Annotated in this window: 203 protein-coding genes, 9 tRNA genes, 2 pseudogenes and 1 riboswitch (2 of these 215 running past the window's edge); of the genes and pseudogenes, 135 read left to right on the forward strand and 79 right to left on the reverse strand. The window is 64.6% G+C overall.

All coding sequences use genetic code 11. The features are described 5' to 3' along the window. The 12 genes from RBJ75_RS04275 to RBJ75_RS04330 form a co-directional block, all read left to right on the forward strand. Window positions 1-188, forward strand: partial view of a helix-turn-helix transcriptional regulator gene (locus tag RBJ75_RS04275; protein ID WP_044415923.1) — the 3' portion only. Its footprint begins 1 nt before the window's first position; 188 of the gene's 189 nt are visible here — the last part of the coding sequence; its start codon straddles the left edge of the window (only 2 of its three bases are visible, at window positions 1-2); the stop codon is at window positions 186-188. Then, window positions 185-466 carry a hypothetical protein gene (locus RBJ75_RS04280; protein WP_044415924.1) on the forward strand — a complete coding sequence of 94 codons (282 nt, stop codon included), beginning with the start codon at window positions 185-187 and terminating at the stop codon, window positions 464-466. Before RBJ75_RS04275 ends, RBJ75_RS04280 begins: the two co-directional genes overlap by 4 nt. Window positions 467-533: 67 nt before the next feature. Then, entirely contained in the window at window positions 534-833 is a 300-nt protein-coding gene (locus RBJ75_RS04285) for a hypothetical protein (RefSeq protein ID WP_044415926.1), read from the forward strand. Next, window positions 830-2,041 carry an AAA family ATPase gene (locus RBJ75_RS04290; RefSeq protein WP_276156380.1) on the forward strand — a complete coding sequence of 404 codons (1,212 nt, stop codon included), beginning with the start codon at window positions 830-832 and terminating at the stop codon, window positions 2,039-2,041. The genes RBJ75_RS04285 and RBJ75_RS04290 overlap by 4 nt, the downstream gene beginning before the upstream one ends. 389 nt (window positions 2,042-2,430) lie before the next feature. Further along, a complete protein-coding gene (locus RBJ75_RS04295; protein ID WP_152647902.1) occupies window positions 2,431-2,805 on the forward strand; it encodes a hypothetical protein in 375 nt (124 codons plus the stop codon). 136 nt (window positions 2,806-2,941) lie between these two features. Then, the gene (locus RBJ75_RS04300) at window positions 2,942-4,456 is read left to right on the forward strand and encodes a terminase large subunit domain-containing protein (RefSeq protein ID WP_276156381.1); all 1,515 of its coding nucleotides are present in this window, start codon (window positions 2,942-2,944) and stop codon (window positions 4,454-4,456) included. Further along, window positions 4,453-4,785: an HNH endonuclease gene (locus tag RBJ75_RS04305; RefSeq protein WP_052629081.1), complete on the forward strand. Its 333-nt coding sequence runs from the start codon at window positions 4,453-4,455 to the stop codon at window positions 4,783-4,785. Before RBJ75_RS04300 ends, RBJ75_RS04305 begins: the two co-directional genes overlap by 4 nt. Beyond that, entirely contained in the window at window positions 4,770-6,017 is a 1,248-nt protein-coding gene (locus RBJ75_RS04310) for a phage major capsid protein (RefSeq protein WP_276156382.1), read from the forward strand. Before RBJ75_RS04305 ends, RBJ75_RS04310 begins: the two co-directional genes overlap by 16 nt. Continuing rightward, a complete protein-coding gene (locus tag RBJ75_RS04315; protein WP_052629083.1) occupies window positions 6,017-6,700 on the forward strand; it encodes an HK97 family phage prohead protease in 684 nt (227 codons plus the stop codon). Before RBJ75_RS04310 ends, RBJ75_RS04315 begins: the two co-directional genes overlap by 1 nt. A gap of 2 nt (window positions 6,701-6,702) precedes the next feature. Further along, window positions 6,703-7,239, forward strand: coding sequence for a hypothetical protein (locus RBJ75_RS04320; protein WP_276156383.1), 537 nt, complete (start codon window positions 6,703-6,705; stop codon window positions 7,237-7,239). Window positions 7,240-7,241: 2 nt separating this feature from the next. Beyond that, window positions 7,242-8,306, forward strand: coding sequence for a phage portal protein (locus RBJ75_RS04325; RefSeq protein ID WP_044418694.1), 1,065 nt, complete (start codon window positions 7,242-7,244; stop codon window positions 8,304-8,306). 563 nt (window positions 8,307-8,869) lie between these two features. Further along, window positions 8,870-9,028: a hypothetical protein gene (locus RBJ75_RS04330; protein WP_160297954.1), complete on the forward strand. Its 159-nt coding sequence runs from the start codon at window positions 8,870-8,872 to the stop codon at window positions 9,026-9,028. A 79-nt stretch (window positions 9,029-9,107) separates the two neighbouring features. On the opposite strand, the gene RBJ75_RS04335 is transcribed toward RBJ75_RS04330, so the two are convergent. After that, window positions 9,108-9,182 (reverse strand) — tRNA-Glu (locus tag RBJ75_RS04335). Between the two features lie 284 nt (window positions 9,183-9,466). Here RBJ75_RS04335 and RBJ75_RS04340 point away from each other — a divergent pair. Further along, a complete protein-coding gene (locus RBJ75_RS04340; RefSeq protein ID WP_044415038.1) occupies window positions 9,467-9,724 on the forward strand; it encodes a PilZ domain-containing protein in 258 nt (85 codons plus the stop codon). A 273-nt stretch (window positions 9,725-9,997) separates the two neighbouring features. Here RBJ75_RS04340 and RBJ75_RS04345 read toward each other — a convergent pair whose 3' ends face one another. Both RBJ75_RS04345 and RBJ75_RS04350 read right to left on the reverse strand, forming a co-directional pair. Next, window positions 9,998-10,243, reverse strand: a complete 246-nt coding sequence (locus tag RBJ75_RS04345) for a hypothetical protein (RefSeq protein WP_152647805.1) — start codon at window positions 10,241-10,243, stop codon at window positions 9,998-10,000. Continuing rightward, window positions 10,210-10,659, reverse strand: coding sequence for a VOC family protein (locus RBJ75_RS04350; protein ID WP_044415035.1), 450 nt, complete (start codon window positions 10,657-10,659; stop codon window positions 10,210-10,212). Before RBJ75_RS04350 ends, RBJ75_RS04345 begins: the two co-directional genes overlap by 34 nt. A 510-nt stretch (window positions 10,660-11,169) precedes the next feature. Here RBJ75_RS04350 and RBJ75_RS04355 point away from each other — a divergent pair. The 4 genes from RBJ75_RS04355 to RBJ75_RS04370 all read left to right on the forward strand — a co-directional run bounded on the left by RBJ75_RS04355 (window position 11,170) and on the right by RBJ75_RS04370 (window position 13,643). After that, window positions 11,170-11,931, forward strand: coding sequence for an SIR2 family NAD-dependent protein deacylase (locus RBJ75_RS04355; RefSeq protein WP_044415033.1), 762 nt, complete (start codon window positions 11,170-11,172; stop codon window positions 11,929-11,931). Between the two features lie 198 nt (window positions 11,932-12,129). Next, complete coding sequence (locus RBJ75_RS04360; protein ID WP_044415031.1) at window positions 12,130-12,792, forward strand: cold-shock protein; 663 nt, start codon at window positions 12,130-12,132, stop codon at window positions 12,790-12,792. A gap of 261 nt (window positions 12,793-13,053) precedes the next feature. Continuing rightward, window positions 13,054-13,473: a DUF192 domain-containing protein gene (locus RBJ75_RS04365; protein ID WP_411194515.1), complete on the forward strand. Its 420-nt coding sequence runs from the start codon at window positions 13,054-13,056 to the stop codon at window positions 13,471-13,473. Window positions 13,474-13,566: 93 nt separating this feature from the next. After that, window positions 13,567-13,643 (forward strand) — tRNA-Pro (locus tag RBJ75_RS04370). Window positions 13,644-13,698: 55 nt separating this feature from the next. Here the strand turns inward: RBJ75_RS04370 and RBJ75_RS04375 are convergent. Continuing rightward, window positions 13,699-14,895 carry an OpgC domain-containing protein gene (locus RBJ75_RS04375; RefSeq protein WP_276156384.1) on the reverse strand — a complete coding sequence of 399 codons (1,197 nt, stop codon included), beginning with the start codon at window positions 14,893-14,895 and terminating at the stop codon, window positions 13,699-13,701. A 206-nt stretch (window positions 14,896-15,101) separates the two neighbouring features. Here RBJ75_RS04375 and RBJ75_RS04380 point away from each other — a divergent pair, with 206 nt between their 5' ends. The 4 genes from RBJ75_RS04380 to RBJ75_RS04395 all read left to right on the forward strand — a co-directional run bounded on the left by RBJ75_RS04380 (window position 15,102) and on the right by RBJ75_RS04395 (window position 20,262). Further along, window positions 15,102-15,407, forward strand: coding sequence for an ETC complex I subunit (locus RBJ75_RS04380; RefSeq protein WP_044409861.1), 306 nt, complete (start codon window positions 15,102-15,104; stop codon window positions 15,405-15,407). Between the two features lie 211 nt (window positions 15,408-15,618). Next, a complete protein-coding gene (locus RBJ75_RS04385) occupies window positions 15,619-17,223 on the forward strand; it encodes a carboxyl transferase domain-containing protein (protein WP_044409860.1) in 1,605 nt (534 codons plus the stop codon). Between the two features lie 2 nt (window positions 17,224-17,225). Continuing rightward, window positions 17,226-19,235, forward strand: coding sequence for an acetyl/propionyl/methylcrotonyl-CoA carboxylase subunit alpha (locus RBJ75_RS04390; protein WP_044409865.1), 2,010 nt, complete (start codon window positions 17,226-17,228; stop codon window positions 19,233-19,235). Window positions 19,236-19,356: 121 nt separating this feature from the next. Next, complete coding sequence (locus RBJ75_RS04395) at window positions 19,357-20,262, forward strand: hydroxymethylglutaryl-CoA lyase (protein WP_044409859.1); 906 nt, start codon at window positions 19,357-19,359, stop codon at window positions 20,260-20,262. A gap of 183 nt (window positions 20,263-20,445) precedes the next feature. Here RBJ75_RS04395 and RBJ75_RS04400 read toward each other — a convergent pair whose 3' ends face one another. The 3 genes from RBJ75_RS04400 to dctP are packed head-to-tail and all read right to left on the reverse strand — an operon-like array spanning window position 20,446 to window position 23,365. After that, entirely contained in the window at window positions 20,446-21,804 is a 1,359-nt protein-coding gene (locus RBJ75_RS04400; protein ID WP_044409857.1) for a TRAP transporter large permease, read from the reverse strand. Further along, window positions 21,801-22,352 (reverse strand): TRAP transporter small permease, encoded by a 552-nt coding sequence (locus tag RBJ75_RS04405; RefSeq protein ID WP_044409856.1) that lies wholly within the window; start codon window positions 22,350-22,352, stop codon window positions 21,801-21,803. The genes RBJ75_RS04400 and RBJ75_RS04405 overlap by 4 nt, the downstream gene beginning before the upstream one ends. Next, window positions 22,349-23,365: a TRAP transporter substrate-binding protein DctP gene (gene dctP, locus RBJ75_RS04410; RefSeq protein ID WP_044409854.1), complete on the reverse strand. Its 1,017-nt coding sequence runs from the start codon at window positions 23,363-23,365 to the stop codon at window positions 22,349-22,351. Before dctP ends, RBJ75_RS04405 begins: the two co-directional genes overlap by 4 nt. A 283-nt stretch (window positions 23,366-23,648) precedes the next feature. On the opposite strand from dctP, the gene RBJ75_RS04415 reads away from it, so the two are divergent. Continuing rightward, window positions 23,649-23,873: a pentapeptide MXKDX repeat protein gene (locus RBJ75_RS04415; protein ID WP_044409852.1), complete on the forward strand. Its 225-nt coding sequence runs from the start codon at window positions 23,649-23,651 to the stop codon at window positions 23,871-23,873. A gap of 85 nt (window positions 23,874-23,958) precedes the next feature. Here the strand turns inward: RBJ75_RS04415 and RBJ75_RS04420 are convergent, their stop codons facing one another. Then, window positions 23,959-24,303, reverse strand: coding sequence for a DUF6481 family protein (locus tag RBJ75_RS04420; protein ID WP_044409864.1), 345 nt, complete (start codon window positions 24,301-24,303; stop codon window positions 23,959-23,961). Window positions 24,304-24,645: 342 nt separating this feature from the next. Here RBJ75_RS04420 and RBJ75_RS04425 point away from each other — a divergent pair, with 342 nt between their 5' ends. The 3 genes from RBJ75_RS04425 to RBJ75_RS04435 all read left to right on the forward strand — a co-directional run bounded on the left by RBJ75_RS04425 (window position 24,646) and on the right by RBJ75_RS04435 (window position 26,459). Further along, complete coding sequence (locus RBJ75_RS04425) at window positions 24,646-25,089, forward strand: FKBP-type peptidyl-prolyl cis-trans isomerase (protein ID WP_411194516.1); 444 nt, start codon at window positions 24,646-24,648, stop codon at window positions 25,087-25,089. Window positions 25,090-25,188: 99 nt separating this feature from the next. After that, complete coding sequence (locus tag RBJ75_RS04430; RefSeq protein WP_044409848.1) at window positions 25,189-25,983, forward strand: threonine/serine exporter family protein; 795 nt, start codon at window positions 25,189-25,191, stop codon at window positions 25,981-25,983. After that, on the forward strand, window positions 25,980-26,459 hold the full coding sequence (locus tag RBJ75_RS04435; protein WP_052628899.1) for a threonine/serine exporter family protein: 480 nt from the start codon (window positions 25,980-25,982) through the stop codon (window positions 26,457-26,459). The genes RBJ75_RS04430 and RBJ75_RS04435 overlap by 4 nt, the downstream gene beginning before the upstream one ends. Window positions 26,460-26,525: 66 nt before the next feature. Here RBJ75_RS04435 and RBJ75_RS04440 read toward each other — a convergent pair whose 3' ends face one another. From RBJ75_RS04440 to RBJ75_RS04475, 8 genes are all read right to left on the reverse strand, one after another. Further along, the gene (locus RBJ75_RS04440; protein WP_276156385.1) at window positions 26,526-27,587 is read right to left on the reverse strand and encodes a LysR family transcriptional regulator; all 1,062 of its coding nucleotides are present in this window, start codon (window positions 27,585-27,587) and stop codon (window positions 26,526-26,528) included. Between the two features lie 172 nt (window positions 27,588-27,759). After that, complete coding sequence (locus RBJ75_RS04445; RefSeq protein WP_276156386.1) at window positions 27,760-27,885, reverse strand: hypothetical protein; 126 nt, start codon at window positions 27,883-27,885, stop codon at window positions 27,760-27,762. Between the two features lie 11 nt (window positions 27,886-27,896). Next, window positions 27,897-30,032, reverse strand: a complete 2,136-nt coding sequence (gene pta / locus RBJ75_RS04450; protein ID WP_317528715.1) for a phosphate acetyltransferase — start codon at window positions 30,030-30,032, stop codon at window positions 27,897-27,899. 45 nt (window positions 30,033-30,077) lie between these two features. After that, complete coding sequence (locus RBJ75_RS04455; RefSeq protein ID WP_317528506.1) at window positions 30,078-31,322, reverse strand: acetate kinase; 1,245 nt, start codon at window positions 31,320-31,322, stop codon at window positions 30,078-30,080. Window positions 31,323-31,524: 202 nt separating this feature from the next. Beyond that, window positions 31,525-32,697, reverse strand: a complete 1,173-nt coding sequence (locus RBJ75_RS04460) for an acetyl-CoA C-acetyltransferase (protein ID WP_044418456.1) — start codon at window positions 32,695-32,697, stop codon at window positions 31,525-31,527. Window positions 32,698-32,719: 22 nt separating this feature from the next. Next, on the reverse strand, window positions 32,720-34,090 hold the full coding sequence (locus tag RBJ75_RS04465) for a TIGR00366 family protein (RefSeq protein ID WP_044418999.1): 1,371 nt from the start codon (window positions 34,088-34,090) through the stop codon (window positions 32,720-32,722). Window positions 34,091-34,157: 67 nt separating this feature from the next. Next, window positions 34,158-34,814: a 3-oxoacid CoA-transferase subunit B gene (locus RBJ75_RS04470; protein ID WP_276156419.1), complete on the reverse strand. Its 657-nt coding sequence runs from the start codon at window positions 34,812-34,814 to the stop codon at window positions 34,158-34,160. Further along, window positions 34,807-35,469, reverse strand: a complete 663-nt coding sequence (locus tag RBJ75_RS04475) for a CoA transferase subunit A (RefSeq protein WP_044417098.1) — start codon at window positions 35,467-35,469, stop codon at window positions 34,807-34,809. The genes RBJ75_RS04470 and RBJ75_RS04475 overlap by 8 nt, the downstream gene beginning before the upstream one ends. Before the next feature lie 535 nt (window positions 35,470-36,004). Here RBJ75_RS04475 and atoS point away from each other — a divergent pair. From atoS to RBJ75_RS04500, 5 genes are all read left to right on the forward strand, one after another. Next, window positions 36,005-37,825, forward strand: a complete 1,821-nt coding sequence (gene atoS, locus RBJ75_RS04480) for a two-component system sensor histidine kinase AtoS (protein ID WP_276156420.1) — start codon at window positions 36,005-36,007, stop codon at window positions 37,823-37,825. Beyond that, complete coding sequence (atoC, locus tag RBJ75_RS04485; RefSeq protein WP_152647576.1) at window positions 37,825-39,207, forward strand: acetoacetate metabolism transcriptional regulator AtoC; 1,383 nt, start codon at window positions 37,825-37,827, stop codon at window positions 39,205-39,207. Before atoS ends, atoC begins: the two co-directional genes overlap by 1 nt. Before the next feature lie 465 nt (window positions 39,208-39,672). Next, window positions 39,673-41,001 (forward strand): CitMHS family transporter, encoded by a 1,329-nt coding sequence (locus RBJ75_RS04490; protein ID WP_044405431.1) that lies wholly within the window; start codon window positions 39,673-39,675, stop codon window positions 40,999-41,001. A 39-nt stretch (window positions 41,002-41,040) separates the two neighbouring features. Further along, entirely contained in the window at window positions 41,041-42,378 is a 1,338-nt protein-coding gene (locus RBJ75_RS04495) for an acyclic terpene utilization AtuA family protein (RefSeq protein ID WP_044405429.1), read from the forward strand. Window positions 42,379-42,380: 2 nt separating this feature from the next. Continuing rightward, on the forward strand, window positions 42,381-42,692 hold the full coding sequence (locus tag RBJ75_RS04500) for a hypothetical protein (protein ID WP_044405427.1): 312 nt from the start codon (window positions 42,381-42,383) through the stop codon (window positions 42,690-42,692). Window positions 42,693-42,884: 192 nt separating this feature from the next. Here the strand turns inward: RBJ75_RS04500 and RBJ75_RS04505 are convergent. Continuing rightward, window positions 42,885-42,961: transfer RNA gene (locus RBJ75_RS04505), tRNA-Arg, on the reverse strand. 273 nt (window positions 42,962-43,234) lie between these two features. On the opposite strand from RBJ75_RS04505, the gene RBJ75_RS04510 reads away from it, so the two are divergent. The 6 genes from RBJ75_RS04510 to RBJ75_RS04535 all read left to right on the forward strand — a co-directional run bounded on the left by RBJ75_RS04510 (window position 43,235) and on the right by RBJ75_RS04535 (window position 54,354). Beyond that, window positions 43,235-48,442: an alpha-2-macroglobulin family protein gene (locus RBJ75_RS04510; protein WP_044405425.1), complete on the forward strand. Its 5,208-nt coding sequence runs from the start codon at window positions 43,235-43,237 to the stop codon at window positions 48,440-48,442. Window positions 48,443-48,504: 62 nt separating this feature from the next. Further along, the gene (gene pbpC / locus RBJ75_RS04515; RefSeq protein ID WP_234707302.1) at window positions 48,505-50,550 is read left to right on the forward strand and encodes a penicillin-binding protein 1C; all 2,046 of its coding nucleotides are present in this window, start codon (window positions 48,505-48,507) and stop codon (window positions 50,548-50,550) included. Window positions 50,551-50,600: 50 nt separating this feature from the next. After that, window positions 50,601-52,358, forward strand: a complete 1,758-nt coding sequence (locus RBJ75_RS04520; RefSeq protein WP_044405421.1) for an ArnT family glycosyltransferase — start codon at window positions 50,601-50,603, stop codon at window positions 52,356-52,358. Window position 52,359: 1 nt separating this feature from the next. Continuing rightward, the gene (locus tag RBJ75_RS04525; RefSeq protein WP_044405419.1) at window positions 52,360-53,205 is read left to right on the forward strand and encodes a phosphatase PAP2 family protein; all 846 of its coding nucleotides are present in this window, start codon (window positions 52,360-52,362) and stop codon (window positions 53,203-53,205) included. A 58-nt stretch (window positions 53,206-53,263) separates the two neighbouring features. Next, on the forward strand, window positions 53,264-54,016 hold the full coding sequence (locus tag RBJ75_RS04530) for a glycosyltransferase family 2 protein (RefSeq protein ID WP_044405417.1): 753 nt from the start codon (window positions 53,264-53,266) through the stop codon (window positions 54,014-54,016). Then, entirely contained in the window at window positions 54,016-54,354 is a 339-nt protein-coding gene (locus RBJ75_RS04535; RefSeq protein ID WP_276156894.1) for a lipid-A-disaccharide synthase N-terminal domain-containing protein, read from the forward strand. The genes RBJ75_RS04530 and RBJ75_RS04535 overlap by 1 nt, the downstream gene beginning before the upstream one ends. Window positions 54,355-54,390: 36 nt before the next feature. Here the strand turns inward: RBJ75_RS04535 and metC are convergent, their stop codons facing one another. Next, window positions 54,391-55,590, reverse strand: coding sequence for a cystathionine beta-lyase (gene metC / locus RBJ75_RS04540; RefSeq protein WP_044417960.1), 1,200 nt, complete (start codon window positions 55,588-55,590; stop codon window positions 54,391-54,393). Window positions 55,591-55,933: 343 nt separating this feature from the next. Between metC and RBJ75_RS04545 the strand changes: the two genes are divergently transcribed. From RBJ75_RS04545 to RBJ75_RS04565, 5 genes are all read left to right on the forward strand, one after another. Continuing rightward, window positions 55,934-56,950, forward strand: a complete 1,017-nt coding sequence (locus tag RBJ75_RS04545; RefSeq protein WP_044417962.1) for an amino acid ABC transporter substrate-binding protein — start codon at window positions 55,934-55,936, stop codon at window positions 56,948-56,950. An 11-nt stretch (window positions 56,951-56,961) separates the two neighbouring features. Beyond that, a complete protein-coding gene (locus tag RBJ75_RS04550; protein WP_044417958.1) occupies window positions 56,962-58,167 on the forward strand; it encodes an amino acid ABC transporter permease in 1,206 nt (401 codons plus the stop codon). Further along, a complete protein-coding gene (locus tag RBJ75_RS04555) occupies window positions 58,164-59,666 on the forward strand; it encodes an amino acid ABC transporter permease (protein ID WP_044417956.1) in 1,503 nt (500 codons plus the stop codon). Before RBJ75_RS04550 ends, RBJ75_RS04555 begins: the two co-directional genes overlap by 4 nt. Window positions 59,667-59,678: 12 nt before the next feature. Continuing rightward, window positions 59,679-60,419: an amino acid ABC transporter ATP-binding protein gene (locus RBJ75_RS04560; protein WP_044417954.1), complete on the forward strand. Its 741-nt coding sequence runs from the start codon at window positions 59,679-59,681 to the stop codon at window positions 60,417-60,419. Window positions 60,420-61,210: 791 nt separating this feature from the next. Then, the gene (locus tag RBJ75_RS04565) at window positions 61,211-61,603 is read left to right on the forward strand and encodes a NifB/NifX family molybdenum-iron cluster-binding protein (RefSeq protein WP_044415495.1); all 393 of its coding nucleotides are present in this window, start codon (window positions 61,211-61,213) and stop codon (window positions 61,601-61,603) included. Window positions 61,604-61,712: 109 nt separating this feature from the next. Here RBJ75_RS04565 and RBJ75_RS04570 read toward each other — a convergent pair whose 3' ends face one another. The 5 genes from RBJ75_RS04570 to RBJ75_RS04590 form a co-directional block, all read right to left on the reverse strand. Next, entirely contained in the window at window positions 61,713-62,003 is a 291-nt protein-coding gene (locus tag RBJ75_RS04570; RefSeq protein WP_234707494.1) for a hypothetical protein, read from the reverse strand. Between the two features lie 232 nt (window positions 62,004-62,235). Next, window positions 62,236-63,273: a cysteine synthase A gene (locus RBJ75_RS04575; RefSeq protein WP_044415497.1), complete on the reverse strand. Its 1,038-nt coding sequence runs from the start codon at window positions 63,271-63,273 to the stop codon at window positions 62,236-62,238. Window positions 63,274-63,373: 100 nt separating this feature from the next. Further along, entirely contained in the window at window positions 63,374-64,681 is a 1,308-nt protein-coding gene (locus RBJ75_RS04580; protein WP_080901163.1) for an SAM-dependent methyltransferase, read from the reverse strand. Beyond that, the gene (locus RBJ75_RS04585; RefSeq protein ID WP_276156895.1) at window positions 64,678-65,586 is read right to left on the reverse strand and encodes a DUF1365 domain-containing protein; all 909 of its coding nucleotides are present in this window, start codon (window positions 65,584-65,586) and stop codon (window positions 64,678-64,680) included. The genes RBJ75_RS04580 and RBJ75_RS04585 overlap by 4 nt, the downstream gene beginning before the upstream one ends. 2 nt (window positions 65,587-65,588) lie before the next feature. Further along, window positions 65,589-66,902 (reverse strand): NAD(P)/FAD-dependent oxidoreductase, encoded by a 1,314-nt coding sequence (locus tag RBJ75_RS04590; RefSeq protein ID WP_044414854.1) that lies wholly within the window; start codon window positions 66,900-66,902, stop codon window positions 65,589-65,591. Window positions 66,903-67,340: 438 nt separating this feature from the next. On the opposite strand from RBJ75_RS04590, the gene RBJ75_RS04595 reads away from it, so the two are divergent. From RBJ75_RS04595 to RBJ75_RS04625, 7 genes are all read left to right on the forward strand, one after another. Further along, window positions 67,341-68,789: an efflux transporter outer membrane subunit gene (locus RBJ75_RS04595; protein ID WP_044414883.1), complete on the forward strand. Its 1,449-nt coding sequence runs from the start codon at window positions 67,341-67,343 to the stop codon at window positions 68,787-68,789. Beyond that, a complete protein-coding gene (locus RBJ75_RS04600) occupies window positions 68,779-70,134 on the forward strand; it encodes an efflux RND transporter periplasmic adaptor subunit (RefSeq protein WP_044414856.1) in 1,356 nt (451 codons plus the stop codon). Before RBJ75_RS04595 ends, RBJ75_RS04600 begins: the two co-directional genes overlap by 11 nt. A gap of 53 nt (window positions 70,135-70,187) precedes the next feature. Further along, window positions 70,188-73,313 (forward strand): multidrug efflux RND transporter permease subunit, encoded by a 3,126-nt coding sequence (locus RBJ75_RS04605; protein ID WP_044414858.1) that lies wholly within the window; start codon window positions 70,188-70,190, stop codon window positions 73,311-73,313. Further along, window positions 73,313-76,408 (forward strand): efflux RND transporter permease subunit, encoded by a 3,096-nt coding sequence (locus RBJ75_RS04610; RefSeq protein WP_044414860.1) that lies wholly within the window; start codon window positions 73,313-73,315, stop codon window positions 76,406-76,408. Before RBJ75_RS04605 ends, RBJ75_RS04610 begins: the two co-directional genes overlap by 1 nt. A gap of 57 nt (window positions 76,409-76,465) precedes the next feature. Continuing rightward, entirely contained in the window at window positions 76,466-77,194 is a 729-nt protein-coding gene (locus tag RBJ75_RS04615; protein ID WP_044414862.1) for a tRNA-uridine aminocarboxypropyltransferase, read from the forward strand. A gap of 55 nt (window positions 77,195-77,249) precedes the next feature. Then, window positions 77,250-77,323: transfer RNA gene (locus tag RBJ75_RS04620), tRNA-Cys, on the forward strand. 166 nt (window positions 77,324-77,489) lie between these two features. After that, window positions 77,490-77,633 carry a hypothetical protein gene (locus tag RBJ75_RS04625; protein ID WP_160297952.1) on the forward strand — a complete coding sequence of 48 codons (144 nt, stop codon included), beginning with the start codon at window positions 77,490-77,492 and terminating at the stop codon, window positions 77,631-77,633. Between the two features lie 178 nt (window positions 77,634-77,811). On the opposite strand, the gene RBJ75_RS04630 is transcribed toward RBJ75_RS04625, so the two are convergent. After that, window positions 77,812-78,003: a hypothetical protein gene (locus RBJ75_RS04630; protein WP_044414864.1), complete on the reverse strand. Its 192-nt coding sequence runs from the start codon at window positions 78,001-78,003 to the stop codon at window positions 77,812-77,814. A gap of 219 nt (window positions 78,004-78,222) precedes the next feature. Here RBJ75_RS04630 and RBJ75_RS04635 point away from each other — a divergent pair, with 219 nt between their 5' ends. Further along, window positions 78,223-78,483 carry a hypothetical protein gene (locus RBJ75_RS04635; protein WP_044414884.1) on the forward strand — a complete coding sequence of 87 codons (261 nt, stop codon included), beginning with the start codon at window positions 78,223-78,225 and terminating at the stop codon, window positions 78,481-78,483. Between the two features lie 167 nt (window positions 78,484-78,650). Here RBJ75_RS04635 and RBJ75_RS04640 read toward each other — a convergent pair. Together RBJ75_RS04640 and RBJ75_RS04645 are read right to left on the reverse strand one after the other, a co-directional pair. Continuing rightward, window positions 78,651-78,725, reverse strand: a tRNA-Asn gene (locus tag RBJ75_RS04640). Further along, window positions 78,705-79,046, reverse strand: coding sequence for a hypothetical protein (locus RBJ75_RS04645; protein ID WP_152647799.1), 342 nt, complete (start codon window positions 79,044-79,046; stop codon window positions 78,705-78,707). The genes RBJ75_RS04640 and RBJ75_RS04645 overlap by 21 nt, the downstream gene beginning before the upstream one ends. Window positions 79,047-79,060: 14 nt before the next feature. On the opposite strand from RBJ75_RS04645, the gene RBJ75_RS04650 reads away from it, so the two are divergent. The 4 genes from RBJ75_RS04650 to RBJ75_RS04665 all read left to right on the forward strand — a co-directional run bounded on the left by RBJ75_RS04650 (window position 79,061) and on the right by RBJ75_RS04665 (window position 85,442). Beyond that, on the forward strand, window positions 79,061-79,726 hold the full coding sequence (locus RBJ75_RS04650) for a protein-L-isoaspartate O-methyltransferase family protein (protein WP_044414866.1): 666 nt from the start codon (window positions 79,061-79,063) through the stop codon (window positions 79,724-79,726). A 221-nt stretch (window positions 79,727-79,947) separates the two neighbouring features. Next, the gene (locus tag RBJ75_RS04655) at window positions 79,948-81,345 is read left to right on the forward strand and encodes a TolC family outer membrane protein (protein ID WP_044414867.1); all 1,398 of its coding nucleotides are present in this window, start codon (window positions 79,948-79,950) and stop codon (window positions 81,343-81,345) included. A 297-nt stretch (window positions 81,346-81,642) separates the two neighbouring features. Next, complete coding sequence (locus tag RBJ75_RS04660; protein WP_044414869.1) at window positions 81,643-82,437, forward strand: PopZ family protein; 795 nt, start codon at window positions 81,643-81,645, stop codon at window positions 82,435-82,437. Window positions 82,438-82,571: 134 nt separating this feature from the next. After that, the gene (locus tag RBJ75_RS04665) at window positions 82,572-85,442 is read left to right on the forward strand and encodes a valine--tRNA ligase (RefSeq protein ID WP_044414871.1); all 2,871 of its coding nucleotides are present in this window, start codon (window positions 82,572-82,574) and stop codon (window positions 85,440-85,442) included. A gap of 74 nt (window positions 85,443-85,516) precedes the next feature. Here RBJ75_RS04665 and RBJ75_RS04670 read toward each other — a convergent pair whose 3' ends face one another. Continuing rightward, window positions 85,517-86,182, reverse strand: coding sequence for a TetR/AcrR family transcriptional regulator (locus RBJ75_RS04670; protein WP_044414873.1), 666 nt, complete (start codon window positions 86,180-86,182; stop codon window positions 85,517-85,519). Window positions 86,183-86,272: 90 nt separating this feature from the next. Here RBJ75_RS04670 and RBJ75_RS04675 point away from each other — a divergent pair, with 90 nt between their 5' ends. Then, window positions 86,273-87,973 (forward strand): AMP-binding protein, encoded by a 1,701-nt coding sequence (locus RBJ75_RS04675; RefSeq protein ID WP_044414875.1) that lies wholly within the window; start codon window positions 86,273-86,275, stop codon window positions 87,971-87,973. A gap of 74 nt (window positions 87,974-88,047) precedes the next feature. Next, window positions 88,048-88,863, forward strand: a complete 816-nt coding sequence (locus RBJ75_RS04680; protein WP_044414876.1) for a crotonase/enoyl-CoA hydratase family protein — start codon at window positions 88,048-88,050, stop codon at window positions 88,861-88,863. Here the strand turns inward: RBJ75_RS04680 and RBJ75_RS04685 are convergent. The 3 genes and pseudogenes from RBJ75_RS04685 to RBJ75_RS04695 all read right to left on the reverse strand — a co-directional run bounded on the left by RBJ75_RS04685 (window position 88,860) and on the right by RBJ75_RS04695 (window position 92,896). Beyond that, a pseudogene (locus RBJ75_RS04685) lies at window positions 88,860-89,628 on the reverse strand (IS5 family transposase). The gene RBJ75_RS04680 and the pseudogene RBJ75_RS04685 overlap by 4 nt on opposite strands. A 47-nt stretch (window positions 89,629-89,675) precedes the next feature. Next, entirely contained in the window at window positions 89,676-91,784 is a 2,109-nt protein-coding gene (locus RBJ75_RS04690) for an autotransporter domain-containing protein (protein WP_160297953.1), read from the reverse strand. Between the two features lie 506 nt (window positions 91,785-92,290). Next, window positions 92,291-92,896, reverse strand: a complete 606-nt coding sequence (locus RBJ75_RS04695) for a DNA-3-methyladenine glycosylase (RefSeq protein ID WP_044414879.1) — start codon at window positions 92,894-92,896, stop codon at window positions 92,291-92,293. A 131-nt stretch (window positions 92,897-93,027) separates the two neighbouring features. On the opposite strand from RBJ75_RS04695, the gene lipA reads away from it, so the two are divergent. Together lipA and RBJ75_RS04705 are read left to right on the forward strand one after the other, a co-directional pair. Further along, window positions 93,028-93,987 (forward strand): lipoyl synthase, encoded by a 960-nt coding sequence (gene lipA / locus RBJ75_RS04700; protein ID WP_044414881.1) that lies wholly within the window; start codon window positions 93,028-93,030, stop codon window positions 93,985-93,987. Window positions 93,988-93,997: 10 nt separating this feature from the next. Further along, a complete protein-coding gene (locus RBJ75_RS04705; RefSeq protein ID WP_044414888.1) occupies window positions 93,998-94,477 on the forward strand; it encodes a type II toxin-antitoxin system RatA family toxin in 480 nt (159 codons plus the stop codon). A 387-nt stretch (window positions 94,478-94,864) separates the two neighbouring features. Here RBJ75_RS04705 and RBJ75_RS04710 read toward each other — a convergent pair whose 3' ends face one another. Both RBJ75_RS04710 and RBJ75_RS04715 read right to left on the reverse strand, forming a co-directional pair. Then, the gene (locus RBJ75_RS04710; protein ID WP_044412262.1) at window positions 94,865-95,485 is read right to left on the reverse strand and encodes a CinA family protein; all 621 of its coding nucleotides are present in this window, start codon (window positions 95,483-95,485) and stop codon (window positions 94,865-94,867) included. 1 nt (window position 95,486) lies between these two features. Continuing rightward, entirely contained in the window at window positions 95,487-96,683 is a 1,197-nt protein-coding gene (locus tag RBJ75_RS04715; protein WP_044412259.1) for a bifunctional 2-C-methyl-D-erythritol 4-phosphate cytidylyltransferase/2-C-methyl-D-erythritol 2,4-cyclodiphosphate synthase, read from the reverse strand. 205 nt (window positions 96,684-96,888) lie between these two features. Between RBJ75_RS04715 and dusB the strand changes: the two genes are divergently transcribed. From dusB to RBJ75_RS04765, 10 genes are all read left to right on the forward strand, one after another. Further along, window positions 96,889-97,950, forward strand: a complete 1,062-nt coding sequence (gene dusB / locus RBJ75_RS04720) for a tRNA dihydrouridine synthase DusB (protein ID WP_080901048.1) — start codon at window positions 96,889-96,891, stop codon at window positions 97,948-97,950. Next, complete coding sequence (locus RBJ75_RS04725) at window positions 97,947-99,122, forward strand: two-component system sensor histidine kinase NtrB (protein ID WP_044412253.1); 1,176 nt, start codon at window positions 97,947-97,949, stop codon at window positions 99,120-99,122. The genes dusB and RBJ75_RS04725 overlap by 4 nt, the downstream gene beginning before the upstream one ends. Window positions 99,123-99,131: 9 nt before the next feature. Beyond that, complete coding sequence (ntrC, locus tag RBJ75_RS04730) at window positions 99,132-100,574, forward strand: nitrogen regulation protein NR(I) (protein ID WP_044412251.1); 1,443 nt, start codon at window positions 99,132-99,134, stop codon at window positions 100,572-100,574. A 164-nt stretch (window positions 100,575-100,738) separates the two neighbouring features. Further along, window positions 100,739-103,024, forward strand: coding sequence for a sensor histidine kinase NtrY-like (locus RBJ75_RS04735; protein WP_276157004.1), 2,286 nt, complete (start codon window positions 100,739-100,741; stop codon window positions 103,022-103,024). Between the two features lie 17 nt (window positions 103,025-103,041). Further along, on the forward strand, window positions 103,042-104,412 hold the full coding sequence (locus tag RBJ75_RS04740; RefSeq protein ID WP_044415170.1) for a sigma-54-dependent transcriptional regulator: 1,371 nt from the start codon (window positions 103,042-103,044) through the stop codon (window positions 104,410-104,412). Window positions 104,413-104,466: 54 nt separating this feature from the next. Next, window positions 104,467-105,321: a D-amino-acid transaminase gene (locus tag RBJ75_RS04745; protein ID WP_044415168.1), complete on the forward strand. Its 855-nt coding sequence runs from the start codon at window positions 104,467-104,469 to the stop codon at window positions 105,319-105,321. Between the two features lie 180 nt (window positions 105,322-105,501). After that, a complete protein-coding gene (gene hfq / locus RBJ75_RS04750; protein ID WP_006020546.1) occupies window positions 105,502-105,750 on the forward strand; it encodes an RNA chaperone Hfq in 249 nt (82 codons plus the stop codon). Window positions 105,751-105,761: 11 nt separating this feature from the next. Then, window positions 105,762-107,144: a GTPase HflX gene (hflX, locus tag RBJ75_RS04755; RefSeq protein ID WP_044415159.1), complete on the forward strand. Its 1,383-nt coding sequence runs from the start codon at window positions 105,762-105,764 to the stop codon at window positions 107,142-107,144. Between the two features lie 223 nt (window positions 107,145-107,367). Next, entirely contained in the window at window positions 107,368-110,127 is a 2,760-nt protein-coding gene (gyrA, locus tag RBJ75_RS04760; RefSeq protein WP_044415157.1) for a DNA gyrase subunit A, read from the forward strand. Window positions 110,128-110,251: 124 nt separating this feature from the next. Next, complete coding sequence (locus tag RBJ75_RS04765; RefSeq protein ID WP_152647806.1) at window positions 110,252-111,004, forward strand: hypothetical protein; 753 nt, start codon at window positions 110,252-110,254, stop codon at window positions 111,002-111,004. 119 nt (window positions 111,005-111,123) lie between these two features. Here RBJ75_RS04765 and RBJ75_RS04770 read toward each other — a convergent pair whose 3' ends face one another. Beyond that, entirely contained in the window at window positions 111,124-111,381 is a 258-nt protein-coding gene (locus tag RBJ75_RS04770) for a hypothetical protein (RefSeq protein WP_044415153.1), read from the reverse strand. A gap of 346 nt (window positions 111,382-111,727) precedes the next feature. On the opposite strand from RBJ75_RS04770, the gene coaD reads away from it, so the two are divergent. The 6 genes from coaD (at window position 111,728) to zigA (ending at window position 117,173) form a co-directional block, all read left to right on the forward strand. Next, window positions 111,728-112,225 carry a pantetheine-phosphate adenylyltransferase gene (gene coaD / locus RBJ75_RS04775; RefSeq protein WP_044418134.1) on the forward strand — a complete coding sequence of 166 codons (498 nt, stop codon included), beginning with the start codon at window positions 111,728-111,730 and terminating at the stop codon, window positions 112,223-112,225. 26 nt (window positions 112,226-112,251) lie between these two features. Further along, window positions 112,252-112,815: a peptidylprolyl isomerase gene (locus RBJ75_RS04780; RefSeq protein WP_044418136.1), complete on the forward strand. Its 564-nt coding sequence runs from the start codon at window positions 112,252-112,254 to the stop codon at window positions 112,813-112,815. Between the two features lie 50 nt (window positions 112,816-112,865). After that, complete coding sequence (locus RBJ75_RS04785) at window positions 112,866-113,333, forward strand: peptidylprolyl isomerase (protein WP_044418138.1); 468 nt, start codon at window positions 112,866-112,868, stop codon at window positions 113,331-113,333. A 130-nt stretch (window positions 113,334-113,463) separates the two neighbouring features. After that, the gene (queA, locus tag RBJ75_RS04790) at window positions 113,464-114,543 is read left to right on the forward strand and encodes a tRNA preQ1(34) S-adenosylmethionine ribosyltransferase-isomerase QueA (RefSeq protein WP_044418140.1); all 1,080 of its coding nucleotides are present in this window, start codon (window positions 113,464-113,466) and stop codon (window positions 114,541-114,543) included. Next, window positions 114,540-115,673: a tRNA guanosine(34) transglycosylase Tgt gene (gene tgt, locus RBJ75_RS04795; RefSeq protein WP_044418142.1), complete on the forward strand. Its 1,134-nt coding sequence runs from the start codon at window positions 114,540-114,542 to the stop codon at window positions 115,671-115,673. Before queA ends, tgt begins: the two co-directional genes overlap by 4 nt. 294 nt (window positions 115,674-115,967) lie before the next feature. After that, a complete protein-coding gene (gene zigA / locus RBJ75_RS04800) occupies window positions 115,968-117,173 on the forward strand; it encodes a zinc metallochaperone GTPase ZigA (protein ID WP_044418144.1) in 1,206 nt (401 codons plus the stop codon). 63 nt (window positions 117,174-117,236) lie between these two features. On the opposite strand, the gene cobA is transcribed toward zigA, so the two are convergent. The 4 genes from cobA to RBJ75_RS04820 are packed head-to-tail and all read right to left on the reverse strand — an operon-like array spanning window position 117,237 to window position 120,373. Further along, complete coding sequence (gene cobA / locus RBJ75_RS04805; protein ID WP_044418146.1) at window positions 117,237-117,995, reverse strand: uroporphyrinogen-III C-methyltransferase; 759 nt, start codon at window positions 117,993-117,995, stop codon at window positions 117,237-117,239. Continuing rightward, a complete protein-coding gene (cobM, locus tag RBJ75_RS04810; RefSeq protein WP_044418148.1) occupies window positions 117,988-118,767 on the reverse strand; it encodes a precorrin-4 C(11)-methyltransferase in 780 nt (259 codons plus the stop codon). The genes cobA and cobM overlap by 8 nt, the downstream gene beginning before the upstream one ends. Then, complete coding sequence (locus RBJ75_RS04815) at window positions 118,764-119,153, reverse strand: cobalamin biosynthesis protein (RefSeq protein WP_044418150.1); 390 nt, start codon at window positions 119,151-119,153, stop codon at window positions 118,764-118,766. Before RBJ75_RS04815 ends, cobM begins: the two co-directional genes overlap by 4 nt. Next, complete coding sequence (locus RBJ75_RS04820) at window positions 119,150-120,373, reverse strand: bifunctional cobalt-precorrin-7 (C(5))-methyltransferase/cobalt-precorrin-6B (C(15))-methyltransferase (RefSeq protein WP_044418152.1); 1,224 nt, start codon at window positions 120,371-120,373, stop codon at window positions 119,150-119,152. The genes RBJ75_RS04815 and RBJ75_RS04820 overlap by 4 nt, the downstream gene beginning before the upstream one ends. Between RBJ75_RS04820 and RBJ75_RS04825 the strand changes: the two genes are divergently transcribed. Next, entirely contained in the window at window positions 120,354-121,154 is an 801-nt protein-coding gene (locus RBJ75_RS04825) for a cobalt-precorrin-6A reductase (protein WP_234707531.1), read from the forward strand. The genes RBJ75_RS04820 and RBJ75_RS04825 overlap by 20 nt on opposite strands. On the opposite strand, the gene cobJ is transcribed toward RBJ75_RS04825, so the two are convergent. The 6 genes from cobJ to tcuA form a co-directional block, all read right to left on the reverse strand. After that, entirely contained in the window at window positions 121,121-121,882 is a 762-nt protein-coding gene (cobJ, locus tag RBJ75_RS04830; protein WP_044418158.1) for a precorrin-3B C(17)-methyltransferase, read from the reverse strand. The two genes, RBJ75_RS04825 and cobJ, sit on opposite strands and share 34 nt — an antisense overlap. Continuing rightward, window positions 121,879-122,610, reverse strand: coding sequence for a precorrin-2 C(20)-methyltransferase (locus RBJ75_RS04835; RefSeq protein ID WP_044418160.1), 732 nt, complete (start codon window positions 122,608-122,610; stop codon window positions 121,879-121,881). Before RBJ75_RS04835 ends, cobJ begins: the two co-directional genes overlap by 4 nt. Next, window positions 122,607-123,236 carry a precorrin-8X methylmutase gene (locus tag RBJ75_RS04840; protein WP_044418162.1) on the reverse strand — a complete coding sequence of 210 codons (630 nt, stop codon included), beginning with the start codon at window positions 123,234-123,236 and terminating at the stop codon, window positions 122,607-122,609. Before RBJ75_RS04840 ends, RBJ75_RS04835 begins: the two co-directional genes overlap by 4 nt. Further along, the gene (locus tag RBJ75_RS04845) at window positions 123,233-123,817 is read right to left on the reverse strand and encodes a hypothetical protein (protein WP_044418164.1); all 585 of its coding nucleotides are present in this window, start codon (window positions 123,815-123,817) and stop codon (window positions 123,233-123,235) included. Before RBJ75_RS04845 ends, RBJ75_RS04840 begins: the two co-directional genes overlap by 4 nt. 114 nt (window positions 123,818-123,931) lie before the next feature. After that, window positions 123,932-124,149, reverse strand: a riboswitch (cobalamin riboswitch). 84 nt (window positions 124,150-124,233) lie between these two features. Next, the gene (gene tcuB, locus RBJ75_RS04850) at window positions 124,234-125,343 is read right to left on the reverse strand and encodes a tricarballylate utilization 4Fe-4S protein TcuB (RefSeq protein ID WP_276157003.1); all 1,110 of its coding nucleotides are present in this window, start codon (window positions 125,341-125,343) and stop codon (window positions 124,234-124,236) included. Then, window positions 125,330-126,718: an FAD-dependent tricarballylate dehydrogenase TcuA gene (gene tcuA, locus RBJ75_RS04855; protein WP_044407490.1), complete on the reverse strand. Its 1,389-nt coding sequence runs from the start codon at window positions 126,716-126,718 to the stop codon at window positions 125,330-125,332. Before tcuA ends, tcuB begins: the two co-directional genes overlap by 14 nt. A 227-nt stretch (window positions 126,719-126,945) precedes the next feature. Here tcuA and cobF point away from each other — a divergent pair, with 227 nt between their 5' ends. Then, window positions 126,946-127,701, forward strand: a complete 756-nt coding sequence (gene cobF / locus RBJ75_RS04860; protein ID WP_044407506.1) for a precorrin-6A synthase (deacetylating) — start codon at window positions 126,946-126,948, stop codon at window positions 127,699-127,701. A gap of 259 nt (window positions 127,702-127,960) precedes the next feature. On the opposite strand, the gene RBJ75_RS04865 is transcribed toward cobF, so the two are convergent. Further along, window positions 127,961-128,176, reverse strand: coding sequence for a hypothetical protein (locus RBJ75_RS04865; RefSeq protein WP_080900921.1), 216 nt, complete (start codon window positions 128,174-128,176; stop codon window positions 127,961-127,963). Between the two features lie 410 nt (window positions 128,177-128,586). On the opposite strand from RBJ75_RS04865, the gene RBJ75_RS04870 reads away from it, so the two are divergent. Beyond that, a complete protein-coding gene (locus RBJ75_RS04870) occupies window positions 128,587-128,829 on the forward strand; it encodes a BrnA antitoxin family protein (RefSeq protein ID WP_044407487.1) in 243 nt (80 codons plus the stop codon). Window positions 128,830-128,836: 7 nt separating this feature from the next. Here RBJ75_RS04870 and RBJ75_RS04875 read toward each other — a convergent pair whose 3' ends face one another. Next, window positions 128,837-129,709, reverse strand: a complete 873-nt coding sequence (locus tag RBJ75_RS04875; RefSeq protein ID WP_044407484.1) for a DMT family transporter — start codon at window positions 129,707-129,709, stop codon at window positions 128,837-128,839. A gap of 208 nt (window positions 129,710-129,917) precedes the next feature. On the opposite strand from RBJ75_RS04875, the gene RBJ75_RS04880 reads away from it, so the two are divergent. Continuing rightward, a complete protein-coding gene (locus RBJ75_RS04880; RefSeq protein ID WP_044407504.1) occupies window positions 129,918-130,118 on the forward strand; it encodes a hypothetical protein in 201 nt (66 codons plus the stop codon). 40 nt (window positions 130,119-130,158) lie between these two features. Here RBJ75_RS04880 and RBJ75_RS04885 read toward each other — a convergent pair whose 3' ends face one another. From RBJ75_RS04885 to RBJ75_RS04910, 6 genes are all read right to left on the reverse strand, one after another. After that, window positions 130,159-130,440: a hypothetical protein gene (locus RBJ75_RS04885; RefSeq protein WP_411194517.1), complete on the reverse strand. Its 282-nt coding sequence runs from the start codon at window positions 130,438-130,440 to the stop codon at window positions 130,159-130,161. Window positions 130,441-130,669: 229 nt separating this feature from the next. Then, window positions 130,670-131,260, reverse strand: a complete 591-nt coding sequence (locus RBJ75_RS04890; protein ID WP_044407481.1) for a formyltransferase family protein — start codon at window positions 131,258-131,260, stop codon at window positions 130,670-130,672. A gap of 188 nt (window positions 131,261-131,448) precedes the next feature. Continuing rightward, complete coding sequence (locus RBJ75_RS04895) at window positions 131,449-132,183, reverse strand: outer membrane protein (RefSeq protein ID WP_044407478.1); 735 nt, start codon at window positions 132,181-132,183, stop codon at window positions 131,449-131,451. Window positions 132,184-132,450: 267 nt separating this feature from the next. Beyond that, window positions 132,451-132,526 (reverse strand) — tRNA-Lys (locus tag RBJ75_RS04900). A 154-nt stretch (window positions 132,527-132,680) separates the two neighbouring features. After that, window positions 132,681-135,401, reverse strand: coding sequence for a glycosyltransferase (locus RBJ75_RS04905; protein WP_044407475.1), 2,721 nt, complete (start codon window positions 135,399-135,401; stop codon window positions 132,681-132,683). 237 nt (window positions 135,402-135,638) lie between these two features. After that, window positions 135,639-136,199 (reverse strand): hypothetical protein, encoded by a 561-nt coding sequence (locus RBJ75_RS04910; RefSeq protein ID WP_044407499.1) that lies wholly within the window; start codon window positions 136,197-136,199, stop codon window positions 135,639-135,641. 379 nt (window positions 136,200-136,578) lie between these two features. Between RBJ75_RS04910 and RBJ75_RS04915 the strand changes: the two genes are divergently transcribed. Further along, window positions 136,579-138,195 (forward strand): beta-1,6-glucan synthase, encoded by a 1,617-nt coding sequence (locus RBJ75_RS04915; protein ID WP_044407496.1) that lies wholly within the window; start codon window positions 136,579-136,581, stop codon window positions 138,193-138,195. On the opposite strand, the gene RBJ75_RS04920 is transcribed toward RBJ75_RS04915, so the two are convergent. Both RBJ75_RS04920 and RBJ75_RS04925 read right to left on the reverse strand, forming a co-directional pair. Beyond that, window positions 138,155-138,535: a hypothetical protein gene (locus tag RBJ75_RS04920; protein WP_044407472.1), complete on the reverse strand. Its 381-nt coding sequence runs from the start codon at window positions 138,533-138,535 to the stop codon at window positions 138,155-138,157. The genes RBJ75_RS04915 and RBJ75_RS04920 overlap by 41 nt on opposite strands. A gap of 61 nt (window positions 138,536-138,596) precedes the next feature. Then, window positions 138,597-139,841: an SPOR domain-containing protein gene (locus RBJ75_RS04925; RefSeq protein ID WP_044407469.1), complete on the reverse strand. Its 1,245-nt coding sequence runs from the start codon at window positions 139,839-139,841 to the stop codon at window positions 138,597-138,599. 164 nt (window positions 139,842-140,005) lie between these two features. On the opposite strand from RBJ75_RS04925, the gene glmU reads away from it, so the two are divergent. From glmU to RBJ75_RS04940, 3 genes are all read left to right on the forward strand, one after another. Next, complete coding sequence (gene glmU, locus RBJ75_RS04930) at window positions 140,006-141,409, forward strand: bifunctional UDP-N-acetylglucosamine diphosphorylase/glucosamine-1-phosphate N-acetyltransferase GlmU (protein ID WP_044407466.1); 1,404 nt, start codon at window positions 140,006-140,008, stop codon at window positions 141,407-141,409. Between the two features lie 152 nt (window positions 141,410-141,561). Continuing rightward, the gene (gene glmS / locus RBJ75_RS04935) at window positions 141,562-143,388 is read left to right on the forward strand and encodes a glutamine--fructose-6-phosphate transaminase (isomerizing) (protein WP_044407464.1); all 1,827 of its coding nucleotides are present in this window, start codon (window positions 141,562-141,564) and stop codon (window positions 143,386-143,388) included. 220 nt (window positions 143,389-143,608) lie between these two features. Then, complete coding sequence (locus RBJ75_RS04940; RefSeq protein ID WP_044407461.1) at window positions 143,609-144,412, forward strand: DUF502 domain-containing protein; 804 nt, start codon at window positions 143,609-143,611, stop codon at window positions 144,410-144,412. On the opposite strand, the gene recG is transcribed toward RBJ75_RS04940, so the two are convergent. Next, window positions 144,409-146,511: an ATP-dependent DNA helicase RecG gene (gene recG / locus RBJ75_RS04945; protein WP_044407460.1), complete on the reverse strand. Its 2,103-nt coding sequence runs from the start codon at window positions 146,509-146,511 to the stop codon at window positions 144,409-144,411. The genes RBJ75_RS04940 and recG overlap by 4 nt on opposite strands. 173 nt (window positions 146,512-146,684) lie before the next feature. Between recG and RBJ75_RS04950 the strand changes: the two genes are divergently transcribed. Then, the gene (locus RBJ75_RS04950; protein ID WP_044407493.1) at window positions 146,685-146,972 is read left to right on the forward strand and encodes a succinate dehydrogenase assembly factor 2; all 288 of its coding nucleotides are present in this window, start codon (window positions 146,685-146,687) and stop codon (window positions 146,970-146,972) included. Beyond that, window positions 146,969-150,487 carry a transcription-repair coupling factor gene (gene mfd / locus RBJ75_RS04955; RefSeq protein WP_276157002.1) on the forward strand — a complete coding sequence of 1,173 codons (3,519 nt, stop codon included), beginning with the start codon at window positions 146,969-146,971 and terminating at the stop codon, window positions 150,485-150,487. Before RBJ75_RS04950 ends, mfd begins: the two co-directional genes overlap by 4 nt. Before the next feature lie 18 nt (window positions 150,488-150,505). On the opposite strand, the gene RBJ75_RS04960 is transcribed toward mfd, so the two are convergent. From RBJ75_RS04960 to RBJ75_RS04975, 4 genes are all read right to left on the reverse strand, one after another. Further along, window positions 150,506-151,492 carry a YheT family hydrolase gene (locus RBJ75_RS04960; protein ID WP_044418239.1) on the reverse strand — a complete coding sequence of 329 codons (987 nt, stop codon included), beginning with the start codon at window positions 151,490-151,492 and terminating at the stop codon, window positions 150,506-150,508. A 295-nt stretch (window positions 151,493-151,787) separates the two neighbouring features. Further along, window positions 151,788-153,017 carry a hypothetical protein gene (locus RBJ75_RS04965; RefSeq protein ID WP_044408151.1) on the reverse strand — a complete coding sequence of 410 codons (1,230 nt, stop codon included), beginning with the start codon at window positions 153,015-153,017 and terminating at the stop codon, window positions 151,788-151,790. Window positions 153,018-153,073: 56 nt separating this feature from the next. Beyond that, the gene (locus RBJ75_RS04970) at window positions 153,074-154,606 is read right to left on the reverse strand and encodes an AMP-binding protein (protein ID WP_044408153.1); all 1,533 of its coding nucleotides are present in this window, start codon (window positions 154,604-154,606) and stop codon (window positions 153,074-153,076) included. A 4-nt stretch (window positions 154,607-154,610) separates the two neighbouring features. After that, on the reverse strand, window positions 154,611-156,287 hold the full coding sequence (locus tag RBJ75_RS04975; RefSeq protein WP_411194494.1) for an extracellular solute-binding protein: 1,677 nt from the start codon (window positions 156,285-156,287) through the stop codon (window positions 154,611-154,613). 400 nt (window positions 156,288-156,687) lie between these two features. Here RBJ75_RS04975 and RBJ75_RS04980 point away from each other — a divergent pair, with 400 nt between their 5' ends. Next, complete coding sequence (locus tag RBJ75_RS04980; protein ID WP_044408159.1) at window positions 156,688-157,404, forward strand: invasion associated locus B family protein; 717 nt, start codon at window positions 156,688-156,690, stop codon at window positions 157,402-157,404. A gap of 135 nt (window positions 157,405-157,539) precedes the next feature. Here the strand turns inward: RBJ75_RS04980 and hspQ are convergent, their stop codons facing one another. Next, a complete protein-coding gene (gene hspQ / locus RBJ75_RS04985) occupies window positions 157,540-157,872 on the reverse strand; it encodes a heat shock protein HspQ (protein WP_044408162.1) in 333 nt (110 codons plus the stop codon). Between the two features lie 121 nt (window positions 157,873-157,993). Between hspQ and RBJ75_RS04990 the strand changes: the two genes are divergently transcribed. Then, on the forward strand, window positions 157,994-158,944 hold the full coding sequence (locus RBJ75_RS04990; RefSeq protein ID WP_044408165.1) for an AEC family transporter: 951 nt from the start codon (window positions 157,994-157,996) through the stop codon (window positions 158,942-158,944). Window positions 158,945-158,961: 17 nt separating this feature from the next. Here RBJ75_RS04990 and RBJ75_RS04995 read toward each other — a convergent pair whose 3' ends face one another. Beyond that, window positions 158,962-160,155, reverse strand: a complete 1,194-nt coding sequence (locus tag RBJ75_RS04995; protein ID WP_044408168.1) for a UbiH/UbiF family hydroxylase — start codon at window positions 160,153-160,155, stop codon at window positions 158,962-158,964. A 134-nt stretch (window positions 160,156-160,289) separates the two neighbouring features. Here RBJ75_RS04995 and pcsA point away from each other — a divergent pair, with 134 nt between their 5' ends. Together pcsA and RBJ75_RS05005 are read left to right on the forward strand one after the other, a co-directional pair. Continuing rightward, window positions 160,290-161,024, forward strand: a complete 735-nt coding sequence (gene pcsA, locus RBJ75_RS05000) for a phosphatidylcholine synthase (RefSeq protein ID WP_044408171.1) — start codon at window positions 160,290-160,292, stop codon at window positions 161,022-161,024. Between the two features lie 118 nt (window positions 161,025-161,142). Continuing rightward, window positions 161,143-162,117, forward strand: a complete 975-nt coding sequence (locus RBJ75_RS05005) for a quinone oxidoreductase family protein (protein WP_044408174.1) — start codon at window positions 161,143-161,145, stop codon at window positions 162,115-162,117. Between the two features lie 140 nt (window positions 162,118-162,257). Here RBJ75_RS05005 and RBJ75_RS05010 read toward each other — a convergent pair whose 3' ends face one another. The 4 genes from RBJ75_RS05010 to RBJ75_RS05025 form a co-directional block, all read right to left on the reverse strand. Further along, on the reverse strand, window positions 162,258-162,764 hold the full coding sequence (locus RBJ75_RS05010; RefSeq protein WP_080900941.1) for a hypothetical protein: 507 nt from the start codon (window positions 162,762-162,764) through the stop codon (window positions 162,258-162,260). A gap of 30 nt (window positions 162,765-162,794) precedes the next feature. Further along, window positions 162,795-164,156 (reverse strand): caspase family protein, encoded by a 1,362-nt coding sequence (locus tag RBJ75_RS05015; protein ID WP_044408177.1) that lies wholly within the window; start codon window positions 164,154-164,156, stop codon window positions 162,795-162,797. A 178-nt stretch (window positions 164,157-164,334) separates the two neighbouring features. Then, a complete protein-coding gene (gene rimO / locus RBJ75_RS05020) occupies window positions 164,335-165,660 on the reverse strand; it encodes a 30S ribosomal protein S12 methylthiotransferase RimO (RefSeq protein WP_044408180.1) in 1,326 nt (441 codons plus the stop codon). Between the two features lie 76 nt (window positions 165,661-165,736). Further along, entirely contained in the window at window positions 165,737-166,651 is a 915-nt protein-coding gene (locus RBJ75_RS05025; protein WP_044408183.1) for a LysR substrate-binding domain-containing protein, read from the reverse strand. Between the two features lie 105 nt (window positions 166,652-166,756). Here RBJ75_RS05025 and RBJ75_RS05030 point away from each other — a divergent pair, with 105 nt between their 5' ends. Genes RBJ75_RS05030 through RBJ75_RS05045 form a run of 4 tightly spaced genes read left to right on the forward strand, consistent with a single transcriptional unit; the run spans window position 166,757 to window position 170,283 of the window. Further along, window positions 166,757-167,713: an ABC transporter substrate-binding protein gene (locus RBJ75_RS05030; RefSeq protein WP_044408186.1), complete on the forward strand. Its 957-nt coding sequence runs from the start codon at window positions 166,757-166,759 to the stop codon at window positions 167,711-167,713. Between the two features lie 7 nt (window positions 167,714-167,720). Next, on the forward strand, window positions 167,721-168,617 hold the full coding sequence (locus tag RBJ75_RS05035; protein ID WP_044408189.1) for an ABC transporter permease: 897 nt from the start codon (window positions 167,721-167,723) through the stop codon (window positions 168,615-168,617). Continuing rightward, complete coding sequence (locus RBJ75_RS05040; RefSeq protein ID WP_044408192.1) at window positions 168,610-169,431, forward strand: ABC transporter ATP-binding protein; 822 nt, start codon at window positions 168,610-168,612, stop codon at window positions 169,429-169,431. Before RBJ75_RS05035 ends, RBJ75_RS05040 begins: the two co-directional genes overlap by 8 nt. Beyond that, a complete protein-coding gene (locus tag RBJ75_RS05045; RefSeq protein WP_044408195.1) occupies window positions 169,432-170,283 on the forward strand; it encodes an alpha/beta hydrolase in 852 nt (283 codons plus the stop codon). It abuts the gene before it with no gap. Window positions 170,284-170,305: 22 nt separating this feature from the next. Here the strand turns inward: RBJ75_RS05045 and RBJ75_RS05050 are convergent, their stop codons facing one another. From RBJ75_RS05050 to pxpB, 3 genes are read right to left on the reverse strand one after another with little or no spacing between them, the layout of a single operon-like run. Continuing rightward, window positions 170,306-171,070 (reverse strand): LamB/YcsF family protein, encoded by a 765-nt coding sequence (locus RBJ75_RS05050; protein ID WP_044408198.1) that lies wholly within the window; start codon window positions 171,068-171,070, stop codon window positions 170,306-170,308. Between the two features lie 42 nt (window positions 171,071-171,112). Continuing rightward, the gene (locus tag RBJ75_RS05055) at window positions 171,113-172,123 is read right to left on the reverse strand and encodes a biotin-dependent carboxyltransferase family protein (RefSeq protein ID WP_044408201.1); all 1,011 of its coding nucleotides are present in this window, start codon (window positions 172,121-172,123) and stop codon (window positions 171,113-171,115) included. Next, on the reverse strand, window positions 172,120-172,863 hold the full coding sequence (gene pxpB / locus RBJ75_RS05060) for a 5-oxoprolinase subunit PxpB (RefSeq protein WP_044408204.1): 744 nt from the start codon (window positions 172,861-172,863) through the stop codon (window positions 172,120-172,122). Before pxpB ends, RBJ75_RS05055 begins: the two co-directional genes overlap by 4 nt. Before the next feature lie 248 nt (window positions 172,864-173,111). Here pxpB and RBJ75_RS05065 point away from each other — a divergent pair, with 248 nt between their 5' ends. Together RBJ75_RS05065 and RBJ75_RS05070 are read left to right on the forward strand one after the other, a co-directional pair. Then, window positions 173,112-173,816, forward strand: a complete 705-nt coding sequence (locus RBJ75_RS05065; RefSeq protein ID WP_044408207.1) for a ribonuclease activity regulator RraA — start codon at window positions 173,112-173,114, stop codon at window positions 173,814-173,816. A 14-nt stretch (window positions 173,817-173,830) separates the two neighbouring features. Beyond that, a complete protein-coding gene (locus RBJ75_RS05070) occupies window positions 173,831-174,238 on the forward strand; it encodes a cupin domain-containing protein (RefSeq protein WP_044408210.1) in 408 nt (135 codons plus the stop codon). Between the two features lie 73 nt (window positions 174,239-174,311). On the opposite strand, the gene RBJ75_RS05075 is transcribed toward RBJ75_RS05070, so the two are convergent. Then, entirely contained in the window at window positions 174,312-175,187 is an 876-nt protein-coding gene (locus RBJ75_RS05075; RefSeq protein WP_044408213.1) for a DUF2147 domain-containing protein, read from the reverse strand. A 321-nt stretch (window positions 175,188-175,508) separates the two neighbouring features. On the opposite strand from RBJ75_RS05075, the gene dapA reads away from it, so the two are divergent. From dapA to RBJ75_RS05095, 4 genes are all read left to right on the forward strand, one after another. Continuing rightward, the gene (dapA, locus tag RBJ75_RS05080) at window positions 175,509-176,399 is read left to right on the forward strand and encodes a 4-hydroxy-tetrahydrodipicolinate synthase (protein ID WP_044408216.1); all 891 of its coding nucleotides are present in this window, start codon (window positions 175,509-175,511) and stop codon (window positions 176,397-176,399) included. A 71-nt stretch (window positions 176,400-176,470) separates the two neighbouring features. Continuing rightward, complete coding sequence (gene mscL / locus RBJ75_RS05085; RefSeq protein WP_276157000.1) at window positions 176,471-176,884, forward strand: large conductance mechanosensitive channel protein MscL; 414 nt, start codon at window positions 176,471-176,473, stop codon at window positions 176,882-176,884. 62 nt (window positions 176,885-176,946) lie between these two features. Beyond that, window positions 176,947-177,420, forward strand: a complete 474-nt coding sequence (smpB, locus tag RBJ75_RS05090; RefSeq protein ID WP_276156999.1) for an SsrA-binding protein SmpB — start codon at window positions 176,947-176,949, stop codon at window positions 177,418-177,420. A gap of 28 nt (window positions 177,421-177,448) precedes the next feature. Beyond that, complete coding sequence (locus RBJ75_RS05095) at window positions 177,449-178,024, forward strand: peroxiredoxin (protein WP_044412376.1); 576 nt, start codon at window positions 177,449-177,451, stop codon at window positions 178,022-178,024. A gap of 44 nt (window positions 178,025-178,068) precedes the next feature. Here RBJ75_RS05095 and RBJ75_RS05100 read toward each other — a convergent pair whose 3' ends face one another. Beyond that, a complete protein-coding gene (locus RBJ75_RS05100) occupies window positions 178,069-180,336 on the reverse strand; it encodes a TonB-dependent receptor (protein WP_152647739.1) in 2,268 nt (755 codons plus the stop codon). Window positions 180,337-180,729: 393 nt separating this feature from the next. Here RBJ75_RS05100 and RBJ75_RS05105 point away from each other — a divergent pair. Further along, window positions 180,730-180,801 (forward strand): annotated as a pseudogene (locus RBJ75_RS05105) (iron-containing alcohol dehydrogenase); the annotation flags it as partial. A gap of 106 nt (window positions 180,802-180,907) precedes the next feature. On the opposite strand, the gene RBJ75_RS05110 reads toward RBJ75_RS05105, so the two are convergent. Together RBJ75_RS05110 and RBJ75_RS05115 are read right to left on the reverse strand one after the other, a co-directional pair. Continuing rightward, on the reverse strand, window positions 180,908-181,603 hold the full coding sequence (locus RBJ75_RS05110; protein ID WP_044412370.1) for a uracil-DNA glycosylase: 696 nt from the start codon (window positions 181,601-181,603) through the stop codon (window positions 180,908-180,910). Further along, complete coding sequence (locus RBJ75_RS05115) at window positions 181,581-182,207, reverse strand: NYN domain-containing protein (protein ID WP_044412367.1); 627 nt, start codon at window positions 182,205-182,207, stop codon at window positions 181,581-181,583. The genes RBJ75_RS05110 and RBJ75_RS05115 overlap by 23 nt, the downstream gene beginning before the upstream one ends. 365 nt (window positions 182,208-182,572) lie before the next feature. Here RBJ75_RS05115 and rpoZ point away from each other — a divergent pair, with 365 nt between their 5' ends. From rpoZ to RBJ75_RS05155, 8 genes are all read left to right on the forward strand, one after another. Continuing rightward, window positions 182,573-182,965 (forward strand): DNA-directed RNA polymerase subunit omega, encoded by a 393-nt coding sequence (gene rpoZ, locus RBJ75_RS05120; RefSeq protein ID WP_044412365.1) that lies wholly within the window; start codon window positions 182,573-182,575, stop codon window positions 182,963-182,965. A gap of 300 nt (window positions 182,966-183,265) precedes the next feature. Continuing rightward, a complete protein-coding gene (locus tag RBJ75_RS05125) occupies window positions 183,266-185,560 on the forward strand; it encodes a RelA/SpoT family protein (protein ID WP_044412363.1) in 2,295 nt (764 codons plus the stop codon). A 78-nt stretch (window positions 185,561-185,638) separates the two neighbouring features. After that, a complete protein-coding gene (locus tag RBJ75_RS05130; RefSeq protein ID WP_044412361.1) occupies window positions 185,639-186,403 on the forward strand; it encodes a pyridoxine 5'-phosphate synthase in 765 nt (254 codons plus the stop codon). Continuing rightward, window positions 186,400-186,819 carry a holo-ACP synthase gene (gene acpS, locus RBJ75_RS05135; protein ID WP_044412358.1) on the forward strand — a complete coding sequence of 140 codons (420 nt, stop codon included), beginning with the start codon at window positions 186,400-186,402 and terminating at the stop codon, window positions 186,817-186,819. Before RBJ75_RS05130 ends, acpS begins: the two co-directional genes overlap by 4 nt. Window positions 186,820-187,097: 278 nt before the next feature. Then, window positions 187,098-187,856, forward strand: coding sequence for a signal peptidase I (lepB, locus tag RBJ75_RS05140; RefSeq protein WP_044412355.1), 759 nt, complete (start codon window positions 187,098-187,100; stop codon window positions 187,854-187,856). Further along, on the forward strand, window positions 187,853-188,671 hold the full coding sequence (gene rnc, locus RBJ75_RS05145) for a ribonuclease III (RefSeq protein ID WP_044412353.1): 819 nt from the start codon (window positions 187,853-187,855) through the stop codon (window positions 188,669-188,671). The genes lepB and rnc overlap by 4 nt, the downstream gene beginning before the upstream one ends. 4 nt (window positions 188,672-188,675) lie before the next feature. Continuing rightward, window positions 188,676-189,590 (forward strand): GTPase Era, encoded by a 915-nt coding sequence (gene era, locus RBJ75_RS05150; RefSeq protein WP_173427362.1) that lies wholly within the window; start codon window positions 188,676-188,678, stop codon window positions 189,588-189,590. A gap of 22 nt (window positions 189,591-189,612) precedes the next feature. Beyond that, on the forward strand, window positions 189,613-189,993 hold the full coding sequence (locus RBJ75_RS05155) for a hypothetical protein (RefSeq protein ID WP_044412385.1): 381 nt from the start codon (window positions 189,613-189,615) through the stop codon (window positions 189,991-189,993). Here RBJ75_RS05155 and RBJ75_RS05160 read toward each other — a convergent pair. Next, window positions 189,948-191,936: an AI-2E family transporter gene (locus tag RBJ75_RS05160; RefSeq protein ID WP_234707426.1), complete on the reverse strand. Its 1,989-nt coding sequence runs from the start codon at window positions 191,934-191,936 to the stop codon at window positions 189,948-189,950. The genes RBJ75_RS05155 and RBJ75_RS05160 overlap by 46 nt on opposite strands. A 133-nt stretch (window positions 191,937-192,069) precedes the next feature. On the opposite strand from RBJ75_RS05160, the gene recO reads away from it, so the two are divergent. The 10 genes from recO to RBJ75_RS05210 all read left to right on the forward strand — a co-directional run bounded on the left by recO (window position 192,070) and on the right by RBJ75_RS05210 (window position 205,187). Next, window positions 192,070-192,807, forward strand: a complete 738-nt coding sequence (gene recO, locus RBJ75_RS05165; protein ID WP_044412347.1) for a DNA repair protein RecO — start codon at window positions 192,070-192,072, stop codon at window positions 192,805-192,807. 768 nt (window positions 192,808-193,575) lie between these two features. Further along, on the forward strand, window positions 193,576-195,834 hold the full coding sequence (parC, locus tag RBJ75_RS05170) for a DNA topoisomerase IV subunit A (RefSeq protein ID WP_276156724.1): 2,259 nt from the start codon (window positions 193,576-193,578) through the stop codon (window positions 195,832-195,834). 144 nt (window positions 195,835-195,978) lie between these two features. After that, window positions 195,979-197,361 carry a sodium:proton antiporter gene (locus RBJ75_RS05175; RefSeq protein WP_411194518.1) on the forward strand — a complete coding sequence of 461 codons (1,383 nt, stop codon included), beginning with the start codon at window positions 195,979-195,981 and terminating at the stop codon, window positions 197,359-197,361. A gap of 294 nt (window positions 197,362-197,655) precedes the next feature. After that, window positions 197,656-198,996, forward strand: a complete 1,341-nt coding sequence (locus tag RBJ75_RS05180; protein ID WP_044412868.1) for an ABC transporter substrate-binding protein — start codon at window positions 197,656-197,658, stop codon at window positions 198,994-198,996. Window positions 198,997-199,128: 132 nt separating this feature from the next. Beyond that, window positions 199,129-200,067 (forward strand): carbohydrate ABC transporter permease, encoded by a 939-nt coding sequence (locus tag RBJ75_RS05185; protein ID WP_044412865.1) that lies wholly within the window; start codon window positions 199,129-199,131, stop codon window positions 200,065-200,067. Further along, window positions 200,067-200,981 carry a carbohydrate ABC transporter permease gene (locus RBJ75_RS05190; protein WP_044412862.1) on the forward strand — a complete coding sequence of 305 codons (915 nt, stop codon included), beginning with the start codon at window positions 200,067-200,069 and terminating at the stop codon, window positions 200,979-200,981. The genes RBJ75_RS05185 and RBJ75_RS05190 overlap by 1 nt, the downstream gene beginning before the upstream one ends. A gap of 5 nt (window positions 200,982-200,986) precedes the next feature. Beyond that, window positions 200,987-202,087, forward strand: a complete 1,101-nt coding sequence (locus tag RBJ75_RS05195; RefSeq protein WP_044412873.1) for an ABC transporter ATP-binding protein — start codon at window positions 200,987-200,989, stop codon at window positions 202,085-202,087. A 32-nt stretch (window positions 202,088-202,119) separates the two neighbouring features. Further along, window positions 202,120-203,109, forward strand: a complete 990-nt coding sequence (locus tag RBJ75_RS05200) for a hydroxyacid dehydrogenase (RefSeq protein ID WP_044412858.1) — start codon at window positions 202,120-202,122, stop codon at window positions 203,107-203,109. A 50-nt stretch (window positions 203,110-203,159) separates the two neighbouring features. Next, on the forward strand, window positions 203,160-204,584 hold the full coding sequence (locus RBJ75_RS05205; RefSeq protein WP_044412855.1) for an amidase: 1,425 nt from the start codon (window positions 203,160-203,162) through the stop codon (window positions 204,582-204,584). 315 nt (window positions 204,585-204,899) lie between these two features. Further along, window positions 204,900-205,187, forward strand: coding sequence for a hypothetical protein (locus tag RBJ75_RS05210; RefSeq protein WP_234707432.1), 288 nt, complete (start codon window positions 204,900-204,902; stop codon window positions 205,185-205,187). A 47-nt stretch (window positions 205,188-205,234) separates the two neighbouring features. Here the strand turns inward: RBJ75_RS05210 and RBJ75_RS05215 are convergent, their stop codons facing one another. Next, window positions 205,235-206,146 (reverse strand): LysR family transcriptional regulator, encoded by a 912-nt coding sequence (locus tag RBJ75_RS05215; protein ID WP_044412849.1) that lies wholly within the window; start codon window positions 206,144-206,146, stop codon window positions 205,235-205,237. Between the two features lie 97 nt (window positions 206,147-206,243). Between RBJ75_RS05215 and bla the strand changes: the two genes are divergently transcribed. Continuing rightward, window positions 206,244-207,140: a class A beta-lactamase gene (bla, locus tag RBJ75_RS05220; protein WP_044415063.1), complete on the forward strand. Its 897-nt coding sequence runs from the start codon at window positions 206,244-206,246 to the stop codon at window positions 207,138-207,140. A 116-nt stretch (window positions 207,141-207,256) separates the two neighbouring features. On the opposite strand, the gene glnA is transcribed toward bla, so the two are convergent. Then, on the reverse strand, window positions 207,257-208,666 hold the full coding sequence (gene glnA / locus RBJ75_RS05225; RefSeq protein ID WP_044415061.1) for a type I glutamate--ammonia ligase: 1,410 nt from the start codon (window positions 208,664-208,666) through the stop codon (window positions 207,257-207,259). A 99-nt stretch (window positions 208,667-208,765) separates the two neighbouring features. After that, window positions 208,766-209,104: a P-II family nitrogen regulator gene (locus RBJ75_RS05230; protein WP_044415059.1), complete on the reverse strand. Its 339-nt coding sequence runs from the start codon at window positions 209,102-209,104 to the stop codon at window positions 208,766-208,768. A 421-nt stretch (window positions 209,105-209,525) separates the two neighbouring features. Here RBJ75_RS05230 and RBJ75_RS05235 point away from each other — a divergent pair, with 421 nt between their 5' ends. After that, window positions 209,526-211,025 (forward strand): bifunctional ADP-dependent NAD(P)H-hydrate dehydratase/NAD(P)H-hydrate epimerase, encoded by a 1,500-nt coding sequence (locus RBJ75_RS05235; protein ID WP_044415057.1) that lies wholly within the window; start codon window positions 209,526-209,528, stop codon window positions 211,023-211,025. A gap of 18 nt (window positions 211,026-211,043) precedes the next feature. On the opposite strand, the gene RBJ75_RS05240 is transcribed toward RBJ75_RS05235, so the two are convergent. Next, entirely contained in the window at window positions 211,044-212,351 is a 1,308-nt protein-coding gene (locus tag RBJ75_RS05240; RefSeq protein ID WP_044415054.1) for a multicopper oxidase family protein, read from the reverse strand. Window positions 212,352-212,500: 149 nt separating this feature from the next. Between RBJ75_RS05240 and RBJ75_RS05245 the strand changes: the two genes are divergently transcribed. The 7 genes from RBJ75_RS05245 (at window position 212,501) to RBJ75_RS05275 (ending at window position 220,077) form a co-directional block, all read left to right on the forward strand. Then, window positions 212,501-212,585: transfer RNA gene (locus tag RBJ75_RS05245), tRNA-Leu, on the forward strand. A 154-nt stretch (window positions 212,586-212,739) separates the two neighbouring features. Next, window positions 212,740-214,101, forward strand: a complete 1,362-nt coding sequence (gene tig, locus RBJ75_RS05250; RefSeq protein WP_044415065.1) for a trigger factor — start codon at window positions 212,740-212,742, stop codon at window positions 214,099-214,101. A 311-nt stretch (window positions 214,102-214,412) separates the two neighbouring features. Continuing rightward, a complete protein-coding gene (locus RBJ75_RS05255; RefSeq protein WP_044415052.1) occupies window positions 214,413-215,045 on the forward strand; it encodes an ATP-dependent Clp protease proteolytic subunit in 633 nt (210 codons plus the stop codon). Between the two features lie 381 nt (window positions 215,046-215,426). Further along, window positions 215,427-216,701 carry an ATP-dependent Clp protease ATP-binding subunit ClpX gene (gene clpX, locus RBJ75_RS05260; protein ID WP_044415050.1) on the forward strand — a complete coding sequence of 425 codons (1,275 nt, stop codon included), beginning with the start codon at window positions 215,427-215,429 and terminating at the stop codon, window positions 216,699-216,701. Window positions 216,702-216,997: 296 nt separating this feature from the next. After that, entirely contained in the window at window positions 216,998-219,424 is a 2,427-nt protein-coding gene (gene lon / locus RBJ75_RS05265; protein ID WP_044415048.1) for an endopeptidase La, read from the forward strand. A 76-nt stretch (window positions 219,425-219,500) separates the two neighbouring features. Next, window positions 219,501-219,920, forward strand: coding sequence for a GFA family protein (locus RBJ75_RS05270; protein ID WP_044410257.1), 420 nt, complete (start codon window positions 219,501-219,503; stop codon window positions 219,918-219,920). Window positions 219,921-220,000: 80 nt separating this feature from the next. Further along, window positions 220,001-220,077: transfer RNA gene (locus RBJ75_RS05275), tRNA-Val, on the forward strand. Between the two features lie 8 nt (window positions 220,078-220,085). Here the strand turns inward: RBJ75_RS05275 and pepT are convergent. Continuing rightward, window positions 220,086-221,339: a peptidase T gene (pepT, locus tag RBJ75_RS05280; RefSeq protein WP_044413644.1), complete on the reverse strand. Its 1,254-nt coding sequence runs from the start codon at window positions 221,337-221,339 to the stop codon at window positions 220,086-220,088. Between the two features lie 146 nt (window positions 221,340-221,485). After that, window positions 221,486-221,812, reverse strand: coding sequence for an HU family DNA-binding protein (locus RBJ75_RS05285; RefSeq protein WP_044413647.1), 327 nt, complete (start codon window positions 221,810-221,812; stop codon window positions 221,486-221,488). 233 nt (window positions 221,813-222,045) lie between these two features. Here RBJ75_RS05285 and RBJ75_RS05290 point away from each other — a divergent pair. Beyond that, window positions 222,046-222,122: transfer RNA gene (locus tag RBJ75_RS05290), tRNA-Asp, on the forward strand. A 342-nt stretch (window positions 222,123-222,464) separates the two neighbouring features. On the opposite strand, the gene RBJ75_RS05295 is transcribed toward RBJ75_RS05290, so the two are convergent. Continuing rightward, the gene (locus RBJ75_RS05295) at window positions 222,465-222,659 is read right to left on the reverse strand and encodes a hypothetical protein (protein WP_044413658.1); all 195 of its coding nucleotides are present in this window, start codon (window positions 222,657-222,659) and stop codon (window positions 222,465-222,467) included. Window positions 222,660-222,963: 304 nt separating this feature from the next. Here RBJ75_RS05295 and RBJ75_RS05300 point away from each other — a divergent pair, with 304 nt between their 5' ends. The 9 genes in view from RBJ75_RS05300 to nuoG are tightly spaced (at most 58 nt apart) and all read left to right on the forward strand, a layout consistent with a single transcriptional unit that may run on beyond the window. Beyond that, window positions 222,964-223,329, forward strand: coding sequence for an NADH-quinone oxidoreductase subunit A (locus RBJ75_RS05300; protein ID WP_044413649.1), 366 nt, complete (start codon window positions 222,964-222,966; stop codon window positions 223,327-223,329). Then, window positions 223,320-223,943, forward strand: coding sequence for a NuoB/complex I 20 kDa subunit family protein (locus RBJ75_RS05305; protein WP_044413651.1), 624 nt, complete (start codon window positions 223,320-223,322; stop codon window positions 223,941-223,943). The genes RBJ75_RS05300 and RBJ75_RS05305 overlap by 10 nt, the downstream gene beginning before the upstream one ends. A 10-nt stretch (window positions 223,944-223,953) precedes the next feature. Continuing rightward, entirely contained in the window at window positions 223,954-224,568 is a 615-nt protein-coding gene (locus tag RBJ75_RS05310; protein WP_044413654.1) for an NADH-quinone oxidoreductase subunit C, read from the forward strand. A gap of 58 nt (window positions 224,569-224,626) precedes the next feature. Continuing rightward, window positions 224,627-225,817, forward strand: a complete 1,191-nt coding sequence (locus RBJ75_RS05315; RefSeq protein ID WP_276156728.1) for an NADH-quinone oxidoreductase subunit D — start codon at window positions 224,627-224,629, stop codon at window positions 225,815-225,817. After that, on the forward strand, window positions 225,814-226,779 hold the full coding sequence (locus tag RBJ75_RS05320; RefSeq protein ID WP_276156729.1) for an FkbM family methyltransferase: 966 nt from the start codon (window positions 225,814-225,816) through the stop codon (window positions 226,777-226,779). Before RBJ75_RS05315 ends, RBJ75_RS05320 begins: the two co-directional genes overlap by 4 nt. Before the next feature lie 21 nt (window positions 226,780-226,800). Beyond that, a complete protein-coding gene (gene nuoE / locus RBJ75_RS05325; protein ID WP_044416600.1) occupies window positions 226,801-227,556 on the forward strand; it encodes an NADH-quinone oxidoreductase subunit NuoE in 756 nt (251 codons plus the stop codon). Beyond that, the gene (locus RBJ75_RS05330) at window positions 227,556-227,765 is read left to right on the forward strand and encodes a hypothetical protein (protein WP_044416598.1); all 210 of its coding nucleotides are present in this window, start codon (window positions 227,556-227,558) and stop codon (window positions 227,763-227,765) included. Before nuoE ends, RBJ75_RS05330 begins: the two co-directional genes overlap by 1 nt. 18 nt (window positions 227,766-227,783) lie before the next feature. Next, window positions 227,784-229,109 (forward strand): NADH-quinone oxidoreductase subunit NuoF, encoded by a 1,326-nt coding sequence (gene nuoF / locus RBJ75_RS05335; protein ID WP_044416596.1) that lies wholly within the window; start codon window positions 227,784-227,786, stop codon window positions 229,107-229,109. A 5-nt stretch (window positions 229,110-229,114) separates the two neighbouring features. Then, window positions 229,115-229,275: the 5' portion of an NADH-quinone oxidoreductase subunit NuoG gene (nuoG, locus tag RBJ75_RS05340; protein WP_044416594.1), read on the forward strand. 1,915 nt of this gene lie beyond the right edge of the window; 161 of the gene's 2,076 nt are visible here — the first part of the coding sequence; it begins with the start codon at window positions 229,115-229,117; its stop codon lies off the right edge, out of view.

Below are 229,275 nucleotides of genomic sequence, written 5' to 3' on the forward strand. Positions count from 1 at the left end.
TGAATTCCCAGACAGTAGACGAGTTCTGCCACAGCCACGGCATCAGCCGCGCTTTCTTCTACAAGCTTGCCGCGAAGGGGCAGGCCCCGAAAATCTTCAAGATTGGCCGATGCACGCGCATCAGCGACAGCGCCGCAATCGAATGGGTCGCGGCGCGCGAAGCTGCCAGCGTGAAGGTGGCGGCATGAAAATCACCGCGCTTGAAATCATCGCTGATCCCAAGCCCTGGAAGACCGGCGACAAACTCATTGCCAAATTCAACGTCGAATTTGCCGGCTTGCGGATGATCGACTGCCTTTTGATACGTGCCTCGCGGGGCTTTCTGCTTGCCCAGGTGCCCCGCGGCACTGGTCGCGACGAAGGCAAGCGTCTTGTCGAGATCGTTGAACCTGATGTCCGCGTAAAGATGGCCGAAGCGGCCTTCGCGGCCTTCACCATTCTCGGCGGGACCGAGAAAGCTGCCTAACCACGCATACCCGGCGAGATGTCTCGACCGGATTCAACGAGCCGCAAGCGCGGCAGAAAGCAACACCATGGAAACGATAGTGCCCGCCGCCGGCGATTGGCATCTCTGCATTGACGATGAAACATCAAGTAGCAAATTTCACCGTGTCACGATACTAGCTTGGGCAATTAGCCAAAACCCGGCGGCGTTGCCGGTGCCAATTACTCCGTTCGGGCGCGGTGACGTGTCGGGCGAATATATGGTCCAAGCGGTCAGCGAAAGCGCCGACCAATTCATCATATTGCCGAACGGTCCCGCGCTTGCTGGAAACGACTTCAACGGCGCGAAGCAGTGGTTCAAGCAGAAACGCCTTGCAGGTGCGGCATGACGGACCCGAAGCCCCTGAAGGGGCTGCGCGCGGCGAGCCAGCCGCCCGCGCCGGTCTATCCTACGCCAATGCCGCCAACCCTGGTCAGGGTGGCGCCGCCGCAAAAGGTCACGCCGCCGCCGAAGCTGATACAGTCCAGCGGCGAGTTCGTGGCCAATTTCCTTGCCCCGTCCTATTTGCTCGACGGCATCGTGCAGCGCCACTTTTGCTACAGCCTGACCGCGGCGACAGGAGCGGGCAAGACCGCAATCGCGCTGCGGCTCGCTGTGCACGTTGGACTCGGGCGCAAGCTTGGGGACCGGGAGGTGGAGAAGGGGCGGGTGCTCTACTTCGCATCGGAAAATAGCGTTGACGTGCAAGCGCGCTGGATTGCGATGGCAGAGCATTGCGGTTTCGACGTCAACACCATCGATGTTCACTTCGTGTCAGGCGCAAGCAAACTGTCCGAGATTGCGGAGCGCATCACGATTGAAGCCGCGGCGCTTGGCGAATTGGCCTTGGTCGTGGTCGATACATCTGCCGCGACGTTCGAGGGGACGGACGAAAACAGCAACGTGGACTCGCTGCAACACGCCAAGCGGATGCGCAGCCTGACCGAATTGAAGGGCGCGCCTACCGTCCTGGTCCTGTGCCATCCCGTCAAAAGCGCAACGAACGACAACCTGCTGCCCCGTGGTGGCGGATCCTTTATTGCCGAGATCGATGGCAACCTGTGCGCCCGCAAGAGCGATTCCGCGGTCGAGCTTCATTGGGCCGGCAAGTTTCGCGGGATGGACTTTGCGCCAATCCTGTTCCGGCTCGACACGGTGACAGCCGAGCGGCTGAAGGATGGGCGCGGGCGCTCCATGCCGACAGTGATGGCAACCCCGATGGACGACGCAGGAAAGGATGCCATGGCGGTCGCGGCGCGCACTGATGAGGACATGGTGTTGCGGGCGATCGACGGAAATGCGGGGGCATCATCGAACGAACTGGCAAAGGTGCTGGATTGGAAAATGCGGGACGGGCGGCCCTATGGCGTGCGCGTGCGGCGCGCGGCAGAGAAGCTTGCGGGTGACGGGCTGATAATGAAGCACCGCGGAGAGTGGACGTTGAGCGCGCGCGGGGAGAAGGAATTGAACCGCCTGGACAAGCGCGCGACCGGAACAGACGGGCGGAACAGCCTTGTTTCGATCCTGCCTCAAATGCCACCAAAACCGGTGCCCTAAAGCGGCCGGAACACGGACTGTTTCGTTCTGTTCCGATGACCAGAGAAACCCTTATAGAATGGGCAGAACATGTGTTCCGATACATGTTTCGATCCTATGTCGCGGGTGGGGGCATTTATGCCCCCGCATAGGGTGGAACAGAACAGTCTAAGTGTAGGGCTGTTTCGCTGTTCCGGTAGCTGCGCTTTCTTGCTTACTTCCTTGGAAAATGGAGCGTTTGCCAAGGAAGAGTTGTCCGCCGCCGCGCGCCTTTGCGATTATGTGTTGACTGGTATCAATACGGGCTGATTTGCAAAGCGCCTTAGATTGTAGTATGTTGCGCCTTCAATGACCCTGGTTCGCTCTATGAGCGCGCCGGGGCTTTTTCGTTTAAGCACGCGCTACTGTCCGTGCAAGTACACATAGGTCCAAGACTGTCCATCCTCGACGGCTACCTAGCAGAGCAACTGACCGACGCACTGGTCAACGCGGACATACCGCAGGCCGCAGTGGTTACTGCGCAGGAGATGAGCGGCCCGCCTTGGGATCCAGTGCTCACCGATGTCCCGCATGACTGCTCTGGCTGGACAGATAACTATTCGCAGATCGATCACGCCGACAGCAACGTGCAGGTCAATGACCGCAAGGTCTATGTGCTGTGCTCGACGCTTGCCATCACGCCGACGACTGCCGACACCGTGACCATTGCGGGCGCGACCTACGCAATCGTCAATGTGCAGCGTGATCCCGCTGGAGCGGCGTGGGTGATGCAATGTCGGACGTGACCCCGAGTGCGCGCCTTTCGCGCCGTCGCGCCAGCGGCCCGCGCTACCCCGCAGCGGTCCCAATGCCGCGCTTTCTTAGGGGGGAACCTTTCGGAGGGGGGGCCTTTTCCTTTCTCTCGCGCAACCGGGGTCAAAATTGAACGCCAAAAAGGCGATCAAGTTTTTGCAATCACTAAAAGTCCCGGAAGGTCCGGCGGCCGGCGAGCCGCTGCGGCTGGCTGCATTCCAGAAAAAATTCGTCACCGGTGCCTTGGCCAAGAACGTCAGCGTTGCGTGCCTTAGCATCGGCCGCGGCAATGCGAAGACCGCACTTTCCTCTGGCCTTGCCCTTGGCGAATTGCTCGGCGAGATCGGTGACACCCAGCCGAACCGTGAGATTCCAGTGGGCGCCCGCACGCGCGACCAGGCCCGGTTGGTCTGGAATTTCGTCGCCGGCTACGCCCGTTATTTGCCGGAGGATGTGCAGAAACGGTTGACCTTCCGCCGCGCTCCGCGGCTGGAGATCGAGTACACGGACGAGAACGGGACGCACTTGCTGCGCTGTCTCGCCGCTGACGGCAAGTCTGCTTTGGGCGGTGCCCCGACGCTCGCCATCATGGATGAGCGTGGCCACTGGGCCAAGGATAAGGGCGACGAGCTAGAACACGCTCTGCTGTCTGGCCTTGGCAAGCGCAACGGTCGCGCGCTGATCATCTCCACGTCCGCCCCCGACGACAATCACCCGTTTTCCAAGTGGCTCGATGAGCCGCAAGAAGGCGTCTATGTGCAGGAGCATCGGCCGCCGCCGGGCCTTCCTGCTGACGATCTGGAAAGCCTGCTGATCGCAAACCCCGGCGCCGTCGCCGGCATCGGTTCGTCGGTCGAGTGGCTGCAGTCGCAGGCCCGTCGCGCCATTGCGCGGGGCGGTTCGAGCCTGACCACGTTCCGGCTTTATAATCGCAACGAGCGTGTCAGCGGCGAGACCCGCGATTTGCTGTTGACCGTCGATGAATGGCTGTCGTGCGAAGCGGCCGAACTGCCGCCGCGCGCTGGTCAGGTGGTCATCGGGATCGACCTTGGCGGCAGCGCCAGCATGACCGCCGCCGCGTTCTATTGGCCAGACACCGGCCGGCTCGAATGCCTTGGCTGGTTTCCGACCGCACCCAATCTTGCCGACCGCGGCGCGTCGGATGGCGTCGGCGCCCGCTATGGCGAGATGGCCAGCCGCGGCGAACTGTCTACCCTTGGTCATGCTACCGTGCCCGTCGCGGCGTGGTTGTCGGAAGTGATGCGCCATATCGAGGGCGAGCGCGTCGCCGCGCTGTGCATGGACCGCTACAAGCAGGCCGAACTTGGTCAGGCCATCGATGCTGCCGGCATCCGCGCTCCGCTGATCTGGCGGGGCTTTGGCTTCAAGGATGGCAATGAGGATTGCGAGCGCTTCCGCCGCTCGTGCTTTGACGGTCTGGTAAAGGCCGCGCCGTCGCTGCTGTTGCGCTCTGCATTTGCGGAAACCGTCTGCCTTCGCGACCCAGCGAACAACATCAAGCTGGCCAAGGCCCGCAGTTTGGGCCGGATCGACGCCGCCTCCGCATCGGTGCTGGCCGTCGCGCAAGGCGCCCGCATGCTCGCCGCGCCGGCGAAAAAGGTCCGCGAGGCGATCTGGCTGTGAAGAAATACGATCGCTACAGCGCCCAGGTAATCAGTTCTCCACGCTGGAAAGTGGTTCGTCTGCTGGCAAAACGCCGCGACGGATTCCAGTGCGTCAAGTGCGGCGCGGCCGGTCGACTTGAAGTCGACCACATCAAATCCGTTCGTCTCGCTCCCGACCTCGCGTTCGATTTGGCCAATCTGCAGACGCTCTGCAAGCCGTGCCATTCCGCGAAAACGAAAATCGAAGTCGGCTTCGCGCCGATCGATCCCCGGCGCCAAGAGTGGCGCGATTTTGTCCGCGCCTTGGCGCATCCCAAACCGAAGGAGTCACTATGCTTACCTCTGTGAAAATTCAGAAGCGCCAGTCGGAAATCCGTCAGTCGCTCGCCGCGCTCGTTGGCAAGACCCAGCCGACCGAGGATGAGACCCGTTCGATGTCGACCCTCGACACCGAGTATCAGGGCAACGAAGCGCGATACCGTGCCTCGCTGATCGTGGAAGACACGGAACGCCGTGAAGCCGGCAACGAGATGGAAACGCGCAGCGATCGCAAATTCAGCGAAATGATCGACAAGTTCGAGCTTCGGCAGGTTGCCTTGCACCTGGACGAAGGCGCGAAGATCGACGGCGCCACCGCCGAAGTGATCGAGGAACTGCGCTCGCAGGGCGGCTATCGCGGCGTCCCGATTCCCTATGCTGCGCTGGAAATCCGCAGTGGCGAAACCATTGCCAGCGGCACCCCGTCGCCGGTCAGCACTGCGCCGATCATCGATCGCATTTTCGCCGGCTCCGTCGCCAGCAAGATGGGCGCGCAGTTCGTCAACATCGCGCAGGGCACGAACGAATATCCGATCACGTCGTCGTCCGTCGCCGGTGGCTGGGCTGCGTCGGAAACCGGTAACGTCGCCGGTCCGACTGTCTACAGCACCGCAAACCGCTCGCTGTCTCCCGACCACACCTTCGGCATTCAGATGAAGGTGACGCGCAAGGCGCTCAAGCAGAGCGGCGATGCGCTGGAACAGGCCGTGCGTCGTGACATGAACGGCTGTCTCGCCGAAGGCATGGACAAGGCCGTGTTCCTCGGCACCGGTGCGGATGGTCAGCCTTCCGGCGTTCTGGTCGGCTCCTACGGCATCACTTCCACCGCCGTTACCGCAGCGGCATCGTGGGCCGCGTTCCGTGGTGCGGTGAAGCGCTTCATGCTGGCAAACGCCGCCAACTCGCCGGCGGATGTCAATCTGCTGCTGCGCCCGGAAATCTGGGACGCGATGGACGATGACCTGATCACGAACACCGCTGTTTCGGAGTGGGACCGACTGATCAAGAACATTCCCGGCGTCGTCATGTCGTCGAATGCTCTTGCCGCGCCGGTCGGTTCGCCGCTCGCCAGCAATGCGCTGCTGACGACCAACGTCGGTGGCGTTGCGCCCATCTTCGTCGGCACCTGGGGCGCCATCGATCTGATCCGCGACGTGTACAGCGATGCGGCTTCGGGCGGTCTGCGCCTGACTGCACTGGCGACGATGGACGTCACCGTGTCGCGTGCCCAGCAGCTTCAGATCCTGACCGGCATTCAGTGATGGACGAGTTCGCCACCGTCATTGGCGAACTGGAGTTGCGCGCTGCCCGTAAAGGGCGGCGCCGGCTTCGTGGTCGCTTTCCGTATCGCAAGCGCGCTGTAATGAGCGATGGCGGTCGCAAGGGTGGCCGACCGCAGAAAGAGGAGTTCGCGCCGGGCGCGTTTTCCCATTCGATCAACAACGATGAGCAGGACCAGCATCTGCTCGTTGGCCACAGCTTCGACACGCCGCTTGCGTCCAAGAAAACCGGCACGCTGATTTTCGATGACAACGACGAGGCGCTGACCTTTGACGCCGAGATCACGCCGCAGATTGCCGACACGTCGTATGGCGCGGACATTTTGAAACAGATTGACTCCGGTCTGTCTGTGGGCATTTCGCCGGGTTTTCGCATCCCGCCGCCGCGCGCAGTCGCCAAGCCGGAAGTGTTTACCGATGAGGGGCACGACCCCGCGCGCGGCATGCACAACGCGCTTATTCGCACGATCTTCCAAGCGATCCTGTTTGAGTTGTCGGTGGTCACACGGCCAGCTTACGGCGAAGCGTCCATCGCGATCGATCCCGAAGACATGACGGACGAGGAAAAACTAGCGGCCGGCTGGACCATGAATGCCGCGGGGATCCTTGTACCGCCACCCCTGACAATCACGCGCGCGATGCCTGCCGCGCTGCGCTGGAGATAACGATGGCCACGACAATCAAACAGAACGAGTCCGAACCGCTGACCTATCCGGACGCGCCGGAAGGTCTTTCGGCCGCCGCGGTCGCAATTCCGGCGCCCGTGATCTGGGAACGGATCGAGGCCTACGTCGCGCACCGATGGGCCGAACGCGATATCGAATGGCTGGTGGAAGGTCCGGGCGAATGGTCGCCGCCGCTGGCGCCGGCCACGATCGCCACCGTGGAAGTCTGGTCCGCTGCGGATGAGTGGGAAGCGTGCACCCCGAACGCTTCCCCGTTCGGCGGCTATTGGCTGTCCGCAACTGGTCCGTTCCGCTTCACCGGCACGGTCGGACCCGGCGAGGTGCCTGCCACGGTCAGCGAGGCGTACCGTCGCTTGGCCGAATACATGGCGGCGAAGCCTGGCAAACCCGGCGCCACGTCGGAAAGCATCGACGCCGGCTCAATTTCCATTTCGCATTCGCGCTCGGCCTCTTGGCTGGCCAACGCGATGATCAATTCGGGCGCCGGCGATCTGCTGCGCTCATATCGGAAGGTTTGACCATGGGTATTATGGACCTGTTTCGCCGCTCGGCGCCGGCCGTTGAAAAGCGGTCTGCCGGAAGCGGTTTCACCGCGGAGATCATGCAAGCCCGCGAAGCCTACATCTCAGGTCGCCGCGGCATCGCCGAAATGACCGCCACCGCGCAGTCGTGCATCTCGCTATGGGAACAGGGCTTCACCTTGGCAGATGTTGACGGCACGGAACTGCTCGACCGTTGTTCGCTCGCGCTGCTCGGCCGGTCTTTGGCGGTTCGCGGCGAAGCGCTGTTTCTGATCCGCGACGATTTCCTCGTGCCATGTTCCGACTGGGATTTGCGGACGCGCTACGGCAAGCCCAGCGCCTACCGCCTGTCGATCCCAGAGGCGGGCGGCGGCACCACACAGACGGCACTTGCTGGCGAGGTGCTGCACTTCCGCATTGGCTGCGATCCCGCCGCGCCGTGGTACGGCAGCGCCCCGCTGAAACGATGCGCCCTGACCAGCGGCATGCTGCAGGCCGTCGAGTCGTCGCTTGCGGAGGTGTTTGAGAATATGCCGCTCGGCTCGCAAGTGGTGCCGTTCCCGGAATCGCAGGAGACGGACATGGCCACGCTGGGCCGATCATTCCGTGGTCAGCGCGGCCGCGTGCTACTCCGCGAGTCTGTGCAGGTCAGCGCAGCCGGTGGACCGGCGCCAGCGGCCGACTGGCGGCCCGCCGACCTGACCCCGAACCTTGAGCAGTCGATGGCCAAGGAAACGCTGGACGCCAGCCGGGACGCGATCTGCGGCGCCTTCGGCGTGCTGCCGGGACTCTTCAACAATGCGACGACCGGCCCGATGGTCCGAGAATCGCAGCGCCACCTTTGCCAGTTCACGCTGCAGCCGATTGCCGCGCTGGTTGCGGAGGAATGCAGCGACAAGCTCGGCGGTAACGTGGCGATCGACCTGATGCGACCGCTGCAAGCCTACGATGCCGGCGGCAAAGCCCGCGCCATGCTTTCGGTGGTGCAGGCGTTGGCTATGGCCAAATCTGGCGAGGTGTCACAAGCCGACATGGATTCAGCCTTCGCGCTGGTCGACCTTTAGGGGCGATGCCGGGCGGGACCATCCTGCCCGACCACGACTCTTTTACGCCCGACCAGCCTTCGCATATGCCTTTTGAACAGCGTCTATGTACCTTTGGGGCACCTCTGGAAATGTGCCCGGTCGGTTTCGGACCCGCTCAAAATCGGCAAAGGTGGACTTCTCATCCGACGCCAGTCTTTGCAATTCTTCTAGTACCGCTCGGATGGTCGGGTACCAGCTTTTGAGTTCTGACTGACTGACCTCCGCCGGGATTATTCCCGTTTTTGTGCTCATCTGGTTTAGGCCGATGTCATCGCTAACCAACTGCGTAAATTCTGATACCGCCGCTATAACTTCCATTGTTCCCCCGGTCTCGCGTTGATCGCGAGTCACTTGAGGATGGCACGTCAAACGGGCGCCCGCACTCGCTACCTTGGTCGCCGATTAATTAATCTTGAGAGGCAACATAAACCGCTGCAATATCAGTAATTTAGCCAAAACAAATATCTGTTGCAAGGCCTTACGTTTGGGAGAGGGGCGTGCATTGTCACTTCGCGGCCAACCCGGCCGATTAGGAGTTTGCCATGAAGAAGAAGCCTGACCTTGAGTTTGCCGAGCGCCTGCTGCTTTCACTCGTCAACGAAGCTGTGGCGCTCGAAACCAGCGCCGCGCGCGTCCGCATTCAGATCGCAAGGCTTGCAGCCGAGTTTGGTATCGCGATGCCGGAAGCGGAGCCAGCCTAAATCCACCGAAAGCTACCGGCGGATATTGGACATTTGTTGGACATTCGCTGAGGCCGGAGCGCTAAGCCATTGAAATGGCTGGTGCTCCCTAGCGGAATCGAACCGCTCTCTCCACCGTGAAAGGGTGGCGTCCTAACCGATAGACGAAGGGAGCAAGACGCTCGCCAGGCGCGACCGAATCGGGTCGCAGGCGGCGTTTCGCACGGCCGTAAAACTAAAGCCGAATCAGCGCGTTGCACCGATCCGCGGGCTGCCTAGGCGGACTCTTGCGATTCCAACTGCGACAGCGGGCGAACGTATAGTGGCGTTTGTTCGTCTCGGCAAGTCGTCTGAGCCGTTCAATTGAACGCAGATCGACAGCCGAGCTGGCTGCCTTGCGAGGGCGGGAAACACTTTCTCAATGCTGGGGCATTAGGAGAGGCCGGAACGGAGAATTCGATGGCACTCGGCGGCAAAAAACGGGAATCGCGCAAATCGGTTCGTCAGAGCGGGTGGGTAACCCTCGATGGCGGATTCGCCGCGCGGCCCTGCGTGGTGGTCGACGTGTCCAGCGCCGGTGCCAAGATCACGCTGGAGGAAGCGCAGACGCTCGGCCCGAAATTGCGGCTGGCGTTTTCGCGCGATGCCCGGACCGGACGCAATTGCGAGGTGGTATGGCGCCGCGGCAAGACGCTCGGCGTCAAATTTGTCGTGTAGCGATCGCCGCGCCTGATCTGACGACGACGAGCTCAGCCTTGCGGCCAAGCCCGTCGTCACGTCAGTCGGTGAGTCTGGATCCTATGAGCGTATCCGATCAGCGGCCGAAGAACAGCCACAGCAGAATGATCACCGGAATCGGGACGCCCAGCAGCCACAGCAGAATTCCACGTCCCATCATTCGCCTCCCACAATCGTTCACAATGAACTGTTGCAGGGGAACGCCAATATGAGCGTGTAGTTCCCTGGCGGCGTTGTCGCCTGGTTTCGTCGTTAGCCGTTCGGCAGATCGGAGAGCGGCAGCCCGATCCGACACGGCGCGGAGCCGTCGCGCGCGATCGCATCATGGATATCGCCATTGACGTCGGCCGCCTTGCGCGTGCGGGTCAGACGCCCCTCATGTTCGCGCGCGCCGGTCGGTACGGGGCGCCAGCCCGCGTCACCAACCGGTGAACCGGATGGCGCGCGTGGGTGTAAAATCAGGCTCACCAGTGCCCGGTGTTCGGCATCGACGACCACGGCTCCTGCGGCGCCAGCGCGGCACCCTTTTGCAGCAGCTCGATCGAATGCAGATCCGGCGAACGGATGAACGCCATCTGACCGTCGCGCGGCGGGCGGTTGATGGTGATGCCGAGTTTCATCAGCCGGTCGCAAGTGGCGTAGATGTCGTCGACCTCATAGGCGAGGTGGCCGAAATAGCGGTCCTCGCCGTAGCTTTCCTCGTCCCAATTATAGGTCAGCTCGACCAGCGGCGCGCCACGGCCCTTGACCTGTTTCAGCAAGGCTTCGTCTTCGGCGGCGCACAGAAACACCAGCGTGAATTTCGCCTTGTCATTGTCGATGCGGTTGACCTCCTTGAGGCCGAGCGCGTCGGAATAGAATTTCAGCGCCGCGTCGAGATTGCGAACGCGCAGCATGGTGTGCAGATAACGCATGATGGTGTCTCCCTGAGCCGGCACGAATTCACGACGACGTGCCGGGCGGTGAATAGCAGGAAAAATCCGCCGAGGGCAGGCGGGTCGATGACGGCGCGGATGCGGATCCGAAAAGGCCGGTGGCAGCCCGGTCACGCGATCGGCGTGGTGCCCGGCGGGACAGGAACGTGTCCTCGATTTCGGCTTCGCGGCGGAAGCTGGCGGCCAGCGATCGCGTCGCACCGACCGCGCCAACGAAAAAGAGCCCCGCCTTGGAGGGCACAGGGCTCTTTTGGGAGGAGGTCTTCCGTACAGAGGCCCCACCATCGCTGCGTTGCGGAACGCAGGCAATTCAACAAAGTGTGGCTGCGAATTTGGGCAATCGGTTCCCTCGATGGAGGCAATCCTGCGTGCAAAGCGGGCGAAATAGGTCATGCGGAATTCGCTATCGGCGATGCTTTGGTCGAACTTGCAGCGCGGGCGGCAAACTGCAAAGGCTGGCGCTGCCAATCTCATTCAGGTTTTGATGCCATGATCGCGCCGGACCTTCGCAGCGGGGTGAATCTGCTCGGTGACATGATCGCGCAGGCCTCGGTGATCGTTCCCTTCACCGGGGCCGGGATTTCCACCGAATCCGGTATTCCGGATTTCCGCTCGCCGGGCGGGCTGTGGGCCAGCAACCGGCCCATTCCGTTCGACGAATTTGTCGCTCGCCAGGATGCGCGCGACGAGGCCTGGCGGCGACGCTTTGCGATGGAGTCGACTTTCGCCCAGGCGCGCCCGGGACGCGGGCACCGCGCCTTGGCGGCGTTGTACAAAGCCGGCAAGGTGCCGGCGATCGTCACCCAGAACATCGACAATCTGCATCAGGCCTCCGGGATTGCCGGCGATGACGTGGTCGAGCTCCATGGCAATACCACCTACGCGCGCTGCATCGGCTGCGGCCAGCGCCATGAGATCGCGTGGGTTTACGAATGGCAGCAGCGCACCGGCCACGCGCCGCATTGCACGACATGCGATGAGCCGGTGAAGACCGCGACGATTTCCTTCGGGCAGGCGATGCCGGTCGATGCGATGCGGCGCGCCACCGAATTAACGCAGCAATGCGAGCTGTTTCTGGCGATCGGTACGTCGCTGGTGGTGTGGCCGGCCGCGGGTTTTCCGATGCTCGCCAAGGAGTGTGGCGCCAAATTGGTGATCATCAACAACGAGCCCACCGAACAGGACGAGATCGCCGATCTGGTCATCCGCCATGATATCGGCGAGACGCTGGGGCCGTTTGTCGGCAACTGACCTCGTATGATTCGCAGGTTCGCAAGTCTGTTCATAGTTACTGAAGTGTTCATTTTTTGTCTTTGCGGCGCGGGCGAGGATGTTATCTTTGCACATGAGATTCGCGGCGGTACTATCCTGAGTTGTTAAGGGACGGATCCGCCAGACGCCGTTGTCGCACCGACATCGGGCTTTGATTGATGTGTGGGGTCCGGGGTCATGGGGTCGGACAGTTTTGAGTCCAAGAGGCCAGGCGCTTCGCCATTGAGCGGTGCGGATTTCGGCAGGCACGCGGACGGCGAGTTCTCTGGCGGCCAGGATCACGATCGTTTGGGTGGGTTTGCCGGACTCGGCGACGCCAGCGCCAATCTTGTCGAGATCAGCGGCGTAATCAAATGGTTCGACGCATCGAAGGGCTATGGCTTCATCGTGCCGGACAATGGCTGGCCCGATGTGTTGCTGCATGTCACGGTGCTGCGCCGCGACGGCTATCAGACCGCCTATGAGGGCGCACGCCTGGTGGTGGAATGCGTGCAGCGCGCCAAGGGCTATCAGGCGTTCCGCATCGTTTCGATGGATGAATCGACCGCGATTCACCCGGCGCAGATGTTGCCGCCGCGCACCCATGTCAGCATCACACCGACCAGTGGACTCGAGCGGGCCCAGGTGAAGTGGTTCAACCGCTTGCGCGGATTCGGTTTTCTGACCTGCGGCGAGGGCACGCCGGATATCTTCGTGCATATGGAGACGCTGCGTCGCTTCGGCATGACCGAATTGCGGCCCGGTCAATTCGTGCTGGTCCGGTTCGGACCGGGCTCCAAGGGCATGATGGCGGCCGAGATCCAGCCCGAAGGCGGCGCCCCCGGCCTGTCGTCGCACTAGCCGCCTCGTTCTCGGGTCCGGACATCACCGCAGGACAATCGATCGAGTGAGCAATTTTGCTCATCGCGGATTTGTGAATCCCGCGCGCCCCGGAATCATCAAACCAGCTGTCTCGTCGCGTGCAGCGCTCTGGTCTTTGCCATGATCCTGAGGCAAAGATCGCGCGATTGACGCGGTGTGGCGAAGGGACGAGTTGCATTGATGGCGAAATTCCAGGTGATGAGGGCGGGCCGGGCACGGCTGGGCGCGGCGCTGGCGCTGATGGTCTTGGTGTTCGCCGCCACCACGGCGCGGGCCGCCAATCTCCAGACGCTGGAGATCGTCACCAAATCCGGGGTGCAGACCTTCGCGGTCGAAATGGCGACCACCGAGAAGGAAAAGGAAACCGGCCTGATGTTCCGCAAGGAGCTGGCCGACGGTCGCGGCATGCTGTTCGACTTCTCGCCGGAGCAGGAGGTGTCGATGTGGATGAAGAACACCTTCATTCCGCTCGATATGATCTTCATTCGCGCCGATGGCCGGATCCTGCGGATTGCCGAGAACACGGTGCCGCATTCGTTGCAGATCATCCCGTCGCGCGGGCCGACCAAGGGGGTGCTCGAGGTGATCGCCGGCACGGCGAAGAAATACGGCATCGCCCCCGGCGACCGGGTCGCCCATCCGCTGTTCAACAGCCACTGATTCGGCCGCGGCCAAAACCGCGGCTTGCTGGGGGGGCTTTAAGCGTGTATCGACAACGCTCCCAGCGACACGGCAAGCCTCACGGCAAGACATCGGGGTATAGCGCAGCCTGGTAGCGCGGCAGTTTTGGGTACTGCAGGTCCAAGGTTCGAATCCTTGTGCCCCGACCATCCCGCCGGCGATGCGACCGCGACCGGTCGACGCTTTTCACATCACGGTTTCACATCAGGGCCGGTCGGCCTCGACCCGCGCGCGCTCCGGCGCAGGCGCCGGGTCCGGCGACTTCACGGGAGCCGGCCGTGGCAGCGGCTTGTCCTGCCGCTTCGACCAGGAGATGTAGTAGGCCACCAGCGTCATGATGGCGATTCCGGTGATGCTGACGAAGATTTGCGCCGCCAGCGAGCCCGAGCTCATCATCAGCTCGAAATGGCCGACAAACGACAGAAACACGCCGACGCAGAACACCGCGAGCGATTGCTGGCCGCATTTGATCACCGGATCGAACACCCGCCATTCCAGCCCCGGCCAATCCTTCGGCACGAAGCGGATCACCAACACCACGATCACGGCGAAGTGCAGGAAACGATAGGGGGCCAGATTGGTCTTGTCGTTGGGATTGAAGGCGTCGAACAGCCAGGCCGGGAACAGCTCGCCGAATGCCGGGAAACGGCCCGCCATCGTCATCACCAGCGCGAACACCAGATAGGCGAGGCAGAAATACAGCATGGGCGCCGAATCGATGATTCTGCGCGCCCTCACGGTGCCGCCCAGCGCGCACCAGGCGCCGAACACGAACAGCAATTGCCAGCAATACGGATTGAAGTACCAGCTGCCGCCGGGATAGCCGGCCAGGTTCCACTCGAAATGCCGCGCTGCGAAATACAGCGCGAAAGAGGCCAGCATGGTGACATCGGGCCGGCGCAACATGAACCACAGCACCGGCGGAAACAGCCCCATCAGCATGATATAAAGCGGCAGCACGTCGAGATTGAGCGGCTTGAACTTCAACAGCAGGCCCTGGCGCAGCGTCTCGACCGGATTGTCGACCAGGCCGGCGACGTTGAATTCGTGGATGATGTCGGGGTCGCTATAGCGTTGCGCGACATAGCCGATCGACACGATATAGATCACGAACAGCACGATATGGGCGACGTAAAGCTGCCAGACCCGCTTGGTCAGCCTGGTGGCGCCGACAATGTACCCGCGCTCCAGCATCATCTTGGCGTAGACGAATGATGCGGTGTAACCGGAGATGAAGACGAACAGGTCGGCGGCGTCAGAGAAGCCGTAATTTCGGGTGGTGATCCAGTTTACCGCATTGTCCGGAATGTGATCCAGGAAGATGGCCCAATTGGCGATCCCGCGAAACAGATCGAGCCGCAGATCGCGCCCCTTGGAGGGAAGGATGGCGTGAATGTCCATGGGATCCGGAGGTCCATAGGTTAACTGGAAACGAGCGGCAGTGTCGGGGCACGATTGTCACGACGCTATAGACGGAATATACCAGACACGGCAACGAAACGGCCGGGCTCAGGAATCACAAAACGATCCCAAGTCGTCGAGGATATACGACGCCTGCCGCTTCGCCAAACCGTCGCAATGTCGCATCTGAACAGGCCGATCATTCCATGACCGCACGGATCTTCAAGCCCGCCAAAAACGCGATGCAATCCGGGACCGCCAAGACGCGGGAATGGCAGCTCGATTATGAGCCCGAGCAGCCCCGCGTGATCGAGCCGCTGATGGGCTGGACCTCGTCCGGCGACATGCGCCAGCAATTGACGCTGCGCTTCCACACCAAGGAAGACGCCGTCGCCTATTGCGAGCGCGAGGGGATTGCCTATCAGGTGATCGAACCCAACGAGCCGGCGCGCCGCCGCGCCGCCTATGCGGACAATTTCGCGTTCCGCCGCGCCGAGCCCTGGACGCATTGAGCCGCCACGGCTCCGGCCGCCACGACTCCGGCCGCCATAGTCATGCCGCGCAGCGGCTTGGCGCAAGCCGGCGGTGGTCCGAAACGGCGACGGTGCCAGCCGTCGCCGCAAAGTTGAGGTTGCACTCCTGCACTGTGCGGTGACACCATCGGGTGCAACGCGCCCCATTCTCGGCGTCAAACAATAACCGGCCCCCAACAACCGGATTCCCATGCCGCTGCATTCCACCATCGATCCCGCTTCAACCGAATTTGGCCGCAACGCCGAGGCGATGCGGGCGCTGGTCGCCGAATTGCGCGACAAGCTCGGCAACGTCGCCGGTGCCGGCGGCGAGGCCTCGCGCGCCCGTCATACGGCGCGCGGCAAGATGCTGGCGCGTGACCGCGTCGACCTGTTGATCGATCCCGGCACCGCATTTCTGGAATTGTCGCCGCTGGCGGCGCATGGCCTGTATGGCGGCGACGTGCATTCGGCGTCGGTCGTCACCGGGGTCGGCCGGGTGTCAGGGCGCGAATGCATGATCGTCGCCAATGACGCCACCATCAAGGGCGGCACCTACTATCCGATGACGGTGAAGAAGCATCTGCGCGCCCAGGACATCGCGCGGCAGAACAATCTGCCCTGCATCTATATGGTGGATTCCGGCGGCGCCTTCCTGCCGCAGCAGGACGAGATCTTTCCCGACGAACGGCATTTCGGCCGGATCTTCTACAATCAGGCGCAGATGTCGGCTTTGGGGATTCCGCAGATCGCCATCGTGATGGGATCGTGCACTGCCGGCGGCGCCTATGTGCCGGCGATGTCGGATGAGAGCATCATCGTGCGCAATCAGGGCACGATCTTTCTCGGCGGCCCGCCTTTGGTGAAGGCCGCCACCGGCGAGGTGGTAACCGCCGAGGAACTCGGCGGCGCCGACGTGCATTCGCGGCAATCCGGCGTCACCGATCACTACGCGCAGAACGACGCCCATGCGATCGGCATCGCGCGCAAGATCGTCGCGACCCTGAAGCCGCCGACCCGCGCCGCGCTCAACATGTGTGAGCCGCGCGCGCCGCTCTATCCGGCCGAGCAGCTCTATGGCATCGTGCCGGCCGAGCAGCGCAAGCCGTTCGACGTGCGCGACATCATCGCCCGCGTGGTCGACGGTTCGGAATTCGACGAGTTCAAGAAGCTGTATGGCCAGACGTTGATCTGCGGCTTCGCCCATATCTGGGGCTATCCGGTCGGCATCATCGCCAATAACGGCATCCTGTTCAGCGAGAGCTCGCTGAAGGGCGCGCATTTCATCGAGCTGTGCTGCCAGCGCAATATTCCGCTGGTGTTTTTGCAGAACATCACCGGCTTCATGGTCGGCAAGAAATACGAAGCCGGCGGCATCGCCCGCGACGGCGCCAAGCTGGTGACCGCGGTGGCGACCGCCAATGTGCCGAAATTCACCGTGGTGATCGGCGGCTCCTATGGGGCCGGCAATTACGGCATGTGCGGCCGGGCCTATTCGCCGCGCTTTCTGTGGATGTGGCCGAATGCGCGGATCTCGGTGATGGGCGGCGAGCAGGCCGCGATGGTGCTGAGCACGCTGCGGCGCGACAATATCGAGGCCAAGGGCGGCACATGGTCGGCCGAGGAAGAAGAAGCGTTTCGCGCGCCGACCCGCGAGCAGTTCGAGACCCAGGGCAGCCCGTATTACGCCACGGCGCGGCTATGGGACGACGGCGTGATCGACCCGGCCGATACCAGGCTGGTGCTCGGGCTTGGTCTGTCTGCCTCGGCCAATGCGCCGATCGAGCCGACCAAATTCGGCCTGTTCAGGATGTGATGATGGCACCGTCTGCATTGTATCGGCGATTTCGCACCCTGCTGATCGCCAATCGCGGCGAGATCGCCTGCCGGGTGATCCGTTCGGCGCGCGCCATGGGCTTGCGAACCGTCGCGGTCTATTCCGAGGCGGACCGCGACGCGCTGCATGTCGGGCTGGCCGACGAGGCGGTGCTGATCGGCCCGGCGCGCGCCCGCGATTCCTATCTCAGCATCGACAATATCATCGCTGCGGCCAAGCAAAGTGGCGCCGAGGCGATCCATCCCGGCTACGGCTTTCTGTCGGAGAGCGCCGAATTCGCCCAGGCCTGCGCCGACGCCAACATTGTGTTCGTCGGCCCGACCGCCGCGATGATCACCGCGATGGGCTCCAAGTCCGGCTCCAAGGAACTGATGGAAAAAGCCGGCGTGCCGTTGGTGCCGGGCTTCCACGGCGAGGCGCAGGACGAGGCGACGCTGGCGGCGGAGGCCGACAAGATCGGCTTTCCGGTGCTGGTGAAGGCTTCGGCCGGCGGCGGCGGCCGCGGCATGCGGATCGTGCGCTCGGCCGGAGAGCTGTCCGCGGCGATCGTCAGCGCCAAGCGCGAGGCCAAGGCGGCGTTCGGCGACGACCGCATGCTGATCGAGAAATTCGTGCGGAACCCGCGCCATATCGAGGTGCAGATCGTCGGCGACAGCCATGGCAATCTGGTGTCGCTGTTCGAGCGCGAATGCACGCTGCAGCGCCGCCACCAGAAAGTGATCGAGGAGGCGCCGTCGCCGACGCTCACCCCGGCGCAGCGCGAAACGGTGTGCGCGGCGGCGCGCAAGGCGGCGGGCGCGGTGAATTATGTCGGCGCCGGCACCATCGAATTCGTCTCCGACGGCCAGGATGTGTTCTTCATCGAGATGAACACGCGGCTGCAAGTCGAGCATCCGGTCACCGAACTGATCACCGGCGTCGATCTGGTCGAATGGCAGTTGCGCGTTGCCTTCGGCGAGAAGCTGCCGCTGACCCAGGACCAGATCAAGCTCAATGGCCACGCCATCGAGGCGCGGGTCTATGCGGAAAATCCGCACAAGAACTTCATGCCGTCGGTCGGCGCGATCAAGACCTGGCGCATGCCGGCGCAGACCAACGGCTTGCGGATCGACGCCGGCTATCGCACCGGCGATGCGGTGTCGCCCTATTACGACGCAATGCTGGCCAAGGTGATCGCCTGGGCGCCGACCCGCGATGCCGCGATCGACCGGCTCAATCGCGGGCTGGAAGACGCCGATGTGCGCGGCGTCACCACCAATCTGGCGTTCCTGTCGGCGCTGATCACCCATCAGCAGGTTCGCGCCAACGCCATCGACACCAGCTTCATCGAACGCGAGCTGACCGGGCTGACGCCGCCGGCCGCGACGCCTAGTGATCTTGAACTATGCGCCGCGGTGGCGACCATCCTGCAGGCCGAAGATCAGGCCGCGCGGGCGGACGCGGATTCGCCATGGCGCAGCTCGGGCTGGATGCCGGTCGGCCGCCGCAAGCGCGTCTTCGTGTTCCGCCACGGCCAGGGTGCCGACCATGTCGATCACCGCGTGACGCTGCTTTATGGCGGCGGGCCGTCGAGCTTGACGATCGACGCGCGCGAATTGGCATTCACCCAGGCGGCGCGCGACGACGGTCTCGACATCACCCTGGACGGTGCGCGCTCGCATGTGGTCGCCGACATCGAGGGCCACGAGCTGTATCTGCGGACCCGCAACGGACGTTTCGACCTGCACTGGGTCGATCCGTTCGGCGGCGAGGACGAAGAGCAGGTCGGCGACGACAAGATCGTGGCGCCGCTGCCCGGCACCGTGGTGGCGCTGCTGGTCGAGCAGGGCGCGCATCTCGACAAGGGCGCGGCGATCCTGACGCTGGAAGTGATGAAGATGGAGCAGACCCTGCGGGCGCCCTTCGCGGGCGTGCTGAAGGCTTTGAAATGCAAGGTCGGGGACATCGTCCAGGAAGGCGTCGAGCTCGCCGAGATCGAGCCGGACGCCTGAACCTCTCCGTTATGGCCGGGCTCGTCCCGGCCATCCACGTCTTGGACATTGTGCAAGTCGGGAAAGACGTGGATGCTCGGCACAAGGCCGGGCATGACTTCGTGTTGGTGGGAGCGCAACAATGAGCGAGACTGTCCGCATTGTCGAAGTCGGACCGCGCGACGGGCTGCAAAACGAGAAGACCCCGGTCAGCGTCGCCGACCGGATTGCTTTCATCGAGGCGCTGCTGGCCGCGGGCCTGCACACCATCGAGGTCGGCGCCTTCGTGTCGCCGAAGGCGATCCCGCAGATGGTCGGCTCCGACCAGGTGCTGCGCGCGTCGTTGCAGCGGCCCGGCGAATTCCACGTGCTGGTGCCGAACCTGAAGGGCTATGAGGCGGCGCGCGCCGCCGGCGCCACGGTGATCGCGGTGTTCGCCTCGGCCTCCGAAGGCTTTTCCCGCGCCAATATCAATTGCTCGGTCGCCGAATCGATTGAGCGCTTCAAGCCGGTGATCGCCCGGGCCCAGGCCGACGGCGTCAAGGTGCGCGGCTACATCTCCTGCGTGCTCGGCTGTCCGTTCGATGGCGAGGTGCCGGTGCAGGCGGTGGTCGATGCCGCCACCACCTTGTGGGATCTCGGCTGCTACGAAGTGTCGTTGGGCGACACCATCGGGGTCGGCACGCCGATGAAGGTGCGCGCGCTGCTGCGGGCGTGCGCCGAAGCGGTGCCGATGACGAGTCTGGCGATGCATTTCCACGACACCTACGGCCAGGCGCTGGCCAATCTCTATGCCGGCCTCGAAGAGGGCGCGCGGGTGATCGACAGCGCCGCCGGCGGCCTCGGCGGCTGCCCCTATGCGCCCGGCGCCACCGGCAATGTCGCGACCGAGGACGTAGTCTACATGCTGGAAGGCATGGGGATTCGCACTGGCGTCGACATCGACAGGCTGATCGCCGCGACCAATGATATCGCCGGGTTACTCGGGCGCCCGCCGGTCAGTCGGGTGGCGGCGGCGATCAATGCGAAGCGGCGAATGGCCAAGTAAGTTGGTGCTGCACCTCATGGTGAGGAGGTGCGAACGGCGTCAGCGCTTAGTTTCGTCATTGCGAGGAGCGCAGCGACGAAGCAATCCAGAAGCTCAGCATTCGGCGCCCTGGATTGCTTCGCTTCGCTCGCAATGACGCCTGGACGTTTTGATTCAAATACCTCTCGGGATGAGATCATCACATCACCGCCCGCCGTCCGGCCCCATCACCAGATCCGGCAGCCAGGTCGAGATTTCCGGGACCAGGCACAGCAGCACCACGGCGGCCATCATCAGCAGCACGAAGGGCAGGGTGCCCCAGATCACGTCGCTGAGCGGAATGTCGGGCGCGACGTTGCGGATGACGAAGATGTTGAGCCCGACCGGCGGATGGATCAACCCCATCTCCATCACGATGGTCATCACCACGCCGAACCAGATGATGTCGAAGCCGGCGGCGCGCAGCGGCGGCAGGATGATCGGCGCGGTCATCAAGATGATCGACACCGGCGGCAGGAAGAAGCCGAGCATCACCACCAGCACCAGGATCGCGGCAAGCAATCCCCAGCGCGGCAGCTGCATCGCCACTACGGATTCGGCGGCCGATTGCGAGATGTGCAGATAGCTCATCACATAGGAATACAGCAGCGACATGCCGATGATCATCATCAGCATGGTGGATTCCCGGATCGTCGATTTCAGGATCGGCGACAGGTCCGATGGCCGCCACACGCCATAGATCAGCGCGATCAGCAACAGCGCCAACAACCCGCCGAGGCCGGCGGTTTCCGACGGCGTGGCGTAGCCGCCATACAGCGCGATCATCACCCCGGTCAACAGGATGACGAAGGGCAGCACCCGCGGCAGCACGTTGAAGCGCTGCGCCATGGTGAATCGCTCGCGGCTGAGAATCGCGGAATCCTGTCCGGTGCGCTCATAGGCTAGCTTGGCGGTGGCGTATTCGGTGCGAAACCGCAGCACGGCGTAGATGCCGAACAGCGACACCAGCAGCAGGCCGGGGCCGATGCCGGCGAGGAACAGCCGGCCGAGCGATTTCTCCGCCGCGACCGCGAACAGGATCATGGTGATCGAGGGCGGCAGCAAAATGCCGAGCGTGCCGCCGGCGGCGATGATGCCGGCGGCGAAGCCGCCCGAATAGCCGCGCTTGCGCATTTCCGGAATCCCGGCCGAGCCGATCGCCGAACAGGTCGCCGGCGAGGAGCCCGCCATCGCGGCGAACAGCGCACAGGCGAACACATTGGCCACGCCGAGGCCGCCCGGCACCCGGTGCAGCCAGGCATGCAGCGCCGAATACAGATCCTGGCCGGCGCGCGACTTGCCGATCGCCGCGCCCTTGAGGATGAACAGCGGGATCGACAGCAGGGTGATCGAGGCCATTTCCTCATAGACGTTCTGCGTCACCGTATCGAGCGAGGCATTGGGCATGAAGATCGCCATGAACACCACGGCGACGGCGCCGAGCGCAAAGGCGATCGGCATGCCGGAGAACATCGCAAACAGCGTCGCGGCGCCGTAGCTGATGCCGATTCCGAGCACCGTCACGAGCGAGCCTCGCGGGCCAAGGAGGTGACGATCTGCAACAGGATCTGCAGGCACAGCAGGCTCATGCCGGCGGCCATCAAGCCATAGGGGATCGCCAGCGGCGGCGACCACATCGAATCCGTGACATGGCCGCCGACATAGGCCTCATGGGTCAGGGTCCAGGATTTCCAGGCGAAGAAGGCGCAGAACGCCAGGCTGGCGACGTCGACCAGCAGCAGCCGGATTCGATTCACCAGCGGCGGCAGCAGCCCGACAAAGGCCTCGATGCCGATATGGCCGCGCTGGCCCTGCACATAGGCGGCGGTGAGGAAGGTGGCACCGACCAGCAGAAACACCGCGGCTTCGTCCTGCCAATAGGTGGCGCTGTGGAACAGGCCGCGGCTCAGCACGCTGTAGCTGAGGATGCCGCAGGCCGCGATCAGCGCGATGGATGCGGCCACCACGATGAGATTGTTGAGCAACGCCGATGCGCGGTGCAGCGCCGCCAGCAATCCGTGGCTGGCGGCGGCTACGCTGTCGCGATGGTCCAGCCGAGGACCATGCATCATGCGGCGGTGTCGGTTGCGAGCTTCAGCAGCTTGGCGGTGGTGGCGGTCTTGGCGCCATAGTCCTTCCACGCGGTGTCGCGGGCGATGTCGCGCCATTTGCCGACGGTCGCGGCATCGAGCTTGCTGACCGTGGCGCCGGCCTTTTCGTAGACCTTGGCGACCTCGATATCGTCGCTCTGCGCGCCTTCCTTGCCGAAGGCTTCCAGTTCGCTGCCGACCGACAGAATGATGTCCTGATGGTTTTTCGGCAGCTTGTCGAAGATCGCCTTCGACATCATCAGCGGCTCCAGCATGAACCAGTAGGAGGCGTCGGCGCCCGAGGTCAGATGCTTGGCGACTTCCTCGAGACGGAACGAGATCAGGCTGGTGGAGGAGGTGATGCCGGCGTCGCAGGCGCCGGTCTGCATCGCCGCGTAGATTTCGTTGGACGGCACCGACAGCACCGCGGCGCCCGCGGTCTGCAACACCATGTCCATCTCGCGCGAGCCGCCGCGCACCTTGAGGCCCTTGGCGTCGTCCGGGGCCACCAGCGCCTTGCTGCGGCTGGCGACGCCGCCGGCCTGCCACACCCAGGTGATCAGCATGATGCCCTTGTCGGCCAGGAAGTCGGTCAGCGTCTTGCCGACCGGCTTGGTCTTCCAGCTCAACCCCTGCTCATAGGTCGAGACCAGGCCGGGCATCAGGCCGATATTGGTCTCGGGGAGTTCGCCGCCCGCATAGGGCATCGGATACAGCGACAGATCGAGCGCGCCTTTGCGCATCGCCGAGAATTGCGCCTTGGTCTTGATCAGGGACGAGCCCGGATAGACCTCGCCGACCAGCTCGCCGCCGCTGCGCTTGCCGATTTCTTCGGCGAATTTGCGGCACAGCCGGTCGCGGAAATCGCCGCTGTCGATGGTCCCGCCGGGGAATTGATGCGAAATCTTCAGCGTAGTCGCAGCCTGAGCGGGACCGAAACGCAAGATCGCGGGCGCGGCAAGAGCCGTCCCGAGAAGGTGACGTCGTGTGATCATGATGCTCTCCCTGGGTCGGTTCTTTTCTTTGTAGTAGCGTTGCTAAACCAAATGCAGCACCGGTGCAATTAGCGACTTGGTAGTCTGTGTGGGTGGGGGAATGGGCTCGGAAAGGCGCAGAACGCTGTCATCGCGTATCGCGCCGCACCATGTTGCATTGCACGCATTGCGGTGCGGTGGCCCAAAAGAAATTAACGTCGGGCGTAACATCGGAGGTTTCGAGACGTTGTCTCTATGGCGACTGACCGTTGCCCTTGAACCGCATCAACAGGATGACACAGCCATGACCATCAGCACCCGCATTGCCCTCGGCGTCTCGGCGGCCGCGATTTCGCTCAGCCTGGGCTTTGCCCCTGCCTTCGCCATGGATGACATGAAGAAGGACGGTATGAAGAAGGAAACGATGTCCAAGGACAGCATGAAGAAGGATTCCATGCACAAGGACAGCATGAAGAAGGACGCCATGAAGAAGGACGACGGCATGCACAAGGAAGGCATGAAGAAGTAATCACCGCAATCGGACCAGGCTCGTCCTTACGGTCGGGCCTGGTCCCTGCTTGGATTACATCGGTCGGCTGGCGCGCAATCGCGCGCTATTTGCGCTTCTTGCGCGCGGCATAGCGCGCGTCGCGGGCGGCCTTTTGCTCGGCCTGCAGCGCCAGTTCCTGGGCGGCTTTTTCCGCCTCGAGCCGCAGCTTTTCGGCGGCGGCCTGTTCGGCCATTTCGGCGTCCAGCTTCAGTTTCTCGGCCTTGGCGGCGTCGCGGGCGAGTTTGGCCGCGGCGCGGGTGACAGCCTGGGCCTCGCGCTCGGCTTGCCGCTGCAGCACCGCCGGATCATCGGGGCCGGGCTTCGCCTTGAACTTCTCCAAAAGGCTCTTGCGGGCTTCCATTGCCGCCTTTTGCCGGTCCGCGAAGCTTGGTTCCTTGAATCCGCTCATATTACCGGCCTTGTTGCTTTCTTTGTTGTGGCGAGCCGCGCATCTGCCGTGGCAGTTCTGGCGCTGGCCAGGATCGATCGTGCGGAGCGGTTTACAGCCGACAGCGCCGCAACGCATCAATTTTCTGCGTTTTCCATCGTTGCGCGGGAAATCAAGCGTGATTCGGTCGGCTGGTTCCGCCGGCAGCGCCGCCCAGGCGCGATTCGGTCACTGGGAGCGTTGTTGTGAAGTCTGGCGGCGATGCGCTAGAACGGCGGCGGTTTGCGATCGCCAAACCAACCGCCGCAAGCCAGCCGTCCAAAGGGAGACCTCATGCCCGTAAATCACCGTGCCGGCGCCGCGATGGCGTTCGTGCTGGTTGTCGCTTGTTCGGCCGTCGCATCGATCGCGCCGGTCTCCACCGCAATGGCTCAGTCCACAGGAAAATCCAAAATCATGACCACAGCATCAGGCCTCAAGATTGAAGACAGTCAGGTCGGCACCGGCGTCTCGCCGCAAAAGGGCCAGATCTGCGTGATGCATTACACCGGCTGGCTCTATGAGAATGGCGTCAAGGGCAAGAAATTCGATTCCTCGGTCGACCGCAACGAGCCGTTCGAGTTTCCGATCGGCAAGGGCCGGGTCATCGCCGGTTGGGACGAGGGCGTCTCGACCATGAAGGTCGGCGGCAAGCGTACGCTGATCATTCCGCCGGCCTTGGGCTATGGCGCGCGCGGCGCCGGCGGCGTGATTCCGCCGAATGCGACGCTGATGTTCGACGTCGAATTGCTCGACGTCAAAGGCTGATCGCTGACGGTACGCCATCGCGCGCCGGCCCGGCCACCAGGTCGGTGTTCGGCGCGCGCAAGGCGCGTCAGGGTTCCTTCCGCCCGTTTCAAGGCGATCATGACCGAGCTTTCCGAATCCGATTCTGCCGAACCGCTGGCGCTGGCACGCATCGCCCATGTGGCGATGCAGGCTGGCGCCATCCTGGCGCAGAGCGGCGCGTCGGTCCGGGTCGTTCATGAGGGCGCGCGGATGGTCGCCGCCGGCCTCGGGGTCGAGGTGCTGGGCCTGCGATCGGGCTATGCGTCATTCGAGATCACGGTGGCGCAAGGCCCGCGCGCCGTGACGCGGATGATGCAGATCGGTGCGCATGGCGTGAACCACCGGCTCGATTTCGCGGTGCGCGAGCTGGTGCTGCGGGTCGCGCAGGGCGGCATGACGGCTGAGGCCGTCGAGGCCGAATTGAAACGGCTGCAGCGCGAGACGCCGCGCCATTCGCCGTTGCTGGTGGCGCTGGCGACCGGCGCGGCCTGCGCCGCGTTCGGTCGGCTGCTGGGCGCCGACTGGCCGGCCTTTCTGCCCGTGCTCGCCGGGACTGCAATCGGGCAGGGGGTTCGGCATTGGCTGGGCGTACGCCAAGTCAACGTCTTCGTGGTCGCGGCGATCGTCGGCTGCGTGGCCGCCACGCTTGGCGGTTTTGGCGCCCGGCTCGCCGGCAGCGCCACCGTCGAACTGGCGATGATGGCGTCGATCCTGCTGCTGGTGCCCGGCGTGCCGTCGACCAACGCGCAGACCGACGTGATGGACGGCTATCCGACGATGGGCAGCGCCCGCGCCGTCACGGTAATCATGATCATGGTGTTCGCGGTGACCGGGCTGTGGCTCGCCGAATTCGTCCTGAGGATTCACTCGTGACCGCAACGCTGGCCGCAATGCTTCCGCATCTGGCGCATCAGGCCGTGTTCGGCGCCATCGCCGCGGCGGGATTCGGCGTACTGTTCAATTTCGGCGGCCGCGCGCTGGCCTGGTGCGCCGTCGCCGGCGCGCTTGCGCTGGCGGTGCGCACGCTGGTCCAGCAATTTGGCGGCAGCCTCGAGGCCGCGACATTTCTGGCGGCGATCGCGACCTCCTGCGCGGCGATCATCTCGCGGCGCTGGCTCGGCCCGCCCTGCCACGCGATCGCGCTGGCGGGCTGCATCCCGATGGTGCCGGGCGCGTTCCTCGGCCAGGCGATGCTCGGCTATATGGCGGCGGCGGCCGACACCTCGGGCGCCTCGACGGCGGCGATCGTCGCCTCGTCGCAGGCCTTCGTCCGCGTGCTGTCGATCGTCGGTTCAATCGGCGCGGGCTTGGCGATTCCGGCGTATTTGCTCAAAAGCAAGCATTTTTAGAGCAATTCCGGTTCTATAGAATCGGCATGCCGGCATGCTGGGCGGCTCTCGTTGTCGGATCGACCGCTAACGCATCCGACTCATGACACCGCGCGGCGCCGCCGAAACGCTCGATGCAATCGAACACATCTGCCCGGGATAGGTGCCTGCTACGAGAGGCTTCGCGATCGGCATGCTCGGCTCCGACACGGTGTCGGCGTGGCGGATGTAGTCGAAGCTATCGTCGGCACGAAGACTCGTCATCCTGAGCAAGGCGTCGATGAAGTGATCGGCAAGGGGCTGAAGCGTCCGATCGGTCTTGCGGATGATGCCGACCCGCCGATTGAATTGCGGGGATTCCACGGGCTTGAAGCAGAGCCCGGTCATGTTGCCCAGTTCGGCCGCGGCCGACGGCAGAATGGCGACGCCGACGCCGGCGCGGACCATGCCGAGCGCGGTCGACATGTAATTGGACTCCATGGCGATATTCAGCTCGCAGCCTTCTCGCTCCATCGACCACTCGAACAGCACCCTGACGCTGCTGTTTTTCCGGGTCAGGACCAGCGGGTAGGGAGCAAAGTCCTTGATCTGCACGACCGGCATCGATGTGTTCAAAGGATGCTCGGCGGGGAAGAACGCGCACAGGCTGTCGGACAAATAGTCCTGCACCTTGATCCCCTTGTCGGAGCTGATACGCGTCCCAATGCCGAAATCGACATCCTCGGCCTTCACCAGCTTGATGATTTCCTCGCCGACCACGTCCAGCACATCGATCACGATGCCTGGGTTCTGCGCTTGAAAATCCACGATCACGCGCGGCAGAAACGTGGCCGCGACCGAGGGCAACGCCGCCACCCGGATGGTCCCGCGCTTGGCATAGGTGATGTCGGACGCCGCCAGCAGAACCTCCTCCATGTTCGTGGACAGGCGTTCCATCAGCGGCAGGATGTTGCGACCCGCCGGCGTCAACTCGACCCGGCGCTTGTTGCGATCGAACAGCCGAATGCCGAGCTGCTGCTCCAGCGTATTGATCTGCACGGTCAACGTCGGCTGCGAGACATTCAGCTCCTGTGCCGCGCGGGTGAATTTCAGATGCCGCACCAGTGCCAGAAAGGCGCGAACCTGGCGAAAGTTAGGGGGAAGCGTCATGATGAACCGTTGCTCTTTCTCGCCTCTGCTTGGAAGGCCTCGTCAACCGACGACATCTGCGCAAGCTAGCGTCCGCCGAGCGCGGCCGCAGGAAACTTTAGACTAGCGCATCGGGCTCGGCGGATGATTGATCATTGTCATGACATAACAGCAAATCGCTCCGCCCAGACAATCATGCGCGTCGATGCTGCGTCGGTTCGGCCGCTTCCTCGGCCACGATGGCGGTTGGGAGGATTGACAAGGCGCTCTGGGTGATGACGACGCCGCGATCCGGGTGTCGCGGCGTCTTGTCGCGCATCGTTTCGCTCCTTACTCGGCCGCCGCGGCCATGGCCGCAGTCCCGGGCTTGTCGCCAGCGGCGGCCTGGATGGCGGTGATGGCGATGGTGTAGACGATGTCGTCGACCAGGGCGCCGCGGGAGAGGTCGTTGACCGGCTTGCGCAGGCCCTGCAGCATCGGCCCGACGGAGACGACATTGGCGGAGCGCTGCACCGCCTTGTAGGTGGTGTTGCCGGTGTTGAGGTCGGGGAAGACGAAGACATTGGCGCGGCCGTCGAGCGGGCCGCCCGGCGCCTTCTGGCGCCCGACGCTGGCGACGGTGGCGGCGTCGTATTGGATCGGGCCGTCGACGATGAGGTCGGGGCGCAGCGCGCGGACCTTGTCGGTCGCCCGGCGCACCTTGTCGACGTCCTCGCCGGCGCCGGACGCGCCGGTCGAATAGGAGATCATCGCCACCCGCGGCTCGATGCCGAAGGCGGCTGCGGAATCGGCCGACTGGATCGCGATCTCGGCGAGTTCGTGATCGGTCGGATCGGGGTTGATGGCGCAATCGCCATAGACCAGGACCTGGTCCGGCATCAGCATGAAGAACACGCTGGAGACGATGCTCGATCCCGGCGCGGTCTTGATCAGCTGCAGCGCGGGGCGCACTGTCGAGGCGGTGGTGTGAACGGCGCCCGAGACCAGCCCGTCGACGTCGTTCTGCGCCAACATCATGGTGCCGAGCACCACGGAATCCTCCAGCGCGATCTCGGCCTGGAGTTTTGTCAGGCCCTTGGCCTTGCGCAATTCGACCAGCGGCGCGACGTAGCGGCCGCGCTGCTGCTCGGCGTCGACGATCTCGAGATTGTCCGGCAGCTCGATGCCATGCGCCGCGGCGACCTCGCGGATGCGCTCGGGCGCGCCGAGCAGGATGCAGCGGGCGATGCGCTTGTCGGCGCAGATCGCGGCGGCGCGGATGGTGCGCGGCTCCTCGCCCTCGGGCAGCACGATGCGGCGCAGCGCCGCACGCGCGCGCGCGACCAGGCGATGGCGGAACACCGGCGGCGGCATCAGCGTCTCGACCGGCAGATCGAGCCGCAGCGCCAGCGGCCGCGTCTCCACCTTCTCGGCGATGAACGCGATCACCCGTTCCATGCGATCGCCATCGGCGCGACTGACATGGGCCGACAGATTGGCCAGCTTCGACGCGGTGGTGAACGTGTCGTCGTCGGTACACAGGACGGCGAGCCGATCGAGCGGGGCGGAAGCCAGGATCGCGGCGAGCTCGGGGGCCGGACGCCCGCCGCAGGTCAGCACCAGGCCGGCCAGCGCCATGCCGCGCTGCGCCACCAGCGCGGTGGCGAGAATGGCATCGCTGCGATCGGCCGGCGTCACCACCAGGGTTTCCGGCCGCAAGGTCCCGATCAGCTTCTCCGGCGAGCGCGCCGCGACCACGACGTTGAGCACGCGCGTGGTGTCGATGCCGCCGCGATTGAGGATGGTCAGGCCGAGCGTGTCGGCGATGTCGATCAGATGCGGCGCCAGCAGATGCGCGGCACTCGGCACCGCGGCGAGGATCGGCACCGGGTTCGATCCGTTCAGCGTCAGCGCGCCGCGCTCGGTCAGCGCCAGGGCGGCGGCGGCGTCGATGCAGCGATTGATCAGCAGGCCGGCGATCGGCCGGCGGCCGTCGTCGCCATATTGCTCGGCGGCGGCGGCGGCCTTCGCCGCCAGTGCTGCGGCATCGTGCGATCCGCCAGCCAGCACCGGGATCAGATCGGCGCCGAGCGAGCGGATGATCTCGATGTTCAGCCTCGTGGCGATCTGGAATTCGACGTCGGGGATCAGGCCCTCGACGATGACGATGTCGCAATCGGCCTGAACGGTGTCGACCATCGACACCACTTCTTCCATCAGCCCGCCGAGCTGGCCGGAGCGCACCATCTCGGCGGCGTGATCGAACGCGATCGGGTCCGGGGTGCGGACGCCGCACAGCGTCCGGGCGAAATGCGCCGCCAGATCGAGATCGCCGGAGCGGATTTCGGGCTGCATGATCGGCTTGACGAAGCCGACCTTGACGCCGGTGAGTTGCAGGGCCCGGACCAGGCCCAGCGTCATCGATGTGAGGCCGGCCTCGCGGGAGACCGGAACGAGATAGAACGTACGATGGCGGGAATTATTCATTGGAATGCTTTCGGCGACCGATCGAGGAGTTGCGCGCGCCTGCGATCAGGCGATGTGAAGGTCGGAGGGCTGGGCGGGAAAGCCGCCCGACGGGGAGATCCCCAGAATGGCGGTGGCGTCGCGGGCGATCAGGCCTTCTTCATCGGTGGGGATGACGATGGCGGTCGGTCGCCGGCTGCGGCTGATGCGGCCGCTGCGCCCGCCCACGGTGCGCTCATTGGCTTCGCGATTGAGGGTGAAGCCGAACACCCGCAGGCTCTCGATGGTCTTGGCGCGTAGCAGTGCCGAGTTCTCGCCGATGCCGCCGGTGAACACCAGCGCGTCGAAATTGTCGAGCGAGGCCGCAAGCCCGCCGATGTGGCGCGCCAGCCTGTGCACGAAGACGTCGAGGGCGAGGATGGCGCCGGGATGGCCTGATTGCGCGGCCTGCTCCAGCGCCCGGCAATCGCCGGATAGTTCGGAGATGCCGAGCAGCCCGCTTTGGGTGTTCAGCATGGTCTCGACCTCATCGAGGCTCATCCGGTTGGTGCGCGCGACATGCGCCACCACGCCGAAATCGATGTCGCCCGAGCGGGTGCCCATCACCAGCCCTTCCAGCGGCGTCATGCCCATCGTGGTATCGACGCTCACGCCATTGCTGACCGCGGTGGCCGAGGCGCCATTGCCGAGATGGGCGATGACGATGCCATGATCCTGCGGATCGAGCCGCAGCAGATCGACCGTCTGGCCGGCGATATAGCGATGCGAGGTGCCGTGGAAGCCGTAACGCCGCACGCCCTGGTCGCGATACAGGCGCTGCGGGATCGCATAGGTGAAGGCGGCGGCGGCGATGGTCTGGTGGAACGCAGTGTCGAACACCACGACCTGGGGGATCGCCGGCAGGCCCTGCGCGCAGGCGCGGATGCCGAGCAGATTGGCCGGATTGTGCAGCGGCGCCAGCGCCGCGACCGCCTCGATGTCGGCGATCACCTCCGGCGTCACCAGCGCCGAGGCGGAGAACCGCTCGCCGCCATGGACGACGCGATGGCCGACCACGACGATGCGATCGAGCAGGCGCTGCTCGGCGAGATAGCGCAGGATCGCCGCCAGCGCCGAATCATGGCTGCCGCCGTGCAGCGAATTGACCGTCTTGGTATCAGCCGATTTGAGCACGATCCGCGCCTCCGGACGCCCGAGGCATTCCGCCAGACCGCTCGCCAGCGGACCGCCGCCCGACGCCGGAATCACCGAGAATTTGAGCGACGACGAGCCGCAATTGATCACCAGGACGAGCTCGGAAATATAGGCCATTCTTCGATCTCACTTATTGGGAGGACGATGTCGGCGCATGGCAAATGCCGGGGCGCCGAACTCGAGCAAGGACTAAGTCTTCAAAGGACGCACGACTCCGCCGCCGGCGGTCGTGCGTCCGCGGTCGCCTTTACAGATGAGTTATGGAGCTGAGCGGCTCAGCCCCCCGGGGCGCTCACGCACTCCGGGGGAGTCGCAGCCATTAGCGTTCGACGCAGAGCGCCACGCCCATGCCGCCGCCGATGCAAAGCGTCGCAAGGCCCTTCTTGGCATCGCGCTTTTGCATCTCGTGCAGCAGGGTGACGAGGATGCGCGCCCCCGATGCACCGATCGGATGGCCGAGCGCGATCGCCCCGCCATTGACGTTGACCCGCGCCGGATCCCAGCCCATCTCGCTGTTCACCGCCAAGGCTTGAGCGGCGAAGGCTTCGTTGGCTTCGACCAGATCGAGCTGCTCGACGGTCCAGCCGGCCTTGCGAAGCGCCAGCCGACTGGCCGCGATCGGGCCGGTCCCCATGATGGCAGGGTCGACGCCGGCGGTCGCCCACGACGCGATGCGCGCAAGCGGGGTGAGGCCGCGGCGAACCGCGTCCTCTTCACGCATCAGCACCAGCGCCGCGGCCCCGTCATTGAGACCCGAGGCATTGCCCGCGGTCACGGTGCCATCCTTGGCGAAGGCCGGGCGCAGCTTGGCCAGCGTCTCTGCGGTGGTGCCCGCCTTGGGATATTCGTCGCTGTCGACCACCACCTCGCCCTTGCGGGTCTTCACCGTGAAGGCGACGATCTCGTCGGCGAAGCGACCGGCCTGCTGGGCGGCCGCGGCCTTCTGCTGCGAACCGGCGGCGAAGGCATCCTGCTGCTCGCGCGTGATCTGGAAGGCCCGCGCGACGTTCTCGGCGGTGGTTCCCATGTGATAGCCATGGAAGGCTTCCCACAACCCGTCCTTGATCATCGTGTCCTGCAGTTCGGCGCTGCCCATCTTGGTGCCGGCACGCAGATGCACGAAATGCGGAGCCAGGCTCATGCTTTCCTGACCGCCGACGACCATGATGTCCGCATCGCCCTCGCGGATGGCCTGGTAGCCCAGCGCGACACTGCGTAGTCCAGAACCGCAGACCTGGTTGATGCAGAACGCGCTCGCGCTCGCCGGAATGCCGGCGGCCATCGCCGCCTGGCGCGCCGGGTTCTGACCCTGTCCGGCGGTGAGCACATGGCCAAGGATGACTTCGTTGACCTCGGCGGGTTCGGTCTCGGCGCGGCTCAGCGCCTCACGGATCACGGCCGCACCCAATTCGTGCGCCGGTATGCTGGCAAGACTGCCGTTGAACGATCCGACCGCGGTGCGGGCGGCAGATGCGATGACGATGTTACTCATGATGTTGTCCTCGAACGACGGATTAGAAGAAGTACAGACCGATAAGGAAAATCGGCAGGGTGATGACGAGGGCCGTGGCGCAGTAGCCCATGATGTCGCGCACCCCGAGTCCGGCGATGGCCAGCGCCGGCAGTGCCCAGAATGGCTGCGCCATGTTCATCCACTCTTCGCCATAGGCGATGGCCATCGCCGACTTGCCAAGATCGACTCCGAGCGCCTGCGCGGCCGGCATGATGAACGGGCCCTGGATCACCCAATGACCGCCGCCCGACGGCACGGCGAAATTGACCAGGCCGGAGGAGAAGAAGGCCAACACCGCGAAATTGTCTTTGTTGGCGATCTCGACGAACAGGTTGGTGATCAGTCCGCCCAGGCCGGAATGCTCCATCATGATCTGGATCCCGGCGTAGAACGGAAACTGGATCATGATCCCGGCGGTGCCGCGGGCGGCGTTGGTGATCGCCCGCGCATAGGCCATCGGCGTGCGATGCAGGAGGATGCCGGCGATCAGCATCATCAGGTTCACGGTGTTCACCGTGATGTTGAAGCCTTGCTTGCTGAAATAGAGAAACAGGTAGGCGATGCCCAGGGCGGCCACCACCCAGCTCAGGATCTGGCTCTCTTCCATCCGTTCCGCGATCGAAGCGTCCGGCTTGAGTTCGCGGCGCGTGCTGACCTCGGGTTGCAGCAGCTTCGGATCGATCGTCACGACGTCCTTGTCCGCGGGGTGCATCATCCGGCAGACGAGTGGCAGCAGCACGATCAACGCGCCGGTGATGAAGTAATTGTAGTTGGTGAAGAGCGTGTCGGTGATCGGAATGAGGCCGATGGTCTTCTCCATCGGGTTGCCCTTGGTCGCCGCGACCAGCGCTACCGATGCCGAAAGCCCGCCATGCCAGGTCATGAACCCGATATAGGCCGAGGCGATCAGCAGGCGATAATCGGCCTTGGGAATCCGCCGCGCCACTTCGCGGGCGAACATGGCGCCGAGCACCAAGCCGAAGCCCCAGTTGATCGTGCAGGCGACGGCGGAGGCGAAGGCCACCAGCATCACGCCTTGCACCGGCGTGCGGGCGAACGCCGCCAGCCAGCCCATGGCGCGATGGATCGGGTCGGAGCTTGCGAGCGCATGGCCGGTGACCAGCACCAGCGCCATCTGCATGGAAAATCCCAGCAGATTCCAGAAGCCGCCGCCCCACATTTCGACCATCTGGATCGGGCCGGTCGGCGTCAATGCGATGCCGAGCACGAACACGATGATGGTGAGCAGGATGGCGAAGATCAGCGGGTCGGGCAGGTAGCGGCTGACCAATCCGGTGAGGCCGCGCGACAGCGCGGTGATCGGATTGAAGCGACCCGCATTCGGGACCGGGTCAATTGAAGAGGCAGACATGGCTGAGGGCTCTCTTGGCTGGAGGTTGGCCACCGCGCCGGCGTGAAGCCGCCGGCGCGGGCGGGGGTCAGATCGCGATAGGCATGACGCAGACGTCGGACGGCACGATCAGCGTGCAGCCGGTGGCGGCCAGCACCTGATCTACGCTGACACCGGGGGCGGTCTCCTGCAGGACGAGGCCCTCCGCCGTTGGAACGATGACGGCGAGTTCGGTGACCAGGAGGTCGATACGCCGCACCGAGGTCAACGGCAGCGTGCAACGCTCGATGATCTTCGCCACGCCCTTGGCGGTGTGGGTCATGGCGACGATGACGCGCCGCGCACCGCAAACCAGATCCATGGCGCCGCCCATGCCCGGCACCATCTTGCCCGGCACCATCCAGTTGGCGAGCTGGCCCTGTTGATCGACCTGCAGACCGCCGAGCACGGTGACGTCGAGATGGCCGCCGCGGATCAGGCCGAACGAGATTGCGCTGTCGAACACGGCGGCCCCCGGCACGGCGCCGATCGGGCTGCCGCCGGCGTCGCTGAGATCTTCCGATGCAAGCCCCGGCTCAGGCCCCATCTCCATGCCGATGATGCCGTTCTCGGACTGGAACATGACATTTACGCCCGCCGGCAGATAGCGCGTGACCAGCGTCGGCAGGCCAATGCCGAGATTGACCAGGTTGCCCGCCTTCATCTCGAGTGCGACGCGCTTGGCGATCAGAATCTTTTCATCCATGGGAGTTCTCCTTGGCAACGAGGTAATCGACCAGCACGCCCGGCGTGACGATGCTATCCGGCAGGATGCCGCCCAGCGGAACGATGTGATCGAATTCGGCCATGACCGTCGCGGCGGCCATCGGCATCAGCGGGTTGAAGTTGCGTGCCGTCAGCGAATATTCGAGGTTGCCGTGGTAGTCTGCCGTCTTCGCCTTGATCAGCGCGAAATCGGCTTTCAGCGGTTTTTCCAGCAAATAGACCTCGCCATCGCTTTCGATGACTTGCTTGCCTTCTTCAACGACGGTGCCGACACCGGTCGATGTCAGTACACCGCCAAGGCCGAAGCCGCCGGCGCGAATGCGTTCGGCCAGCGTGCCTTGCGGCACCAGCTCCACCGCGATGGTGCCGGCGATCATGGCCTTCTGCGTTGCCGGATTGAGGCCGATATGCGAGGCGATGACTCGCGCCACGCAGCCGGCGTCGATCAGCTTGCCGATGGCAAATCCCGGATGTGCGGTGTCATTGGCAATGATGGTGAGATCCCGCGCGCCGCGCGCCACCAGCGCATCGATCAGGCGCAGCGGAGATCCCACGCCCATGAATCCGCCGATCATCACGCTGGCGCCGTCTGGGATCAGCGCGGCGAGAGCTTGGACTTGGAGCACTTTACTCATTTTGCCTCTTTCTTGATTGGAAGTGATGGCAGTTGCTCGCTTGCATTCCCTGCACGCGAACCAACGACCAGGCGAAGGGGAGGGAGTGTTCAACGTGTCGTGGTGTCGCCCGGCTTTTCCTTCCGGGGCGTAGCGCTGGCCAAGCTGTTTGAGGTGTGCCTCGCAGGGTTGTCCCAAGTAACAGAGCAATGAACGTGCCAATGTCGTCTTGGGCCGCATAGCTTGAGAAACAACGATTATGCGCGATGCGCGGCGCGTGCTGGCGCCCCGCGAACCTTCGTGGCTGTGCAACTTCACGTCGGACTGCGCAAAGAATTGCGCAACTCTTGAGGCGTGACAAATCGGGGCGCTGCCGCAGAGGGGTTTGCCGTAGTTGCCATCCAAAATCTAATATGCAACGCAGTGCCGGGCGCCCCCGCATCGGCGCCGCATGGCGGGATTTCGAGTGAGTGACGTACAACCAAGGCGTTGGTTAGGGGCTTTGTGGCGCGGGCAACCGGGGGCAAGCGGCGCGTTTTGGCGCAAGCTACGACGGATGCCGCACTCGCTGCGCGGCAAGTTACTGTTGCTCTCTTTGATCGTGGTGTCGTTGCCGATCACGACGACCGGTTATTTCCTCGAACGTGAGGGACAACAGGCAGTTCTCAAGGAGAAGCAGGAGCGGCTGTTCGGGCTCGACCGCCTGCTCGATGCGCAGCTCGGCAGCGGCTTCGAGGCGCTGCTGGCGGATTACGCCGGCGACAAGACCGATCTTGCCGCCCAGGTTCGCTACCTCAACGCACGCCTGACCGCCGTCACCGATCAGATGGCCGCGGCCAACCCGGGTGTCGGCGTCGGTTATTATGACAAGGCGCTCAACGCGATCGTCACCTACGGTCCGAGCGCGCTCTACGGCGGCACTGTCGGACAGCCGATTCCGCCCGACCATCCCGGTTGGACGGTGATGCGAAGCGGCCAGCCGGCGGTGGAGAACGGGCCCCAGGTGCGCGGCCAGATCCTGAACGCGATGTGGCCGATCGTGCGCGAAGGCCGGGTGCAGGGCTATATCTGGGCCAACCAGCTTTCCGACGATGTCGATCGTCAGACCGCCGCGATGGATCGCGCGGTGATCGGCGTCACGGCCGCCGGCGTGCTGCTCGGGATCCTGCTGACCCAGGCGATGTCGCGCGGTCTCACCCGCGACGTGCGCACTGTGACCGACGGTCTCGTCCGACTGCGCAGCGATCTGCACCACAACATTCCACCATTGCCGGGCGAAATCGGCGAGATCGCCGCCAAGGTCAATGACATGGCGCAGGCGCTGCTGGATGCGCAGTCGCTCACCGCGGATATCGTCCAGAGCATCGCCGACGGGGTTATCGCCATCGACCGGGCCGGCCTGATCACCGCGATCAACCCGGCGGCGTGCCACATGCTGGGTGTCGTCGAAGCACAGGTCATCGGCAAGCCCTACAACTCGCTGTTCGACCCGGCGGCGCCGTTTGCCAGCGTGTTGCTCGACACGCTCGAGCACGGCGGCGACCATGTCGACGTCGCGGTGGAAATGCCATTGCCGCAACAGATGCTGGTGGTCAATGCCAGCAGCAGCCTGCTGCGCGACAGCCACGGCTCGGAGATTGGCGCTGTGATGGTGTTGAAGGACCGCACCGAGCAGAGCCGGCTACGGACCCAGGTGATGCGCGCGGACCGGCTCGCCGCATTGGGCGAGCTGATGGCTGGCGTGGCGCACGAAATCCGCAACCCGCTGACCTCGATCCGGGGGTTCGTCCAGTTTCTTGCCGAGTGCGACGATGTCCGCGAGTGGCGGCGCTACTCGCCGGAGATCATCCGCCAGGTCGATAGCCTCAATCGCATTATCGGCGAGCTCTTGGAATTCGGCCGCCCGCGTCCGCCCGCTATTCGGCCGGTGCAGCTCAACGATCTTGTCCATGAGGTGACCCGGCTGTCGAGCCACAACGCCGATATTCAGGTCCGGCTCGCGCTCGCCGCGGAGTTGCCGCTGATCGAGGCGGACGGCGAGGCGCTGAAACAGGCGCTGCTGAACCTGCTGATCAACGCGATGCAGGCGATCGAGACCGCCGGAACCGTGCGCATCGAGACCCGCGCGGAGGCCGACGGCGAAACGGTTGCGGTCAGCATCAGTGACGACGGCTCGGGGGTCTCGCCGGAAGACCTGGAGAAGATCTTCGATCCGTTCTTCTCGACCAAGCCGCAGGGCACCGGCCTTGGCCTCGCCATGGTCCACCGTATCGTCGATGCGCATCACGGCACCATCGCGATGACGAGCGCGCCCGGCACCGGAACGGTCGCCACGCTTCGTCTGCCGCGCGTGCACGTCAAGAAGGACAGTGTTTGATGCCGCATTCGCCCGCGGTCCTGATCGTCGACGATGACGAGGCGATTCGTCATATGCTCGCCGCCGTGCTGGGCAAGGAAGGGATCTCGGTGATCGCCGCGCGCGATGGGGCGGAGGCGGTGACCCTGTTCGGAGCCCATCGGATGCCGGTGGTGCTGATGGACATCCGCATGCCGCGCCTGTCCGGCATGCAGGCGCTGGCCGAGATCCACAAGATCGATCGATCGGCGGCCGTGATCCTGATGACGGCTTTTGCCGAGGTCGAGACCGCGGTGCGGGCGATCAAGGAGGGGGCTTTCGACTACATCATCAAGCCGTTCGACATCGAAGAGCTCAAATTGCTCGTCGGGCGCGCGCTGCAGATGCGCGGATTGCGCGACGACAATGCGGCTCTGCACCGCGCCTTGTCGACGAGCTATCAGACGCAACGGATCCTGACGGCCAGCCCGCGCATGGCCGATCTTTTGCGCACCATCGCCAAGGTCGCCAAGAGCCAGGCCACCGTGCTGGTCACCGGCGAGAGCGGCACCGGCAAGGAATTGGTGGCCAATGCGATCCACTACAGCAGCCCGCGCGCCGCAGGGCCGTTCGTGAAAGTCAATTGCGCCGCGATACCGGACGGTCTGCTCGAAAGCGAGTTTTTCGGGCACGAAAAGGGCGCCTTCACCGGCGCCATGGTGCGCCGGCGCGGGCGCTTCGAACAGGCCGAACACGGAACCTTGTTTCTTGACGAGGTCGGCGACATTTCGCCTGCGCTGCAGGTCAAACTGCTGCGCGTGTTGCAGGAACGCACCTTCGAACGGGTCGGCAGCGCGGAGCCGATCCACACCGACGTTCGTATCGTCGCGGCGACCAATCGTGACCTCGAGGCATTGGTCCGCGAGGGCCAATTCCGCGAGGACTTCTATTTCCGCCTCAACGTCGTCTCGCTGACCACCGTTCCACTGCGCGAGCGGCCCGAGGACGTGCAGCTATTGGCCAATCATTTTCTGCAGCACTTCGCGGCGGAGAATAGCGTCGACGTCGAAGGCTTCGACGATTTGGTGATGGATTGCCTGCTGCGCTATCCGTGGCCGGGCAATGTCCGCGAATTGTCCAACGCGATCGAGCGTGCGGTTGTCATGAGCACCGGGCGCATCATCTTCGCGGACGATCTGCCGGAGCGCTTCGGCACAAATGGCCCGATCGCCACGATGCCATCGCCCGCCGAGGTGCCCGTGGAGAGCGAACAGGGGCTGCGCGCGCTGGTCAATCAATACGAGGCCCGGGTCATCGCCGAGAGTTTGGAGCGCCATGGCGGAAATCGCGTGCGCACGGCGCAGGCGCTCGGAATTAGTCGGCGTTCGCTGCTCTACAAATTGCATGATTACGGCATCGATTGAGGCATAGAGCGATTCTAGACGGGCGTATCGCAGTTGGTTGCCTGGAGTCGCCGGTGCGTTGCATGCGAGTGGAGTCATTCCAGCCGACGCCGCAGCAAACGGCGAGGATTGTCGGCGCGGGCCCACTAACAATTTGCAGTCACCTGGCCGCGGCGGATAATCGCGTGTGGCTAATAATCGAGTATTCGATTGAGTTTCGTACGTGATTAGTGTGGTCGGAAAATTATCATGTCGTTTCTGAATTACAGTGATCAATTAAATTCACTTCCTTAATTCTGCTGCCTCTGACACAAACGATTCACCCACCTTTGCCGGGCCGCAGAAATCCCTTCAGCATTTCTCCCTCAGGCCCGGTCGACGAGAGGCTGCGACATCCCCGTCAACCCCACAGGTTGATCTCACGAAATACGTTTGATGCCGAGGTATCCATCCTGTCACCGGGTGGAGCCCGGCGAGAGGACCGACATGCTAGCCCTGCTTGGATTGATAACGATTCTGGTCTTGTTGACAGTCATCTTGACCAACAAGCTTTCGCCATTGGTCGCCTTGATCATCATTCCCATCGCCGCGTCGTTGATTGGTGGGTTTGGTCCACAAACGGCGACCTTCATCGTCACCGGCGTCAAGAATATCGCGCCGACGGCGGCGATGTTCGTGTTCGCCATCGTGTTTTTCGGCATCCTCACCGATGCCGGCATGATGGATCCCATCATCGACCGCATCCTCAAGGCCGTCGGCATGAAGCCGACCCGGATTACGGTCGGATCGGCGCTGCTCGCCTTGATCATCCATCTGGACGGGTCCGGCGCCGTGACGTTCCTGATCACCATCCCCGCCATGTTGCCGCTGTACGATCGGCTCGGCATGCAGCGTCGCATTCTTGCGCTCGTTGTCGCCTTGGCTGCGGGGGTCAACTTTCTGCCCTGGACGGGTCCGGTTCTACGCGCTTCCGCCGCGCTTAACGTGCCGGTGACCAATATCTTCACGCCGCTGATTCTGGTTCAGCTCGTTGGTCTGATCTTCGTCTTCTCGGTGGCCTGGTACATGGGCAAGCGCGAGGAACGTCGCCTCAATCTGGGTGCGAGCAGCGTGGTCGTCGCGGGCGGCGATGCCGAAGAAGTCGCCTTCAAGCGCGTGCTCACCGATGCCGAAACGAAAATTCGTCGTCCGCACCTGTTCTGGGTCAACATTCTGCTTGCGCTGGTGATCCTTGGGACGATGATCTCGGGATACGTCGCTGCGCCCCCGATGTTCATGATCGGCACGGTTCTGGCATTGATGATCAACTATCCGAACGTCAAGGACCAGAAGGACCGCGTCGACGCTCACGCCAAGGCCGCCCTGATGATGGCTTCCATCCTTTTCGCCGCCGGCGCGTTCACCGGCATCATGGGCGGAACCGGAATGATCAAGGCGATGGCGGCGGCCGGCGCGACCTACGTTCCCGCCCAGCACGCCCAGGCGATCCCGTTCATCACCGGCATCCTCTCGATGCCGCTGAGCCTGCTGTTCGACCCCGACTCCTATTACTTCGGTGTCATGCCGGTTCTTGCCAACGTCTATCACAGCTTCGGCGGCGATCCGATCCATGTCGCCCAGGCCTCGATCCTCGGCCAGATGACCACCGGATTCCCGGTCAGCCCGCTGACGCCCGCGACCTTCCTGATCATGGGCCTCACCGGTGTCAGCCTCGGCGAGCATCAAAAACTGGCGATACCGTTCCTCTTCGCCGCGACCGTTCTGATGACGATCACGGCCACTATTCTCGGTGTCATTCCATCCCCGTTCGGCTGATCTCGAGCAATCTGAACTTTCACTTTAAGGAGTGGAGCTATGCGTAATATTCGAATTGGTGCTGGCGCCGGGTATTCCGGTGATCGTATCGAGCCCGCGGTGGAACTCGCCGAAAAGGGCGGGATCAACTACCTGGTGTTCGAATGCCTGGCGGAGCGCACGATCGCGATCGCGCAGAAGGCCAAGTTGGCGGATCCCGCCCAGGGCTATGACCCGCTATTGGTCGAACGGCTCGAAGCGGTGCTGCCGATCTGCAAGAAGAACGGCGTCAGGATCATCACCAATATGGGGGCTGCCAACCCCGTGGCGGCTGCGGCCAAGGCGCGTGAGGTCGCGGGTCGGCTGGGATTGGGCGATCTCAAGATCGCCGCGATCTCCGGCGACGACGTGATCGAAGCGCTGAAGGCGAGCGACGTGAAGATCACCGAGACCGGCGAGCCTGCCAGCAACATGCTCAACAGCCTGGTCTCGGCGAATGCCTATCTGGGCGCCGCTCCCATCGTCGAGGCCCTGGCGAAGGGCGCCGACATTGTCATCACCGGGCGCGTGGCCGATCCGTCCATGTTCCTCGCACCCTTGGTCCATGAATTCGGCTGGGCGCTGGACGATTGGGACAAGATCGGCAAGGGAACGGCCGTCGGCCATCTGCTGGAATGCGGCGGCCAGGTGACGGGCGGTTACTATGCCGAACCCGGCAAGAAGGATGTCGCCGGGCTTGCCCGTCTGGGCTTCCCGATCGCCGAGGTGTCGGAAGATGGCGCAACAATCATCACCAAGGTCGCCGGATCCGGCGGCAGGGTGACGGAGCACACCTGCAAGGAGCAGATCCTTTATGAAGTGCACGATCTGGCGAACTATCTGACGCCGGACGTGACGGCCGATTTCTCCAAGATCAGCTTCACGGAAATCGCCCCGGACCGGGTCCGGGTCGAAGGCGCCACCGGCCGCGCGCGGCCGGAGACGCTGAAAATCTCGGTGGGCTATGTCGATGGCTATATCGGCGAGGGCCAGATGTCCTATGCGGGTCCGGGCGCGCTCGCCAGGGCTGAACTCGCGCTGGAGATCGTCAAGGAGAGGTTGAAGCTGACCGGCGTCAAGGTCAGCGAATTGCGCTGCGACCTGATGGGGATCAATTCGATCCATCGGGACGTGTTGGCGCCGGTGCCCGAGCCGACGGAAGTGCGGGTGCGCGTGGCCGGTCGCTGCGACAGTATGAAGGAGGCGGTGCGGATCGGCAATGAAGTCGAGACGCTCTACACCAACGGTCCCGCCAGCGGTGGTGGCGCGACCAAATCCGCCAAGCAGGTCGTGGCGATGCTCTCGGCCCTGTTCCCGCGCGACAAGGTCAATCCCGTCATCGACTATCTGGAGGCTTGAGGATGAAACTCTTTGACATGGCCCATTCCCGCACGGGAGATAAGGGCGACATCTCGAACATCTCCGTCATCGTCTACGACCAGAAGGACTATGACCGGGTTCGCGACTATCTGACAGCGGATCGTGTGTCGAAGCACTTCAAGGGCATCGTGACCGGCGAGGTGGTTCGTTACGAGGCGCCCACGCTCGGCGCGCTGAACTTCGTCATGCAGGGTGCCCTCGGCGGCGGCGTCACGCGGTCGCTGGCGCTCGACGCGCACGGCAAGTGCCTGGCGTCGGCTCTGCTGGCGATGGACATCCCCGACGCAAACTAGCAACCGAAGCTGGCCGGCGGCCCGCCATGCATGGCTGGCCGCCGGCCGTTTGCTGCGCGCGCATGCGCGATAACCAACGCCGCCGCGGCCGCGGTTCGACACCCCCGGGGGCGGCGATAGCGTTGATCGCACGACCGCGCACGTCGCGACCGCGACGCAGCCCGCATTTCATCCATAACATTTTGAAATAATTGGCGATCCCAGCAGGATTCGAACCTGCAACCCACGGAGTAGAAATCCGTTACTCTATCCAGTTGAGCTATGGGACCGTCGGCGCCTTCATATCATCGCCGAAACAAAAAATCCGCCCTCGGCCGGAACTTTTCCGAACCATTTTGCGCTGCCGCGCGTCAAATCCACGCCGGGCGTTGTGTTCGGCGGCATCACACGCGATGATGCGTGAAGCCGGACCGGTCTGTGACGTGGGCGGTATTCTCGGCTGGCGCTGCGATGTCCATTCTGGGCAGCGCGGGCCATCAGGCTGTCACCTTTGGCGGGTTTGGTTTCGGCAAGCGGCGTTGGCCCGCGCAGGGGAGTCTCTCATGATCGGTTTGCTTCGCGCCATCACGCTGTGCGCCACCTTGGCACTTGGGCTGGTTGGCGCGCAGGCGGCGGACAAGCCCTTCCAACGCGAGGACCTGGCCGATTCGGCAATCAAGCTCGAGGCCCAGATCAAGACCGAGGCCGGCGCGGTCAACAAATCGGCGGCGACGCTGCGTTCCGATGCCGACGCCGCGTTCAAGCGCGGCGATTACCGCGCCGGCTTGCAGATCATGGGTCAGATCGTGTCGGTGGCCCCCGGCGACAGCAGCAATTGGCTGCGGCTGGCAAGGACCATCTTCCAGATCTACACCCCGACCAGTTCCGAACATACCTTCCTGATGGAGCGGGCCTCGACCGCCGCCTATCTGGCCTATCAGCGCGCCGGCAATCCGGCCGAGGAGGCCGAGGCGCTGGCGCTGCTGGGCCGGGCGATGTCCGAGCGCAAGCTGTGGCGCCCGGCGCTGGATGCGCTGCGGCTGTCGCTCGAGCTGCGCGAGGTCGCCGAGGTGCGCGGCCAATATGAGCGACTGCGCGACGACCACGGCTTCCGACTGCTGGATTATACCGTCGATTCGGATGCCGCTTCGCCGCGGGCCTGCTTCCAGTTCTCCGAGGATCTGGCCAAGCGCACCGATTTCGCCCCGTTCCTGGCGCTGGCCGGCAATGACAAGCCGGCTCTGAGCTCCGAGGACAAGCAGCTCTGCGTCGAGGGGCTCAAGCATGGCGAGCGTTACAACATCAATCTGCGCGCCGGGCTGCCGTCGACCGTCAAGGAAACCCTGCCGAAATCCGCCGAGTTCAATATCTATGTCCGCGACCGCAAGCCGTTCGTGCGCTTCACCGGGCGGGCCTATGTGCTGCCGCGCAGCGGCCAGCGCGGGATTCCGCTGGTCAGCGTCAACACCAAGGCAGTGTCCGTGCAGGTGTTCCGGATCGGCGACCGCAATCTCATCAACACCGTGATCGGCAGTGATTTTCAGCGCAGCCTGAGCTCCTATGAACTGGCCGATCTCGGCGGCGAGCGCGGCCAGAAGGTGTGGACGGGCGAGCTCGAGACCGCCACCGAACTGAATGCCGAGGTCACCACCGCATTCCCGGTCGACCAGGTGCTGGGCGACCTGCAGCCCGGCGTCTATGTGATGACCGCCGCCGCCAAGGGGCCGGGCTCCGATGATGGCGGCACACTGGCGACGCAATGGTTCATCATCTCCGATCTCGGGCTCACCGCGTTCTCCGGCCATGACGGCATCCACGTCTTCGTCAATTCGCTGGCCTCGACCGATGCGGTCGGCGGTGCCGAGATCCGGCTGGTGGCTCGCAACAACGAGATTCTCGCCACCCGCAAGACCGACCCATCGGGTCACGTGCTGTTCGAGGCCGGGCTGGCGGGCGGCGAGGGCGGGTTGTCGCCAGCGCTGCTGACGGTATCGGCGCAAGGTAGCGACTATGCCTTCCTCAGCCTGAAATCCAATCCGTTCGACCTGACCGACCGCGGCGTCGCCGGCCGCGCGGTGCCGGCCGGTGCCGACGCCTTTGTCTATGCCGAGCGCGGCGTCTACCGCTCCGGCGAGACGGTTCATCTCACCGCGCTGCTGCGCGGCGGCCGGGGCAATGCCATGGCCGGCGCACCGCTGACGCTGGTGGTCGAGCGCCCCGACGGAGTCGAATACCGCCGCGACATGGTCGCCGATCAGGGCGCGGGCGGCCACAGCCTGAGCCTGGCACTGAATTCCGCGGTCCCGACCGGCACCTGGCGGGTTCGCGCCTTTACCGATCCAAAGGCGTCATCGGTCGGCGAAACCACCTTCATGGTCGAGGATTACGTCCCGGACCGGATCGAATTCGACATTTCGACCAAGGACAAGCAGATCAAGGCTGAAGTTCCAGTGGAACTTAAGGTCGATGGCCATTTCCTCTATGGCGCGCCGGCCTCCGGGTTGCAGCTGGAAGGCGACATGCTGGTGAAGCCGGCGGAGGGCCGGCCCGGCTATGCCGGCTACCAGTTCGGCATTGCCGACGAGGAGATCGCCAGCAGCGAGCGCACCCCGATCGAAGGTCTGCCCGAGGCCGATGCCGATGGCGAGGCCACTTTCCCGGTCAGCCTGGCCAAGACGCCGTCGTCGAGCCGGCCGCAGGAAGCCGAGATCTTCATCCGGATGGCGGAGGCCGGCGGCCGCGCGGTGGAGCGCAAGCTGGTGCTGCCGGTGGCGCCCGCAGCGCCAATGATCGGCGTCAAGCCGCTGTTCAACGGCAGCAACGTCGGCGAGGGCGACAACGCCAAATTCGACGTCGTATTGGTGGATCCGGACGGCGCGCAGCTGGCTCGCGGCGGGCTGCGCTATGAATTGCTGAAGATCGAATCCCGCTACCAGTGGTATCGGCAGGGCTCGTCCTGGGAATTTGAACCGATCAAGAGCACCAAGCGCGTCGCCGATGGCGATCTGGCGGTTGCCGCCGACAAGCCGGCGCAGATCCAGCTCTCGCCGCAGCCTGGCCGCTATCGGCTCGACGTCAAGACCGCCGACGCCAATGGTCCGCTGACCTCGGTGCAGTTCGATGTCGGCTGGTATTCGGACGGCAGCGCCGACACCCCCGACCTCTTGGAGACCTCGATCGACAAGCCGCAATATAGCTCCGGCGAGACCATGGTGGTGACGGTCAATGCGCGCAGCGCCGGCAAGCTCACCGTCAACGTGCTCGGCGACCGGCTGCTGACCACCCAGACCATCGACGTCAAGCCAGGCCGCGCGCAGCAGCGGATTTCGGTCGGCCAGGATTGGGGCAGTGGCGCCTATGTGGTGGCGACGCTGCGCCGGCCGCTCGATGCCGCGGCGCAACGCATGCCCGGCCGCGCCATCGGCTTGAAATGGTTCGGCATCGACAAGGCCGCGCGGACGCTGTCGGTCGCGCTGTCGCCGCCGGCTCTGGTGCGGCCCTCGACGAGGCTGATGCTGCCGGTCAAGCTCGGCGGCCTCAATCCCGGCGAGGACGCCAAGATCGTGGTCGCGGCGGTCGATGTCGGCATTCTCAATCTGACCAATTACAAGCCGCCGGCGCCCGACGAATTCTATCTCGGCCAGCGCCAGCTGAGCTCGGAGATTCGCGACCTTTATGGGCAATTGATCGACGGCATGCAGGGCACGCGCGGCCAGATCCGCTCCGGCGGCGATATCGCCGGCGCCGAGATCCAGGGCAGCCCGCCGACGCAAAAGCCGCTGGCGCTGTATTCCGGCATCGTCACCGTAGCGGCCGACGGCACCGCGACGATCCCGTTCGATATTCCGGAATTCGCCGGCACCGCGCGGCTGATGGCGGTGGCGTGGACCGCCACCAAGGTCGGCCACGCCAATATCGACGTCACGGTCCGCGATCCGGTGGTGCTGACCGCGACGCTGCCGCGCTTCCTGCTCCGGGGCGATCGCGGCACCATGAGCTTCGACCTCGACAATGTCGAAGGCGCTCCCGGCGATTACACCATCAATGTCACCACATCCGGCCCGGTGACGGTCAGCGGCGATCCGCAGGCCACCGTGACGCTGGCGGCCAAGCAGCGCAGCTCGATGGCGCTGGCGCTGGAGGCCAGCGACGGCGCCGGCACCGCGCAGCTCGACGTCGACATCAAGGGACCGAACGGGTTGACGCTGGCGCGGCACTACACGCTCGAGGTCAAGCCGGCGACGCAGATCCTGGCGCGGCGCTCGATCCGCACGCTGGCCAAGGGCGAAAGCCTGACGCTGACCTCGGACATGTTCTCCGATCTGATACCGGGCACCGGCGGGGCGTCGTTGTCGGTCAGCCAGTCGACCGCGCTCGACGCCGCCACCATCCTGAAGGCGCTGGATCGCTATCCGTTCGGCTGTTCCGAACAGATCGCCAGCCGGGCGATGCCGCTGCTCTATGTCAATGATCTGGCGGCCGGCGCCCATCTGGCGATGGATAGCAGCGTCGACCAGCGCATCAAGACGTCGATCGACCGGCTGCTGGCGCGGCAGGGCTCGAACGGCTCGTTCGGGCTGTGGTCGGCCGGCGGCGACGATGCCTGGCTCGACGCCTATGTCACCGACTTCCTCACCCGCGCCCGTGAGAAAAACTATGCGGTGCCGGATCTGCTGTTCCGCAGCGCGCTCGACCGCATCCGCAATATGGTGGTGAATAACGCCGAGCCGGAGAAGGACGGCGGTCGCGATCTGGCCTATGGGCTCTATGTGCTGGCCCGCAACGGCGCCGCGCCGATCGGCGATCTGCGCTATCTGGCCGACACCAAGCTCGACCAATTGGCGACGCCGATCGCCAAGGCGCAACTGGCGGCGGCGCTGGCGCTGGTCGGCGATCGCACAAGGGCGGAGCGGGTCTATGCGGCCGCGCTGGCAAGCCTGAACCCGAAGCCGGTGCTGCAATTCGGCCGGGTCGATTACGGCTCGGCGCTGCGCGACGCCGCGGCGCTGGTGACGTTGGCCAGCGAGGGCAATGCCCCGAAGGCGACGCTGATCAACGCGGTCGAACGCGTCGAGGCGGCGCGGGGGCTGACGCCCTATACGTCGACGCAGGAAAACGCCTGGCTGGTGCTGGCGGCACGGGCGCTGGCCAAGGAGACGATGGCCCTCGACCTCAATGGCAGCGCGGTGAAGAGTGCGCTGTATCGCAGCTATACCGCCGCCGACATGGACGGCCAGCCGGTGACGATCACCAATACTGGCGAACCCCCGGTGCAGGCAGTGGTCTCGGTCACCGGCGCGCCCTATATGCCGGAACCGGCGGCGGCGAACGGCTTCAAGATCGAGCGCAACTATTTCACGCTCGATGGTAAGCCGGCCGATCCGGCTCAGGCCAAGCAGAACGACCGCTTCGCGGTGGTGCTGACGATCACCGAAGCCAAGCCGGAATACGGGCACATCATGGTGGCGGATTATCTGCCGGCCGGTTTCGAGATCGACAATCCGCATCTGGTGTCGTCCGGCGATGCCGGTAAACTGGACTGGATCGCCGATGGCGCGGAGGCCACCCATAGCGAGTTCCGCGACGATCGCTTCAATGCCGCCATCGACCGGGCGGCCAATGACAAGGCGGTGTTCACGGTGGCCTATGTGGTGCGCGCGGTTTCGCCGGGGACATATGTGCTGCCGCAGGCCTATGTGGAGGACATGTACAACCCGTCGCGTTATGGCCGCACAGGAACCGGCACGATCGAAGTGCGCTCCGCCAGATGACCGACACGATCGCCACAGAGCCGGCGCTGTCGCCCGGTCCGTCTCGTTGGCGCGCGGTGGTGATGGCCGTCGTGCTCGCCATCGGATTGATTGCCGCGGGCTTTACCGCCTGGGCGATGGCGCTGGGGCCGCTGCCGCTGGCCGAGGCGCGTCAGGTCTCGACCACGGTGGTCGACCGCAACGGCAAGCTGCTGCGCGCCTATGCGATGGCCGACGGCCGCTGGCGCTTGCCGGTCGATGCACAAAGCGACGTCGACCCCGGCTATCTCAAGCTGCTGCTGGCCTATGAGGACAAGCGGTTCTGGTCGCATCACGGCGTCGACCCGCTGGCGATGGGGCGCGCCGCGCTGCAATTGCTGACTCGCGGCCACATCGTCTCCGGCGGCTCCACCATCACCATGCAATTGGCGCGGCTGATGGAGCCGCGGCGGCAGCGCTCGCTGACCGCGAAAATGCGCCAGATGGTGCGCGCCGTCGAGCTCGAACGCCGGCTCACCAAGGATCAGATCCTCAATCTGTATCTGGCGCTGGCGCCGTTCGGCGGCAATCTCGAGGGCGTCCGCGCCGCGTCCTTGGCCTATTTCGGCAAGGAGCCGAAGCGGCTGTCATTGGCCCAGGCCGCCTTGCTCGTCGCCTTGCCGCAATCGCCGGAAACCAGAAGGCTCGATCGCCATCCGGCGACCGCGGAGGCCGCGCGCAACCGCGTGCTCGAGCGCATGGTGCAGGAGGGCGTGGTCAGCGCCGAGGATGCCGCGCAGGCGAGGGCGGTGCCGGTCAAGCGCGAGCGGCGCCGGATGCCGATCCTGGCGCCGCATTCCGCCGACAAGGCGGTGGTCACAGACAAGCATCAGGCGGTGATCCGGCTGACGCTGGATGCTGCCATTCAACGAAACCTCGAGGCATTGGCGCATGACCGCGCCACGGCGCTCGGGCCCGACATCTCGGTGGCGATCCTTGCGGTCGACAATGCCAGCGGCGAGGTGATCGCCCATGTCGGTTCGCCGGCCTATTTCGACGACCGCCGCGCCGGGCAGGTCGATATGACCCGCGCGATCCGCTCGCCGGGTTCGACGTTGAAACCCTTTATCTACGGCATGGCGTTCGAGGACGGCTTCGTTCACCCCGAAAGCCTGATCGACGACCGGCCGGTCCGCTACGGCACCTATGCGCCGGAAAATTTCGACATGACGTTCCAGGGCACGGTCTCGGTCCGCCGTGCCTTGCAACTCTCTTTGAACGTGCCGGCGATCGCGTTGCTGGACCGGGTCGGCGCCAGCCGGCTGGCGGCGCGGATCAGGCAGGCCGGTGCCGATCTGGTGCTGCCGACCAATGAGGTGCCAGGCCTGGCGATGGGATTGGGCGGCGTCGGCATCCGGCTGCACGATCTGGTGCAGCTCTTCAGCGGCATCGCGCGCCTCGGCAACGTGTTGCCGCTGCAGGAAATTACGAGTGATAACAATGTGAAACGGGAGCCTTTGCGCCTGATGGATCAGGTCGCCGCCTGGCAGGTCGGCAATGTGCTGATCGGGACGCCGCCGCCGGAGAACGCCGCGCATCACCGCATCGCGTTCAAGACCGGCACCAGCTACGGCTACCGCGATGCCTGGTCGGTGGGCTTCGATGGACGGATGACCATCGGGGTCTGGGTCGGCCGTCCCGATGGCGTCCCGGTGCCGGGCCTGGTCGGCCGCAGCGCCGCGGCGCCGATCCTGTTCGACGCCTTCGCGCGCTCCGGCAAATTGCCGATGGCACTGCCGCGGGCGCCGCACGGCACGCTAATCGCCAGCAATGCCAAGCTGCCGCTGCCGCTGCGCCGGTTCCGGCCCGCCGGCGAATTGGTTCGCAATGGCGGCGGGCAGGCGCTGCGCATCCAGTTTCCGCCGGATGGCGCACGAATCGATGCCTTGGGCCCGGCCGCGGCGGGATCGCTGCCGGTCAAGGTCGCCGGCGGCGTGCTGCCGCTGACGATGCTGGTCAACGGGGTTGCGGTCGGGGACATTGGCCGTCGCCGCCAGCGTCTGGTCGAACCGCCCGGACCAGGCTTTGTCCGCCTCACCGTGATGGATGCGTCGGGCGCTGCAGACACAGTCGTCGTCAGAATCCAATAGGACGCGGCTAACTAGTTGTCCGGCTATTGGTTTCAGCGTATGCGAAACCGATGTCCGAGATCTCTCCAAAACCCCGCCCAAAACCCGGATTCGGCGCGCCGCGCGACGACCGCAAGGGCCGCAATCCCGGCCGCGGGCTGATCGCCGCGCTCGATTTCGTCACCGCCAGCCATGTTCGCGCGGTGGCGTTTCTGGCGTTGCTGGGTCTGTTGTTCATTCTGCCGGGCTTTTTCAATATTCCGCCGATCGATCGCGACGAGGCCCGCTTCGCGCAGGCCACCAAGCAGATGGTGGAGGCCGACGATTTCGTCGATATCCGTTTCCAGGACGAGGTGCGCTACAAAAAGCCGGTCGGGATCTATTGGCTGCAGGCGGCGGTGGTGGAAACCGCCTCCGAGCTCGGCCTGCCACGCGCCCAAGTCCGGATCTGGCTGTACCGCGTGCCCTCGATGCTGGGCGCGATCGGCGCGGTGCTGATGACCTATTGGACCGCGCTGGCCTTCGTCACCCGGCGCGGCGCCGTGCTGGCGGCATTGATTATGTGCAGCTCGATTCTGCTCGGCGTGGAGTCCCGGCTGGCCAAGACCGATGCGTTCTTGCTGTTCACCGTCGTAGCCACGATGGGCGCGATGGCACGGATCTATCTGTCCTGGCAGCGCGGTGAGGAGGCCGATCGAAAAGCTTGGGCGGTTCCGGCGATCTTCTGGACCGGGCTGGCCGCAGGCATCCTGCTCAAGGGGCCGTTGATCCTGATGTTGGTGGTGCTGACGGTCGGCACGCTGGCGATTCTCGATCGGTCGGCATCGTGGCTGTGGCGGCTGCGGCCGCTGTGGGGATCGCTGTGGCTGCTGCTGCTGGTGCTGCCCTGGTTCGTTGCGATCTATCTGCGCGCCGGCGACAGTTTCTTCGCCGACTCGATCGGCGGCGACATGCTGAGCAAGATCACCCACGGGCAGGAGTCGCATGGCGCGCCGCCTGGCACCTATTTCCTGCTGTTGTGGATCACGTTCTGGCCCGGCGCGCCGCTGGCGGCGATGGCCGCGCCCGCGGTGTGGCGGGCGCGCCGCGAGCCCGGCGCACAATATTTGCTGGCCTGGCTGCTGCCGTCCTGGATCGTGTTCGAACTGGTGATGACCAAGCTGCCGCATTATGTGCTGCCGCTGTATCCGGCAATCGCGATCCTGACCGTTGGCGCGCTGGAGCGCCGCGTGCTGTCGCGCTCGTGGCTGACCCGCGGCGCCGCCTGGTGGTTTGCGATTCCCGCCATCCTGCTTACCCTGGTCATCATCCTGGCGATCGCGTTGACGCGTCAGCCGGCGTTTCTGGCCTGGCCGTTCGTGGCCGCCTCGCTGATCTTCGGCCTATGGGCGTGGCGTCTGTTCGATCACAATCACGCCGAGGGCTCATTGCTGAACGCGGTCATGGCGTCGCTGTTTCTCAGCATCGCGATCTTCGGCGTGGTGCTGCCGTCCCTGACGCCGCTGTTTCCCAGCGTCGAGATCGCCCGCGCGCTGCGCAGTGTGGTCTGCGTCGGGCCGAAGGCCGCCGCCGCCGGCTATCACGAGCCCAGCCTGGTGTTCATGACCGGCACCTCGACGCTGCTCACCGACGGCTCCGGGGCGGCGGATTTCCTCGGACAGGGTAGCTGCCGCTTCGCGCTGATCGAGAGCCGCAGCGAGCGGGCCTTCGCGGCGCGGGCCGAAGCCATCGGGCTGCGATACAACGTGGCGGCCCGGATCGACGGTTACAATTACTCACAAGGCCGGACCATCTCGGTGGCGGTATTCCGCTCCGAGGGTACGGAATAAGATGGAATCGCGCGAGGCTGTGGCGGCAGCGGCAGGCTACCCCGCGCGATTGCTGTCGTTGCTTGTGGGCGCGGTGGTGCAAATCCTGCGGTCGCCATCGCATAGCCGCCGCGCGGCGGCGGCGCGCTATTGGGCGCGGCGGGCATTGCTGCTGACGGCGATCATGGCGGGCGCGATCGTCGGCCTGATGTATGCGCTGGACGCGATCGAGATCGGGTTGATGCCGCCGCGCGGTACCGCCGCGCTCTGGCCGGTCCGGATCCTGACCGACTTCGGAAAATCCAACTATGTGCTGTCGGCACTGGTGGCGATCCTGATTGTGATTGCGCTGCTGCTGTCGACCTTGCGCGGCGTGGGACGCCGGGTTCTGGTCAGCGTTGGCATCAGGATGCAGTTCGTCTTTCTCTCGGTACTGCTGCCGGTCCTGGCCGGCGAGGTCATCAAGGGCGCGGTCGGGCGTGGCCGGCCATTCGTCGGCGGCAGCGCCAATCCGTTCAATTTTTCGCTGCTGTCCTGGAAGGAAGCCTATTCGAGCTTTCCCTCGGGGCACGCCACCACCGCCTTCGCGCTGGCTTTCGCCATCGCGGCGCTTTGGCCGCGGGCGCGCGGCGTGATGATCGCCTATGCCTTGCTGATCTGCGCCAGCCGGCTGGTGCTGCTGGCGCATCACCCCAGCGACGTGGTCGCAGGCGCGCTGTTGGGGCTGGTCGGCGCGATGGCGGTGCGTTACTGGTTCGCCGCGCGTCATCTTGCCTTTATCATTCGCCACGATGGCCGCATCGATCCGCTGCCGGGGCCATCCTGGAGCCGGCTCAAAAAGGTTGCCCGCGGGGCCATCGCCCCATAGAAGCGAGCCCTGCGGAGCCCGCCCGGCGCGGGTTCCCGACTGCGACTTGTTCCGAGAAATGGATAATGCTTTGACAAATTCCGGCGCTGCTCCCGCTGTGTCGATCGTGGTGCCGGTCCGCAACGAAGCCGATAATGTGGCCCCGCTGATTGCCGAAATCGCCGCCGCGCTCGACGGCCGCTGGGCCTTCGAGATCATCTATGTCGACGACGGCTCCTCCGACGCCACGCCGCAGCGGATCTCGGCGCTGATGCAGCAGCGCGATAATCTGCGCCAGATCCGCCACGCCCAATCCGCCGGCCAGTCGGCGGCGGTGCGCACCGGCGTGCGCGCCGCGCGCGGCGCGCTGGTGGCGACGCTGGACGGCGATGGCCAGAACAATCCGGCCTTCCTTCCGGACCTGATTTCGGCGATCGAATCCGGTGGCGAGCGCGTCGGTCTGGCCGCGGGACAGCGGGTAGGACGCAAGGATACCGGCTTCAAGAAGCTGCAATCGCGGGTCGCCAACCGGGTGCGCGGCGCGATCCTGCGCGACGGCACCCGCGATTCCGGCTGCGGCCTGAAGGCATTCCGCCGCGAGGTGTTTCTGGCATTGCCCTATTTCGACGGCCTGCACCGGTTCCTGCCGGCTCTGGTGCGGCGCGAGGGGTTCGAGATCGCCTATGTCGACGTCACCGACCGCCCGCGCCACTCGGGCGTCTCCAATTACGGATTCTTCGATCGGCTGTGGATCGGGCTGATGGATCTTGCAGGGGTGTGGTGGCTGATCCGCCGCAAGAAATCGACGCCCGATGCGACCGAGGTGAAGTGATGCTGATCCAATTCGGGCAGGAGCTGAGCGACTATCTGTACGATGTGTTCGTCGCCAAATTCGATTTCTGGCTGGCCTTCGGCCTGGTGGCGCAGCTGCTGTTTACCGCGCGCTTCCTGGTGCAATGGATTTCCAGCGAGCGCGCGGGCAAGAGCGTGGTGCCGATGGCGTTCTGGTTCTTCTCGATGGGTGGCGGCTTGATGACGCTGGTCTATGGCATCGCCAAACGCGAGCCGGTGATCATCCTCGGCCAGGCGATGGCGACGGTCATCTATGTGCGCAACATCATGCTGATCGTGAAGAACCGCAGCCGCGGCTCAAAGACGCTGAGCAATTGAGCCACCGTCCGCTCGCGGCTGCGATCACGGCTCCAATTATGCCTTGGCGGCGTTGAACGCCGCAAACCCACGCTCCAGATCGGCCTTGAGATCGTCGAGGCTTTCCAGTCCGATATGGAGCCGCAGCGCCGGGCCGCCGGGCTGCCACGGCGTCACGGTGCGATAGCTGGCGCAGTCGAACGGAATCACCAGGCTCTCGAAGCCGCCCCAGGAATAGCCCATGCCGAACAGCTGCACGGTGTCGAGCAGGGCGTCGACGGCCTGTTGCGGCGCCGGCTTCAGCACGATGCTGAACAGGCCGGAGGCGCCGGTGAAGTCGCGCTTCCAGATCGCATGGCCGGGATCGGATTCAAGGGCAGGGTGCAAGACCCGGAGCACTTCCGGCCGCGCCTCGAGCCAGCGCGCCATCTCGAGCGCGGATTGCTGATGATGCGCCAACCGCACCGCCATTGTCCGCAGTCCGCGCAACGCCAAGAACACGTCGTCCGGTCCGGCGCAAACCCCGAGCAGGCGGATCGCCTCGGAGACCTGCGGCCAGGCTTTCGCATTGGCCGAGATGGTGCCGAACATGATGTCGGAATGGCCACCGATATATTTGGTCGCGGCCTGGATGCTGATATCGACGCCCTGGTCCAGTGAGCGGTGATACAGCGGCGTGGCCCAGGTGTTGTCGTCGATCACCAGCGCGCCATGGTCGTGGGCGACGGCGGCGATCGCGGGGATGTCGGGCATCTCGAAGCTTTGCGAGCCCGGCGCCTCGACCATGACGGCGCGGGTATTGGGCCGAATCAGCGCGGCGATGCCGGCGCCGATCAGGGGATCGAAATAGCTGGTCTCGACGCCGAACCGCGCCAGCAGCGTATCGCAAAAAACTCGCGTCGGCCGATAGGCGTTGTCGCAGACCAGCAAGTGGTCACCTGCCTTTAAAACAGCCAGCAGTGTGGTCGAGATCGCCGACACGCCGGAGGGCGTTAGCCCGACGCCGGCACACATCGGTCCTTCCAGTGCCATCAGCGCCTGCTGCAGCGCTTTGGTGGTCGGGTTTCCGTGACGGCCATAACTGAACTCGCCGCGATGGGCGTGCAGATCGGCGGCGGTCGGGTACAGCACGGTCGAGCCGCGCACTACCGGCGGATTGACGAAACCCTTCTGCGCCAGCGTGTCGCGACCTGCGGTCACCAGGCTGGTTTGAGTGCTGAGCGAGGCGGACGTGCCGCGAGCGTCGGAGGATGTCATTGGTAGGTCACTAGCCAAAATCGGTCATCCGCAGCCGCGGCGACCCATGAAAGATGCCGCGCCAGGCGGCTGCCGGGCGGTCTGCCTAATAGCAGGTCACAGAACATCGCCGTCAACCCCTTGACCCGGCGCTCAACTCGTTCTGTGATGCATGGCAGAGTTCTTGTGGCCGTGCGTTGGGGCTTGCCGCGATTCTGATGGACCGTTTGTCCGACCCCACCGGGTTTGACCGGCTGACGGGAGCACGGATGACGTGGACAAGGGCGCGGCGGGACTCTTTTCGACAGCACCAAGACAAGAATGCCGATATAAGCGGCCAGGATATCCCTTGAAAGGCTTCGCCATGAAACGCGTATCTCTCGTTCTTTCTCTCGCTCTCGCCGCCGGGTTCTCGATCCAGGCGGCGGACGCGCAGACCCTGAAGACGGTCAAGGACCGCGGGATGTTGTCCTGCGGCGTGAGCCAGGGCCTTCCCGGCTTCTCGTCTCCCGACGACAAGGGCAATTGGACCGGCCTCGATGTCGATGTCTGCCGCGCCATTGCGGCCGCGGTGCTCGACGATCCGAGCAAGGTGAAGTTCGTCCCGCTGTCGGCCAAGGATCGCTTTACCGCGCTGCAGTCCGGCGAGATCGACGTGCTGTCGCGCAATACCACCTGGACGCTGTCGCGCGATACCTCGCTCGGTGTCAATTTTACCGGCGTGACCTATTATGACGGCCAGGGCTTTCTCGTGAAGAAATCACTCAAGGTGAATTCGGCGCTGGAATTGAACGGCGCCTCGATCTGCGTGCAGACCGGGACCACCAACGAGCAGAATGTTGCCGACTATTTCAAGGGCAACAACATGAAGTACGAGGTGATCGCCTTCGCCAATGCCGACGAGGCGATCAAGGCCTATGAATCCGGCCGCTGCGACGTCTTCACCTCCGACGTGTCGCAGCTCTACGCCCAGCGCCTGAAGCTGGCGAATCCGGCCGATCACGGCGTGCTGCCCGAAGTCATCTCCAAGGAGCCGCTCGGCCCGCTGGTTCGCCACGGCGACGACCAGTGGTTCGACATTGTGAAGTGGACCCTGTTCGCGATGATCAACGCCGAGGAGCTCGGCATCAACCAGTCGAACGTGATGGAGATGGCGAAGTCCGACAAGCCGGAGCTGAAGCGGGTGTTCGGCACCGACGGCAATCTCGGTGAGCAGCTCGGTCTCACCAAGGATTGGGTGACGCGGATCGTCAAGGCGGTCGGCAATTATGGCGAGTCCTTCGACCGCAACGTCGGCTCCGGCTCCAAGCTCGGCATTGCGCGCGGCCTCAACCAGCTCTGGAACAAGGGCGGCATTCAATACGCGCCGCCGATCCGCTGATCGAATCGCAGATGGCGATCGAAGCCCGCCCACCGCCGGCGCAATATGTCGCAAAACTGCGCCGGCTGCTGGGCGGGCGGTCCGGATGGAAAGGACTCGTGGTCCAGCTGCTGTTCGTGGCGGCGCTGGCCTGGGTGTCCTACGAGGTCTTTGACAACGCCCGCGACAATCTGCGCAATCAGAACATCGCCTCGGGCTTCGGCTTCATGTCGCAGACCGCCGGCTTCGGGGTCAGCCAGACGCTGATCCCCTATACGGAATCCGACAGCTACACCCGGGTTTTCCTGGTCGGCCTGGTCAATACTTTGTTGGTGTCGGTGATCGGCATCTTCTTCGCCACGGTGATCGGCTTCATCGTGGCGTTGGGCCGGCTGTCGCCGAACTGGCTGTTGTCGCGGATCGCCGGCGGCTATGTCGAGCTGGTGCGCAACCTGCCGCTGCTGTTCCAGATCCTGTTCTGGTATCTGGCGGTGCTCGGCGCGCTGCCGACTCCGCGGCAAAGCGTATCGGTGTTCGGCAGCATCTTCCTCAGCAATCGCGGTTTCGTGGTGCCGAGCCCGATCGCCGAAGCCGGGACGACGGGCTTTCTGGTCGCGCTGGTGATCGCCATCGTGATCGCGCTGCTGCTGCCGGTCTATGCCAGGCGTCGGCTGTTTAACACCGGACATCTGCTGAAAATCTGGCCCTATGTGATCGGGGTACTGATCGGGCTGCCGCTGCTCGCCATCGCCATTTTCGGCAAGCCGTTCCATTTCGAGATCCCGGCGCTGCGCGGCTTCAATTTCGTCGGCGGCGCGCGGGTCGCGCCGGAATTCGTCGCGCTGACCCTGGCGCTGTCGACCTACACCGCCGCCTTCATCGCCGAGATCGTGCGCGCCGGCATCCAATCGGTCCATAAGGGGCAGATGGAAGCCGGGGCCTCGCTCGGCCTGTCGCGCGGCGCGACCCTGCGTCTGGTCGTGGTGCCGCAGGCGCTGCGGGTGATCCTGCCGCCGCTGACCAACCAATATCTGAACCTGACCAAGAACTCCTCGCTGGCGGTGGCGATCGGCTATCCCGACCTGTTCTCGGTGTTTGCCGGCACCACGCTGAGCCAGACCGGGCAGGCGATCGAGGTCATCGCCATCACCATGGGCGTCTATCTGTTGATTTCGCTGGTCACCAGCGCGCTGATGAGTTTCTACGGGTGGCGGATCGGCCGGAGCATGGGTGCATGAGCGAACTGGCCGCATCGGCGTTTGTCGCCAAGGATCTGGTGCCGCCGCGCAACGCGCCGGTCCGCACCACGGGTTTTGCCGGGCTGGTGCGAACCCGTCTGCTGAATTCGCCGACCAACATCATCCTGACCATTCTGGGCATCCTGCTGCTGTATTTCACCGTGGTGCCGTCGGTGAAATTCCTGCTGATCGACGCTGTATGGACCGGCGACAACCGCGACGCCTGTCTTGCCGAGACTGCCGGCCACACGGTCGGGGCCTGCTGGCCGTTCGTGGAGGCAAAATTCTCGCAATTCATCTACGGCTTCTATCCCGAGCCGGAGCGCTGGCGCGTCGACCTGACCTTCGGCCTGGCGGCGCTGCTGTTGCTGCCGCTGCTGATTCCGCGCGCGCCGGCCAAGGGCCTCAATGCCGGGCTGTTCTTCATCGCCTTTCCGGTGGTGGCGTATTTCCTGCTGCATGGCGGCGGGCTGCACGCCTTCGTGATGAGCTGGACCGCCGACATGCTGTCGGGCCTGGTCGGCAGCATCGGCACCGCCGGGCGCAAGCTGGCGCAATACGGCTCCGTCGCGGCTTTGGCGGGCACCGCGATCGGCTGGATCGCCGCGGCGTTGGCGGTGCTGATCTGGCCGCTGACCGCGTTGCGCGATCTGATCCAGTCGTCCAGCCATCCGCTATGGGCCGATCTGGCGGCGAGCGCGGTGATCGTCTCGCTGCTGGTGTTCGTGATCACCGGCGGGGCGCGCAATGGCTGGCGCGTGCTGCTGACGTCGCTGGGGCTGTTCGCCGGAATCGCCGTGGTGATCGTGCTGCTCGAGCTCGATCGCGGGGGGCTGCCGATCGTCGGCACGCGGCGCTGGGGCGGCTTGCTGATAACGCTGGTGGTGTCGGTCACCGGCATCGTCGCCTCGATGCCGATCGGGATCGCGCTGGCGTTGGGACGGCGCTCGACGATCCCGCTGATTCGGGTGTTCTCGGTCGGCTTCATCGAATTCTGGCGCGGCGTGCCGCTGATCACAGTGCTGTTTTTCGCCACCTATATGCTGCCATTGTTCCTGCCCGGCAATTTCACCATCGACGGATTGGTGCGGGTGCTGATCGGCATTGCGCTGTTCGCCGGCGCCTATAATGCCGAAGTCATTCGCGGCGGCTTGCAGGCAATTCCGCGCGGCCAGGCCGAGGCCGCCAGCGCGCTCGGGCTGTCCTATTGGCGGACCACCGGTCTGGTGGTGATGCCGCAGGCCTTGCGCCACGTCATTCCCGGCCTGGTCAATTCCTTCATCGCGCTGTTCAAGGACACCTCGCTGGTGTCGATCGTGGCGCTGTTCGATCTGCTCGGAAGCCTGCGGGCGTCGTTCGCCGATCCGGTGTGGTCGACGCCGACAACGCTGTTCACCGGCTTCGCCTTCACCGGGATGATCTACTTCGTGTTCTGCTTCGGCATGTCGCGTTATTCGCTATTCGTCGAACACCGGCTCAATGCCCACCGGCGCACCTGAGAGACCAAGTTGATGGCCGAAAAACCGATCGTTTCCGTCGCCGGACTGAACAAATGGTATGGCGACTTCCATGTGCTGCGCGACATCAGCCTCGACGTCGCCAAGGGCGAGCGCATCGTGATCTGCGGCCCCTCGGGCTCCGGCAAATCGACGCTGATCCGCTGCGTCAACGCGCTGGAGGAATTCCAGGAAGGCGAGATCGTGGTCGACGGCATCGATCTCGGCCCGAGCCTGAAACATGTCGACGAGGTGCGCCGCGAAGTCGGCATGGTGTTCCAGAGCTTCAATCTGTTCCCGCATCTGACCGTGCTGGAAAACTGCACGCTGGCGCCGATCTGGGTCCGCAACATTCCGAAAAAGGACGCCGAGGCCGAGGCGATGAAATATCTCGAGCGGGTGCGGATTCCCGACAAGGCCGACAAATATCCCGGGCAGATTTCCGGCGGTCAGCAGCAGCGCGTCGCGATCGCCCGTGCGCTATCCATGAACCCGAAAGTGATGCTGTTCGACGAGCCGACCTCGGCGCTGGATCCCGAAATGGTCAAGGAAGTACTCGACACCATGGTCGACCTCGCCGAGGAAGGCATGACCATGATGGTGGTGACCCACGAAATGGGCTTTGCCAAACAGGTCGCCAACCGCGTGGTGTTCATGGACGCCGGCCAGATCATCGAGGCCAACGCGCCGGAAGAATTCTTCTCCAATCCGCAGCACGCGCGGACCAAGCTGTTTCTCGGCCAGATCTTGCGCTGATAGTTCGGCCTCGGGGAGAGCTGCGCCACTGCACTGACCGTCGTGGTGAGGAGCGCGCAGTTGCGCGCGTCTCCAACCATGAGGAATGTTGATCGGAAGCGTTGCAGCGCGTCGTGTCGTGCATCCTTCGCGACACGGGCCTTCGTCTGCCGCATCCCCCGACCGCATCCTGAGTAGCGGCGCAGCTTCACGATCTCGCGGCTCCGATGAGCCCGAGGTTTGCGCAGGAACGCCCCTGAGAAGTGAGGGGCGGGGGCGCGCCGTGAGGCGCGGGAGTGGTGGTTGTGCGCGATCGGCTTGCGAGGCCGGTCGCGTCGCCTCAAGGGCGCGCCCACCGCGGCGATTTTCGGTTTTCGGCCCGTGCTTCCGGGGACAGGCGCGATACCGTTGCACCGCTTGATCCCGACGGTTTCCCGCCGTTCGCCTGTCCCGCGTCCAGCCAACTAACCAGTGGCAGGCTCTCATAGTGGAGCCGGACGGGGACCCAAAACCTCCCGGGGCATGCTTGCGAGGCACGCGCGCGGGACGCCGCATCCAACCGGGCTTCGCCATCGCTGGCTCCGCCCGGCCATTGACCCCGCTGGTTGCCCAGCGAAGTGCTCTGTCCCGCTTCACAAGCGCCCTCGAGAAGCGCCCCTCACGGACAGGACGATAGGAATATAATCAGATGACCATCTCCTGTCAAATAGTATCTGCGGTGCATGCGAGCCACGACCAAGCGACGGCTTGACGGACGCCGCAACGATGGTGTGCTAAGCGGCAACGAGGCGTTTCCATCGGAAGGCAGGGGCATGAAGATCGCGGTTGCGACCAAGGACTGGGCTACCATCACCGGCCATGCCGGCCAGACGCCGCGCTGGCTGGTCTATGACCTGAGCCAGCAGCGCGCCGGCCAGCCGCTGCCGGAGCCTGCGCGGATCGAACTGACCAAGGAGCAGTTGCCGCACTACTTCAAGGACGACGGCCCGCATCCGCTCGACGGCGTCGAGATCATTCTGGCCAGCAGCGCCGGCGACGGCTACGTCCGCCACATGAAGAAGCGCGGCGCCGACGTGATGCTCACCGGCGAGACCAATCCGGCCCGCGCCATCGATCGCCTCGTTGCCGGCGAAACGCTGCCAGACCAGCGCTTCGACATCACGACCTCGCTGTGCCGGCTGCGCGATCTGTTTTCGCGGCATTGAGGCGGCGTCGCGCGGGGCGCGGCGAATTTTGAGTTTCCGGCGCCCCACACGGCTAGGAAGATAGGAAATAGTCCAGAATTCGGCGACGATCATGCCGCGGCGGCATGCGCTACCGGATCACGGTCGACAGCGACGAGTAGCGCTTGGCGGGCTTTGGCTTGCCGGTACCGATCTGGTCGAACAAGTCTTTGACGCGTTCGGCGGGCGTCGCGTCCTCGGTGAAGAGATTGTCGTGCTCGGCTACGGCGGCCCGCGGCGCGTAGGTCACCGGGTCGTACAGCCAGGGATCGAACCGCTCGCTTGCACCGCCGCCCAACAGCGCGCCGACGGCCAACAGCAGCGCGAGCGAGGCCAGGGCGACGGCGGAGGAATGTCTGAAGATCGGCATGGCGTCGTGCATCCTTGTTTCCGCAAGGATGCGTCTGCAGGCATGACTCCGGAGTTGATGACGGCGCCGGTTCTGTGTGCACGGTTGCTTCGGGGTTAACCGTGCCGAGCAATTTCGATCAAATCGGCGGCTGCTGCCGACGCAGGTTGCCGCTGTTCAACGACAAATGCGTAGTACCGGCGTCACCATATGGCTCGCGACCAACTGGTGGCCGGGCGTGTCGATCACATCGGATTGCGCGGCCTCACGCCGTTTCGAACGGCACGTCGATCGTGCTGCGGGTTTCCAGCCATTCCGGCACCGGCAGGTTCTTGCCGCGCATGAAATCGGGGTTGAACAGCTTCGACTGATAGCGGCTGCCATAGTCGCACAGGATGGTCACGATGGTATGGCCGGGGCCGAGATCCTTGGCCATCCGGATCGCGCCGGCGACATTGATGCCGCTGGAGCCGCCAAGGCACAGGCCTTCGTGCAGCAGCAGGTCGTAGATGATCGGCACCGCTTCGCCGTCCTCGATCTGGTAGGCGTCATCGATCACCGCGCCTTCGAGATTGGCGGTGATGCGGCCCTGGCCGATGCCCTCGGTGATCGAGGAGCCTTCGGATTTCAGCGCGCCGTGCTTGTAGTAATTGTACAGCGCCGAGCCCATCGGGTCGGCCAGCGCGACGCGGATCTTGGCGTTGCGGGCCTTGAGGCCGAGCGACATGCCGGCCAGCGTGCCGCCGGTGCCGACCGCGCAGACGAAGCCGTCGAGTTTGCCGCCGGTCTGCGCCAGGATTTCCGGCGCGGTGGTGTCGATATGGGCCTGGCGGTTGGCGATGTTGTCGAACTGATTGGCCCAGATCGCGCCGTTCGGCTCGGACTTGGCGAGCTGGTCGGCGAGGCGGCCGGACAGTTTGACGTAGTTGTCGGGGTTGGCATAGGGCACCGCCGGCACTTCGATCAGCTCGGCGCCGCATAGCCGCAGCATGTCCTTCTTCTCTTGGCTCTGGGTTTTCGGAATCACGATCACGGTGCGAAAGCCGAGCGCATTGGCGACCAGCGCCAGCCCGATCCCGGTATTGCCGGCGGTTCCCTCGACCACCACGCCGCCGGGCCGCAGCGCCCCGCGCTTGACCGCGTCGCGGATGATGAACAACGCCGCGCGGTCCTTCACCGACTGTCCCGGATTCATGAACTCGGCCTTGCCCAGAATGGTGCAGCCGGTCGCCTCCGAGGCGTGGCGCAATTTGATCAGGGGGGTGTTGCCGATGGCCGCGACGACGTCGTGATGAATGGTCATGCTGTGGGGATCTACCGGATTGTTGGGGATGGTGGCGCGAGCCTAGTGGAGCGCGTTCGACCGCACAAGGCAGCGCCCACGGCGCCGCGCGGCGGCGCGATCATCGGGCCTTGGCGAATACCACCTGGCGGACGTCGATATTGCCGGACAGGAATCCGGCCTCGCAATAGGCCAGATAGTATTCCCACAGCCGCCGGAAGCGATCGTCGAAGCCGAGCGGTGTCAGCGTCGGCCAGGCGGCGCGGAAATTATCTCTCCAGGTCGCGATCGTCTTGGCATAATCTTGCCCGAAGATGTGCTCGCGAATGACAGGAACGCCGAATTTCTCGCCGAGCGATTTCAGCACATTTGGCGAGGGCAGCATTCCACCGGGGAACACATAGCGCTGGATAAAATCGACTTCGCGGCGATAGGCCTGGAAGAATTTGTCCTGAATGGTGATGGCCTGAATTCCCACCAGCCCGCCGGGCCGCAGCCGGTCGCGCAGTTGTGAGAAATATTGCGGCCAGAATTGCTCGCCGACCGCCTCGATCATCTCGATCGAGGCGATGCGGTCATATTGGCCGCGCTCGTCGCGATAGTCTTGGAATTTGATCTCGACCTTGTCGCCGAGGCCCGCCTGCTGCACGCGCTGTTGCGCGAAGTCGCGCTGTTCCTTGCTGATGGTGAGGCCGACCACTGAGGCGCCGCAATGCTTGGCGGCGTATTCGGCAAAACCGCCCCAGCCGCAGCCGATCTCCAGCAGGCGGTGTCCCGGACGCAGATCGATGGCTTCGGCGAGGCGGCGATATTTGTTGGTCTGCGCCGCGGTGAGGTCCTGGGTGTGCTCCTCGAACAGCGCCGACGAATAGGTCATGCTGGGGTCGAGCCAGGCCGAATAGAACGCATTGCCGATGTCGTAATGCGCGAAGATGTTGCGCTTGGCCTGGGCGCGGGTGTTGCGGTTGAACCAGTGCCGCACGATCTGGACGAAGCGCATCAGCGGGTTATCGCCGAGCATCGCCTGGATCAATTCGTGATTGATGCAGAACAGATAGAGGAATTGGGTCAGGTCCGGCGTGTCCCATTCGCCGTGTAGATAGGCCTCGGCGATGCCGATATCGCCGCCATTGAGCAGGCGCGAGGCAAAGCCGTAGCCATACAGTGTCATCGCCGCCGAGGGGCCGGGCTCCTGACCGCCGAGCCGGACCTTGCGGCCGTCGGGCAGGGTGACGTCGAGCGTGCCGCGCCGCAAGCGCGAGCCGAATGAGAACGCCAGCCTGACGATGCGCGGCAGATCGGCCAGTTCGGCATCGACATTCTCCGGCGTCAACGCGACCAGCTGCGGGTCCACGCTGCCATCGAACAGCAACTCTGTCTGGGCAATGGTCTCATAGGCCGCGCGAATAGACTGCTGGTCGACCTTCATTGGACTGAAGCACCTTTCCGAGAACCGGGCTTCGGTGCGGTTGCCGATAATGCCCTCTCACTCAACTGATCATGACGATCATAGCCATCATGGGGGCCACTCGCAAAGTTTGGCTGCGGCGGCGCGGGCGGGCGCGGCACCAGGCGCGCGCCCTTGATCCACAATCGCAGCGCCTCCCAATGGATCGCCGCCATGATCTTCAACGTCACCAGCGGCAGCGAGGCGAAGGCGCGTAGCAGCGCCCTGGTGGTCAGTTCCTGGCGGCAGCCGTGGAAGGTCGCGGCCAGCAGCGGGCCGTCGCGGTCGGTTTCCAGAATCCGTAGCTTGACGCTGTCGCCGGGCGGCGCCACCCGGAAGTGATAGCGCATTGCCATCTCAATGAACGGCGAGACGTAGAACAGCTTGTCCTGCTCCTGGCGGAGCCCGGCGGCGCTGATCTCGCCTGGCCGCACCGGCAGCACATAGGCGTGGATGTCGCCGAAGGTATTGCGGACCTCGTAGATCACCAAAGCGAGGTCGCCATTGGCGGCGTAGCAGAAATAAGCCGACAGCGGATTGAAGGTGTAGCCGAGCAGGCGTGGATAACATAGCAGCCACACCCTTCCGCCGGTCAGGTCGATGCCATGCGCCGTGGCGCAACGCTGCGCGTAATCGCGCAATGACGAGCCGTCGCGCGGGCCGTGGTCGGATTGGCGAAAGCTGTACAGCGCCGCGCGGTCGACACCAAAAAGCGGCGACAGCCGGTCGGCCTGATCGAGCCGGCCGAGATCGATCAGCAGGCTCATCACCCGATAGCTGAAGCGATGGCCCATCGGCTTGAGCCGGGCATGCATCACGTCGCCGACATACAAGGCTGCCGCGGCCGGGCCGGCAGTCGCTGGGGCGATTTCGGCGGGATGCGGCATGGCTATTCCGCGGCCTGGGCGAATTCGGGCGGCGGCCCGCGCCATGGCACCGGGGCGCCGAGCGCTTGCGCCACCGCGAGCCCCGAGCGCAAGCCGTCCTCGTGGAAGCCATAGCCGGTCCAGGCGCCGCAGAACCAGGTGTTATGCTGGCCCTGGATCTCGCCGAGCCGCTTTTGCGCGGCGAAGGCGGCGGCGGTGTAGTGCGGATGGTCGAAGCGATATTGCCCGAAGGTCAGCGCCGGATCCGGCGCGAAAGGCGGGTTGAGGCTGACGAACAGCGGCCTGGCATCGTCGATGCCCTGCAGCCGGTTCATCCAATAGGTGACGGCGACGTCGTTGAGCGGCGTGCCGTCGCGGCGCCAGCGCAGGAAATTCCACGACGCCCAGGCGCCTTTGCGCTTCGGCATCAGCCGCGGATCGCGATGCAGATAGACCTGGTTCGGCGCATAGCCGATATCGCCCAGAATGCCGCGCTCGTCATCGCTGGGATCGGCCAGCATCGCCAGCGCCTGATCGCTATGCGCGGCGATCACCACATGATCGTAGGTCTCGCGGTTGCCGTGGCTGTCGCTGACGATGACGCTTTGCTTGGTGCGTTCGACCGCGGTCACCGCGCAGCCCAGCCGCAACCGCTCCTTGTTGCCGGCGATCAGCTTTTCGACATAGCGCTGGCTACCGCCCTTGACCGAGCGCCACACCGGACGGTCGTAATGCAGCAGGCGATGATTGTTGAAGAAGGCGATGAAGTTTTCCGCCGGGAATTCCAGGATGCGATCGGCGGGCGCCGACCAGATCGCGGCGCCCATCGGCGCCAGATAATCCGTCAGCAGCCGCGGCGCGAATTGACGCAGCGCGAAATAGTCGCCGAGCGTCAGCCCGGCGAGCCGCCCGGCGGCGAAATCGGCGACGCTGCGCTCGTTGAAGCGCAAGATGTCGCGCAGCATTCGCAGATAGGACGGCGACAACAGATTGCGCGGTTGCGCGAACAGGCCTTTGGCGGTGTCGAACCAGGTCGAGCCGCCACCTTTCCATTCGAACCGGCCGGCGTCGGCGGAGACCGCAAAGCTCATGCAGCTTGCCACGGTCTCGACGCCCAGATGCGCGAACAGCGCGGTCAGGTCGGGATAATTGTGTTCATTATAGACGATGAAGCCGATATCGACCGCGATGGGAATACCGTCATAATCGACCGTGACGGTATGACTGTGGCCGCCCGGCCGCAGCTCGCGCTCATAGAGCGTCACGGGATAACGGCGCGACAGCGCCCAAGCGGCGGCGTTGCCCGCGATTCCCGTTCCAACAACTGCGACGCGCATTCTCAGCCCCCGTGACCCCAGCTCCCGAGATACGATCCTCCGCCGACAAAGTTTCAGACGGCTCGCAGCGCAATTTCAGGAAATGGACCCGACGAATCCTCCGTTGCCGAATTTAGACATGAAATCTTTGTAAGATTCGCCGCATTCGGCACCGGCGTCAAGTATATGAAATGCCCTTGAAATATGCCTTTGTGAGACGTTCGTGTGGGCCTCGGCGAATCGGCGCCGGGCTTTGCCGCGCGCGAAGCGGGAGATGCCTCTGTGCGGCGCACCTTCCGGTCGCTACAATGCCGTGCTGATTTCATGAAAGTGTTCTCCTGTGAACCTGTCGCAACTGACTGGTGAAATAGATCGTGCGGCGTCGCGCTCCCGGCAGTCGCGCTCCCGGCACGGGATCATGCCGCCGTCGCCCCCGCGATGCGCCGGAATGTCGCGGGCATGAGCAAATCATTGAGTGGCTTCGTACGCTCGGTCAGGCTGGTGGCCGGTCTCGCCGTTGCGGCGGCGACCGGCGGCTGCATCCTGACCGCCGACCTGCCGGACCCCGCGCTCGATGTTCCGATCGGCTACAAGGCGGCGGCCGCCAGTGCGGTCGAGGCGCCGCCGGCGCTGGATTGGTGGCGCGGCTTTCGCTCCAAGGAACTCACTGAGCTGATCGAGGAGGCGCAGACCGTCAATCTCGACATTGCCGCGGCGAGCGCGCGGATCATCCAGGCCGACGCCCAGGCGCGGATCGCCGGCGCGGCGTTGTTGCCGAGCATCAGCGGCAGCGGCGGCGCGACGCGGGCGAAGAGTTCGACGGCGTCCAGCGGCGTCACCACCAGTTCCGGGCGGACGTTCAACACCTTTTCGTCGTCGCTCAGCGCCAGCTACGAGATCGACTTCTGGGGCAAGAATCACGACGCCGTGCTGGCCGCCGAGCAATTGTCCACCGCCAACCGGTTCGACCGCGACGTCGTCGCGCTGTCCACCATGGCGGCGGTCGCCACCGCCTATTTCCAGGTGCTGGCGGCGCAGGACCGGATCCGCACCGCCGAGCGCAACATCGGCAGCGCGGGGCGGATCCTCGACGCCTTCAAGCAGCGCCTCAACGCCGGCACCGGCAGCGATCTGGAAGTCGCCCAGCAGGAGAGCGTGCTGGCCAATCAGCGCGCCGCGGTGCCGCTGTTGCGTCAAACCCTAACGCAGAATCTCAACGCGCTGGCGACGCTGGTGGCGCGTCCGCCGGAATTGGTGCGCGTCGCCGGCGGGTCGCTGAACCGGATCGGCTCGCCGCGGGTGACGCCTGGCCTGCCGTCGGACCTGCTGACGCAACGCCCCGACATCAGGCGCCAGGAAGCCCAGCTGGCGCTGGCCACCGCCAATGTCGGCAGCGCCCGGGCGCAATTCTTTCCCAGTATCCAATTGACCGGGCAGGGCGGCTATCAAAGCGCGGCGCTGGCGGCCTTGTTCACCCCGCAGGCGGCGTTCTATAGCGCCGCCGCCAGCCTGACCCAGCCGATCTTCGATGGCGGTCGGATTCTCGGCAATTTCGAATACACCAAGGCGCAGCAGGACGAATTGCTGCAGACCTACCGCAAGACGGTGGTGTCGGCCTTCGCCGATGTCGATACCGCGCTGGATGCGATCCGCCAGACCAGCGAACGGCTGCGGCTGCAGCGCATCGTGGTGTCGTCGTCGCGGCGCGCCTTCGGCCTGGCCGAGCAGCAATTGCGCGCGGGAACTGCCGACATCGTCACCGTGCTGAACACCCAATTGACACTGTTTCAGGCGGAAGATGCGCTGATCCAGACCCAGCTGTCGCGGCTGCTGGCGATCGTCAGCCTGTATCAGGCGCTGGGTGGCGGCTGGGAGCCGAAGTTGGAGAGGTCGGTCAATGCTCTTTAGGCCGGATTCGGGGCCAGCGACGAATGCCAGTGACGTTCGGCCGGTGGCGTCACGGACGCGACGGCGGATGCTGGCGCTGCTGGTGACCGCGGCGATCCTGGGGGGCCTTGGTTATATGGCCTGGACCTCGTTCCACCCGAAGCAGACCGCCGGCCGGGTGCGCCCGAATCTGACGGTGCCGGTGCTGGCCGCGACCCCGAAGGTCGAGGATGTGCCGGTCTATCTCGACGGCGTCGGCGCGGTGCGCGCCTTGAACAATGTGACGGTGCGCGCCCAGGTCGACGGCAAGCTGATGTCGATCAATTTCAAGGACGGCCAGGACGTCAAGGCCGGCGACGTGCTGGCCGAGATCGATCCGGCGATCTACCAGGCGCAATACGACCAGGCGGTCGCCAAGAAAGCGCAGGACCAGGCGCAGCTCGCCAATGCAAAGATCGATCTGGCGCGCTATCAGCAGCTCGCCGCCTCCAATGCCGGTTCCAAGCAGCAGGCCGACACCCAGAAGGCGACGGTGGCGCAGCTCGAGGCTCAGGTCCGTTCCGATCAGGCCGCGATCGACAACGCCGCCGTGATGCTGGGCTATACCAAGGTGGTGGCGCCGATCTCGGGCCGCACCGGGCTGCGGCAGGTCGATGAGGGCAATATCATCAAGGCGTCGGATGCCACCGGCATCGTCGTGATCACCCAATTGCAGCCGATCGCCGTGCAATTCAGCCTGCCGCAGCAGCAGATCGTGCGGGTCAATGCCGCCGCCGCCAAGGCGCCGCTGCCGGTCGATGTGTTCGGCAATGACGGCGTCACCGTGGTCGACAGCGGAACGCTGACCGGGATCGACAACCAGGTCGATTCCACCACCGGCACGGTGAAGCTGAAGGCGGAATTTCCCAATGCCCGGTTGCAGCTATGGCCCGGTCAATTCGTCAATGTCCGGCTCAAGGTGGATACGTTGCCGCAGGCGCTGGTGGTGCCGACCTCGGCGGTGCAGCGCGGTCCCGCCGGCACCTTCAGCTATGTGATCGGCGAGGACGACGTGGTGAGCGCGCGCGCCGTGACGGTGACGCAGCAGAACGAGACCGAGGCGGTGATCGCTAAGGGTCTGACGCCGACCGATCGGGTGGTCACCACCGGCTTCGCCAATCTGTCCGAAGGCGCCAAGGTCACGATCGGCAGCGATGAGCAGACGCCGACGCCCGATCTGGCGCCGCCGGCGCGCAAACGGCGCGGCGAGGGCAAGGGGGCGGGCCAGGGATCAGGCAAGGGATCGGGCAAAAAATCGGGCGAGGGTCACGGCGGCAAGCGCCAAGGCGCCGCAGCGGACGGCGCGGCCAAGACGGCGCAGCCATGACGCCGGGCCGTAAATATTAGCATGCGTGATGTCGCAGCCATGAGGTTGCAGCCATGAGCGTCTCGGAACCGTTCATTCGTCGCCCGGTGGCGACCTCGCTGCTGGGAATCGCGCTGCTGCTCGGCGGCCTGCTCGGCTATTGGGGCCTGCCGGTGTCGGCGCTGCCGCAGGTCGACTTCCCGACCGTGCAGGTGACGACGCAGCTGCCCGGCGCCAGCCCGGACGTGGTCGCCTCGCTGATCACTGCGCCGCTGGAACGCCAGCTCGGCCAGATCCCGTCGCTGACGGCGATGAAATCCACCAGTTCGTTCGGCGTCAGCCAGGTCTCGCTGCAGTTCGACCTCAACCGCGACATCGACGGCGCCACCCAGGACGTCCAGGCCGCGATCAACGCCGCCGCCGGCATCCTGCCGAAAAATCTGCCCTATCCGCCGACCTACGCCAAGGTCAACCCGGCCGATGCGCCGGTGATGACGCTGGCGCTGACCTCGCCGACCAGTTCGCTGCGGGCGATGAGCGACATCGCCGACACGCTGCTGGCGCAGCGCTTGAGCCAGATCAGCGGCGTCGGCAAGGTGACGGTGCTGGGCGGGCTGAAGCCGGCGGTGCGGGTGCAGGCCGATCTGTCGCGGCTGGCCGCTTACGGCATTTCGATGGAGGATCTGCGTAGCGCGATCGCCGGCGCCAACGTCTCCGGTCCGAAGGGCTCGCTCGACGGCAGCCAGCAGGCCTACACCATCGCCGCCAACGACCAGATCGCGGCGGCCGACGCCTACAAGCCGATCATCGTCGCCTATCGCAACGGCGCGCCGGTGACGATCGGCGATGTCGCGCGCATTGTCGACGGGCTGGAGAACGACCGCACCGGCGGCTGGTACAACGGCACGCCGGCCGTCATCCTCGACATCCAGCGCCAGCCCGGCGCCAATGTGATCGAGGTGGTGCGCCAGATCCGCGCCGAAATCCCCAAGGTGCAGCGCGCGATTCCCGCCGGCGTGAAGCTGACCGTGGTCTCCGACCGCACCGTGACGATCCGCGCCTCGGTGCACGACGTGCAGTTCACCCTGCTGCTCAGCGTCGGGCTGGTGACGCTGGTGGTGCTGTTGTTCCTGCGCTCGATGCGCGCCACCATCATCGCCGGCGTGGCGCTGCCGCTGTCGCTGATCACCAGCTTCGGGGTGATGTATTTCGCCGGCTTCAGCCTCGACAATCTGTCGCTGATGGCGCTGACGATCGGCACCGGCTTCGTGGTCGACGACGCCATCGTGATGATCGAAAACATCGTCCGCCACATGGAGGACGGCGAAAGCCCGATGCAGGCGGCGTTGAGCGGCGCCAGCGAAATCGGCTTCACGGTGATCTCGCTGACGGTGTCGCTGATCGCGGTGTTCATCCCGCTGTTGTTCATGTCCGGCCTGGTCGGCCGCATGTTCCGCGAATTTGCGCTGACGCTGACCATCGCGGTGGTGACGTCGGCGATCGTGTCGTTGACGCTGACGCCGATGATGTGCTCGCGGCTGCTCAAGCACGCCGGCGAGGAGCGCCAGATCCCGGGCCTGGCGACGATCAGCGGCTGGATCGATCGCTCCGCGGAATCCTATCACCGCACGCTGCTATGGGTGCTGCGGCATCAGCGCGCGACCCTGGTGGTGACCTTCGTCACCATCGCCGCCACGCTGGTGCTCTATGTGGTGGCGCCGAAGGGCTTCCTGCCGCTGCAGGACACCGCCTCGATCACCGCCGTCACCGAGGCCGGTCCCGACGTCTCCTTCGCCGAGATGCAGGCACGGCAGGCCGAGACCGCCGACGCCATCAAGGCCGATCCCGACGTCACCGGCGTGGTCTCGGTGATCGGCGCGGGCTCGGTCAACCCCACCACCAATGTCGGCCGGCTGGTGATGAATCTGAAGCCGCGCGGCGAGCGCCAGGCCGATGTCTCCGCGGTGATCGCGCGGCTGAAACAGCGGGTCGCGGCGATTCCCGGCATGACGGTGTATTTCCAGGCGGTGCAGGACGTCCAGATCTCGACCCAGTCGAGCCGCTCGCAATATCAATACACATTGACCGGCACCGACGCCGCGCAGGTCGGGCTGTGGGCCAACAATCTGGTCGCCGAAATGCGCCGCGATCCCCTGTTCCGCGACGTCTCGTCGGAAGCCCAGAATGGCGGCCTGCGCGCCGCGCTCGACATCGACCGGCAGCGCGCCGGCCAGCTCGGCGTCAGCATTCAGGCGGTCAACGACACGCTGAACGACGCCTTCGCCCAGCGCCAGATCTCGACCATCTACGGCCAGGCCAATCAATATCGCGTGGTGCTGGAGGCGATGCCCGAGTATCAGCACGATCCCTCGGTGCTGTCGAAACTCTATGTGCCCGGCAACAATGGCGCCCAGGTCCCGCTCTCGGCGGTGGCGACCATGACCCGGACCACCGCGCCGCTGGCGATCTCGCATTATGACCAATTTCCGGCGGTGTCGCTGAGCTTCAATCTGGCGCCGGGGGCCGCGCTCGGCGACGCCGTGAAGGCGGTCGCGGCGATCGAGCAACGGATCGGCATGCCCGGTGCCATCGTCGGGCTGTACAGCGGCGACGCTGCCGAATTCTCCAAATCGCTGGCCGGCCAGCCCTGGCTGATCCTCGCCGCGCTGGTGACGATCTATATCGTGCTTGGCGTGCTGTATGAGAGCTACATCCATCCGATCACGATCCTGTCGACGCTGCCCTCGGCCGGCGTCGGCGCCATCCTGGCCCTGATGCTGTTCGGCCAGGACCTGTCGGTGATCGGGCTGATCGGCATCATCCTGCTGATGGGCATCGTCAAGAAGAACGCCATCATGATGATCGACTTCGCGCTCGAGGCCGAGCGGCACAAGGGGATGTCGTCCTATGAGGCGATCGTGCAGGCCTGCCGGCTCCGCTTCCGGCCGATCATGATGACGACGCTGGCGGCGCTGTTCGGCGCGCTGCCGCTGGCAATCGAAAGCGGGACCGGCGCCGAATTGCGGTTTCCGCTCGGCATCTCGATCGTCGGCGGCTTGCTGCTGAGCCAGCTGCTGACGCTCTACACCACGCCGGTCATCTACCTGGCGCTGGACCGGCTCAATCGCCGGGTCGAGCGCGCGCTGCCGCCGGCCGAGCCGGCGCCGCCGATTGCCAAGCCGGCCGGGGAGACGCCCTGATGGCGTCGATGTCCGCCCCCTTCATCAGGCGGCCGGTCGGCACCACGCTGCTGGCGATCGGGCTGCTGCTGCTCGGCATGGTGTCCTACGTGTTCCTGCCGGTGGCGGCGCTGCCTAATGTCGATTTTCCGATGATCATGGTGACGGCGTCGCGGCCGGGCGCCGATCCCTCGGTGATGGCCGCCACGGTGGCGGCGCCGCTGGAGCGCCGGCTCGGCGAGATCGCCGGCCTCGACAAGATCACCTCGACCAGTTCGCTGGGCTCGACCCGGATCCAGCTGCAATTCGCGATGGGCCGCGAACTCGACCGCGCCGCCCGCGACGTCCAGGCCGCGATCAACGCCTCGATCAGCGATCTGCCGAGTGATCTGCCGACCTTGCCGAAATTCCGCAAATTCAACTCCGCCGCGTCGCCGGTGTTCATCCTGGCGCTGACCTCGAAGACGATGGCGGCGAGCGCTATCTATGATGTTGCCGACACCGTGCTGGCGCAGCGCATCGCCCAGGTCCCCGGCGTCGGCGACGTCACCGTCTCGGGCGCCGACCAGCCGGCGGTGCGGATCGCGCTCAATCCGGTGGCGCTGTCGACCGCCGGCATCTCCACCGATGCGGTGCGCACCGCGATCGTCGCCGCCAATCCGCTGGGGCCGGTCGGCAGTTTCGACGGCGCGCGACAAAGCGAGACGCTGTCCACCAACCGCCAGATGCGCACCGCGGCCGAATTCCGCGACATCGTCGTCAAGAGCGGCAATGGCAGCACGCTGCTGTTGTCCGACATCGCCACGGTGTCGGACGCGACCCGTTCGAGCCGGACCATCGCCTGGTTCAACAAGCAGCCGGCGGTGCTGATCCAGATCACCAAGCAGGGCGACGCCAACGTCATCGAGACCGTCGACCGGGTGAAGGAATTGCTGCCGGAACTGAAGCAGTGGATTCCCGCCGGCGTCGATATCTCGGTGGTGACCGACCGCACCGGCACGATCCGCGCCAGCGTCGACGACATGCAGTGGACATTGCTGGCGACCGTGATGCTGGTGATGCTGGTGGTGTTCGTGTTTCTGCGGCGGGCGACGCCGACCATCGCGGCCGGGATCGCGGTGCCGCTGGCGCTGGCCGGAACCTGCGCCGGAATGTGGCTGTCGGGATTCTCGGTCAACAATCTGACGCTGATGGCGCTGGCGATCGCGGTCGGCTTCGTGGTCGACGACGCCATCGTGATGATCGAGAACATGTACCGCAATCTCGAACGCGGCATGGCGCCGATGCAGGCCGCGCTCGATGGCGCCAGGCAGATCGGATTCACCGTGCTGTCGATCAGCCTGTCGCTGATCGCGGCGTTCGCGCCGCTGATCTTCATGGAGGGCATCGGCGGCCGGCTGTTGCGCGAATTCTCGCTGACGCTGACCTTCGCCATCGTGGTGTCGACGGTGGTGTCGCTGACGGTGACGCCGATGATCTGCGCGCACTACATCCGCGCGCCGGTTTCGGCCAAGGAGACCTGGTTCGACCGCTTTGTCGAAGGCGGGCTGGCGCGCATCGTCGGGTTCTATGAATGGACGCTGCGCGCCGTGCTGGGGTTTCCGGGGCTGACCATGCTGGTGTTCGTCGCCACCATCGCGCTGACGGTGACGATGTTCATCAAGATTCCGAAGGGCTATTTTCCGAGTGACGATTCCGGCTTCGTGATCGGATCGACCCGGGCCTCGGCGGACATCTCGTTCCAGGCCATGAAGCAGTTGCAGGAACGTTTGGCCGATATCGTGATGGCCGATCCGGCGGTCGACGGGGTGGGCTCGGTGCTGGGCGGCGGCAGCCGCGGCGGCTCCAATCGCGGGGTGATGTTCATCAACTTGAAGTCGCTGGCGGAGCGTGGCGGCGTCACCACCGAGCAGGTGATCGACCGGATGCGCAAGAACCTCGGCACCGTGGCCGGCATCAAGCTGTTCATGTTCGCCGCGCAGGATTTGCGCGGCGGCGGCCGGCAGAGCGATTCCAACTATCAATACACCCTGACCAGCACCGATCTCGATCTGTTGCAGAAATGGGCGCCGATCGTCGGCAAGCGGATGCAGAGCGTGGAGGGCATCACCGACATATCGAGCGACCGCGATCCGGGCGGTCTGGAACTGACGCTGTCGATCGATCGCGACACCGCGTCGCGGCTCGGCGTCCGGGTTCAGGATATCGACAACGCGCTCAACAATGCGTTCTCGCAGCGGCAGATCTCGACGGTCTACACCCAGCGCAACCAATACCAGGTGATCCTGGAGATCGATCCGAATTTCCAGACCGACCCTTCGGACCTGGAACGGATCTTCGTCGCCAGCAGCAGCGGCGCCCAGGTCCCGCTGTCGGCGGTGGTGCATGCCAAGCGCGGTCTCGCTGCGCTGGCGGTGTATCATTCGCAATCGATGCCCTCGACCACGGTGTCGTTCAACACGCTGCCGGATGTGCCGCTGCAGGAGGCGACCGCGAATATCCAGCGCGCGGTCGACGAATTGCACATGCCGGAAGGCATCCGCGGCTCGTTCGACGGCCAGGCCAGCGATTTCCGCGACTCCAGCGCCAAGCAGCCGGTGCTGATCCTGGCGGCGTTTATCGCGATGTATATCGTGCTGGGCGTGCTCTATGAGAGCCTGGCCCATCCCTTGACCATCATCTCGACGCTGCCCTCGGCGGGGCTCGGCGCGCTGCTGGCGCTGCAGGTCACCGGCACGCCGCTGACCATGGTGGCCTTTATCGGCATCATCATGCTGATCGGCATCGTCAAGAAGAACGGGATCATGATGGTGGATTTCGCCCTGGAGGCCGAGCGGATCCGCGGATTGTCCTCGGCGGATGCGATTTTCGAGGCCTGCATCGTCCGGTTCCGCCCGATCCTGATGACCACGATGGCGGCGCTGTTCGCGGCGCTTCCCCTGGTGGTGGCGGTCGGGCCGGGCACCGAATTGCGCCGGCCGCTCGGCATCACCATCATCGGCGGGCTGTTCGTGTCGCAGATCCTGACCCTGTACACGACCCCGGTGATCTACCTGCTGATCGACCGGTGGCGACAAAAATGGGCGCGGGCGCCGGCCGCCGCTCCGGCCGAATAGGCGTCCGCCGCCGATCGCCATGGTTGAAGCCCCGCGCGGCGGGGCGTATAGCGAGCGATGTCCAAGATATTGAAACCTGAAGCCGGGGCGCCCGAGCCGATCCCGGAATGCGCGCATTGCGGCAAGCCGGTGCCGCTATGCATCTGCGACAGCATCACACCGATCGAGAATCGGATCGCGCTGTTGATCCTGCAGCACCCGCAGGAGCAGGACCGCGCGCTCGGCACCGCGCGGCTGGCGGCGCTGCATTTTCCCAATGCCGTGGTGCGGATCGGGCTGTCCTGGCCGAGCCTGTCGAAGGCGCTGGGGCAGCAGGTTCAGGATCCGACGCGCTGGGCGGTGCTGTATCTCGGCTCCGCCAAGGTCGCCGATCTCGACACCGACCGCGATATCGTGGCGATCGGCCGCAAAAGCGAGATCCTGGAGAATCAGCGGGCGATTCTGAAGGATCTCGAGGGCATCGTGCTGCTCGACGGCACCTGGAGCCAGGCCAAGGCGCTGTGGTGGCGCAACGCCTGGATGCTGAAATGCCAGCGGGTGATCCTCGGGCCGAAAGCGCCGTCGCGCTACGGCGTGCTGCGCAAGGAGCCGCGCCGCGACGGGCTGTCGACCATCGAGGCCGCCGCGATGCTGCTCGGCAGCCTGGAAAAGCGCCCCGATATCGAGGCAACCTTGCTGGGCGCCTTCGACCGGATGCTGGCGCGCTATCGCGAGGTCCAGGCCGAGATGCCCGAACTGGCGCCCAAGCCGAAGAAACGCGATTACCGCCGCAAGAAGCGGGCCTGAGCCCCTGGGCTGCGGTTGCCTATCGGGCTTCGGCCGTATATGAGATCGCCCATGGGGCCACGTGGCGGAGTGGTTACGCGCCGGTCTGCAAAACCGTTTACCCCGGTTCAATTCCGGGCGTGGCCTCCAGCATCATGACGACTTTCACAGGAATTGGCCGGGACAGATCGGTTCCGGCTTAATTTGCGTCGTGGAAAATCGGGGCAGGGCGATGCGCCATTATGCGCCAGATCAAAGCCGGCCGCCGCGAGGCGGGCTAGACCATGCCAACGGGGCTTCGGCACCGGAGAGCAGCATGTTCAGCAGCAAACCACAGCAGCAAAAAAAACCGCCCCCACCGAAACGATATGAGCCGCTACCGGAACAGGATTTCGGCGGTGGCGATATTTGTTCACTGGAAGAGCAGCCTTCAACCGACGACGATATGCCGCTCGACTGAGCCGGCTGTGTTGTCGCGTTGAAGTGGAAACGGCGCAGCCGGGCCGCTGCCGCGACGTTGTCGCGCGCAGATCAGACCCGGTGATCGCCCGAAATTTGCTTGATGAATTGTCGGTCGTGCAGGCGCGCGGGCGCCGCGTCGATTCGTGACGCTTGCGCATCGCCCCCTGCAATCGATCTCAGCAGGAGGCGTGCCAGCCCTCGGGGAACGGCATCAGCGGCCATTCGAGCTGATTGTCGTTGGCGGGGCGCGGCACGAACCGCAAGACGTTCGAGCGCGGCCTGATGCCGTTGTGGAAATTGTCCTGGGGTCCGGTCTCGATCGCATCGGCGACGATATCCAGCATCTGATCGTATTCGGCTTCTGTCATGACCCGCTCCTGTTGCCAGGAACGTCGCAGAAACAGTTTTGAGCCGGGTTGAATTGGTCGCTAAAATTGTAACGATCGCCGTCGCGGCGAGGGCGTCGCGTGGTGGGTACGCCCGCCGATGGCGCGGGATGCTGCCCGGCTGCTGTGAACCAGATCACGGTCTCCGATCGCCGTTCATGGCAACTGCGTCGTCAGGGCAACCCGGCGCAGGAGACGAATATGACCAGCGAGGTTCCGTGGTTTCGTCATTGGCGATGGCCAGACCATCGCGCGGCATTGCTGGGTGCAGCGGTCGCAACGGCGCTGATCGGCTTGGCCGCTGCGCAGCCGATCGCGACCCCGGCGCAGAAACGCGCCTGTACGCCTGACGTCTATCGGCTGTGCGCCAGCGAAATTCCGAACCGCGCCGCGATCACCGCCTGTCTGCGCCGCAAGCGCGGCAGGTTGAGCGAAGCCTGTCGCGCGGTGTTCGAACAATAGATCAGCCAATGCGGCAGCTGTTGCGATGACAGAGGGTGGCGGGCCCGCGAATCGGACCGCGAGCGCTCGGGCGCCGCTTCCACACGGTCTGACCAAACGCACCGATCAAACGCAAAACGCACCCCGGAGGGTGCGATTTGGAGCCATTGGAGTGGCTTAAAAAGTGTTGGCTCCCCGGGCCGGATTCGAACCAGCGACCAACCGGTTAACAGCCGGTTGCTCTACCACTGAGCTACCAGGGAACAGAGCGAAGCGAAGCTCGCGAGGCAGCGTATAACAAAGCGATCCGGGCTTGCAAAGCACAAATCCACATGGCGCTCGCAACAGCTAAAACCGCTGCAATACGGGATTTTACGCGGCTCGACCGCGTTTCGGCCGTTCCAACTCGTCGGATGCGCGCCGATTCGACCGGCGAATTCGGCCGCCGCCGCGCCAAACGATTCGCGCCGCAGCGGTGCCGGATACCGGACGGCGGCATTGCTGGGGATCGTCATCAAGCCGGGTTGTCGCTTGATGTTGCGTTTTGCTGCGTCTTGCACCAAGGATGACGCGGTTTCCAGCAAGGCAAGGGGTACCGATGTCCGATTTCGTGACCGCACGACACAATATGGTCGATGGTCAAATCAGGCCGAGCAGCGTGACCGATTGGCGGATCATCGATGCGATGCGTTCGGTGCCGCGCGAGGCCTTCGTGAGCGAGTCCCAGCGCGCGCTGGCTTATCTCGATATCGATATCGAAGTCGGCGGCAACGGCGCAGTCAAACAATACCTGATCCAGCCCGTGGTGACGGCCCGGCTGCTGCATGCCGCGGAGATCACATCCAGCGACCATGTTCTGGTGGTCGGCAGCGCCACCGGCTATGTGGCCGCGCTGGCGGCCAAGCTCGCCGGGCGAGTGACGGCCAGCGTCAGCGATGCCGCCACCGCAGCCCAGGCGACAGCCATCCTGGACGGCCTTGGTTTCGGCAACATCACCGTCCGGACCGCCCCTGCGGCGGCCGGGTGCCCGGAGGATGCGCCCTTCGACGTCATCATTCTCAACGGCGCCACCGAAATCGTGCCGACCAATCTCTATCAGCAGCTGAAAATGGGCGGGCGGCTGGTCGGCGTGTTTGCCATGCAACGGCCGCAACGCGCGAAGATCGTGACGCGGTCGGCTGGCGATTTCGGCGACCGGGTGTTGTTCGAAACCTCGCTGCCGGTTTTGCCGGAGTTGCAGCGCATGCCAGCATTCGTTTTTTAGTCGCGTTGGCGCCGATTTCTGCATTCGAATCAGAAGTGTGGCTCGGATGCGCCAGCCTGAGAGTTTCGACCGCGATGCGGGGGCAGGGGTTTCGTCGGCCCGAAGCGTGGCATAAGGTATGGTGGGACATTCGGGCGCGCGGAATTTACGAGTTCTTGCAACGCGTGTAAGGCCTTCGGATGTCCTCGCGATGGTTGAACGGTAGGATTGGATTGCCAAGAATGCGTGGCGTGAAACGAGCGACCGGCTCAGCTGTGACCGGCATTCTAATTTTATGTTTGGGTGCGGGCCCGGTTTGGGCCGACACGATCGAGTCGGCCCTGGTGCGGGCCTATCAGAACAATCCGCAGCTCAACGCGCAGCGCGCGTCGGTGCGCTCGGTCGACGAGAACGTGCCGCAAGCGCTGTCGGGCTACCGTCCGCGGATCGCGGTGACCGCAAGCGGCGGCTATCAATACACCGACGTCGAGTCGCTGACCGGCGTGGCTGGTCAATCCGCCAAACTCAAGGGAACGCAAGTTCCGCGCGCCGTTGGCGCGACGATCTCCCAGACCTTGTTCAACGGCCAGCAGACGGCGAACCGGACCCGTGCGGCCGAAGGCCAGGTCTCGGCCGCGCGTGAGGGATTGCGGGTGCTGGAGCAGTCGGTGCTGCTCGCCGCTGCTACCATCTACATGGATTATTTGCGCGACGCGGCGATCGTCGAGGTTCAGCGCAGCAACGTCCGGGTGCTCGATCAGACCCTGAAGCAGACCAACGACCGCTTCAATGTCGGCGAAGTCACCCGAACCGACGTGGCGCAGTCGGACGCCCAGCTTGCCGCCGGCCGCAGCCAGCAACTGACCGCGGAATCCAATCTCGTAACCACCAAGTCGAATTTCCGCCGAATCATCGGCAACGAACCCACCCGGCTGGCGCCCGGCTCGCCGGTCGATCGCTTCCTGCCAGCGACCTTGCAGCGCGCCATCGACCTGGGTTTGACCAACAATCCGAACGTCACTGCGGCGATGTTTGGCATCGATGTCAGCCATCTCAACGTCAAGGTCGCCGAGGGCGCGCTGTTTCCGACCCTGAGCCTGCAGGCTAGCGCCCAGCAGGCCTACGAACCTTCGATCTCGGTCGATAAGCAATTCGTCGCTTCGGGAATCGCGCAATTGTCGGTTCCGATCTATCAGGGCGGCGGCGAATACGCCTTGATTCGGCAATCCAAGGAGACGCTGGCGCAACAGCGGCTCAATCTCGAGCAGGTGCGCGACCAGGTTCGCGCCAGCGTGGCGCAGGCTTGGGGCCAGTTGCTGGCGGCGCGGGCGCAGGTGTCCTCGGCTCAGGCCCAGGTCAAGGCGTCGGAGATCGCCGTCAATGGCGTGCGCGAGGAAGCCAGGGCCGGTCAGCGGACCACCTTGGACGTGCTCAATGGGCAGCAGGCGCTGGTCAATGCGCGCGTCGCTCTGGTGACCGCGCAGCATGACCGGGTCGTGGCGTCCTACGCGGTGCTCAGCGCGGTGGGCCGGTTGTCGCCGCAGGTACTTGGTCTGAAGACCAACATCTACGATCCCAGCGTCCACTATCACCAGGTCCGCGACAGCTGGTTCGGCGTTCGCACGCCGGACGGTCGCTGAGCCGCGGCCTGTCGGGGTTTCGTCTTGTCGTCGAGAGCCCTTTGCTTGCAATCACTTATCGGCATGACGTAGCGTCCTGCGAAAGAGCAGGGCGATTCGTGGCGCGATGGCGTTGGCAGTTTGTAAGGCCCGGCATGCGCCAGTTCGCGTCCGCCCCGACGATGATTGCAATGCGCTTGATCTGGGGACAAGTCCGGTTCGCTCGATGAATGTCGGTCCGACTTTGCCGGAATCGTCCCCGCTTGCGCCGCTTTGGTGTAAAACGCCTGCACCGGCGTTGATGATGTGGAGTCCGAGATGACGCAGCCTGCAAAGGTCCAAGAGCCCTCCATGGAGGAGATTTTGGCGTCGATTCGCCGTATCATCGCCGACGACGAAGCAAAGCCGGCTGCGACACCACCCTCGCCAGTTCCGGCGGCGAAGCCCGAAGCTGCGAAGCCGGTGGCGCCGGCCCCGAAGCCTGCGGCGATGAGCAATGATGCGCCCGCTGCGCCGGCTCCCAAAGCCGCGGCCGCACCGCCCAAGCCCGTCACGGCAGCTGCGAAACCAGAGCCGACGCCGCCTCCGGCACCGCCGGCCAAGGCCAGCAACGATCAGGACGATATCGACGCCTTGCTAGCCGGACTCGACGCCACGACAACCGAAGACGAGGTGAGGCCGCCGCAGCCGGACGGCGACGTCTTCGAGCTCACCGACGACATGGCGCTACCGGACCCGCCGACCCCGTTGCCGGGGCCGTCTTATCAGAAGCAGGCGATTGCGGCCGATCTCGAATTCGCCGAGGCGACGCCACCGATCCAGCCGCCGCGTGAGCCGGCCTTCGAAGCCCCGCCGGAGCGGGCGGTCGAAGCGGAACACTGGGCATCCGAACCGGCACCACAGCAAATGCTGTCACGCTCGACCGCCTCGGCGGTGGAATCGGCATTCAATTCGCTGGCCAACACCGTGCTCAGCAATAACGCCCGCACGCTGGAAGATCTGGTCAAGGAAATGCTGCGGCCGATGCTGAAATCTTGGCTCGACGACAATTTGCCGACGATGGTCGAGCGCATCGTCAAGGCCGAAATCGAACGGGTCTCCCGCGGCCGCTGAAACGGCCGGGCGGTTCGCGCAGCGAATTGATGGCCCCGTTGTGGTTGACTTGCGCCGCGCCGGAAGGTTTCTAGCCGCATGAGGCGGGTGCTTTCCGCGCGCTGCCGGACGCCTTTCGGCTTGATTGCATTGCCATGATCGAAAAAAACTACCAGCCCGCCGAGATCGAAACGCGCATCGCGCGCGCCTGGGAAGACGCCGGAGCCTTCAAGGCCGGTCGTGCCGACCGCCGCGACGCCGAGCCGTTCGCCATCGTGATCCCGCCGCCCAACGTCACCGGCTCGCTGCATATGGGCCACGCGCTCAACAATACGCTGCAGGACGTGCTGTGCCGGTTCGAGCGGATGCGCGGCCGCGACGTGCTGTGGCAGCCCGGAACCGATCATGCCGGCATCGCCACCCAGATGGTGGTCGAGCGGCAGCTGATGGAGCGCCAGGAGCCGAGCCGGCGCGACATGGGCCGCGAGAAATTTCTCGAACGGGTGTGGCAGTGGAAGGCGGAAAGCGGCGGCGTCATCGTCAACCAGCTGAAGCGGCTCGGCGCCTCCTGCGACTGGTCGCGCGAGCGCTTCACCATGGACGAGGGGCTGTCCCGCGCCGTCGTCAAGGTGTTCGTGCAGCTGCACCGCGAGGGCCTGATCTACAAGGACAAGCGCCTTGTGAACTGGGACCCGAAGCTGCTCACCGCGATCTCCGATCTCGAAGTGCAGCAGATCGAGGTCAAGGGCCATTTGTGGTATCTGCGCTACCCGATCGAGGGCGCGACCTTCGACCCGGCCGATCCCGACAGCTTCATCGTCGTGGCCACGACGCGGCCGGAGACCATGCTGGGCGACAGCGCCGTCGCCGTCAGTCCGGACGACTATCGTTACAGCCACGCGGTTGGGCGCAATGTCGTGTTGCCGCTGGTCGGCCGCAAGATTCCGATCGTCAGCGACGAATACACCGATCCCGAGAAGGGCTCGGGCGCGGTGAAGATCACGCCGGCGCATGACTTCAACGATTTCGAGGTCGGTCGCCGTCACAATCTGCGCCAGATCAGCATCCTCGATACCGAAGGCCGGCTCGATCTGGTCGACAACGAAGCCTATCTGCACGGCCTGCCGGAAGGCGCCGCGGAATTCGCCGCCGAGATGCACGGCATCGAGCGCTTCGCCGCGCGCAAAGCGATCCTGGCGCGGCTGGAGGAGTTCGGCTTCCTCGAGAAGGTCGAGCCCAACACCCATATGGTGCCGCATGGCGACCGTTCCGGCGTGGTGATCGAGCCCTATCTCACCGACCAGTGGTATGTCGACGCCAAGACGATGGCAGCGCCCGCGATCGCAGCGGTGCGCTCCGGCGCCACCGCCTTCGTGCCGAAGAATTGGGAGAAGACCTATTTCGAATGGATGGACAATATCCAGCCCTGGTGCATCTCGCGGCAATTGTGGTGGGGCCATCAGATTCCGGCCTGGTACGGCCCGGACGGCAAGGTGTTCGTCGCCGAGACCGAGGAAGAGGCGGTCGGCAACGCGCTCGGCTATTATGTCGAGCAGGAAGTGCTGACGCCCGAGCAGGCGCATGACATGGCGGAGGACGCCGGCAAGCGCGACGGCTTCATCACCCGCGACGAAGACGTGCTCGACACCTGGTTTTCCTCGGCGCTGTGGCCGTTCTCGACACTCGGCTGGCCCGACGACGACGCCGACGTCAAGCGCTACTACCCGACCAATGTGCTGGTCACCGGCTTCGACATCATCTTCTTCTGGGTCGCCCGGATGATGATGATGGGCATGCACTTCATGAAGGATGTGCCGTTCCCCACCGTCTACATCCACGCCCTGGTCCGCGACGAGAAGGGCGCCAAGATGTCGAAGTCGAAGGGCAACGTCATCGATCCCTTGCACCTGATCGACGATTACGGCGCCGACGCGCTGCGCTTCACGCTGGCGGCGATGGCGGCGCAGGGCCGCGACATCAAGCTGGCGCCGCAGCGGGTCGAGGGCTATCGCAATTTCGCGACCAAGCTGTGGAACGCCAGCCGCTTCGCCGAGATGAACGAATGCGCGCTGCCTGAAGGCTTCGACTACAAGACCGCCAAGCAGACGCTGAACCGCTGGATCGCGCACGAGACCGTGGCGGCGACCCGCGAGGTCACCGAGGCGATCGAGGCCTATCGCTTCAACGACGCCGCGGGCGCGGCGTATCGCTTCGTCTGGAACGTGTATTGCGACTGGTACCTCGAACTCGCCAAGCCGGTGATGATGGGCGAGGACGGCGCCGCCAAGACCGAGACCCGGGCGATGGTGGCGTGGGCGCGCGACGAAATCCTCAAGCTGCTGCACCCGTTCATGCCGTTCATCACCGAGGAATTATGGGCGGTGACCGCGCCGCGCGACGGGTTGTTGGCGCTGGCGCCGTGGTCACGCAAGCGCGGGCCGTCGGCCGAGGAATTGTCGCTGCTGGCGGCGTCGGTGGCCGGCGATCCGGTGGCGATGCCGACCATCATCAACATGCCGGAGCCGGCGGCGGATTTCCGCGACGACGCCGCCGAGGCCGAGATCGGCTGGGTGGTCGATCTGGTCACCGCGATCCGCTCGCTGCGCGCCGAGATGAACATCGTGCCGGCGACGCTGACGCCGCTGATGCTGATCAAGGCGTCCCCCGACATGCAGGCCCGGGCGCAGCGCTGGAGCGACGTGATCAAGCGGCTGGCGCGGGTCGGCGAGATCTCCTTCGCCAACGCCGCGCCGCAGGGCGCGGTGCAACTCTTGGTGCGCGGCGAAGTCGCGGCCTTGCCGCTCAAGGGCCTGATCGATCTGACGGCGGAGAAGGCCCGGCTCGACAAGGAACTGGCGAAGGCCGAGGCCGACATCAAGCGGGTCGACGCCAAGCTCGGAAACGAGAAATTCATCGCCAACGCGCCGGACGAAATCGTCGAGGAGGAAAAGGACAAGCACGCGGCGGCCGTCGCGCGCAAAGCCAAGATCGCCGAGGCGCTGGAGCGGCTCAAGACCGTGGGGTGAGGACCGTTGCTGCGCGGTCAGAGTCTCTCGGTCGACGAACATGAGCAAGGCTCTCCACGTGATCACTTTTGAGATCAGTCGAGGGCCTTTGCGTTCTCCAGACGAGAGACGACCGCCTCCAGATGAGCAGAGGCGATTGCGTCCAGCTCGCTGCCGAGCATCCGCAGACGACCGGTCTGGTGAACGATGAGCGCACCGATCAGAAAGGCAAACAGAGTGCTCGTCTCAAGACGGGCCTTCGCTTCGCTGAGGTGACCCAATGCGCGAAGCGCATCGTGCACCAGATCGAGCGTGTCATTCAGACGTTTGTTCAACTCCATATCAAAGTTGTGACTTAGGCCCCGCGGCTTTAGTCCGTGCCAGAGATACAGGCCCAGCGCCACTTCGTCCGGCTTGTCTCGATAATACGAGAGAAACGCGAGTGCGCTTGCTTTTAGTTTGGTCCGCGGGCTGCGCGCAGTGCGGGTTGAACTCAGAACCCAGTCTTTCAGTCGGTCCAGGGATTCCATCAGCAATTCGGCATAGACGGCCTCTTTCGAGGGAAACAGGGGGTAGATCGCGCCGGTCGTACAGCCGGCTTCAGCGGCGATCGCCCGCATGGTTGCGCCATCGAGACCGTCGCGGGCAAAAACCCGCCAAGCGCCGTCAAGCACCAGCCGCCGCCGCGTCTGATTGATCGCGACGTCGCGGGCTTCCTTGCTGGTTCCGAAATCCGGTTTGACGGGCGGCAACGGTTTCATTCGACGGTTCTTCCTCGCCTCCCACATACATCATTGACATAGATATAACAACGTTATTTAAATCACCCAACGTTTTGTGGGAGTGACGCCATGTCTGTAACAGCAGGCCAATCTTCGAGCTACGTATCGGGCCTGGCCGACCGTCCCCTTGTCGGCGAGACGATCGCGATGGCGCTGGATCGGGCCGCCGAGGCCTGGCCCGAGCAGGCTGCAGTCGTTGCTCGCGAACAAGGCGTGCGGCTCAGCTATGCGGCGCTGAGAGACCGCGTCGAGGCGGTCGCCCGCGGACTCATCGCGCTCGGTCTCGCCCCCGGCGATCGAATTGGGATCTGGTCACCAAACAATATCGAGTGGGTGTTGACCCAATTCGCCGCGGCAAAAGCCGGTCTGATTCTGGTAAGCCTCAATCCGGCGTATCGTTGTTCGGAGATCGAGTATGCCCTCAGAAAGGTCGGCTGCCGCGCCATCGTCTGCGCGACATCTTACAAGACCAGCCACTACCTCGAGATCCTGGCCGAGGTCGCGCCGGAACTGAAGACCTCGCTGCCCGGCGCCCTTCGTGCCAAGTCGCTTCCCGACCTTGCGATCGTCATCCAGATCGGGGCTCCCGCATTCCCAGGAGCGATTGCATTCGAAACCCTTGCTTCGCCGGGTGACGCTGTCGACACGTCTTTGGTTGAGGTGGCGAGCAAGGTCGGATTTGACGATCCAACGAACATTCAGTTCACCAGCGGCACCACCGGTGCGCCCAAGGGCGCAACGCTCACGCATCACAATATCCTCAATAATGGCTTTTTCGTCGGAGAGGGGATCGGACTGGGCGTTGGCGACCGGGTTTGTATTCCCGTTCCTTTTTATCATTGTTTTGGCATGGTGATGGGAAACCTTGCCTGTCTCACGCATGGCTCGACCATCGTCATCCCCAGCGCGGCCTTCGACCCGGGCGCGGTGCTCTCCGCGATCGAGGAGGAAGGGTGTACGGCGCTCTACGGGGTGCCGACGATGTTCATCGCGATCCTGGAGCACCCCGAACTCGACGGTTATCGGCTCGGTTCGCTCCGTACCGGCATCATGGCGGGTGCGCCGTGTCCTATCGAAGTCATGCGGCGCGTCGTGGACATATTGGGCATCCGAGACATCACCATCGCCTATGGCATGACCGAGACAAGCCCGGTCAGTTTTCAAACAAGCCGGATCGATACGCTTGAGCGACGTGTCTCGACGGTCGGACGCGTACACCCGCACATCGAAGTCAAGATCGTCGACGACAAAGGATCCATCACGCCGAGGGGGACGCCCGGCGAGTTGTGCACGCGGGGATATTCCGTAATGCGTGGCTATTGGGGCGATGAACAGCGCACCGTCGAAGTGATCGATCAGGCTGGCTGGATGCATACCGGCGATCTAGCTACCATCGACGCTGAAGGCTACTGCAACATCGTTGGCCGCATCAAGGACATGGTTATCCGAGGCGGCGAGAACATTTCTCCGCGCGAGATAGAGGAATTTCTGCACACCCACCCCGATATCAAAGATGTTCAGGTCTTCGGTGTACCCGATACCAAATTTGGCGAAGAACTGTGCGCATGGGTTCAGCTCCGCGCCTCATGCCGGCTCGACGAAGAGGATGTCCGTAGCTACTGCCGCGGCAAAATCGCCCACTACAAGGTGCCTCGCTATGTGCGCTTTGTTGAGGCGTTTCCGATGACCGTCACGGGCAAGATCCAGAAATTCGTCATGCGCGATCGCATGCGCGACGAGCTTCTTCTGGCGGAAACCAGGACCGCCTAGCACCAGCATCGCCCTCATCGGGGCCGAACCGGACGTATCGAACAGCTTAACCAGCTCAACCAGGAGAACCAGCCATGAGCGTATACGTCGAAAAGGAGGGTCCCGTCACGACTGTCATCAATGACCGGCCCAATGCACGCAATGCCGGTGATCCGGAGACTGCGGATGCCCTGACCAAAGCATTTCTTGCCTTCGACGCCGATCCCGATGCCAAGGTTGCGGTGTTTTGGGGAGCTGGCGGCGCCTTCTGTGCCGGTTGGGATCTGAAATACGCCGCGGGTCTTTCTGATCGGACGCGGTTCCAGACCGAGATCGTCGAGGGCCTCGCATTCGCGCCAGGCTCTGGGCTCTCCCCTCGCGGCCCGCTTGGTCCCTCGCGATTGGAACTCTCGAAGCCGGTGATCGCCGCGGTAGAAGGCCCGGCCGTGGCCGGCGGGATGGAGTTGGCGCTCTGGTGCGACATCCGTGTCATGGCCGAAGACGCCTATTTCGGGGTGTTTTGCCGGCGCTGGGGCATTCCACTTCTGGATGGCGGCACCGTGAGGTTGCCCAGATTGGTGGGCCAAGGGCGCGCGATGGAAATCATCCTGACAGGGCGCAAAGTTACGGCGGAGGAATCCTACCGTATCGGCTTGTGCGAAAAGATAGCGCCGAGGGGCGAGGCAAGAGCCGCCGCTGAAAACATGGCGCAGGAAATCGCCCGTTTCCCGCAAGCGGCGGTGCGTGCGGACCGGGCCAATGTTCTCGAGACATACGGACTGCAAGTCCGCGAAGCGCTCAAGCGCGAATGGGCGAACGGGCTCGAAGCCCATCACAAGGAAGGCGCGGACGGAGCGGCCCGCTTCTCCGCCGGAAAGGGACGCCACGGCGACTTCGCAGATATCGCCTAGGTCGTGGACTCAAACCGCATCCTTAGACGGGCCGCGGCAAGCAGGACGGCAGCAAGAACGTTTCGAGCGGTTTTGTCGTAGCGGGTGGCGATGCGGCGGAAGTGCTTCAGCTGTTGAAGAAGCGTTCGATCAGGTTGCGCTGGCGGTAGAGGGCGGGATCGACGGAGCGCTGCACCTTGCAGTCGCGGCAGGTCGGGATATGCACCCGGCCGCCGCGGCTTTCGACCAGATCGACAAGCGCGCGGGCGTCGTAGCCGCGATCGGCGACGAGATCGCGGCCCGGCGCAAGCCCTTCGAGCACGACCGGCGCGACGGTCTTGTCCGATGCGTGGCCCTGCGACAGCACGATGCGCACCGGCATCCCGGCCTGATCGACCACCGCATTGATCTTGGTGCTCAGTCCTCCACGAGAGCGACTGGCGTTATCCGGGCCCCCTTTTTTCCGCCGGCGGCGTGTTGGTGAGCACGGATGATGGAGGAGTCGATCAGTTGCAGCGACTGCGGCGACTTCGCCGCCAAAGCCTCAAAGATGCGGACCCAGATGCCCGCCTTGGCCCAGCGATTGAAGTGATTGTACACCGTCGTATAAGGACCGTAGCGCTCCGGCAGATCGCGCCACGGCGTCCCGGTGCGCAATACGAAGAAGATCCCATTGAGAACCTTGCGGTCGTCCAGCCGCGGCCGACCATTTTTCTTGCCCTCCGCTCCAGGCAGCAGCGGGGCGATGACCGACCACTCGGCGTCCGTCAGATCGAAGCGTGCCATCGAGGCCTCCCTTTTGGAAACCGTGAATCACTCCGACAGCGGGGTGCCTACCAGGCCTTTCGCAGGCTGGCGGTGCCGCCATAGCTGGCGGTGCGGTCGGAAAATTCGCCGTTGAAATTGGCCGCCACGGTGAAGTCGTTGCGCAGCTTCATCTCGGCGCCGAGGGATACCAGCGCGAGGTCCTGGGCGGGCGTGGCGCCGTTGACGATGAAGCTCGCACCTGGCAGCGACTGGAACGCGGCGGTGAGCGACGGATCGGTGACCCAGTCATGCGCCCAGGCCAGGCGGCCGCGCAGCGTCATCGGCTGCTCGGCGATGACGGCCAGATGGTCGAAGCGGGCGCCGAGTTCGGAGCGGGTGTCGGTGCTGCTGCGGCCCGCATAGCTGAGCGCGAACACGCCGCCGGTCTCGGCGTAAGCCGGGGACTCCAGTTTCTGGATCTGCGCCGCCACATAGGGCGTGACGCCGAACGATGCCAAAGCGGTGCGGTAGCCGGTCTCGATCCGGCCGCCATAGCTCTGCGCTTCGAGGCTGGCGGTGAGATGATTGCCGAGCGCCATGCGATCGGTGTCGATCCAGTGCTGCGCGCCGAATGCCGCCGCCGCCACATAGGCGGCGCCGATATTGCTGCGGCCGTGAATGCCGCCCTGGACCACGTTGCTGCGGCCGCCACCGAGTCCGTCGGCGAGCGACCAGTTGGCGGTGCCGCCGGCCAGCGCGACGCCGACCACGGTATCCGGGTTGAGGTGATAATCGAGGCCGGCGGCGAGGCCGCCGGCGCGGGCGGTGAGGTCGCTGGTGCCGGCTGTCGCGTTGCCGTTGCTGGTGGCGTAGCCGCCATAGATTCCGGCCCAGCTATTCCAGCGCGGCTCGAAGCGCGGCGCCATCGGCGGGGCCTTCATCGCCTGCGCATAGGCCAGCGCGATATCGGCGGGCAGGGCCGCGCGCTCGGGCGCGAAGCCGAGCGCACCGGCAGTGGAGCCGCCGCGGCCGCTCAGCGTCGGATCCAGCATGGTGCCGAGGAATTGGCTGCCGAGCTGGAACGCGGCCTGCTGATTGCCGGTGGCCCCTTCGCCGGAGACCGCGGCGAGGCCGCTCTTGAGGTTGTTGCCGCTGAGGCCGGCCAGTCCCACGAAGGCCGGCGGCAGACTGCCGCCATTGTTGAAGAAATTGTTGATCGCGCTGGCGACGTTCTGCTGGTTGGTGGGAAGGCCGCCGCCGATCGTCGGATTTGGCGAAGTCGGAGTGTTCGGGGTGGTCGGGGTGGTCGGCGTGGTCGGCGTGGTCGGAGTGGTCGGAGTTTGTCCGATCACCGCAGTCAGGGTCAGGACGACGTCGGTGCCGGTATAGCTCAGCGCGGTGGTGAAGCCTGGGAGCGTGCTGTTCAGGCCGGCGAATTTGGTGCCGCCGAGGCCGCCGGTGGCCGACAGAACGGTGTAGCTGCGATTCAGATAGGTGCCTGCCTGATAGCTGGCCTGCACGGTGCCGCCGCTCAGCGACGCGGTGCCGCTGACATTGGTGCGGTCGGCGTCGGTCGGCGAGAGTTCGACCATATAGAGCGCGCCGCTGGCAAAGGCGAGGTTGCCGCTGACGCTGAGGGTGCCGATCGAATTGCCGGGCGCCAGCATGCCGCCCGAATTGACCGTGACATTGCCGACGGTGCCGGTGCCGCCCAGCGTGCCGCCGCTGTTGATGGTGGTGTCGGCCGCGATCGAGCCGTTCACCGCCAGCGTGCCGCCATTGATGATGGTCGCGCCGGTATAGGTGTTCGCGGCGGTCAGAATCGTGCGACCGGCATCGACCTCGACGGTACCGTTGCCGTTGATCAGGGGGGCGAAGCTGTAGTTCGACGTGGTGTGGTTGAACACGATCTTGCCGGTGCCTGAGACGAATTGGACAAACGATGCTGTGAGCGTGCCCGGTGCGACGGCCGTGGTCCCGGCGGCGGCGCCGATGTTCAGCGTTCCGATGGAGCCCCCACCATTTGCGATAGCGATGAAACGCGACGTCGTCAGCAAGCCGCCTCTGCTGAGCGTCAGGACACCGGTGCCGAGATTTCCTACCACAACCGCGGAGGAACTGGCCCATACCGAGCCGGGGCCATCGATGGTGACATCGCCGGTTTGACCGGCATTAATGCCGATGAATGAATTCAAGGTTGTGGCCAGCTGGCCGCCGTCGCGGATCGTGAGCGATCCGGGGCCTGTTGAGCCCAAGATGATAGCGGCCGAGGCGGCCAAACCACTCAACCTCACGGGGGAATTTGTCAGGGTGCTCAGGTAGGCGGAATCGCCAGCGGCGGGGACACCGTTATCCCAGTTGCCAGCAGTGAACCAATCTGACGAATTCGCGCCGGTCCAGTTGATGGCGGCGGCGCGCGCCGGGTTGGCGGCCTGCAGTGCCAGAAGGCTGATCGAGGCTAAAAGTGCGGCGCGGGTCAGGCCATTTCGTTGTTTTACCGACACCGTTCCGGCAGCTGGTCGGGCATTCCCATTCCAAATCATTCAGCATTCCAAAATCATGCATTCCCAAGGCCTTAAGGCTGTACGGGCTGTTTTCGTGCTTAACAATGAACGCAGATGCGAATGATTGGCTTTGACTTCGGGATCCCACGAGGTGTTGCCGTTTTGGTACAGTTTGCTGAATGATTGTGCACGAACTATCAGTCAGGGAAGCGCTTGCTGGCAAAGCGTGCACCGCGCAGGCCATAGCGCCACGGCAGATCGATCGCCTTGGAGATGCCGATTCGCCGGCCGGTGACGATGTCGGGCTCGGCGTTGCGGCGGTGGATCGCGAACGGAGGTTGGTCGAGCGGTAGGCCGTTGTGCCGGTCGGTGATCGCCAGCGCCTGGGTCAGTTTGCCGGGGCCGGAACATAGCGCGCGGTCGTCGGCGAGCCCGCGACGCTTGCGCATGGCGTCCACCCCATGGGTCGGTTGCAAGGCCCGGATCAGCACCGCGCTGGCCGAGCCTTCGGCTTCGCAGACAAAATTCACGCACCAATGGATGCCGTAGGAGCGATAGACATAGGCGAAGCCGGGCGGGCCGAACATCACGGCGTTGCGTCGCGTTGGGCCGTTAAACGAATGCGCCGCCGGATCGCTGTGGTGATAGGCCTCGACCTCGACGATGATGCCGCCGACGCCGTCGACCAGCAGCGTCGCGCCGATCAGCTCGGGCGCCACCGTGTGGACGCTGCGGGCGAAAAAGTCGCGGGGCAGCAGCGGGCCGGGGCGGAGCAGGCGCGGGGCAGCTGGAGCGCGGGGCATGGCAGGGGACACGGCCGGGAGCAGGTTGGTTACAGTTTGAGCATTATTCCAATGGATGATCCCCAGCAAGGCGCGCAGGTTGCGGGACAACGCCCTGCGGATTAGGTAAGACAGCTACAGATTGGATTGCCATGGTCGTCGTCGTCGATACAGTTTCCGCCAGCCCGGTGCGCCCGCGTCATCCTGAAAAGGTGGCGCGGCCGGATTCGCTGTCTCCGAAAAAGCCGGACTGGATCCGGGTGCGCGCGCCGACAAGCCGCGGCTATGCCGACACCCGCGCCATCGTCAAGAAGAACGGCCTCGTGACGGTGTGCGAGGAGGCCGGCTGCCCGAATATCGGCGAGTGCTGGGACAAGAAGCACGCCACCTTCATGATCATGGGCGACACCTGCACGCGGGCCTGCGCGTTCTGCAATGTCCGCACCGGGATGCCCGGCCCACTCGATGCGCTGGAGCCGGAGCACGTCGCCGAAGCCACCGCCAAGCTCGGCCTGGCGCATATCGTGGTGACCTCGGTCGATCGCGACGATCTCGCCGATGGCGGCGCCGCGCATTTCGCCGCCACGATCCGTGCCCTGCGCGAGCAGTGCCCGACCACCACGATCGAAATCCTCACCCCGGATTTCCTGCGCAAGCCCGGCGCGTTGGAAACCGTGGTGGCGGCCAAGCCCGACGTGTTCAACCACAATCTGGAGACCGTGCCGTCGCGCTATCTCACGGTGCGGCCTGGCGCGCGCTACTTCCATTCGATCCGGCTGTTGCAGCGGGTCAAGGAAATCGATCCGACCATCTTCACCAAATCCGGCATCATGGTCGGGCTCGGCGAGGAGCGCCACGAGGTGCTGCAGGTGATGGACGATCTGCGCAGCGCCGATGTCGACTTCCTCACTATCGGACAATATCTGCAGCCGACGCTGAAGCATCACGCGGTGATGCGTTACGTCTCGCCGGAGGAGTTTTCAGGCTACGAGTCGATCGCCTATTCCAAGGGCTTCCTGATGGTGTCGGCCAGCCCGATGACCCGCTCGTCGCATCATGCCGGCGATAATTTCACCAAGCTGCAGGCGGCGCGTGCCGCGCTGGCTCGCTGAGACGATTGCGATGCCGCAGTTCCAGAGCAAGCGCCGGGTCCACCACAGCGCGGCCGAGATGTTCGACCTGGTCGCCGACATCGAGCGCTATCCGGAATTCGTGCCGCTGTGCAGCGCGCTGAAGATCCGCCAGCGCCAGACCAAGGACGACGGCACCGAGGTGGTGACCGCCGACATGACGGTGTCGTTCAAGCTGATCCGCGAGACCTTCACCAGCCGGGTGACGCTGGACCGCGCCAATCTCAAGATCCTGGTGGAGTATCTGCAAGGACCGTTCTCGAAGCTGCAGAACCGTTGGACCTTCGAGCCGCGCGGCGACGAGGCCTGCGACGTCGGGTTCTTCCTCGCCTATGAGTTCAAGAACCGGATGCTGGCGATGGTGATGGGCACGATGTTCGACACCGCCTTCCACCGCTTCGCCGCCGCCTTCGAAAAACGCGCCGATGCGGTCTACGGCCGCGCCCATGCCGGCAAACTGTCGGTTAGTTAGTCGCGCGCAATAAGTCGCGCGCAATAACGAATGCAGTCATTCCGGGGCGCGCGCAGCGATAGCTGCGAGCGAACCCGGAATCTCGCTCCAGTGCTCGGCCGTGCCGCGAGATTCCGGGTTCACTCGGCCCATAGCACGTCGAAGACGTGCGTAATACCAACGGTCGTTGCCTTTCGTTCGTCATGCCCGGCCTTGTGCCGGGCATCCACGCCTTGAAAGCAGTGCCTGATCAAAGACGTGGATGGCCGGGACAAGCCCGGCCATGACAAGATTGAGAGTCAACGGCAAAGTCCGTTGGTATAACGAACTGACGGGCCTCACGCCCCGGAATGACACCGAGACGGGTGGGGCGGATTGCTTGTTACTCAAACCGCCACCGAGCAGGTCTCAGCTCTTCTTCGGCTTCGGTTTTGCCGGCGTGGTGCGGCGTCGCGTCACGGCGGCGCGGCGGGGGCTGCGCGCCACCCGCAGGCGTGCTGGGCTCACCGCGGCGCGCGGCTTGGCCGCCACCTTGGGGCCGCGCGCCAGTTCGATCAGCATCCGCAGGGCTTCGACGACCGAGCGTTGCCGCACATTGCTGCGTCCGATCGCACCAAAACGGTGTTCGCGGTGGGTGATGCGGCCGTCGCGGGCGGCGGCCGCGAAATGCACCAGGCCGACCGGCTTGCCCGGCGTGGCGCCGCCGGGTCCGGCGATGCCGGTGATCGAGACCGCCAGATCGACCTCGGCGTGCTCCAGCGCGCCGATGGCCATGGCGGTCGCGGTCTCCTTGCTGACCGCGCCGAAATTCGCAAGCGTCGCGGTCTCGACGCCGAGCATCGCGTGCTTGGCCTCGTTGGAATAGGTGACAAAGCCGCGATCGATCACCGCGCTGGAGCCGGGGATCTCGGTCAGCGCCGCGGCGACCAACCCGCCGGTGCAGGATTCGGCGGTGGCGATGGTCAGCTTGCGCGAGCGGCACAGATCGAGCAGCGAGCGGACGAGAGCGCGGGCGTCGCTGCTACTCATCTCAACCGTCCAGCCCGTCGGGGCCCCAGGGCAGCCGGATCGTCGCGCAAGCGGTGGCGGCGATGCCTTCCTCGCGGCCGGTGAAGCCGAGCTTCTCGCTGGTGGTTGCCTTGACGGCGACGCGCGACACCGGCACGCCGCTGATCTCGGCGATTTTGGCGCGCATCGCCTCGCGCAACGGGCCGATCTTCGGCCGCTCGCAGATCATCGTCACTTCCAGATTGGCGATGCGTCCGCCGCGCGCGGTGACGCGGTCGATCGCGTATTTCAAGAACTTGTCGGAGGCAGCACCCTTCCATTGCGGATCGCTGGGCGGAAAATGCGAGCCGATGTCGCCATCGGCCAGCGCGCCGAGGATCGCGTCGACCAGCGCATGCAGCCCGACATCGCCGTCGGAATGCGCCAGGAAGCCGCGATTGTGCGGCACTTTGAGCCCGCACAGCATGACATGGTCGCCGTCGCCGAAGGCGTGGACGTCATAGCCGGTGCCGGTGCGGATGTCGCCGAGCAGGGCGCCGAGCCGGGACTCCTCGCGGACGAAATCTTCCGGTGTGGTGAGCTTCATATTCGCAGCATCGCCTTCAAAGGTTGCGACCGTCAATCCCGCCCATTCGGCGATCGCGGCGTCGTCGGTAAAATCATCGCGGCCGTCGCGCGCGGCGCGGCGGTGGGCGTCCAGAATAACGTCGAAGCGGAACGCCTGCGGGGTCTGGGCGATCCGCAGCCGGGCGCGCTCCGGCGTCGCCGCGACCTCGCCGTCGGCATCGACTTGTTTGATAGTATCGGTGACGGGGATGACCGGCAGCGCCGCGCCGGTCCGGCCGACGGCCGCGATGGCGCGCGAGATCAGCGCCGGCGTCACGAAGGCGCGCGCCGCGTCATGGATCAGCACGATGTCGGGTGCGAGGCCGGCCAGCGCTTCGAGGCCGGCGCGCACCGACGCCTGGCGGGTCGCGCCGCCGCTGACGCAGGGGTGGTAGCTCAGCCCGTTCACAGCTGCATCGAACAAAGCGGTATCGTCCGGATTGGTCACCGGCTGCACCGCAAAGATCTCCGGGTGCTGACAAAATGGCTCCATCGCCCGCGCAATCACCGCGCGGCCGGCCAGCGTACGGTATTGTTTGGGGCCGCCCGAGCCGGCGCGAAGGCCGCGACCGGCGGCGACGATAATAACGGCGGTGCGTTGAGATTTCGACATCGCGCTCAGCAAATACCTGCGGTGAAAGGGAAAAATTCGGCGTTGCGAAGCACAGCCCTTACCACGCCGACGCCACTATTCATCATGATTCCATGCGTTTGAGGAGGCTTTGCGCATTGCTGCAATGCACTTGCAAGTCCCGTAGAACTGGCTAAACTGTAGGCAACGACACGTGATGCCCAACAAATGAGCCGGTGCCGTCTCGATGATGCGGTGGCTAGAGAATGAGCAGACCTTGACCGGCCCCAACCTATCAGGTTCCACGCCTTTGCGAATTGGCAATATTGAGGTGGCCAATCGGGTCATCCTGGCGCCGATGTCCGGGATCACCGATGCGCCGTTCCGACGCCAGGTCGCGGCGCTTGGCGCCGGCCTTGTGGTGTCCGAAATGACCGCCAGCGAGGATCTGGCGCGCGGCCGCGCGATGTCGATCCGGCGTTGCGACGTCGGCGGCAGCGGCGCCCATGTGGTGCAACTGGCCGGCTGCAAGCCGCGCTGGATGGCCGAAGGCGCGCGGATCGCGGAGGCGGGGGGCGCCGATATTATCGACATCAATATGGGCTGCCCGGCGCGGCATGTGACCGGCGGGGCCTCCGGCTCGGCGCTGATGCGCGATCTCGATCACGCGCTGAAACTGATCGAGGCGACGATCGCAGCGGTCAAGGTGCCGGTGACCTTGAAGATGCGGCTGGGCTGGGACGATCAATCGATCAACGCGCCCGAATTGGCGCGGCGCGCCGAGGCCGCGGGCGTGCAACTGATTACCGTCCACGGTCGCACCAGATGCCAGTTCTACAAGGGCGAGGCCGATTGGCGCGCCATTCGCGCGGTGAAACAGGCGATTACCATTCCGCTGGTGGTCAATGGCGACATCACCTCGTTCGACAGAGCGATGACGGCGCTGCAGCGATCGGGCGCCGACGCGGTGATGATCGGTCGCGGCGCCCAGGGCCAGCCCTGGCTGCCCGGCCAGATCGGCCGCCAGTTCGAGACCGGGCTCGCCGAGCCGGCGCCGGCGCTGGCCGATCAGCTCAACTATCTGCGGATTCTCTATGACGATATCCTCAGCCTTTACGGGATGCAGATCGGGCTTCGCCACGCCCGCAAACATCTCGGCTGGGCGCTCGAGGTGGCCGCTGCCGGCCACGCGCCGCAAGCGGCATTGAAGAGCTGGCGCGCCCGAATCCTGACCGCGGAAGATCCGGCTGCCGTGCAGCATTCGCTCGGCGAGGCCTATGACGATTTCGCCTGGAGTGCCGCCGCATGAACGCCGTCGCAGAACCACGCCGCACCCCGCCGACCGACAGCGACGCCATTCTCAACGCGCTGCCGAACCCGGTGTTGCTGATCGCGCCCGACGGCAAGATCATCGACGCCAACATGGCCGCAGAATCCTTCTTCGAGATTTCGACCCAGTTCCTGCGCCGGCAGTCCTTGACCGAATTGGTGCCGTTCGGCAGTCCGCTGCTGGCGCTGATCGATCAGGTCCTGCTCAGCAATTCGCCGGTCAATGAATATAAGGTCGATCTCGGCACGCCGCGGATTGGCGGCGACCGCCAGGTCGATCTGCACGTCGCGCCGATGCCGGAGCGGCCCGGCCACATCGTGGTGATGCTGCAGGAGCGCACCATCGCCGACAAGATGGACCGGCAGCTGACCCACCGCAGCGCCGCGCGCTCGGTGATCGCGCTGGCGGCGATGCTGGCGCATGAGATCAAGAATCCATTGTCGGGCATTCGTGGCGCGGCGCAGCTGTTGGAGCAGGCCGCCTCATCCGAGGACCGGATGCTGACCAGACTGATCTGCGACGAGGCCGACCGCATCGTCACTTTGGTCGATCGCATGGAAGTGTTCGGCGACGATCGGCCGGTGGCGCGCGGCCCGGTCAACATTCATTCGGTGCTGGATCACGTCAAGCGGCTGGCGCAGTCCGGCTTTGCCCGCAATATCAAGTTCATCGAGGATTACGATCCGTCACTGCCGCCGGTGCTGGCCAATCAGGATCAATTGATTCAGGTCTTCCTCAATCTGGTGAAGAACGCCGCCGAGGCCGTGGTCGATCTGGGCAGCGACGCCGAGATCCATCTGACCACCGCGTTCCGGCCGGGCGTGCGGCTGTCGGTGCCCGGCAAGAAGACGCGGGTGTCGTTGCCGCTGGAGTTTTGCGTCAAGGACAACGGTCCCGGCGTGCCCGAAGACCTGCTGCCGAATCTGTTCGATCCCTTCGTCACCACCAAGCCGTCGGGCTCGGGGCTTGGTTTGGCGCTGGTGGCCAAGATCGTCGGCGACCATGGCGGAATCATCGAATGCGAATCGCAGCCGCGCAAGACCACGTTCCGCGTGCTGCTGCCGATGTTCAATATCGAGAAGCCCTACATTAAGAGCAACGGCGAGGACGTGCCGGCGACGTCGCCCGATGCCTCACAGACTGCAAGATGAGGACTGACAATGCCCGCAGGTAGCATCCTAGTCGCCGACGACGACACCGCGATACGCACCGTGCTCAACCAGGCGCTGTCGCGCGCCGGATATGAGGTGCGGCTGACAGGAAACGCCGCGACGCTGTGGCGCTGGGTCAGCCAGGGCGAGGGCGATCTGGTGATCACCGACGTGGTGATGCCGGACGAGAACGCCTTCGACCTGCTGCCGCGGATCAAGAAATTGCGGCCGAACCTGCCGGTCATCGTGATGAGCGCGCAGAATACCTTCATGACGGCGATCCGCGCCTCGGAGAAGGGCGCCTATGAATATCTGCCCAAGCCCTTCGATCTCAAGGAGCTGATCGCGATCGTCGGCCGCGCGCTGGCCGAGCCGAAGGACCGCGCCGCCAGCTACGCCGACGACCCAGAATTCGATTCGATTCCGCTGGTCGGCCGCTCGCCGGCGATGCAGGAAATCTATCGGGTGCTGGCGCGGCTGATGCAGACCGACCTGACGGTGATGATTTCCGGCGAATCCGGCACCGGCAAGGAATTGGTGGCGCGCGCGCTGCATGATTATGGCAAGCGTCGCAATGGCCCGTTCGTCGCCGTCAACATGGCGGCGATTCCGCGCGACCTGATCGAGTCCGAGTTGTTCGGCCATGAGCGCGGCGCCTTCACCGGCGCCAATACCCGCGCCTCCGGGCGGTTCGAGCAGGCCGAGGGCGGCACGCTGTTTCTCGACGAAATCGGCGACATGCCGATGGAGGCGCAGACCCGGCTGCTGCGGGTGCTGCAGCAGGGCGAATACACCACGGTCGGCGGCCGCACCCCGATCAAGACCGACGTCCGGATCGTGGCGGCGAGCAACAAGGATTTGCGCATCCTGATCCAGCAGGGCCTGTTCCGCGAGGATCTGTTCTTCCGGCTCAACGTGGTGCCGCTGCGGCTGCCGCCCTTGCGCGAGCACATCGAGGATCTGCCCGATTTGGTCCGGCATTTCTTCGCGCTGGCCGAGAAGGACGGATTGCCGGCCAAGAAACTCGACGCCGCGGCGCTGGAGCGGCTGAAGCAGCATCGCTGGCCCGGCAATGTGCGCGAGCTGGAGAACCTCGCCCGGCGGTTGGCCGCGCTTTATCCACAGGACATCATCACCGGCTCAGTGATCGATGGTGAGCTGGCGCCGCCCGCGGTGGTGTCCAGCGGCAGCGCCCAGCACGGCGTCGACAATCTCGGCGGCGCGGTCGAGATGTACCTGTCCTCGCACTTCTCCGGCTTTCCCAACGGCGTGCCGCCACCGGGGCTCTATCATCGGATCTTGCGTGAAATCGAGGTGCCGCTGCTGACCGCGGCGCTGGCGGCGACCCGCGGCAACCAGATTCGCGCGGCGGATCTGCTGGGGCTCAATCGAAACACGCTGCGAAAGAAGATTCGCGACCTCGACATTCAGGTCTATCGGACCGGCGGTTGAATCCGGCCGCCGGCGCGCAATGGCGAATTTGCCTGGAATGCTCGTAAGTTTCCGGGGAGACCGCGCCGTCGAATAGTCGTAATTTGGCAACATTGTTGTAGGAATGCATCAGTCGACGCCAGAGTCCGGCGTTCGTCCCGCGTTCACGCTCACCTATTGCCAGAATGACCAGCGCAGATCCGTCGACCGAGCCTTTTGAACCGTCGATTGCCGAGCCACGCGCGGGGCGGCTGCGCCGGCTGATCGTGCCCCTTGCCGTGGCGCTGGCGCTGATCTCGGCAACTCTGACCTTCGTGGTGCTGACCGGTCTGACCTGGATCGCGCCGACGCGGGACGTCGTGGTGACCTTCCTGCTGATCAACGCCGCCACCGTGCTTCTGCTGGTGGTGATCATCGTTCGTGAAGTCTGGAAGGTGGTGCAGGCCCGCCGCCGCGGTCGCGCCGCCGCGCGGCTGCACGTCCAGGTGGTGAGCCTATTCTCGGTGATCGCAGTGCTGCCGGCCGTTCTGGTGTCGATCGTCGCCAATGTCACCATCGACCGCGGGCTGGATCGGTTGTTCTCGGGGCCGACGAGGGCGGTGATCCAGAATTCGCTGATCGTCGCCAATGCCTATCTGCACGAACACGCCCAGATGATTCGCGGCGACATCCTGGGCATGGCCAACGACATTTCCAATGCGAGACCGCTCTACGATCAGGACCGCCGCTCATTTCGCGAATTGCTGACCGCCAGTGCGGCGGCGCGCAATCTTCCCGGCGCCATGCTGATCGACAAGGACCGCCATATCCTGGAATCCGCGCAGACCGGCATTCAGCGCGACTTCGACGTGCCGGCGGCCGAATTCCTGAAAAACGTCAATGCGAAGGAGCCGCAGATCGCGGTCTTCATCGAGGCCAATTACGTCGCCGCGGTGATCCGGCTGCGCGGCTTCGATGACACCTTCCTCTACGTCGCCCGGCTGCTCGATCCGCATGTGGTCTCGCAACTGCGCCAGACCCAGGCCAGCGTCGCCGAATATGCCAAGATCGAGTCGAGCCGGCTCGGCTTTCAGGTGACGCTGGCGTTGCTGTTCACGGTGATCGCGCTCACGGTGCTGATGTCGGCGGTGCTGATCGGATTGAATTTCGCCAATTGGCTGGTGGCGCCGATCCGGCGCCTGATGGGCGCCGCCAATCTGGTCTCCACCGGCGATCTGCACGTCCAGGTGCCGGTGTTCAAGTCGGAGGGCGATCTCGCCCATCTCGGCGAGACCTTCAACAAGATGACCCAGGAATTGCGCAGCCAGCGCGACGAGCTGGTCAGCGCCAGCGACCTGATCGACAGCCGCCGTCGCTTCATCGAAGCGGTGCTGTCGTCGGCCTCGGCCGGCATCATCGGCGTCGACGGCTCCGGCAGCATCGGCATTCTCAACCGGTCTGCCGAAAAGCTGATCGGTCATTCGGAATCCGAGACGCTCGGCCATCCTTTGTCGGAGGTGCTACCTGAACTCGACGAGATGATGAAGTCGGCGCGCGAGGGCTCGCAGCGGCTGGTGCAGGGCCAGATCGCCATCACCCGCGACGGCCATGAGCGCAATCTGTCGGTGCGGGTCAGCGCCGAGCAGACCAGCCATTCGCGCGACAGCTACATCATCACGCTGGACGACATCACCGAATTGGTGTCGGCGCAGCGCACCTCGGCCTGGGCCGACGTGGCGCGGCGGATCGCACACGAGATCAAGAATCCGCTGACCCCGATCCAGCTTTCGGCGGAGCGGATCAAGCGCAAATTCGGCAAGGTCATCACCGAAGACAAAGCCATTTTCGAGCAGTGCACCGACACCATCGTCCGCCAGGTCGACGACATCCGGCGCATGGTCGACGAATTCTCGCGCTTTGCCCGGATGCCGAAGCCGGTGATCGAGGGCGAGGACGTCGCCGACACGGTACGGCAGGTCGTGTTCCTGATGCGGGTCGGCCATCCCGAGATCGAGATCGAGGCCGAGATCAGGGACGAACCGATGCGGGCGCGGTTCGACCGCCGGCTGATTTCGCAGGCGCTCACCAACATCATCAAGAACGCCACCGAGGCGATCGACGTGGTGCCGCCCGAGCAGCTCGGCAAGGGCCGCATCGACGTGATCGCCGCCCGCGATGGTGAGGACATTGTCATCGACGTGATCGACAACGGCATCGGCCTGCCCAAGGTCAGCCGGGCGCGGTTGCTCGAGCCCTATGTGACGACGCGGGAGAAGGGCACCGGGCTTGGTCTGGCGATCGTCGGCCGGGTTCTGGTCGATCATGGCGGTCGGATCGAGCTCAACGATGCCTCGGAGATTCGGCCAGGGCAGCGCGGCGCCTGGATGCGGCTGCGCTTTTCGATTTCCGGACAGGCCCCGACCGCCGAATCCAGTGAACCCAACCGCCCGGCCGGTAACGAAACCACAGCAGTAGCTGTCAGCAGCAGCTGAGATGACAGGCGCGACCCATGGCAAATGACATTCTGATCGTTGATGACGAGGCCGATATTCGCGAGCTCGTGGCCGGCATTCTCGACGACGAGGGCTTCACCACGCGCACCGCGCGCGACAGCGATTCGGCGCTGGCGGAGATCGCCAACCGCCGGCCCAATCTGGTGTTCCTGGACATCTGGCTGCAGGGCAGCCGGCTCGACGGGCTGCAATTGCTGGAGCAGATCAAGCGCGAGCACGCCGAGGTCCCGGTGGTGATGATCTCCGGCCACGGCAATATCGAGACCGCGGTCGCGGCGATCAAGCGCGGCGCCTATGACTTCATCGAGAAGCCGTTCAAGGCAGACCGCCTGATCCTGGTGGCGACGCGGGCGCTGGAGACCTCGCGGCTGAAGCGCGAGGTCAAGGAGCTGAAGCAGCAGGCGCCGAGCGCCTCGACGCTGACCGGCCGCTCCGCCTGCATGAACCAGCTGCGCCAGACCATCGAGCGCGCCGCCAAGGCCAATAGCCGGATCCTGATCGTCGGGCCGAGCGGCTCCGGCAAGGAGCTGGCGGCGCGGACGTTGCACAATGCCTCTGGCCGTTCCGAAGGGCCGTTCGTCGTCATCAACGCCGCTGCGATCACGCCGGAGCGGATGGAAATCGAATTGTTCGGCGTCGAGCAGTCCAATGGCGAGCAGCAGCGCAAGGCCGGCGCGCTGGAAGAGGCCCATGGCGGCACGTTGTTCATCGACGAGATCGGCGACATGCCGCGCGAGACCCAGAACAAGATCCTGCGGGTGCTGGTCGATCAGACCTTCCAGCGCTCCGGCGGCACCGCCAAGGTCAATGTCGACGTCCGCATCGTGTCCTCGACCGCGCGCAATCTCGAGGAGGAGATTGCCGAGGGCCGGTTCCGCGAGGACCTCTATCACCGCCTCTCGGTGGTGCCGATCCGGGTGCCGCCGCTGTCGGAGCGCCGCGAGGACATTCCCGAACTGATCGAATATTTCATGGAGCAGATCTCGCTCGCCACCGGCCTGCCGAAGCGGCAGATCGGCCAGGACGCGATGGCGGTGCTGCAATCGCATGTCTGGCCCGGCAACGTCCGCCAACTGCGCAACAATGTCGAGCGGGTGATGATTCTGGCCAGCGGCGGTCCCGAAGTGATCATCACCGCCGACATGCTGCCGCAGGATGTCGGCTCGATGGTGCCGACGATGCCGACCGGCAATAATGGCGAGCACATCATGGGACTGCCGTTGCGCGAGGCCCGCGAAGTGTTCGAGCGCGACTATCTGATCGCGCAGATCAGCCGGTTCTCCGGCAACATCTCGCGCACCGCCGAATTCGTCGGCATGGAGCGCTCCGCGCTGCACCGCAAGCTCAAGGCGCTCGGCGTCGGTTGACCGGCGTCGCCGTCCTCGCATCATCATCAGCATCATCATTTCCGGAACAGTCTCATGGCTCGCATCGCCTATGTGAACGGCCGCTATCGCGACATGCGCGACGCCTGCGTCAGCATCGAGGATCGCGGCTATCAATTCGCCGACGGCGTCTATGAGGTCTGCGAGCTGCGCGGCGGCAAGATCGTCGACATGCCGCGGCACATGGCGCGGCTGCAGCGCTCGCTCGGTGAATTGCGGATCGCGATGCCGATGCCGCTTTCGGCGTTGCAGGTGGTGCTGCATGAGGTGGTGCGGCGTAACCGGGTCAATTATGGGCTGGTCTATCTGCAGGTGACCCGCGGCGTGGCGCGGCGCGATCACGGTTTTCCGGCCGGCGTCGCGCCGAGCCTGGTGGTGACCGCGCGGGCGCTGAATTATGCCAAGAACCAGGACACCGCGGCGCATGGGATCAAGGTGATCACGCTGCCGGAGAACCGCTGGCCGCGGGTCGATATCAAGTCGACGGCGCTATTGCCGAACGTGCTGGCCAAGCAAGCGGCGCGCGAGCAGGGCGCCTATGAGGCGTGGTATGTCGATCGCGACGGCCTGGTCACCGAGGGATCCTCCAGCAACGCCTGGATCGTCACCCAGGACGGTCGTGTGGTCACCCGCTCGGCGGAATCCGGAATCCTCGCCGGTGTCACCCGGGCGGTGTTGATCGAAACCCTTGCGGCACTGCAAATCAAATTCGAGGAACGCGCCTTTACCGTCGACGAGGCACTGCAGGCCGCGGAGGCCTTCGTCACCGCGTCGAGTCAGATCGTGATGCCTGTCGTGGCGATCGATGGCCGGATCATTGGCGACGGTACGCCAGGTCGGATTGCCACGCGTTTGCGTGAGCAGTTCCACCGATTTTCGGCATTTTCCTGAGTTTTGTTGCCTCAGTAACACAGCTTTTGCGGGAACCTGCTTGCCTAACATTGGCACCTGACGTCTAATCAACCTGTCGGTCTCCGGAGGGGGATCTCAGGAAGGCTGACACCGAGACCATGCTCCGCAGAGAGCAGCGTCGCGGCAAAAAAAATTCAAAACATACTGCGGGACAAGAAAATGGCGGCAGACCGCGCACAAAACCTTCAAGACACATTCCTGAACCACGTTCGCAAGACCAAGACTCCTCTCACGATTTTTCTTGTGAACGGGGTCAAGTTGCAGGGCATTGTCACCTGGTTCGATAATTTCTGTTTGTTACTCCGGCGCGATGGTCATTCGCAGCTGGTCTACAAGCATGCGATCTCAACCATCATGCCCGGCGCACCGATCCAGTTGTTCGAAGGTGGCGAGGACGCTCCAGCTTGAGCTTGACCTGATTGGAACCCCGCAGCCTTGACGGGGGCGCCGACCGGCCGCGGTCGGTGCATGACGAGCAGACCGGACGAGTAATCGTCGTCGGCCCGTATTTGCGCGCGCGTCGCGGCGATCCCGATTCAACCGACAGCATTGCGGTGCGCGGCTCCGACGCTCGTCTCGACGAGGCGGCGGGGTTGGCGCGTGCGATCGATCTGGTGATCGCCGAATTGGTGCTGGCGCCGATCGGGCAGATTCGCCCGGCCACTTATCTCGGCAAGGGCAAGGTCGAGGAGATTCTCGGCATCATCCAGGGCCACGAGGCCGACCTTGTGGTGATGGATTGCGCGCTGTCGCCGATCCAGCAGCGCAATCTGGAGAAGGCCTGGAATACCAAGGTGCTCGACCGCACCGGCTTGATCCTGGAAATCTTCGGCCGCAGGGCCAAGACCAAGGAAGGCGCGCTGCAGGTCGAGCTGGCGCATCTGAACTATCAACGGTCGCGGCTGGTGCGGTCCTGGACCCATCTGGAACGGCAGCGCGGCGGCTTCGGCTTCATGGGCGGCCCCGGCGAGACCCAGATCGAGGCCGACCGCCGGCTGATCGGCGATCGCATCACCAAGATCGAAAACGAGATCAAGAAGGTGCAGGGCACCCGCCGGCTGCACCGCGCCGGCCGGCAGCGAGTGCCGTACCGCGTCGTCGCCTTGGTCGGCTACACCAATGCCGGCAAGTCGACGCTGTTCAACCGGCTGACGCGCTCCGAGGTGCAGGCCGCCGACATGCTGTTCGCCACGCTGGATCCGACCTTGCGCGGGCTGACGCTGCCGCATGGCGGCAAGGCGATGCTGTCCGACACCGTCGGCTTCATCTCCAACCTGCCGACCCAGCTGGTGGCGGCGTTCCGTGCCACGCTCGAAGAGGTGCTGGAAGCCGATCTGATCCTCCACGTCCGCGACATTTCGCACGAGGACGCCGAGGCCCAGCAGCGCGACGTCGACGCCGTGCTGCGCCAGCTCGGGATCGATCCCGAAGCGGGCGGGCGGATCCTCGAGGTCTGGAACAAGATCGACCGCTTCGAACCGGAGCAGCGCGAGAATCTCAGCAACATCGCCGCCAGGCGCCCGGCCGAGCATCCGTGCTTCATGGTGTCGGCGGTGACCGGCGAGGGCATCGACGAGCTGCTGGCGGCGATCGAGCAGCGGCTGGCCCTGAGCCGGATCGCGCTCGACCTGTCGATCGACGCCGCCGATGGCGCCGGCATCAGCTGGCTGCATCGCAATGCCGAGGTGCTGCGCAAGGACCTGCATGAGGGCCGGTTCGAGATGACGGTGCGGGTCGACGAGACCAAGCGCGACATCGTCGTGAACCGGTTCGGCGCCACCCCGCATCCGGACGAGCACTGAGCGCCTGCGCCTTTGCTGCGTTCGCAATCCAGAACGGCATCATTCCGGGTTCATTCGGCCTGCTGCCTCGCGCCCCGGAATGACCCGTTCGAGGAGGTCGGGTGCGCCGCCTAAGTAATTGGAAAAACGAAGGGAAAAACCCGCCGGCCGGGCCAGTTAAAGGTGGTTTGCAGACGCCGGATCGGCTATAAATCGCCGATCAGATTCTCACCGGAAATCACCATTGTCCGACACCGACGATAACAAGCCCGGGGAGCCGCCGGCGCCTTCGGATATCCGCCCGATTTCGATCCTCGACGAGATGAAGCGCTCGTATCTCGATTACGCCATGAGCGTGATCGTGGCCCGTGCGCTGCCGGATGCGCGCGACGGTTTGAAGCCGGTGCATCGCCGGATTCTGTTCGCGATGTACGAAAACGGCTTCGAATGGAATAAGCCCTATCGCAAATCGGCGCGCACCGTCGGCGACGTCATCGGTAAGTATCATCCGCATGGCGACCAGTCGGTCTATGACGCGATGGTGCGGATGGCGCAGGAATTCTCGATGCGCGTGCCGCTGATCGACGGTCAGGGCAATTTCGGGTCGGTCGACGGTGATTCTGCCGCCGCGATGCGTTACACCGAGTCGCGCCTGACCAAGATCGCGCAGGGCCTGCTCGACGACATCGACAAGGACACCGTCGATTACCAGGACAATTACGACGGCTCGTTCCGCGAACCCCGCGTGCTGCCGGCGAAATTTCCGAACCTGTTGGTCAACGGCGCCGGCGGCATCGCGGTCGGCATGGCGACCAACATCCCGCCGCATAATCTCGGCGAGGTGATCGACGCCTGCGTCGCGCTGATCGACGATCCGGCGCTGACCATCGACGACCTGATCAACATCATTCCGGGCCCGGATTTCCCCACCGGCGGCATCATTCTGGGCCGCGCCGGGATTCGCGCCGCCTATCAGCTTGGCCGCGGCTCGATCGTGATGCGCGGCAAGGTGACGATCGAGCCGGCGCGCAAGGAGCGCGAGGCCATCATCATCTCGGAAATTCCCTATCAGGTGAACAAGGCCACCATGGTCGAGCGGATCGCCGAACTGGTGCGCGAGAAGAAGATCGAGGGCATCTCCGATCTGCGCGACGAATCCGATCGCGACGGCTTTCGCGTCGTCATCGAGATGAAGCGCGACGCGGTGCCCGAAGTGGTGCTGAACCAGCTGTACCGCTTCACGCCGCTGCAGACCAATTTCAGCGCCAATGTGGTGGCGCTCGACGGCGGCCGTCCGCGGGTGATGAATCTCAAGGACCTGCTGACGGTGTTCATCGCCTTCCGCGAGCAGGTCGTCACCAGGCGCACCAAGTTCCTGCTCAACAAGGCCCGCGACCGCGCCCACATCCTGGTCGGTCTGGCGATCGCGGTCGCCAATATCGACGAAGTCATCAGGGTGATTCGGACTTCACCGGATCCGGCCACGGCGCGCGACATATTGATGGCGCGCGACTGGCCGGCCAAGGACGTCGCCACGATGATCATGCTGATCGATGATCCGCGGCATCGGCTGGCCGACGACGGCACCGCGCGGCTGTCGTTCGAGCAGGCCAAGGCGATTCTGGATCTGCGGCTGGCGCGCCTGACGGCGTTGGGCCGCGAGGAAATTTCCGAAGAGCTCGACAAGCTGGCGCTCGAGATCGCCGATTATCTTGAGATCCTGCGCTCGCGCGCGCGGGTCCAGAGCATCATCAAGGACGAGCTGACGGCGGTGAAGGCTGAATTCGCCACGCCGCGCAAGACCACGATCATCGAGCAGGAGGGCGAGGTCGAGGACGAGGACCTGATCCAGCGCGAGGACATGGTGGTGACCGTGTCGCATGCCGGCTACGTCAAGCGGGTGCCGCTGTCGACCTATCGGGCGCAGCGTCGCGGCGGCAAGGGCCGCTCCGGCATGGCGACCCGCGAAGAGGATTTCGTCAGCCGGCTGTTCGTGGCCTCGACCCATACGCCGGTGCTGTTCTTCTCGTCGCGCGGCCAGGTCTACAAGGAAAAGGTCTGGCGGCTGCCGATCGCGCCGCCGAACGGCCGCGGCAAGGCGCTGATCAATATCCTGCCGCTGGAGCAGGGCGAGGGCATCACCACCATCATGCCGCTGCCCGAGGATGAATCCTCCTGGGCCGAGCTCGACGTGATGTTCGCCACCACCCGCGGCACCGTGCGGCGCAACAAATTGTCGGACTTCGTCGATGTGCGCCGCTCCGGCATCATCGCCATGAAGCTCGATGTCGGCGAATCGATCGTCGACGTGCAGATCTGCACCGATCGCGACGACGTGCTGCTGACCGCCGCTGGCGGCCAGTGCATCCGCTTTGCGGTCAATGAGGTCCGCGTGTTCCAGAGCCGCGCCTCGATGGGCGTGCGCGGCATGTCGCTGGCGAGCGGCGACCAGGTGATCTCGCTGACCATTCTGCGCCATTTCGATGCGGCGCCGGCCGAGCGCGCGCTGTATCTGAAACAGTCCGGTGCCATTCGTCGCGCCGCCACCGGCGAAGACGCCGCCCCCAATGGTGACGAGGCCGCGATCGCCGAATTGGCCGCCGAGGCTGAGGGGGAGGAGGTGGGCGCGTTGGATTCGCTGGCTCCGGAACGTTACGCCGAGATGTCGGCCAACGAGCAGTTCGTGCTGACACTCAGCGAAAACGGTTACGGCAAGCGAACCTCGTCGTTCGAGTACCGCACCACCGGCCGCGGCGGCAAAGGCATCGTGGCGATGGCGGTCAACAGCCGCAACGGCAAGCTGGTGGCCTCGTTCCCGGTCGACGACCACGACCAGATCATGCTGGTGACCGACAAGGGCCAACTGATCCGCTGCCCGGTCGCCGGCATCCGCATCGTCGGCCGCTCGACCCAGGGCGTGACCGTGTTCGACACCGCCGACGACGAGCATGTGGTGTCGGTCGAACATATCGGCGAGGACACTGACAGCGGCAACGGCGGCTGATCCGCCGCCGATGGAGGATCCTTCTCGGCCGATGCAACGCTGCGTTCGATTGCTCGATCTCTAGGCAAGGTGATTTGCTTGAGAGCGGAAACCTTGCTACCCTGAGTAGAGCGGGGGAGCGAATATGGCTGATCTCGGGGACGGAACGGATTCTACAACCCAGCGCGGCACATTCCAGTGGCTCGCAAGATGGAGCCAAAGTCATCCGCGCGAAGCCGCACTAATTTTTGGTGGTATGGCGGCATTTATTGCGGTCGCCGCGGTAGGAATATTTGGGATTGACACCGAGGCAAGGATACGGCCCGCGCTTTATCTCGTTTTCGTGGGTGTTCTTGTTGCGATCGTTACGGCCATGCTACACGATCCTTGGATTATGAATCTCTTAAAGTGGTCTGTTTTGTTCGTCTGCATTGCGTGGGTGTTAGTTTTCGCCTTTTCCAAACTAAATCCTCAGAGCCAAGGTCTCGCTTGTTTTGCCAACCTTTTGATTGACTGTCGAACCACAGCGGACACCGTGGCTGAACGGGCCAATCCCCCGCCTCCAACCCCAATTAAGACAGAAGTCGCGCCCCCTGCTGCGACAAATTACGATGTCTTTTTCCAATTCGCAGGCGCAATCGACCGCAGTGATGTCCGGTCGGTGATGAAGAAGATTGGGGATGCCGGTTGGAAGGTGGAGGGGGTTGACGGCGGCGGGCAGCGAACACCCTCTGCCGCGAACACCGCCGCCGTGCGATACCGCGATCAATCAGACGACCCGACGGCACGGACCTTAGCGGATTCCCTTAACGCTACGAAATTGATTTCGAGATCAATAAAGCCGGAGCGAAATGACGGCGTGGCAAAAGGAACGTTGGAAGTCTGGATCAGTCGGTAATTGGAATCCGTCTGGTAGCCGAGCTGAACGATCGCCACGAATCGAAAGGCCCCCGGCGGGCACACTGGGGGCCTTCGATGGAGCTCCTGGAGGCAGAGCTTGGTAGAACCTGAAAACTGTTAGTGACGCTTGGCGGTCACCAGCCGGGCTTCGCGGATATGGGCGGTCCGGCTTGAGGCGCTGCGCAGGCAAGAGGCCGAGATGTTCGGCCAAGTCTGCTGCGAGCAATCCGCGTTCACCGGGCGGATATCGAGACGGTCGGCTTTGGCGAGAGCCACCGGCACGCTGGCTTCAACCTGGGGGGCAAAGCCCGGCAACACGGTCAAAGCGGCGGCTACGAACGCTGCAACGGTAATTGCTGAAAGAGCCTTGATCATGACGGTCCCCTGTCATCTTGGCCATTTGGCCAGTCAGATTGGCCTTTGCGGCCATTTGGTTTGTCGCTTCCCAATGCTGGCGGTTTATCCAGCCTCGGTTTCATTCGGTCTTCATCGCTGCGGAAATCAGGTTTCGTTGGTCCGCAGAAATGTGTCGTTACTCAATTTCCGAGAAACATGGGGCTGAAAACATGAATGTTTTCAGTGTCCTTGCTTCCATGTGGAGAAGACGCGCATACCCCTCATTTGGTTCAAGGCCGTTCGGAAAATATAATTGCGCGACCGAGCCGAATTTTACGGAACCCGGTCGGCTTGCAGGCGACTTGCCGGCACGCTAGAGGGGGGGATGCCCCGCATCGCGCTGTATCCAGGTTCATTCGACCCCGTCACCAATGGTCATCTCGACGTGGTTCGCCATGCCGTCGGGCTGTGCGACCGGCTGGTGGTGGCGATCGGCATTCACCCCGGCAAGAAGCCGCTTTTTGCCATCGAGGAGCGCCTGGCGATGGCCGAAGCGGTGTTTGCACCGATCGCGGCGGCGGCGAATTGCGCGTTCGATTGCACCACCTATGACGGCCTGACCATTACGGCGGCGCAAAAGATCGGCGCGCGGATCATGATCCGGGGGCTGCGCGACGGCACCGATCTCGATTACGAGATGCAGATCGCCGGCATGAACGAGACCATGGCGCCGACGGTGCAGACCGTTTTTCTTCCGGCCTCGGTCGGCGTGCGCCCGATCACCGCCACACTGGTGCGGCAGATCGCTGCGATGGGCGGCGACGTCTCGGCCTTCGTGCCGGACGAGGTCGCGGCCAGCCTGAAGTCAAAATTCGCCGGTTGACCGGCTTTACCCTGATCGGAGTTTCCATGATCCGAATTGTTGGCCTTTTCGCCGCATTGCTGTTTGCGGTTCCTGCACTGGCGCAATCGCTGCCCGCCGGACTCGATAAGTCGAATGCGATCGTCATCGACACCACCAAGGGCCGTATCGTCGTCAAGCTGCGCCCCGATCTGGCGCCCAAGCATGTCGAGCGGATCAAGCAGCTGGCGCGCGACGGCTTTTACAACAACGTGCCGTTTCACCGGGTGATGGCCGGCTTCATGGCGCAGACCGGCGACGGCCAGAACTTCAACGGCACCGGCGGATCGAAATATCCGAACCTGAAGCAGGAATTCTCCAAGGTGCCGTTCAAGCGCGGCATTGTCGGCATGGCGCGGCGCGGCGACAGCGTCGATACGGCGAACTCGCAATTCTTCATCATGTTCGGCGACGGCCCCAGCCTCAACGGCCAGTACACGGTGATCGGCGAAGTGGTGTCCGGCATGGACGTGGTCGACAAGCTGAAGAAAGCCCCGCCCGGCTCGGCGAGCGGCAGCGTCACCGATCCCGACAAGATGGTGAAGGTCCAGGTCGCTTCCGACATCAAGTGAGTTGGCGCGCGTGAGCGCGTCCCATTTCATTCCAACAGAAAGCTAGCCACATGGCAGTTACCGAAAACACGCTGATCCTCGAAACCACCCAGGGTCCCGTCACCATCGAGATGCGCCCGGATCTGGCGCCGGGCCACGTCGCCCGGATCAAGGAACTGGTGCGCGAGGGCTTCTATGACGGCATCGTGTTCCATCGGGTGATCGAAGGCTTCATGGCGCAGACCGGCTGCCCGCAGGGCACCGGCACCGGCGGGTCCGGCAAGAAGCTGAAGGCCGAATTCAACAAGGAGCCGCATGTCCGCGGCACCACCTCGATGGCCCGCGCGGCGAGCCCGGATTCGGGCGACAGCCAGTTCTTCATCTGCTTCGACGACGCCTCGTTCCTCAACAACCAGTACACGGTGTGGGGCAAGGTCACCGAGGGCATGGAGAACGTCGACAAGATCAAGCGCGGCGAGCCGGTGAAGGATCCCGACAAGATCGTCAAGGCCCGCATGGCGGCCGACGACGCGGCGTAACTGACGCTGACCCTCATGGTGAGGGCGCGCAGCGCGCGCTCTCGAACCATGATGGATCCAGCAACCTCGTCCTTCGAGACGCGGCGAAGACGCCGCTCCTCAGGACGAGGGGCGCCTTGGGGGCGGCCTGATGCGCACCGATCTTTTCGACTTTGACCTGCCGGCCGCCAGCATCGCGCTGCGGCCGGCGAGCCCGCGCGATTCCGCAAAGCTGCTGGTGGTGCGCCCCGGCGCGCCGCTGCAGGACCGCGTCGTCAGCGATCTGACGCAATTGCTGCAGCCCGGCGACCAGCTGGTGGTCAACGATACCAAGGTGATCGCGGCGCAATTGAGCGGCCGCCGGATCAGCCGCGACACCGAGCCGAAGATCGAGGCGACGCTGATCAAGCGGCTCGATGGGGCGCGCTGGCAGGCGCTGGTCAGGCCGGCCAAGAAGCTCGAGCCGGGTGACGTCGTGCGCTTCGGTCATGAGGGCCGGGTCTGCCTGCTCGGCGAACTCGACGCCCGCGTCGAGGCCAAGGGCGAGGCCGGCGAGATCACGCTGGCGTTCACCTTGCACGGCCCGATGCTGGATCAGGCGATCGCCGAACTGGGCGCCACGCCGCTGCCGCCCTATATCGCATCCAAGCGCGCGCCGGACGAGCGCGACCTGGCCGACTACCAGACCATGTTCGCCGCCCATGAGGGCGCGGTGGCGGCGCCGACCGCCGGGCTGCATTTCACCCCGGCGCTGGACGCCGCCTTGGCCGCACGCGGCGTGACGCTGCATCGCGTGACGCTGCATGTCGGCGCCGGCACCTTCCTGCCGGTGAAGACCGACGACACTGCCGAGCACAAGATGCATGCCGAATGGGGCACGATCAGCGCCGCCACCGCGGCCGCGCTGAATGCGGCGCGCGCCAAAGGCGGGCGCATCGTCGCGGTGGGCACCACCTCGCTGCGGCTCTTGGAAAGCGCCGCGCGCGAGGATGGCCGGATCGAGCCCTTCGCCGATCACACCGCGATCTTCATCAGCCCGGGCTATCGCTTCCGCGCCGTCGACATGCTGATGACCAATTTCCACCTGCCGCGCTCGACGCTGTTCATGCTGGTGTCGGCGTTCAGCGGGCTCGACACCATGCAGCAGGCCTATGCGCACGCCATCGCCGGCGGCTATCGGTTCTATTCCTATGGCGATGCCTGCCTGTTGTTCCGGGACACTGACCGATGAGCGTGCCGAATCACTTCGAGCTGCTGGGAACCGATCACGACGCCCGGATCGGCCGGCTGACCACGCCGCATGGCGTGGTGCGCACGCCGGCCTTCATGCCGGTGGGGACGCTGGGGGCGATGAAGGGCCTGCACTGGCGCGAGGTGCGCGACGCCGGCGCCGATATCGTGCTCGGCAACACCTATCATCTGATGCTGCGGCCGGGGGCGGAGCGGATCGCCGGGCTCGGGGGCCTGCAGAAATTCACCGGCTGGAACGGGCCGATGCTGACCGATTCCGGCGGCTTCCAGGTGATGTCGCTGGCGCAGCTGCGCAAGGTCACCGAAAGCGGCGTCAAATTCCGCTCGCATATCGACGGCGCCGCGATCGATCTGACGCCGGAGCGCGCCATCGCGGTGCAGCTGCTGCTCGGCAGCGACATCGCGATGCAGCTCGACGAATGCGTGCGGCTGCCGGCGGAGCGCGACGACATCGACCGCGCGATGCAGCTGTCGCTGCGCTGGGCGCAGCGCTGCAAGCGCGCCTTCGAGACCGCGCCCGAGGGCCACATGCTGTTCGGAATCGTGCAGGGCGGCGACGTGCCGCAGCTGCGCCAGCAAAGCGCGCGCGGCCTGATCGAGATCGGCTTCCACGGCTATGCGATCGGCGGGTTGGCGGTCGGCGAGCCGCAGGAGGTGATGCTGGCGATGATCGAAGCGACGGCGCCGCTGCTGCCGCAGGACCGGCCGCGCTACCTGATGGGCGTCGGCACGCCGCAGGACATTCTCGAAGCGGTGGCGCGCGGCATCGACATGTTCGACTGCGTGATGCCGACCCGCAACGGCCGCCATGGCATGGCGTTCACGCGGTTCGGGCCGGTCAATCTGAGCAATGCGCGCCACGCCGACGATCCGAGGCCGCTCGACGAGGCCAGCGCCTGGCCGTCGACGCGCGACTGTTCGCGCGCCTATCTGCATCATCTGGTGAAGTCGGGCGAGACGCTGGGGGCGATGCTGCTATCGGAAATCAACATCGCTTACTATCAGCAGCTGATGAGCGAGATCCGTGACGCCATCGCCAAGGGCGTGTTTCCCGAATTCCGAGCACAAACCCGCGCCGATTGGGCGCGGGGCGATATCGCTCCCCGATAGGCTGCGCGATCTAGGCACAGACCGCGGGCGGCCGCGCACTCGGCGGGCGATCGGTCGCCCGGCGCCGGTCACGGCTTCTGATCTTGCACCCATCGAGAACGGTCGGCGAGATATTGCCCCGTGACCAGTCAGCGCGGGCCGCAGGCAGGACGCTGCTGCGCTTGCGGGCCTTTGTGCGTTATCCCCGCGCGATCACAATCACGCGCGGCAGCGATTTGCCAGCCGGGTCCAGGTTGCAGCTGATGATGTAATGTTATAACGTTACATCCACTCTCCTCAACAGGCTGCTGAACCATGCAAAAACTTCCCGTTACGGTTCTTTCCGGTTTCCTCGGCGCGGGGAAGACGACCTTGCTGAACCATGTGCTGAACAACCGCCACGGCTTGAAAGTCGCGGTGATCGTCAACGACATGAGCGAGGTCAACATCGACGCCGACCTGGTTCGCGACGGTGGCGCGAACCTGTCGCGGACCGATGAAAAGCTGGTCGAAATGAGCAATGGCTGCATCTGCTGCACCTTGCGCGACGACCTGTTGAAGGAGGTTCGCGGCCTCGCGGATTCTCGACGCTTCGATTATTTGCTGATCGAATCGACCGGCATCGCCGAGCCGCTGCCGGTCGCCGCGACGTTCGATTTCCGCGATGAGAACGGCGACAGCCTGTCCGACGTGGCGCGGCTCGATACTATGGTAACGGTGGTCGACGCCGTGAATCTGTTGAAGGATTATTCTTCCACGGACTTCCTGCGGGATCGTGGCGAATCGCTGGACGACGACAAGCGCACATTGGTCGATCTGTTGGTCGAGCAGATCGAATTCGCCGACGTCGTCGTGCTCAACAAAATGGGCGACGCCACCGCGATGCAGCGCGATAGCGCGCGGAAAATCATCAGGGCTCTCAATCCCGATGCCGATCTCATCGAAACCGATTTCGCTCGGGTGCCGTTCGACCGCGTGCTCGACACCGGCCGCTTTGATTTCGAGAAAGCCCAGCAGCACCCGCTCTGGTACAAGGAACTATACGGCTTTGCGGATCACCAGCCGGAGACCCTCGAATACGGCGTGACCAATTTCGTCTATCGCGCGCGGCGCCCGTTCGATCCGGTCAAATTCCAGCAATTCCTGCGCGAGACCTGGCCCGGCGTGATCCGCAGCAAGGGACATTTCTGGTTGGCGACGCGGCCGCAATGGGTCGGCGAACTCAGCCAGGCCGGCGCCATCGTGCGCAGCGAAGGCATGGGGTTCTGGTGGGCCAACATTCCCGCCGAGCGCTGGCCCGACGATCCGTTCTGGCGGCAATCCCTGAAGAAGAACTGGAACGATATCTATGGCGACCGCCGCCAGGAGATCGTCTTCATCGGCACCGGCATGGACGAGGCCGATCTGCGGCGCCGGCTTGATTCGTGCATGGTGCCGGGCAAGCCCGGCATGGACGTCGCGGGCTGGGCGAATTTGTTCGACCCGTTTCCGGCATGGAGGCGCGCCGACGAGGTCGCCTGATCGCCGGCACTGGCAGCGTTTCGTCGCGCGCCGGGCAGGGCCGGCGTCGATTGGATTGGCGGCTCAGGCCCAGCGCCGTTCGGCGTCGGCCATTGCGGCGCCGTAGAGGATCAGGCAGGGACCGTGGGGTTTCTCCGCGGCCAGCCGCGCGGCGATCTCGCGCAATGAGCCTGCGATCACCTTCGGCGTGGCGGTGCCGAGGCTTTCCACTACGACGGTCGATGTCTGCGGCGACAGCCCGCGCGCCATCAACTTTTCGGCCAGCGCCGGGAAGGTGGCCTTGCCCATGAACACGCAGGTCGTGGCGCCGGGATCGGCCAGCGCCGCGATGTCGAGGTCGGCCGGCAGCGCGCCGCCGACATCGTGGCCGGTGACCATCTGCACCCTGCGGGCCACCGAACGTTTGGTCAGCGAGGCGCCGAGATAGGCCGCCGCCGCCGACGCGGTGGTGATGCCGGGCACGATCTCGATCGGCACGCCGGCGTCGCGTGCGGCGCAGATCTCCTCGTCGGCGCGGGCGAAGATCGCCGGATCACCGGCCTTGACCCGGACCACGCGCTTGCCGAGCTGGGCGTAACCGATCATCAGCCGGTTCAGTTCGCTCTGCTTCGGCGAGGGATGCCCGGCGCGCTTGCCGACCGCGATCAATTCGGCATCGGCGCGCGCGAATGACAACAGCGCATCGCCGGCCAGATCGTCATACAGGATCACGTCGGCGGCGCGCAGCCGCTCCACCGCCCGCAACGTCAACAGGTCGATGTCGCCAGGGCCGGCTCCGACCAGGGCGATGCTGCCGATCGGACCACCATCGGGATTACTCATGGACCACACCCGTCTGTGAATTCGGCCGAAACCGGCGATCGTAATCCGCCGCATAGAGCGCGCTGTCGGCAAAATCCTCCGCCGCCAGCGCCGGCCCGACCAGGATCAGCGCGGTGCGCTCGATCGCGGCGTCAGCGACCTTGGCGGTGATGGTCGCCAGCGTCGCGCGGATCACGACCTGGTCCGGCCAGCTGGCGCGCACCACCACGGCGACCGCGCCGTCGGCGCCGTAATGCGGCAGCAGCGTCGTCACCACCTCGGCGAGGACGTGGATCGACAGATGGATCGCCAGCGTCGCGCCGGTGGCCGCATAGGCGGCAAGATTCTCGCGCGGCGGCATCGCCGAGGCGCGGCCGGAGGTGCGCGTCAGCACCACGGTCTGCGCCACACCGGGCAAAGTGAGTTCGCGGCCGAGCACGGCGGCGGCGGCGGCGAAGGACGGCACCCCGGGGGTGACGGTGTAGGGAATGCCGAGCGCGTCGAGGCGTCGGAGCTGTTCGCCCATCGCGCTCCAGATCGACAGATCGCCGGAATGCAGCCGCGCCACGTCGAGCCCGGCGGCGTCGGCCGCGACGCATTCGGCGATGATGGCGTCGAGGTCGAGCGGCGCGGTGTCGATCACGCGGGCGCCAGGCGGGCACAGTGCCACGATCTCGCGCGGCACCAGCGAGCCGGCGAACAGGCAGACCGGGCAGCGCGCCACCAGATCTTGCCCGCGCACCGTGATCAGGTCCGGCGCGCCGGGGCCGGCGCCGATGAAGTGGATGGTCATGACAAGTCCTCGTTGATGGCGGCGGCGGCAGTCGCGGTGCGATCCTCCGACACCAGGCGGGCAACGACGAGCCGGGCGCCTGCGCCGGCCGCCGCGAGTGCTGCCGCCTCGCAGACGCTGCCGACGCCGCGATGGCGTTGGATGGTTGGTGAGCGGGTCGCTCCATCCGCGGCGGCGCTTTGCATAGCTGCGGCCGTCACCGGTTCGATCGGCAGATTGGCGGCGCTGGCGACGGCGCGCAGCCCGGCGTGGGCGGCTTTGTCCGCAGGCACCGCAATCGCTGTGACGGTGCCGCCGGTCTGCGCGATGGCGGCGTGCAGCGCTTCGCCGATCGCCTGCGCGCTGGCCTGATCGCGAAATCCCAATCCAATGATCAGGCGGCTCATTTGGTGACGCTCCATTGCACCACCGGCATCGCCGCGCGCCAGCCGCTCATGCCGCCGACCGGGGCGGCGCGCTCCACCGACAACCGCAGCAGGCTGCCGCCGTGGCGCGCCTGCCGCGCGATCAGCTCGGCTTCGGTCTCAAGCGTCACCGCATTGACCACCAGCCGCCCGCCGGTCGGCAGCGCCTGCCACACCGCATCGAGCACGCCGTCGCGGCTGGCGCCGCCGCCGACGAAGATCGCATCCGGAATCGGCAGGTCTTTCAGCGCTTGCGGCGCGCTGCCAAGCCGGAGATCGAGATGCGGCACGCCAAGCGCGAGGGCATTGGCCCGGGCATTGGCGAGGCGATCGTCGCGCGGCTCGATGCCGATCGCCCGATTGGCCGGATCCGCCAGCAGCCATTCGATTCCGATCGCGCCGGAGCCGGCGCCGATATCCCACAGCAATTCGCCGCCGCGTGGCGCCAGCGTCGACAGCGTCACCGCGCGGATCTCGCGCTTGGTCAGTTGGCCGTCGTGCTGAAACAGGGCGTCGGGCAGGCCGGCGATGCGCGGGATGATGATCGCGCCGGGCACGGCGATCGCCTCGATGGCCAGCGCCACCGGCGTGCGGATATCGTCGAACGCAAAGGCGTCGGCCGAAATCGTGCGCATTCGCTCGCGCGGGCCGCCCAGCGCTTCGAGAATGGTCAGCCGCGACGGGCCAAATCCCAGGCCCGCGAGATAGGCCGCAATCTGCGCCGGCGCGGCGCCATCGCGCGCCAGCAGGATCAGCCTTGCGCCGCTGCGCAGATGCGGGCGCAGCAAGGCGATCGGACGGGCGTGCAGCCCCAGCGTGACGGCGTCCTCGAGCCGCCAGCGCAGCCGCGCCGCGGCCCAGGCGAAGGTCGACGGCGCCGGAATTGCGCAGGTTTCCGTATCCGGTACCGCCTCGGCGATCACCGCGCCGGCGCCGTACCAGAACGGATCGCCCGAGCACAGCGCCGCCACCCGGCGGCCGCGCTGCGCCAGCAGCTTCGGCAAGGAGGCGGCGAAAGGACTCTCCCATCTCAGCGTCGGCTTGCCGAGCGCCGCGACCAGCGCCAGATGCCGCGCTCCGCCGACGATCAGTTCGGCGTCGCCGAGGAGGCCGCGCGCTGCCGCCGACAGCCCGTCGAGCCCGTCCTCACCGATTCCGATCATGGACAGCCAGGGTGGTTGCATGTCATCGCTCGGCATCATGACATCCTGTTCGAGCAACCAGCGCCGCGTTCTGATCCTCGGCGGCACCGCCGACGCCAACCGGCTGGCGCAGGCATTGGCCGGCGCGCCCGGTATCGATGCCGTGCTGTCCTATGCGGGGCGCACCGACAATCCGACGCCGCCGCCGATCGCTTGGCGCGTCGGCGGCTTCGGCGGCGTCGCCGGGCTCACCGACTATCTGCGTGCGCAGCGGATCGGCCGCGTCGTCGATGCCACCCATCCGTTCGCGGCGCAGATGAGCGCGCATGCGGTCGCTGCCTGCGAGCGGGCGGGGGTGCCGCTGCTGGCGCTCGAGCGGGCGCCATGGCAGCGCCAAAGCGGCGATCGCTGGATCGAGGTTGACGATCTCGATGCCGCAGCCGTCGCAATCGGCGCCGCGCCGCGCCGGGTTTTTCTCGGCATCGGCCGGATGCATCTGAACATCTTCGCCGCGCATCCGCAGCACGCTTATCTGGTGCGGCTGGTCGATACGCCGCTCGCGCCGCTGCCGCTGCCCAATGCCGAAGTGATCGTGGCGCGCGGGCCGTTCGCGCGCGCCGCCGATCGCGCCATGCTGACAGAGTTTCGCGCTGATCTCATCGTCGCGAAAAATGCCGGCGGCGATGCCGCCTCGGCCAAGATCGAGGCCGCGCGCGATCTGGCTCTGCCGGTGGTGATGGTGCGGCGACCTTACGTTCCGGCGCGCGAGGTGGTCGATTCCGTCGCCGCGGTGCTGCGCTGGCTCGGTCACGATGCCACTCCAACGGAACGCGGCGTGTAGACGAACGGCTTGCCGTTGCCGCGTTCGATCAGCCTGGTCTGGGTTGATCCGATCATCACCAGCGTGCGCATGTCGGCGCGCTCTGCCGCCGCCTCAGCGAGCGATACAGTGTCGATCGCCTCCCTGGCGTCGCTGATGGCGCTGGCGAAGATCACCGGCACGTGGCCTGGCAATTCCCCGCGCAGCAAGTCGAGCGCACGGCCGAGCTGCCATGGCCGCGCCTTCGACAGCGGGTTATACAGCGCGATGACGAAATCGGCCTGGGCCGCCAGCCGCAGCCGACGCTCCACCAGCTGCCACGGCTTCAGATTATCCGACAGATTGATCGCACAGAAATCGTGGCCGAGCGGCGCGCCGATCCGCGCTGCGGCCGCGAACATCGCGCTGATGCCGGGCAATACTCTGATATCAAGCTCGCGCCATGACGGATCGCCGGCATCGACCGCTTCGAACACCGCCGCCGCCATCGCGAATACGCCGGGATCGCCCGACGACACCACGACGACGCGCCTGCCTTGCGCGGCCAGCCGCAGCGCGTGCCCGGCGCGGTCGAGCTCTTGACGATTGTCGGAGCCGTGACGGGTGAGGCCGGGCCGCTCGGCGACGCGGGCCACATAGGGCGCGTAGCCGATCAGATCGGTGGCCTGGGCCAGCGCGGCGGTGACTTCCGGGGTCACAAGATCGGCGGCGCCGGGCCCGAGGCCAGCGATGATCAGCGATCCGCTCATGGCCGTCGTCCTTGGCCATGGACCAGGATCACCGAGAAGTAGGGCGCCTCGTCGTCGGTCTTGTCGGCCAGCCGCATCACCTTCTGCTCGGCCATGGTGCCACGCTCGACATAGACCGCGCGCTCGGTGAGCCCGGCATGATCCAGCGCGCGGCGCACTTTCGGCAGATTGCGGCCGAGCTTCATCACCACCAGCGCATCTACACCAGCGAAGCGTTCGCGCAAGCTGGCCTCGTCGAGCGTTGCCGGCACCACGCTCAACACGTCGTCGCCGAAGGTGATCGGCATGTCGCTGGCGGTCCAGCAGCCCGACATCCCGGAAATCCCCGGCACCACCACGACCTTGGCTTGGCCTTTGAGCCGGCTGTGCAGATGCATGAACGAGCCATAGAGAAACGGATCGCCCTCGCACAGCACCGCGACGTCGCGGCCGTCGTCGACATGACCGAGAAGCCGTTTGACGCAGCCGTTGTAGAAATCGCGTAGGCAGGCATTATAGGCGGGGTCATCGACCGCGATTTCGGTGGTGACCGGATATTCCATCGCTTCCTCGACCACACCGGGCGCGAGCATGCCTTCCACCAAACTACGAGCATTGCCGGCGCGGCCGGGTTTGCGGAAATGCGCGATGACGCGGGCTTGGCCGATCAGCCGCGCCGCCTTGACGCTCATCAGCTCGGGATCGCCGGGGCCGAGCCCGACGCCATAGATCGTCGCGGCGCGGCTCATTCGATGTCACTCGCCACAGCGTTGACGGCGGCGGCCGCCATCGCGCTGCCGCCGCGCCGTCCGCGCACGATCACGCTCGGCACCAGGGCGTAGTCGAGCAGCGCGTCCTTGGATTCGGCGGCGCCGACGAAGCCGACCGGAATGCCGATCACCGCGGCCGGCGGGGCCACGCCCGGCTCCTGCAGGATCTCCAGCAGCCGGAACAGGGCGGTCGGCGCGTTGCCGATCACCACCACGGCGCCGGCCAGTCGGTCGCGCCACAATTCGATCGCCGCGGCGGTCCGCGTGGTGCCAAGCCGCGCCGCCAGTGCTGGAATGCGCGGATCGCTCAATGTGCAGATCACCTCGTTATCGGCCGGCAACCGCGCCCGGGTGATGCCGTTGGCGACCATCTGGGCGTCGCACAGGATCGGCGCGCCGGCGCGCAACGCATGCGCCGCGGCCACACTGAAGCCCCCGGTGAAGACGATGTCGTCGGCGACCTCGACCATGCCGCTGGCGTGGATGATCCGGACCGCGACTTTCTCGTCGGCGGCATCGAAGCGGTCGAGCCTGGCCTCGGCGCGGATGATGGCGAAGGAGCGCGCGTAGATCGCGGCGCCGTTTTTCTCGTAGACGTAGCTCATGAGGCGGCCTCGGAATGGGTCGGTGTCGGGGCGATGCTGGGCGGCAGCGTGGCGTGGGTGAGCGGCGCTGCTCGCAGACCGGAGGCCAATGCCAGCTGGACCAGCGCCGCGCGGGCTGAGTCCGGACCGGGCTTGTCGCACAGGGCTTTCAACCGGCGCAGCGTCGAGGGCGGCAGGTTGGAGGCCGCGTCGCATTGCGGATCGACCTGGCCATCGCCCGGAACGATCGCCAGCGCGATGCCCTTGGCGGCGGCCATCGCGGCGACCCGCGCGACGGCGTCAGGCCAGGGCAGGCCGCCGCCCAGCCGGATCAGAATTCCGCGGGCCTGCGCCAGCGTGGTCGCGATCAGCGGCTCGCGCGCATGCGGATCGACGAGATCGCGCAGATTGGCCAGATGCAGGCGCGGCAAGCCATCAGCCGCGCGCGATGCTGCCGCGAAAGCGGCGAGGTCATCGTCGGCAAAGGACAGCACCACGAGTTCGGCGGCGGATTGCTCGAGGCCGGGCCGCGGCGAGACCGTTCGCTCGACTAAGTTGGCCGCTGGCGCCTGGCCAGGCGCGTGTTGATCGCAGTGATCCATAGGCAAGCCTCGTCGCCGGATGGGCCGCGCAAAGCGCGAGACCCAGACATGCGGCGAGCGGACCTGCACTCCGATCGACCAACGTCTTCACTCCGAAACACCCCGCCCGGAATGGCGAACAAAGCAGGCGACGGCAGGTTTCCTGGCTTGCGGGTCATCGCCGGCACCACCTTCCCAGGTCGAGACCCAGTGGTTTTCGGTGCAGGCTTTCCGCTCACAGTTGCGGGGGCAGCTCCGGCTTGGTCCGGATCCGGCAACTTGCCGTATCCTGACACCCGGTATTCCCTTTTCGCCCTGTCCGCAGACAAGGCACCATCGGCTGCGGGTTCAATCTGACGGAAACGCCGGGAAGTCAATCCTCCACACGGCGCGATCGGCCGCGGCTTGCGCCCGATGGTCCTGCGGCTGCACCGATGTCACTCGTCGCCGCTGCGTCGCGGGCGCGCGCGCTCGATCGCGGCGCGTAGCAGCGCCAGCGATCGATACAACCCGTGGACCGCCTTGCTGACCGGCAGGATGGCGAAGAAGCCGATCACGATGCCCAGATGCAGCGTCAGCACCAGCCCCATCGCCGCGGTCTCGCGCAGCGCCAGCACCGCAAGGCCGCTCCCGGCCACCAAAGCGAGCAGGACCAGGAACACGATGTTAAGCCGAATCTCGGCGGCGGCGGAGAGGGCGCGGTCGGCGCGCCGTTCCAGCAGCAACAGCCCGCCGATCCCGATCAGCATCGTCACCCCACCGATGCCACCGGCCAGCACCGGCAGGCTGGTCAAGGAGTAGGGCGCCGCGACGGCGTAGACGTGATGATAGAATGCCGCGATCAGCGTCGCGGCGAGGCTGAACGCGAAGCCCGCCACCATCACGTGGTGAAACCATCGGCGTTGCTGGGAGAATTTCTCGTCGGCGTCGTTGCAACCGGGGCCGCCGCCGCCGAGATTGCGCAGCGTTACGATATCCAGCACCGCGGGATACAGCGCGCGCAAGATGGCCTTGGTCCCGGCGCGGGGGGTGATCGCGCGCCAATAGCTTGCCGCGCTGATGCCGATCGCCAGCATCGCCGACAGCAGCGTCGCCGCGGCGGCCCCGGCCATGATCGGCCACGGCACCACCCGATAGAATGCGCCCGGGCCGTGATGGGCGGCAAACAGCACATTGGCCGGCACCAGCAGCAGCGTGGCGATCAGCATCGACGCGGTGATGCCGCCGACGATGGCGGCGACCACGCGGGCATTGGCGCCAAAGCCACGACCCAGCCAGCGCGGCCAAGCGTAGTCGGCATAGGAGCGCTGGCGCAATTCGGCCAGCGTGTTCGGCAGGTTGATCGCGAAATGATGCGGCGGCGCGTATTGGCAGGCGTACCAGCAGCCACGGCAGTTGTGGCACAGATTGGCCAGATAGGTGAGGTCGTTGGGCGCGAAATCATGCTTGCCGGCGATCGCCGGAAACACCGCGCACAAGCCGTCGCAATACATGCAGGCGGTGCAGATTCGCAGCACCCGCTCGGCTTCCAGGTCATCGGGCGGCATGACGCGCGGCCTCCTCGCCGGCGAGGCGTCCGAACACCGCCGACAATGTGACGCCGAGGCCGGCCAGATAGCCGCGGCCGAGCACATTCGCCGCCATGATCATGCCGGCCGCGAAGATGTTCTCGAAACGGCTGCCGTCGGATTTGATCACCCGCATCTGCGGATCGACGGCGACGCCGAAATGGGTGAAGGTCAGGCCCGGTCGCATCGGGTAGGCCGCGAAGGGCGGCACCGCGAGCGCGACCGCGCCATGCGATTTCGCCGGCGCCAACTGTGCGGTGCGCCGTTGGATTAATTCGCCGCCGGCGATCGCGGCGTTGAAGCCGCGCGTCGTGGCTTCCAGCGCTGCCGGGTCGAGCCCGAGCTTGACCGCCAGCGCCGCGATGGAATCGGCCTCGATCGGCGGCAGCGCTGTCGGCAGCGCCCGCGCCCGGCCATGGGCGTCCATAATCAGATAGGCGATCTGGCCGGGGCATTGCGCGATCCGCTCGCCCCAGCGGGCATAATGCGTCTTGCGCGCGTCCTCGCCCTCGTCGTGGAAGCGCTGAGCGTTGCGGTCGACCACGATGCCGGAAGGGATCGCGGTGATGCGGGTGACGATGCCGCCGTCGACCGGCGGACCGCGGGCATCGACCGCAACGATGTGGCCTTGCGACGGATCGCCGACCGGCCTGGCGCCGGCATCGAGAAGCATCCGCAGCACCCGTCCGGTGGCATAGGGCGTTCCGCGGACCACCAGCCCGTCGGCGGCGTCGCCGAAGCTGTCGCGCAACCAGGCGCGATCGGATTGATGGCCGCCGCAGCACAGCACGAGCGCCTTCGGGCTCACCAGTTCGGTGATGCCGCCTCGATCGATCACCACGTTCCCGCCTTGGCCATCGCTGGTCGGCAAAGCCACGACCTCACTGTCATAGCAGATCTCGATGCCGATCCTGGCGGCTGTGGCATAGAGCGCATTGATCATCGTCTTGCCGCCACCGAGAAAAAATGCGGTGCGCTGCGAATAAGGCATCACGCCGCAGCCTGGATCCTGCAATGCCACGCCATTGGCCTGCAGCCAGGGAGCGATCGTCGCTGAGCCGCGAATCAGCACACGCGCCAGCGTCGCGTCGGTCGCGCCCCTTGTGACGCGGTGAAGATCGTTCATGAACGCGTCTTCGCCATAGCTGTCCGGGACGTAGCAATGCGCGGTGTCATGCATCAGGCGGAAATTGCGGGCGTGGCGGGTGTTGCCGCCGCGCAGGCTCAACGGCGCGTGTTCGACCAGGCGCACCGTGGCGCCGTGGCGTCGCGCCGCGATGGCGGCACACAAGGCCGCGCTGCCGCCACCGACCACCAGCACATCGATCTTGGTCGAGGCGGACACGGTGCTCATGATCGCGTTCGATCGATCATGTCGGGACCACATTGGTGTTAGGGGACGATCGCCGCACTGAGTGGAGCGGCGGCCTTGCATTGTCAACCGCGCGGCAAGGCGCGCTGCGTCCGACGATCGGATAGCGCGGCTGCGCTTGCGTGCGGCGACCGACCATGCTCTGTCTTCGCCGCTTTCGGAGCGGAGCCGCGGCAATCGCCGCGCCGGGGCGGCAGAACGGCCAATCGATGCGAAAAATTCTGGTGATCGGCATCGGAGCCGGCGATCCTGACTTTCTGACGATCCAGGCGGTCAAGGCCTTGAATCGGGTCGACGTCTTCTTCGTTCCCGACAAGGGCGCCGAGAAGGCCGCGTTGCGAAACCTGCGCAGCGCGATCTGCGAGCGTTTCGTCGAGCGCGCGGATTATCGCACGGTCGCGATCGACGTGCCGCAGCGGGCGTCATCGGGCAATTATCAGGACGATGTCGATCGATGGCATGCGGAGCTTGCCGATCTGTATCAGCAAAGGTTCGAGGCGTGCCTTTCGGATGGTCAGGTCGGAGGCCTGTTGGTGTGGGGCGATCCCGCGCTTTACGACAGTACGCTGCGGATCATCGAGCGGGTGCGCGCCAAGGGTCTGGCGCTGGACTATGAGGTGATCCCCGGCATCAGCAGCGTGCAGGTGCTGGCCGCCAAGCACCGGATTACGTTGAACCAGATCGGTGAACCCGTGCTGTTGACCACCGGGCGCAAGCTCGCGGAGGGGTTTCCGGATGACGCCGGCAGCGTGGTGGTGATGCTGGACGGCACCCAGGCCTTTGCCCGGCTGCGCGATGCAAATCTGGAGATCTTCTGGGGCGCCCATCTCGGGACCCCCGACGAAATTCTGATCGCCGGACCACTCGACGAGGTCAAGGACAAGATCGCAACGATACGGCAGGAGGCGCGCCAGCGGCACGGCTGGATCATGGACGTCTATCTGCTGCGACGGGCCGATCGATAAAGCCGGGCCCGGACATCTGCTCAGGAGAATGAGCGGTCAAACGCTTGACTGCCGGGTGTCTTGGCTTCCGGGCGTTTGGGCCGGCAGGTTCAGCCCAGGCGGGGCTGCGCTTGATGCCAAATCTTGTCCCGCTTGGGAGCTAACCCAGGCTAGCGATTTCGTTAGGTGGCTAGCTCACCAAGCCGGGTTAGCTGAGTGCAAAGCGACGACCGTGCGTGGGCCCGATCCATCGAACACAAAGTGGGCGGTCTGTGCGCGATCAGCTGCAGACGATGCGCTTCATCGAATGCTTGGTTACGAATCCGTAACCGCAAGTATCACAGGTCCACAGATAGCTGACGACGCTATCGGTCATGAAGGCGGATGCTTCTGCGGCAACCATCGAGTCAGCACAAACCGGGCAAGTCGGCAGCTCACTTCCACGCGGCGCGGGACGAGGCATATTGGTCGACAGGACTTCAGCGAGTGCTGGCATCGTGACCTCCTCTGAGATTCAAGTTGCCCAAACTATACACTCGGAACTCTGACGAAGTCGCAACATAAATGCGTTCGTTTTGAGAAAATCGATTCTGCATTGCAGCGGGTGATGAACTGATCGTGAGCGGCCGCAAGCGTGCTGCTAACTCATCCGGTTCCAATGCAAGAGCCGCTGATATCAGCCTCTTTCGGACCGCACTGACTCGCGGCGCGGGCGGCGGCGCGGCAATCGTCGTGCCTTTGTTTCGCCAGCACCGTTGATGGTGCGATGCGAACACGACGAGCGCGGCGCGGCATGATAGAAGGTCGCGAAATCGTGACGTCCTGCCGCAGCGCACACTGTCGAGGGGCCGCGCCAGGACGTCTGCGGTTTCAGTCCGACGTTTCACCCTTGCTTGAGAGAGATCCATGTCCCAACCGCCGCGCCGCCCGCGTACTCTGAACGATGCCCGCACCGAGGCCGAAGCCGTGTTCAAGAAAGCCACCACCAAGGAGCCCGAGGCGCCGCCGAAGCCGACCGCGATCCCCGGCATCAAGGAGCAGGTGTCGCTGCGGATCGATCAGGACGTGCTGGAGCATTTCCAGGAGGACGGCCCCGGCTGGCAGGACCGGATCAACGCGGCGCTGCGCAAGGCGGCAGGGCTGTCGTAGCCCGCGCTCAGCTTGCTGTGCGGGCCGGCGTCACGCGCTTCAGGTTCAGCAGATTGCCCGACAGGATCAGCACCGCGCCGAGCGCGGTGTAAAGATCGATCCGCTCGGCATAGAGCAGCCAGCCGGCGGTGGCGGTCAGCGGCACCCGCAGGAAGTCCATCGGCACCACCACGGTGGCATCGGCATAGAGCATCGCCCGCGCCATGCAGTAATGCGAGAAGGTGCCGCAGAACGCGATCACCACGATCCAGCCCCAGGCATAGGCGCTCGGCCAGTGCCAGAAATACAGCGCCGGGGCGAAGCCGATGACCGACTGGATCACCAGCATCCAGAAGATGATCGTCAGCGTGGTGTCGGTCCGGGTCAGCGATTTGACCAAGGTGATGGAAATGCCGAAGCCGACGGCGCCGGCCAGCGCGATCAACTGTCCCGGATTGACCGTGCCGGTTTCGGGACGCACGATCACCACCACGCCGATCAGGCCGAGTATGATCGCGCAGACCTTCCAGAAGGTCATATGTTCGCCGAGGAACGTCACCGCCAGGATCGCGATCCAGATCGGCATGGTGAATTCGATCGACACCACCTGGCCCAGGGGAATCATCGTCAGCGCGAAGAACCAGCAGCTCTGCGCCGCATAATGCACGATATTGCGCGCGACATGATGGGCGCCGCGCGCCGACCGCATCGCGGCAAAGCCGCCGGCGGCATGAACCAGCGGATATAGCATGACGAAGCCGATGGTGGAGCGCAGTTCCATGATCTGGAACACGTTCAGCTCGCGCGTGGTCTCGCGGCCGGCGATCGCCACGATCAACATCAGCGTGAGCCACCCTGCCATCCATAGCGCAGCCCTGGTGGTGGAAGGCTTTCGGGTCATGGCAACGCGCTGTGAGGGGTGACAGCGCGGAACGCGCCAAGACGGGCTCACAGGCTCTATCTGCGAGATCGACCGGCTTGGCAACCGCCGCGGCGGGACGGCTTGAGCGAATTCCGGAGGTCAATTTGATGCGATGCGGGAGAGCCGGCCTTGCGGCGCTGGTGGCTTTGGTCCAACAAGCCGGCGACCAATTGCAAGGATGTCATCGATGACGCAGCGATCCACTTCGGCCAATTTCGTCACCGCCTTCGCCACCGGCTGGCCCGAAGCCCAGCCCGACCTGATGGTGCTGTCGCTGACCACTCATGAGGGCGTTCAGGATTTCGCCTTCAACAAGGAGCAGGCGCTGCTGATCGCCAAGACCATCAAGCAGACCGCGGCTCAGTTGGTCGAACCGAAGAAATCCTGATCCAATCGGCTGGACGCAGGTCGCGCGCCGGGCAGGGCCATCACTGGCGGGAGGCTTCCCAGCGTCCGCTGCAGGGGATGCCGCCGGAGGCGCCGTTCCACTTGCCGGCCCCGGTGTTGCCGCTGAGCTGACCATTCGCGTAGGTTCCGCGAATCGTAACCCGGACGTTGCCGGCGCGGCCGACCCGGCCGGAGACCTCGGCGTCCGACGCCGTGATCTTGCCGTCCGTCACCGTCAGCGGATAGCGCGCCGACGGCTCGCAGCTGCCGGCCTTGGTAATGACCGTCACTGTCCACAACCCGTCAAATGCCGTCTCCGCCATCGCGGAACCGACCGGAATCCCAGCCGCCGCGACGGAAGCGACGAGCAGACGAAGGCTGTTCAAGCGCATCAATTAAATCCCCTGAATTGGATGGGCACCCGACAAGGCGCCCTGATATGCGAAGTCTGCTGTGTGAAGTTTGTTGCAATGCAGCAAAATATCTCTCGGTGTCAACGGGCTACCATCGACAATGTTCCATAAATTTCCTTTATTGGCTTAGCGCTGCGGCTCAATCCGCCAGTTTCGGCGCATTGGTGGCGAATTGCTCATCCTGCGGCTGGGCCGGCAGTTCGCCATTTTCCTTCGCCGAATCGATCACCTGGGCCAGCAATTTCTGACCGAGCGGAGCGAGGGCGCGCTCCCATAATTCGCGGGCGGTTTCGCCCTTCTTGACGAAGCACCATTCCTGGGCGGCGATCGCGCCGGCGTCCATCTGGTCGGCCAGATGATAGATCGTGCCGCCGGTGACCGGATCGCCTTCGCGGATGGTCCATTCCACCGCGGCGATGCCGCGGTGACGTGGCAGCAGTGAGGGGTGATAGCCGATGCCGCCGAGCCGGGCGGCCGCCAAGGCGCCGCGGCTGATCCTTGCATGGCTGTGGGCGGTCACGATCAGATCGGTATCGGAGGCGATTTCCGAGGCCTCCACGCGCTTCGGGTTGGCCTGGACCGTCACCTCGACGCCGGCGGCCCGCGCCGCAACGGCAAGCCGGTCCTCGGGATCGGTGACCACGACCCTGACGATGTCGATGCCATGCTGGCGCAGCATGGTGAGGGTTGTCGCTCCGAAATGGCGAGAGCCGACCAGGGTGATGCGCATGATATTCCTGTTCGACAGCGAGAATGGGCTTTGCTGACGCCGCTGCCGAGAGAGCCGCGGATGAACAGGCAAAAAGGCAGGTTTGACGCTAACACTGGCAGGGGACCCGCGTCCACAGTCAGTTACCTGCGTGCGTAACCTTGCCGGTTATCGTCCGGATTGATCGCAGGACCGCCCGGTGACACCGATTAGCCGCCCCAGCGGTAGTTGAGCCGCATAGTGACCAGATCGACGTCCTGATGGATGCGGTCGCTCGCAAAGGCGGCGCCGGAGGGTTTGACTGTGCCGACATTGGTGAAGGTGATCAGGCGGTCCTGCATGAACATGTGATCATAGGCGACGCCGACCGACCAGTTTGCGGCAAAGCCATATTCCAGGCCGACCCCGACCACGGCGCCCCAGCGATTGTCCGTCACGGTATCGCTGATCTGCGTCCCGGTCGCCGTGAGGTATCCCAGATAGCGATCGTTGGTTACCGCGCCGCCGGCCTTGATGTAGAGCAGGGTGTTGCCCCAGGCATTGCCGATCTGGCCGGTGAAAGTGCCGAAGGATTCGACGCGGGTGGCATTGACGACGGCCGGAAACGGCACGCTTTGGTTGCTGCCGTTGAAATCCGCCCAGTTGCCCTGGGCTTCGATGCCGAACACCAGGTTGGCGGCCTGCCAGCGATAGCCGAGCTGGCCGCCGGCAGTGCCGCCGCTGGCATTGTGGCAGCCTTCCGAGACCAGGAAGGTTCCGGCCGTATTGACGAAATCCCAGCACTTCTGGCTGGTCCCCCAGCCGCCATTGGCGCCCAGATAGAAACCGCTCCACCGATATACCGGTGCGCTCAGCGCAGCCTTGGCGTAGGGGGCGACGTCGGCTGCGGCGGCCGAGGTCACCAGCGCAAGGGCGCCAAAACTGCCGATCAGGAATCTGCTCATTGCATGTCCTCGGTGGCGTGCTTGTGAACGAATCAATCTATGCGAGCAGCCTAAGCGGGTTCGCCCGTTTGCTTGTCTCTCTTTTGGTACATGGCGGAAGAATCGCCGGTCGGGGCATGGACGGCCAGCGCTGCGGGCTCGGCCAATAGGTTTCCCGGCATGCGGCCGACTGGCGCCTGCGGCTTGGACCCAATGGCGGATCTGGCGCCAGCACCGCACCGAAAGGGCCGGGTCTGTCCGCGATCAGGCGAGGTGCAAGGAAATTCATGGTGAGCGCGGAGGGATTCGAACCCTCGACCCCATGATTAAAAGTCACGTGCTCTACCGACTGAGCTACGCGCTCACGTGCCGCGCTGTGTAGGGGGCAGGCCCGCCGCGGTCAATAGCGGGCGCGGGTGCCGCAATCCGGTTTAAGCCGGATTGGCTCATTTGCACAGATATTTAGCCGAAACATTTCGTGCGCTCAATCAACCCAGGGTCGATCCGGACAAGCGGCCCTAGCCGGCCACCTTGATCTTGTCGCGATGGACCTCGGACGCCACCGGCTGCGGGGCGGGGATCTTGGCCGGCAGCGACACCCGCCGCAGCCCGATCAGCTCGGCGGTGCGGACGCTCGTATTGCGCCAGAAGGTGAAGGAATTGATCCGGGAATTTTCCAGGATGGCGATGGCGACCGCCGACAGGAATGGCAGGCTTTCCAGCACCAGCACCGCGGCGAAAATGTAGATCTCGGTGACCTGCTTGAAGCTGTTGGAGGCCACCAGCACCGCGGCGCCGGCCAGCAGCAGCACGCCGATCACCGCTTCCCAGAATGCCTGGAACTCGACCGACATCAGCGAGAAACCGCCCTTGGAGGTGCGGGCGAAGGCCAGATGCTCGGTGATCAGCCCCTGCGCCACCGCACGCGACACCGTCCATTGCACCGACATCGCGGCGATCATCGCGCCCAGCATTTGCGGGATCTTCACCGGCACGCGCAGCCGGTACATCGCGACGAAATGGATCAGCGACACCACAAATGAAGCGATGATCGGAAAAGTGAGGATCTTGTCGGGAATCGCGATGTCGGCGAAGGCTACGATCGGCACCCAGATCAGATTGAGGATCGCCACCACCACGCCGAGGCTTTCGGCGCCAAGCCAGTTCAGCCAGCCCAGCGCGAATTCGCGCTTCTGGTCCTGCGACAGCCGGCTGGCGCCGGGCAGAAACCGCCGCCAATGCTTCTTGATGATCTGGAAGCCGCCGTAAGCCCAGCGATGGCGCTGCTTCTTGAACGCCTCATAGGTGTCGGGCAGCAGCCCATAGCCATAGCGGCGGTTGGTGTAATGGGTGAGCCAGCCGTGCTCCATGATCTCGAGTCCGAGATCGCTATCCTCGCAAATGGTGTCGCCGGCCCAGCCGCCGGCCATGTCCATCGCGGCGCGGCGGATCAGGCACATCGTGCCATGCACGATGATGGCGTTGCATTCGTTGCGCTGAACCATGCCGATGTCGAAGAAGCCGGCATATTCGCCGTTCATGATGTAATGCATCAACGACCGGTCGCCGTCGCGATGGTCCTGCGGCGCCTGCACCAGGCCGACCCGCGGATCGTCGAATGCCGGCACCAGATCCTTCAGCCAGTTCGGCTCGACCATGTAGTCGGCGTCGATGATCCCGATGATCTCGGCGTCGGCGGCGGTGCGATCCATCGCGATCCGCAGCGCGCCGGCCTTGAAGCCCTCGACCTTTTCGGCGTTGATGAATTTGAAGCGCTCGCCGAGTTCGCGGCAATGATCCTGGATCGGCTGCCAGAACTCCGGATCGGGGGTGTTGTTGATGATCACCACGCATTCGAAATTCGGATAATCCAGCCGTGCCACCGCATCCAGCGTCAGCTTCAGCATATCCGGCGGCTCGAAATAGGCCGGAACGTGGATCGACACTTTCGGCGTCTTGACGGCCGCTGCAGCCTCGGTTTCGGCCGATGTCCCGGAGGCTCGCGCGAGCAGCAGCGGCGCGGGGGGCTTGGCCAGCAGCCGCTGCGGCTTGCGGCCAAACGCGACCGCGGCGATCTCCTCGACCCGCGCCAGCGCGATCAGAACCAGCGGCACCAGCAGGATCAGGCCGAGGGTCAGCGCGAAGGCCGACCCGAACACGAAGTAATGCCCGGTCCAATAGGCAAAGATGGTTGCCACCCAGGCGCCGACGCCGTGCGCCGCCGAGGACAGCAGCAATGCCTGCATGGCCGTGGGGTAGAGCAGTTGGAGGATCGGCAGCGACAGGAGGATGCCGACCAGCAAGGCGATGCCGGCCTGTTTCCAATAGGTCTCATCGACGACCGGCCCGGTCCAGGCGAATTTCGGCTCGCGCGCGGCGTTCAGGATACCCCAATAGGGACCGACGCCGCCTTCGAAGAACTTCCAGGGCTGATCGATCGCCTCGACAATATTGTAGTCCATCCCGATCGCTTCGGCGCGATTGACAAAATTGCGCAGTGTCACCGCCTGCTCGAACGGGCCGGGGGTGGCGCTCTTCAGATTATACCCCGCGCTCGGCCAGCCGAATTCGGCGATCACGATGCGCTTGCCCGGAAACGCGTTGCGCAGTTTCTGATAGATGATCAGCGCCTGATCCACGGCCTTCTTGTCGGAGAACCCCTCCCAATAGGGCAGGATGTGCGCGGCGATGAAATCCACCGACGACGCCAATTCCGGATGATCGAGCCAGATGTTCCAGATTTCGCCAGTGGTGACGGGGACATTGACAGAGCTCTTAACTCGCTGGATGAGCTTGATCAGGTCCTCGACCTTCTGCTCGCCGCGATAGATGGTTTCGTTGCCGACCACGACGGCGTTGACGTTGCTGTTGTGCTTGGCCAGATCGATCGCCGACAGCATTTCGCGTTCGTTGCGATCGTCGTCCTTGTCGATCCAGGCGCCGACCGTGACCTTCAGCCCGACTTCATTGGCGATCGGCGGCACCATCTCGACGCCGCCGGTGGACGAATACAGCCGGATGGCGCGGGTCAGCGGCGCCAGCACCTTCATGTCGGCGCGAATACGGTCGGCGTTGGGGATGTTATCGACGTCGGGATGGCCGCTGCCGTCGAATGGCGCATAGGACACGCTGGGCAGGATGCCCTTGAAATCGGGAGCCTGCTGCGACTCTCTCAAAATGCCCCAAAGGCCAGCGTGAGCGGCAGCGACGACTAGCAGAACGGCGACGACGGCGCGCATCGCGACTAAACCATACAGGGCCAACACGGCGGGAAAGCGGACCCGCCCCCGAGGTCCGACCAAGGCTGCGGCAAATCAAGCATCGCTCTGCCACGTGGATTACAAATCGGCCGAACACCCGCGGCCGACCAAACTCACACTACCGCTGCGGCAATTCGACGGCAGCGGCCGAGATGCCGCCACGTCGAATTTCAGTGTTCAGCAGCACCGTGTCAATTCCGTTTCACAGCGGCCATTCTATTTCGCCGCCGGAGGTGAGGCCGGAGCCGCCGCCGGCGCCGCATTTGCTGCGCCGGAGGGAGCCGGTGAGGCCGCCACCTCTTGAGGCTGCGCATTCGGATTGATCCAGCAGGCATGAACGCGCCCACTCAGGCTATCCGGCGCCTTCGGGTCGATTGTTCCAAATCGCACGAGGCACCTGAACGCCGCCTGAACGTGACCGCCGGGGCAGCCAAACCGGTCGTAAAGGTTGAGGTGTCTGAACGCGGTGTCGAGGTCGTCGCGCCACATCAGCGCGACCACACGCCGGCCCAGCCAGACGCATTCGGGATTGCCGGCCGGCCCGTTGATCGCCTGCGCGGCCTCGACGAATTCGTTGGTCTTGCGCTGGCTTTCCTTGAGCGGATCGACGGCCGGGGCGGCCGTATTATTGTTCGTCGCCGGCTTGCTGGGCTGATCCTGGGCGCGAAGGTCACCGCTTTGGGCGATTGCCCCGCCGATGCCGATCAGCAGCGCCAGCCCAGGCGCGGCCAAACAACGCAAGGCCGCATTTTGGAACTCGAGCACCCGTCGTCGCATAATGTCCCCGATATTGTTGCCCGTCACGGCGCAGTGCCGGTCTGATGCGGTTCGAATAGGTCACCAATATGTCAGTGATCCGTTCAGATTCCCATGACGGACATTTACGATTTTGTCCAGCAATCGCGCTGTGTCAGTTGGCGCAGGCAATCGTGTTTTGTTGATGGTGGTCTCCAAGCGATGGGTGCCATGATGACGAGGTCGCCGGATTAGCGGCGGCTGCGCTTGCCGGCGCCAAGGCTGCTTCCCTGAGCCAAGGCTGCTCCCTTCATAGGGCAGCTCCCTCGATAACCGCGACAAACCTCGGCTGCCGCTGGCAGCCCCCTTGGCAGCGAGCCAACGACCGGCTAATCGACGGACTCCATGGAGGACGAAAACCATTTCGCTTCGCACGCCACTGGCGCTTCTCCTGCTATCGTTTTGCACAATCATCGCGGTGTGGTGGCTGATCGCCACGCCGGTGACGCTGGCGCGCGCACCGATCGATCCGGCTGCCAAGCTGGAATGCGTGTCCTATGCGCCGTTCCGCGCCGCCCAGACGCCGTTGGATCCGACCACCCAGATTGATAAGGCGCAAATCGCCGAGGACATGGCGCAACTGGCCAAGATCTCGAAATGCGTGCGCACTTATTCGGTCGACAACGGCCTCGACCAGGTCCCCGAGCTGGCCGGTGCCGTCGGTCTCAAAGTGATTCAAGGAATCTGGCTCGGCAATAACCGGTTCAAGAACCTGTCGCAGATCGCCAAGGCTGTGGCGCTGACCAAGGAATATCCCGGCGTGATCGCCTCGGTGGTGGTCGGCAATGAAGTGCTGCTGCGCGGCGAAATGACCGCCGCCGATCTCGCCGCGACGATTCGCTCGGTCAAGGCGCAGGTCACCGTGCCGGTGACCTATGCGGATGTCTGGGAATACTGGCTGCGCAACCGGGAAATCTACGACGCGGTGGATTTCGTCACCATCCACATTCTGCCCTATTGGGAGGACGTGCCGGTGCGCGCCAGCTATGCCGCCGCCCATGTGGATTCGATCCGCAAGCAGATCGCGGCGGCGTTTCCGGCCAAGGAAATCCTGATCGGGGAAACCGGTTGGCCGAGCGCCGGCCGGATGCGCGAGGGCGCGTTGCCGTCGCGCAGCAACCAGGCGCGGGTGGTGTCGGAAATCCTCGGTCTGGCGAAGCGCGAGAATTTCCGCGTCAATCTGATCGAGGCCTATGACCAGCCGTGGAAGCGCAAGCTCGAAGGCACTGTCGGCGGTTATTGGGGCTTGATCAATTCCGACAAGCGGGAGCTGAAATATCCGGCCGGGCGGCCGATCAATAATTTTCCGCAATGGAAGCTAGGGCTCGCCAGCGGGCTGGGTCTCAGCCTGCTGGTGTTCGGGACCGCGTTGCTGACGCTGCGGCGCCGGCCCTGGTCGCCGCGTCTGATGTCATGGCTGGCCGTGGGGTTGTCGGCGACGGCGTCGGGGATTCTGCTCGGCGTCGCCGTCGATAAGCTGCTGCACGAGAGCTACACCACGGGCGGCTGGGTGCAATGGACGCTGCTGCTGGCCAGTGGGATCGTGACGCCGTTGCTGGGCGCTCACGCGCTGATGGCCGGGCGCTCGCTGCCGACGTTTCTGGAATTGATCGGTCCGCGCGAGGGCAGGGGCGGCTCAGTGCTGACCTATGCGCTCGGTCTGGCGCTGATGGTGACGACCCTGATCGCGGCGGAAACCGCGCTGGGATTCGTGTTCGACCCGCGATACCGCGATTTTCCGTTCGCGGCGCTGACGATGGCAGTGCTGCCGCTGTTCAGCCTGATGGTGCTGAACCGTCCGCAAAACGGCGTCCGTCCGATCGCCGAGGCGGCGTTCGCCGGCCTGTTCCTGGTCGCCGCGGTCTATATCGGTTTCAATGAGGGGCCGAAGAACTGGCAATCATTGTGGACCTGCGCGATCTATGTGGCGCTCGGCATCACGCTGTGGCGGGCGCGGGCCGTGCAAATCCCAAAATGAGCAGGCCGATGGCCAGCCCCGACAGGCCGACATTATAGAGCACGATGCCGAAGCCGGCGGCGATCAGGCCGCCGGTCAGCAGCACGATCGACGGCCGGATCAGGTGCAACACGGCGATCACCACCGCCACGATGCCGAACACCGAATTCTGGAACAGCGCGGTCATCAGGATCCGGGTCTTGCACAGCATGCTGTGCAGCCCGGCGTCGCAGGCCAGCGCCACGGTCGAGAATTCGATCGCCAGATAGCGCAGATACAGCGCGTAGCCGACGGTCAGAAAGCCGACGATCAGCAGCCACTGCACTTGGTACGGCGTCAGCCGGAACGGTTGTTTTTTCATCAGGCAATTATGCGGCGATTGTCGGCGCAGGACAAGTCGCGGCGAACGTCCGCTGGGTGTTTCATCGCAGACCGAAGAATGTCGTCAACGACGGCTGTTTGGGCGGCGGTGGCGGCGTCGGTGCTGGAGCCGGCGGGGGTGGCGGCTCGGGCTGGTTGCTGGTGAGCTTGGGGGGCATTTTGCGGCGTGCCGGACGCGGCGCCGGCGCCGGGACGCTGTTCGGCAGGCGCTGCCCGTCATACACCGCAGGCTCGCAGAAGCGCTTGCCGGCGCTCAAACGGGCGCAGAGCTTTGCCGCGGCCGCGGCGTCGTCCAGCGGACCCGCGACCAGGCGCAACTGGGTGCCGCGGCCGTTTTCACGCTCCTTGATCATCATGATGGGCTGCAACGAGGCCAGCGGCTTGTCGCCATGCGAGAGCCGGGACCAAAGACTGCGCAGGCCTTCGATCGAATTCGCATAGCCGAGGTCGACGCCGAACTGGGTGCGCTGCACCGGGATCGCCGCGACCTCGGCGTCATCGGTTTCGGCCTCGTCGGCCTCGGGCGCGGCAGATGCTTCCCCTTTTTTCGCCGGTGAGGGCTGGAGCAGCGGCGTGGTCGCCGAATCCGGCGGTGCCAGAATCGATCGGGCCGGCATCAGCGGTGTCACCGCGGCGACCTTGTCGGCGTCGGCCTTGACCTCGTGCTTGACCTCGACGCTGTTGACTTCGGCCTTGGCGACCGGTGGAACCGCGGTCTCTGATGTGCTCGGCGCAATTTCGGCGGGCGTGGTAGCCCAGGACGGCAACGCCGTGGTCTCCACCGCGGCAATGGAGGGCGTTGCGCGAGCCCCCGACGACTCGACCGGTCCCTTCGCGGGTGGCCGATGCGACGACGTCGTGGCCGGCTTGTCGGCGCCGGTGATGGGCGCGCCGGCTTGAACGCGGGCGATCGATCCGGTGACTGAATCGAGGCCCTGCTCCAGGCTGCCGAGCCGCGAGAACAACCGGTCGCGGTCGCTATTGAGAGTATTGATCGCCGAGGCCAGCCGGCTGGTTTCGCTCTCGCTCTGTTTGGCGAGCTGCTCGATCAGTTGCGATTGCTTGGCAAGATCGGCGGCCGCCAATTGTGCGCGCCGCGTCTGCGTCGGGGTCTGGCTGGCCAGAATGGCGATCACCAGCGCGCCGACCGATCCGGCGGCCCACGCCCCCAGCCGCCATTTGGCGCGATGATCGAATTCGTCCTCATCCGCCACAAAACGCGCAAGCCAGCCGCCCGAATCTTCGGTCGCAAAACTGTCAGCCAGATCGTCGGTCTTTCTCGCCATAGGTCGCCCAGCGACTCCGGTAGCCACACGAATCAGATGCAAAACAGTAACAGGGAAATAGCCGTTCAAGGCGGCTGCGGCACGGCTTTAGCCCCATCAAAGCTGTTTCCACTTCGGCTCAAAACGCTCTATGAGGGCGGCAGCGCCACATCACGGAAATTCCGATGACCGTCAGATCCAGCCTCACCATCGTCCTCGCGGCCGGCGAAGGCACGCGCATGCGCTCGTCGATCCCCAAGGTGTTACATCCGGTGGCCGGGCGGTCGCTGCTGTCGCATGTGCTGGCCGCGGCGCCGCGCGGCGACGCCGACGCACTGGCGGTGGTGATCGGACCGGACCATCAAGCCGTCGCCGACGAGGCCAAGCGGGCGCGGCCGGACGCCGCGATTGTCGTCCAGCAGCAACGCCGCGGCACCGCCCATGCGGTCCTGACTGCGCGCGAGGCGATTGCGCGCGGCGCCGACGATCTGTTGGTGGTATTCGGCGATACGCCGCTGATTACCGCCGCGACCCTCGCGCGGCTGCGCGCTGCGCTGCAGGACGGCGCGGCGCTGGCAGTGCTCGGCTTTCGCGCCGCCGACCCCACCGGCTATGGCCGGCTGGTGGTCGAAGGCGAGCAATTGGTGGCGATCCGCGAGCAGGCCGACGCCAGCCCCGACGAGGCCCGGATCACGCTGTGCAATGCCGGGGTGATGGCGTTCGACGGCCGCACGGCGCTGCGGCTATTGGACGGCATCGGCCATGCCAACGCCAAGGGTGAGTATTATCTCACCGACGCGGTCGATATCGCGCGCCAGCTTGGGCTGCGGGCCAGCGTCATCGAAACCAGCGAGGACGAGGTGCGGGGCATCAACACCAAGGCGCAATTGGCGCAAGCCGAAGCGGTGATGCAGGCGCGGCTGCGCCAGGCGGCGCTCGACGCCGGGGTCACCATGATCGCACCGGATACCGTCTATCTGACCGCCGACACCAGCTTCGGCGTGGACGTCACCATCGAACCCTTCGTGGTAATCGGTTCGGGTGTGAGCATCGCCGATGGCGCGGTGATCCATTCGTTCTCGCATCTGGTCGGCGCGACGATCGGCAAGAAAGCGCTGGTCGGGCCCTATGCCAGGCTGCGGCCCGGCACAATGATCGGCGAGGGCGCCAAGATCGGCAATTTCGTCGAGACCAAGGCCGCAGTGCTGGACGCCGGCGCCAAGGTCAATCACCTGACCTATATCGGCGACACCCATATCGGCGCCGGCGCCAATATCGGCGCCGGGACCATCACCTGCAATTACGATGGCTTCAAGAAGCACCAGACCGTCATCGGCGCCGGCGCCTTCGTCGGATCGAATTCGTCGCTGGTGGCGCCGGTGCGAATCGGCGCCGGCGCCTATGTTGGCTCGGGATCGGTGATCACCCGCGACGTCGCGGACGACGCGCTGGCAGTGGCGCGCGGCGAGCAGACCGCGCGGCCGGGCTGGGCGAAACGATTGCGCGACATGCGGTCGAAGGCCAAGGATGCTGCCAATCCCGCAGCCAAGCCTGCGGGCAAGCCGCCGGGCGGTTCGACGGTTGGTTAATGCCGGCGCGGCGCGGACCGCGCCGCTTGACCCTGTCGCAATCCGAAACAAATATTGTTACCTTTGCCTTCGCCGAACTCGGTAAGACGGGTCTTCGGTAAGACGGGTCTTGCGCTGGCGTGGTGTCGGCCAATCTGGAGATATCAATCCGCATGTGCGGCATTATCGGCATTCTCGGACGCGGTCCGGTTGCGGGGCAACTGGTCGATTCACTCAAGCGCCTGGAATATCGCGGCTACGATTCCGCCGGCGTCGCGACGCTGGAAGGCTCGCATCTCGAATGCCGTCGCGCCAAAGGCAAATTGAAGAACCTCGAGGCGCGCCTGCAGGCCGAGCCGCTGCTGGGTCATATCGGCATCGGCCATACCCGCTGGGCCACCCATGGCAAGCCGACCGAGGTCAATGCCCATCCGCATGCCGCCGCCGGCGTCGCGGTGGTTCACAACGGCATCATCGAGAATTTTCGCGAATTGCGCATCGCGCTGGAAAAGCACGGCGCCAAATTCGCCAGCGAGACCGATACCGAGGTGGTCGCCCATCTGGTCAATTCCTATCTGGTGAAAGGCTATTCGCCGCGGGACGCGGTGAAGACGGCGCTGCCGCAGCTGCGCGGCGCCTTCGCGCTGGCCTTCCTGTTCGCCGATCATCCGAACCTGATGATCGGCGCCCGCAAGGGCTCGCCGCTGGCGATCGGCTATGGCGAAGGCGAAATGTATCTCGGCTCCGATGCGATCGCGCTGGCGCCGTTCACCGACGATATCAGTTACCTCGAGGACGGCGACTGGGTGGTGCTGAACCGCGAGGGCGCGGTGGTACAAGACGCGCAAGGCGTCGTCGTTGAGCGCGACACCATCAAATCCGGTGCCTCGGCCTTCATGGTCGACAAGGCGAACTACCGTCACTTCATGGCCAAGGAAATCCACGAGCAGCCGGAAGTGGTCGGCCATACGCTGGCGCATTACATCGACATGGCCAGTGAGCGCGTCGCGCTGCCGCTGACATTGCCGTTCGATTTTCGCGATATCCAGCGGGTATCGATCATTGCCTGCGGCACCGCGAGCTATGCCGGCTTCATCGGCAAATACTGGTTCGAGCGGCTGGCGCGGCTGCCGGTCGAAATCGACGTTGCCTCGGAATTCCGTTATCGCGAGGCGCCGCTGCGCAAGGGCGATCTGGCGATCTTCATTTCGCAATCCGGCGAGACCGCCGACACGCTGGCGGCGCTGCGCTACGCCAAGGAGCAGGGGCTGCATACGCTGTCGGTGGTCAATGTCCCGACGTCCACGATCGCCCGCGAGAGCGAGACCGTGATGCCGACGCTGGCCGGACCGGAGATCGGCGTCGCCTCGACCAAGGCCTTCACCTGCCAGCTCACTGTGCTGGCGGCGCTGGCAGTGGCGGCCGGCAAGGCGCGCGGCGAATTGAACGGTCCGGACGAGGCGCGGCTGGTGCACGGCCTGATCGAGTTGCCGCGGCTGATGGCGGCGGCGCTGGCGACCGAGCCGCAGATCGAGCGGCTGGCACGCGACATCGCCAAGTCGCAGGACGTGCTCTATCTCGGCCGCGGCACCAGCTATCCGCTGGCGCTGGAGGGCGCGCTCAAGCTCAAGGAAATCTCCTACATCCACGCCGAAGGCTATGCCGCCGGCGAACTCAAGCACGGCCCGATCGCGCTGATCGACGAGAAGATGCCGGTGGTGGTGATCGCGCCGTTCGACCGGGTGTTCGAGAAGACCGTCTCCAACATGCAGGAAGTCGCCGCCCGCGGCGGCCGCATCATCCTGATGACCGACGCCAAGGGCGCCGCGGAGGCCACCGTCGAATCGCTGGTGACGATCGTGCTGCCCGACATGGCGGCGGCGTTCACGCCGATCGTCTATGCGATTCCGGTGCAATTGCTCGCCTACCATACCGCCGTGGTGATGGGCACCGACGTCGATCAGCCGCGCAATTTGGCGAAATCGGTCACCGTCGAATAGGCCAGGGATCACTGCGGCCGGCGCGGGACGTCCGCCGGCGACCGCCGGTGTGAGCGGAAGCCCCTTGATTTCAACGCTTTAGATGCACAATTTTAACCGCCTCGATGATCGAGGGGCGATCACCGGATCCGCTCGCACGACTCCCCGAATTGTCTGCTAGAATGTGACAGCCCATCGTGGTCCCGGCCACGATCCAAGTTTCAATTGATTTGGACGTTTGATGAACGATCAGGATTCAAAACCACATCACGGTGACGTCGTTGCCGACCCGCCGCGCGGCTTCATGGCACGCGTCCGGAATTATTTCCTAACCGGCTTGGTGGTCGCCGGACCCGTGGCGATCACCTTCTATCTGACCTGGTGGTTCGTGAACTGGGTCGACGGCTTCGTGCGGCCGTTCGTGCCGGTCGACTACCGGCCGGAGACCTATCTGCCGTTTCCGGTGCCGGGCTCGGGGCTGGTCGTCGCCTTCGTGGCGCTGACCTTGCTGGGCTTCCTCACCGCTAATCTGATCGGCCGCACGTTGGTCGATCTCGGCGAGCGCGTGCTCGGCCGGATGCCGGTGGTGCGGGCGATCTATCGCGGCCTCAAACAGGTGTTCGAGACGTTGTTCTCCGGCTCGGGGTCGAGTTTCCGCAAGGTCGGCCTGGTCGAATTCCCGTCGCCCGGGATGTGGTCGATCGTGCTGATTTCGCAGCCGCCCAGCGTCGAGATCGAGGCCAAGCTGCCGGGACAGGACGAGCATATTTCGGTGTTCCTGCCCTGCGCGCCGAACCCGACCACCGGCTTCTTTTTCTATGTGCCCAAGAGCAAGGTGATCCTGATCGACATGACCGCCGAGGACGCGGCCACCCTGATCATGTCGGCCGGCGTGGTGCAGCCGGGCTCGGACCCGCAGAAGAAGATCGCCGCCCTGGCCGAAACCGTGCTGGCGGCGAAAGCCGCCAATGAGCCGGAATCGGCATTCTCGCGGCATCGGGTCAAGGCGCCGGACAAGGCCCCTGACAAAGTCGACCAGGCCTAACCGGCCCCGAGCAGCGGCAGCGCCTCGTCGCGCTCATAGAGATAGAGCAGGCAGCGCAGCGCTTCGCCATGCTCGCCGGTCAGTTTCGGATTGTCGGCGAGAATCCGCAGCGCTTCGTCGCGGGCCTGGGTGATCAGCTGGGCGTGGACCTCGGAGCGCGCGATCCGGTAGCCCGGCAACCCGCTCTGGCGGGTGCCGAGCACGTCGCCTTCGCCGCGCAATTTCAGATCCTCCTCGGCGATGCGAAAGCCGTCGGTGGTCTCCTTGATCACCTTCAGCCGCTTGGCGGCGATCTCGCCCAGCGGCTCCTTGTAGAGCAGCAGACAGTTCGAGGCCTCGGAGCCGCGGCCGATGCGGCCGCGCAATTGATGCAATTGGGCAAGGCCAAAGCGCTCGGCGTTCTCGATCACCATGATGGTGGCGGCCGGAACGTCGACGCCGACCTCGACCACGGTGGTCGCCACCAGCAGCGGCGTCTCGCCAGCGGCAAACCGCGCCATCGCGGAATCCTTGTCGGCGCCGCGCATCTTGCCGTGAACGATGCCGACTCTGTCGCCGAACCGCTCTTTCAGGCTGTCGAAGCGTTGCTCGGCGTCGGTCAGATGCGCGACGGTTTCGGATTCCTCCACCAGCGGCACGATCCAGTACACCAGCTTGCCGGCATCGAGCGCGCGGCCGACGCCGTCGATCACCTCGTTGAGCCGGCTGCTCGACATCGTCCGGGTCTCGATCGGCTGGCGGCCGGCCGGCTTCTCGCGCAATTCGGAGATGTCCATATCGCCGAAATAGGTCAGCACCAGCGTGCGCGGGATCGGGGTGGCGCTCAGTACCAGTACGTCCACCGCGTCGCCCTTGGCGGTCAGCGCCAGGCGTTCGCGCACGCCGAAGCGATGCTGCTCGTCGACCACCGCCAGCGCCAGCGCGTTGAACACGACGTCATCCTGGATCACCGCATGGGTGCCGACCAGAAGATCAATCTCGCCGGCCGCGAGCCGGGCCAGAATGTCGCGGCGCTCCTTGCCTTTCTCGCGGCCGGTGAGGATTGCGACGCGCAGGCCGGCATGGGCGGCCAACGGCGCGATGGTCTTGATGTGCTGGCGCGCCAGGATTTCGGTCGGCGCCATCAGCGCCGTCTGCTTGCCGACCTCGGCCACGGCGGCGGCCGCCAGCAGCGCCACCACGGTCTTGCCGGAGCCGACATCGCCCTGCAGCAGCCGCAGCATCCGCACCGGCCGGGTCAGGTCGTCGGCGATCGCGGCGGCGGCGTCGCGCTGCGAATTGGTCAGCGCATAGGGCAGGGCGTCGATGATGCGGTGGCGCAACGCGCCGTCGCCGGCATTGCGGGTGCCGGCGGGGCGGCGTAGCTGCGCGCGGACCAGCGCCAGCGCCAATTGTCCGGCGAGCAATTCGTCGAAGGCCAGCCGCGACCAGAACGGCCCTTCGGGGAGGATGTCGGTGAGTTCAATCGGGACATGGACGCGTTGAAGCGCCTCGGCCAGCGGCGGAAACGAGCAGCGCCGCAACACTTCGGGGCTGATCCATTCCGGCAGCGCCGGCAGCTTGGCGAGCGCCAGCGCGATCGCCCGCCGCAGCGAGCCGATCGCCAGCCCCTCGGTCAGCGGATAGACCGGATCGATCCCGGTCAATTGCGCGAAGCCGGCCTCGTCGACCACGCGGTCGGGGTGCACGATCTGCAGCGTGCCGTCGAACATCTGCGCGGTGCCGGAGACGTAGCGCTTCTCGCCGACCGGCAGCAGCTTTTCGACATAGCCCGGCTTGGCGCGGAAATAGGTCAGCACCACGTCGCCGGTCTCGTCGCTGGCATAGACCAGATGCGGCGCGCGCGAGCGGCCGGCCGGCGCCGGGCGATGGCGGTCGACCGTGACCTCCAGGGTGACGATGCTGCCCGGCACGGCGTCGCGGATCTTGGGCCGGTCGCGGCGGTCGATCACGCTGGCCGGCAGATGCAGCAGCAGGTCGACTAGCCGCGGCGTGTCATCGCGGCCGAGCAGATAGCGCAGCAATTTATCCTGCTTCGGGCCGACTCCGGCCAGGCTGGTGACGGGTGCGAACAGGGGATTGAGAAGGACGGGGCGCATCGAACCGGCTCGAACCATCGGGCTGCAGGGAGGGCCTAGGCTTGGATGCATTTTGGGGCGATTGCAATGCGCGATCGGAGGCTGACAGCGGCGGGCGCGACCGCTATATCAACCCCGCCCGGCACGTCCGGGCTTTCGCCGTTGGCGCAGTATTGAATTGGGCGGGTTTGACCATGACGGGAACGACACGATCGAGCGGCGGCCTGGATGACCGGCGCAAGCGGCTGTTGTTCCGCTGCTGGCACCGCGGCATGCGCGAAATGGACCTGATTCTCGGCCGCTTCGCCGATGCGCAGATCGGCATTCTCACCAGCGCCGAGCTCGACGATCTCGAAAAGCTGATCGAATTGCCCGACGCCGACCTCTACGCCGCGGTGGCCAGCGACGCGCGGCTTTCCCCCGATCTGGGCGGGCAGATGTTCGAACGGATCAAAGCGTTCAAGATCGCGGAAGCGCTATGAAAGCGCCGTCGCGATCGCCCGCCGAGCTGCTGGCGCCCGGCCGCGCGCTGACCTTCGCCAATGTGGCCGAAAGCGCCGAGGGGCTGATTATCTCCGATCTGGCGCGCGCGGTGGCGGCGCGGCCGAAACCGCCGGCGGTGTCGCTGGCGGTGATCTGCCGCGACGGGCCGCGGATGCAGCAGCTGGCGCGCAGCCTGGAATTCTTCGCGCCCGATCTGGCGGTGATGCAGTTCCCGGCCTGGGACTGCCAGCCCTATGACCGGGTGTCGCCGCATGGCGGCATTCTGGCGCAGCGCCTGACCACGCTGGCGCGGCTGGCGCGGCTGGCCGGCAGCACCAAGCCGCTGATCGTGCTCACCACCGTCAACGCCGCCGTGCAGCGCGTCCCGGCGCGCGAGATCGTCGCCGCGCAGGCGCTGTCGGTGGCGCCCGGCAATGTGGTGCCGATGGATTCGATCGTGGCCTGGCTCGAGCACAATGGCTACAACCGCTCCTCGACGGTGCGCGAGCCCGGTGAATACGCGGTGCGCGGCGGCATCCTCGATCTGTTTCCGGCCGGGCTCGACCAGCCGGTGCGGTTCGACTTCTTCGGCGATACGCTGGAATCGATCCGCGCCTTCGACGCCGAGACCCAGCGCACGCTGATGGACATGCGCGCGCTCGATCTGGTGCCGATCTCGGAGTTTCAACTGGTCACCGAAACCATCAAGCGGTTCCGGATGGGCTATGTCGCCCAATTCGGCGCGCCGCGGCGCGACGATCCGCTCTACGAGGCGGTCAGCGAAGGCCGCCGCCATCCCGGCATGGAGCATTGGCTGCCGCTGTTCCAGGAGCGGATGGATACACTGTTCGATTATCTCGACGGCGCGCCGGTGGCAATCGAGCCGCAAAGCGAGGATGCCGCCACCGCGCGCTTCGCGCAGATCGCCGATTACTACGACGCCCGCCGCGAGGCGATGGAGCTTCCCGGCGGCGGCGCGATCTATCAGCCGCTGCCACCGGACCGGCTCTATCTCGGCGAAGACGAGTGGCGCAAGCGCCTGGAGGATGTCGCGCTGGCGCGGCTGACGCCATTCGCGGTGCCCGAGGACCAAGCCGGCGTGATCGACGCCGGCGCGCGGGCCGGCCGCAACTTTGCCCCCGAGCGCGCCGACCCCGCGGTCAATGTATTCGCCGCGCTGGTGGCGCATGTCCAGGCGCTGCAGGCGGCGCGCAAGAAGGTGGTGGTGGCGCTGTGGAGCGAAGGCTCGCGCGACCGCATGGCGAGCATGCTCAAGGACCACAAGCTGCTCAACCTCACCTCGGTCAATTCCTGGCGCAGCGTGCAGGCGACGCCGCGCAACGAGGCGATGCTGGCCGTCGTCGGCATGGAATTCGGCTTCGAGACCGACACCGTCGCGATCATCACCGAGCAGGATATTCTCGGCGATCGGCTGGTGCGGCCGCGCAAGGCGTCGCGCAAGCTCGACAATTTCATCTCCGAGGTCACCAGTCTCGCCGCCGGCGATATCGTGGTCCATGTCGAACACGGCATCGGCCGCTTTGTCGGGCTGCAGACGCTGGAGGTCGGCGGCGCGCCGCATGATTGCCTCGAACTGCGCTACGCCAACGAGACCAAGCTGTTTCTGCCGGTCGAGAATATCGAGCTGTTGTCGCGCTACGGCTCCGACAGCGCCAATGTCGAGCTCGACCGGCTCGGCGGCTCCGGCTGGCAGGCCCGCAAGGCCAAGCTGAAGAACCGGATTCGCGAGATCGCCGGCGAATTGATCAAGATCGCCGCCGAACGCCATCTGCACGAAGCGCCGAAAATGCCGGTGGAGCCGCATCTGTATGACGAGTTCTGCGCGCGCTTCCCCTATGAGGAGACCGAGGACCAACTCAGCGCCATCAATGCGTCGCTGAAGGATCTCGAAAGCGGACTGCCGATGGACCGGCTGATCTGCGGCGACGTCGGCTTCGGCAAGACCGAGGTGGCGCTGCGCGCTGCGTTTGCGGTGGCGATGGACGGCAAGCAGGTCGCCGTCGTGGTGCCGACCACGCTGCTGGCGCGCCAGCATGCCCGCACATTCACCGAGCGATTTCGCGGTTTCCCGGTGAATATCGGCCAGGCCTCGCGGCTGGTGCCGGCCAAGGAACTGACCAGGGTCAAGAAGGGCCTGACCGACGGCTCGATCGACATCGTGATCGGCACCCATGCGCTGCTCGGCAAGGCGATCAAGTTCAAGGATCTCGGCCTCTTGGTGGTCGACGAGGAGCAGCATTTCGGCGTCACCCATAAGGAACGGCTGAAGCAGCTGCGCGCCCAGGTTCACGTGCTGACGCTGAGCGCCACGCCGATTCCGCGCACGCTGCAGCTGGCGCTGAGCGGGGTGCGCGAATTGTCGATCATCGCCTCGCCGCCGGTCGACCGCCTCGCGGTGCGCACCTTCATCGCGCCGCACGATCCCCTGATGATCCGCGAGGCGTTGCTGCGCGAACGCTATCGCGGCGGTCAGGCGTTTTATGTAGTGCCGCGGATCGAGGATCTCGCCGGGGTCAAGGATTTCCTCGACAAGCATGTGCCGGAGATGAAGGTTGCGGTCGCCCACGGCCAGATGCCGCCGACCGTGATCGAGGACATCATGACGGCGTTCTATGACGGCAAATACGACGTGCTGCTGTCGACCACCATCGTCGAGTCCGGCCTCGATATTCCCAGCGCCAACACGCTGATCGTGCACCGCGCCGACATGTTCGGCCTGGCGCAATTGTATCAGCTGCGCGGCCGCGTCGGGCGCTCCAAGCTGCGCGCCTATGCGCTGTTCACGCTGCCGGCGCAGCAGAAGGTCACAGCGCAAGCCGAGCGTCGGCTCAAGGTGCTGCAATCGCTGGAGACGCTCGGCGCCGGCTTCCAGCTCGCCTCGCACGATCTCGATATTCGCGGCGCCGGCAATCTCTTGGGCGAGGAGCAGTCCGGCCACATCAAGGAAGTCGGCTTCGAGCTGTACCAGTCGATGCTGGAGGAGGCGATCCTCAACCTCAAGGCCGGCGTGGTCGAACCTGTCGCCGATCGCTGGTCGCCGCAGATCACCATCGGCATGCCGGTGCTGATCCCAGAAGACTTCGTCGCCGATCTGGCGGTGCGGCTGTCGCTGTATCGCAGGCTCGCGGATCTGGAGACCGACGACGAGATCGAGAATTTCGCCGCCGAGCTGCGCGACCGCTTCGGCGTGCTGCCGGACGAGGTGCGCTATCTGTTCAAGATCGCCGCGATCAAGGCCTATTGCCGCCGCGCCAATGTCGAGAAGGTCGATGCCGGGCCGAAGGGCGCCGTGATCAGCTTCCGCGACAACAAATTCGCGCAGCCCGATCGGCTGATCTATTTCATCCGCCAGCACGGCCAGGCCGCCAAGGTGCGGCCCGACATGAAAGTCGTGTTCCTGCAGGATTGGGACACGCCGGAAGACCGCCTGATCGGCACCACCGAAATCCTGCGCCAACTCGCCAATCTGGCGGAGGACCGCAAGGCGGCGTGAGCCGGGATTTGGATGCGGTCAGCAAACTCGATGATACGCATCAGCCAGCCACCCGCACACCGCCTGCGGCATCGCGTGGACGTGGCCCGGAAAGCTGCCGCCGGGAAAGCCGACATGGCCGCCTTGCGCCGGCTGCCATAGCGTCACCTGCGCGCCGACATCGGTCGCGTCGGGCAGGGAGGCGGCAGGCACGAACGGGTCGTTGCGGGCGGTGAGCACCAGAGCCGGGACGCGGATCGCACCGAGGTGCGGCCTGGCGGAGGCGCGGCGATAGTAATCGTCGACGCCGGCAAAACCGTGTAGCGGCGCGGTGAAGCAATCGTCGAAATCGCGTAGCGTATTGGCGGCGATCAGCCGATCGCGATCGAACAGATTGGGATGCTGCTGCCATTTCGCCAGCGCGTTCGGCTTCATGGTGCGCAGAAAACGTTGGGTATAGACCAGCCAGTTGAAGCCGTGATCGATCTCGGCTCCGGCGGCGGCGAGATCAAGCGGCGCCGAGATTGCCGCCACCGCGCTGACCATCGAGGCGGCACTTGAGCCTGCTTCCTCGGCCCAGCGCAGCAGCGCATTGCCGCCGAGCGAGACGCCGGCGGCCAGCACCGCCGCGCCGGCGCGCTCGCGCAGGCGGCCGAGCATCCAGCCGATCTCCTCGAAATCGCCGGAGTGATAGGAGCGCGGCGCCAGATTGAGCTCGCCCGAGCAGCCGCGAAAATGCGGTACGCTGAAATTCCAGCCGCGGGCGCGCGCCGCCTGCGCGAAGGCCACCGCGTAGTGGCTGGCCGAACTGCCTTCGAGCCCATGGAACAGCACCAGCCACGGCGCGCCGGGCGCCGCGATCAAATGGTCGACGTCGATGAAGTCACTATCGGGCGCGCGCCAACGTTCGCGCCGATAGGCCGGGGTCTCGGCCGCATAGGGCCGCGACAGCAGCGCCGGCCAGATCGTCTGCAGATTGCCGCCGGGCAACCAATATGGCGCGTGATAGTCCCAAAGCGCGGTCATGCGGCTCTATCTGTTCCCCGCGTCACGCGCCGGCCCAATAGCGTGTGCGTAGCTTGCCGCGTGTCGAACCATGAATAAGCTCTGCTCATCCTCGAGCGGCTTCCTCAGTATTCCTCTCAAAGACGTATCAATGGTACCAAGGCGTCAACGTCGTCATTGCGAGGAGCTCTTGCGACGAAGCAATCCAGTCTGTGGGTGGCGCTCCTGGATTGCTTCGCTGTCGGACGGCGCTGCGCGCCGGCCTCGGCTCGCAATGACGGAATGATGGCCCGGTTCTCTGGGGGCCGTCAGACTCTCACGACGCCGCGCGGCGGGCGTCCTGCTCGGTCAGCCGCGTGAGGATTGATCGCGCGGTATCGGTCGGCAGCAGTGTCGCCACCGTCACTTCGGCATCGATCCGCTGGTCGGGCCGCGGGCCATGCGAGGTCTGCTTCATCACGCTCGAGAGGCGCCGCGCGATGGTCTGGGCACTGCGCAATCCGGTCTCGGCGAAGGCCACCAGGATCGAGCCGTCGTCCTGCAGCACGCCGAAATCCATCCGCCGCATCAGCCGGCTGACGATCCGCGCCGCGTCGAAGGCGGCGCGCGGGTCCGGCCGATTGAGCTTGAACCGGGCCACCGACATGCCGCCGCCGCTTGCCTGGGTCTGGTAGACCGCAGTGGCAAAGTCGCGATCGAAGGCGTCTTGCGTCAGCAGGCCGGTGCAGGGATCGATCAATCCACCGGCGTCGAGCGATTTGAGGACGCGGCTGAGACGGGCCTCGAAAGCGTGCAGCCGGATCAGCGGCAGCGCGCTCATCACGGTATGCGCCGGGTCGCCGAGTGCATATTCCAGGTTCGGCAGATCATAGGTCGGGGTCGGGCCGGCGGCCGCGACCACGATCGGCAGATTGCGAAACCGGGCGTCTTCGGACAGCACGGTGAGGAAGGCGTCGACCACCCGCGGGCTGAAGCCTTCGCCGAGGATGATGCCGTCGAGATCGCGGCTATTGAGATGTTTGGCGGCGGCTTCGACGCTGAGCGCACCGACCACGCCGAGGCGCTCGCCCAGCGCCACCGACAAGGCCGGGTAGGCGGCGCCGCGGCCGATCAGCAGCACGGTGGCGTCTTCGATCGGGTCGGTCGGCGGCAGCTGCGGCAGCGATTCGGCGTCGAGCCGTCGCAGCACCGTCGCATGCAGCGTCCGCACCCGCAGTGCCGCGCGCAGCCGGGTGCCCAGCCGGTCGTAAAGCACATCGGTGGCGACGAAGGGGATGGCCTGATCCGTCGCATGATCGCCGGGATTGATCGCGATCAGCGGCACATAGGGAACCATCGTGGCGATCTGCTGGGCCAGTGCCGGAAAGCCCGGCTCGGCGTCGCTGCCGCAGACGATCACCGCGGCCTGTCGTAGCCGCTGCACCGCATTGCTGGCGTCGCTCCAGCTTGAATCGATCACCGGGAACAGCTTGGCCTCGGACAGCGCCATCATCAGCGCTGCGGGGTCGCCGGCCGTCACGACTAGAATGGGGGCTTGGGTGGTCATGTGTCAGAGTCGCTCAACGCTGCATTTCACCAGCGTTGGACTTTAGATCGACGCTGTTAATGCCGCGTCAACGGCGTTGCCGACTCCTCGCCGGAGCGCCCGGGGGGATCGCGAAACGCCTCCACCATCAAGGGGTTGAGCCCAAGTTCCGAGAGCGCTTCGCGGGCCCTTGCGTTGTCATTGGCGCGCCCGGCGAGCCGGTAGCCGCTCAACCGGTCCGGCAGCGCCGTCAACAGCGCCCCCTGGCCGAGGCGTTTGGCCCATTCCTGCAGGTCCTGGGCGAGGAAACGATAGCCACCCACGGCCATGATCGTCGGCGGTGGCGCCGTGATACAGACCGCGCCGCTGCTGCGGTCGAGCCGGGCGGCGTAGCCGGTGTCGACATAGTCGGTTTGCGGCTCGGAGCTCGGCACGCCGGACGGTCCCTGCGGCTGATAGGCCGCCAGCACGATCATCGGGCCGCGCAGCCCCAGCGTGCCGTGCGGCGTCACCAGGATTTCGCCCGCGGTCGACGAGCCCATCACGTCGCGCGGCGCGCCGTGCGGCCCGGGCTGGATCGTGGCCGGCACGCCATCGGGCGATCGCCGCGCGCCGAACAGGCCGGCCTCGCCGAACAGATAGATATCGGTGAATGACACCGAATTGGCCGACCAGGTCGCGCTCGAGGCGACCTGTTCGGGCGCCCGCCACAATCCGATCACCGTGCGCAGCGACGGCGCGCGCGCCAGCAGCCCGGTATCGGCCAGGCGCAGCGCCAGCGGCGCCGGCGCCACCAGGGCCTCGCAATTGAATTCGACGATCTGTCGCTCGGCGACGTCGTCATCGAAGGGGTGATGCAGCGCCAGCGTGCCGCCACTCAGCAGCCACACCATCAGCGAGGAGGCGAGGCTGGCGAAGGACGACGGCGCCACTGCCGACATCACCGTTGCCCCCTGCGCCATCCCACTTTCGAGAAACACCACGAGCCCGCCGGCAATCAGATTGAGATGGGTGCGCGGGATGGCGCGAAAGCCGTCGGCGGTAACGTCGAACGAAATGATCGCGGCGCGCCGCCCGTCCTGCGTGGCCGGCGCGACGGCCTCGTCGCTCTTGTAAAGTGCGGCGTCCAGCGAGGCCATGCCTTCGGGCAGATCGTCGCCGAAGCCGCAGACATGGCGAATCGAAAACGCCTCGGCGGCGGCGTTCATCGCCAGGTCGGCGTGGTTGACGCCGTCGATCTTGCCGGCCGCGACGATCGCGCGGGCGCCGGTCCGGTTCAGCGCCATGGTCAATTCGGCCTGCCGCCACAGCTGCGGCAGCAACGCCACCACCAGTCCGGCGCGATGCGCCGCCAGCACGGTGAGGATAAATTCGACGGTATTCGGCAGTTGCACCGCGATCACCGAATTGGGCGGCAGGCCGGCGGCGGCGAAATGCGCCGCCAGCGCCGCGATCGCGCGGTCGGCTTGCGCATAGGTGAGGCGCTTGGGCAATTGGGCGCTGACCCGCATCTTGTCGGCGGGATCGACCAGCGCCAGCGCGTCGGGCTGCCGCGCCAGGCTGCGGCGAAACAGCCCGTCCAGGGTCGGTGAGATGTTGGTCTGGCTCACGGGATCACCTTTGCTGGGTCGAGGGACGCTGCCACCAGGTCTCCGGGAGATAGCCGGTCAAAGCAGTTGCCTTGGGCCGTTCTATCCGATTCCATCGGGCGATCCATTGCTGTTGAATGCTGTAGAGCGGAACCCCGTAGAACCCCGAGATCAGCACCCGGTCGAGCGCGCGCACCGCCGACACGAAAGCCGGGCGCTCGCGGGCCTCCAGCATCGCGGCGATCATCACGTCGATCGCCGGGTCGCGCGCCCCCATGTAGTTCCGGGTTCCCTTGGTGTCGGCCGATTCGGCGCCCCAGTAGAACGACTGCTCATTGCCGGGCGACAGCGACTGGTCCCAGCGGTTCTGGATCATGTCGAAATCGAAAGTGAGCCGGCGCTGATCGAACTGCACCGCGTCGACGGCGCGGACCGCGACCTTGATCCCGGCGCGCTTGAGACTGCCCGCATAGGCCAGCGCGATGCGTTCCTGGTCGCGGGTGCTCACCAGGATTTCGAAGGCCAGCGGCTGGCCGGTGTCGTGCCGGCGCATCACGGTGCCGTCGAGCTCGTAGCCGGCCTGCGCCAGCAAGGACAGCGCCTTGCGCAGCGCGTTGCGGTCGCGGCCCGAGCCATTGCTGACCGGCAGATGGTAGCTGCCATCGACGATGTCCGGTCGCAGCCGCGACAGAAACGGTTTCAGCAGGGCGCGCTCGCGCTCATCCGCCGGCCGCCCATAGGCCGACAATTCCGAGCCGGCGAAGTAACCGGCCGAACGCGTATAGAGCCCGAAGAAGTAGTTGCGGTTGATCCATTCGAAATCGAACAATTGCCGCAGCGCCTCGCGGACGCGAATATCTGAGAACACCGGCCGCCTGGTGTTGAACACCAGAAACTCCGAGGGCTGCGGCAGCCCGGTGGTGATGGTGTCGCGGATCACCTCGCCGTCGCGGGCGGCGGGGAAATCATAGCCGCCGTGCCATCGCGACGGTTCGGTCTCGACCCGAAAATCATACAGGCCGCGCTTGAACGCCTCGAAATGCGCATTGGCCTCGCGAAAGTAATCGAGCCGGATCTCGTCGAAATTCCACAGCCCGCGATTGATCGGCAGGTCGCGGCCCCAGTAATCGGGGTTGCGGGTCAGCGTCACGCTGGCGCCGGGCTTGACCGCGGTGACGCGATAGGGCCCGGAGCCGAGCGGCGGCGTCATCGTGGTTTCCTCGAAATGCGCGACGTCGACGGCGTGTTTCGGCAGCACCGGCATCAGCCCGAGGATCAGCGGCAGTTCGCGATCGGGCTCGCCGCCGAAATCGAACCGCACGGTGCGCTCGTCCAGTGCCTCGGCCTTGCTGACCTTGGCGTAGTACAGCCGGTGATTGGGCCGGCCCTTGTCGCGCAGCAACGCCCATGAGAACAGCACGTCCTCGGCAAGGACCGGCTGGCCGTCGGAGAACCGGGCAAGCGGGTTGATCCGGAAGGTGACATAGCTGCGGGCATCGTCGGTCTCGATGCTCTGCGCCAGCAATCCGTACAGCGTGAAGGCTTCGTCCTGGCCCCGCGTCATCAGGCTCTCGAGCACGAAGCCGCGGATCTGCGGAACCGCGATGCCCTGGACGATCAGCGGATTGAGACTGTCGAAGGTGCCGAGCACGCCCTGGATCAGGCGGCCGCCTTTCGGGGCGTCCGGATTGACATAGGGCATTGCGGAAAAATTGGCGGGGAAAGCCGGCTCGCCGTGCATCGCGATGGCGTGAGCCGGCTGTGCCGCCGCGCATCTTGCCGCACTGCACCACGTACCGACAACAATACCGGCGCCGAGCGCGAGCCCAACGAGCCGCCGCCACAGAAGGTGGTTTGATTCGCCAAAGATCACCCGATGATTCTATCACAATCGCCGTGAGCAGCTCACGACAACGACCCGGATGTGATGGTCGGCATTGATATTTTCATCTGCCGTTGTATTGAAGGCGGTCGATTGACGTTGCTCGCAAGGCCTGTCACGTAACCGCCTCATTTGGCACCGAGATAGCCGCCAAACGGCCAGATGTCAGCTCCCGCGTCGCGGTTTGGGGTGTGCGACCGTTCAGAAAGGGTTCTCCGCAATGAATTTCCGTAACTTGGTCGCGCCGGCCGTGCCGCGCGGGCGGGCTTTGGCCCTGCTGATGGCGGCGAGCGTCGCCGCTGTGACCGTGGTTTCCGCAGCGCAAGCCCAGGCACCCAAGGGCAAGGCCGCGCCGAAGGCTGCCGCGCCCGCCGCTCCCGCCGCCACGCCGCCGGAGCAGCAGGTTCAGCTGATTTACGCGCCTTGGACCAAATTCTGCCTGAAGGGGCAGGACGCCAAGGCCAAGCAGGTTTGCTTCACCGGCAAGGACGGCCGCATCGAATCCGGCCAGCCGGTGATCGCAGCGGTGATCATCGAGCCGGAAGGCGAGGCCAAGAAGATCCTGCGCGTCACGCTGCCGCTCGGCATGCAGCTGGTGCACGGAACCCGGGTGATCGTCGACAGCAACCCGCCGATGCAGAGCCCCTATGTGATCTGCTTCGCCAATGGCTGCATGTCGGACTACGACGTCACCCCGGAATTGCTGACCCAGCTGAAGAAGGGCCAGAACTTGATCGTGCAGGCGATCAATTCCAACGGCGCGCCGTTGACGCTGCCGCTGCCGCTGGCGGAATTCGCCAAGGCCTATGACGGTCCGCCGACCGACCCCAAGCAGTTCGAAGAAACCCAGAAGAAGCTGCAGGAAGAATTGCAGAAGCGGGCGGAAGAGCAGCGCAAGAAGCTGGAAGCCCAGGCCCCCGCCGCGCCGGCGAAATAATCGGCAGCCGGCAATCAGACAAGCCGGCCAATCAGACAATTAGCCAATCGAAAAGGGCGCTCCGAAAGGGGCGCCCTTGATGGTTTGGGGTGATGCCGGAAGCCGGGCGGACGCTGTCCGATGCCGGCGTCGCGATCAATTCAGCGACGGATTGCGCGGCCGATAGCCGCCGGCCTTGTCCTTGACGAAGATCTCGGCGACCTGCGAATGGCGGACCGGCTCGCCGGTCTCGTCCGGCACCAGGTTCTGCTCGGAAACATAGGCGACGTATTCGGAGTCAGAATTCTCGGCCAGCAGGTGATAGAACGGCTGGTCCTTGTGCGGCCGCACCTCTTCGGGGATCGACAGCCACCATTCCTCAGTGTTGTTGAACTCCGGATCAATATCGAAAATCACCCCGCGGAACGAGAAGATCCGGTGGCGGACGATCTGCCCAATCTGAAATTTGGCTGTGCTCGTCTTAATCATTCAAATCGCATAGACCAGGATCGTGCCCGATGCTAGTGCCAAGCGGACGATTGCTGCGCGAAGGGCTCCCTTGGCGTGTCCCGGTCAATGGCCAACAATTCAATAATAACAACGCCTTCGCATGATCGACATCCTCAATCTGGCGCTCCCCTATTTTGGTCTGATCTTTGTCGGCTTTGCCTGCGGACGCTGGAAGCGGCTGCCGGAGAACGGCCTGGCCTGGATGAATTTTTTCCTGCTCTACGTCTCGCTGCCGGCGCTGTTCTTCCGAATCATGTCGAAGACGCCGTTCGAGGAATTGAACAACCTGCCATTCGTGCTGGCGACCACGCTGGCCACGATGCTGGCGTTCGGGCTCTCCGCGCTGGTCGGGCGGCTGCTCGGCAAGCTGTCGATTCGCGACGCGACGATGGCCGGGCTGGCCGGCGGTTACGGCAATATCGGCTATATGGGGCCGGGGCTGGCGCTGGCGGTGCTCGGCGCCAAGGCGGCGGTGCCGACCGCGCTGATCTTCTGCTTCGACAGCATCTTCCTGTTTTCGATCGTGCCGCTGGTCATGGCGCTGACCTCGGGGACCAAGCGGCCGTTGCTGCCGACCATCGCCATGGTGGTGCGCGAGATCGTGCTGCATCCGCTGATCGTCGCGGCCTATTGCGGCGCGCTGGCGGCGGCGCTGCATCTCAAGCTGCCGGTCGCGGTGGACGGCATGCTGCTATTCCTGCAGAACGCCGCGGCGCCGGTGGCGCTATTCGTGCTCGGCGTCACCGTGGCGCTGCGCCCGTTCGGCCGGGTGCCGTGGGAGGTGCCGGGCATCGTGGTGGTGAAACTGCTGCTGCATCCGCTGTTGGTGTTCGGCCTGCTGCTGCTGTTCGGGCCGTTCACGCCGGAATGGGCCGCCACCGCGCTGCTGATGGCGTCACTGCCGCCGGCGCTGAACGTGTTCGTGATCGCCCGGCAATACAACACCTGGGTCGAGCCGGCCTCGGTCGCGGTGCTGATCGGCACCTTCGTCTCGGTGCTCAGCTTGACCACGGTGATGTGGCTGATCAGCACCGGCCAGATCGCATTCTGAGCGGCGTCAGATCGCGCTCAGAGCGATCGCCATGACGGCGACAATCCCTCGCGCATCGCCAGCCGCCGCAGCGGACCCAGCGCGCCGATCAGATGCATGCCGATCGCGCGCGCCGCCTGCGCCGGCAACAGATCGCTGAGCAGCGAGCGGTTGGCGACGTCGATGGCGAAGGTGCGGCTGGCGACGTCGCCGCGGCGGGCCCTCTCGAAATTCGCCAGCACATCGGCGCCGCCCAGATCCTTGCCGTTCTCCAGCGCATCGCGGACGATCTCGGCGATATCGCCGGCGTCGCGCAAACCCATGTTCAACCCCTGGGCGCCGATCGGCGGCACCACATGGGCGGCTTCGCCGACCAGCGCGATCCGCGCTTGCGCGAAATGCCTGGGCTTTTCGATCGCCAGCGGAAACAGATTGCGGCCGGGCGCGACACTGACGCGGCCGAAAATCGAATGCGACTGCCGCTCGGCTGCGGCCGACAAGTCGTCATCGCCAAGCGCCATCAGCCGTTGCGCTTCACTCGGCGCCGCGACCCAGACCACGCTCATGCGCTTGCCGGGCAACGGCACGAACACGCAGGGGCCCTGGGCGGTGTGGAATTCGGTCGACATGTTCTGATGCGGCCGCGCGACCGCGACGTTGAAGGTCAGCGCCGACTGATCGAGCGCGCGGCTCTTGACCTCGATCCCGGCGGCCTGCCGGCATCGCGAATTGCGCCCATCGGCGCCGACCAATAGCTGCGCCGACAATGACTGCCCCTGCGCGGTGCGCACCACGGCCTCGGTCTCGTCGGGAATGATCGCCTCGGCCTCGTCGTCGATGCGGACCAGATTGGACAATTCGGCGGCGCGCTCCTCGAGCGCGATCAGCAGCGTGCGGTTTTCGATATTGTAGCCGAACGCGTCCATCCCGATCTCGGCCGAGACGAAGCGCACTTCCGGGGCGCGGATCAACCGCCCAGTGTCGTCGACCAGACGCATCACCCGCAGCGCCGCCGCCTTGCCGGAGCAGCGGCGCCAGACGTCGAGCCGATCGAGCAGGTCGACCGAATCGCCAAGCAAGGCGGTGGTGCGGTTGTCGGCATAGGGCAGGCGCTTGGCCACCAAAGCGGTGCGGGCGCCGGCGGTGGCCAAGGCGATCGCCGCGGTGAGGCCGGCCGGGCCGCCGCCGACCACGATGACGTCGAAAATCTCAGGCTGCGCAATCTGGTTCATGTGGGGACAATTGACGTCGCCGCCGGGTTTTTCAAGCCCGAACAAAGAGATTAACGTTGCCGGCGGTTGCGCGGCCGAAGGCCATAAGCAGCGACATGAAAAATCAGGGATTTCCTGATAACACAGCGGCCGACATGACCCCTTTGGACCAGCCCGAACCCAAGCAAGCCTCCCGCGCCGCGCGCGCCGCCGCGTTTTCGGTGCATCTGCTCACCGCGACCGGCGCCGGCATCGCGCTGATCTCGCTGTTGGAGGCGGTGCGCCAGCACTGGGCCGCGATGTTCGTCTGGCTCGGCGTCGCGCTGCTGATCGACGCGCTCGACGGGCCGATCGCCAGGCGGCTCGACGTCCGGCGGGTGCAGCCCGACTGGTCCGGCGACGTGCTCGATCTGGTGGTCGATTTCGTCACCTATGTGTTCGTGCCGGCCTATGCGATCACCGCCAGCGGCCTGCTGTTGCCGGTGGCGGCGCCGGTGCTGGGCGCGGGCATCGTCATCAGCGGCGCACTGTACTTCGCCGATCGGCGAATGAAGACGCCGGACAATCATTTCCGCGGCTTTCCGGCGCTGTGGAACGCGGCGGCGTTCTACCTGTTCCTGCTGCATCCGCCGGCGGCGCTGGCGAGCCTCGTCGTCGCCGCTCTGATCGTGCTGACCTTCGTGCCGTTCCATGTCATCCATCCGGTGCGGGTGGTCCGCTTCCGGGGGCTCAACCTGGCGCTGATCGGGATCTGGGCCGGGCTTGCGATCATCGCGGTGGTCGAGGATTTCGTGGTGCCGCTGCCGGTGACCATCGGGCTGTGCGCGATCGCGCTGTATATCGTCGGTGCCGATGCGGTGATCCGATTGCTGAAATTGACTCGCGCGTAACCCGGCAGCGCAATCGCGGCAAAGCCGGCTGGGCGCAGGCCCGGCGCGGCCGCGATCCGGTTGACAATGCGGCGGCGATAGCTTTCGCTGCCTTCGAAAATATCAATGGGAGTCGACGATGACGAAGGCCGTGCGGGTTCACAAGGTGGGGGGACCGGAAGCGCTGGTCTATGAATCGGTCGACGTTCCGGCGCCCGGCGACGGCGAAGTCCGGATCCGGCAGCACGCGGTCGGCCTGAACTTCATCGACGTCTATTTTCGCACCGGACTCTACAAGGCGCCGACGATGCCGTTCATCGCCGGCAACGAGGCCGCGGGCGAAGTCGTCGCGGTCGGGCCCCATGTCACCAATTTCCATCCCGGCGATCGCGTCGCCTATTACTACAATCTCGGCGGCTACGCCACCGAACGCAACATTCCGGCCGACAAGCTGGTCAAGCTGCCCGACCACATCACCTATGAGCAGGGCGCCGTGCTGATGCTCAAGGGATTGACGGTGTGGTACCTGCTGCACAAGACCTTCAAGGTCGAGCCCGGCCATCGCGTGCTGATCCACGCCGCGGCCGGCGGCATCGGGTTGTTGGCCTGTCAGTGGGCGAAGGCGCTCGGCGCCCATGTGATCGGCACCGTCGGCTCCAAGGCCAAGGCCGATCTGGCACTGGCTAATGGTTGCGATCACGTCATCCTCTATAATGACGAAGACTTCGTCGCCCGCGTCAAGCAGATCAGCCGCAACGAATTGTGCGACGTGGTCTATGACGGCGTCGGCAAGACCACCTTTCCGGGCTCGCTGTCCTGCATCAAGCCGCGTGGGCTGTTCGTCAGCTTCGGCAACGCCTCGGGGCCGGTGCCGCCCTTCGCGCTGACCGAACTCAACAATCACGGCTCGCTGTTCGCGACCCGGCCGAAATTGAACGATTATATCGGCACCAGAAAGGAACTGATCGAGGGCGCCGACGCGCTGTTCTCGGCGGTGATCGACGGCCACCTGCACGTGCCGATCAATCACGCTTACGCGCTGAAGGACGCGGCCAAGGCGCATGCCGATCTGGAAGGCCGGCTGACGACGGGCGCGTCGATCCTCAAGCCCTAGCGGTCTGGGCGCTGGACCAGCCCATGGCGGGCATATTGCGCCGAGCGGAAAACCGTTGCGACTCCCCGCAACGGATACTGCGATCCGGCATGGACGGCATCAGGGCTTAATCCAGGCCCATCGATAAACAGGAGTCGCAATTACTGCTTCGTGGAGGTCCAGCGTCCGCTGCATCCGTCCGAACGCCGGAAGGTGCCCGAACCGCTGCGACCGGACACGTGGCCGGAACTGATAATGGTGATGCCTTGGTAATTGCCGACGGTTTTCGCGGAGCCGTTGGCGCTGACCGTTCCGGAGACGCCTTGGCCGATAACTCTCCCGCTGCTGACGACGACAGCACTCGTGGACGTACCTCCGCAGCCGACGGAGACGACGGCCCATGCACCGTCGAAACTGCCGCGACCGCTTCCACCGTTGCGGGAAGTGGCTCGGTGCGGCTTTTCCCTTTTCGGCTTGCTTCGTCGCGCGGCTCGCTCGGTGTCGACCGACCTTGGCGCCTGGCGTGAGCCGGAGAGGGATTTGTCATCATTGCCGATGCGGCCGCCGGCACTGCCGGATTGGGCCAGCGCGGCAAGCGGAACCATTGCGGCCAGGGAGGCCCAGAGCAGGGCGATTTTCGTGGCGTATCGAAGGGCCGTTCGCGTCATCGCCTGCTCCCGAATAACTGGATTTGAAATTTAACGGCCCGATCCGTCGGCGCAGACCGCACCGATGATACGGCAAGATTTGCCAGTCCCGCCGCACTCGTCAAGTGCAACATCCTTGGCCTTCTGGATCGTTTCACGCTGGACCAGCGACCACGATTGTCCTGAAATCGCGAAGGCTCCGCATTGTGTGCCGTAAAAGCTGAGTTCAATCGGACATTTGTCCGCGCCGCAATTGGAACGCGCGTCATCGACCGCCGCCTTGCGCGACAGGTGATTCCAGGAAATTCCCCATTTATCGCCGTCGACCCCGTAGACGATCGATCCCCATGGCTTCAAATCGTCCACCTTTCGCAGCCGCGCCAGGACCCCGGCGGTGGCTTCGCCGGTTGGCGTCATCTTGATCTTTTCCTGAAATTTGGCGATTGCCACCTTCATGCCGTTCTTGCTACCCGGCGGCTCCGGATCGAAATTGTGTTCGTAAAGACGGTCGCTCAATTCCCGCAACAGCGCGGGATCATTTATCGGTACGAAGTCGGGGTCCGGACGCAGCGTATCGGCAAGCCGCGGCGCCGGGGTCGTTGCCACCTGCGGCGAGGCTGTTGCCGCGGGCGGAACGAAATAAAAGGTGCCGTCGATCGGCGATGACGACACCCATGGCTGCTGCGATCCGCCGGTGTTCCGTTTCACCGCGAGCCCGACCTGATTGAAGGTCTGAAAGATATCGAGCCCGGCCTTTTTGACGGTGGTCGCCAGCGCCCTGGTATAGGGGCTGTGGCCGTCGCTGCCGTCCTGGGCGACGCTGCCCGGCTGCGTCGCGTAGGAGATCAACGTGCCCTCCGGCGCCCGCATTTGGGCGAGGCCACCATCCGACGCGCGCAAGCCGCGCGCGCCGAATGGATTGTTGCGGCAGGCGTCGAGGATGACCAAATTGAGCCGCGTTCCGGATCCCTGCATCTGGCGCAACACCAGATTGACGTCCACCATCTGGAAATCGACGTCGGCTTCGCGGGTCGGATTGGCGCTCACCGGCACGAGGTAGTTCGATCCGTTGACCTGCACGCCGTGGCCGGCGTAGTAGAACAACGCGACGTCGGCGCCCAGAATTTGCCGTCCGAAGCTTTGCACGGCGGAGTCCAGTGCAATTTTGTCGAGATCGAGCTGCGCGCGTCCACCGATCAGAGTGAAGCCGAGGCTCGTCAATGTGTCGCCCATCAGCGCCGCATCGTTGCGGGGATTGTCGAGCCGGGTAATATTTTGATAGGCGGAATTGCCAACCACGAGCGCGACGCGTTTCTCCGCGGCGGCCGGGTCTGCCGATAGCACCGACAGCAAGGCAATCATCGCGGCCAGCGCGCCGCGAGTTACTGTCTGCCTCGGCAGCGGCCAGCCCATCCCAATGCCCCCAAGATCGATAGCGCGAGATTAGCAGCCAGCGGGCTTCGTGAAAAGCGCTGCCGCGCGCCCCTCGGAGCAAGGCACAATCTGCAGACCGCTTGGCGTCGCAATCGCGTTGGCTGGTGGAATCTCACTTATCCGCGCTCAGGAACCTTGTTCCTGTTGAGCTGCCGCCTCAAAATCCCGCGACGCTGCCGTGCAGATCATAGGCGTCGGCGCGTTCGATCTTGGCGGTGACGATCTCGCCGACCCGTAGCGGGCGGCGGCTCGACAGATACACCGCGCCGTCGATCTGCGGGGCGTCGGCCTTGGAGCGGCCCTTCGACACGGTGGGGCCGACCTCGTCGACGATCACCTGCTGGCGGGTGCCGACCTTGCGCTTCAGCCGCCGCGCCGAGATCGTCTGCTGACGCGCCATCAGCGCGTTCCAGCGCTCCTGCTTGATCTCGTCAGGCACCGCATGGCCGAGCGCGTTGGATGACGCGCCGGCCACCGGCTCGTATTTGAAGGCGCCGACGCGGTCGATCTGGGCTTCCTCGAGCCAGTCGAGCAGATAGGCGAAGTCGCTTTCGGTCTCGCCGGGAAAGCCGACAATGAAGGTCGAGCGCAGCGTCAGCTCCGGGCATTGCTCGCGCCAGCGCTTGATCCGCTCCAGCGTCTTGTCCTGCGCCGCCGGGCGCTTCATCTGCTTCAGGACGTCCGGGCTGGCGTGCTGAAACGGGATGTCGAGATAGGGCAGGATCTTGCCGTCGGTCATCAGGCCGATGACCTCGTCGACATGCGGGTAGGGGTAGACATATTGCAGCCGGACCCAGGCGCCCAATTCGCCAAGCTCTTTGGCCAGATCATAGAAGCGGGCGCGGACCTCGCGGTCCTGCCACGGGCTCGTCGCGTATTTCAGGTCGACGCCGTAAGCCGAAGTGTCCTGCGAGATCACCAGCAATTCCTTGACCCCGGCACTGACCAGCTTCTCGGCCTCGCGCAGCACCTCGCCCGCCGGCCGCGAGACCAGATCGCCGCGCAGCTTGGGGATGATGCAGAAGCTGCAGCGGTTGTTGCAGCCTTCGGAAATCTTCAGATAAGCGTAGTGTCGCGGCGTCAGCTTGATGCCCTGCGGCGGCACCAGATCGAGATGCGGATTGTGCAGCGGCGGCTTGGCGCGATGCACTGCGTCGAGCACGCTTTCATATTGCTGCGGACCGGAGATCGACAGCACGCCGGGATAGGCGGCCTCGATCTGCTCGGGCTCGGCGCCCATGCAGCCGGTGACGATGACTTTGCCATTGGCGGCCATCGCCTCGCCGATGGCGCCGAGCGATTCCGTCTTGGCGCTGTCGAGGAAACCGCAGGTGTTGACGATCACCAGATCGGCGCCATCATGGTTGCGGGCGAGTTCATAGCCCTCGGCGCGCAGCCGCGTGATGATGCGCTCGGAATCCACCAACGCCTTGGGACATCCCAGCGAGACAAAGCTGATTTTGGGCGCGGAGGCCTGCTGCATTGGTCAAACTGCCTGATCGAGGTGCTGCAGCTAACCTCAATAGCAGGCCAATACAAGGCTGACGGCGCGCCGTGGTCTATTCATGCGAGCCGCTGCCGGCCTGGGTGCTGACATAGCGCGCAGTCGGGGCCAGCGTGGAACTGGCAAAGTTCCGCACGATCACGCCGGCAAGCGCTTCGGCGGCCGGATTGGCCCGACGGGCGGAGCGATACAGCACCAGATCGACCTTGGGCAGCGCCGGAAAGCTGTCGCCGCGGCCCAGCACCCGCATCCCCGGCAGCACCGAGCTCTTGCCGACCACGCTGACCGCGGTGCCGGCGAACACCGCGGCCTGGATGCCGCCAATGCTTTCGCTGATGCAGGTGAGCCGCCAGGTCCGCCCGATGCTCTCCAGCGCCGCCAGGCCGAAATCGCGAAAGATATTGCCGGGCGGCAGCATCGCCAGCGGCACCGGATTTTCCAGATGCACCGAGCCGCGCTCCGACACCACCCAGACCAAATCTTCCTGCGCCACGAGCTCGCCGATCTTGAAGGCGGGCATCCCGGTGACGATCGCAAGGTCGATTTCGGCGCGCTCGACCGAGGCCATCAGCTTGCTCGACAGCGCGCATTTCAATTCGACATCGACGTTGGGGTAGGCGGCGCGGAATTCCGACAGGATGCCCGGCAGCAGATAGGCGGCATAAAGATCCGGCATGCCCAGCACCACGGCGCCATCGAGCTTGGGCGCCGCCAGCCGCGAGCGCAGCTCATCCTGCAGGCCCATGATGGTCCGGGCATAGCCGAGCACCAACTCGCCATTATTGGTCAGCACCAGCTTGCGGCCGACCTTGGTGAACAAAGGCGCGCCGGTGGCTTCCTGCAGCCGATTGAGCTGCAGGCTGACCGCGGGCTGGGTCCGCCCCAGACGGCGCGAGGTTTCGGAAAAGCTGCCGGTCTGCACCAGCACGATGAAGGTCTGCAACAGGCGGAGATCGAGGGGAGCGAGCATTCGACTATTAAGCCAGCTTATCAAACCGATAGAAACAATAAACTTCAGATATTGTTGCGTCGCACCTACACTGTCCTGACCGCACCGCCAACATGAGGGAACGCCATGCACCATCTGACCCGCCGGAATTTCATTCTCTTGGCAGCCACAGTGACCGCGCTGGCCTCGACAAGCCTGAAGGCCGCCGCGGAAGATCGCGTCATCAAGGTTGGGACGCTGAAGCTGATCCACGGCATCACCCCGTATTTCTACCAAAAGTTCGCGCCGGCCGGCTTCAAGATCGAGGTGGTTCCGTTCGAGAGCCCGACCGACGGCAAGAACGCCGTTGTCACCGGCTCGGTCGATTTCGGCATTTTCGGCCTGGCGGCGGCGACGCTCGGCGGCGCCAATGGCGAACCGGTGGTGGTGATCGGTGCCGCCTGTAACCGCGGCATGGCGGTGGTCGCCGGCAAGGATTCCGGGATCAACAGCATCAAGGATCTGAAGGGCAAGAAGGTCGCGATCTGGCCGGGCTCGACCCAGGAGGTCGTGATCCTCGACCGTCTGTCGGCCGAAGGCATGACGATCAAGGACATCACGCCGGTGCGGGTGTCGTTCTCCGACATGGCGCCGGCGCTCGAGCGCGGCGATATCGATGCCTATGTGGGTGCCGAACCGGCCGCCGGCATCAGCCTCGCCAAGGGCGTCGGCAAGATCGTGGAATATCCCTATTCGACGCCGACCGGCTCGCTCAACATGGTGCTGACCACGCGCCGCGGCTTGATTGAAAAAGATCCGGAGCTGATCCGGACGCTGCTGAAGATCCACCGCAAGGCCAGCGAATTCGCGATGAGCAATCGCGAGGCCTTCGTCGAAATGGCGATGCAGAAACTCGGCCAGCAGAAACCGTCGATCGAAAAGGCGGCGCCCAATGTCGAACTGACCTGGAACATCGACGATCTGTTCCTGAAGCAGGCGCATTACTACGGCGAGCAGATGCTGGCCAAGAAGCAGATCCGTCAGTTGCCGGATTATACGACCTTCATCGATCCAACCTTCGTCAAAGCCATCTCGGCATCGTGAGGGCAGGATGAGTCTCGAAGGCACCGTCTCGCCCGCGAGATCGGGCGCAACCTCGCCGACAAAGCCTGTCGCAGCGCCCGTCGTGTCGGCGCGCGGCAGGCCGCGTAACGGGCGCGGTTTCGGCGCCCGGCTGCGCGGGTTCGCGCTTGCTGCCGTGGTGCCGCTCGGCCTGTTGCTGCTGTGGGACGTGATGGTGCGCTGGACCGGAACGCGGCTGGTCCCGCCGCCTTACGGGGTGGCCGTGATGATGTGGGATTTCGCCTTCGGCGGAATCTACAACGATGCCTATAGCGGCAGCCTGCCGATCCATTTCTGGAAGTCGGTGCAGCGGGTCTATGGCGGCTTCTTCTGCGCTGCACTGGCCGGCATTCCGCTGGGGCTGATGATCGGCCGCATTCCGCTGCTGCGGGCGATGCTCGATCCGACGCTGTCGCTGCTGCGGCCGATCCCGGTGACGGCGTGGTTGCCGCTGTCGATGATCTTCTTCGGCCTTGGTCCGAAATCGGCGGTGTTTCTGGTGTTTCTCGGGGCGTTCTATCCGATCCTGCTCAACACCGTGTTCGGGGTGAAATCGGTCGATGCCCGACTGTTCGAAGCGGCCGGCATGCTGGGCTGCAGCGGCACGCAATTGTTTCGCGCCGTGGTGCTGCCGGCGGCACTGCCCAGCATCTTCAACGGATTGCGGCTCGGCGCCTCGTTCGCCTGGATCCTGATCGTGGTGGGCGAGATGACCGGCGTGCCCGAAGGCCTCGGCGCGGTGATCATGGACGGCCGAACGCTGTCGCGCACTGACCTCGTGATCACCGGCATGATCATTATCGGCATCACCGGATTTCTGTCCGATCGGATTCTGGTGCTGCTCAGCAATTACTTCCTTCGCTGGAGTCCGCAGCACCATGTTTGACGCAACGTCTTCCAGCCGCGCCGCACCGCCGGTGATTCTCGAGGTCAGCGACCTCGGCAAGGTCTACGAGGCCGCCAACGGACCGGTCGAGGCGCTGCGCGGCGCCAATCTGACGGTGCGCAAGGGCGAATTCATCTGTCTGCTCGGCGCCTCGGGATGCGGCAAATCCACATTGCTGCGCATCGTCGCCGGCTTCGAGGAAGCCACCGCGGGGTCGGTGAAGGTCTATGGCTGCGAAGTCGATCGCCCCGGACCCGATCGCGGCATGGTGTTTCAGGACTACGCGCTGTTTCCCTGGCTGACGGTGGAGCAGAATATCGGCTTCGGGCCGAGCCATCGCCGGATCGCCGCCAGCGAGGTGGCCAAGCTGACCAAGAAATTCATGGAGATGGTGGGGCTGACCGCGTTCGCCGACCGCTATCCGCACCAATTGTCCGGCGGCATGAAACAGCGCGTCGCGATCGCGCGGGTGCTGGCCAATGACGCCGACCTGCTGTTGATGGACGAGCCGTTCGGCGCGCTGGATGCGCTGACGCGCAGCACCTTGCAAGAAGAGCTGATCGAAATCTGGCGCACCACCAAGCTCACGGTGATCTTCGTCACCCATTCGGTGGAGGAGGCGGTGCTGCTGGCCGATCGGGTGGTGGTGATGAGCGCCGGCCCCGGCCGGATCGATTGCCAGACCGAGGTCGATCTGCCGCGGCCGCGCGACGTCGCTTCGGCGGAGTTCAACGCGTTGCGGCGCGACGTCACCAAGCGTTTGACCAGCCATGTCGGCGGCGGACGTCTGCTCGCCGCAGCGGCGGATTCCTGAATGGCCCTGGCAGCGCACGATACGGCGAAGGCGATCTTCCGCGGCATGGACCGCGCGACGCTGGACGCCGCCTACAACAACAGTGCCGCAGTCGCCGACAGCCCGCAATGGCTGGCGCAATGGCAACGACGCAGCGCCGACCGACGCGCCGGCCCGGGGGTGCGGCTCGATCTCGCCTATGGCGACAAGGAGCGGACCTCGCTCGATTATTTCTCAGCAGGTGAGTCCGGCGCGCCATTGCTGGTGTTCCTGCATGGCGGCTATTGGCAGCGCAACGCCAAGGAGATGTTCTCCTTCGTGGCGGAGGGGCCGAATGCACGCGGCATCGATGTCGCGGTGGTTGGCTATACGCTGGCGCCGGCGGCGCGGCTGTCGCAGATCGCCGATGAAATCGACCAGGCATTGGCGTTTCTCATCGCCGATACCGAGCAATTCGGCTTCGACCGCAGACGGCTGGTTGTCGGCGGCTGGTCGGCGGGCGGACAGCTGGCGTCGCTGGCCAGCACAAGGTCATCGGTGCGCGGCGCACTGTGTATCAGCGGCATTTTCGATCTGGAGCCGATCGCGCTGTGTTATCTCAACGATCTGCTGCGGCTCGACCGGCGCGAGATCGCAGAGCTCAGCCCGCTGCGTCTGGTCCATGTTGGCGCGGCACCGCAATGTCTCGCGGTCGGCGGCGACGAACTGCCCGAGCTGCGCCGGCAAACGGCCGACTACGCGGAGCTCGCATGTGCGGTCGGGTCGCCGATCACGGCACGGATATTGGCCGGCCACCACCATTTTTCGATGCTGGACGAACTGAGCGCCGACGGCGCATTGACCGGCGAATTGCTGCGGCTCGTCGGCGCCTAAAAGTCCGCGACGCGTCGAAGCGTTACGGTTGGGCGAATGGTTTGACGTCGATGCCGGCCTTCTTGAGCGCGTGCCGGACGCCGCGCGCGATCTCGACGGCGCCCGGGGTGTCGCCATGAATGCACACGGTGTCGGCGCGCATCTTCATCGCCTTGCCGGTGACCGACACCACCGCGCCGTCCTGCACCATGCGAACCACGCGCTGGGCGATGGCGTCGGGATCATGCAGCACCGCGCCGGGCTTTTTGCGCGAGACCAGCGTGCCATTGTCCTCATAGGCGCGGTCGGCGAACACTTCATGGGCCAGCGTCAGCCCGGCGGCTTCGCCGGCTTCGACCAGTTTGGAATTGGCCAGCACCACGAAGATCAGCTTCGGGTCCACCGCCTTGATCGCGGCGGCGATCGCCCGCGCCGTCATGTCGTCCTCGCAGGCGACATTGGACAGCGCGCCATGCGCCTTGACGTGGGTGACCTTGTGGCCCGCCAGCGTGGCGACCGCCTGCAGCGCGCCGATCTGATAGGCGACGAGGTTTTCGATTTCCTGGGATGACAGCCCGGCGACCGGCCGGCGGCCGAAGCCGTGCAGGTCGCGATAGCCCGGATGGGCGCCGATGCTGACGCCGCGCGCCTTGGCGAGCGTGGCGGTGTTGCGCATGATGTCGGCGTCGCCGGCGTGAAAGCCGCAGGCGATGTTGACGCTGGTCGCCAGCTCGAGCATCGCGGCATCATTGCCCATCTCCCAGGCGCCGAAACCTTCGCCGAGATCGCAGTTCAGATCGATGGTCATGTCATTGGTCCAGTTTCTTGGGTCCAGTTGCTTGATGGGATGCTAACCGTCGAACGCATTGGTCGCCACGCCGGCCACATTGGCGCTGTGCAGCGCGTCGAGGTCGAGCTGCGAGGCCTGGGCGTCGACGACGCGGCCGGGCAGGGCGCGGATCGCCTGCGCCAGCGCCCGGTAGGCGTCCTGCGCCTGCGCCATGGTGACGGCTTCGAAACGGAAGCCGCGGCCGGCCTGGGTCTGCGCCAGGCGGCGCAGATCGACGGTGATGACGGTGGCGATCTTCGGATAGCCGCCGCTTGTGCCGCGGTCCGGCATCAGCACGATCGGCTGGCCATTGCCGGGCACCTGGATGCTGCCATTGACGGTGCCGTCGGAGACGATGTTGTGGCCGTGCAGATGCTTGATCGCTGGGCCTTCGAGTCGATAGCCCATGCGGTCACTGGTCGCGGAAATCCGCCATTCGCTGTCGAGAAACAGTTTGACGGCGTCGTCGGTGAATTCGTCATGCTGCGGGCCGAGCACGACGCGGATCGGCGCCTCCGCCTCGGGCGGCAGATCGATCCGGCGTTCGGGGGCGCCGCTGGCGGCGATGGCGCGAATCTCGTCGCCGACCTGCAGCGGGCGCGGAAACGGACTGCCGAGCCCGGCGCGGGCATTGACCGCGAGGCTGCCGAACATCGGCTCGCCCTGGATACCGCGCTCGATCGCCAGATAGCCGAACACGCCGCCGCGGGCGACGCCCAGCGTCAGCCGTTCGCCCTCTGCAAGCGTCAGGGATTCGTTGAGCGCGATCGGGCGGCCGTCGACCGCGGCGGGGCGCGGCGCGCCGGTCAGCGCGATCCGCACCGGGCCGCCGCGCGCGATGAAGGCCGAGCCGAGCGGCCCGAGTTCGATCGCCGCGGCGAAGGGCGCATTGCCCAGCAGCGCATTGGCGGCGGCCAGCGCCAACGTATCCATCGCGCCGCTCGGCGTCAGGCCGTAGCGCTGCGCACCATGCCGTCCGGCATCCTGCACCGAGGTCGCGGGTCCAACGGCGGCGACAACGAGCTTGCTCATGATGCCACCAATTCTGCGACGATCTCGCCGCGTTCGGCGGCGCGATCCTGCTCGGCGAATTGCGCTGCATCGATCGCGACGAAATTCACCGCGTCGCCGGGCTCCAGCAGAAAGATCGGCTCGCGATGCAGCTGATAGGTGCGTACCGGGGTGCGTCCGATCAGGTGCCAGCCGCTGGGGCCGGCGAGGCACTGCACGCCGGTCTGCACCCCGCCGATCGAGATCGTGCCGGCCGGCGTCAGCAGCCGCGGATTCTGCCGTCGCGGCATTTGCAACGCGGCATCGAGACCGCTGAGATAGGACCAGCCCGGCGTGAAGCCGATCATCGCCACCCGATACTCGGCGGCGACATGGCGCGCCACCACCTCGTCCGCCGACAACCCGCAGGTGGCGGCGATGTCGTCGAGATCGATGCCGTGCTCGCCGCCATAGCAGACCGGTATCCGCCAGCGCCGCTTCGCGATCGACTCCAATTCGGTCGGTGCTTGCGCCAGCTCGGTCAGCTGCGCGGCAAGCGCGTCGAAGCCGATCTGCTCCGGATCGTAATGCACCAGCAGCGAGCGATAGGTCGGAACGGTTTCGGTGATGCCGGCGATGGGCTCGCGTGCCAGCGCGCGGTCGAGCGCCAGCACGCGCTGATTGGCCTCGGCACTGATCTGGCGGCTGAACTCGACCGTGATGGCGGCGTCGCCGCTGGGCAGGATGCGGCAGGCGGTCGGGTTGTTAGCCTCGAAATTCATGGACAATTCAACTCGCAAAAGAAAAAGCCGCAGCGGCGATGCCGCAGCCATAGCGCGTTTTCACAGCCAGTGAAAATCACTTCGCAACAATCTCGCGCAGCGATAACCAATGCCCGCGCAACACGATAAGGTGAGATGATCGAGGCCCGGCGTTGGTTCCAGAAAAACATCTGCTCTGCCATCTTGACGCAGCCTGCGCCGCCCGCAAGATGCGCCGCCGATCAGGCCTCACTGGAGCTAGTTAGTTTATGTCGTTGACCCCCGAAGCAATCGCCACCCTCAAGCGCGTCTCTACCGGAACGATCACCACGGTATTGCTGAAGAAGGGCTTGCGTAACGTCTGGCTGCGCGGCGCGCGACCGCTGCTGCCGGGACAGGAACGGCTGGTCGGCCCGGCCTTCACGCTGCGCTTTGTCCCGGCGCGCGAGGATCTGGCAACGCCGGAATCCTGGGCGTCGCCGATCTCGACCCGCGCGGCGATTGAAGCCATGCCGGAAGGTTGCATCACCGTGGTCGATGCGATGGGCGTCACCGATGCGGGAATCTTCGGCGACATTCTATGCGCGCGGATGGTCAAGCGCGGCGTCACGGCGCTGATCACCGATGGCGTGGTGCGCGATCTCGAAGGCGTGCTCGGCACCGGCATGCCGGTATGGTGCAATGGCGCGGCGGCACCGCCCTCGGTCGCCGGCCTGACCTTTGTCGGCTGGGGCGAGCCGATCGGCTGCGGCGGCGTCGCGGTGTTTCCCGATGACGTCATCGTCGCCGACCAGGACGGCGCTGTGCTGATCCCGAAGGCGATGCTCGACCACGTGCTGGCCGAAGGCCCGGAGCAGGAGCGGATGGAAGGCTGGATCGTCGAGGAGGTCAATAATGGCGCGGTGCTGCCGGGCCTGTATCCGATGAACGCCGACACCAAGGCGCGCTACGCGGCCTGGAAGGCCAAGCAGTAACAGGAGAGCGAACGATGGAGATCTTTCCCGCCGGATCGCGGCCGACGCGCAAAGCGCCGGCCGAGTATTTTACCGGAACGGTGTGGCAGGATCCGATCGTCGCCGCCGAGGCGCCGGCGCGGCTGGTGGCCACGCGGGTCGCGTTCGAGCCGGGTGCGCGCACCGCATGGCACACCCATCCGCTCGGTCAGACCCTGTATGTCGTATCCGGCGTCGGCCGGGTGCAGACCCTGGGCGGGCCGCTGCGCCAGATCAGGGCCGGGGACAGCGTGTGGATTCCCCCCGGTGAAAAACACTGGCACGGCGCCGCGCCGGACAATGCGATGACCCACATCGCCATGCAGGAAGCCCTGGACGGCAATTTCGCGACCTGGATGGAGCAGGTGAGTGACGCGGAATATAACGCTGCCGCAGATGGTTAGCCGGCTGGCTTGATGTCCCATAGAAGCGGGCCCTGCAATCGGGCCCGCCGGAAACAAGCGCCGCCGGCAGGGCTCAGTTGACCCGGCTCCAGGTCTGTCCGCCGCAGAACATGCCGCCGAAGGCGCAGCCCTGGACGCGCAGCCGATCGGGACCCTTCAGGGCGATCGTCGAGTCGTAATTGCTGCCGCTCTTGGGATCGTGGATCCGGCCCTTCCATGTGTTGCCGCTGGCCGGCTTCATGTTGATCAGGATCTTTTCGTTGTCCTTCAGCGCGTAGCCGCACAGATGCGGACCGCACGGCTCGATGCGAATCTTGCCTTCCTTTTCCTCGGTCAGCCAGATGCCGAGCGGCGATGCCGGGGCCGCGGGGCGTGCGGCCGCATTCGCCGGTTCCTCCTGCTCTTGTTCCGGCGCGGCGGGCGGCGCGGTTGCCACCACCGGCGCCGGCTTGGCGGCGGGAGCGGACGGGGTCGTGGCGGCAGACGCGGCCGGCTCGTCCGGGGTCCGGCTGGCCGTGGTGGACGGCGGCGCTACCGGCCGCGCGCCATTGGCGGGTTCGAGCGACTGCTTTGCGGCCGGCGCATTCGCGGTCGGGGCCGGCGGCCCCAGCGGTTTGCGCTGGCTGTCGCGCTCGGGCTTTCTGTCCAGGTCGCCGTCGCGGTCGATCCTTGCGCGCTTGCTGTCGCGGTCGTCGTCGTCGTCGCGGTCGACCGCCGAGCGCTGGCTACCGCCATCATCGTCATCACGCTCGACACGAGATCGCTGGGGGCGTTTCGGTCCGGATTCATAGATTCCGGGGATCGAGAGCGAGACGCAGGACGGCGAGTCGCAGTCACTGGGTTTCTCGATATGGATGGTGCGGCCACCGATATCGAACGAATACGAGTCGCCGGCATTGGCAGCCGATGTCGCCACCAACATCGTGGCCAGAACAACGAGCCTTTTCATCACGACCTCCTGGAGGCTGGAGCCAAGTCCCAATCTTGTTTCGACCTTGCACCAAGGCGGTGGCTGTCCGCGTGACCAGCGTCACTTAACAAGGTTGAGACATCATTTTGGCTGAAAGGTTCAGTGCGCTTCTGGCAATACGAGCCGAAAACGGGACGGCGTGCCGGTTCCGGGCGCGGCGGCAGCGCGGGGCGGTGCCGACGGGGCGATCGGGACCCGTTGGCGACCCTTTCGCGCCGGCTCGGGACCCGGTATGAAATGCGGTCACAGGATCATTGCTCCGCCCAATCGGGCGGGTCAGCGGCGTCAGGAGAGCACGAGATGGCAACCGGGACGAAATTTCAGGGGTCGCTGACCGCCCTGGTGACACCATTCAAAGACGGCGCGCTGGACGAGGCCGCTTTTCGCAGCCTGGTGAACTGGCAGATCGACGAGGGGAGCTACGGTCTGGTGCCGGTCGGCACCACCGGCGAAAGCCCGACGGTGAGCCATGACGAGCATCGGCGGATCGTCGAATGGTGCATCGACGAGGCCAAGGGCCGGGTGCCGGTGATCGCCGGCGCGGGCTCGAACTCGACCAAGGAAGCGGTCGAACTGGCGCAGCACGCCGAGAAGGCCGGCGCCGACGCCGTGCTGGTGGTGACCCCCTATTATAACAAGCCGACCCAGGAGGGCATGTATCACCACTTCAAGGCGGTGAACGACGCCATCGGGATTCCGATCATCATCTACAACATCCCGCCGCGCTCGGTGGTCGACATGTCGGTCGAGACCATGACCCGCCTGTTCGAGTTGAAGAACATCGCCGGGGTGAAGGACGCCACCGCAAATCTCGCCCGGGTGTCGCAGCAGCGTCATGCCATGGGACCGGATTTCATCCAGCTCTCCGGCGAGGACATGACCGCTCTGGCCTATATGGCGGCGGGCGGCCATGGCTGCATTTCGGTGGTCGCCAATGTGGCGCCGAATCTCTGCGCCAAATTGATGACTGCGGTGTTGAAGGGCGATTACGCGGCAGCGCTGACGATCCAGGACCGGCTGGTGCCGCTGCACGACGCGATCTTCAAGGAGCCGGGGCTGGCCGGCGCCAAGCACGGCCTCAAGCTGCTGGATCGTCTCCAGGAGGAGGTCCGGCTGCCGTTGCTGCCGGTGACGGCGCCGACCGGCAAGGTGATTCGCGATGCGATGGTCCATGCCGGGTTGTTGAACTGAGCACCGCGAACCACGCCGACAATCACGACGCCATAGACCAGAGCGTTGGCGACAGCGCCAAGGGGGGACAGATGCTGAAGGAGTTCCGCGAATTCGCGATGAAGGGCAATGTCGTCGATCTCGCGGTCGGCGTCATCATCGGCGCGGCGTTCGGCGCGATCGTGTCGTCCATGGTCGGCGACATCATCATGCCGATCATCGGCGCCATCACCGGGGGTCTGGACTTCTCGAACTATTTTACCCCGTTGTCGAAATCGGTGACGGCCAGCACTCTGGTCGAGGCCAAGACGCAGGGCGCGGTGCTGGCCTGGGGGCATTTCCTCACCGTGACCTTGAATTTCCTCATCGTTGCCTTCGTGCTATTCATGGTGATCAGGACCATGAACCGGTGGAAGCGCAAGCAGGAAGCCGCACCGGGGCCGCCGAAGCCGACCCCGGAAGTGGAACTGCTCGGCGAAATCAGGGACCTGCTGAAAAAGAATTAAGTCGGACGTCGTTGGAACGGGCGTTGTCGTCACCAGATTGTATTCACGCCCAGAGGACCACCATGGCCGAGAAGAAAGAGCGCCCGATCAAGGTCGTGGCGGAAAACCGCAAGGCGCGGTTCAACTTTGCGATCGAGGATACGCTGGAGGCTGGAATCGCGCTCACCGGCACCGAGGTCAAATCGATCCGCAACGGCAAGAGCACGATCGCCGAATCCTACGCCGATCCCAAGGACGGCGAGATCTGGCTGATCAACGCCAATATTCCGGAATATCTGCAGGCCAACCGCTTCAACCACGAGCCGAAGCGACCGCGCAAATTGCTGCTGCATCGCAAGCAGATTAACAAGCTGATGGGCGCGGTCGAGCGCCAGGGCATGACGCTGGTGCCGCTGAAAATGTATTTCAACGAGCGCGGTCGGGTCAAATTGCAGCTAGCGCTGGCCAAGGGCAAGCAGCTGCACGACAAGCGCGACACCGAAAAGAAGCGCGACTGGGGCCGGGAAAAGGGCCGTATCATGCGCGCGCGCGGTTAGCGGTCGTTTGCATGGCGGGGGAAGCGGGATGAACCAGAAGAGCCTGATGGAGGTGGACTGGAGCGCGATTCCGGCGCCGGTCGATGACGGCGCCGCCGCGCATCTGCCCGGACTGCCGATTCCGCCGATCGATCTGATCGCGACCAACGATACCTCGGTGAGGCTGGCGACGCTGCCCGGACGCAGCGTGGTGTTCGCCTATCCGCGCACCGGCGAGCCCGGGAAAATCGCGCTGGTCGACGATTGGGACATGATCCCCGGCGCGCGCGGTTGCACGCCGCAGGCCTGCGCGTTCCGTGACCTGTTCGCCGAGTTGAAGGCGGCCGGCGCGGGGCAGGTGTTTGGACTGTCGACGCAGAGCAACGCCTATCAGCTGGAAATGGCGTCGCGGCTGCATCTGCCGTTTCCGGTGCTGTCCGACGCCAAGCTCGAATTGACCCAGGCGCTCAAGCTGCCGACCATGGAGGTCGCCGGGCTGACCATGATCAAGCGGCTGACGCTGATCATCGATGATGGCCGGATCAGCCATGTGGTCTATCCGGTGTTTCCGCCAGATCGCAACGCCGCCGAGGTGCTGGCCTGGCTGAAGGCCAATCCGGCCTGACGGCGAGGGCGCCGCAACATTGCTGAAGAATGTCGCGGCGGCGATTACATGTCCACGGTCATCGACAGCAGATAGGTGCGCGGCGCTCCGAGGAAAAACGTTCCGAACGAGGCCACGGAGGACCAGTACTGCGTGCCAGTCACATTCTGGATGTTGGCGCGGAACGTCGTCTTCCTGCCTTTGATCGCCGTCGTATAGCGGGCGCCGAGATCGAGCCGCGTCCAATCCGGGATCGGCTGGTTGTTCGCGGTGTCGACGAACTGCCTGCCGGTGTAGATGACCGCGCCATTCACAGTGAGCCCCTTGATCAACGGCAGGTCCCACTCGGCGCCGATATTGGCTTGCACCTTCGGCGAGCCGATCGGCGTATTGCCCAGATTTGCCGCGACGGCGGTCTTCGTCAGGGTGCCATCCATCAGCGAAACGCCGCCGAGAACCCGAATATCCGGCGTGACCTCGCCATAGACGTTGAATTCGAGCCCACGGACTTGCTGTTCGGCGGTCGCCGCGAAACGCCCGGCTGACAGCTCGCCGCTGGCCTTCGAGATGTCGAAGGCGCTGAAGCTGGTCGCGATCCGGCCGAAATCGACCTTGATGCCGGCCTCATATTGTTTGGCGATGTAGGGCTGAAGCACTTCGCCGAAATTGGAAGCCGTCTGTGGCGCGACGTCGCCGCGGCTGAGCCCCTCGATGTAGTTCGCATACAGCGAGACGTTGTCGCGGGGCCGGATGACGATGCCGACCACGGGGGTGGTCGCGCTCTTGTCGTAGGACGAGGTGAGCGTTCCCACATTGGAGAGATAGTTGTTCGCCTCGATGCCTTGGCGCCGCACCCCCAGGGTCAACAGGACGTGCTCGTCGAGCACCGACAGAGTGTCGGCAATCGAGAGCCCGGTTAGCTCGCTGTCCGATAGCCGCGGGCGTCCGTCGATCTCGTTCGCGAACTGGGTTGGCGCCACGGTCGGATTGTAGATGTTCGACGTGACCAGACTGCCATTGGTGATCCGCCGGTACAGCGCGTCATGATAGAGCGACGCCTGGAAGGCGACGGCATGGTGGACGAAGCCGGTATCGAAGCGGGCGCGGACGCCGCCATCATAGGTGGTTCGATCGATGCCAAGCCCAAAGAATTGCGGCGTCGCCGTGGTGTCGCCGCGCGCATTGATGATCGTCGGAAGGCCGAAGAACCGCTCGACGTCGGTGCGCGATCCGCCGACATCGGCGAACAGCGTCACCTGATCGCTGACATCGTATTCGGTGCGCAGCAAGGCGGAACGGTCGTTGATATGCGACCATTCCCAAGGTTGTGTCACGTTCACCCGGCCGTCGGGGGCCTTTGGCACCTGCAGGCCGGGGGCCACGAGAAAGGGACGTGACGGCGCGTCGAACCGGTCGCTCTGGGCGATCAAATAGAGCCACGACCTGAACCGTTCGCCCTGATAGTCGAGCGCCAGCGATCCGACGCCCGTCGTTTCGGACTGCCGGTCAATCGGCGTATCGCCACCGCGCAGGCTGCCGCTGGTGCGCACGCCCCATTGCTTGCCGTCGCCGTAACGCCTCGCCACATCCCAGTGACCGTCGAACTGTGCTGTCGAGCCGTAGCCCGCGGTGAAGCGGGTCAGGTCCTCTCCCGCGCGCTTGGGCACCACATTGATGACACCGCCGACGCCGCCATTGGGGGAGGTGCCTGACAATGCGGCCGAGGGGCCCTTGAGCACCTCGATGCGCTCGACGTAGTCCGTCAGGATGCGGTAGCTCGGCGCGATCCCGTACAGCCCCTCAAAGGCGAACTCACCATTGTTGCCCTCGTTGATCGGGAAGCCACGAATGTTGAAGGAATCGACCACGCCGCCGGGTTGGACCGAGCTTCGCACCGAAGGATCCAGGATCAAGGCATCGGCGGCCGTTGCCGCCTGCTGATCACGGATGAATTTGTCGGTGTAACTCGACACGTTGAACGGGGATTTCATTGTGTCGGTGTTTCCGAGCAGCCCGAGCCGACCGCCCTGAGCGACCTGGCCGCCGGCGAAAGCCGGCACGACACCGACCGGCGGCGCCGCGCCGGTTTCGGGTTGCGGAGCGCTCGGGGGCGTGGGGGTCTGCGCCGTCCGGACCCGGGAGGGCCTTCGCTTGGCCGCTGCGCGGCGGACCGTCTGTTGCGTCGGCGCATAGACCGTCATGGGTGGAAGGGCGTTTGCTCCGTCCGGAGTTTGCGATTGAGCTGATGTATCCAACCCCGCCAGCAACGCTACTCCGCCCAGCAGCGTCGCACCAAAGCGAACCGCCGTCCTAACCCCACCCGCACGCCGCATTTCCAAAGAATCCCTCAACCTTAGTGAACTTAATCCGCGCGCGGCCCGCAACGGTCACCGAACGGAAACGCTCTGCGTTTCCGCCTTCGGCCGAGGCTTGTCGCTCGTGGATCAGTTCTTTCCCAGACACGCATTCGGGCTCGTTGCCATCGGCGGCAACGTCCCGATTGCGATCGACTTATAAAAATTCTCTAGAGAGACGACGTCGCGACTGCAACGCATATGCAGGTGCTGCTAATTAGAATGTCTCGATCTTCGACAATGCCAAGCGGCATCGTTCGCGACACAAGCGGATGCTGAAACGTCTGCGACAAGGCGGCGATGGGAGCTTGCGTCGCTGAAGCTAAGCACCGCGCGCAAAATTAATCGCGCCATGCCCAGCTGCAGGCCGACGTCCACGCCATGGCGCATCAATTGGGCGGCTTCTACGACCTGCCGCACGGGGTTTGCAACGCCGTGCTGTTGCGAGGAAGCAATCCCGTCTTTGCTTGACGCCCTGGATTGCGTCGCTTCCGGACGGCGCTACGCGCCGTCCTCCGCTCGCAATAACGAATTGATGGCGATGTTGCGCTTAGCGGGCGGCGAGGTCGGTGCGGACGCGGGCGAAGACGTCGCGAAACATCTGCGGCGTCAGCACCCGCGTATTCGTATTGTAGCGCGAGCAATGATAGCTGTCGTAGAGCCGCAGCGCGCCGGCCTGATGCACCGCGCCGTGTCCGAACGGCGCCTGCACGGCGCGCAGACCTAATGCCTTGACTGTCGACTCATGCGCGACCCGGCCGAGCGCCACGATCGCGCGCAGCCGCGGCATGGTCTCCAGCACCGCGCTGAGAAATTGTCGGCAGGTGTTGATCTCGATCGGCAGCGGCTTGTTCTGCGGCGGTACGCAGCGCACCGCGTTGGCGATCCGGCAGTCGATTAGTTGCAGCCCGTCGTCGGGACGTGCCTGATAGTTGCCTTTCGCAAATCCATATTCGATCAGCGTCGCATAGAGCAGATCGCCGGCGAAGTCGCCGGTGAACGGCCGGCCAGTGCGGTTGGCGCCTTGCAGTCCGGGCGCGAGCCCGACGATCAATAGCTGGCCGTCGGCCGCGCCGAAGGTCGGCACCGGGGCGTTGAACCAGTCCGGCTGGCGCGCGCGCGAATCGTGCCGAAAGCTGGCGAGCCTTGGACACAACGGGCAGTCATGGGAGGGTTCGGTGCGGGCGAGGGCGGCGGCGCTGACGCCGCGCGCCGGGCGTTGCTTAATCTTCGAAATCGTCGTCATCGCCTCTGGCCGGCACGGTGGTCGCGCGCTGCAGGAATTGCGGCGCATGACGCGGTTCGCGCGGCGCGGGGCGTTCGGCCGGATCGCGGCCAAGCTTGGACTGCAACTCGACCAGGTCGGTGAAGACATCGGCCTGGCGACGCAACTCGTCGGCGATCATCGGCGGCTGGCTGGAAATCGTCGACACCACGGTGACGCGAACGCCGCGGCGCTGCACCGCCTCGACCAGCGAGCGGAAATCGCCGTCGCCGGAAAACAGCACGATCTGGTCGACATGCTCGGCCAGCTCCATGGCATCGACCGCCAATTCGATATCCATGTTGCCCTTCACCTTGCGGCGGCCACTGGCATCGATGAACTCCTTGGTCGCCTTGGTGACCACGGTGTAGCCATTGTAGTCGAGCCAGTCGATCAACGGCCGAATCGACGAATATTCCTGATCCTCGATAATCGCGGTGTAATAAAATGCCCGAATGAGGGTGCCGCGGCTCTGGAATTCCTTGAGCAGGCGCTTGTAATCAATGTCGAAGCCGAGGGTCTTGGCTGTCGCATAGAGGTTGGCACCGTCGATAAACAGAGCAATCTTGTTCGTTGCAGGGGACATCGAATTTTCTCGCGTGGGTTGTTGTTAGGTTTTTGGCGCGGCGAAGCAATGAACCGCGCAATTTTAAAAGTTCAATATCGCACTAATATCATTCGTTCACGGCACGCAGACCATTTCGGGGGTCCGCCGTCCGCGCGACTCTAGTGTATACTTTTGTTTGCAGAATGCAGCTATTTGTTGACCGGCTAGGGTTTGCACCGGCGGCGGCGATGACGATGCCGGGCTGCCAGCTTGGCCATCTGGCGACTTATCCAGAACCCGCCGGTCAGGCCAGAGAATAAATCGGTGCTTGCGAAATCGGCCCAGCCCCTATACCTACGCCGGATAACCAACATATTCGGCCCCAATTAACGGAGCGACAGTCGATGGCGCGCGTCACCGTAGAAGATTGCATTGATAAGGTCGACAACCGGTTCGACCTGGTGTTGCTCGCTGCGCACCGCGCGCGGATGATCTCGTCCGGCGCGCAACTCACGGTGGATCGCGACAACGACAAGAATCCGGTGGTTTCGCTGCGCGAAATCGCTGATTCGACGATCTCTCCCGAAGATCTTCGTGAAGAGCTGGTTCATTCCTTGCAGAAATTTGTCGAAGTCGACGAGCCGGAACCCGACACGATCCCGCTGATCGGATCGGCCGGCGCCAGCGTCGATGCCGACGATACCGAAGTGGCGGTCGAGCGGATGACCGAAGAAGAGCTGCTGAAGGGTCTGGAAGGCTTGGCGCCCCCCGAGGAGCAGCCCGAAGAAGACGAATAGGCTCGCGGCCCAAAGCCTGCAAATTCGTCAAATTTCTCGCATTTCAACGGCCCGGATGATCCCGGGCCGTTTTTTGTTCAAGACATTACGCTCTGGTCTTGCAACGTCGCCGGCCCCCGCTACGTGGGTGGGGGACTGTCCTGGCCGAGCTCAATCCTGCGAGACCTGAGCGGCTTTTAGGCATTCTCAGCTTCACTTCACCGTAAAACCCACTAGTGTTGTGGGTTCGGGGTTTGTGAAGTTCTGAATCTGAAACCTCGTCAAATTCGCGGTCGTTGCGCCGCGGTGAGGGTGTGGTCGATGGCGTATTGGCGCCGCAATTCTCCACAGATGGAGGCTGCGATCGGGGCGACCGAGGTCGTGGCGTCGGCGGATGTGCCGGCGAAGCCGCCGCGCGCGTCGCGAGCGCGGATGATGCGGCAATATGACCTCGTCGATCGGGTCCGCGCCTATAATCCGGACACGGACGAGGACCTGCTCAACCGCGCCTATGTCTATGCGATGATGGCGCATGGCGAGCAGATCCGCGCCTCGGGTGATCCGTATTTCTCGCATCCGCTTGAAGTTGCAGCGATTCTGACCACGCTGAAGCTCGATGACGCGACCATCGTCGCCGCCTTGCTGCACGACACCATCGAGGACACCGAGGCCACCCGAACCGAAATCGACAATATGTTCGGGCACGAGATTGGGGCCCTGGTCGAGGGCCTGACCAAGCTCAAGCGCCTGGAGCTGGTGTCGCGCGAAGCCAAGCAGGCCGAGAACCTGCGCAAATTGCTGCTGGCGGTGGCCGCCGATGTCCGCGTGCTGCTGATCAAGCTCGCCGACCGGCTGCACAATATGCGCACGCTGGAATTCGTGCCGCCGGCGTCGCGGCATCGCATCGCCGAGGAAACCCTGGATATCTACGCGCCGCTGGCCGGCCGCATGGGCATGCAGGAGATGCGCGAGGAGCTCGAAGACCTCTCGTTCCATACGCTCGATCCGGACGCCTTTGATGTGGTGATGCAGCGGCTCGATGCGTTGGCCGACCGTAACCGCAATTTGATCGGCGAGATCGAGGCCCAGCTGTCGGCCAATCTGGCCAAGAACGGCATCGAGGCCGTGGTGACGGGGCGGCGCAAGCGTCCGTTTTCGATCTGGACCAAGATGAAGCGCAAGTCGATCGGCTTCGAGCAGCTGTCGGACATCTTCGGATTCCGCGTGGTGTTGCCGGATGTCGCGGCCTGCTATCGCGCGCTCGGGGTGGTTCACACCACCTGGCCGATGGTGCCGGGGCGGTTCAAGGACTACATCTCGACCCCGAAACAGAACGACTACCGCTCGCTCCACACCACGGTGATCGGTCCCGGGCAGCAGCGCGTCGAGCTGCAATTCCGCACCGAGGAGATGGACCAGATCGCCGAGATCGGCATCGCCGCGCATGCCTTCTACAAGGACGGCGTCGGCTCGCCGACCGAATTGTTGAAACGGGAGTCGAACGCCTTTGCCTGGCTGCGGCGCACCATCGAAATCCTGTCGGAAAGCGCCAATCCCGAGGAATTCCTCGAGCATACCAAGCTCGAATTGTTTCACGATCAGGTGTTCTGCTTCACCCCCAAGGGCACGTTGATCGCATTGCCGCGCGCCGCCAATGTGATCGATTTCGCCTATGCGGTTCACACCGACGTCGGCAATTCGGCGGTCGGCTGCAAGATCAACGGCAAGTTCGCGCCGCTGTCGAGCGAGTTGCAGAACGGCGACGAGGTCGAGGTGCTGACTTCGACGGCGCAGCAGGCGCCGCCGTCGGCCTGGGAATCGCTGGCGGTGACCGGCAAGGCGCGGGCCGCGATCCGGCGCGCGACCCGCACCGCGGTGCGCGATCAATATGCCGGGCTGGGACGGCGGATCGTCGAACGCCTGTTCGCACGCGCCAAGATCGAATATGCCGACGACAAGCTCAAGGGCGCGTTGCCGCGGCTGGCGCGGACCTCGATCGAGGACGTGATGGCGTCGGTCGGGCGCGGCGAGATGAAGGCCTCCGACGTCGCCCGCGCGATGTATCCCGACTACAAGGAAGAACGCGTCGCGCGCTTCGGCGAGAAGAAGACGCTGTCGGAAAAGCTGAAGCTCAAATCCGCGAGCAGCACGGTGCGCCAGACCTCGGCGATTCCGATCCGCGGCATCAATTCCGACCTGCCGGTGAAGTTCGCGCCCAATGGCGGCGCGGTGCCGGGCGACCGCATCGTCGGAATCGTGGTGCCGGGCGAGGGCATCACCATCTATCCGATCCAGTCGCCGGCCTTGAAGGACTTCGAGGAGATGCCGGAGCACTGGCTCGACGTGCGCTGGGACGTCGACGAATCGACGCCGCAGCGGTTTCCGGCGCGGGTGTTCGTGCAGAACGTCAACGAGCCCGGCAGCCTGGCGCAGATCGCCACCGTGATCGCCGAGCATGACGGCAATATCGACAATATCGGCATGTTTCGCCGCTCGCCGGATTTCACCGAACTCACCATCGATCTCGAGGTCTACGACCTCAAGCATCTCAGCGCGATCATCAACCAGCTGCGCGCCAAGGACGTGGTCGCCAAGGTCGAGCGCGTCAATGGTTAGGCAAGCCCGACGGCAACCTCCGCAAGGTGCTCGACAAGTCGCTCAACACGTCCCCACCTAGGTTCTCCGCAGGTCATCATGCCCAAAACTCCCCCGTTGCGCCTCGGCGTCAATGTCGATCACGTCGCCACCTTGCGCAACGCACGCGGCGGCCGCCATCCCGATCCGCTGCGCGCCGCGCAAGCGGCGATCGCGGCCGGCGCCGACGGCATCACCGCGCATCTGCGCGAGGATCGCCGCCATATCCGCGACGCCGACATGGCGCGGCTGAAGGCCGAGATAGCGAAGCCGTTGAATTTCGAGATGGCGGCGACGCCCGACATGGTGCGGATCGCGCTGGCGACAAAGCCGCATGCGGTGTGCCTGGTGCCGGAGCGTCGCGAAGAACTCACTACCGAAGGCGGGCTCGACGTGGTCGGTCAGCGCGATTCGCTGGCGCCGTCGATCGCGCGGTTCAACGATGCCGGCATTCGGGTGTCGCTGTTCATCGCCGCCGATCCGGCGCAGATCGAGATGGCGGCGAAATTGCACGCCCCGGTGATCGAACTCCACACCGGCGCCTGGTGCGACGCGGTCACCGATGGCGACCACGCCAAGGCGGACCTCGAGTGGCAGCGCATCGTCGCCGGCGCCGCGCAGGCGCAATCCGTCGGGCTCGAGGTTCATGCCGGCCACGGCCTCGATTATGCCACCGCCGAGACGATCTCGGCGCTGCCGCAGATCGCCGAACTCAATATCGGCTATTACATGATCGGCGAGGCGCTGTTCGTCGGCCTGGCCGAAACCGTGCGGACGATGCGCGCGGCGATGGAGCGCGGCCGCGCCAGGGCGGTCCGCCCATGATCATCGGCATCGGCTCCGACCTGTGCGACATCACCCGAATTGCGAAGGTGATCGAACGCCATGGCGAGCGCTTCCTGGAACGGGTCTTCACCGATGTCGAACGCGCCCGGGCAGGGCGCCGCGACAAGCAGCCAAAGCTGGTGGCCGCCACCTATGCCAAGCGCTTCGCCGCCAAGGAGGCCTGTTCCAAGGCGCTCGGCACCGGCATCCGCCAGGGCGTCTGGTGGCGGGATATGGGGGTGGTCAATCTGCGCGGCGGCCGTCCCACAATGCTGCTGACCGGCGGCGCCAAGGCCCGGCTCGACGCCCTGACGCCTGAGGGATTTGAGGCCCGGATCGACCTGTCGATCACCGATGAATGGCCGTTGGCGCAGGCTTTTGTCATCATTTCGGCCGAGATCGCGGCCACACCCTGAGCGCCCGGCAGGCCCCGTCGGGGACCCGCGCCAAACTAAAAATCACTGAATTGTCATGGCATTAGCAAGTTTTCAAAGCTCCGTTGATTGCGTGCCTGCAAACAACGGTCTAAAACCCGCGCGGAATCCAGCGCGGCGAATCCGGGGAGGCGGCCGGTCTCGATTGGCGCCGGGATTTGTCGGTCCAACGTCAATTCAAATTCTCATTGCGAAGCAGCCTCGCTTCACCTGAGAACATCTGCAACCGCGCGGCGATCGCGAGGGGAATCGGGAAAGCGATGAGCGTGACATCCGGAACAAAGACTGAAGGCGGCGTCGGCGAGACGATACGCGTGGTGATTCACGCGCTGCTGATCGCGCTGGTGATCCGAACCGTGCTGTTTCAGCCCTTCAACATTCCGTCGGGATCGATGAAGGCGACCCTGCTGGTCGGCGACTATCTGTTCGTCTCGAAATATTCCTATGGCTACAGCCATTATTCGATCCCGCTGTCGCCGCGGATCTTTTCGGGACGAATCTTCGGTTCCGACCCGGCGCGCGGCGATGTCGTGGTGTTCCGGCTGCCCAAGGACGATACCACGGACTATATCAAGCGGGTGATCGGGCTGCCCGGCGACCGCATCCAGATGAAAGAGGGCCTGCTCTACATCAACGACAAGCCGATCGTGCGCGAGCGGTTGAGCGACTTCGTCGGCGAGGACCCTTGCGGTTCGGACGCCACCTCGCGGGTCAAGCGCTGGAAGGAGACGCTGCCGAACGGCGTCAGCTATCAGACGCTCGACTGCGTTGATAACGGGTTCTACGACAACACCAATGTCTACACGGTGCCGGCCGGCCACTTCTTCATGATGGGCGACAACCGCGATAATTCCACCGACAGCCGGGTGCTTTCGGCGGTCGGCTACGTTCCGCTCGAGAACATCATCGGCCGCGCGCAGATGATCTTCTTCTCGATCGCCGAAGGTGAACATGCCTGGCAGATCTGGCGCTGGCCGACCGCCGTGCGCTGGCATCGCATTTTCTCAATCGTGCGATGACGAAGGACGCCTCCAGCATCGACAATCCCCAGACCGCGGATGAGCCGGCCGCGCAACCGGCTGCCGCCGACGCACCGGCCGTCGCCAAGAAGCGGCGCAGCAAGGTCAGCGCCAAGGCCGCCACTGCGGCGCTCGAACAGAGGATCGGCTACGCCTTTGCCGACCCGGTGCTGCTGACGACGGCATTCACCCATGTCTCGGCGCTGAAATCGTCGCGCAGCCGGGCCGACAGCTATCAGCGCTTGGAATTTCTCGGCGATCACGTCCTCGGCCTGGTGGTCTCGGACATGCTGTACCGGGCCTTCCCCAAGGCCGACGAGGGCGAATTGTCGAAGCGGCTGGCCGAGTTGGTGCGCAAGGAAACCTGCGCCGACGTTGCCGCGAGCCTCGACCTTCTCGACGGCATCAAGCTCGGCTCGGTCGGCGCCGGCGCCGGCGCGCGGTTGCGCAAATCGGTGCTCGGCGACATCTGCGAAGCGGTGATCGGCGCGGTCTATCTCGATGGCGGCTATCCGGCCGCGGCGCAATTCGTCGAGCGCAATTGGCTGGAGCGGATGCGCAAGCCGGTGCGGCCGCTGCGCGACGCCAAGACCACGCTGCAGGAATGGGCCCAGGGCAAGGGGCTGCCGACCCCGGTCTATCGCGAGGTCGAACGCACCGGGCCACACCACGACCCGCAGTTCCGGGTCGCGGTGGATCTGCCCGGCCTGGCCCCGGCGGAAGGCATCGGCGGCAGCAAGCGTGCTGCCGAGAAAGTTGCGGCATCGGTGATGCTGGCACGCGAGGGCGTCAACGCCGGCGGCAATGATGGATGAACCAATGAACGACGTGCCTGCGACCGCCACCCGCTGCGGCTTTGTGGCGCTGATTGGCGCGCCGAATGTCGGCAAATCCACGCTAGTCAACGCGCTGGTCGGCTCCAAGGTGACCATTGTGTCGCGCAAGGTGCAGACCACGCGCGCGCTGATCCGCGGCATCGTCATCGACGACAATGCGCAGATCATTCTGGTGGACACACCCGGCATCTTCGCGCCGAAGCGACGGCTCGACCGCGCCATGGTGCGCACCGCCTGGACCGGCGCGCATGACGCCGATCTGGTCTGCGTGCTGCTCGACGCCCGCGCCGGCATCGACCAGGAAGCCGATGTCATCTTCGAAAATCTGGCCAATGTCGGCCATCCGAAGATCCTGGTGCTGAACAAGATCGATCTGGTGTCGAAGGAGAAACTGCTGGCGCTGACGCAGAAGGCCAATGAGCGGCTGGCCTTCACCGAGACCTTCATGGTGTCGGCATTGACCGGCGACGGCGTCGACGATCTGCGCCGCGGGCTGGCGACGCGGGTGCCGCCCGGTCCGTTCCACTATCCCGAGGACCAGATGTCGGACGCCCCATTGCGGCATCTGGCGGCGGAGATCACCCGCGAAAAGATCTTCCGCCAGCTGCATCAGGAACTGCCGTATCAGTCCACGGTCGAGACCGACACCTGGACCGAGCGTAAGGACAATTCGGTGCGGATCGAGCAGACGATTTTCGTCGAGCGCGAAAGCCAGCGCAAGATCGTGCTCGGCAAGGCCGGCGCCACCATCAAGGCGATCGGCGCGGATGCCCGCAAGGAGATCGCCGAGATCGTGGGCCAGCCGGTCCACCTGTTCCTGTTCGTCAAGGTGCGCGAAGACTGGAGCAACGATCCCAATCGCTATCGCGAAATGGGCCTCGAATTCCCCAAGGAATGACCAAGGAATGAGCGGCGTACCGATGACTCTCCCCAAGAACGTGATGTGGTTCGAAGCGCTGCTGTATATGTCGCTGATGCTGGATTCGCTGTCGGTGGCGTTTCAGGATCGAACGCCGACCGAGGACCTTCCCGCCCATGTTTTCGCGATCGCCAACCTGCTCGCGGCCGGCCTGATCCTGCTGCTGGTCTATCTGGTGCAACTCGCCGCTCAGCGCCGCAAGAGCTGGCCGCGGGGGGTGCTGGTGGCGTCGCTGGTGTTCTCGGTGGTGTCGCTGATGCAGATCATCGGCCAGACCGGGCTGCAGGCGAATATGCTGGTCGATGTCGTGTCCTGCGGCCTGACCGGCGCCGGCCTCTATCTGTCATTCACCGGGGACGCCAGGGGCTGGTTCAACGAATGAGCCGGCCGCTGCTGCGGCGATGTGGGCTCGGGCTTTTCTGTCTGCTGGGCTGAGAAATCGGCGATCTGGTCAGCCCGCGACGAATGCACCGCGATGTCCATCACCACCTCGGCGGTATGGGTGAAATCACCGGCGGTCGCGGAGATTCCGGGCGCCAGGGTTTCCAGCAAGTCGTTGCCATCGCCGAATCTGGCCACCACGACCGGCCGCTGCTTGGCAATGCGACTGAGGCGACGCAGCGCGTAGCGCACCATCGCCTCGGACGGTTCGCTGACATAGCACAGGCAGAATCCTTTGGCCTGGCTGGTGTCGAGCGAAAACGCGCGCGACAACGACAGCGCATCGGCGTGTTCGGCGCTGGCGCCGATGCCGCGGCGACGCAGGATCTGGGTCAGGATCAGCGCCGCCGCCTCGTCGAGCTTGCCGGCGCCGGGGATGCAGATCAGCGCATTGGGATGGGTCCAGGCTTCCGGCACCGCAACCGCCGCGTTCGATGCCGCCCCGTCGAGCTTGGACAGGTCGGACCGCTTGTCGTCGGCCGCGTCCTCGTCCACCCGGTTTTCGTGGGGTTCGAGATCCTCGACGACTTCAGTCACGGTGTCGAGAATCCGCGCGATGCGCTCCAGACCGAGGCGGCCGAGCTGGACATCGGCGGCGGCAAGCCGCAGCCCATCGAGCATCGTGGTGTCGTAGTAATTTTCCAGCGAGGCGTCGTCGAGATGCAGTTGCGCCTGCTGCGAGGCCTCGACCGGATCGCCGGCCAGCAGTCGTTGGTACAGCAATTGCGGCGGCGTCAGCGCCGGCTCGTTGCCGAGCAGCACGTCGAAGAATTGCAGCCGATCGACGTGGCGCCCGATCACCACCAGACAGACGGTGAGGGGGGTGGCCAGGACCAGCCCGATCGGCCCCCATAGCCACGTCCAGAACGAGGCCGACAGCACGATCGCCACCGGCGACAGCCCGGCGCTGCGGCCGAACACCATCGGCTCGATCACCTGACCGGTGAACAGCTGCAAGGTGACGAACAGGCCGGCGGTCATCAGCAGCATGCTCCAGCCGGTGCCCACGGCCGCGGCCAGGATCAGCGGAAACACCGCGGAGATCGGCGAGCCGACATAGGGCACGAACCGCAGCACCATCGCCACCACGCCCCACAACGGCGCGCTGGGGACGCCGATCAGCGACAGCCCGACCCCGATCAGCAGCCCGAAAGTGGCGTTGATGACCATCTGGCTGAGAAACAGCCGGCTCAACCGTTGGCCGGCATCGTCGAGCGCGGCGGTGGTGCGCTGCATGTCGTGGGAGCCGGCAAGCCGGATGAAGCGATTGCGTAGGTCCTGGCGCTGCAACAGGATGAAGATCACGAAAATCACCACGATCCCGGTCGTGGTCAGCGGCTGGATCAGCGGCTGGATGATCGCTACCAGCGTCGACAGCGTGCCCGGATCGGGCTGCCTTATCTCGACCGGAATCGGCCGGACGCTATTAGGCGACGTCAGATTGCCGCTCCGCCGCCCGGCGGAGGGGTTTTTCAGCTCGCTATCCAATTCGCGCAGCACCCGCGAAGCGCGCTCCAGCGTCGAGGAACCGCCTGCGGCGACGCCGCGCAGACCTTCGATCTTTTCCCTCAGCGTCTGCTGATAGCCCGGCAATTCACCGGCGAGCCGATTGGCCTGCGACACGATCAACCCGCCCAGGCTGAAGATCACCGAAAACCCGATGAACACCGCGATCAGCACCGCGACCGTGCGCGGCACCCGCCAGGATTGCAGCCGGATCACGAAGGGCGCCAGCACGAAACTGAACAGCACCGCCAGCGCCACCGGCACCAGCACCTCGCGACCGACATACAGCGCCGCGATGATCAACGCGGCGACGGCCAGGTTGATCAGGGTGGTTCCGGGAGGTTGCGGCAGGCGAAGCGGAGTGATGGTGTCGGCCACGCGGGCCTCCGAAAATGCGGCGCGAAAGGTGTGGCGGAAGCCCGCACCATGTCGGATTGCGGCGGATAACCGCGCAGCCCGGCCAATGTTCCCTGCGCTAACGCTGGCGCGCAAAGCGCGGTATAGTTGAGCCATGGAATGGAGCGACGAGGGCATTATCCTGGGGGTGCGGCGGCATGGCGAATCGAGCGCCATTGTCGAGCTGCTGACCCGATTCCATGGCCGGCATCTGGGCCTGGTGCGCGGCGGCGCCAGCTCGAAGCTGCGGCCGCTGCTGCAGCCCGGCAACAATGTCGCCGCGGTGTGGCGGGCGCGGCTCGACGAGAATCTCGGCTATTACTTGCTCGAGGGCACGCGGATGCGCGCCGCCACCATGCTGGCGTCGTCCCACGCCGTCTATGGCATCACCCATCTGGCCTCGTTGGCGCGGCTGTTGCCGGAGCGCGATCCCCATGAAGACATCTACGAGATGCTGGAACGCACGCTGGACGATTTTGACGATGTCGGCGACGCCGCCACCCATCTGATCCGCTTCGAACTGGCGATGCTGGCCGAACTCGGCTTCGGCCTCGACCTGACCTGCTGCGCGGCGACCGGCGTGACCTCGGATCTGATCTATGTCTCGCCGAAATCCGGCGGCGCGGTGTCGCGGGCGGCCGGCGAGCCATGGCGCGACCGGCTGCTGCGGCTGCCGCCGTTCCTGCGCGAGACCCCGGACGGCCATAATGGCTGGTCCGACCAGGATTTGCGCGACGGCTTCGACCTGACCGGCCGGTTCCTGTTGCGCAACGTCCTGGAGCCGCGCGGGCAGGGCCATTCCGACGCCCGTGACGGCTTCATCAACGCTGTCACGAAACATTTGGCAAAATGACCTCAATTAGTTACAATTTGCGAGACAGTAACTCTCTATTTTTGCATTTGAAGAATTTTTTCAGACATTTTCAAGCTGGGAGCCAGCTATGTCAAAAATTGAAGGATTAGATGACCGGGCTCTCCGAGCCGTGGGTAAAGCGGCAGGTATAGGGGGGATTGCGCTCTTCGTATTCTCGTCGGTATTCCAAGGTTTGATTCAGTTCGTGCTTAGAAATACAGTTGTTGAGTTAACCCCTTCAATTTCCGGCGCGATAGTCAACTCGCTTATGTCTCTAACATTTGGGGTTGCTGCCATAGGGCTAGTTGCATGGTTAGTCGGTAGGGGATTTCCTAAAGGCAGGTTGCCTCCGTCAATTATTTATGCGGTTTGCATTTTAATCATTGCCGTCTTAGCAGTATCCTCTGCTGTGGGGGTCTTGTCTGTTGACAGAGTTGTTAGTCCAAGCAGCGATGGAATGGTGACCGTAGACGAGGGAAGGATGACAGAATTCACCGTTTGCGTTGGCGAAAAGCCCGAAAAATGTCCGTCGGGGTCGGTTCATTTGGGGTGCGGATCGTCTGTGGATGCTTGGGCCGCAACCCAATGCACAAAATCATCCTCGACCAAACTTTCTGACGTCCCCGGGAACCATTGTGGTTATTATACTGCGAAGGTAGTTTGTCGGAAGAAACTCTGAAAAGCGAACAGAGCGCCGAACCTGCCTGAAGCGATAAATTGGCCTAGGCCAGCCTTGAAGGATAGCTTTTTAGCGTTTAACCCCTCCTTATGGGAAAACGACTGATTCCGCCGGAGCCGGCGGAGATTCACGATGTGCAGCTGCGCGAGGCGCTGGAAGAGCGTTACCTCGCTTATGCGCTCTCGACCATCATGCACCGGGCGCTGCCGGACGCGCGCGACGGCTTGAAGCCGGTGCATCGGCGCATTCTCTACGGGATGCGGCTGTTGCGGCTCGACCCCGGCACGCCGTTCAAGAAATCGGCGAAAATCGTCGGCGACGTGATGGGCTCGTTCCATCCGCACGGCGACCAGTCGATCTACGACGCGCTGGTGCGGCTGGCGCAGGATTTCTCCTCGCGCTACCCGCTGGTCGACGGCCAGGGCAATTTCGGCAATATCGACGGCGATAACCCGGCCGCCTACCGCTACACCGAAGCCCGCATGACCGACGTCGCCCGGCTGCTGCTGGAGGGTATCGACGAGGACGGCGTGGCGTTCCGCCCGAACTACGACGGCCAGTCGAAAGAGCCGATCGTGCTGCCGGGTGGATTCCCGAACCTGCTCGCCAACGGCGCGCAGGGCATCGCGGTCGGCATGGCGACCTCGATCCCGCCGCACAATGTCGCCGAACTGTGCGACGCCGCGCTGCATCTGATCGAAAAGCCGGAGGCGAAATCGAAGGCGCTGCTGCGCTGGGTCAAGGGTCCGGATTTCCCCACCGGCGGCATCATCGTCGATTCCAAGGAAAGCATCGCAGAAGCCTATGCCACGGGGCGCGGCTCGTTCCGCACCCGCGCCAAATGGAGCCAGGAGGAGGGCGCCCGCGGCAGCTGGGTGGTGGTGATCACCGAGATCCCCTGGCTGGTGCAGAAATCGCGGCTGATCGAGAAGATCGCCGAACTGCTGAACGAAAAGAAGCTGCCGCTGGTCGGCGACGTCCGCGACGAATCCGCCGAGGATATTCGCGTGGTGATCGAGCCGAAGACGCGCGCGGTTGATCCCGAACTGCTGATGGAATCGCTGTTCCGGCTGACCGAGCTGGAAAGCAAGATCCCGCTCAATCTCAACGTGCTGGTCCAGGGCCGGATTCCAAAGGTGCTAGGCCTGGCCGAGTGCTTGCGCGAATGGCTCGACCATCTGCGCGACGTGCTGCTGCGCCGCTCAAACCATCGCAAGGCGCAAATCGAGCACCGGCTCGAAGTGCTCGGCGGCTATCTGATCGCCTATCTGAATATCGACAAGGTGATCAAGATCATCCGCACCGAGGATGAGCCCAAACCGGTGCTGATGAAGGCCTTCAACCTCACCGACATCCAGGCCGAAGCGATCCTCAACATGCGGCTGCGCAGTCTGCGCAAGCTCGAGGAATTCGAGATCCGCACCGAGGACAAGAATCTGCGCGCCGAGCTCAAGGGCATCAACGCGATTCTGAAATCCGAGCCCGAGCAATGGGCCAAGGTCAGCGAGCAGGTCCGCAAGGTGCGCGACATGTTCGGGCCGAAGACGCCGCTCGGCAAGCGCCGCACGATGTTTGCCGATGCGCCCGAACACGATCTTGCGGCGATCGAGGAGGCCTTCGTCGAGCGCGAGCCGGTCACCGTGGTGATTTCCGACAAGGGCTGGGTCCGCACGCTCAAGGGCCATGTCGCCGATCTGTCGGGGCTGGTGTTCAAGCAGGACGACAAATTGGGGCAGGCATTCTTCGCCGAGACCACTTCGAAACTGCTGCTGCTGGCCACCAACGGCCGGTTCTATGCGCTCGACGTCGCCAAACTGCCGGGCGGACGCGGCCATGGCGAGCCGATCCGGATGTTCATCGACATGGAGCAGGACGCCGCGATCGTGGCGCTGTTCGTCCACAAGGGCGGCCGCAAATTCCTGATCGCCAGCCATGACGGCCAGGGCTTTGTGGTCGGCGAGGATGATTGCGTCGGCACCACGCGCAAGGGCAAGCATATCCTCAATGTCGAGATGCCGAACGAGGCCCGCGCGCTGACGGTGGTGGCCGAGGGTCACGACACCGTCGCGGTGATCGGCACCAACCACAAGATGCTGATCTTCCCGCTCGACCAGGTGCCCGAAATGGCGCGCGGCCGCGGCGTGCGGCTGCAGAAATACACCGGCGCGGCGCTGTCGGATGTCAGCACCTTCAACGCCAAGCAAGGCCTGGCGTGGCGCGATTCCGCCGGCCGCGACTTCAGCATGACGATGAAGGAATTGGCCGAGTGGCGCGGCAACCGCGCCGATGCCGGCCGTCTCGCCCGCGGCCTGCCGAAATCCAACAAATTCGGCCGCCCGATCGAATAGGACCGGGCGGCGGCCTGCGCCATTTGTCGCAGGCCGCCGTGGCGATAGTCTTTGCGTCGGCAGCCAAAACATCATTGAAATGGCCCAATGATTCATAGTCTTTTCAATAAGATCCGGCCGCTGCTTCCCGCCATTTTCGTGCTCATGGTGCCATCCGGCGCACAGGCGGCCGAGGGGCTCGACGGCGCCGCCTTGAGCTGGTTGTGGGCGGTGCCCTTCGCCGGAATCCTGTTGTCGATCGCCACCGGGCCGCTGCTGTTCCCCAAGATCTGGCACGCCCATTACGGCAAGATCGCCGCGGCCTGGGCGGTGCTGGCGCTGCTGCCGCTGGCGGTCGGGTATGGCTGGCAGTTGATGCTGGCCTCGCTGGTCCATGCCATGCTGGCGGAATATCTCAGCTTCATCGTGCTGCTGTTTGCGCTCTACACCGTCTCCGGCGGCATTCTGGTCACCGGCACGATGCGGGCGACGCCGCTGCTCAACACCATGCTGCTGGCGCTGGGCACCGCCTTCGCCAGCATCATCGGCACCACCGGCGCGGCGATGATCCTGATCCGCCCGGTGATCCGCGCCAATGAAAAGCGCCGCAGCAGCGTCCACGTCGTGGTGTTCTTCATCATTCTGGTCGCCAATGTCGGCGGTGCGCTGTCGCCGCTCGGCGACCCGCCGCTGTTCGTCGGCTTCCTGCGCGGCGTCGACTTCTTCTGGCCGCTGCAGCATCTGTGGCTGCAGACGCTGTTGGTGGCGCTGCCGTTGCTGGCATTGTTCTTCGTCGTCGATCTGTGGCAGGCCCGCAAGGATCCGAAGATCGCTGCAGAGTCCGATCCCGAGCCGATCGGTCTGCGCGGCGGCATCAATTTCTTCCTGATCGGATTGATCATCGCGGCGATCCTGTTCTCGGCGACTTGGAAGCCGGGCATCGTGTTCGACATCTACGGCACCGAAGTCGCGCTGCAAAACCTGTTGCGCGATGGTGCGCTGGTGATCATCGCGCTGTTGTCCTTGTGGCTGACCGCCGACGAGCATCGCTCCGCCAATGATTTCTCGTGGGAGCCGATCAGGGAAGTCGCCAAACTGTTCGCCGGAATCTTCGTCGCCATCATCCCGGTGCTGGCGATGCTGAACGCCGGCAAGGCCGGCATCTTCGCGCCGCTGTTGTCGCTGGTGGCCAATGCGGACGGCTCGCCGCACGAGGTGCCGTATTTCTGGTTCACCGGGCTGTTGTCGGCGCTGCTCGACAACGCGCCGACCTATCTGGTGTTTTTCGAACTGGCCGGCGGCAATCCCACCGAATTGATGGGGCCGCTGTCGGGAACGCTGGCGGCGATCTCGATGGGAGCGGTCTTTATGGGCGCGCTGACCTATGTGGGCAACGCGCCGAATTTCATGGTCTATGCCATCGCCACCGAACGCGGCGTCAAGATGCCGGGCTTCTTCGCCTATGCGTTGATCGCCAGCGCGGTGATGATCCCGCTGTTCGTGTTGCTGACCCTGCTGCCGACCGTGCCCAATTTGGGCCTGCACTGAGGCACGCCGTGTGCGGCGCAATGGACGCTCAAGTCCATGGGATACTTAGTAAAGCCGCGCGCCGGCGCTGACTAATGCTGCCCTGCAACGTAGTTCGGTGATAGCTGCGTGTGCGGCGTGCCGGCCATCGTCTATCTGTTTCTCGACAGATGCGAACAATTCTGATCAGATCGTCGCGTTGGATTTCGTCCCGACCATCGCGGCGAGCAATCATCTCCGGTCTCTCCGCCAAAAATAAAAAGACGCGTCAATGTTGTTTGTTCAGCACGATTGGCACATCAGGGAGAGAAAAACATGTCTCGGAGGAAGCTTACGCGACGGCAATTTGTAGCCGCCACGGCTGCGACGTCAGCCGCACTGGTCACCGCGCCCTATGTCAGATCCGCTTTCGCCGCAGGCAAGCTCACGATGGGCTTCTGGCAGCATTGGGTTCCGGGCGCCGACAAGGCCTCGAAAGACCTGGTCAATGAATGGGCCGCCAAGGAAAAGGTCGAGGTGTCGATCGACTACATTCCGAGCCAGGGTAACAAGAACCTGCTGACCATCGCCGCCGAAGGGCAGGCCAAGTCCGGCCACGACATTCTGTCGATGCCGACCTGGTGGCCGCACGCCAATGCGGAGATGCTGGAGCCGGTCAACGACATCATGGAGCCGCTGATCAAGCAGAACGGCAAGGTCAACGGCACCGTGCAATATCTCGGCAAGCGCGGCGACAAATGGCTCGGCGTGCCGTCCTGCGTCGGCAGCCAGATCAAGGGGCCATGCTCGCGCATCGACCTGTTGAAGCAGCACGCCAAGATCGACATCCAGGAGATGTATCCGGCCGGCGCTGAGCCGAAAGACGAGGGCTGGACCACCGAGGTCTTCCTGAAGGCCGCCGAAGCCTGCCACAAGGCCGGCGTGCCGTTCGGCATCGGGCTTGGCGAGACCACCGACTCGGTCGATGCCGCCGGCGCCTTCTTCCAGGCGTTCGGCGCCCAGCTGGTCAACGACAAGGGCGACGTCACCGTGAAGACCGACGAGGTTCGTCAGGTGCTTGAGTTCTACAAGAAGCTGATGGCATTCCTGCCGCCCGACGTCACCGCCTGGGACGACGCCTCCAACAACAAATGGCTGGTGTCGGGTCGCGGCGCGATGATCATGAATCCGCCCAGCGCCTGGGCGGTCGCCAAACGCGACGCGCCGCAGATCGCCGAACAGCTGTGGACCCATGGCTTTCCGAAAGGGCCGAAGGGGCGTTACGCGCCGTTCCTGCCGTATTTCTGGAGCATCTGGTCGTTCTCCAAGAACAAGGAAGCCGCCAAGAGCCTGCTGGTCTATCTGTCGCGGCCGGAATCAATCGAGAAGCTGGTCGAGGCCAGCGGCGGCTACGACCTGCCGGCATTCGAGAACCTGACCAAGCTCAAGGTCTGGGCCGAGGCGGAGCCGCCGAAGGGAACGCTGTTCAGCTATCCGGATCCCTACCATCGGCAGACCCTGTCGATTGCCGCGTCGCCGGCGCCGCCGAAGATCGCCCAGCAGATCTACGCCCAGGGCACGCTCACCAAGATGTGCGTGAAGTACTACCAAGGCGAGTCGATGGAAAACACCTTGGCCTGGGCCGAAGGCGAGTGCGAAGGGTTTATGCGCAGCTGACGTGACGCACCGCACAAGGTCGTCATTGCGAGCGAAGCGAAGCAATCCAGAGTCGCGGGCATGGCCTGGATTGCTTCGTCGCTACGCGGCTCGCAATGACCAAGCGGCGGCATTGATTCCAGGAGCTATGACATGGTTGATGTCGCGATAGGTCCCGACAGCGCGACGCAGCGGCGGGCGCGGCGCAAAGGCACGAGCCTGCGCAACATGCTGAAGCGCAAATCCACGATGGCGTTTCTGATGACGCTGCCGTTGATCCTGCTCGTGCTGGTGCTGGTGGTCTATCCGGCGTTCTATTCGCTGCATTTGGCGACGCTGAACAAGTCGATGCAGCGCTTTGTGGGCTTCGGAAATTTCGAATTTCTGTTCAAGCGCGAGACGTTCTGGCTGGTGGTCAAGCAGTCCTGCATCTTCGCCATCACCGCGGTGGTGTTCAAAGCGCTGCTCGGCTTCATCGTCGCGCATTTCGTCCACAACGTGCCGGCCAAGGGCCAGCGCAAATGGCGCGGCATGCTGCTGGTGCCCTGGGTGATCCCGCCGGCGATGTCGACGCTGGCCTGGCTGTGGCTGTTCGATCCGTCCTACAGCGCCTTCAACTACACGCTGTCGTTCTTCGGCATCGGCCCGATCGCCTGGACCGGCGACGCCGACTGGGCGCGGTTCTCCGTCATCCTGGTCAATATCTGGTACGGCGCGCCGTTCTTCATGATCATGTATCTGGCGGCGCTCAAATCGGTGCCGGAGCAGCTCTATGAGGCGGCGGCGATCGACGGCGCCAATTGGTGGCAACGGATCTGGTATGTGACGCTGCCGATGATGCGCAACATCATCGCCATCACTACGCTGTTCTCGCTGATCGTCACCTTCGCCAATTTCGATATCGTCCGCATCCTCACCGCCGGCGGGCCGGTCGACAAGACTCACATTTTTGCCACCTGGGCGTTCAAGGTCGGAATCGAAGGCAGCGATATCCCGCTCGGCGCCAGCGTCTCGCTGTTCATGGTGCCGATCCTGGCGGTGGCCGCGATCTTCATCCTGCGCGACGTCAACAAACGCGGGAATGAAAGCTGATGACCAGCATCACGGTGATCGACAAGGCCGGCCCGTCGCGCAACCCGTCGCATGGCAGCATCAGCCGCGACCGCGCCTGGGCGCTGAAATGGTCCTATGCGTTTCTGGTGCTGTTCTCCATCATCTCGCTGGTGCCGCCGCTCTATATGCTGGTCACCTCGCTGAAGAGCAGCACCGAAATCTCGGCCGCCACCAATCCGTGGTGGGTGTTTCATCCGACCTTGGAAAACTATGTCGGGCTGTTGACCTCGAACCAGTTCCTCACCTTCTTCCGCAATTCGGCGCTGATCTCGATCTTCGTCGTCATCATCACCATGCTGATCAGCGTGCCGGCGGCGTTTGCGCTGGCGCGGATGAAATTCTGGGGCTCCGCCACCATCGCCACCGGGATTTTCCTCACTTATCTGGTGCCGGACACCTTGCTGTTCATCCCGCTGTTCAAGATGTTCGTGACCTTCAGCGACTGGACCGGGATCCAGCTGATCAACCGCTGGTACGTGCTGCTGATCGTCTATCCGACGCTGACGGTGCCGTTTTGCACCTGGATCATGATCGGCTATTTCGCCTCGATCCCCAAGGAACTCGACGAGGCCGCGATCATCGACGGCGCGTCGTGGTTTCAGACCTTGACCCGGATCTTCATTCCGGTGGCGCTGCCGGGGATCATCGCGGCGACCATCTTCGCCTTCACGGTGTCCTGGGCGCAGTTTCTCTATCCGTTGGTGTTCACCACCTCGGTCGATCAATTGGTGCTGCCGGTCGGCATCATCACCACACTGATCAAGGGCGACGTGTTCAACTGGGGACAGATCATGACCGGCGCGCTGCTCGGTGCCGCGCCGCCGCTGATCATCTACGCGTTTCTGATGGATTACTACATCGCGGGTCTCACCGCTGGCGCGACGAAGGGTTGAAACAAATGGCTGAAGTGACGTTGCGCAAGGTGGTGAAGCGGTATGACGATGTCGAGGCCGTCCGCGGCATCGATCTCGACATTCCAGACCATGAATTCGTGGTGCTGGTCGGCCCGTCGGGCTGCGGCAAGTCGACCACGCTGCGGATGATCGCCGGGCTGGAGGACATCAGCGACGGCGATATTTCGATCGGCGGCGACGTTGTCAACGACGTGCCTCCGAAGGATCGCGATATCGCGATGGTGTTCCAGAACTACGCGCTGTATCCGCACATGACGGTCGCGGAGAACATGTCGTTCGGGCTGCGGCTGAAGAAATATCCCAAGGCCGAGATCAAGGCGCGGATCGACGAGGCGGCGCGGATGCTCGACATCACCGAGCTGGTCAACCGCAAGCCGAAACAGCTGTCGGGCGGCCAGCGCCAGCGCGTCGCCATGGGCCGCGCCATCGTGCGCAATCCGAAGGTGTTTTTGTTCGACGAGCCGCTGTCCAATCTTGACGCCCAGCTGCGGGTGCAGATGCGCTTCGAGATCAAGCGCGTGCACCAGAAAGTGCGCACCACGACGGTCTATGTGACCCACGACCAGGTCGAGGCGATGACGCTGGCGGATCGCGTCGTGGTGATGAATCACGGCCGGATCGAACAGGTGGGGACGCCGAACGAATTGTATCATCGTCCGGCGACCAAATTCGTCGCCGGCTTCATCGGCTCGCCGGCGATGAATTTCGTTCCCTGCAGTCTGCAGGATGTCGGCGGCAAGCTGCATATCAGGTTGTCCGAGGCGGTGACGCTGCCGTTGCCGGAGGCGCGGGCGGCGCGCTACCGCAACGTGTCGCGCGACAAGAAGCTGCTGCTTGGGCTGCGGCCCGAACATATCACCGACGCCAAGGCGACGCTGGAGCCGGGGGTCTCGGCACTGGATGTGACGCTCGACATCACCGAGCCGATGGGCATGGAGACGCTGATCTATTTCGCGCTGAACGGCACCGAGATGTGCGGCCGGGCCAGCCCCAATGCCGGCGCCCGCGACGGCGCCCCGCTGCGTTTGGCAGTGGACCTCAACAATATGCACCTGCTAGATGAGGGCACCGGCGCCGTCATTTGACGGCAGCACGACAAAATATTTCGGGGACGGGAATGGCGACCAACAAGAAGAAACTGCTGATCACTGAATCGATGTCGCTGCGGGGCAGGGAACTGTTCGACCAACGCGCCGACGTCGAGACCGTCGAATTCTCCAACATGATCTCGGCCCCTGATTTCGAGGCGCTGCTGCGGCAGCAGGCGCCGGTCCACGGCGTCGCGCTCGGCGCGACGCGGTTCGGCGAAACCGAGCTCGAAGCCTCCCAGGACATGAAGGTCGTGGCCCGGATCGGCGTCGGCTATGACGCCGTCGACGTCGCCGCGTTGAGCCGTCGCAAAGTGCCGCTGATGGTGGCCGGCACCGCGAACTCGCCCTCGGTCGCCGAGCAGGCGCTGTTCATGATGCTGACGCTGGCCAAACGCGGCGTCGAACTCCACGCGCTGGTCAAGACCGGCGGCTGGGCGACAAGGCTCGGCCTGCTGCCGTTCGACCTGTTCGGCAAGACGGTGCTGATCATCGGCTTCGGCCGCATCGGCACCCGCACCGCCAAGCGTTGCCTGGCGATGGAAATGACCGTGCAGGTCTACGATCCCTACAAGTCCGACGATGAGATCAGGGCCGCCGGCTGCGAGCCGGTGACGGACCTCGACGCCGCCTTGCCGGCTGCCGATTTCATCAGCCTGCATTGTCCGAAGACGCCGGAGACGACAGGGATGTTCGACGCCGCCCGGCTTGGCCTGCTGAAGCCGACGGCCTATCTGATCAACACCGCGCGTGGTGGCATCGTGGTGGAGGCGGCGCTCTACGACGCGCTGGTGGCCGGCAAACTCGCCGGCGCCGGGCTCGACGTGTTCGAGGTCGAGCCGCCGCCGCTTGGCGACAGATTGTTCGACCTGCCCAATGTGATCATCGCCCCGCATGTCGCCGGCGTCACCCGTGAGGCGCTCGACCGCATGGGCGAGCAGACCGCGCGCAACATGCTGAGTGCGCTCGACGGCGAGCCGATCCGGCAGAACGTCATCAATCAGGACGTGCTAGCCTGAGCATGCGCCGTCGCCAATGACGGCGGGGTGGATTCCGGCGGGGGAACTTGATGGCGATCGATGATTATGGTGACTATGACGGCGTCGGCTTGGCCGACCTGGTCCGAAGCAAACAGGTCAGCGCATTGGAATTGCTGGAGGAGGCGATCCGGCGCACCGATCAGGTCAATCCGCAGCTCAATGCCGTTGTTGTTCGCCACGATGACTACGCTCGCGACCAGATCGAGATCGGACTGCCCCAAGGGCCGTTTACCGGCGTCCCGTTCCTGCTCAAGGATCTCGACCTGATCGCCGGTACCAAGACCACCTTCGGCGCCAGCCTGTTCAAGGACAATATCGCAGACCACACCGGCACGCTGGCGCAGCGTTTCCTCGATGCCGGCCTGACGATCTTCGGCAAGAGCGCCAGCCCCGAATTCGGTCTGATGCCGACCACCGAGTCGCGGCTGCACGGCCCGACCCGCAATCCGTGGAATCTCGATCATTCCTCCGGCGGCTCGTCGGGCGGCGCGGCGGCGGCGGTCGCGGCGCGGATCCTGCCGGTCGCCCATGCCAGCGACGGCGGTGGCTCGATCCGGATTCCGGCCGCGGCCTGCGGCGTGTTCGGCCTGAAGCCGACAAGGGCGCGCACGCCGCTGGGACCGGACCGTGGCGAAGGCTGGGGCGGCTTTGCCTGCGGCCATGTGGTGAGTATCAGCGTTCGCGACAGCGCGGTGATGCTGGACGCGCTGCACGGGCCGGAGCCGTCGAGCCCCTATACGGCGCCGGCGCCGGAGCGGCCATTCGCGCTGGAGGTCGGGCGCGATCCCGGCCGGCTGCGGATTGCCTTCACCGACAGCTCGCCGTTCGGCGAAGCGATCGATCCCGAAGTCGCGGCGGCGGTGCGCGACGTGGCCGACATGCTGGCCGGCCTCGGCCACGACGTCGAGCAGCGTGCGCCGGTGCTGCCGTCCGATCCGGCCGCAGTAATCACCGCCATCGTGGCTGCCAATACCGGTCTGAGCGTGCGGCTGGCCGAGCAGGCGCTGGGCCGCCCCGCCACCGATCGCGATTTCGAGGTCCTGACGCTGGCCAGTGCGGCCAGGGCGAATACCGCCAGCGGGATCGACTATGTCGCCGCCCAGCTTGGCGCCTTCCAGATCTCGCGCAGCCTGGCCGAGTTCTTCGCCGGCTGCGACGTGTTCCTGTCGCCGACGCTTTGCACGCCGCCGCTGCGGCTCGGCGAAATCGACACCATGGCGGCGGACCTGTCGCATGTCGCCCCGGTGTTGCGGCGCTACATGCCTGGTACCAGCATGTTCAACATGTCGGGACAACCGGCGATGTCGGTGCCACTGGCGTGGAGTAGCAGCGGATTGCCGATCGGCATGATGTTCGCCGCCCGATTTGGCGACGAGGCCACGCTATTCCGGCTCGCCGGCCAGCTCGAACAGGCGCGGCCGTGGCGATCGCGCCGTCCGCCGATTTGCGCCTAAAGACTGACGATCCGACGCTTGGAAAAGCCCATTGTATTATGGAACAAGCGTGGAAAATGAAGGTTCATAGGATCGGCGACCAGGGGGTTTGCGACTGCTTCTGAGGGGGGTTAGGCATTGGTGGACGATGATCCGACCGATCACACGCTTGCGGTGATTGCGAGCATTTTCCAAAACTCGGAAATCAAACCGCAAGCCCAACCGGATCGCGGCGCGGACGCCGATCAGCATGATGCGGATCGCGCGGGCGACGCTGGCGAACAGCCCGGCACTGCGCGCGCGACAGCTGAAGACAGCGCCGTTGAAGCAAAGTCATTGTCCGATATCGACGGCTATTCGAAATACGGTCCAGGTCCGCTGGAGGCGCTGCGATTTCGTTGGACGGCACGGCACGACGGCCACGGCAATTACTATGTCGACGAGACCATCGGGATGAATTCGCGACCAATCAGCACCGGACCGATGCCGCGCGACGAGGTGGTCGCTTACATCGACGAGCGCGAGCGGGAGGCGCGGGCGCGGTACGAGGCGCTGCGGATTCAGATGCTTTCCGGCCCCTCGGAACGCGGCGATGACGATGGCGATAGCTATGGCGGCGGCTGACGCCGCCAGACCCGATCGTCCTAGGGGCGCTCGCAGCCCCGGCCGGGTCAGCTCGTCGCGGTGCTGTTGCCGGAGGACTGTGCCGTGTGATCCGCGCGGATGCTGCGTCGCAGCCAATCCCTGAAGGCCTGCATGCCCGGGGTGATAGGGCGTGATTGCAGGTGGGTGAGCCAATAGGATCCGACATTGATCTGCGTATCAAATGGCCAGACCAAGCGTCCATCCCTTCGGGCACGCGCAAACATGCAGCGGGGCAACAGCGCGACCCCGATTCCCATCGATACCGCTTCAGCCAGGATGACCGACGAATCCAAGACGGGGCCTCGGATGACGGGCGCCGACAGGCCGGCGCTGGCGAACCATTGCGGCCACTCGTCGTCACGATAGGATCGCAGCAGGCGCTGGCGCAGAAGGTCGGCCGGCGCGCGGAGTTGCTCCGCCAGTGCCGGCAAGCAGGCCGGCGACAGCGGAGCTTCCAAAAGATGGGTTGCTTCGGTGCCGTGCCACGCGCCGGTGCCGAATCTGATCGCATAATCGAGGCCGTCGCCAGCCAGATCCACTCGGTTGTTGTTGGTCAGCACGCGCAGATCCACGAAGGGATGGTCCTGTCGGAAGATGTCCAGGCGGGGAAGCAGCCATCCTGTGGCGAAGGTGCCGACGGTTCCTACCGTGATGACCTCACAAACGCGCTTGTGCTCGAAGCGGTCGAGGGCCGAGACGATGCGGTCGAAGGCATCGACCAGCACCGGGAGCAGCACCTGTCCCTCGTCGGTGAGCGCGAGCCCCCTTGGCAACCGGCGGAATAGGCGAACATCCAAAATGGTCTCGAGGCTTTTGACCTGGTGGCTGATCGCCGTCTGGGTCACGCGCAGCTCAAGGCCGGCGCGGGTGAAGCTGAGGTGGCGCGCGGAGGCTTCGAAGGCGCGCAGGGCGTTCAGGGGCAGGTGAGGTCGGGACATCGCAAGGCCTAGAAAATCTCATGTCTCCCAATAGATTTGACCGTTTGTCAAGCGCGGCCGCGCCGGCCATTTCACTCCCACACAAGGGGAATCAAACATGATCACGCGACGCTGCTTTACGATCAACACCAGTCTTGCATTCATCGGGCTTGGGCTCGGCGCTCAGATGCCGGCGTCGCGGGCTGCGACCGGCACCACGGAAGGGTTCGGTGCGGCCATGAAGCGGATCGAGGCCAGCAGCGGCGGTCGCCTCGGCGTGGCTGTTCTCGATAGCGCCAGCGGCGCCCGCATGGGCTATCGCGACAACGAAGCCTTCCCGATGTGCAGCACCTTCAAGGTGCTGGCTGCGGGGGCCGTGCTGACGCAGGTCGATGCCGGTCACGCGCGATTGTCCGATCGCGTTCGCTTCACGAGGGACGCAGTGGTCACGTATTCCCCGATCACCAAGGACAGGATCGGCGGCGAGGGGATGACGCTGGCCGAACTCTGCGACGCGGCCATCCGCTATAGCGACAATACCGCCGGCAATTTGCTGCTCGGCCAGATTGGCGGTCCCCCGGGATTAACCCAATTCGCGCGGACATTAGGCGATCCCGTCACCCGGCTGGATCGCACCGAGACCGATCTCAATGAGGCGGGTCCCGGCGACCCGCGCGACACCACCACTCCGGCAGCCATGTTGAGCAACCTGAAGAATCTTGTGCTCGGGTCGGCGCTGTCGGAGAGCTCGCGCGACCAGCTCGTCGCCTGGCTCAAAGGCAATACGACGGGTGGGACGCGGCTGCGGGCTGGTCTCCCCACTGATTGGGTTGTCGGCGACAAGACCGGCTCGGGCGGGCGTGGCTCGACCAACGACATCGCCGTGATCTGGCCTGCGGAGCGCAAACCGATTGTCGTCACGGCCTATCTGACCGGCACCGAAGCGCCCGCCGAGCAGCGCAACGCCGCGCTCGCATCTGTCGGTCGCGCCGTCGTTGCCGCCGTGACGGGCTGATGCCCCGAGCCCAGGCACCGGGTGAATGCCGCGAACCTCCGGACAACAAAAAGGCGCCCTTGCGGGGCGCCTTCGTCGTTTCGATGCGGCATTGGCGGGCGTTGCCCGCCCGCGGCTTACTGCGAATAGTACATTTCGAACTCGACCGGATGCGGGGTCATTTCGTAGCGCATCACTTCGGTCATCTTCAGCTCGATATAGGCGTCGATGAAATCGTCGTCGAACACGCCGCCGTTCTTCAGGAAGGCGCGGTCCTTGTCGAGGTTCTCGAGCGCCTCGCGCAGCGAACCGCAGACCGTCGGGATCGACTTCAGTTCTTCCTTCGGCAGGTCGTAGAGGTCCTTGTCCATCGCCGGACCCGGATCGATCTTGTTCTTGATGCCGTCGAGGCCGGCCATCAACATCGCCGCGAAGGCGAGGTAGGGGTTGGCCATCGGGTCCGGGAAGCGGACTTCGACGCGCTTGGCCTTCGGTGAGGTGGTGTAGGGAATCCGGCACGAGGCCGAACGGTTGCGCGCCGAATAGGCGAGCAGCACCGGCGCCTCATAGCCCGGGACCAGACGCTTGTAGGAATTGGTCGACGGGTTGGTGAAGGCGTTGATGGACTTGGCGTGGGTGATGATGCCGCCGATGTAATGCAGGCAGGTCTCCGACAGGTCGGCATATTTGTTGCCGGCGAACACCGGCTTGCCGTCCTTCCAGATCGACTGGTGCACATGCATGCCAGAGCCGTTGTCGCCATAGACCGGCTTCGGCATGAAGGTGGCGGTCTTGCCGTAGATATGCGCGACCTGATGGATGCAATATTTGTAGATCTGCAGCTGGTCGGCCATGTGGGTCAGGGTGTCGAACTTCATGCCGAGCTCGTGCTGGGCGGAAGCGACTTCGTGGTGATGCTTCTCGACCTTGACGCCCATCTTGGCCATCGCGCCGAGCATTTCTGAGCGCATGTCCTGCACCGAATCCTGCGGCGGGACCGGGAAATAGCCGGCCTTGGTGCGAATCCGGTGGCCGAGATTGCCGCCCTCATATTCGGTGTCGGAATTGGTCGGCAGCTCGGAGGAGTCGAGCTTGAAACCGGTGTTGTAGGGCGTGGTCTGGTAGCGCACGTCGTCGAACACGAAGAATTCGGCTTCCGGGCCGACCATCACGGTGTCGCCGATCCCCATCGACTTCACCATGGCCTCGGCCTTCTTGGCGATGCCACGCGGGTCGCGGTTATAGGGCTCGCCGGTCGAGGGCTCGAGAATGTCGCAGGTGATGACCATGGTGGTCTCGGCGAAGAACGGGTCGATCGTCGCGGTCGACGGGTCGAGCATCAACATCATGTCGGACTCGTTGATCGCCTTCCAGCCGGCGATCGAGGAGCCGTCGAACATGGTGCCTTCGGCGAAAATGTCCTCGTCGATCATCGAAACGTCGAAGGTGACATGCTGCCACTTGCCGCGCGGATCGGTGAAACGCAGATCGACGTATTTCACGTCGTTGTCCTTGATTGATTTCAGGACTTCTTTTGCGGTCGTCATGAATTACCCCTTGTGTCTACGGTCGGTGTCGGTAGTCGCGGTGAAACGGCAGCCGCGAGCGGCCGCCGTGTAAGGTCCGGATGGTGATAGGCTGTTGGGTTAGATGGCGTCCAGTCCGGATTCGCCCGTCCGGATGCGGATCGCCTCTTCGATGTTGGATACGAAGATCTTGCCGTCGCCAATCCGGCCGGTCTGGGCGGCGCGGCGGATCGCATCGATGGCTTTTTCGACCAGATCGTCGGAGATCACGATCTCGATTTTGACCTTCGGCAGGAAGTCCACGATATATTCTGCGCCCCGATACAATTCGGCATGGCCCTTCTGCCGGCCGAAGCCCTTGGCCTCGGTGACGGTGATGCCCTGAAGTCCCACCTCCTGAAGCGCCTCTTTCACCTCGTCCAGCTTGAACGGCTTGATTACGGCTTCGATCTTTTTCACTTCCACTCTCCCGGACCTTCCAACATTCTAGGTCACCATGCTTATTATTACAGATCGCGCGGCGTTGCGCGTTTGATCGATAACTCCGCTGGCCGGTTGGGTGAGCAGCGCCGCCCGCCTGTGGAAAAATGCTTTCCGCAAACGAAGCCGGTCGCGCGCCGCCCCTGCAAAAGCAGGCGGACGCGAGGGATCGAAACATGACTTCCGTAAAAGCAGGGTCCATGCCAAGTTCGCGAGGCGGCTGATTTGGGAGCAATATCAGATTATTAAGGACCCTGCTGCGTAGACTTTCGTGACCATGGCGGATGGGTCTGATTAAAAAGAAGGCGACACGACTAATTAATGTGCATGTAGCAAACTAATTTAGATTCAGCATGCTTATCTGTGCCTCACGATAAGGCGAGCGAACTGGGAATTGGGCATGGAACTACTTACCCCGACGGAAATGGACCGCGCCGACCTGCTCACGATCTCCGGTGGCTCATCCGGATTCGCCTTGATGCTGACGGCTGGGCGGCATGTGGCACGGGCCGCGGTCGATCTCGTCGAGGCCGGGCCGATCCTGGTGGTGGCCGGGCCCGGCAATAATGGTGGCGACGGTCTGATCGCCGCCACCGAATTGGTGGCGATGGGCCGTAATGTGACGGTGATGCTGCTGGGCCAGCGCGAGGCGCTGAAGGGCGACGCGGCGCTGGCGGCGCGGGAATGGAAGGGCCCGCTATTGCCGTTCTTGCCGCAATCGATCGGGTCGCCGAGCCTGATCATCGACGCGCTGTTCGGCTCCGGCCTCAACCGTCCGGTCAAGGACGAGGCGCTGACGATGATCGAGGCGATCAATGCCAGCGGCATCGCGGTATTGAGCGTCGATCTGCCGAGCGGCATCAGCGGCGCCACTGGCGCGGTGCTGGGCGCGGCACTGCGCGCCCGCGAGACGGTAACGTTCTTCCGCCGCAAGCCGGGCCATATGCTGCTGCCCGGCCGGCTGCATTGCGGCCGGTTGCGCGTGGTCGATATCGGGATCGACCCCAGCGTGCTGGACGAGATCCGGCCGATGGCCTTCGTCAATGATCCCGATCTGTGGCGCGGATCGTTTTCGGTGCCGCGGATCGACGGCCATAAATACAGTCGGGGTCATGCGGTGGTGATCTCCGGCGGACCGGTGCAGACCGGCGCGGCGCGGCTGGCCGCGCGTGGCGCGCTGCGGGCAGGGGCCGGGCTGGTTACCGTGGCGTCGCCCGGCGACGCGATGACGGTGAATGCCGCCGCCCTGACGGCGATCATGCTGCGCCAGATCGATGCGCCGGAGCAGTTCGCCGAGCTTTTGACCGATCGCCGCTTCAATGCCTGCGTGATCGGCCCGGGCGCCGGCGTCGGCGAGCGGACCCGCGCGCTGGTGCTGGCGGCGTTGGCGGCCAACACCGCAGCGGTGCTCGACGCCGATGCGTTGACCAGCTTCGCGGGCGCGCCGGAGGAATTGTTCGAAATCATCAAATCCGGTGCCAGCCCGCAGGTCGTCCTGACCCCGCACGAGGGCGAATTTCCACGCCTTTTCAGCGATATGAGCAACAAGAACCCACTTCGATCAAAACTTGAAAGAGTTCGATTAGCGGCGGAGCGCTCCGGGGCCGTGGTGCTGCTCAAGGGACCCGATACGGTGGTGGCGGCGCCGGACGGTCGCGCGGCGATCGCCGCCAATGCGCCGCCATGGCTGGCCACCGCGGGCGCCGGCGACGTGCTGTCCGGCATCATCGCCGGACAGTTGGCGCAACGCGTGCCGGCCTTCGAGGCTGCCTGCATCGGCGTCTGGATGCATGGCGAGGCCGCGTGCGAGGCCGGGCCGGGCCTGATCGCCGAGGACCTGCCCGAGGTGCTGCCGGCGGTGTTCCGGCGGATCTATGATGATCTCGGCGTCGAATATTAGCGCATCCGAGCGAAGGCGTCAGATGACAGCGTAGCTGCGCAGCAGCAGCGGCGCTGCCCAGTCGGCCGCCATCGTCTCCATCAGCCAGGAGCCGGCGAATTCGGCGACGAAGGCGACGCGCTGGGCCTGGCCCGCATCGATCGCCAGCGTATCCAGCCAGAACGGCTTCCAGCCATCGTCGAGCCGGTCGAGCAGGCGGAAATGGTGGCCATGCAGATGGAAGATCGCCGGGATCGCGCCGCGATTGCTCAGCGCCAGCACTACGGCACGGCCGCGCCGGGCCTCGAAGGCAGGCGTGGCGGTCCGGGCGAACTCCGCCGGCCGGGTCCAGCCCTGCACGGCGCCGAGAGTCATATCGACGCGCAAGGCGCTTTTGAGGTCGATCCGGGCCGGCAGGTCGTTGTCGGGCAGCGCCGTCGCCGCCGGAAGCGGGGCCGTGCGCAGCGCTGGTCCCTCGGCATGAATCAAGCGGGCGATCGGACGAGCGCGCTGGCCGTCATGCAGGATGATCTGACTGGTGCCAGCGACCTTGGGCGTGTCGACAAAGGCGTCGATCCTGGTCCCCGGCGCCAGCACCAGCGTGCCATTGCGGGCCAGAAACGGTTCCGAGGGCTGGCCGTCAATGGCCATGACCCAGACCGCGTGATCCGCGAGTTTGATTGCAATCACATTGCGTTGGCAGCCATTGATCCAGCGGAGTCTGATCCTCTGATGCGGCCGCGTGGCAAGGTCGAGTCTGGGCTCGCCGTTAATGGTGTAGACCGGCTCGGCGTCGCCGGGCGCGGTTCCGGGCACAAGGGCTGCGCCATCGGCCCGCACCCGCCAGTCCTCGATCACCATCACCTCGTCGCGGTCGACCGCGACTGCTTCGCTCTCCTCAACGATCAGCGCCTGCGCCGGTAGCGGCGTCCTGTCCGTCAAAAGCCGGATATCGAACATCACTGTCCCGGCATGACGCAGCGGCATCGTGAACTCGTCCCGGCCGCCGGGCGGCACCGCGGGCCGTGCGGTCAACGGTTCGGCTGATGCGACACCATCGACGCCGTGCCAGTTCAGCAGCACCGGCTGGGCCAGATGGTTTTCGAATCGCACGGCGATCTCGTCACCACGCCGGAACCGCAGCTTGAGCGGTTCGCTGCGCTGCAACGACGCGATTCGCGACTCCGGTGCGCCGGCGCGCAACGCGGCGCTGCCCGGCCTGGCCTGCAGGATGAGGGGTTGCGGTCCGGGCGCGGTGGCGCCGGCCGGTAGCGCGCCGGCAATGCCGAGGCCTCCAAGTCCCGCCAGCAGGCCACGCCGGGTGATCGTTGCGCCGAATTCTGTCATACTGGATGCGGATCATTTTCGCGCCGCGCTGTCCAGTATCTGGCGGATCGGCGGGCAGGGGCTTGTGCGGGGATTTTTTTGATGCGAAGCGTCGCACGCATGTTATAAGCCCGCCGCCCGCGACATCGCGGTCGGACATGATGCTCCTCGCGGGCGTGGCGGAATTGGTAGACGCAGCGGCTTTAGGTGCCGCCGACGAAAGTTGTGGGGGTTCGAGTCCCTCCGCCCGCACCAAACGCCGATCGCGTTTGCGCATGACGAATTTCCGGAGGACATATTCCGCAAGGGTATCGGTCCGCCGAGCCACAGGTGCAGGCGCAAGCCGCGCATCGATTAGATTTACAAAGCCGGTCACCGAACCGGACCAAGCGGGAAGAAGATGGACACCATGCAGGTCAAGGAAACCGTCGCGGACGGATTGAAGCGCGAATTCCAGATCAGTGTCCCGGCTGCGGACATCGAGGCCAAGGTCGATGCGCAGCTGGTCGACATGAAGGACAAGGTGAAGCTGAACGGCTTTCGCCCGGGCAAGGTGCCGGTCGGCCATCTGAAGCGGCTCTACGGCCGTTCGGTCGCGGCCGAGACCATCGACAAGCTGATCCGCGAGACCAATGATTCGATCTTCACCGAGCGCGGCTTCCGTCTGGCGACCGAGCCGAAGATCACCATGCCGACCGAGCAAAAAGAGGTCGAGGATCTGTTGGCCGGCAAGTCCGACCTCAATTACACCGTCGCCATCGAAGTGGTGCCGGCGATCGAACTGGCCGATTTCAAGAGTTTCTCGGTCGAAAAGCCGATCGTCGAAGTGAGCGACGCCGACGTCGACGAGGCGATCAAGCGCATTGCCGAGCAGAATCGCGCGTTCGCCGCCAAGGGCGAGGGCGCCAAGGCCGAAACCGGCGATCGCGTCACGGTGTCGTTCACCGGCACCATCGACGGCACGCCATTTGACGGCGGCACCGGCGAGGGCATCCAGGTTCTGATCGGTTCCGGAACCTTCATCCCGGGCTTCGAAGAGCAGCTGATCGGCATGGCCGAGGGCGAGACCCGCACCCTCAAAGTGTCGTTCCCGAAGAATTACGCCAGCGAGAAGCTGGCCGGCCAGCCGGCCGAGTTCGCCACCACCGCGACCCTGGTCGAAGCGCCGCAGCCGGTCACGATCGACGACGAATTCGCCAAGACGCTCGGGCTGGAATCGCTCGACAAGCTCAAGGAAGCCGCGCGCGAGCGCCTGACCGCCGAATTCGCCGGCGCCACCCGCCAGCGCGTCAAGCGGCTGCTGCTGGACCGGCTCGATGAGGCGCACAAATTCGAAGCCCCGCCGTCGCTGGTGGCGCAGGAATTCGAATTGATGTGGAATTCGGTCAAGGCCGAGATGGAATCCAACGGCAAGAGCTTCGCCGATGAGGACACCACCGAGGACGCCGCCAAGGAGGAATATCGCTCGATCGCCGATCGCCGGGTCCGGCTCGGCCTGGTGCTGTCCGAGATCGGCGAGAAGAACAAGATCACCGTGACCGACGACGAAGTCAGCCGCGCGGTGATCGAGCGGGCGCGCCAGATGCCCGGTCGCGAAAAAGAGGTCTGGGACTATTATCGCAGCAATAACGAGGCCTTGGCCCAGCTTCGTGCGCCAATCTATGAAGACAAGGTGGTCGATTTCATCCTCGAACTCGCCAATGTGACCGAGAAGAAGGTCACCCGCGACGAGCTCTACAAGGACGACGACGCCGACAAGACCGCGGCCTGATTCCAATCCACGGGTACGGCCGGGCGCTGCGAAGGCAACTGCCCGGCCGTATTGCGTTTGGCCGGCGTCAACAGGCCGGCATTAACGATGCGTCGTGAAAGCCGCGCCCGATCGGACCGGCGGCTTTGCCGTGGCCGACCGAATCAGCTTGAACTTGAATTCCATTGAGCATCGATGGAGCCTCGCCCTTGTCGGCGGGCTTTCGGCTCATATCTGTGAACTCGCTTCAAGTCCTGCATCACGGGACGTTCGACCGCCACGGCCCAGATCCTGGCGGTCGGCTTTCGTCTCCGCCAACCCTCAGGTGAATTATGCGCGATCCGGTTGAAACCTACATGAACCTGGTCCCGATGGTGGTCGAACAGACCAACCGCGGCGAACGGGCCTACGATATTTTCTCGCGTCTCCTGAAAGAGCGGATCATCTTTCTGACCGGACCGATCGAGGACGGCATGTCGACGCTGACCGTCGCGCAGCTGCTGTTCCTGGAAGCCGAGAATCCGAAGAAGGAAATCTCGATGTACATCAACTCGCCTGGCGGCGTGGTGACGTCGGGTCTGGCGATCTACGACACCATGCAGTTCATCCGCCCGCCGGTGTCGACGCTGTGCACCGGGCAGGCCGCCTCGATGGGATCGCTGCTGCTCGCCGCCGGCCATGCGGACATGCGGTTCTCGCTGCCGAACTCCCGCATCATGGTGCACCAGCCCTCGGGCGGGTTCCAGGGCCAGGCCACCGACATCATGCTGCACGCCCAGGAGATCCTGAACCTGAAGAAACGGCTGAACGAGATCTACGTCAAACACACAGGTCAGAACTACAAGGCGATCGAGGACGCGCTGGAGCGCGACCGGTTCCTCACCGCCGACATGGCCCGTGAATTCGGCATCGTCGACAAAGTGATCGACAAGCGCTCCGAGGAAGTGACGCCGAAACTGCCTTGATTTGGCGGGATCGGCGCGGATTCGGCCGGAAACGGCCGAATGTTCCGCTTTCGTGCTGATCCGGCGCGTGGCAATCGCGCAACCCTGGCCTGTTTTCCCAGATCCGGGCTCGCGCAATCGCGGCAAATCACGCTATTGTCACGCGTTGGGGCCTTTGGTCGATTAGCGAAATCTTGATAGTCGGCTGCCACCATGGTTGGCTGAACCTGATCGACGAAAGTGTTTGGGGGATTCGAATGGCCGCGATTCGCGCGGTCACTGAGCGCGGGGGTCTTTTCTGGTACAGATTTTGCTCCATTTATCACATTAGACTTCCCTTTCCGGCAGTCGCCGGAATGGAGCGATCGAGCAGACAAGACAAAACGGCGGACGGAGACTGAAATGAGTAAGGTCGGTACGAGCGACTCCAAGAACACCCTCTACTGCTCGTTTTGTGGAAAGAGCCAGCACGAGGTCCGCAAACTGATTGCCGGACCCACGGTATTCATCTGCGATGAATGCGTGGAACTGTGCATGGACATCATTCGCGAGGAGAACAAATCCTCGCTGGTGAAGTCGCGCGACGGCATTCCGACCCCGAAGGAAATCTGCAAGGTTCTCGATGATTATGTCATCGGCCAGAACCACGCCAAGAAGGTTCTCTCGGTCGCGGTGCACAACCACTACAAGCGGCTCAATCACCAGACCAAGCACAACGACGTCGAATTGGCGAAGTCCAACATCCTGCTGATCGGGCCGACCGGCTCGGGCAAGACGCTGCTGGCGCAGACGCTGGCGCGGATCCTCGACGTGCCGTTCACGATGGCGGATGCCACCACGCTGACCGAAGCCGGCTATGTCGGCGAGGACGTCGAAAACATCATCCTGAAGCTGCTGCAGTCGGCCGACTACAATGTCGAGCGGGCGCAGCGCGGCATCGTCTATATCGACGAAATCGACAAGATCTCGCGCAAGTCGGACAATCCCTCGATCACCCGCGACGTGTCGGGCGAGGGTGTGCAGCAGGCGCTGTTGAAGATCATGGAAGGCACCGTGGCGTCGGTCCCGCCGCAGGGCGGCCGCAAGCATCCGCAGCAGGAATTCCTGCAGGTCGACACCACCAACATCCTGTTCATCTGCGGTGGCGCGTTCTCCGGCCTCGAGAAGATCATCTCCGCACGCGGTCGCTCGACCTCGATCGGCTTTGCGGCGCAGGTTCTGGCGCCGGAAGATCGCCGCACCGGCGAAATCTTCCGCCACGTCGAACCTGAAGATCTCTTGAAGTATGGGCTGATCCCGGAATTCGTCGGTCGTCTGCCGGTGGTGGCGACGCTCGAGGATCTGGACGAAGCCTCGCTGAAGAAGATCCTGACCGACCCGAAGAACGCGCTGGTCAAGCAGTATCAGCGGCTGTTCGAGATGGAAAACATCGAGCTGACCTTCGCCGACGAAGCGCTCGGCGCGGTGGCCCGCAAGGCGATCGAGCGCAAGACCGGCGCCCGCGGGTTGCGGTCGATCCTGGAGAGCATTCTGCTTGAGACCATGTTTGACCTTCCGGGCCTCGAAGGGGTCGAAGAAGTCGTGATCTCGCGCGAAGTGGTCGAGGGCACCGCCCGGCCGCTCTACATCTACGCCGACCGTACCGATCGCGCCGCGGAGAGCAGCGCCAGCGCCTGATCCGGCGCGTGACGGCGGTTCAAAACAGACTGTTGCCGACCGGTTCGGCAGCAGTCTGAACCTCGGTATCTCCCTAATCGACCATGCAGAACCGCGCGCTTCACCTGACTTGACACCCCCATGGTCGATAGCCACCTTATGCTTCGGCGATGACAATCGTTACCAGGATTCGCCGTCATCAATTCCGGACGAGTGGAGCCTGAGTCGGCCGAACGCGCCGGTAAACTTGGCACCTTGTGGCGGCGGCGCAAACGGGCGAGCCGCGTGCAAGGGGGCGCAACAATAAGGAATCGGCCATGACTGCCTCAAAACCCCGGCCATCAATCGTTCACGGCGAAAGCCACTCCTACCCGGTGCTGCCGCTTCGCGACATCGTCGTTTTCCCTCATATGATCGTGCCGCTGTTCGTCGGTCGGGAAAAGTCGATCCGAGCGCTTGAAGAGGTCATGAAGAACGACGCTCTGATCATGCTGGCGACGCAGAAAAATGCGTCTGACGATGATCCGACGCCGGACTCGATCTACGAAATCGGCACGCTCGCCAGCGTGCTGCAGCTGCTGAAATTGCCCGACGGCACCGTCAAGGTGCTGGTCGAAGGGCTCGATCGCGCCAAGGTGGAGAAATACACCGATCGCGCCGAGTATTACGAAGCCACGGCGGTCGCGCTGGCCGATACCGACGCCACCAGCGTCGAGGCCGAAGCGCTGGCGCGTTCGGTCGTCTCGGACTTCGAAAGCTACGTCAAGCTGAACAAGAAGATCTCTGCCGAAGTCGTTGGCGTTGTTCAGGCTATTACCGATTTCGCCAAGCTCGGCGACACCGTCGCGTCGCATCTGGCGGTCAAGATCGCCGATCGGCAGGGAATCCTGGAAACGCTGTCCGTGACCGCGCGCCTCGAGAAGGTGCTGGGGCTGATGGAGAGCGAGATCTCGGTGCTGCAGGTCGAGAAGCGGATCCGCAGCCGCGTCAAGCGGCAGATGGAGAAGACCCAGCGCGAGTACTATCTCAACGAGCAGATGAAGGCGATCCAGAAGGAACTCGGCGACGACGAAGGTCGCGACGAGTTGGCCGATCTGGAAGAGAAGATCGTCAAGACCAAGCTGTCCAAGGAAGCCCGCGAGAAGGCCCAGCACGAGCTGAAGAAGCTGCGGCAGATGTCGCCGATGTCGGCGGAAGCCACCGTGGTTCGCAACTATCTCGACTGGTTGCTGTCGATTCCATGGAACAAGAAGTCGAAGGTCAAGAAGGATCTGGCTGCCGCGCAGGCGGTGCTGGACAACGACCATTACGGGCTTGAGAAGGTCAAGGACCGCATCGTCGAGTATCTGGCGGTGCAGTCCCGCGCCAACAAGCTGACCGGCCCGATCCTGTGCCTGGTCGGCCCGCCCGGCGTCGGCAAGACCTCGCTCGGCAAGTCGATCGCCAAGGCGACGGGTCGCGAATTCGTTCGCGTCTCGCTCGGCGGCGTGCGCGACGAAGCCGAGATCCGCGGTCACCGCCGCACCTATATCGGCTCGATGCCCGGCAAGATCATCCAGTCGATGCGCAAGGCCAAGACCTCGAACCCGCTGTTCCTGCTCGACGAGATCGACAAGATGGGCGCCGATTTCCGCGGCGATCCGTCCTCGGCTCTGCTCGAGGTGCTGGACCCGGAGCAGAACGGCACCTTCGCCGATCACTATCTGGAGGTCGATTATGACCTCTCCAGCGTGATGTTCATCACCACGGCCAACACCCTGAATATTCCGGGGCCGCTGATGGACCGCATGGAGATCATCCGGATCGCCGGCTACACCGAGAACGAGAAGGTCGAGATCGCGCGCAAGCATCTGATCCCGAACGCACTGACCAAGCACGGCCTCAACGCCAAGGAATGGTCGATCGACGACGACGCCTTGATGCTGATGATCCGGCGCTACACCCGCGAGGCCGGTGTTCGTAACCTCGAGCGCGAGCTCTCCACGCTGGCCCGCAAGGCCGTCAAGGAGCTGATGCTCTCGAAGAAGAAGAGCGTGAAGGTCACCGAGAAGTCGCTCGAGGAATTCCTCGGCGTGCCGAAGTACCGCTATGGCGAGATCGAACTGGACGACCAGGTCGGTGTCGTCACTGGACTGGCGTGGACCGACGTCGGCGGCGAGCTGCTGACGATCGAAAGCGTGATGATGCCCGGCAAGGGCCGCATGACGGTCACCGGCAATCTGCGCGACGTGATGAAGGAATCGATCTCGGCGGCGGCGTCCTACGTCCGCTCCCGCGCGATCACCTTCGGTGTCGAACCGCCGACTTTCGAGCGGCGCGACATCCACGTCCACGTCCCGGAGGGCGCGACGCCGAAGGACGGTCCGTCCGCCGGTGTGGCAATGGCGACCACGATCGTCTCGGTGCTGACCGGCATTCCGATCCGGCACGACATCGCGATGACCGGCGAAATCACGCTGCGCGGCAGGGTTCTGCCGATCGGCGGACTGAAGGAGAAGTTGTTGGCGGCAGCCCGCGGCGGCATCAAGACGGTGCTGATCCCCGAGGACAACGCCAAGGACCTCACCGAGATCTCCGATGCCATCAAGGGCGGGTTGAACATCATCCCGGTCGCCCGGATGGACGAGGTGATCGCCAACGCCCTGGTGCGGGCGCCGGTGCCGATCGTCTGGGAAGAGCCGAGCACGGTCCCGGTGAAGCCCGACGCCACCGACGAGGCCTCCGGCGGCCTGACCGCCCACTGAGGCGCCCGAGCCTCCTCAAGACATCAACGGCGTCCCACGGGGCGCCGTTTTTTTTGGAGATGGAACGGAGGATCGAATGGAAATTGACGGCCAATGTCATTGTGGGCGGATCAGCTTCGTCGCCACCATCGACCCGCAGCTTGTGTCGGTCTGCCATTGCACGGATTGTCAGACCTTCAGCAGCTCGGCGTTTCGCATCAGCGTGCGCACCAACCGCGCCAACGTTCGGATCACTGGGACACCCAAGGCTTACGCCAAGACTGCGGACAGCGGCGCGGTCCGGCTGCAGCATTTCTGTCCCGAATGCGGGACTCCGGTGTTCAACTCCGGCCCCGACCCGGAGGCCGGCGATTGGGTGATCCGCTGGGGCAGCATTCGGCAGCGTCGGCAATTATCGCCGACGCGGCAGATCTGGTGCCAGTCGGTGCTACCATGGCTCGGCGATTTCGACCATTTGCCGGGCAGCCCCACGGGCTGGGACCGAACCGCGCCGTGACGGCGGTGGGGCTGGGTCGCAGACGGCGTCTTGGTGAATGGCTTGCATCGCCGGTGCTGACGGAAGTAAACAGGCGGCGAGGGCGGCTAGCTCAGCTGGTTAGAGCATCTCGTTTACACCGAGAGGGTCGGCGGTTCGAATCCGTCGCCGCCTACCACCCGCCGCTCACGCCCGTTCTTCCCAGATCATCGCCAGATGCACGATGGTCTGCACCGCCTTTTCCATGTCCTGGCGGCTGACCCATTCGAGCCGGGAATGGAAGGCGTGTTCGCCGGCGAAGATGTTGGGGCAGGGCAGGCCCATGAAGGACAGCCGGGAGCCGTCGGTGCCGCCGCGGATGCTGGTGGTCACCGGGGTGAGGCCGGCGCGGCGGATCGCCTCGCTTGCATTGGCGACCAGCGCCGGGTGGCGATCGACCACCTCTTTCATGTTGCGGTATTGCGGCTTGATCTCGAGCCGCGCCGTGGAGCGCGGATAGGCCGTCATCACCTCATCGATGATTCGCCGCAGCAGCGCTTCCTTCTCCTGCAAACCGGCTTCGGTGAAATCGCGGACGATGAAGCTCAGCGTCGCCTGTTCCAGCGCGCCCGAAATGCCGATCGGATGCAAAAATCCCTCGCGGCCCTCGGTGGTTTCCGGCGAGCAGCCGGTCTTGGGCAGCCGTTCGACGATCGCGGCGGCGATCTTGATGGCGTGCTCGATCTTGCCCTTGGCAAAGCCCGGATGGGCGCTGACGCCTGCGATGGTGATCACCGCGCCATCGGCCGAGAACGTCTCGTCCTCGATGTTGCCGGCGGACTCCCCGTCGATCGTATAGGCGAAAACGGCGCCGAGCTTGGCGAGGTCGACCTTGTCGACGCCGCGGCCGATCTCCTCGTCCGGGGTGAACAGGATCTTGATGGTGCCGTGCTTTAGCTGCGGGTTGCTCAGCAGGAATTCGGCGGCGTCCATGATCTCGGCGATGCCGGCCTTGTTGTCGGCGCCGAGCAAAGTGGTGCCGTCGGTGGTGATGATGTCATGGCCGATCTGGTCGGCCAGCGCCGGATGCTCGGCGGCGCGAATGATCTGGGTCGGATCGGCCGGCAGCACGATATCGCCGCCGCGGTAATCCGTCACGATCTGCGGCTTGACGTTGGCGCCCGAGCAGTCGGGCGAGGTGTCCATATGCGAGCAGAAGCAGATCACCGGGACCTGCTTGTCGCTGTTGGCGGGAATCGTGGCGTAGACATAGCCGTATTCGTCGAGATGGGCGTCGGCGAGGCCGAGCGCGCGCAACTCCTCAGCCAGCAGGGCGCCGAGCTGTTTTTGTTTGTCTGTGGATGGGCAGGTCGGCGATTCCGGGTCCGACTGGGTGTCGATCGTCACATAGCGCAGGAATCGCGCGGTGACGCCGTGGGTGAAGCCGATCGGGGATGTCACAGGCTGAACCGCCGAATCTCTGTCCTGAGCGCAGGATCTGCGTCTCAGGATCATCACGTCGCAAAATTCACATCGCGAAATCCGTCATTCCGAAGCGGCCGCGGCGCGAGCGCCCGGAATGACGTCAATTCATCGAAAGCGGAAGCCTAGACGGCTTCCTTCAGTTCCTTGGCGGCGCGGAAGGCGACCTTCTTGCTGGCCTTGATCTGGATGGCTTCGCCGGTGGCAGGGTTGCGGCCCATCCGGGCGGCGCGCTTGCGGACCTGGAGGATGCCGAGGCCGACGATGCGGATCCGCTCGCCCTTCTTGAGGTGCTTGGTGATTCGGCCGACCATGTCGCCAAGAATGGCTTCGGTCTGCTTCTTGGACAGCTCGTGCTCTTCGGCAAGCGCCGCTGCGAGATGCTTCAGGGTCACCGTGGTCGGTGTTGCGGCTTTAGTCGTTGCGGTTTTCGCAACTGCTTTCTTCGCCATATTTGGCCCTCCGGGTTGTTGGTGGCTTAGGAACCTAAGACGTAGCAGGGCTTAATCGATTCGGGGAGGCGATGACCATGCTGTTTTCCCTATAAACAGCCTATTATTTACATTGCCCCCGCGAAAAGAGCTGGCACAAAGGGGTTTCCGCAACCGGCGTGACTTGGTCGTGCGGCTTGACTTGGTCGTGGCGCCCCTTTATGTCCACCCCACTGCGGGATCACACGATCCACGCGGGAGTAGCTCAGTTGGTTAGAGCGCTGCCCTGTCACGGCAGAGGTCGCGGGTTCGAGTCCCGTCTCTCGCGCCAGTTTTTATAACTGGTTCAAGCATTTACCCCCATTCATACCTGCCGCTACGCCCGCCGCATGATCACGCTTCGACGTGGACATGGTGGGCACGGGCGCGATTCGTGATGTATCCCCGGATATCGAAGCGCTTCGGAGAAGGGCGCGCGAGCAGGCCGCGCCGGCGTGGCGCCTCATCTCATGCTCATGGCCGATCTGCCGAAAATCCAGGCGCCGTGCAGCGACGGATCTTGATCGGCGGCGGCCTGGCGACCAGGCGCCCAGGGTAATGGCCCGCGCGTCAACAAAAAGCCGCCCGAAGGCGGCCGTCGCAAGTTGGGGAGATCCCCTTGGGGAGTTCTGACCTAGCGAATTACCGGGCTTTCCGCGCGGGTCACGGTCATCTGCTTTCCCGCCTTGATGACATGGGCGCTCTGGCTGAAGTCAGCACTGCTGCGTGCCGAAATGCCAAGCCCCGCCACCACGACCCCCGCGACCAGGGCCATCACCACGATTTTCAAATGCGTCGCACGATCCGCCGAGTGGATTGAGTGGTTCATCTGAGCCTCCAAGCGACTTTGCCGCCTTTGTTGGCGATGATGTCTACTCCGCTCGTGTTTCAGGATGGTTTCGTCAAACCAGCGAAATGGTTTCACCTGTGGCATCCGAACAACATTGCTTCGAACGCGCTCGTGGCGGCTGCCGGTTGGAGCCACCCGAAAGGCCAGATTGTCAGGTCTACCTGTCAATTATGGCGTCAATTTCGCTTGTCTTGCGCGGCCTGTTGCGCTGCGCTAAGCCTCGGAATAATTCCAATGTTCAACGAATCTGCGGCAGTGCACAAACGCAGGGTGGGGATCGGCGATGAGCGGTATTTTGCCGAATTATCTTCCAATTGTTGTCTTTATCGTCGTGGCCGCGGCGCTGAGCTTTGCCATGCTGGTGGCGCCGTTCGCCCTCGCATTTCAGCAGCCGGACCCCGAGAAGCTCTCGGCTTATGAATGCGGCTTCAGTGCTTTCAGCGATGCGCGCATGAAGTTCGACGTGCGGTTCTACCTTGTCGCCATATTGTTTATCATCTTCGATCTTGAGGTGGCGTTCCTGTTTCCCTGGGCGGTGGCGTTCGGGAAACTGGGGGTGGCCGGCTTCTGGTCGATGATGGTGTTTCTCGGCGTGCTGACGGTCGGCTTCGCCTATGAGTGGAAGAAGGGCGCCCTGGAATGGGATTGAGTCCAGTGTCGACACCCCTGCAACAAAAACCCTCGGTGACCCCGATTGGCGCGCAGCCATTGGTGTCGCGGCCGGCCAGCGGGATCATTGATCCCAGCACCGGAAGGCCCGTGGGGGCCAACGACCCTTATTTCCTCGAGGTGAACAACGAGCTGGCGGACAAGGGGTTTTTTGTCGCCGCGACCGACGACCTGATTACCTGGGCGCGCACCGGCTCGCTGATGTGGATGACCTTCGGGTTGGCCTGCTGCGCGGTCGAGATGATGCAGATGTCGATGCCGCGCTACGACGCCGAGCGATTCGGGTTTGCGCCGCGCGCCTCTCCCAGGCAGTCCGACGTGATGATCGTGGCCGGCACGCTGACCAACAAGATGGCGCCGGCGCTGCGCAAGGTCTACGATCAGATGCCGGAGCCGCGCTATGTGATCTCGATGGGATCCTGCGCCAATGGCGGCGGCTATTACCATTATTCCTACGCCGTGGTGCGCGGCTGCGATCGCATCGTTCCGATCGACATCTACGTGCCCGGTTGCCCGCCCACGGCGGAAGCGTTGCTCTACGGCGTGATGCTGCTGCAGAAGAAAATCCGGCGCACCGGAACCATCGAACGCTAAAGGCTGAACTATGGACGACGCTGGGCTCGATACCCTAGGTCAGACAATTGTTGGTGCTCTTCCGGGCGCCGCGGTTGGGCATTCGATTGATTTCGGTCAGCTCACGGTGACCATTGAGGCCGCCAAGGTGGTCGAGGTGGTGACGTTTCTGCGCGACGATCCGCGCTGCCGGTTCGTCAGCTTCATCGACGCCACCGCGGTCGACTATCCGGGCCGCGAGCAGCGCTTCGATCTGGTCTATCATTTCCTGTCGCCGACGCTGAACGCCCGGGTCCGGCTGCGCGCCGAGATCGGCGAGACGACCCAGGTGCCCTCGATCATCGAGGTGTTTCCCGGCGTCGACTGGTTCGAGCGCGAGGCCTACGACCTCTACGGCGTGATCTTCACCGGCCATCCCGACATGCGGCGGCTGCTGACGGATTATGGCTTTGATGGTCATCCGCTGCGCAAGGATTTCCCGCTGTCGGGCTTTGTCGAGGTCCGTTACGACGACGACGAAAAGCGCGTGGTCTACGAGCCGGTGCGGCTCAACCAGGAATTCCGCAAATTCGATTTCCTGTCGCCATGGGAGGGTGCCGACTATCCGATCCTTCCCGGCGACGAGAAGGCGGAGGTGAAGCCGTGACCATGTCCACCCCTCGCCATTTGCTATTCGCCCATCGCCCAGCAGCGGAAGCCGCGTCATGATCGAAACGCCGTTGCGCAACTTCACCATCAATTTCGGACCGCAGCATCCGGCGGCGCATGGCGTGCTGCGGCTGGTGCTGGAGCTCGACGGCGAAGTGGTCGAGCGGGTCGATCCGCATATCGGCCTGCTGCATCGCGGCACCGAAAAGCTGATCGAGCACAAGACCTATCTGCAGGCGATTCCCTATTTCGACCGGCTCGATTACGTCGCGCCGATGAATCAGGAGCACGCGTTCTGTTTGGCGGCGGAGAAGCTGCTCGACCTGCCGGTGCCACGTCGCGCCCAGCTGATCCGAGTGCTGTATTGCGAAATCGGCCGCATCCTGTCGCATCTGCTCAACGTCACCACCCAGGCGATGGACGTCGGCGCGTTGACCCCGCCGCTGTGGGGGTTCGAGGAACGCGAAAAGCTGATGGTGTTCTACGAGCGCGCTTCCGGCAGCCGGATGCACGCGGCCTATTTCCGCATTGGCGGGGTTCACCAGGATCTGCCGCCGCAGCTGATCAACGACATCGAAGCCTGGTGCGACCCATTCATCCAGGTCGTCGACGACCTCGAGACGCTGCTGACCAACAACCGGATCTTCAAGCAGCGCAATGTCGATATCGGCGTGGTGACGCTGGCGCAGGCCTGGGAATGGGGTTTCTCGGGCGTGATGGTGCGCGGCTCCGGTGCCGCCTGGGATCTGCGCAAGGCGCAGCCCTATGAATGCTACGCCGAGATGGATTTCGACGTTCCGATCGGCAAGAACGGTGACTGCTACGACCGCTACTGCCTGCGCGTCGAAGAGATGCGCCAGTCGGTGCGCATCATGAAGCAGTGCATCGCCAAGCTGCGTGCTCCGGACGGGCAGGGACCGGTCGCCACCGACGACAACAAGATCTTCCCGCCGCGCCGTGGCGAGATGAAGCGCTCGATGGAAGCGCTGATCCACCATTTCAAGCTCTATACCGAAGGCTTCAAGGTGCCGGCCGGCGATGTCTATGTCGCGGTCGAAGCGCCGAAGGGCGAGTTCGGCGTCTATCTGGTCTCGGACGGCACCAATAAGCCCTACAAATGCAAGATTCGCGCGCCCGGCTTTGCGCATCTGCAGGCGATGGACTTCATCTGCCGCGGACATCTGCTGGCCGACGTCTCGGCGATTCTCGGCTCTCTGGACATCGTGTTTGGAGAGGTCGATCGTTGATCGCGCAGCCGCCCATCGCGTTTGACCGCAGCACCGGCATTCTTGAAGGCGCCAATGCCTTGGAGCGCCTGGCTGCCTGCGCGCTGGTGACCGGCGCCAGGATTTCATCGACGTTCTCCTATCGCGGCTACAACCGCTGCGCCAATCTGCTGCGCAAGGCGTTGCCGGAACGCGATATCGCCATCAAGCTCAGCCCGGATGCGGTGTTCGTGTTTCCCTTTGGCGATGGCTACTGGAGCAAGCTGCTGCAGCCGTCCTTTCGCTACGAGATCGATATCGAGGTGCTGTTCGAGGGCGCCTCCGACATCGATTACACGCTGATCGATTGCGGCGCGAATTACGGCTACTGGTCGGTTCAGGTGTCGAGCGCGCCGTTCGGTTCGCGCAACGTCATCGCGATCGAGCCATCATCCGCCAATTTCGCCAAGCTGCTGACCAACGCCAAGCTCAACGGCGATCGCTTCGTCGTTTTGAAGAGCGCCATCGGCGCGGTGCCTGGCGTCGCGAGGCTGTCTGGCACCAAGCACGAGGCGCTGAGCATCGCCGGCAATCCTGATGCCGAGGGTGAGGACGTCCCGGTGCTGACCCTCGACGGCCTGCTCGACGACGGCAAGATTCGCGCCGACGGCAAATATCTGGTCAAGCTCGACGTCGAAGGCGTCGAGATCGATGCCATCAAGGGCGGGACCCGGCTGCTGCAAGGTGATACCGCGATCCTGTGCGAAGAGCATGGCAATGATCCGGCGCATACGGTGTCGCGATTCATCCTGGATCACACCCCGCTGAAACTGGTCGTATACGATCCGCACAGTAACCGGTACGAAAACGTGGACGACCTTTCGATCCTGGATCGAATCAAAGTGGCGTCGAATGTCGGTTACAACGTCGTCGGAACCGCGAGCCCATTCTGGCTGGCCCGGATCGAGACCCTGAATGCGAGCGCCGCGAAACGCGTTCACTGAGACCTGAGAGACACACAGACAATGTCCGTCCGACGTTTGGCCCCGAAAGAACTGCAGCCCGCGAGCTTCGCCTTCACCGCGGAGAATCTCGCCTGGGCCAAGCGCGAGATCGCGAAATATCCCGAGGGCCGCCAGGCCTCCGCGGTGATCGCGATCATGTGGCGGGCGCAGGAGCAGTGCGGCGGCTGGATTCCCGAAGTGGCGATTCGCGCCGTCGCCGACATGCTGCAGATGGCGCACATCCGGGCTTTGGAAGTCGCGACGTTCTACACGATGTTTCAGCTGCAGCCGGTCGGCAAGAAGGCGCATGTGCAGGTCTGCGGCACCACGCCGTGCCGGCTGCGCGGCGCCGGCGAACTGATCGAAGTCTGCAAGCACCGGATCAATCACGAGCCGTTCCAACTGTCCGCCGACGAAGATTTCAGCTGGGAGGAGGTCGAGTGTCTCGGCTCCTGCGTCAACGCCCCGATGGTGCTGATCTGGAAGGACACCTACGAGGATCTGACCGTCGAGAGCTTCGGCAAGCTGCTGGATGGTTTTGCGAGCGGCAACCCGCCGCAGCCGGGCCCGCAAAACGGCCGGCAGTTTTCCGCGCCGCTGGGCGGTCCGACCACGCTGAAGGATATCGAGACCGCCGGTACCGGCGCAGCCGATGCGAACAACGGACCGGCGCTGACCGATTCCGAGTCGAAGAAGCCCGGTGCGGCCGCCAATGTTCAGGAACGTCCGGCGCCGAAACCGCCCATGGGCGACGCTACCGCGAAGGGCAATATGTGATGCAGCGCGGCGCCGTGCTTGACGTTTTTAAAGGTATCGGATTGATGCGTAATCTGCGCTACATCCTGCTGCACGCGGTGACCGCCAGCGTGTTTATTTTCCTGCTGCAGCGCTACGCGCTCAGTGCGACACTTGAATCAAGCCTGTTGTGGGCGCTGACCTTCGGCGGATGTGCCGCCGGGCTCGCCTACATGCAATCCAATCGTTGATCGGGGACGCAGCCTGCCATGCTCGACGACAAGGACCGCATCTTCCGCAATCTTTACGGCCTCCACGACTGGGGCCTCGAAGGCGCGCGCCGTCGCGGCGCCTGGGACGGCACCAAGGCGATCATCGAAAAGGGCCGCGACTGGATCATCGCCGAAATGAAGGCCTCGGGTCTGCGTGGCCGCGGCGGCGCCGGATTCCCGACCGGGCTGAAATGGTCGTTCATGCCGAAGGAATCGACCGACGGCCGGCCGAGCTATTTGGTGGTCAACGCCGACGAATCCGAGCCCGGCACCTGCAAGGATCGCGAGATCATGCGCCACGATCCGCATCTGCTGATCGAAGGCTGCCTGATCGCCGGCTGCGCGATGAACGCTCATGTCGGCTACATCTATGTGCGCGGCGAATTCATCCGCGAGCGCGAGCATCTGCAGGCCGCGATCGATCAGGCCTATGAGGCCAAGCTGCTCGGCAAGGACAATAATAACGGCTGGCCGTTTGACCTCTATGTCGCCCACGGCGCCGGCGCCTATATCTGCGGCGAAGAGACCGCGCTGCTGGAGAGCCTCGAGGGCAAGAAGGGCATGCCGCGGCTGAAGCCGCCATTCCCGGCCAATGTCGGCCTCTATGGCTGCCCGACCACGGTCAACAATGTCGAATCGATCGCGGTCGCCCCCGACATTCTGCGGCGCGGCGCGTCGTGGTTCTCCGGGATCGGCCGGCCGAATAATGTCGGCACGAAACTGTTCTGCATTTCCGGCCATGTCGAGCGGCCCTGCAATGTCGAAGAAGAGATGGGGATTCCGTTCCGCGAGCTGATCGAGCGGCATTGCGGCGGGATCCGCGGCGGCTGGGACAATCTCAAGGCTGTAATCCCCGGCGGCTCGTCGGTGCGGATGGTGCCGGCTGAACAGATCATCGATACGCCGATGGATTTCGACAGCCTCGGCAAGCTGCGCTCCGGCCTCGGCACCGCCGCGGTGATCGTGATGGACAAGTCGACCGATCTGATCGCGGCGATTGCGCGGATCTCGTATTTCTACAAGCATGAGAGCTGCGGCCAGTGCACGCCGTGCCGCGAAGGCACCGGCTGGATGTGGCGGGTGCTGACCAGAATGGCGGAAGGCCGCGCCCACAAGCGCGAGATCGACATGCTGCTCGAAGTCACCAAGCAGGTCGAAGGCCACACCATCTGCGCGCTCGGCGACGCCGCGGCGTGGCCGATCCAGGGATTGATCACGCATTTCCGGCATGAGATCGAGGAGCGGATCGACGCCTATTCGCACCGCGCCGATGTCGACGATGTCGGTATTCTCGATCCCGCCCACATGGTCGCGGCGGAGTAGGCCACATGATCAAACTCATCGTCGACGGCAATGAAATCGAAGTCCCGCCGGACTACACGCTGCTGCAGGCCTGCGAGGCCGCGGGCGCCGAGATTCCGCGGTTCTGCTACCATGAGCGGCTGTCGATCGCCGGCAATTGCCGGATGTGTCTGGTCGAGGTGAAGGG

The organism is Rhodopseudomonas sp. BAL398, from assembly GCF_033001325.1.
GTDB lineage: Bacteria > Pseudomonadota > Alphaproteobacteria > Rhizobiales > Xanthobacteraceae > JARJEH01.

Coding starts and splice junctions, on each gene's coding strand:
- RBJ75_RS04280 (WP_044415924.1), top strand. CDS start 185: ATGAAAATCACCGCGCTTGAAATCATCGCTGATCCCAAGCCCTGGAAG.
- RBJ75_RS04285 (WP_044415926.1), top strand. CDS start 534: ATGGAAACGATAGTGCCCGCCGCCGGCGATTGGCATCTCTGCATTGAC.
- RBJ75_RS04290 (WP_276156380.1), top strand. CDS start 830: ATGACGGACCCGAAGCCCCTGAAGGGGCTGCGCGCGGCGAGCCAGCCG.
- RBJ75_RS04310 (WP_276156382.1), top strand. CDS start 4,770: ATGCTTACCTCTGTGAAAATTCAGAAGCGCCAGTCGGAAATCCGTCAG.
- RBJ75_RS04315 (WP_052629083.1), top strand. CDS start 6,017: ATGGACGAGTTCGCCACCGTCATTGGCGAACTGGAGTTGCGCGCTGCC.
- RBJ75_RS04320 (WP_276156383.1), top strand. CDS start 6,703: ATGGCCACGACAATCAAACAGAACGAGTCCGAACCGCTGACCTATCCG.
- RBJ75_RS04325 (WP_044418694.1), top strand. CDS start 7,242: ATGGGTATTATGGACCTGTTTCGCCGCTCGGCGCCGGCCGTTGAAAAG.
- RBJ75_RS04330 (WP_160297954.1), top strand. CDS start 8,870: ATGAAGAAGAAGCCTGACCTTGAGTTTGCCGAGCGCCTGCTGCTTTCA.
- RBJ75_RS04340 (WP_044415038.1), top strand. CDS start 9,467: ATGGCACTCGGCGGCAAAAAACGGGAATCGCGCAAATCGGTTCGTCAG.
- RBJ75_RS04350 (WP_044415035.1), bottom strand. CDS start 10,659: ATGCGTTATCTGCACACCATGCTGCGCGTTCGCAATCTCGACGCGGCG.
- RBJ75_RS04355 (WP_044415033.1), top strand. CDS start 11,170: ATGATCGCGCCGGACCTTCGCAGCGGGGTGAATCTGCTCGGTGACATG.
- RBJ75_RS04360 (WP_044415031.1), top strand. CDS start 12,130: ATGGGGTCGGACAGTTTTGAGTCCAAGAGGCCAGGCGCTTCGCCATTG.
- RBJ75_RS04365 (WP_411194515.1), top strand. CDS start 13,054: ATGGTCTTGGTGTTCGCCGCCACCACGGCGCGGGCCGCCAATCTCCAG.
- RBJ75_RS04375 (WP_276156384.1), bottom strand. CDS start 14,895: ATGGACATTCACGCCATCCTTCCCTCCAAGGGGCGCGATCTGCGGCTC.
- RBJ75_RS04380 (WP_044409861.1), top strand. CDS start 15,102: ATGACCGCACGGATCTTCAAGCCCGCCAAAAACGCGATGCAATCCGGG.
- RBJ75_RS04385 (WP_044409860.1), top strand. CDS start 15,619: ATGCCGCTGCATTCCACCATCGATCCCGCTTCAACCGAATTTGGCCGC.
- RBJ75_RS04390 (WP_044409865.1), top strand. CDS start 17,226: ATGGCACCGTCTGCATTGTATCGGCGATTTCGCACCCTGCTGATCGCC.
- RBJ75_RS04395 (WP_044409859.1), top strand. CDS start 19,357: ATGAGCGAGACTGTCCGCATTGTCGAAGTCGGACCGCGCGACGGGCTG.
- RBJ75_RS04405 (WP_044409856.1), bottom strand. CDS start 22,352: ATGATGCATGGTCCTCGGCTGGACCATCGCGACAGCGTAGCCGCCGCC.
- dctP (WP_044409854.1), bottom strand. CDS start 23,365: ATGATCACACGACGTCACCTTCTCGGGACGGCTCTTGCCGCGCCCGCG.
- RBJ75_RS04415 (WP_044409852.1), top strand. CDS start 23,649: ATGACCATCAGCACCCGCATTGCCCTCGGCGTCTCGGCGGCCGCGATT.
- RBJ75_RS04420 (WP_044409864.1), bottom strand. CDS start 24,303: ATGAGCGGATTCAAGGAACCAAGCTTCGCGGACCGGCAAAAGGCGGCA.
- RBJ75_RS04425 (WP_411194516.1), top strand. CDS start 24,646: ATGGCGTTCGTGCTGGTTGTCGCTTGTTCGGCCGTCGCATCGATCGCG.
- RBJ75_RS04430 (WP_044409848.1), top strand. CDS start 25,189: ATGACCGAGCTTTCCGAATCCGATTCTGCCGAACCGCTGGCGCTGGCA.
- RBJ75_RS04440 (WP_276156385.1), bottom strand. CDS start 27,587: ATGACGCTTCCCCCTAACTTTCGCCAGGTTCGCGCCTTTCTGGCACTG.
- RBJ75_RS04445 (WP_276156386.1), bottom strand. CDS start 27,885: ATGCGCGACAAGACGCCGCGACACCCGGATCGCGGCGTCGTCATCACC.
- pta (WP_317528715.1), bottom strand. CDS start 30,032: ATGAATAATTCCCGCCATCGTACGTTCTATCTCGTTCCGGTCTCCCGC.
- RBJ75_RS04455 (WP_317528506.1), bottom strand. CDS start 31,322: ATGGCCTATATTTCCGAGCTCGTCCTGGTGATCAATTGCGGCTCGTCG.
- RBJ75_RS04460 (WP_044418456.1), bottom strand. CDS start 32,697: ATGAGTAACATCGTCATCGCATCTGCCGCCCGCACCGCGGTCGGATCG.
- RBJ75_RS04465 (WP_044418999.1), bottom strand. CDS start 34,090: ATGTCTGCCTCTTCAATTGACCCGGTCCCGAATGCGGGTCGCTTCAAT.
- RBJ75_RS04470 (WP_276156419.1), bottom strand. CDS start 34,814: ATGGATGAAAAGATTCTGATCGCCAAGCGCGTCGCACTCGAGATGAAG.
- RBJ75_RS04475 (WP_044417098.1), bottom strand. CDS start 35,469: ATGAGTAAAGTGCTCCAAGTCCAAGCTCTCGCCGCGCTGATCCCAGAC.
- atoS (WP_276156420.1), top strand. CDS start 36,005: ATGCCGCACTCGCTGCGCGGCAAGTTACTGTTGCTCTCTTTGATCGTG.
- atoC (WP_152647576.1), top strand. CDS start 37,825: ATGCCGCATTCGCCCGCGGTCCTGATCGTCGACGATGACGAGGCGATT.
- RBJ75_RS04490 (WP_044405431.1), top strand. CDS start 39,673: ATGCTAGCCCTGCTTGGATTGATAACGATTCTGGTCTTGTTGACAGTC.
- RBJ75_RS04495 (WP_044405429.1), top strand. CDS start 41,041: ATGCGTAATATTCGAATTGGTGCTGGCGCCGGGTATTCCGGTGATCGT.
- RBJ75_RS04500 (WP_044405427.1), top strand. CDS start 42,381: ATGAAACTCTTTGACATGGCCCATTCCCGCACGGGAGATAAGGGCGAC.
- RBJ75_RS04510 (WP_044405425.1), top strand. CDS start 43,235: ATGATCGGTTTGCTTCGCGCCATCACGCTGTGCGCCACCTTGGCACTT.
- pbpC (WP_234707302.1), top strand. CDS start 48,505: ATGGCCGTCGTGCTCGCCATCGGATTGATTGCCGCGGGCTTTACCGCC.
- RBJ75_RS04520 (WP_044405421.1), top strand. CDS start 50,601: ATGTCCGAGATCTCTCCAAAACCCCGCCCAAAACCCGGATTCGGCGCG.
- RBJ75_RS04525 (WP_044405419.1), top strand. CDS start 52,360: ATGGAATCGCGCGAGGCTGTGGCGGCAGCGGCAGGCTACCCCGCGCGA.
- RBJ75_RS04530 (WP_044405417.1), top strand. CDS start 53,264: ATGGATAATGCTTTGACAAATTCCGGCGCTGCTCCCGCTGTGTCGATC.
- RBJ75_RS04535 (WP_276156894.1), top strand. CDS start 54,016: ATGCTGATCCAATTCGGGCAGGAGCTGAGCGACTATCTGTACGATGTG.
- metC (WP_044417960.1), bottom strand. CDS start 55,590: ATGACATCCTCCGACGCTCGCGGCACGTCCGCCTCGCTCAGCACTCAA.
- RBJ75_RS04545 (WP_044417962.1), top strand. CDS start 55,934: ATGAAACGCGTATCTCTCGTTCTTTCTCTCGCTCTCGCCGCCGGGTTC.
- RBJ75_RS04550 (WP_044417958.1), top strand. CDS start 56,962: ATGGCGATCGAAGCCCGCCCACCGCCGGCGCAATATGTCGCAAAACTG.
- RBJ75_RS04555 (WP_044417956.1), top strand. CDS start 58,164: ATGAGCGAACTGGCCGCATCGGCGTTTGTCGCCAAGGATCTGGTGCCG.
- RBJ75_RS04560 (WP_044417954.1), top strand. CDS start 59,679: ATGGCCGAAAAACCGATCGTTTCCGTCGCCGGACTGAACAAATGGTAT.
- RBJ75_RS04565 (WP_044415495.1), top strand. CDS start 61,211: ATGAAGATCGCGGTTGCGACCAAGGACTGGGCTACCATCACCGGCCAT.
- RBJ75_RS04570 (WP_234707494.1), bottom strand. CDS start 62,003: ATGCACGACGCCATGCCGATCTTCAGACATTCCTCCGCCGTCGCCCTG.
- RBJ75_RS04575 (WP_044415497.1), bottom strand. CDS start 63,273: ATGACCATTCATCACGACGTCGTCGCGGCCATCGGCAACACCCCCCTG.
- RBJ75_RS04580 (WP_080901163.1), bottom strand. CDS start 64,681: ATGAAGGTCGACCAGCAGTCTATTCGCGCGGCCTATGAGACCATTGCC.
- RBJ75_RS04585 (WP_276156895.1), bottom strand. CDS start 65,586: ATGCCGCATCCCGCCGAAATCGCCCCAGCGACTGCCGGCCCGGCCGCG.
- RBJ75_RS04590 (WP_044414854.1), bottom strand. CDS start 66,902: ATGCGCGTCGCAGTTGTTGGAACGGGAATCGCGGGCAACGCCGCCGCT.
- RBJ75_RS04595 (WP_044414883.1), top strand. CDS start 67,341: ATGAGCAAATCATTGAGTGGCTTCGTACGCTCGGTCAGGCTGGTGGCC.
- RBJ75_RS04600 (WP_044414856.1), top strand. CDS start 68,779: ATGCTCTTTAGGCCGGATTCGGGGCCAGCGACGAATGCCAGTGACGTT.
- RBJ75_RS04605 (WP_044414858.1), top strand. CDS start 70,188: ATGAGCGTCTCGGAACCGTTCATTCGTCGCCCGGTGGCGACCTCGCTG.
- RBJ75_RS04610 (WP_044414860.1), top strand. CDS start 73,313: ATGGCGTCGATGTCCGCCCCCTTCATCAGGCGGCCGGTCGGCACCACG.
- RBJ75_RS04615 (WP_044414862.1), top strand. CDS start 76,466: ATGTCCAAGATATTGAAACCTGAAGCCGGGGCGCCCGAGCCGATCCCG.
- RBJ75_RS04625 (WP_160297952.1), top strand. CDS start 77,490: ATGTTCAGCAGCAAACCACAGCAGCAAAAAAAACCGCCCCCACCGAAA.
- RBJ75_RS04630 (WP_044414864.1), bottom strand. CDS start 78,003: ATGACAGAAGCCGAATACGATCAGATGCTGGATATCGTCGCCGATGCG.
- RBJ75_RS04635 (WP_044414884.1), top strand. CDS start 78,223: ATGACCAGCGAGGTTCCGTGGTTTCGTCATTGGCGATGGCCAGACCAT.
- RBJ75_RS04650 (WP_044414866.1), top strand. CDS start 79,061: ATGTCCGATTTCGTGACCGCACGACACAATATGGTCGATGGTCAAATC.
- RBJ75_RS04655 (WP_044414867.1), top strand. CDS start 79,948: ATGCGTGGCGTGAAACGAGCGACCGGCTCAGCTGTGACCGGCATTCTA.
- RBJ75_RS04660 (WP_044414869.1), top strand. CDS start 81,643: ATGACGCAGCCTGCAAAGGTCCAAGAGCCCTCCATGGAGGAGATTTTG.
- RBJ75_RS04665 (WP_044414871.1), top strand. CDS start 82,572: ATGATCGAAAAAAACTACCAGCCCGCCGAGATCGAAACGCGCATCGCG.
- RBJ75_RS04670 (WP_044414873.1), bottom strand. CDS start 86,182: ATGAAACCGTTGCCGCCCGTCAAACCGGATTTCGGAACCAGCAAGGAA.
- RBJ75_RS04675 (WP_044414875.1), top strand. CDS start 86,273: ATGTCTGTAACAGCAGGCCAATCTTCGAGCTACGTATCGGGCCTGGCC.
- RBJ75_RS04680 (WP_044414876.1), top strand. CDS start 88,048: ATGAGCGTATACGTCGAAAAGGAGGGTCCCGTCACGACTGTCATCAAT.
- RBJ75_RS04695 (WP_044414879.1), bottom strand. CDS start 92,896: ATGCCCCGCGCTCCAGCTGCCCCGCGCCTGCTCCGCCCCGGCCCGCTG.
- lipA (WP_044414881.1), top strand. CDS start 93,028: ATGGTCGTCGTCGTCGATACAGTTTCCGCCAGCCCGGTGCGCCCGCGT.
- RBJ75_RS04705 (WP_044414888.1), top strand. CDS start 93,998: ATGCCGCAGTTCCAGAGCAAGCGCCGGGTCCACCACAGCGCGGCCGAG.
- RBJ75_RS04710 (WP_044412262.1), bottom strand. CDS start 95,485: ATGAGTAGCAGCGACGCCCGCGCTCTCGTCCGCTCGCTGCTCGATCTG.
- RBJ75_RS04715 (WP_044412259.1), bottom strand. CDS start 96,683: ATGTCGAAATCTCAACGCACCGCCGTTATTATCGTCGCCGCCGGTCGC.
- dusB (WP_080901048.1), top strand. CDS start 96,889: ATGATGCGGTGGCTAGAGAATGAGCAGACCTTGACCGGCCCCAACCTA.
- RBJ75_RS04725 (WP_044412253.1), top strand. CDS start 97,947: ATGAACGCCGTCGCAGAACCACGCCGCACCCCGCCGACCGACAGCGAC.
- ntrC (WP_044412251.1), top strand. CDS start 99,132: ATGCCCGCAGGTAGCATCCTAGTCGCCGACGACGACACCGCGATACGC.
- RBJ75_RS04735 (WP_276157004.1), top strand. CDS start 100,739: ATGACCAGCGCAGATCCGTCGACCGAGCCTTTTGAACCGTCGATTGCC.
- RBJ75_RS04740 (WP_044415170.1), top strand. CDS start 103,042: ATGGCAAATGACATTCTGATCGTTGATGACGAGGCCGATATTCGCGAG.
- RBJ75_RS04745 (WP_044415168.1), top strand. CDS start 104,467: ATGGCTCGCATCGCCTATGTGAACGGCCGCTATCGCGACATGCGCGAC.
- hfq (WP_006020546.1), top strand. CDS start 105,502: ATGGCGGCAGACCGCGCACAAAACCTTCAAGACACATTCCTGAACCAC.
- RBJ75_RS04765 (WP_152647806.1), top strand. CDS start 110,252: ATGGCTGATCTCGGGGACGGAACGGATTCTACAACCCAGCGCGGCACA.
- RBJ75_RS04770 (WP_044415153.1), bottom strand. CDS start 111,381: ATGATCAAGGCTCTTTCAGCAATTACCGTTGCAGCGTTCGTAGCCGCC.
- coaD (WP_044418134.1), top strand. CDS start 111,728: ATGCCCCGCATCGCGCTGTATCCAGGTTCATTCGACCCCGTCACCAAT.
- RBJ75_RS04780 (WP_044418136.1), top strand. CDS start 112,252: ATGATCCGAATTGTTGGCCTTTTCGCCGCATTGCTGTTTGCGGTTCCT.
- RBJ75_RS04785 (WP_044418138.1), top strand. CDS start 112,866: ATGGCAGTTACCGAAAACACGCTGATCCTCGAAACCACCCAGGGTCCC.
- queA (WP_044418140.1), top strand. CDS start 113,464: ATGCGCACCGATCTTTTCGACTTTGACCTGCCGGCCGCCAGCATCGCG.
- tgt (WP_044418142.1), top strand. CDS start 114,540: ATGAGCGTGCCGAATCACTTCGAGCTGCTGGGAACCGATCACGACGCC.
- zigA (WP_044418144.1), top strand. CDS start 115,968: ATGCAAAAACTTCCCGTTACGGTTCTTTCCGGTTTCCTCGGCGCGGGG.
- cobA (WP_044418146.1), bottom strand. CDS start 117,995: ATGAGTAATCCCGATGGTGGTCCGATCGGCAGCATCGCCCTGGTCGGA.
- cobM (WP_044418148.1), bottom strand. CDS start 118,767: ATGACCATCCACTTCATCGGCGCCGGCCCCGGCGCGCCGGACCTGATC.
- RBJ75_RS04815 (WP_044418150.1), bottom strand. CDS start 119,153: ATGAGCCGCCTGATCATTGGATTGGGATTTCGCGATCAGGCCAGCGCG.
- RBJ75_RS04825 (WP_234707531.1), top strand. CDS start 120,354: ATGTCATCGCTCGGCATCATGACATCCTGTTCGAGCAACCAGCGCCGC.
- RBJ75_RS04820 (WP_044418152.1), bottom strand. CDS start 120,373: ATGATGCCGAGCGATGACATGCAACCACCCTGGCTGTCCATGATCGGA.
- cobJ (WP_044418158.1), bottom strand. CDS start 121,882: ATGAGCGGATCGCTGATCATCGCTGGCCTCGGGCCCGGCGCCGCCGAT.
- RBJ75_RS04835 (WP_044418160.1), bottom strand. CDS start 122,610: ATGAGCCGCGCCGCGACGATCTATGGCGTCGGGCTCGGCCCCGGCGAT.
- RBJ75_RS04840 (WP_044418162.1), bottom strand. CDS start 123,236: ATGAGCTACGTCTACGAGAAAAACGGCGCCGCGATCTACGCGCGCTCC.
- RBJ75_RS04845 (WP_044418164.1), bottom strand. CDS start 123,817: ATGGATCACTGCGATCAACACGCGCCTGGCCAGGCGCCAGCGGCCAAC.
- tcuB (WP_276157003.1), bottom strand. CDS start 125,343: ATGCCGCCCGATGACCTGGAAGCCGAGCGGGTGCTGCGAATCTGCACC.
- tcuA (WP_044407490.1), bottom strand. CDS start 126,718: ATGAGCACCGTGTCCGCCTCGACCAAGATCGATGTGCTGGTGGTCGGT.
- cobF (WP_044407506.1), top strand. CDS start 126,946: ATGCGAAAAATTCTGGTGATCGGCATCGGAGCCGGCGATCCTGACTTT.
- RBJ75_RS04865 (WP_080900921.1), bottom strand. CDS start 128,176: ATGCCAGCACTCGCTGAAGTCCTGTCGACCAATATGCCTCGTCCCGCG.
- RBJ75_RS04870 (WP_044407487.1), top strand. CDS start 128,587: ATGTCCCAACCGCCGCGCCGCCCGCGTACTCTGAACGATGCCCGCACC.
- RBJ75_RS04875 (WP_044407484.1), bottom strand. CDS start 129,709: ATGACCCGAAAGCCTTCCACCACCAGGGCTGCGCTATGGATGGCAGGG.
- RBJ75_RS04880 (WP_044407504.1), top strand. CDS start 129,918: ATGACGCAGCGATCCACTTCGGCCAATTTCGTCACCGCCTTCGCCACC.
- RBJ75_RS04885 (WP_411194517.1), bottom strand. CDS start 130,440: ATGGCGGAGACGGCATTTGACGGGTTGTGGACAGTGACGGTCATTACC.
- RBJ75_RS04890 (WP_044407481.1), bottom strand. CDS start 131,260: ATGCGCATCACCCTGGTCGGCTCTCGCCATTTCGGAGCGACAACCCTC.
- RBJ75_RS04895 (WP_044407478.1), bottom strand. CDS start 132,183: ATGAGCAGATTCCTGATCGGCAGTTTTGGCGCCCTTGCGCTGGTGACC.
- RBJ75_RS04905 (WP_044407475.1), bottom strand. CDS start 135,401: ATGCGCGCCGTCGTCGCCGTTCTGCTAGTCGTCGCTGCCGCTCACGCT.
- RBJ75_RS04910 (WP_044407499.1), bottom strand. CDS start 136,199: ATGCGACGACGGGTGCTCGAGTTCCAAAATGCGGCCTTGCGTTGTTTG.
- RBJ75_RS04920 (WP_044407472.1), bottom strand. CDS start 138,535: ATGAAAAAACAACCGTTCCGGCTGACGCCGTACCAAGTGCAGTGGCTG.
- RBJ75_RS04925 (WP_044407469.1), bottom strand. CDS start 139,841: ATGGCGAGAAAGACCGACGATCTGGCTGACAGTTTTGCGACCGAAGAT.
- glmU (WP_044407466.1), top strand. CDS start 140,006: ATGACCGTCAGATCCAGCCTCACCATCGTCCTCGCGGCCGGCGAAGGC.
- glmS (WP_044407464.1), top strand. CDS start 141,562: ATGTGCGGCATTATCGGCATTCTCGGACGCGGTCCGGTTGCGGGGCAA.
- RBJ75_RS04940 (WP_044407461.1), top strand. CDS start 143,609: ATGAACGATCAGGATTCAAAACCACATCACGGTGACGTCGTTGCCGAC.
- recG (WP_044407460.1), bottom strand. CDS start 146,511: ATGCGCCCCGTCCTTCTCAATCCCCTGTTCGCACCCGTCACCAGCCTG.
- RBJ75_RS04950 (WP_044407493.1), top strand. CDS start 146,685: ATGACGGGAACGACACGATCGAGCGGCGGCCTGGATGACCGGCGCAAG.
- mfd (WP_276157002.1), top strand. CDS start 146,969: ATGAAAGCGCCGTCGCGATCGCCCGCCGAGCTGCTGGCGCCCGGCCGC.
- RBJ75_RS04960 (WP_044418239.1), bottom strand. CDS start 151,492: ATGACCGCGCTTTGGGACTATCACGCGCCATATTGGTTGCCCGGCGGC.
- RBJ75_RS04965 (WP_044408151.1), bottom strand. CDS start 153,017: ATGACCACCCAAGCCCCCATTCTAGTCGTGACGGCCGGCGACCCCGCA.
- RBJ75_RS04975 (WP_411194494.1), bottom strand. CDS start 156,287: ATGCCCTATGTCAATCCGGACGCCCCGAAAGGCGGCCGCCTGATCCAG.
- RBJ75_RS04980 (WP_044408159.1), top strand. CDS start 156,688: ATGAATTTCCGTAACTTGGTCGCGCCGGCCGTGCCGCGCGGGCGGGCT.
- hspQ (WP_044408162.1), bottom strand. CDS start 157,872: ATGATTAAGACGAGCACAGCCAAATTTCAGATTGGGCAGATCGTCCGC.
- RBJ75_RS04990 (WP_044408165.1), top strand. CDS start 157,994: ATGATCGACATCCTCAATCTGGCGCTCCCCTATTTTGGTCTGATCTTT.
- RBJ75_RS04995 (WP_044408168.1), bottom strand. CDS start 160,155: ATGAACCAGATTGCGCAGCCTGAGATTTTCGACGTCATCGTGGTCGGC.
- pcsA (WP_044408171.1), top strand. CDS start 160,290: ATGACCCCTTTGGACCAGCCCGAACCCAAGCAAGCCTCCCGCGCCGCG.
- RBJ75_RS05005 (WP_044408174.1), top strand. CDS start 161,143: ATGACGAAGGCCGTGCGGGTTCACAAGGTGGGGGGACCGGAAGCGCTG.
- RBJ75_RS05010 (WP_080900941.1), bottom strand. CDS start 162,764: ATGACGCGAACGGCCCTTCGATACGCCACGAAAATCGCCCTGCTCTGG.
- RBJ75_RS05015 (WP_044408177.1), bottom strand. CDS start 164,156: ATGGGCTGGCCGCTGCCGAGGCAGACAGTAACTCGCGGCGCGCTGGCC.
- rimO (WP_044408180.1), bottom strand. CDS start 165,660: ATGCAGCAGGCCTCCGCGCCCAAAATCAGCTTTGTCTCGCTGGGATGT.
- RBJ75_RS05025 (WP_044408183.1), bottom strand. CDS start 166,651: ATGCTCGCTCCCCTCGATCTCCGCCTGTTGCAGACCTTCATCGTGCTG.
- RBJ75_RS05030 (WP_044408186.1), top strand. CDS start 166,757: ATGCACCATCTGACCCGCCGGAATTTCATTCTCTTGGCAGCCACAGTG.
- RBJ75_RS05035 (WP_044408189.1), top strand. CDS start 167,721: ATGAGTCTCGAAGGCACCGTCTCGCCCGCGAGATCGGGCGCAACCTCG.
- RBJ75_RS05040 (WP_044408192.1), top strand. CDS start 168,610: ATGTTTGACGCAACGTCTTCCAGCCGCGCCGCACCGCCGGTGATTCTC.
- RBJ75_RS05045 (WP_044408195.1), top strand. CDS start 169,432: ATGGCCCTGGCAGCGCACGATACGGCGAAGGCGATCTTCCGCGGCATG.
- RBJ75_RS05050 (WP_044408198.1), bottom strand. CDS start 171,070: ATGACCATCGATCTGAACTGCGATCTCGGCGAAGGTTTCGGCGCCTGG.
- RBJ75_RS05055 (WP_044408201.1), bottom strand. CDS start 172,123: ATGAGCAAGCTCGTTGTCGCCGCCGTTGGACCCGCGACCTCGGTGCAG.
- pxpB (WP_044408204.1), bottom strand. CDS start 172,863: ATGAATTTCGAGGCTAACAACCCGACCGCCTGCCGCATCCTGCCCAGC.
- RBJ75_RS05065 (WP_044408207.1), top strand. CDS start 173,112: ATGTCGTTGACCCCCGAAGCAATCGCCACCCTCAAGCGCGTCTCTACC.
- RBJ75_RS05070 (WP_044408210.1), top strand. CDS start 173,831: ATGGAGATCTTTCCCGCCGGATCGCGGCCGACGCGCAAAGCGCCGGCC.
- RBJ75_RS05075 (WP_044408213.1), bottom strand. CDS start 175,187: ATGAAAAGGCTCGTTGTTCTGGCCACGATGTTGGTGGCGACATCGGCT.
- dapA (WP_044408216.1), top strand. CDS start 175,509: ATGGCAACCGGGACGAAATTTCAGGGGTCGCTGACCGCCCTGGTGACA.
- mscL (WP_276157000.1), top strand. CDS start 176,471: ATGCTGAAGGAGTTCCGCGAATTCGCGATGAAGGGCAATGTCGTCGAT.
- smpB (WP_276156999.1), top strand. CDS start 176,947: ATGGCCGAGAAGAAAGAGCGCCCGATCAAGGTCGTGGCGGAAAACCGC.
- RBJ75_RS05095 (WP_044412376.1), top strand. CDS start 177,449: ATGAACCAGAAGAGCCTGATGGAGGTGGACTGGAGCGCGATTCCGGCG.
- RBJ75_RS05100 (WP_152647739.1), bottom strand. CDS start 180,336: ATGCGGCGTGCGGGTGGGGTTAGGACGGCGGTTCGCTTTGGTGCGACG.
- RBJ75_RS05110 (WP_044412370.1), bottom strand. CDS start 181,603: ATGACGACGATTTCGAAGATTAAGCAACGCCCGGCGCGCGGCGTCAGC.
- RBJ75_RS05115 (WP_044412367.1), bottom strand. CDS start 182,207: ATGTCCCCTGCAACGAACAAGATTGCTCTGTTTATCGACGGTGCCAAC.
- rpoZ (WP_044412365.1), top strand. CDS start 182,573: ATGGCGCGCGTCACCGTAGAAGATTGCATTGATAAGGTCGACAACCGG.
- RBJ75_RS05125 (WP_044412363.1), top strand. CDS start 183,266: ATGGCGTATTGGCGCCGCAATTCTCCACAGATGGAGGCTGCGATCGGG.
- RBJ75_RS05130 (WP_044412361.1), top strand. CDS start 185,639: ATGCCCAAAACTCCCCCGTTGCGCCTCGGCGTCAATGTCGATCACGTC.
- acpS (WP_044412358.1), top strand. CDS start 186,400: ATGATCATCGGCATCGGCTCCGACCTGTGCGACATCACCCGAATTGCG.
- lepB (WP_044412355.1), top strand. CDS start 187,098: ATGAGCGTGACATCCGGAACAAAGACTGAAGGCGGCGTCGGCGAGACG.
- rnc (WP_044412353.1), top strand. CDS start 187,853: ATGACGAAGGACGCCTCCAGCATCGACAATCCCCAGACCGCGGATGAG.
- era (WP_173427362.1), top strand. CDS start 188,676: ATGAACGACGTGCCTGCGACCGCCACCCGCTGCGGCTTTGTGGCGCTG.
- RBJ75_RS05155 (WP_044412385.1), top strand. CDS start 189,613: ATGACTCTCCCCAAGAACGTGATGTGGTTCGAAGCGCTGCTGTATATG.
- recO (WP_044412347.1), top strand. CDS start 192,070: ATGGAATGGAGCGACGAGGGCATTATCCTGGGGGTGCGGCGGCATGGC.
- parC (WP_276156724.1), top strand. CDS start 193,576: ATGGGAAAACGACTGATTCCGCCGGAGCCGGCGGAGATTCACGATGTG.
- RBJ75_RS05175 (WP_411194518.1), top strand. CDS start 195,979: ATGGTGCCATCCGGCGCACAGGCGGCCGAGGGGCTCGACGGCGCCGCC.
- RBJ75_RS05180 (WP_044412868.1), top strand. CDS start 197,656: ATGTCTCGGAGGAAGCTTACGCGACGGCAATTTGTAGCCGCCACGGCT.
- RBJ75_RS05185 (WP_044412865.1), top strand. CDS start 199,129: ATGGTTGATGTCGCGATAGGTCCCGACAGCGCGACGCAGCGGCGGGCG.
- RBJ75_RS05190 (WP_044412862.1), top strand. CDS start 200,067: ATGACCAGCATCACGGTGATCGACAAGGCCGGCCCGTCGCGCAACCCG.
- RBJ75_RS05195 (WP_044412873.1), top strand. CDS start 200,987: ATGGCTGAAGTGACGTTGCGCAAGGTGGTGAAGCGGTATGACGATGTC.
- RBJ75_RS05200 (WP_044412858.1), top strand. CDS start 202,120: ATGGCGACCAACAAGAAGAAACTGCTGATCACTGAATCGATGTCGCTG.
- RBJ75_RS05205 (WP_044412855.1), top strand. CDS start 203,160: ATGGCGATCGATGATTATGGTGACTATGACGGCGTCGGCTTGGCCGAC.
- RBJ75_RS05215 (WP_044412849.1), bottom strand. CDS start 206,146: ATGTCCCGACCTCACCTGCCCCTGAACGCCCTGCGCGCCTTCGAAGCC.
- bla (WP_044415063.1), top strand. CDS start 206,244: ATGATCACGCGACGCTGCTTTACGATCAACACCAGTCTTGCATTCATC.
- glnA (WP_044415061.1), bottom strand. CDS start 208,666: ATGACGACCGCAAAAGAAGTCCTGAAATCAATCAAGGACAACGACGTG.
- RBJ75_RS05235 (WP_044415057.1), top strand. CDS start 209,526: ATGGAACTACTTACCCCGACGGAAATGGACCGCGCCGACCTGCTCACG.
- RBJ75_RS05240 (WP_044415054.1), bottom strand. CDS start 212,351: ATGACAGAATTCGGCGCAACGATCACCCGGCGTGGCCTGCTGGCGGGA.
- tig (WP_044415065.1), top strand. CDS start 212,740: ATGCAGGTCAAGGAAACCGTCGCGGACGGATTGAAGCGCGAATTCCAG.
- RBJ75_RS05255 (WP_044415052.1), top strand. CDS start 214,413: ATGCGCGATCCGGTTGAAACCTACATGAACCTGGTCCCGATGGTGGTC.
- clpX (WP_044415050.1), top strand. CDS start 215,427: ATGAGTAAGGTCGGTACGAGCGACTCCAAGAACACCCTCTACTGCTCG.
- lon (WP_044415048.1), top strand. CDS start 216,998: ATGACTGCCTCAAAACCCCGGCCATCAATCGTTCACGGCGAAAGCCAC.
- RBJ75_RS05270 (WP_044410257.1), top strand. CDS start 219,501: ATGGAAATTGACGGCCAATGTCATTGTGGGCGGATCAGCTTCGTCGCC.
- RBJ75_RS05285 (WP_044413647.1), bottom strand. CDS start 221,812: ATGGCGAAGAAAGCAGTTGCGAAAACCGCAACGACTAAAGCCGCAACA.
- RBJ75_RS05295 (WP_044413658.1), bottom strand. CDS start 222,659: ATGAACCACTCAATCCACTCGGCGGATCGTGCGACGCATTTGAAAATC.
- RBJ75_RS05300 (WP_044413649.1), top strand. CDS start 222,964: ATGAGCGGTATTTTGCCGAATTATCTTCCAATTGTTGTCTTTATCGTC.
- RBJ75_RS05305 (WP_044413651.1), top strand. CDS start 223,320: ATGGGATTGAGTCCAGTGTCGACACCCCTGCAACAAAAACCCTCGGTG.
- RBJ75_RS05310 (WP_044413654.1), top strand. CDS start 223,954: ATGGACGACGCTGGGCTCGATACCCTAGGTCAGACAATTGTTGGTGCT.
- RBJ75_RS05315 (WP_276156728.1), top strand. CDS start 224,627: ATGATCGAAACGCCGTTGCGCAACTTCACCATCAATTTCGGACCGCAG.
- nuoE (WP_044416600.1), top strand. CDS start 226,801: ATGTCCGTCCGACGTTTGGCCCCGAAAGAACTGCAGCCCGCGAGCTTC.
- RBJ75_RS05330 (WP_044416598.1), top strand. CDS start 227,556: ATGCAGCGCGGCGCCGTGCTTGACGTTTTTAAAGGTATCGGATTGATG.
- nuoF (WP_044416596.1), top strand. CDS start 227,784: ATGCTCGACGACAAGGACCGCATCTTCCGCAATCTTTACGGCCTCCAC.